This is a genomic window from Nocardioides endophyticus, assembly GCF_039543845.1.
Classification (GTDB): Bacteria; Actinomycetota; Actinomycetes; order Propionibacteriales; family Nocardioidaceae; genus Nocardioides; species Nocardioides endophyticus.
In genome coordinates this window covers 310,077-499,648 of sequence record NZ_BAABKN010000005.1, presented here as the reverse complement: position 1 = coordinate 499,648, position 189,572 = coordinate 310,077, and the positions used below count along the sequence as shown (strand labels likewise).

Below are 189,572 nucleotides of genomic sequence, written 5' to 3'. Positions count from 1 at the left end.
TCGACGACGATCAGCGGCAGCTCGGTCATCACGGCCAGGCCGATCGCCTCGGACTTCAGGGCGATGCCGGGGCCTGAGGTGGTGGTGACGCCGAGCGCGCCGGCGAAGGAGGCGCCGATCGCGGCACCGACCCCGGCGATCTCGTCCTCGGCCTGCAGGGTGGTGATGCCGAAGGACTTGTGCTTGCTCAGCTCGTGGAGGATGTCGGAGGCCGGGGTGATCGGGTAGGAGCCCAGGAAGACCGGCAGCCCGGACTGCACGCCCGCGGCGACCAGGCCGTAGGACAGGGCCAGGTTGCCGGTGATGTTGCGGTAGGTGCCCGCCGACATCGGGGCCGGCTTGATCTCGTACTGCACGACGAACGTCTCGGTGGTCTCACCGAAGTTCCAGCCGGCCTTGAACGCCGTGATGTTGGCGTCGCGGATGTCGGCGACCTTCGCGAACCGCTTCTCCAGGAAGGAGATGGTCGACTCGATCGGCCGCCCGTACATCCACGACAGCAGGCCCAGCGCGAACATGTTCTTCGCGCGGGCGGCGTCCTTGCGGGACAGCCCGAACTCCTTGACCGCCTCGACGGTCATCCCGGTCAGGTCGATCGCGTGGACCGCGAACTCGCCCAGTGGGTCGTTGACCTCGCCGATGGTCTCGAGCGGGTTGGTCTCGTAGCCGGCCTTGGTCAGGTTGCGACCGGTGAAGTCGTGGGTGTCGACGATGATCGCCGCGCCCTTCGGCAGGTCGCCCAGGTTGGCCTTGAGCGCCGCCGGGTTCATCGCGACCAGCACATCGGGTGCGTCGCCCGCGGTGAGGATGTCATGGTCGGCGAAGTGGACCTGGAACGACGAGACGCCCGGCAGGGTGCCCTGAGGAGCGCGGATCTCGGCGGGGAAGTTCGGCAGCGTCACCAGATCGTTGCCGAACACGGCCGACTCCTGCGTGAACCGATCCCCGGTCAACTGCATGCCGTCACCGGAGTCGCCCGCAAACCGGATGATCACCCGGTCCAGCTGCTTGACCTGCTTCCCGGTGCTCGTCGTCGGCGCGCTCATGGCCTGTTCGTCTCGACGTTCTCGAGCACGACGCTGAGTCCCTGGCCGACTCCGATGCACAGTGTCGCCACCCCCCAACGCTCATGGGAATCGATGAGCCGTTTGGCGAGCGTGCCGAGGAGTCTGCCTCCTGATGCGCCAAGCGGGTGACCGATCGCGATCGCACCGCCCTTGGCATTGACCATGTGCTCGTCAATCTTCCATTCGTCGATGCAGGCGAGGCTCTGTACGGCAAATGCCTCGTTGAGCTCAACTGCGCCGACATCGGACCAGGTGATTCCTGCCGACGCGAGCGCTCGGTTCGTCGCTTCGACCGGGCCGAGACCGAAGCGATGCGGGTCGAGGGCAGATGCTCCGCGCCCAGCGATTCGAGCCAGGGGCCCGCAGCCCACCAGGTCTGCGGCAGCCTCAGAGCCCAACAGGACGGAGGATGCGCCGTCACTCAGTGGTGAGGCATTCCCGGCCGTGATGGTTCCATCCTTCCGAAAGGACGGCTTCAAGGTGGACAGCTGGACGAGGGTTGCATCGGCCCGCACGCCCTCGTCTCGACTGGCCGTTGTCAGCCCGAGCGTGGAGGAGTCCTCGAAGCCAACGACGAGAGAATCGTAGAAGCCCTCCTCCCACGCCTTCGACGCCAACCGGTGCGAACGCAGAGCGTACTCGTCCTGTCGACCCCGGCTGATGCCCAGTTCGACTTGCAGGGCCTCGTTCGCTTCGCCGAGCGACACGGTCCACTCGGACGGCATCGCGGGGTTGACCAGCCTCCAGCCCAGTGTGGTTGAGACGGCGTTCATGTCTCCTGCTGGGAAGGCACGCGATGGCTTCGGCAGGACCCAAGGCGCACGGGTCATCGACTCCACACCACCCGTCAGGACGATGCATGCATCACCAGTCTCGATCGTTCGCGAGCCGATCATTGCGGCGTCGAGCGAAGAGCCGCACAACCGGTTGACGGTGGTGGCCGGCACCGACGTCGGCAGCCCGGCGAGCAGCACGGCCATACGCCCGACGTTCCGGTTGTCCTCGCCGGCCCCGTTCGCATTGCCCCAGATCACCTCGTCGATCGCGCTGTCGGACAGCGACGGTAGGGCGTCGAGAACGCCGCGGATCGCCGCCGCCGCAAGATCGTCAGGTCGCACGTTGGCCAGACCACCGCCGTGCCGGCCGAAAGGGGTGCGAACAGCCCCATACACGAACGCGTCAACCGCCATGTCTCTACACTCCTTTTTAACCATGGTTAGAATATCTTGACGCATTCGCACCCAAATGTCTATCATCCAATGTCGGACATTTACTTGAGGAGAGCAGTGACTGTCGAAGCCCCCGTTGAGCACGTAATGCCCCGGAGGGACGCCGACTCGGAGCCCTTCTGGGCAGCGGTCGAGCGCCACTCGCTTGAGGTCCCCCAATGCCGCGACTGTAAGCAGCTCCGCTGGTTCCCCAGTCGGCTCTGTCCGGGGTGCTGGAGCGATGCCGCCGACTGGAAGCCACTGGATGGAAGCGGAACGGTCTACAGTTGGTCAACCGTTCGGCGAGCGCCGTCAGCGTCCTTCCGCGACGAGGTTCCGTACATCATCGGACTGGTCGATCTGGCCCCGAACGTGCGCATGTTCACCCGCATCCTGTGCGACCGACCTGAGCAGGTGGAGGTCGGCGCCGCCGTCAAGGTCGAGTTCCAGAACCGCGAGGGCGGACTGGTTCTGCCGTGCTTCCGCGTAGTCGGCACCGAGGTCGCCGCATGACCGACATGCGAGGTCTCGTCTCGATCGTCGGGGTCGGAGAGTCCCGCATTGGCAAGGTCCCCGACACGACTGGCCTGGGGTTGACCGCCGAGGCCGCCAAGAACGCCATCGAGGATGCAGGGATCGACAAGAGCGAGATCGACGGTTTGCTGACCGCATACTCGTTCACCGAGCCGTACTTCATGCTCGGATCGGTGATGTGCGAGTACCTGGGCATCAAGCCGCGCTACTGCTCTTCCATGGTGGTAGGCGGCGCGACGCCAGGTGTGATGCTCACCCATGCAGCGGCCGCGATCGCAACCGGACAGGCGACGACGGTCCTCATCCTGGCGGGTGAGAACCGAGCGACGGGACAGTCGCGTGACGAGACCGTTGCCAAGATGACCGCTGTCGGCCACCCCTCGTACGAGAACCCGTACGGCCCACCCATGCCCGGCCTGTACGCCCTAGTGGCTCGGCGACACATGGCCGAGTACGGCACGACCTCCGAGCAGCTTGCCTCGGTCGCCGTCACCGCTCGGAAGCACGCTTCCATGCACCCGAACGCTCACATGCGCGCCCCCATCACGGTCGAGGACGTGCTGTCGTCCAAGATGATCGCCGATCCGCTACATCTGCTTGACTGCTGCCTCATCTCCGATGCCGGCGGAGCCATCATCGTGACCTCGACGGAGCGCGCACGCGAACTGCGGAAGCCGCCAGTCCACGTCTTGGGGATGGGTGAGTATCACTCGCACGAGCACCTGAGCATGGCGCCGACGCTGGCTCAGACAGGTGCCACGTACTCGGGCCGAGCGGCCCTGGCGATGGCCGGCCTGAAGCCCGCTGACATGGACTTCGCCGAGCTGTACGACTGCTTCAGCGTGGTCCCGATCATCGAGCTCGAAGACCTGGGGTTCGTGGAGCGGGGCGAAGGTGGCGCCTTCTTCGAAGAAGGTCACGCGCGGGTCGGTGGCTCTCTGCCCGTCAACACCCACGGCGGGATGCTCTCGCACGCACACGCGGGAGCTGCCGGTGGTTTGTTCGACCTCGTTGAGGCGACGCGCCAGCTCCGGCACGAATGCGGAGAACGCCAGGTCGCCGACGCGGAAGCCGGACTCGTCCATGTCGAAGGCGGGATCCTGTCGGCCCACTGCACCGTCGTGCTGTCCAACTCTCTGTGACCGATCCAGGTCCAACACCCGAAAGGCAACTGCGCAATGAGCAAAGTCCGTGGCAAGTACTTCGACGACATCCAGGTGGGCGACGTCTTCGAGACCGGTCGTCGAACCGTCACGCTGACCGACATCGTCAACTTCGCTTGCCTGTCCGGCGACTTCAACGAGGTTCACACGAACTGGGAGTACTGCAAGGAGACGCCATTCGGTGAACCGATCGCTCACGGCCCACTGGTCTACTCGATCGCGGCCGGGCTCAACTACGCGTCAGGCATCAACGACGGGACTCTGGTAGCACTTCTCGGCACCGACGACTGGCGGATGGTCGCCCCCGTGAAGAGCGGCGACACGATCTTCATGCGCTCCGAGGTCCTCGAGACCCGCCTCACCAGCAAGGGCGACCGGGGAGTAGTCACCGTGCGACGGACCATCTTCAACCAGCGCCAAGAGGTCGTTCAACAGATGGTGTCGAAGATGCTCTTCCGTTGTCGGCCGAGCGACGACTCGGACGACTGAGGTGTGCTGAAAGATGTCTAACCACCAGCCTCGCGGAGTCACCCGATATGCCGTCTACCTCCCGTACCACCGTCTTCCTCGCGCGGACCTTCGCGGAGCATCGCTCGGGGGAAGTCGCACAGTCGCCGCCTACGACGAGGACACGACCTCGTTGGCTGTTGAAGCGGCACGCTCGATCGCCAGCGCGGAGGTGACCTCGTTGTGGTTCGCCACGACTAGGCCGGCGTACGCTGACAAGTCAAACGCGAGCGCGATCCATGCGGCGCTCGCCTTGCCCTCCGCCGCCTCCGCATTCGACATGGTGGGTTCCGTTCGGTCAGCCGTCGGTGCACTACAGGTGACCGCGGCAGCCGACGGCACCTCTCTAGGCGTCTTCGCCGACATCCGGTCGGGCGCGCCGGGCAGCGCCGACGAGATCGAGGGCGGCGACGCCGCAGCCGCGATCGTCGTCGGCAACGGCACGGACGATCAGCCGGTCTTGGCAGAGCTACTCCACTCTGCCCACACGACGATCGAAGTGCTCGATCGTTGGCGGACACCGGGAGCAGACACCAGTCGGTCCTGGGAGGAACGATTCGGAGAGAGCGTGTACCTCCCGGCGGCTCGCGGACTGCTGGCCGAGATCGTGGGCTCTCTCCCGGCGGACGGACGGCGGCTTGCCGCCGTCGTGGGTACACACGCACGGGCGGTCAAAGCCGTGGCACGCGACGTCAGTGAGCATGCCAAGCTTCTCGAGGATCTGGCCGTTGAGTTCGGCAACTGTGGTGCGGCGCAACCCGGCCTCGCCCTGGCAGACTGGCTCGACCAGGCGCAAGCCGGCGACATCTTCATCCTGGTCGTGATCTCCGACGGGGTGAGCGCGATGGTCTACCGTGCGACGTCGGCTGTCGAGGACGAGCGACGGCACCGTTCTGACCTGTCCCGTCGGCAGCACGCGCCTACGGATTCCGTCGACTATCTGACCTATCTCTCGTGGCGTGGGCTCCTGCAGTCGGCGCCAGCCCGACGCCCGGACCCGGAGCCACCGCTTGCACCGCCGTCCTTCAGGCGAACGCGCTGGAAGTTCGCGCTCGAAGCCTCGCGATGCACCGAGTGCGAAACCCGACAAGTGCCGCCGAGCCGGGTCTGCCGTTCGTGCCACGTCGTCGATCACATGGCCCCGGATCCGTTGAGTGGCGAACGTGCTCGAGTCTTCTCGTACACGATCGATCGTCTGGCTCACACTCCGAGCCCACCGCTCGTCGGGGCTGTCATCGACTTCGAGGGCGGTGGTCGATTGAAATGCGAGATCACCGACGTCGATCCCGACCTCGTCGAGGTTGGACTTCCGGTCGAGATGACCTTCCGCAGGCTCACCACCGCGCGCGGAGTGCACAACTACTTCTGGAAGGCACGGCCGGTCCGGGCCGCAGCACTCACTGAAGGGGTGGAACGATGAGTTCGCATGGAATCAGCGACGCGGTAGCGATCGTCGGAATGGGGTGCACCCCGTTCGGTGAGCATTGGGACAAGTCCGTCGACGACCTGCTGACCGACGCCTACGACCTGACGTTGTCTTCGGCCAAGATCGAGCGCGCCGACATCGACGCGTACTGGCTCGGCACGATGGCGGCTGGTATGTCTGGCCTCGTCCTCTCGCGTGCCCTTCGGCTGAACTACAAGCCGGTCACACGCGTCGAGAACTTCTGCTCGACAGGTTCAGAAGCGTTGCGCAACGCGTGCTACGCCGTCGCAAGCGGTGCATACGACGTCGCCATGGCCATCGGCGTTGAGAAGTTGAAGGACAGCGGATTCTCCGGCCTGACCGGGACCAGCATGATCGACGACGGTACGAAGGCCGACCTCACCGCCCCCGCGCTGTTCAGCTTCCTCGGCACCTCGTATGCGGCCAGATACGGCCTGGACGCTGACGTGCTCAAGGAGGTGTTGACTCGCATTGCCTGGAAGAACCATCAGAACGGTGCGAAGAATCCGCTGGCTCAGTTCCGCAAGCCAGTCTCGATGGAAACGATCAGATCCGCGCCCATGATCGCCGACCCACTCGGGCTCTTCGACTGCTCGGGGGTCGCCGACGGTGCGGCCGCTGCGATCGTCGTACGCGCGGAAGATGCCCACAAGTACACGGACCACCCCATCTACATCAAGGCGCTGTCCTTCGTCGCTGGCCCCGCGACCGGCGGCGGAGACTCGGACTACCCGTACACGACCATCCCCGAGGTAGTCGCCGCAGCCAAGGACGCCTATCTGCAAGCAGGGGTCACCGCGCCCCGCGAGCAGATCGCGATGGCCGAGGTGCACGACTGCTTCACCCCGACCGAGCTCGTGCTGATGGAGGACCTCGGGTTTGCCGAGCGGGGAGAAGGTTGGAAGGACGTCCTGGATGGCGCCTTCGACCTCGACGGACGCCTACCCGTGAATCCGGACGGCGGGCTCAAGGCATTCGGCCATCCGATCGGAGCCTCGGGCCTCCGGATGATGTACGAGTGCTGGCTGCAGCTGCGAGGCGATGCCCCGGTTGACCGACGGGTCGACTTCGGTGAGAGTCGCCTCGCCCTGACCCACAACCTTGGTGGCAACCCCGGCGACTGCGTGTCGTTTGTCGGCATCGTCAGCGATCAACTCGGATCTCCCGTTCTCTAATCACGAGCACGGCTCAGTACACCCAAGAGAGGCAGTCGGAAATGAGCTTTTCCCTCAGTGAGGAATCCCTGGACCTCCAGAATGTCGCCCGTCAGTTCGCCCAGCGGGAGATCGCTCCCAACGTGCATGATTGGGAGCGGGAGGGACACTTCGCGCGGGAGGTCTTCAAGGGCCTGGGCGAGCTCGGGTTCCTGGGGGCGGCCTTCCCCGAGTCCGTCGGGGGAAGCGAGATGGGGCTTCTCAACATGGTTCTGGGGGCTGAACAGGTCGGCCTTGCGAGCCCTGACCTCGTCAGCGCGTTCAACATGAACGCCATGACAGCGCCTATGGGCATCATGAGTTGGGGCACGCCGGACCAGCACGAAGAGTACGTCCGTCCCCTGATCCAGGGTGACCTGATCGGCAGCATCGCGCTCACAGAGGCCGGCGGAGGCTCGGACGCGATGCGCAACATGAAGACCAGGGCAGTGCTGAAGGATGGCAGCTGGGTCATCAATGGGACCAAGATGTGGATCACTCTGAGCCCGGTCGCTGACGTGTGCCTTCTCTTCGCAAAGACCGACTTTGAAGCAGGTCATCGGGGGGTGTCGGCCTTCATCTTGCGCTACGACGACCCCGGAGTCACCGTCACACGGCTGCCTACGACGACGGGGAACCTGATTCCTGTCGGCGAGGTCGTCCTCGACAACGTCCGAATCCCCGAAGACCGTCTCGTTGGTGAAGTGGGAGCCGGGTTCAAGATTGCGATGAACTCCCTCGACTATGGACGGCTCGCCGTCGCGGCGAAGAGCCTCTCGGTCGGACAGGTGCTCGCCGACCTCGGCATCGAGTATGCCAAGACTCGTGAAGCCTTCGGCAATCCAATCGGTCGGTACCAGATGATCCAACACCAGATTGCGGATGCGGTGACCGAGTTGACGGCCGGTCGCGCGCTTCTCTACCAGGCCGCCGCAACCTTTGACAGTGGACTGGCTGACACCCGCATGAGCGCGATGGCCAAGTACTTCTTGGGCGAGGTGACACTCAAGATCGCCAACGCGGTCATGGAGATCCACGGCGGATACGGGGTCTCCCAGGAGTACACCGTCAACCACTATCTCAACCTTGCTCACCTGGGCCGGACTGGCGAAGGTGCGGCCAACATTCTCCGGATCGCACTTGCCGAGGACGCGCTGGGGTACAAGAGCATGTCGCGCCACGCACTCCGACGGCCGCTCTCGTTCGAACCGGTCTGATTTGCCGGGGTTCAGTCGACTAGGCGTTAGACTCCTGTCCATAGTCGGACAATTCTCGGTTCACGGAGGCGATGCATGACGAGTTCCTCGCACGAGGAGCAGGCGCCGGTCCGAATGATCGGAGAGCGCATCCTCCGCCCGCGTCAGCAGGTGGAGGATCGTCTCCGGACCGCCATCCTGAATGGCGATCTTGAGGACGGGGAGCGACTGCCCCCAGAGGTCGAGCTGGCTCGGCAGTTCCAAGTCAGTAGGACCACGATCCGTGAGGCGCTGCGTACGCTGACCTCTGAGGGCATGATCGTCAAGTCGCCTGGAGCTAGGGGTGGCACCTTCGTGCAGAAGCTCGGTTCCGATTCGCTCGGAACGGTCATCCAAGAGTCGTTGAACAACCTTCTCCGTCTGGGGAACGTGGAGTACACGTCGGTTGCGATGGTTCGTCAGTATCTCGAGGTGCCGAGTGCGCGCCTCGCGGCGCGAAACTCGACCGAAGAGGATCGCAACGAACTTCGCGAGATTATCCGCAAACAGCGCGAGGCCACTGTGGGGGATCCCATGGTCGGGCAGCTGGACGTCGACTTCCACTCGACGATCGCTAGGGCCAGTGGCAACCCGGTCCTCGCCGCGTTCGTCAGGGCGCTGCACCGCGAGACCGAGCCCGTTCACTATCTGGATCTCTCGCCGGAGGTCGGGCGGGAGACCGTGATCCAGCACCAGAACATCCTCAAGGCAATCGAGGCCGAAAGTCCCGACGCCGCCGAGGCGGCTGTCGTGGAGCATCTGACGTACCTTCGTGGGCACCTGTTCCGGGAGGATGGAAGTTCTCGACTTCGCCCCGTCTGAGCGCGACTATGCCGCTCTCATCCTTGGTAGGTGGTGAGTGCGCGGGCCGCGTTAGCCATGCCAGTCCCGCTACCGAGACCTACCTAGTTGACGAGCAATCATGCTGCGCTGGATCTGGTTGGTGCCCGCCACGATCTCGTTCAGCTTCGTCTCGCGCCAGTAGCGCTCCATGCCGTACTCGACCATATAGCTGTAGCCGCCGAGCACCTGCATGCCGTTGCTCACGATCCGCGTACTTGCCTCGGAGGCGGCCACCTTGGCCATCGAGGCGTCAAGACTGGCTGGCAGTCCTTGATCCAGACGCCAGGCCGCTCGCCATGTGAAGAGTCGGGCCATCTCGACATCGATCGCCATATCGGCGATCAGGTGAGCGATCGATTGGTGCTCGATGATCGGGACGTCAAACTGCCGGCGCTCGCGTGCGTAGGTGAGTGCAAGATCGAGGGCTCCGGCAGCAACTCCGACGCTCTGAGCGGCGCACGTGATGCGCTCATGATCGAGGAGCTGGAACATGACGCGCAGACCGTCGCCGACCTCACCGATGGTCTCGGAGGCCGGAACGCGAACTTCGTCGAAGAAGACCTCGCAGGTATGGGTCCCTTGCCCGGCGAGCTTCCTCAGGGGCTGCGTGCTGACGCCCGCAGCCTTACGCGGAACCAGAACCATGGTGAGCCCCCTTCCCGGTTCAGAGCGATCGGCAGTCCGAACGAGCGTGACAAGGTAGTCGGCAGTGTCCGCGCCGGTGATGAATACCTTCTGGCCGTTGATGACCCACTCGTCACCGTCGCGCCGAGCCGACGTCTTGAGGTGGGTCAGGTCGGAACCCGCTTCCGGCTCAGTCAGTGTGACGGCCATCCGGGTCGTCCCGGCGACGACGCCCGGAAGAATCCGCAGTCGTTGATCGTCGGTGCCGTGGTCAAGGATGATCCGCGAACAAGTCACGGTCGGTATCCAGGCCATAAGGAGAGTGGCGCCGGCACGCGAGATCTCTTCGACGGCCAAGCAGAGCGTCACGGAGTCGGCCGGGTTGCCGCCGTACTCCTCAGGGATCACGAGGCCGGTGAGACCAATCTCAGCCATCTGCGAGTAGATCGTCGAGGGGAACTCGTGCGCCTCTTCTAGTCGAGCCATCTCCTCGATCGATGCGTGTTGCTCGAAGAACGACCGCAGAACCTTGCGGAACTGGAGCTGCTCGCCTGTGAGTTCGAAGTCCACTGACCCATCCTTTTTAACGGTCGTTTAATTTAGTTTACGGTCGACTGTCGGGCGCGTCAATCGACCGCGAGGGACACGACCACGCGCCCGTCGGTCGCCCGATCGCCGACGGCAGCCAATGCCTCCGCCACGTTCGCGGCATCGTGGATCGACGCCACTGGCACCCGGAGGTCGCCGCGGGAGGTGATTGCGTCGAATCGTCGGTACGAGCCATCGAGGAGGCGCGGTTCGTCGCTCAGCCACCGGGCGATGTGCAGGCCGGAAACCTGGGCCGACCGCTGCCACAACGTGGGCAGCTTGGGCCCCTTCGGTGCTTGACCGGAAGATGCGCCGATCGTCACTAGGCGGCCAAGCGGTCGGAGGGCATGGAGGCTGTCGTCGAAGACCTGTCCGCCGACCGAGTCGAGGATCAGGTCAGCCCCACCTGGAGCCCAGTCCCTGACGAGTTGAGGAAAGTCCGCGTAGTCGCTTGTGGCATCGGCTCCCAGACGCTCCGCGATCAATCGACGTTGCGGGCTTCCGGCGGTTGCGAGGATCGTGCCGGCACCATAGCGTCGGGCTAGCTGGACGGCGACGCGACCGACGCCGCCCGCCGCGGCATGGATAGCGACGACGTCGCCGGGCTGCATTCGTCCCACGGTCAGCACGGCGGCGTCGGCCGTCAGGAACGGGGTCGTCAGAGCTGCCGTTTCTGCGTCGCTCAGGTGTGCTGGGGCCGGGCGAAGCCACGCAGGATCGACCGCGATGTACTCGGCGAGCGCGCCCGGGCCGGGAAGAAATCCGCAGACCCGGGCGCCAGCAACCAATGCAGACCGTTGCGGACCGGTCGGCGGCTGGGCGACGAGACCGCAGAACTCGTGACCCGGGACGAACGGTGGATCGGGAACTGGGCCGGCGTACTCTCCGCGCACCTGCAGTGCATCGCTCCAGGCGAGCGCGACGGCCAAGACGCGAACAACCGCCTGCTCCGGGGTTGGGGACGGGGCGGGGGTGTCCCGCCACTCGAGTCGCCGCGTGCCGTCGGACTGGACGACGAACAGAGTCTTCATGGCCCTCCACTTTTTAACGATGACTCAATTATACTGGGTGGGAAGGGAGTCACATGCCATCGAGTCGCGTAGTTGAAGATCCGTTCAGGTTCACCGTCCCCCCGGCTGAGATCGATCAGCTCCGCACCCGCTTGCGGCAGACGCGGTGGCCCGGGGTCGCCTCCTTGAACTGGGAACTAGGGACGGATGAAACGTTCCTCAAGCGCTTGTGCGAGTACTGGGCCGATGGCTTCGACTTCACCGCCGCGATCGATGCCATCAACGCCGTCCCGGGATACCTGGCCGAGGTCGACGGCGTACCGCTGCACTATCTGCACGTGCCCGGAAATGGTCCAAGTCCCCTTCCGCTTATCCTGACCCACGGCTGGCCGAGCAGCTACGTCGAGTTCCTGGACGTGATCGGGCCTCTGACGGACCCAGCCCGGTACGGAGGCGATCCGGCCGATGCGTTCTCTGTGGTGGTGCCGTCGATCCCCGGGTTCGGCCACTCCGGTTTCCGCCCTGGTCTCAACGTCGCGTCCATCGCGCCGCTCTGGAATGGCCTGATGACCCGCGTCCTCGGGTACGAGAGCTATGTTGCCCAGGGTGGCGATTGGGGCGGAATGATCACCTCGAGGCTCGGTTACAGCCACGCTGAGAGCGTACGAGCCATCCACCTCAATCTCGTCGGCCTCTCTCCTCACCCGAGCCGCCGGACGGACCTGTCGGACGCCGAGCTCGCATGGATGTCGGAGATGAGCGCGTGGCAGCGCACGGAGACTGGCTACTTGGAGATCCAGTCGACAAAGCCCCAGACGCTGTCGTACGGCCTATCGGACTCGCCGGCAGGGACAGCGGCTTGGATTGTGGAGAAGTTCCGCTCGTGGAGCGACTGCCAAGGCGATCTCTACAACGTCATGACCCGCGACAAGCTGCTGACGATGCTGTCGGTGTACTGGTTCACCCACACGGTCGAGACGTCGGTGAGGATCTACGCGGAAGAGCGGAGGAATCCGTGGCGGACGACTCCCGACACCTTCGTTTCGGTGCCGACGGGTGTCTCGCACTATCCCTATGAGCAAGTGCGTCCCCCGCGGGAGTGGGCCGAACGCGTGTACAACGTCCAGTACTGGCAGGAGATGCAGCGAGGAGGCCACTTTCCGGCGCTCGAGGATCCGGGGCCCTTCGTGGCCACGCTCCGTGACTTCTTCAGCCGATACCGGTGACCAGCCGATGAGCGTTCAGAGACGCATGGCCCCGGAGGGCCGCGTGGCGAAGGGATCACCACGCGGCCGGACGGCGGGTCCTTGGCGCAGGGGTTCCTACTTGAAGTAGTAGCGTCCGATGGTCGACGCGACGCACGCGGGGCGATCCCCGCCCTTGGTCTCAAACGAGACTGTGCTGTAGACGGCGACCTCCCGTGGACCGATTGACTCCACCTTGTCGAATGTCACGCGGGCAGCGAGCTCCGAACCCACAATCACAGGACTGAGGAATCGCACGCGGTCCAGCCCGTAGTTGACTGCCCGAGAGACGTTGTCGATCCGGTAGATCTCGCCGCAAAGGACTGGCCCCATCGCCAGGGTCAGGTAACCGTGGGCGATGGTTGCGCCGTACGGTCCCTGGCGAGCTTGATCGGGGTCGATGTGGATCCACTGGTGGTCACCCGTGGTCTCGGCAAACATGTCAATTCGCCGTTGATCGATCAGGTGCCAATCGCTGGCGCCGATCTCAGAGCCGGTCGCGGCAATCAGTTCGGCAGAGTTGGAGAAGATGCGCACCGGTTCGTTACCTCTCGTTCATTGGTCAGGCCCCGCTTCGGGCGAACGAAGCATGAGCGATGGCCTGCACCTTGCCCTCGGTTGAAGCGATTCGCGCGTGGGCCACAGCGACGCGACGACCCGATCGGTCGACAGTGGCTTCGACCTGCATCGACTCTCCCGGAGGTAGTGGAATTGGGCGGTGATATTCCACGTTCAAGGACAGGAGCCGAATGCCCGCCGTCGATTCGGCTTGCACGGCCCGATGCAACCCGTCCGAGAGTAGGGCGGCTTGCACGCCGCCGTGCACCATCCGCTGGAGGTTGAGCATTCCGGAATCGACTGCGTAGTCAAGCTCGAGGCTTCCTGGCCCGCAGGTAGTTGCGCGTCGCGGCTGGAAGGCCGAGGAGACGCCTGTCAGGCGTCCTTGATCAGGACTTGTCCATGGGACTTCCTGGGCCAGTGCTATGAACTGGCTGGAGGCCGTGGCCACGAGGCTGCCGTCCGCAAGGCGGATGTCTGCCTGGCAAACACCGAAGTCGCTGCTCATTCCACGCAGTTCCGCATCGCAGTGCAGCGTTTCGTCAGCTGGCGGGACGGTGCTGATCATGTCTAGGCGCAGATCAACGGTCCTGCATGTCCAATCAGGGTCAATGCCTGCCAGCAGGGCTCTTCCGAGCGCAGCGTCCGCGAGCAGTGGGATGCGTGCGGCGGCGCTGTCAGCGTGCCAAGCCGCCGCCGTCATGGTGACCCAGCCTCGACCGCCGCTGGCGACCTCGAATCCGGCGAGATACTCGGCGGGGCATGAGTTCAGCAGATGGGTGAGTCGACCAATCGTTCGCGGATCGATGACCCGTTCAACTCCCGAAGCTGGTTGTGCCAGGGCGCTCAACCCTCGACCGCCGCGCTACGGACCGGGCAGCCGTGCCCCTCGCCGGAGCGTTGAGCCACGGTCTGGAGGGGGAGCGACTCGAGCGCGCGAAGGATGAAGTTCGGGTGATAGGCGAGGGCGTCTCGGTTAGCCGCCAGGCCGAAGCGCTCGAACGTGGCGAAGAGCTCCTCGAACGCCACCAGTGCCTCGAGGCGCGCCAAACTGGAACCAAGGCATGTGTGGATTCCCTTGCCGAACGCCAGATGGGATCGGACGTTGCTTCGCTCGGGGTTGAAGTCCTGTGCGTTTTCGAAGACGCTCTCGTCAAGATTCGCGGCCCCGATCATGGCCATGATTCGGGTGGTCTCGGTGACCTTCTCGTCAGCCAGTGAGACTTGACCGCGGTTCATGCGGCCCGTGCCCTGCACTGGCGCCTCACGACGAAGAGTCTCCTCTACGACTCGCGCCAGATAGTCGCTGTCTGTGCGGGCGCGTTCCTCGACATCGGGATGGTCCAGCAGCATTAACATGCAGCTTGAAATGAGATTGGTCGTGGTCTCGTTGCCAGCGACGAGAATGACGTGAACGATCGCCAGGATCTCCGGGATCGTGAGGGGTTGCTGGTCCTCGGTCTGTGCCTGGATGAGATCGGTGAGCAGGTCGTCTTGGGGTGCGGCGCGGCGTTCCTCGATTCGCTCCACCATGTATGCCTGCAGCTCGTTCACGCTCCGGTGGCACTCGAGTTCTCGCTCTGGCGTAATCATGCCCCCGAGTGGCGCGACCGAGTCGTCAGACCAGCGCTTGAAGGCCGGAAGGTCCTTGCGAGGAACTCCGAGCGCGTCGGCGATCACCATCAGCGGCAGCTTCTGCGCGAAGAGCTCCACGAAGTCGGCGTCGTCACCGGCCGCGGCCAGGTCGGCCGCGAGCTCCTGCGCGACACGACGCACGGACGGTTCCATCGACCGTACGCGCCGCGGGCTGAATGCGGACTTGACCAGGGATCGGTACCTCGTGTGGCTCGGCGGATCGTTTGCGAGCAACGTGTTCATCCGGGGGTAGCCCTCGGCGAGAACAGCGCGGACCTCGGGCGTCATCCGCCGGCTCAGGCCGGGGCCTACCTTCGCGGTGAAGTCGTCGACGTCGGCAAGCGCGTAACTGACATCCTCATAGCGTCCGATGAGGCTGAAGCCGACGTTCGGCAAATCCCACGGCCCCGCATGATTGCGGAGAGACTCGTAGAACGGGAACGGGCATCGAACGGTCTCGATGTCCATCGGGTCGGTGAAGTCTTGATCCACGGAAGGCCTCCAGTTTTTTAACGACGGTTCAAAGAATAGTCGGTGGCAGTCGACCGGTCAATGCGTCGTGGAGATCGATCGTCGTGTCGTGTTCTGCCCGATCGGGCCATACGGATAGTCGCCGTAGGTCGGGGCCCAAGCGCGATCGAGGGCCTCGAGGTGTGTGGGGTCCAGCGCACAATCGGTTGTCGCCATGCTCTGCTGCAGCTGATCTGCGTGGCGAGCGCCGACGATCACGGAGGCGACCGCCGGGCGCGACGTGAGCCAGCGCAACGACACGGCGGTCTGGGAGGCTCCGACCTCCGTTGCCACGTCCTGGAGGACGCGCAGCAGTTCCCAGGTCTGGGAGTCACCCGCGCGCCGTTGGTAGGCCTCGACTCCGCGCGATGCGGCCCGTCGCATCGGTGCCAGCCAGGGCGGAAGATCCTGACCCATCCGAGTCGTGGTGCCGGGGGTCTCGTCGTTCCTGTACTTTCCGGTGAGCCAGCCGCCGGCCAGCGGTGACCATGCCAGCAATCCGATGCCCGAGCGGAGGCACGCGGGAACGATCTCGAGCTCAACCTCTCTGCTCATCAAGTTGTACTGCACCTGGTTGGACACGATCCTCAGGTGGTGCCCGAGGTCAGCAAGGTCTGATGCTCTCTGGACCTGCCACCCGTGAAAGTTGGATACCCCGAGATATCCGATCAGGCCTCTGGCAACCGCATCCCGTGCGAACTCGAGGGTCTCTTCGAGGGGCACCAGGTCGTCCCAGGCGTGCAACTGGTAGAGATCGACGTGCTCCTGGTCGAGACGGCGGAGGGAAGTCTCGAGGGCGCGAGTCAGGTGACGGCGGGAGAGCCCCTCGGCGTTGGCATCCGCGCCCGTGCGGAACCTGCCCTTGGTGGTCAGCACTAGTCCGTCCCGGCAGCTTTGCGGCACGTTCCGGAGCCAGCGGCCGATGATCTGCTCCGCTGCCCCTTCGCCGTATACGTCCGCCGTGTCGATGAGCGTGCCGCCTTGCTCGACGAATTGGTCGAGCATGGCGACGGCCTGTGTCTCGTCCGTCTCCACACCAAATGTCATGGTGCCGAGCGCCAGCGCCGACACCATCAAGCCGCTACTGCCTAGCGCGTTGTACTCCATAGGTCCGGTCTCGCTCCCTGGTGAGGCGCTGGTCAAGGCGCTGGGTCAAGGTCGCTCGGTCACGCGTCACTGAGTGATCCTTGATCTCGGTAGGTCGCCCGGAGTTCGCGCTTCAGGACCTTGCCCGTCGGGTTGCGAGGCAGAGCGCTGACAAAGATGACCGACCGTGGACGCTTGTAGCCGGCGAGGCGCGCCCCAGCGAACTCGATGAGCTCCTGTTCGGTCACATCTTGGGCCGGTCGCCGAACGATGACGGCGTGGACAGCCTCGCCCCACGTGTCGTGGGGGGTGCCGATGACGGCGGCTTCGGCAACGGCCGGATGCTCACACAGCACGCTCTCGACCTCGCCGCTCGCGACGTTGTACCCGCCGGAGATGATGATGTCCTTGAGCCTGTCGACGACCGTGACATAGCCATCGTCGTCGATGACTGCCACGTCGCCCGTACGAAGCCAACCCTCGACGCGTGCGGCCGCAGTCTCCTCCGGCATACGGAAGTACTCCGGTGACACGGAGCCACCCTTGAACCAGATCTCACCGTGTGTGGTGTTGTCGTGCGGGACGTCCTTGCCGTCGGCGCCAACGATGCGAACCTGGAGATGGGTGTGCGGCTTGCCGAGGGAGCCGAGCCGCCTTATCTCCTCGAGCGACCCGTCCGGGTGCTGGTTTTGAGGCCGAAGGACAAGGCCGCACGAGTATGTCTCGGCCATGCCGAGGGTGGGATAGAGGCAGTCGCCGATCTCGGACCGGACACGTACGACGAGAGGCGCCGCGACCGGGGAACCTCCGAGCACGATGACACGGAGACTAGAGAGGTCGTAGGCGGGCCGCTCCTGGTGGTCAAGAACCATGGAGATCATCGTCGGCACCGCCGTGGTGTGGGTCACCCTGTACCGGTCCACTGATTGGAGGAAGCCGAGCGGATCGAATCCCGGCAGGATGACCGACCTGCCACCCTTTGTGAACACTGGATGGATGTGGGCCGGGCCGCCGGCGTTCAGGTATTGCGGGATGCACTGAAGATTGGTGTCGCCCTCGTTCACGGGGTAGTCCGCGAGCCAGCCGAAGATGCCGGAGATCGCGTTGCCCTGGGTCATCAACGCACCCTTGGAGACCCCGGTGGTGCCACTCGTCGGGCAGAGCATGTATGGGTCGTCAGGGGTCAGGACGACAGACGACACGTCGCCACTCGACGCGGCGGCGATCGCCTCCAGGTCGAGGTCGAGATCGTGCTCTCCACCGAACCCAATCACCATCTCGATCGATGGCGTCTCAGCGATCCACGCCCTCGCCTCCTCGACGAGGCTGGCGTGGACGAGCACGGCTCGCGGCTCGGCGTAGTTTGCGTACTTCACGTTCTCAGGCGGCGCGAGACGCACATTCATGGGGGAGCCGACGACCCCTGACTTCGCGCAGGCGAAGAAGAACTCAACGTACTCCACGCAGTTCACCGAGAACATCGCGAGTCGGTCACCCTTGCCGAGTCCGAGGTCGAGGAGCGCACGAGCCATGCGGTTGGTGCGCTCCTCGACCTCAAGCCAGGTACGGACCCGTCCACCGGGTTCCACGAGCGCTTCTCGATCTCCGAAGAAGTCCGCGTTGCGTCGAGAGATGTCGCCGATGAGCATGATGTCGCCGTCCTGTCTTTGACTTTGCGCGTGAGTGAGTCGAGCTCAGCCTGCGATAGGCATGATGCCGTCGGTGCCAGCCCCGGCATCGACGAACGTCAGATCCTCGACGGTGATGCCGTTGTGGTTGTCGGAGCTGAACTCGTAGCTCGCCGCGACCCCGTCGTACGTGGCTGACGCCAGGTAATCCTTCACTGCGTCGCTGTCCGTCTCCCCGGTCTCCTTGTACGCAGCCACGAGGAGGTTGACAGCGTCATAGGTGCTGGCGGCCATGTAGAACGACCCGTCCAGCGTCTTGGCCCCGGTCGCCTTCATGTAGTCGGTCTTGAACGTGGCGGCGAGCGGGCTCGAGGGGACGCCCGCCGTGCCATCGCTGGCGAGGTTCCTGTACCCGACCGCATAGACCTTGGCCATGCCGTCGGCGCCGACTGCCTGGGGGATCGATGCGTTGGCGATAGACTGGACGCCGAGCATCGGGACGTCCCAGTCCAGCGAGTTGCGGGCCTTGATAGCGGCAATGTGATCGGGATCGACAGCGAGCATGTTGAGGAAGGTATCGGCGCCAGATGCCTTCATCTTGGAGACCTGCGGCGCTGCATCGACGCTTCCCGAGACGAACGTCTCCTCCGAGACCAACTCGATGTCGGTGCCCTCCGATGCCCGCTTGAATTCAGACAGAAGGTCCGTGCCGAACTCGTTGTTCACTACAAGTGCCGCAGCCTTGGTCAGGCCGTGGTCCTTCATGTACGCGACGTATGCGTCTGCGAGCGTGCCGGACTGGGAGGTCACCTGGAAGGTGTACGGGAACTCGGTGGGGTCACCGGCGAACTTCGCCGAACTGGTGACGATCGAGACGATCTTGGCCGGAGTGGTGATGGGCAGTGCGGCACCGGTAGGTCCGGTCAGCAGAGGGCCAGCGACCGCGTCGACCTCCTCCTGGTCGACCAGCTCTCGGGTCGCCTGCGAAGCCTTAGTCGGGTCGCCGGCGTCGTCCTTCACCACGAGATCGATGCATACATCGCCTGCCTCGTTGGCCTGGCTCACCGCGAGCTCCGCCCCGTTCTTCGTGAGTTCGCCGAGCGCGGCGCCCGGCCCTGAGAGCGTTGCCAGAAGGCCGAGCTTGACCGACTGGGCACAGTCGCCCCCCGAGGCTGTGCTATCGCCTGAGCTTGAGCCACATCCCGAGATGGCTAGGCCGACCCCAACGGCCGCTGTGATCGCGATCCACCGGCGAACATTCATAACAACTCCTGATGCGAGGACGGCTCTTGGGACGGGAGCTCATAGCTCCCAGCGGCCGTATGACGTGCGACACAGTCAAGTACATCAAAAGTCCAACTGTCAATGTCCAACTTTTACGTCCAGACCTTTGTTCGACCCGGTGTCAGTGCTACCGTCAAGTTGAACGGTCGTTAAAAGAGGCGGAGGAACCGACATGACTCTCAGTGCTACCCAGCCACCCAGTGAGCGGGAGCGACTCACGATTGCCCGGCCGGACAGCGCCGCGTCGCCGTTCACCGCGATCGATGTCCTCCAGCCGGCTCGGGACATCGACGGAGGGTACGGCGCACGGCTGCGTGCCCTCCGCACAGCCGCCGCCGACTTCAAATCGGAGTTCTTGACCACCGGCAAGCCGGACTACGTCGAGACGTTCGACCTGACCGGCGTGCCCTATCCGACCAAGTTCGGGCTGTGGAGAGCCGCCGTCACGCCCGCCCCGCTTCTGAAGATCACCAACCGCCTCACGGTCATCCGCTGGACTGAGACTGGCGGCCGGGTTCGCACGCTGCTGTTCGAACCGAGCGACGGGCGACTCGGGGCCAACACCCCGTACCTGGTCAAGCTCTACAACAGCCTTCCCAAGCAGATCCGTGATCGTGAGATCACCACACACGCGACGGTGAAGTCCGTGCTCGCAAATCTGGGGATCAAGCCTCAGGACGTCGACTATCTCGCGTTCGACCATCTGCACACGCAGGACGTTCGCCGATGGATCGGCACCACTACCCCCCAGCCGGACCTCTCACCCGATGCGCCCGTCGAGCCCTACTTTCCCAACGCGAAGCTGCTGGTCCAGCGCTACGAGCTCGAGGCAATGGCCGACCTGCACCCACTCCAGGTGCCCTGGTACCAGCCGGAGACCTATCGCGACCTTCGACCGGAAGGCCTGCTGCCCCTCGACGGAGACGTCCTGCTCGGTCCAGGTGTCGCGTTTCTCTCGACGCCCGGACATGCCTACGGAAACCACTCCTTGGTGCTCAACACTGACACCGGTGTCTGGGTGATGAGTGAGAACGTCATCGCTGCGGAGGCCATGACACCAGAGCACAGCAAGATCCCGGGACTGGCCAGGTGGGCGAGGAGCATCGGTCAGGAAGTCATCCTCAACGCCAACACGATCGAGACCACGGCAGAGCAGTACAACTCGATCATCATCGAGAAGGCGATCGCTGATCCGGCCCAGGCCGACCCACGCTTCCTCCAGTTCTTCCCCACCAGTGAGCTGACTGGCCTCTTCCTCAACCCGGGCACCAAGCCGACCTTTTCTCATCTGCACCTCAAGCACGGCCAGTTCTGAGCGTCTGCCACGGGCGGCCCACATCGGACGAACTGAAAAGGAGATCTCGTGCGTGCAGCAGTGCTGAGCGAGTTTGGATTGCCGGCCCGCATCGGAATACTCGAGGCGGCTGTGCCCGAACCATCGGTCGGTGACGTCGCCGTACAGGTGGAGTACACGGCGCTGAGCTTCCCCGACCTGATGGTGATCGAAGGCACCTACCAGAGCCTGCCAGAACTACCCTTTGTCCCAGGCACCGAGTTCGTCGGTGTCGTGGTCTCGGTCGGGGAGGGCGCAAGCCGCTTCGACATCGGCACCCGGGTGGCCGGGCGGCTCACGAGCGGAGCATTCCAAGAGGTCCTGGTCATTCACGAGGATCGGATCGCGGCGGTGCCTGACGGAGTCGATCCCCGTGACGCGGTGTCCATGCCTATCTCGGCTTTGACCGCGCACCACGCGCTTCACCATCGGGCCCACGTGACCAGCGATGACGTCGTTTTGATCACCGGTGCGAATGGGATCGTCGGCACAGCTGCCGTCCAGATCGCCGCCGATCTCGGGTGTCGCGTCATCGCTTCAGTCCGGAGACCGGAGGCGGTGCACGACGCAGTGGGGAAGTTCGCCGACCACGTCGTGTCCGCCGATCCAGACGAACTTCGGACAGTCGTCCGCGAACTCACTGGCGGCAAAGGGGTCGACGTCGTCATCGAGGCCGTCGGAAGTCCTGTGTTCGACGCCGCCCTGCGGTCTCTCGCGTGGCAGGGACGGCTCGTCGTCGTTGGCTTCGCCGGAGGCTCGATCCCGTCCCCGAAAGCTGGTCTGCTGCTGGTCAAGAACGTCAGCGTGTCAGGCATCCAGATCACCGACTACTGGGCGCGGCGCACTGAGCAAGCCAGAACGGGGCTCGTTGCGTTGTTCGACGCTGCAGCCAGAGGCCGGATGGCGATGTGGCCGGCGGATGTGTTTGCTGCCGACCAGGTGGCCGAGGCCATCGACGCAGTCCGAGAACGCCGCGCCCACCGGGCGGTCCTGGATTGGACGAGGACGGATGGCCGACGTGCTCGATGAGGCCGAGCCGTACCGTGCACCGGGAGTGTGCCCGGCCGGCGATCGGTCTTCTGATGATTTCGACATCCTCGACCCTGACTACCTCCGAAACCCCTACCCGACCTGGGACGAACTGCGCGGAACCTGTCCCGTCGCGCACTCGGATCGCTGGGGAGGCTCGTGGCTGCCAACAGGTTTCGAGACCGTCAAGGAGATCGCTCGACGCCCGGAGGACTTCTCGTCACGCGCACTCGAGGTGACCGGCCCGATACCGCCGGTTGGCAAAGGTCTGCGGGTCCCGCCGCTGTCCTCGGATCCCCCGTACCATGCCGCCCATCGCAAGTTGTTGATGCCCCTGTTCACCAAGTCAGCGGTCTCCAGCTGGGAAACGCGGATCCGTGAAATCGCCGTCGAAAGCCTGGACCGCCTCGATGGTCGCCAGGAGATCGATGCTGCAACCGAGTACGCCGGTCACGTGCCGATGCAGGTCACGCTAGAGATGCTCGGCGTGCGAGCCGATGACGCATCGGCTCTCGAGACGATGGTCGACCAGCTGCTCCGCAGCGGGCCACGTGATCTCGAGCAGCGCGAACGCGCTGCTCGCGGACTGCTCGACTACTTTCGCGAGGTCCTCAGCGAACCGGGGTGCGTCGAGGATCGACCTGACCTTCTCGGACATCTGCTCCGGCTCCAGGCCGAAGACCCGTCGATCGACGAGGAGCGCATGTTGGGTATGTGCTTCCTACTCTTGGTCGCGGGCATCGACACCACCTGGGCCGCGCTTTCCTCCAGCCTGTTGCACCTGGCCAGCCACCCGGCCGATCGGGAGCAACTGGTCGATGATCCGAGGCTGATTCCCGCCGCCGTCGAGGAGTTTCTTCGGGCCTTTGCGCCGGTCTCGAACGCCCGAGTCACCACGCGTGAGGTCAATATCGGCGGCCAGGACCTGCCCGCGAACGAGCGGGTCATCCTGCCCTTGGCCGCGGCGAACCGAGACCCGGAGGCTTTCGATGATCCGGACCAGATCAAGCTCGACCGGGAACCGAACAACCACATCGCCTTCGGCCTGGGAATACACCGGTGTCTCGGCTCGCATCTGGCACGCCTCGAGCTGAGAGTCGCGCTCGAGGAGTGGCTGCGCCGGTACCCGGTCTTCTCGCTTCGTGCGGACGTGACCATCGAATACTGGGGCGGTCAGGTTCGAGGACCAGCAAATGTACCGATCGCGATCGGGGAAGTTCGCAGATGAGCGTGAACGTCACGATCGACGATCTGCTGTGCCAGGGACATGGCCGATGTGAGGCGCTGGCTCCCCACCTGTTCGAGTTCGACGATCTCGGATACGCACGAGTCATCAGATCCACGCCCGCGGGACACGACGTCGAGTTCGCGGCATCGGCAGCCGCGAACTGCCCAGAGCAGGCGATTCGGGTGACGCGGAAAGACCCTTCGGATTCTGAGTCCCTGCGCTGAGGAACGGGACAGTGGGCGGGTCGGCCCACACGGCTGGCAACAAGCGCGAGAGAATCCACACATGGCGACCAAGTCAGAGCGCAGACGAAAGAAGATCCTCGAGGCTGCGGCCTACTTGTTTGCCGAGCGCGGCTACTCGAACGTCGGGGTGGACGACATCGGCGAAGCCGTCGGGGTGACCGGGCCGGCCGTCTACTACTACTTCTCCGGCAAGCAAGCCGTCCTTGCAGCGCTGTTCGAAGAGGGACTCCTCGGCATCCTGCAGGATGCCGAGGATGCCCGGCGCGAACAGGACCCGCAACGAGCGGCAGCAGACCTGGTCGAACGCCACGTTGCGCGGGCCCTCAAGCAGCGCGCGACCTCACGACTCACGCTGACGTCGTTCGACGCGCTGCCGGCCGAGGACGTTCCGCGTCTTCGTTCTCTGCAACACCGATACATGAAGCACTGGGCGGAGTTGCTGCAGGCGCTTGATCCAAGCGCGGATCGAGCTCAATGCCGCGCACGAGCCATTGCACTGCTGGGGATGTTGAACGCGGTTGTGCTGTGGGACGTCTCGAGCACCCTCGTGACCGTCCAACGGGAGGTGGTCGCGATGGCGTTGAAGTCACTCGGCCTGGACCCCTCCTTGGCCGGCCAACGTCCTGCGTAGCTCGCGCTTCAAGACCTTCCCCGTCGAGTTCCGCGGCAAGGCGACGACATAGCTGTAGCTCTTCGGGCGTTTGTAGCCGCCCAGCCGCTCTCGAGCGATGGCCGCCAACTGCTCGGTCAGCTCATCGCGAGTCAACTCGTCCTGCATGCCCTTGGTCCGTCGAACGATGACTGCATGGACAGCTTCGCCCCAGGTCGGATGTGGAACGCCGATGACGGACACCTCCAAGACCTCAGGATGAGTCGAGAGGACCCCTTCGATCTCACCGGAAGTGACATTAAGCCCGCCGGAGATGATGACGTCCTTCAATCGATCGACGATCTTGACGTATCCCTCAGAATCCTTGGTAGCTAGGTCTCCAGTCTTGAACCAGGCGCCGTCGGCACTGCGAGAGTCTCTGGTCGCATCCGGGTCCCGGAAGTACCCGCTGGTGATGCTGTCCCCCTGGAGCCAGATCTCGCCGACCGTCTCCCCGTCCGCAGGCACGTCCGAACCGTCCTCGGCAACAACTCGGGCATCGAGGTGCAGGTGCGGACGGCCCGCGGTGGCGAGGCGGTCGGGCCGTACCGCGCCGCTCTCGTCGACGACGGCCTCCGTTCGCAGGATCAGTCCGGTCGAATACGTCTCGGTCATGCCGTACGTTGAGTTGAAGACTCGCCCGAATACAGCCTCCGCCTCCTCGAGGAAGGGCGCCGTCACAGGCGCACCCCCAAGCACGACGCTTCGAAGGCTCGTGACGTCGTACCGAGAGATCACCTGCGGGCCAAGGTCAAGCATCATGCGCACCATCGTCGGCACGAGCGAGGTGTGCGTCACCTTGAATCGATCTACCGCTTCGAGGAACCGGCGCGGCTCGAACCCGCCCGGGACGACGATCGTGCGCCCACCTTTCCAGAGGACGTGCGTCAGATGCGCTGGTCCGCCGGCGTTGAGGTACAGCGGGTTCATCTGCAGCCAGGTGTCGCCTTCGCGTGCGTCGTACTCGGCCAGATAGGCCAACATGGCCGTGGTCGCATTGCGATGACTCATGACGACCGACTTGGTGCTTCCCGTCGTCCCGCTCGTCGGGCACATCTGGTACGGATCGTCCGGATGAAGCTTGGGACGGGGGCGCACAGGGGCCGTCGAGATCAGATCCTCGAGGTCGCGATCGAATCCGTGGTCGCCGCCAAAGCCGATGACGTGCTGAACACACTCGAGCTTGCTGGCGAGATGCTCACCGCGCTCGGCCAAGTCCGCGTGCACCAACAGGGCGCTCGGCTCGACCTTCTTGAGGTACTCGACGAGCTCGTCTTCAGAGTGGCGGATGTTCGTTGCGGCGCCGACGACTCCGCTCTTGGCGCAGCCGAAGAAGAAGTCGACATACTCGGCGCAGTTCCCGGCGTGCATCGCCAGCCGCTCGCCCGGGGCCAGGATCGTCGACAAGCCACTGGCGAGGCTCTCGGTCCGTTGCTCGAGCTCCAGCCACGTCGATACTCGGCCGTCCGGAACCACGAGCGCTTCGTATGCGCCGAAGAACCGCGCATTCCTGGTCAGGAAGTCAGTGACGAGCATCGGCCACCCTGCTGTCACCCAGGTACGTCGGCACCAACGAACGAAGCTCGGCCTTCTTGATCTTCCCGCTCGGTGTCATCGGAAGCGCATCCATGACAACCAGCCGTTCAGGGAGGAAGTGCTTCGATACGCCCTTGGCGAGGAGGAACTCCGACAGCTCCTCGAAGGACGGAATGACCGAGGTTAGCGGCACTATGACCGCGCAAGCGCGCTCTCCCAACCGTTCGTCCGGCGTGGCCACAACGGTCGCGGCATCCAGCAGTGGGTGCAGGGCCAGGGCGTCCTCGACGACCGAGACGGGAATGTTCTCGCCGCCTCGGATGATGATGTCCTTGATGCGGCCTTGCAGGGACACGCACCCAATGCCGTCGATCGAAGCGGTGTCGCCGGTCCGAAACCACCCGTCGACGAACGACTCCTCGTTGGCGTCGGGTCGATCGAGGTATCCGTGGAAGAGTCCGGTTCCGCGGATCTGGAGTTCGCCCGTCCGTCCGACGGGCAGGACTTCGTCGTCGTCCCCGACAACCCGGACCTCGCAGCCCGGGACGGGCAGCCCGTCGGTTGTGTAGACGTACGGATCGGCCCACGGAGGACACGCGATCCCAATTCCGTACTCCGTCATACCCCACGCCGGGAGCACCTGCGTCCCCAGCTGCGTGGCGGCTTGGCCAGGCAAGTGCCGGGGGACCGGAGCGCCGGCCATCACGAACCTCGTTGGCCCCGCCGCTGATGGCAGCGCCATGAGATCCTGGAGGAAGGTCGGGGCACCGAACATGACCGTCACGCCGTACTCCTCGATGACGCCGGCCGCGCGAGCGGGCTGCCACTGGTCGAGCAGCACGGCCGTCGCGCCGTGCCAGGTGGAGAGCAGGATGCCCCACAGGTATCCGGTGTGATGCCCCATGGGAGACCCGACGAGGTTGACCATCGGTTCACCGAAAGTGGGTCTTCCCAGATGGACGGTAAGCCCAGACATCACCGACAGCAGCGAGCGGCAGGAGTTCATGACCCCCTTAGGGGGGCCCGTGGTGCCCGAGGTGAAGCCCAGGTGGCAGACCTCGTCGAATGCTGGCGGGTTGCCGACAACAGAGCCGGCCGAACGCGAGAGTTCCTCCAAGGTGACGTCGGTCCCGGCAAGCGCCGCGTCGGGCTCCGCTACGACGACAGACTGGAGGTCGGGCAGCTGTGACCGGAGTTCGCGAACAATCGAGGCCGGAGACGATCCCCGGAACCTGTCTACCGCCACGACTGCGCGCGCCCGGCTGATCCGCAGAATCGCCTCTACCTCGCCGGGGCCGTAGGCGACCGGGATGCCGGTGTAAGTAGCGCCGACCTGGTTGATGGCGAACGCGAGTGCGGTGAACTCAGGTCGGTTCGGCAGCATCACAGCGACGACGTCGCCCGGGCCGACGCCCTGCCGTTCCAGACCAACCGCGAATCGACTGGCGAGGTCGTCGAGCTCCGCGTAGGTCAGCTGGATCGGTGAGCTCCCGTCGCTGCGAAGGCCGACGACCGCGATCGCGTCGGGCTGTGCCTGGGCTGCGTGGGTCAACAGGTCTCGAAGCGAGCTGATCCGAGGGCGTTCAGGGGTGCTGGTCACGTGATTCCTCCTGTCCTGAGTATTGTCGGCTGTTTGCCACATCGTCAATGTAGGTCTGAAAAGTCCGCCTCTCTCGCAGGGCGACGCGCGCACTGCGCCTGGATCAGAGTGATTGGTCGAAGGCCAACGACAAATGATGGACATTGACAGTCCGACGTTTGATGGCGTTGACTGTGTCGGGCGTCATACGAATGGACGCGAGATCGGATTCGAGCGTTCTCGATCCGTACGAGCAATGGAGGAGTGACGAATGACGACCCACGTCCCGGTTGCCCCTCCTTGTCCCGGCGCGTGGTCGCCGAGCATCCCGCCGCGTCGAGGCTCGGGTCTAGGTCTGCTGGCCGGCGGGCCGCGGGAGCGGCGCGGGCATGCCGCTTCGGCCTCCGCAAGCCGCAAGTCGTCACGCGCGGGTGTTCAGCTCGGTCAACGGCTCGCCACCACCGCATCGACTGCCCCCTGACCCACCTCACCCAGACAGGCACAGCCATGGACCAGGGCCACTTGCTCAACGTCATCATCGCCGGACTGACCAGCGGCGCCATCTACGGCCTGCTCGCCGTCAGCTACAACGTCATCTTCGCGACCACGGGAATCCTCAACTTTGCGCAGGGGGAGTTCTTGATGATCGGCACCGTCGTTGGCGCGTTCCTCGTTGTCACGCACGGTTGGGCAATGCTGCCTGCGGTCGTCGCGACGATCGCGCTCGCGCTGCTGGTCGGTGCACTGTCTGAACGTCTTGCCGTGCGCCCCGCTCTCTCGAAGGGACCCAACGCCTTCGGCTGGGTGCTGTCGACCCTCGGACTGTCCCTGGTGCTTCGGTCCGGCGGGGCGTTGCTGACCGGAAACGACATCAAGGCGTTCCCCACGATCTTCGGCGAAGGACGCTGGAGCATCGGAGCAGCCTTCATCACGCCAACACAGGTCTCGATCATCCTGCTGCTGGTCGTGGTCGGGGGAGGACTGTGGTGGATGTACGGGCACACCACGATCGGGCACGCATTCAGCGCGATCGCCCAGGATCGAGATGCGGCGGCTCTTCGCGGCATACCGGTGAGCACACTCGGGATGGCCTCATTCGCGATCGGTGCAAGTGTGGCAGCGATCGCCGGTTTCATGGCCGCTCCGTTGACCTCGGCCTATCCGACCATCGGGCTGCTCTTTGCGCTCAAAGGGTTCATCGCCGCCGCGCTCGGGGGCATCCCTGACATCCGGGGTGCCATCGTCGGTGGTCTTCTGCTGGGCCTCATCGAGAGCTTCGGCGTCGACATCTTCGGCGCCGGCTATAAGGACGCGATCGTGTTTGCTGCACTGATCCTGGTACTGATGGTGCGACCTCAGGGGATCTTCGGCCAGCACTCGGCACGGAGGATCTGATGGAGTCATACACCACATACGGACGCTCCCGCTGGTCGAAGGCGTGGTGGCTGATTCCCGCGGGTCTGCTTCTCTTGGGCCCAGAGGCCATCGCGCGCGTCGTCACGACGATCGCTGGCATCGTGACCTTTCCCATCACCGGTGAGATTGGCGTTGAGGTCAACCGGTACGAGATCTTCAACACCGAGTTGCTGATGGTCTACATGATTGCCGCTGTCGGGGTGAACCTGATCGCGTTGCCTGGCCTGTTGTCGATCGGACAGGCGGCGTTCTTCGGGCTCGGGGCCTACACCGTGGCGATCACGACCGTCGACCACGGCTGGAACTTCTGGCTGGCACTTGCTGCGGGCGCCGTGCTCAGTGCCTTGGTCAGCGTAGTGCTTGCGGTCCCAGCCCTTCGGCTGGGCATGTTCACCCTCGCCATGGTGACCCTGGGATACGGGATCGTCTTCCAGTCGATGGCCCTGCAGCTGATCGACCTCACTCACGGGGGCCAAGGGATCCAGGGCGTGGCAATGCCAGACGCCTTTGCGGATCTCGAGTCGTACTACTGGCTCCTTGCGATCGTGCTCGGCCTGACAGTCGCGCTGTCTGTGACGGTGTTGCGGTCGCCGATGGGCCGACAGCTCAAGGCCGTCGGAAGCGCGCCGGTGGCAGCCGAGTCAATCGGAATTCACGCCAAGCGTGGAAAGCTCGCCTCATTCGCTGCGGCTGGGTTCCTTGCGGGTCTCGCCGGTGGTCTCTACGCCCCGCTCATCGGATTCGTCTCACCCGAGTCGTTCACGGTTGACCTCTCCATCCTCCTGCTCCTGATGGTGCTTCTCGGCGGAGCGGGAACGATCGTCGGCCCCTTGCTGGGCGCCGTCCTCCTGTTTCGAATCCCGATCGAAGTCAACCGAGTCACGGACGACCCGGGCAACACAAGCCTGCTGGTCTACGGCATCGTGCTGCTTCTGTCGGTCTACCTCTTCCCACGCGGGATCATGAGTCTCTGGTGGTGGGTGGCAGCAAGGATCAGGAGCAGGCGCGCGAGCGCCGTTCGTGCCGAGCGAGCGCGCGCTGACATCGCACAGGTGGTACCCGCCGTCGAAACGACCGGGGAGGGGCTGCGTGTATCCGGCGTCGCCAAGACCCTCGGGGGAGTGAAGGCCGTCCAAGAGGTCACACTGACGGTCGCACCGGGGACGGTTCACGCCCTCATTGGTCCCAATGGAGCCGGCAAGACGACACTTCTGAACATCATCTCGGGCTACGTTGACGCCGACAAGGGCACCGTAGAGATCAATGGCAAAGTGCTTCCTCAGGCGACCTCGGCGCGCGCCCGAAGAGGTCTGTCGCGGACCTTCCAGGTGCCACAGTTGTTCGACGATCAGTCGTGCCTTGAGAACATCTTGGTTGCCCTCGACACGAGACGCCGACGCTCGGTTCTCTCGTATGCACTCCGATTCCCAACTGCGCTTCGAGAGGAACGCAGCCAAGGTGATACGGCTATGTCGTTGCTGACTGCAGTCGGGCTTTCGGAGCACGCGGACGTCGCTGCGAGCTCGCTGCCGCCAGGGGAACGCCGCCTGCTTGAGGTGGCTCGCGTCGTGGCCACGCGCCCCAGTTTCGTGTTGATGGACGAGCCGGCGGCCGGCCTCAACTCCGCGGAGATCGAGGAGCTGAAGGAGATCATCCTCGTGTTGCGCGGCAGGGGTATCGGCGTTCTCCTCGTTGAGCACCACATGGAGTTGGTGCTCGAAGTGTCCGATGACGTCACCGTTGTCGAGTTCGGCAAGGTCATCTCACACGGCGATCCCGAACACATTCGCAACGACCCGAAGGTGATCGCTGCCTATCTCGGCGAGCCGGCCGGAGCTGTCCCGTCGGTAGCGGCCCGCCCGAGCGATCAGGAGCCAGCATGACCTTGTTGAAGATCTCCGGTCTTTCCGCGGGCTACGGCCAGGTGTCGGTTCTTCACGACATCGACTTGACTGTTGAACAGGGAGAGTTGGTCACCGTCATCGGCACCAACGGCGCCGGTAAGACGACCCTGCTCCGGACGATCTCCGGCCTGATGAAGCCCAGCTCGGGTGCAGTCCACTTCGACGGGCGCGACGTGACGCGTCTGGATGGCCCTGCCACGGCTCGTGCGGGCATCGCCCACGTGCCCGAGAACCGTCGCGTTTTCACCGGCCTGAGTGTCTTCGAGAACCTCAAGCTCGGTGGTTTCGTCGCACGACGAGACCGCAAGCAACGAGACGAGGACCTAACGCGGCTGGTGGGCCAGTTCCCAATCCTGGAGGAGCGGCGCAACCAGGCGGCCGGATCGCTTTCAGGCGGCGAACAGCAGATGCTCGCCATTGCGATGGCACTGATGGCGCGTCCCAAGCTCCTCATCCTCGACGAACCATCCCTCGGGCTCGCTCCCTTGGTCACACAGCGCGTGTTCGACGAGATCGAGCGTCTGCACCGTGAGGGGGTGACGATCCTGTTGGTCGAGCAGCTTGCGAATCAGGCGCTTCAGATCGCGGACCGCGGAGTCGTCCTCAAACTGGGACACGTCGCAGCCCTGGGAACGGCGCGTGAGCTGATGAACGACGAGTCCGTTCAGCGGGCCTACCTGTGAACACAAACATAGAGGAGACGTGCAACGTGACAGAGCGTGTGGCGATCGTGACCGGGGCAGCTCGAGGGATTGGTCTCGGGATTGCGACGCGGCTGGCGGGAGACGGCTACCCCGTAGCCCTTGTTGATGCGGACGAGGCAGCCGTGACCGCAGCCGCCGGCGAACTCGCGAAGACAGGCGCACGGACCATCGCGATCGCAGCCAACGTGACAGTCACCGACGACGTCGAGAATGCTGTCTCCAGAGTCGCGGCGGAACTCGGAGCGCCGACGATCATGGTCAACAACGCTGGCATCACACGTGACAACCTGCTTGCCAAGATGAGTGACGACGATTGGGACAGTGTGATCGCCGTACACCTGCGAGGACCGTTCTTGTTTTGCCGTGCTGTGCAGGGCTACATGCGAGAGGCTCAGTGGGGACGAATCGTGAACATGTCGAGTATCGGGGCAAGGGGAAACCGCGGCCAGGCGAACTACTCCACGGTCAAGGCAGGGATTCAAGGATTCACCAAGGCTCTGGCGTTCGAGCTCGGTCCGTTCAACGTCACGGCCAACGCAGTCGGACCTGGATTCGTCGAGACCGACATGACCAGACGGACGGCCGAGCGACTTGGGATGTCATTCGACGACTTCGTGAAGCGTGCTGCCGACAGCACACCGGTGCGTCGTGTTGGACAGCCCGCCGACATCGCATCGGCTGTCAGCTATCTCGTGCGCGACGAGTCCTCGTTCGTATCGGGCCAGGTGCTCTACGTGTCAGGCGGTCCGGTCGGGTGACGACTGCTCCCGAAGCCTCCGAGCACATCGGTTACGCCTCGGCCAAGGGTGTCGCCACGATTACCCTCGACCGCCCCGGGTCAGGAAATGCCGTCACCGGTCCGATGACCGCCACGCTGATCGGTCGCGTCGCCGAGGCGGCGGCGGACGACGATGTACGGGTGGTCATCATCCGCGCCACCGGCCGCCACTTCTGTGTCGGCGTGGACCTAGCCGCACACGGCCACCTGTCTGCTCCGCGTCGCGAGGCGATCCAAGGTTGGCCACGAGAGCGCGGCGGCGCGTACGCGTTGGCAGTGCTGGGTCTGCGCAAGCCGGTCGTCAGTGTGGTCCAGGGTGCAGCCGTCGGGTTCGGTGCAACCTTGACCCTGCCAACCGACATCCGCATCGTCGGCGAGTCTGCGCGCTTCGCATTCCCGTTCGTCAGGCGCGGCATCACCCCGGAAGCGGTGTCGACGTGGCTCCTCCCGCGCGTGGTCGGCCAGGGGCGAGCAAGCGACTGGATGCTGACGGGCCGGATGGTCGGGTCGGCTGAAGCGCACGCTGCCGGGCTGGCCTCGCGCGTCGTCCCGGACGATGAGCTCGACGGTGTCGCGCGGTCGGTCGCCGAGGATCTTGCCGAACAATGTGCACCGGCCGCCCTGGCGGCGACCCGTTTCATGCTGTGGTCGATGCTCGGGGCCGCTGACCCCTGGCAAGCACACCGCCTGGAGTCAGAGTTCATGTCGAAACTGAGCGGTGGCGCCGACAGCGCAGAGGGTTTTGCGTCGTTCTTGGAGAAGCGCTCTCCGCAGTTCGGGCGCGTCCCCGACGGCTTCTTCACTGCTAGTCACGCCTGGCCGGCCGAGCCGGACGACCTCGACGTCTGATCGCGGATCGATCCCGCGGGCGCATACGCATCACCAACACCCCCATCGGCATGCTCCAGGCGAAGGAGCATTGCCGAGCAACTATGAGAGTCTGTTAAATGTCCACTGTTGACCAACATGCAAAAGTCGGACAGTATACAGAAGTGCCTTCCTCTGACGTCTCCCGGCGGCGCGGTCCGCTGCGGAACCTCCGCGTCGTCGACCTGACGACCTCATATGCCGGCCCAACGGCCACGATGTACCTTGCCGACCTCGGCGCCGACGTGATCAAGGTCGAACGCCCGGGCACGGGTGATGATGCTCGTCAATGGGGTCCGCCCTTCACGGGCTCGGCCTCGGCGTGGTTCGGGTCGGCCAATAGGAATAAGCGCTCGGTGGTGCTCGACCTGGGGTCAGCTGCCGGGCAGGAGGCGCTTCTCAAGCTGATTGCGACAGCCGACGTGCTCGTCGAGAACTTCAACCCAGCGAAGCTCAAGTCGCTCGGGGTCGACTATCCGACCCTACGCGCGCGCTTTCCCAGGCTGATCTACTGCGCCATGTCTGGTTTTGGCCTGACCGGACCCGATCACGCGCGACCGGGATACGACCTCGCGGCGCAGGCGCGGTCGGGGCTGATGTCGGTCACCGGTCAGCTCGGGGGACCACCTCAGCGCGTGTCGACGGCCTTGTCAGATGTGGTGACGGGAATGTGCGCAGCCATCGCGGTTTGTGCCGCAGTCGTTGAGCAACAGGTGACCGGCAATGGCGACCTGGTGGACGTCTCCCTCCTCGACTCCGACCTCGCACTGATGGCGCCGAGAATTGCTGCCTACCTGGCCGGTGAGCCGGAGCCTGCGCCTAGTGGTGGGACCGACTCGGTTCTGGCGATCTACCAACCGTTCAAGGCGGCCGACAGGGAGATCGTCGTCGCCATCGGCAACGACAAGATGTGGGCCCGGTTCTGCCAGGCGTTGGGACTAGAGGAGAACATTCAGAACGCGGAACTTCGTTCGAATGCGGGCCGAAAACTCCAACGCCCAGTTCTTATACCGGCGATTGCTGATCGGATCGTTACGAGGCCAGCCAGCGAATGGGTCGAGCTGCTCGAGCAGGCCGGGGTCCCGTGCTCGGTCGTGCAGACGCTCTCCGAGGTCGTGTCAGATCCACAGGTTGTCGAACGGCGGAGCCTGATGCCAGACCTCAAGCACGATGGACTCTTCACCGTTCGCAGTCCGTTTCGTCTCGACAGCATCCCCGACGTCCCGAACGAGCCGTATCCGGAGCTGGGTCAAGACACCGAGGATGTACTGAAGGAACTGGACCTGACGGTCGACGAGATCGGCGAGATCGTGTCGGTGTCCAACGGCCAGACTGGGAGCGACTAAGCAGTGGCAGATCCTCAACTCGTCGTCGAAACGGGTCGAATCGCGGTCGTGCGCATCAACCGACCCGAGGTGCACAACGCGCTCAACGCTTCGGTGCTGGCTGAGATAGGCAAGGCTCATCGGCGGCTGACCAATGACCCGGTAACGCGCGCCATTATCGTCACGGGGAGCGGTTCACGAGCGTTCTCGGCCGGAGCTGATCTCGCGGAGATTGCGGAGCTCGAAGCCGTCGAAGCCGAGTCGATGCTGCGAGCCGGCGGATCGGTGATGAGCCAGATCGAGCAGAGCTCCGTACCGATGATTGGAGCGATCAACGGACTTGCGCTCGGGGGAGGCTTCGAGCTCGCACTGAGTCTGTCGTTCAACATCTCCTCGGTGAACGCCTCGTTCGGACTCCCTGAAAGCGGGCTCGGCCTGATTCCCGGTTATGGCGGCACGCAGCGTCTTGCGCTGGCCGTGGGGACACCGCAGGCTTTGCATCTCATGCTGAGTCGCGAACGCCTGGATGCCGATCGGGCGTATGCATTGGGGCTGACGGTGGCGCCACCGGTGGCGCCCGACGCGCTCATGGACGCCGCGCTGAGGATCGCGGAAGCCGTCGCAGACGGCGGCCCGCACGCCAACGCCGCGATCCTTCGGAGCGTAAGGGCGACGCGTTCAGCTGACGCGGTCGGTCTCGACATCGAAGTTCGGGCTGCTGCGGCGGCGATCAGCTCGAGTGAGGGTCGAGAGGGTATCGCAGCCTTCAGGTCGCGGAGGACTCCGCAGTTCCCGGATTGCAACCTCCGAGAGGACGGGAGAGGCTCGTGAAGGATCTGACCGAGTTGTGCCTGGAGCTGGACCCAGACAGTTGGCTGCGCTGGCACGAGGCACTCGACGAAGTCGCGAGCATCGGCCTCCTCGACGCGCGCGAGACGGCGGTCATGCAGCGTGCCCGCGAGGTTGTTGCGTCTGACATAGCCCCGAGAGCAGCAGCACACGACCGCTCGCACACGTTCGTTCACGACAGCTATCAGGCGCTTGTCAGGGCAGGGCTTGGCGCGCTCCTCGTCGACCCCGACCTAGGGGGTACGGGCGACACTCACGTGGCGTACGCCGCAGCAATGGAGGAGATTGCTGCCGGTTGTGGCGCGACCTCCCTGGTCTACATGACGCAGTTCCACGCCATGTATCCACTGCTCATCTCAGGGGCAACGGAACTCGCTCGCACGTACGTCCCTCAACTGGCGAGCGGCGCGATTTACGGATCACTTGGCATCACTGAGCCAGCTGCTGGCAGCGACGTCGCTGGCCTCGCAACGCGCGCGGAGTCCGATGGGGACGGATACTGCCTTACCGGGTCTAAGACCTTCATCACCAGTGGCGATCGTGCCGACCTCATCATCGCGTTCGCGACCGTCGATCGGGCCCTGGGTCGCCGGGGAATCACGGCGTTCGCGATCGCAGGGGAACCCAGCGGACTAAGCCGCGGAAATCCCCTCGAGAAGATGGGCATGCACGGGTCGAGCACCGTGGAGCTCTTCTTCGACCGCGTCCCCGTCGCGAACGACCATGTGATCGGACAGCCCGGAGGTGGATGGCAGATCGTGATGGGCTCGGTGATGCGAACCCGGATCGGAGCTGCGGCCCAAGGTGTCGGCCTAGCGCGCGGCGCGTATGTACGTACCCTGTTCGCGCTCAACTCGATCCACGGACGCAGCCTCCCACCAGAGGTAGAGACCGGCTTGACCCAAGTCCGCGGCCGGATCCTTCAGGCGCGGCTGCTTCTCCTGGCGACCGCGCGGGCGCTCGACCTTTCCGACTCTGTCCGAACCGGAGAGGTCGCCATCATGAAGCAGCAGTGCACGGATCTCGGCTGGTGGGCGACAGTCGAGTGCATGCGCCTGCTCGGCTCGGTCGGCGACCTCACCGTGCTCGGCGTGGAGCGCTGCATGCGAGACGTGCTCGTCACCCGGACCTATGACGGAACCAATGACATCCAAGCCCTGCTCACCGGTCGCGACACCGCCTTGCAGGTGGCCCAGGCACAAGGAGCCCCGTCGTGACTGATCTCACCGGAAAGATCGCCGTCGTCACCGGCTCCGGACGGGGACTCGGGCGCGAGATGGCAATCGCTCTTGCGCAGGCGGGAGCATCAGTTGTCGTCACGGCACGGACGGAGCCCCAAATTGAGTCCGTAGCGGCAGAGATCGTCGCTGCCGGGGGAGCGGCCCTGGCGATCCCCGCCGATGTCGCAGACGAGGCGTCGGTCGACGAGCTTGTCGACGCCACGATGCGCACCTTCGGCAGGATCGACATCGTCGTCAACAACTCGGGAATCCTCGCCACGAGCGACCTGCTCTCCCAGAGCAAGGCCGATTGGGATCGCGTCATCGAGATCAACCTCGGCGGCACGTACCTCGTCACGCGCGCGTTCGGTCGGCACCTCACAGCCCAGGGCCACGGCAAGGTCATCAACATCGCTTCGAACTTCGCGATGATGGGGGTGTCCCACCATGCGGCCTACAGCGCGTCCAAGGCCGCCGTGCTCGGCTTCACCCGCGCGATGGCTATCGAATGGGCCCGCTTCGGCGTCCAGGTAAATGCGCTGGCTCCGGGCTACTTCGCGACGGACATGAACGCGACGTACCGCCAGGACGAGGAGTCACTGAAACGCCTGGTCAGCGCGATTCCGGCCAGGAGGCTCGGCGAGGCATCCGAGCTGGCACCGTGGCTCCTGCTCCTCGCGTCCTCGGCGTCCGACTTCATGACGGGCGAGGTCGTCGTCATCGACGGTGGCCAGGCAACGCGATGAACATCTGTAGAAGCAGAGACCACGTGGACTACGCACATCATCAGGAGGACGTATGAATGACCCGGCACTGACGGTGGCGGTCCTGGGAGCAGGCACGATGGGGTCCGGTATCGCTACCGTCGTCAGCCGCGCCGGGCACGAGACCGTGATCTACGACGTGGATGACAGCCAGCTCGACCGAGGTCTCGGATCTGTGCGCGCCTTCCTCGAGCGCAGCGTCAGTCTCGGCAAGATCGACAGCGACGTGGCGGCGATGGCGAGCCGGAACCTTCGGGGAGTCACGTCGCTGAAGGATCTAGAAACTGCCGACGTGGTCATTGAGGCCGTGCCGGAGAGTCTCGCACTCAAGCAGGATCTCTTTGGCCAGCTCGATGACATCGTCTCCGGCGACACGTTGTTTCACACGAACACCTCGACCTTGTCAGTTACGGGGATCGCTGCCGGGTCACGCCGACCGGAACGAGTCGTTGGCACGCACTACTGCAATCCCGCACCCCTGATGAAGCTGGTGGAGGTCGCTGCTGGACGACACACAAGTACCGCGGCGCTCGACCGGACTCGGGAGTTCTGCGCGGGAATGGGCAAGACCTCCGTCGTCACAAAGGATCGCCCCGGCTTCATCGTCAATCGCTTCCTCATCCCGTGGGAGAACAACTGCATTCGTGCCCTCGAGTCGGGACTGGGCTCGATTGAGTCCATCGACGCCGCTGTTACTGGTGCACTCAACCACCCGATGGGTCCCTTCAGACTGCTAGATGTCGTCGGGCTCGACATCCATCACCAAGTCGCATCACGACTCTACGAACAACTTCGAGACCCGCGATTCGCGCCGCCTCCGATGGTGGAGCGGATGATCGCGGCCGGAGATCTGGGTCGCAAGACAGGCCGCGGCTTCTACACCTACGACGACAGTCGCCTGTTCGGCGCCTGAGCAGCTGGAGGGACACAACACCATGGAAGAGATCCACCGTGTGGCAGTGCTGGGCTGCGGGACTATGGGCGCGGGCATTGCCCAGGTCGTCGCGGCGACCGGACGGGAAGTCACGATCGTCGACACCGACAGCGAGCGTGTCGAAGCAGGCATCCGACGAATCGGCGCGTTCCTTGACGCGGGCGTCAAGCGGGGGAAGACGACAGTCGAGGAGCGCGAGGAGCTCATGTCCCGACTCACTGGGGCGGTCTCCCTCGCGAGCGTCCGGGACGCACAGATCGTCGTCGAGGCGGTCAGCGAACGCATGGACGTCAAGCGGCAGGTGCTCGCGGAGATCTCGGGTGTCGTTGCCGCAGATTCGGTCATCGCAACCAACACCTCCGCCCTGCCCGTGACGGAGCTCGCTACTTTCGTGTCCTTCCCAGAACGCTTCGCCGGACTGCACTTCTTCAACCCGGCCCAGCTCATGCAGGCGGTGGAGGTAGTCCGTGGTTTGCAGACATCGGCCGAGACCGCGACGCTTCTGAAGGACTTCGTGGCTTCACTCGGCAAGGACGCCGTTGTCGTGAGGGATCGCCCGGGTTTCCTGGTCAACAAGCTCCTGATGCCCTATCTCAATGATGTCGTTCAGGAGTATGACGATGGTCTCGCGTCGGCGGAGGACATCGATGTCGCTATCAAACTCGGACTGGGCTACCGGCTCGGCCCACTCGAGCTCCTCGATCTGATCGGCCTCGACGTTCACGAGCACGCCACGTCCAGCGCCTATGCCGGAACGCTCGACCCGGCTTTCGCGCCACCCCCACTGCTGCAACGGATGGTGGCGGCCGGATATCTCGGGAACAAGAATGGCCGGGGCTTCCGCAGTGAGGATGGGGTGCGATGAGTGGCTCAGCGGCAGTGTACGAAGATGTTGAAGTGACGGTGAATGGCCCGGTCGTCACCTGGACCATCAACCGCCCTGACGCGGGGAACAAGCTCCGCTCCAAGACGTGCCTGGAGCTCGTCGACGCGTTGCAGAGGTTCCGGACGGATCCACAGTTGCGCGCCGGGGTTCTCACAGGGGCCGGCGACAAGTTCTTCTGCATTGGCGGCGAGCATGACGAGGTCAGTTCGCTGGACTACTCCCAGGTGCTGCCGATCATCGATGTCTACCAACAGATCGACACGATCGCGAAGCCGATCGTGGCGGCTGTGAACGGATTTGCTGTCGGTGGCGGGAACGTGCTGCACACCGTGTGCGACCTGTCTATTGCGGCGGAGAACGCAATCTTCCGACAGGTTGGTCCTATGGTCGGGAGCTTCGACGCTGGCTTCGGCACGTGGTATCTGGAGGACACGATCGGCCGCAAGCGGGCGAAGGAGATGTGGTATCTCAACCGGAAGTACACCGCTGAGCAGGCACTCACCATGGGGCTGGTCAACGAGGTGACCCCAGTTGGTGGCGCGCTGGCCAAGGCCCAGGAGGTCGCGTACGAGATCTGCCAACGAAGTCCTCTGGCGATCGGGGGTCTGAAGGCGGCGTTCTCTGCGAGGCACAACGGCGTGGCCGGCCAGGCGCGGCTTGCTCACGACCAGATGCTCGGTTTGTACCAGCAGACCCGGGAAGCGCATGAAATGACCGAGTCCTTCGCGAACCGTCGCGACGTCGACTCCGAAGCCTTCTGGCGGTAGTGATGTCGTCCTCCGCACAAATCGAGGAATCCGAGCTCGTCGAACTGGTATCCCAGCTGATGAAGGGCTACACCGACGCGGCGACGAAGGGCGATGCCTTCCCGGCGGTCGCCACTCAGCTCGGAGACCAGGGGCTCTGGTGCCCCATGGCGCCGTCAGAAATCGGTGGCGCGGACCTACCGTTCGACCTTGGACTCAGATACCTCCGTGCGCTGGCATCCCGTTGGCCCGCGCTCGCTTGGGCATCGGCTCAGGCGAATGCGGTGGCCGCGGCACTCGAACGAACGGCCGGGGAACCCTCTCCCTTGGCCGAAGTCATCAGTGGAACCAGTCTCGTCTCCGTGGCCGGCCATTCGGGACCAGCCTCCACGGTTGCGCGCGTCGACTCTTTCGGATCCCCCGAGCTGCTGGTACTCGTCGATCGCGAGGGCGAGAGCTTCATCTACCGAGGCCATGGAATGGACGTCTATTCTGCCGACGGCTCTGGCCTGGCCGGCACCACCCCATCAGTTGTGTCCCTGAGGTCGATCCCCGACGCGTTGGCCGCTCGCGTCGGGGATTGTCGTCGTTGGCTCGCGCTCAGTGCCGCTGCTGTCGCCTGCGGCGTCGCGGAAGACGCCCTGGCCCGGAGCCGTTCCTATGCTTCCGACCGTCGTCAGTTCGGGCAACTTCTCATCGAGATCCCCATCGTGCGTCGTCGAATCGAGAAGTATGAAGAGCTGGTGGCGACGGTGTGGTCGCGAATTGTGGAACGGGCAGGTTCGAGCGAATCCGGTTTGGCACTGGACGTCCTGGACGTTCTGGACGTGACGCTCACTGTTGCAATCGACACGTGCGCGATTGCCGTCCAGACACTGGGTGGATACGGTTACATTCGTGAGTACCAGGTCGAGGAGAACTTGAGGGACGTGCTTTCCCTTCGAGCATCGACCGCCTGGATGGTCGAAAGTCCATGATTCCGTCTCGGTCAGATCCCAAGTAAGTTGGTGAGGCCCGCCACCTCAGCGCCGGACCATGCGTCTCTGGGACGCATCGACGGCCTGGACTGCAACGCTCCCTGTCGCTCCGGACTCATCGTCCGGTCCAACGGCGCTGCTGAGGCTGTCGACGCCACCGCTCGATTCCCCCAGCTCCCCTGAGCAGGCAGGCACCCGCACTGCGGGCGGACAACCCGCCAGGCCGGCAGCGTTTCAGTTCGCCGGCAACGTTTGTTCCGTTCGACTCTCACAAGGGACCCGAAGTGTTGAAGTCGACGACCGCTTGGCGAGGAATCGTCCCGGAATCGCAGACTCGGTTTTGGTTGGCATCCGCGCGGTCGACATTGTGGATCGGAACTGCTTGAGCTCTGCGACGCTGTCGCGGATGAACTGCTTCATGCCTCATTCGGTCAGCCGCTCACCTGCCAGATCCGGTCGTTTGGCTTGGCCCTCGTGAACTCCACGGTCCGTCTGCCTCATGGCTGATTGCCGGCCCGATCGCGAGGTCCTTTGTGGAGCTGAAGGCTCACCCTCGACGGATCTTCAGACCGTGAACTGGCTGACTGCGGTTCGGAGGTCGCCGGCCATGCGCGCGACGTCGTCGACTGCGGTGCGTGTCTGGGTGAGGGCCTGAGTTGTCGATTCCGCGGCCGAGGAGACGCCGAGGATGTTGGCGGCGATCTCGGATGAGCCGGTGGATGCCTCGGAGACGTTGCGTGACATCTCGTTGGTGGTGGCGGTCTGCTCCTCGACCGCGGAGGCGATCGTGAGCTGGTAGTCGTTGATCGAGGTGATGATGGTGGCGATCTCACCGATGGCCGCGACAGCGCCGCCGGTGTCGGACTGAATGGCCTCGACGCGGCGGGCGATGTCCTCGGTTGCCCGGGCGGTCTCTTGGGCGAGCTCTTTGACCTCGTTGGCTACGACGGCAAAGCCCTTCCCGGATTCGCCGGCGCGGGCTGCCTCGATGGTGGCGTTGAGGGCGAGGAGGTTGGTCTGCTCGGCGATGGAGGTGATGGCCTTGACGACTGCGCCGATCTCTTGGCTGCTGGTGCCGAGCTTGGCGATGGTCTCGTTGGTCACGTCTACCGTGGAGACGGCCTCCGCGGCGACCCGGGCGGCAGCGTTGGCCGACGTCGCGATCTCGCGGATCGAGGCACCCATTTCTTCCGCGCCGGCGGCGACCGTGGAGACGTTGCGGGAGACCTCGTCTGCGGCACCCGAGACGACACCGGCTTGGACGCTGGTCTCCTCGGCCCCGGCCGCGATCTGCTGAGACGATGCCGAGAGTTCTTCGGAAGAGGCGGCGAGGGCGTCGGAGGAGGCGACCACGGTGCCCATCAGTTCACGAAGTCGTCGGGTCGCCTGGTCGAGGCTGGCGCCCATCAGGCCGACCTCGTCGCGGCTGGTCACGCTGCTGGACTTCGTCAGATCGCCATTGGCCATGGCGTCGGTGACGAACTTGACCTTCCCGACGTTGCGCGTGATCGCTCCGGCGACCATCCACCCCAAGAAGAGCGCGACCAGGCTTCCGGTGGTCAGGACGACGAGGCCGGACAAGCGACTTGAGCGGTAGTTGGAGCCGATGTCATCGACGGCGATCTTCGCGTCGCTCGACTCCAGGGAGCTCAGGGTGGCGACGTCTTCGGTCATCTTGGCTGTCAGCGGTTTGGCCTGCCTCTTGTTGGCGGCGTTCCAGCCCTCGAGGTCATTGGCCAGCCCCAGAGGTTCGAGCACGGTCTGTTGCACGTCCAGGTACTCAGCGACCACAGTCTGCAGATCCCGGAAAGCGCTGTCCCGAGCGTCATCCATCCCAGTCGCGACATACGCATCCCCGGCTCGGTCGAACGCCGCGGCGGCCTCGTCGAGGGCATGGACGGCGTCCTGCTTGGCGCCCGTGTCCGTCGAGAGTGCGATGTCGCGGGCGTGAATACGCATCTGGTCGGCGGCTGCCTGCAGTGCTGCTGCGCGCTGCACCCCGAGGACGTTCGCCTGGTACATGGTCTCGGCGCTACCCGCGGAGCTCGCCAGAGCCCGGAGACCTGAGACACCGACGACGAGCCCGACCAGGACGGCCACGGCCACGGCGGCCAGGATCTTGGTCCGTACACCCCGGTCCGCCAACCAGCGCAATCGACCGGGCGATTGCTCACGCGACAATTGAGGCGACACCGACACAACACCCATTGCGAACTCCCTGTCTCAACGCAGCACCCACCCTGATGGCGGATCGCGGCGGTCAGCAGCCCGAGTGCACTGCTGGCACCCAGAAGTTCGACCGCCAGCGGCCAGACCTGAGCAACAGTCCCGATCGGGGTTGTCAGCCGCATGCGAACCCCGAGGTGGCACCACTCCGTCAATCGTGCTCACCAACGACCTTGTCGCCGACACCGATGCGCGGCGAGCAGTCGGGCACACGTACCCCGTCTATCGGCAGAACGGCGTTGTGTGCAGCAGATGAGCGTGTTTCCCAGCACGCGATGGAAGGACGCGTCCGCGGTCTGGCGGATCGCGGCAGCGACGGGCGTATGCGCGAAGGGGGGCGCAGATGCCCGAGTGAGCGGTTCGCCGACACACCGGGTTCAGGTCGCGCTTGCGACTCCCAGAACGATGAGGCCTAGCATGCCGTGTAGGGCGTCATGACGAGGGCTCACTCCACGCTCACAGTTCCAACGACCTGTTGCTGATCCTGGCCCAGCGGCCCGAGGCCTCCCAGGGGCAGGACCGAGCGAGAAGCGACGGCCTCTGTGTCCGATTCGCAGCCTATCCGGCCATCGTCGCCGAGGCCGCGCACGAGGACCGCGAAGGCGCCGCGGCGGGTGGCGTCGCGCTCGTCGAGCAGGTGACGTCGCTCGGGGATGTGCCGGGCGAGCGCATGTGGGCGGGCACGAAGACGCCAAGTGGCTGTCGCGAATGAGCGTGTAACGGACGCCGGCGTGGCAGTCCAGGGATAGATGTCGAGGTCTCCCGAGGGAGAGGCTCCTACACGCTCATCCTGGAACACCTCGACGTGTCCAACGCTACCGTCGGCGATCGCCCGCATACGTTTCGACTACGCCACCCGCGAGGCGGCGGTGGCCTGCTGCTCGTTCCCGCCGGCAGATCGGCACGATGCGGGACGCGGCTACTACGCGCAGATCGCGGCCGGCTCCCGCCGTCGTTGCGACTGTGTCGACACGCCTCCGGTGCGCGCGCATCTGCAGGTCCGGCGGGTTCGGACCGCGCGGGAGGCGCGACAGTGCGGAGACCTCGGGGATCTGCCATCTCAATTCGTGATGGTAGCGGTCACTTCCATGCGTTGGACTCTTTCTAGATAATCTCTAGTATTTAAGGTGTGAATAATCTATCCAGGCGGTCGCGTATCGGCGCCGCCGCGATCGCCGCCGGTCTGTTGACCACCTCGCTGACGGCGTGCTCGGGCGCCAGCGCACACGATGACGCCATCCGCGTTGGCTACTTCCCCAATCTGGCGCATGCCGGAGCGATTCTCGGCGTCGAGGGTGGCTACTTTGCCGATCACCTGGGCGACGTCGACTTGACGACCGAGGTCATCACGGCGGGTCCCGACGCTGTCACGGCCCTGGTGTCGGACAAGGTCGACATGGCCTTCCTCGGGCCGGCGCCCGCTGTCAACGCCTACCTCAAGTCTGACGGCGACGTCACGTTGATCAGTGGTGCCTCGTCGGGCGGGGTGCGATTCGTGGCCCGACCCGAGTTGGTCGAGAGCGGCGACTTCAGCGGCGCTAAGATCGCGAGCCCAGCCCTGGGTGGTTCGCCCGATGTTGCGCTGAGGTACTGGCTCGGCGACGAGGGCTACGCCGTAGACGTGCCCGACGCCGAGAACGGTGTCAGCGTGGTCCCGCAGGAGCCAGGCCAGTCGGTCGGCGCGTACGCCTCGGGAGCCATCGACGGCGCCTGGATGCACGAGCCGTTCGTGAGCCTACTCGAGGACGCCGGAGCCGAGGAGGTGGTGGACGAGCGTGACCTGTGGCCAGGCGGCCAGTTCGCGACAACGGTGCTTGTCGTGCGCACCAGCGTGCTCGAGGAGCGCCGCGATGACGTCGAGGCGGTGCTCGCGGGCCTGGTCGACGCGATGGACGCGATCGACTCAGACCCATCAGGCAGCCGAGCCATCGTGGCGTCGTTCATCGCCGGGCAGACTGGGCTCGAGCTCGACCCGGCGCTGGTCGGGAAGGCATGGAGCTCCATCGACTTCACGACCGATCCGCTCGAGGACACCATCGAGTCCGGCGCGCGGCGAGCCGTCGTCCAGGGTGTCCTCGACAGCGCCGACCTCGACGGCTTCGTCGACCTGGGCCCGTTGACCGAGGTCGGCGGCAGCGAGTGAGCACAGGACTGAGGCCGCTTCGGATGAGCGGCGACGACGCCGCGACCGGTGCTGAGCCCGGTGCCGTGAACCTGAACCACCCCGGGGTCGAGCCGGCGATCGTGCGGCTCGACAGTGTCACTCACGAGTACGGCGGAGCTGGTCGTCGCGTGGTGGCGCTCCAGGATCTCGACCTCGCCGTAGGACGCGGAGAGCTCCTCTGTCTCCTGGGTGCCTCGGGCTGTGGCAAGTCCACCATGCTCAACCTGATCGCGGGGCTCGAGGATCCGACGCGGGGTGCCGTGACCCGTCCCGAGTCAGGCGCCGCGCTGATGTTCCAGGACAGCGCCCTCTTCCCCTGGCTCGACGTGACGACGAACGTCGAGCTCGCCCTTCGCCTGAGAGGCGTGCCTCGCCGCGAACGCCAGCAGGAGGCGCGACGTCTGCTCGCCTTGGTGCGACTCGAGGATGCCGCTAAGCGTCGGGTCCACGAGCTGTCCGGCGGGATGCGGCAACGAGCAGCGCTGGCGCGCGCGTTGGCCCAGAACACCGAGGTCCTGCTCATGGATGAGCCGTTTGCCGCCCTCGACGCCATCACCCGAGACCTGTTGCACCTCGAGCTTCTCGACCTCTGGCGCGAACTCGGACGCACCATCGTCTTCGTGACCCACAACGTCCGCGAGGCAGTCGCCCTCGGGCAGCGGGTCTTGCTGCTCTCGTCGCGCCCTGGTCGTGTGATCGGGGAATGGCACACCGCCGATGTCGAGGGCCACGGCGCTCAGGCGGCCGGTATCGCTGCCGACATCACTGCCGCGCTGCGACGAGAGCTGGAGCGCCATGCCTGAGACGACCACGATCTCCCGCGCCGAGGACGGCCTGGACCGGCTCGAGCAGACGAGCGGCGACCGGCCCCGAATCGGCCGGGCTGGCTTGCGGATCCTCGCGGCACCGCTACCGGCTATCGGTGCTGTCGCCGTGATGGTCGGCGTCTGGCAGTTGGTGTTCAGCCTCGAGCTCCAACCGCCATCGGTCCTGCCCTCGCCGGCGGAGGTCGCCGAAACCGCGGTCGACCTCGCGCGAGACGGGAGCCTGGTCGAAGCGCTGTGGGTCAGTGGGTCACGCGCCGTGGTCGGATTTGCACTCTCCGTGTTCGTCGGCACCCTCCTTGGGCTCGCCCTCGCGCGGGTGCGGCTGTTGCGGGCCGCGCTCGGTCCCCTCGTCACAGCGCTGCTGGCGATGCCGGCCGTCGCGTGGGTGCCGGCTGCGATCATCGCGTTCGGCTTCACCGACGCCGCCATCTACTCCGTGGTGCTCGTCGGCGCCGTCCCCTCTGTGGCCAACGGCCTCGTCGCTGGGGTCGACACCATCCCGCCGCTGCTCCACCGAGCCGGACAGGTCCTCGGCGCCCGGGGCTGGACCATGGTGCGACACGTCTTGTTGCCCGCCGCGCTTCCCGGCTACATAGCTGGCGTGCGTCAGGCCTGGGCGTTCGCGTGGCGCTCACTGATGGCGGCTGAGCTGATCGCGTCGTCGCCCCAACTGGGGGTTGGCGTCGGTCAACTCCTCCAGCAGGGCCGCACCCTCTTCGACATGCCCAGGGTCATCGTAGCGATGGGACTCGTCTTGCTGATCGGGTTGGTCGTCGAGCTGGGCGTGTTCGGTCCGCTCGAGCGACGGGTGCTCCGCTTGCGCGGAATGGCTCTGCGATGACCGTTCTAGCCGGGCATGGAGCGTGCGGCCGCCTCAGCGAAGGCGCGAGCGGCTGCAGTGCCGGTCCGGGCAGCCGGCAGGACCAGGGCCACGCGACGGGTCGGGTTCCCCTCGATCGCGACCGGTACGAGGGCCACCTCGCGGCTCCAGCTCGCAACCACGCTGCGCGGCAGCACGCCGATGGCCAGCCCGCGCTCGACGAACTGCACCACCTGCTCGACCCTGGTGACCTCGAACGCGATCCGACGCTCAAAGGTCAGCAGCCGGTCGAGCTCCTGACGCAGGGCGTAGTCGGTGGGGAAGTCGACGAACCGCTGGTCCACCAGCTGGTCCGCCGCGACCTGGGGGCGACCGGCGAGCTGATGGCCCTGGGGGACGACCAGGCAAAGGTCCTCGACGAGGCTGGCCCGGTAGCGCAGCCCCTCGCTCTCGGGTCCCGAAGGCACTCCCACGACCGCACAGTCGAGCTCGCCGCGGCGTACTTGCTCCCGCAGCTGCATGCTGTGACCGCTCGAGATCGTCACGTCGACCCCGGGATGGGCGCGATGGAAGTCGGCCACCAGGCCGGCGACCTGCACGGTCGCCGGCGGGACTGCCATCAGGCCCAGCGTGACGCGTCCCCGGACCGCTCCCGAGAGCTCCTGCGCCGTCGTTCGGACCTGCTCGAACGCGCCGACGGCCTCTCTGATCGCCGGGAGCAGCGCCTCGCCGTCCGGCGTCAGACTCACTGACCGGGGGTGTCGGTCAAAGATCCGAATCCCGAGCTCGTCCTCGAGCTTGCGGATCTGCTGGCTCAGCGCTGACTGCACGACGAAGCACTCGGCTGCCGCCCGCGTGAAGCTGCCGTGGTCGCTGATAGCCACGGCGTACACAAGCTGGCGGTGCTCCACACGATCCATCCAACCAGACCCATCACGCCGTCAGATCGATTTGCTCATCGCCATCATGAAACGACGCTGCACCGAGGAGAAACCCATGACCACGACAGTCCCCGACTCGACAGACCGGTCCGGGAACCCGGCACCTCGGCGGGTCGCCGTCGCCGCGAGAGAGGTGCGGACCGACACGCTTGACTGCTCCGATGACGCCGTCAGTGCGACTATCAATCGGGAGATCGACGAGCTGCCCTTCCTGGGTGCGCTCTACTGCGACACGGCCGAGGTCGTCGCCGGGTCCGTCTGCGAGATCGTCCTCGACTACGTCGTCGGCGCGTCCGGCATCGCCGACAGCGGGTGGCTCAAGCTCTGCTTCAAGTACTACTCCGATTGGGACCTCCAGACCGACGATCCCCAGGGTCGGGACTACGTCACCGCCGAGATCACCCATCGATCGACGCTCGGGGTGGGCGGGCCGGCCGACGCAGGCACCGCTCGCGAGCTCAAGGTCCGCTACGACGTGAAGGGCGGCGAGCGGCCGTACCAGAAGGCCGTCGTCATTCACGTGGTCGACGGCTACCTGCGTCCGGGGGACGTGATCACGATCCGTTTCGGCGACCGCCGCGCCGGAGGGCCGGGCACGAGGGTCCAGACCTTCGTCGAGCACGGGTTCCCCCTTCTGCTGCACGTCGACACGCTCGGCACCTCGCGCATGGCCCAGGCGTGCGAGCACCGCCTCGACGTCGTCGCCGGCCCACCGGACCGGCTCGTGGTCACCTCACCAAGACTCGTGCGCGAAGGGTCCGTGGTGCCAGTGCGTGCCCATCTCCAGGACGCGTGGGGCAATGCCTGCACCCCGCTCGAGGTGCAGATGGTTGCCGACTCCGACGTGCTCGAAGGCACCACCGTGCTCGAGCCGGTCGGCAACCGGTGGGCCGCGGGTCTGGCGCGCTGCACCGCCCGCCAGACCGGTACCGGCGACATCGTGGTGACCGCGACGGCACCCGACGGGACCTTGTGGAGCGCCAGCACAATGCTCGACGTCGTCGGCGTCGACGAGCTGCCCGCACTGCCGGGATCCCGGGCGGTCTTCGCCGACCTGCATGTGCACTCCGATGACACGGTCGGAACGCAGGACACCCCGTGGAACCTGGCCTACGGTCGCGAAGTCGGCTCTCTTGACATCCTCGGGTACACGGCCAACGACTTCCAGGTCACCGACGAAGCCTGGGACGAGACCGTCCGACAGTGCGACGCCGCCGGTGACACCGAGTTCGTCTGCTACCCCGGCGTCGAGTGGTGCGGCAACGCCGGGGTTGGCGGCGACCACAACGTGGTCTACGTCGGTTCCGACGCGACGCTGGCCCGCTCGCTCGAGTGGCGCATCGGCATGAACGCGTCGGTTCCTGTCCCTGAGCACTGGCCGATCACCCGGTTGTACGACGCCTACGCCGCGCACCCCGAGGACTACCTCATGATCCCGCACGTTGGCGGCCGTCGCGGGATGTTGCACTGGCACCACCCCCATCTGGAACGCCTCATCGAGGTCCACTCGGCCTGGGGGACGAGCCCGTTCTTCTACGAGGAGGCGCTGCGACGAGGGCTACGCCTCGGGGTCAGCGCCGCCAGCGATGAGCACCGCGGCCGGCCCGGCTCCGGTGCTCCGGGCGCGAACATCTTCGGCGGTCGCGGCGGCCTCACAGGGGTCTTGACCCCCCAGCTCGCGCCGCGCGCAGTCGCCGACACGCTCCGCGACCGCCGCACGTGGGCCACCACGGGTGCACGCGCCGTCGGGCTCCTCAGCACCAACGATGCCGTCATGGGGGACGACGTCACCCTGACCGACGACCGTGACCGCATCGACGTCGACCTCGCCCTCTTCGCCGACGGCACCTGGGACGAAGTGACCCTGCGCGACGCAGACGGCGTGCTGGCCCTGATCGACCTCCACGCCGAAGCTGGTTACAGCCCCGACCTCGTGCGGGTCCGATGGGGCGGGGCACGCCACCGCGACCGCTACCGCTGGGCCACCTGGCGCGGTGCTATCGAGGTAGGCGGAACCTCGGTCGCGTCCCACGCTCCCTGGGCCCGGCTGGACCCCGAGTCGCGCATCGACCATCACGACGCCTGCACCACGGTGTGGTCCCGCACCTACGGCAACACGACCGGGATGGTCCTCAGCCTCGACGACCTCGCCTCAGCGACCATCTCGGTCGAGCTGGAGATCGCCGAGGAGGGCAGGGGCGCGTCGTTCACCGTGGACGGAGCCGCCCTCCTCTCTGACAGCCGGACTCGGACGGATCTCGGCGGAGCCGACCTACACGTCGTCGTCGAACGTGTGGCCGACCCGGCGCACCTTCCTCGCACCGTTCGCCGCTCCTTTGACGTCATCACCCCTCTAGGCCAGAGCCTCGTCTACGCCCGCGCCCGCCAATGGGACGGTCAAGAGCTCTGGACCAGCCCACTGTTCTTGCAGCGTTGAGAGCTCGCCGCGATCCTGCTCAGCTTCGAGGCGGCTTGGGCTAAGTACGTCGACGGCAGGCGAGGGCGAGCTTCAGGCGCGAGGATCGAGATTCAGCGTTGCTGGGTCGATTCAGCGCATCTGTCGGCAACACTGCGTCTCGCTCATCGAGGATGTCACTCACTCACATGGCGCGGAGTGGCGGGGGCGCAAGGTTGGATCATATGGAGCGTTCGGCTCCTCGGCAGGTAGAGGAACTCATAACGCCGCCTGCTTCTTGCCGAGCCTCGACGGATGTCCGAGGTCGTGGAGGCTGTGGCGGAGTCGCTCGGGGAGGCTGGTTGACTTCGAGGGACCGGTTCTGCGCTGAGCTCAGGTGAAGCGAGCTTGGCGCGTTCGCTCTACTATGTGACCTGACGTTCGCGCGCGAACCTTGTCGCATGTGCGGACAGCAAGCCGGTAGTCGACCGCGCCGCTGCCTCTGCGATGGGCGCCCCCGGAACGAGTCTTGTGCTCATGGCTCACCGGACGGCGTCTCGTCCGATTTCACCCAACGCTCGCGCACAGGGACGAGGCGTGACTTGAAAGAAGGCTGCGCAGCTCGTAGCAGCACTGCCCGCCCTCTCGGCCGGCGACTCTGCAACTACTCCGCGATGCGGACCTATGCGAGGAGCCGACCCGACCGTTGGGGGCGGGGTGTCGGGTGGACCTGTGGGGTCAGCGGCTGATGGTGATCGCGCGGTTGGCGGGGATGTCGGCGTACCCGCCGAGGCCGTTGGCGCCGTAGTTGTAGTCGACCGCGGTGGTTGCGCCGCGGATGTTGATCTTGACTGTCGGGCCTAGGGTGCCGCCTCGGCGGAAGTTGTTCTTCGTGCCGATGGTGTCGATGAAGGACTGCACGAGGCCGCCGGGCATCACGTAGTGCGAGTAGGCCTGGAAGGCACCGGGGTGCTGGTTGAAGTCGGGGTCGAACGGGTTGCCTGCTGCGTAGTTGAGGTTGGTCGGGTTGCCGAGGGCGAGTCCGGAGCCGCGGTTGAGTGGCTGGTAGTCGCTGCGGATCCCGTTGCCGACGAAGCCGTAGACGCCTTCGGGTCCGTCGATGCCGGAGGCGAACGTGCCTCGGTGGCTGATGGTGAACAGGTAGTACTTGCCGCCTTGGAGGTAGATCTGGGGTCGTTCGGTCTGATCGGTCACGCAGTTGGCTGAGAGGATGGGGGGTAGGAAGTGCCACTTGGTCAGCTGTCGGTTGTCGGCAACTGCGAGGCCGATGTTGGCCATCTGGAGAATGGCGCCGGTGTCCATGACGGTCTCGAGGTCTTCGGCGTGTGGGTCGCCCGGGCGGTAGCCGAGGTCCTGGTTCGTGCAGCTGCGGCTTCCGCGCTGGCCCGCGCTGTTTCCTTCGAAGACCATGAAGGTCTTGTTCGGGTAGCGGGGGTCTTGGAAGGTGAACGGGTCGCGGAAGTTGTAGAACGGGTTCTGTGCCCCGGTCTGGTACCACTGACCGTCGGCTTGGAGAAGGTCGCGGACGCGGTTGAAGCCGGTGAACCAGACGCCGTCCTGGTCGGCGTGGATCCGGCCCTGGCTGAGCGCGATGCGGGCGTCGTAGGGCTTCCGGTCGGTGCCGTCGGGGTTGCGGTAGAACGCGACATCGGTGAAGAACAGCTTGATCTGTCCGTCCGGGAAGACACGCGCGGACCCAGACCACTGGGTCTGGTGGCTGTAGGACTGGTCATCGAAGATCTGCCCGGTGACGCCCTCGTCGAACACCAGGCCGCCGTAGGTCCAGCCGCCGTCGCGGGGTCGTTGGTCGGCCGGGATGCCGGCCGGACGGTAGAAGTAGCCGATCTTTGCGAAGACGTGTCGGTCGTCGAACCCAAGTCCTCGGTCCGCGACCAGGGACATGATGACCTCCCAGCCGTTGACGCTGTACTGGTTGGAACGCTCGTCGGTCAGTGGCCAGGTGTCCCACACCCAGACTTCGCCGTTGCTCATGTCAGGGAAGTCTTGAGGAACGGTCGGCATGGTGTAGGCGGGCGGCATGGAGTTTTCACGGGGACCGGCGTTCGGATCGGACATCGCCTTGATCTGCCGGGCGTCCGCGCGAGTCCAGCGCGAGGTGTAGTTGGCGTTGGGGTTGTGTGTCCGCTGGCTGTGGACAGTCGGGTCGGGGTATCCCGGTACTGCTTGAGCGGGTGCCGGGGCGAGCGTGAGGAGTGCACCGGCGGTAGCTCCGGCGATCGTCGCCACGATCGCGGCGCGCAAATGCTCCGTTGTGACCATCATCTTGTCCCTCCGAGAAATGGGCGTTTGATGGTCAACCAAGCCGTGCATACTCCCCAATGAAGGCTAGACCCGCGCACGCAGTGCAAGCCACGGTTCGGCTGCAGCGTTCTCGCGATGTGAACCTCCAACTCATCCCTTGAGACAACCCTCATTGCAAGGGGATGAGCGCGGGCATAGCGTCTGATCTGGCCGACCTCGGGTGCATGCCCCCCTTTCCTAGCCCAGACCCGAGCCGTGGCGCGACCCGTGCGTGTTCATCGCAGGCTGCCTGTCGAGTGGATCTGACAATGCCCAGACCACGCTGGCCGCCGGCCGCTCGACAAACGTCCAGATCGCCATCCTCGCCACCGGACTCCCACTGCTGGCCGCCACCGCCGTCGCATGGATCGATCACTCAGCGCCGCGAGGCGGAGCCCATCAGCCCGCCACAGACGGCCCGTGGCGTCCTACGCTGCACCTCCCTTCGGAACGCGGCTGGATGAACGACGTGCAGCGCCAGTCACTGTTGCACTCCCACGACGGTGGCGACACCTTCATCTCCTATGACCGGAGCCCGGTGCTCGACAACCCCGGCAGCGACAGACTTCGTCACCCGAAGATCATCTGGGACGACGACCGCGGCCAATGGGTCATGGCGCTCGCCGAAGGCAGCAAGATCGGGTTCCACACTTCACCGGACCTCAGGGCCCTGGCGGGGCCGGAACGATGTTCCTGGCACACCGAGGGCCGGTCAAGGCTCAACAACGCCGATCCCGCCGTCCCACGCCCCTGCGAGCCGTCTGACATTCGCCTGACGCCCCGCCTCGAGCCGGCGGCGCCCTGCCTCCTGGCTGATGAACGGGTCGGGCACCGTCGGAGGGCTCGGGCGTCCTGTCGGCATGAGCGACGACACCGGCCGCGCGGACGGCAAGGAGGGTTTGAGGCTGACCGGGGTGGAGGAGCTCGCGAAGCGGTGGTGGTTCTGGTTGCGGAAGTTGGTCGACAGGGCACTCAGCGGCTCTCGGACATGAACTTGCTTCGGACACGGCAGTTGAAGCTGCTTGCGCCGCGGTGTCAACGGCACCGGAGAGGGCGCGGCCCGCGGACCGGGGTGCCAGTTCGTCTACCGGTCGGTCGGGACGGCTTGATTGCCCTCCGTTTACCCTCCAGATACAGCGGCGCTGAACCGGTGCTGATCGGGCCAACGGTCGGAGTTGGCAGAGACGCCGGATCCCAGTCAGCACAAGCGATTCGGCTGTTTCGCGAAACGTTCGGTAGGGGTCGGAAGGCCTCTGGTTGATTCCAGAGGTCGCAGGGTTCAGATCCTGGCATGAAGACGGCGACGACAGCCGTCAACCTTCGCCTTCTGGGCGGCATGCCAACTGCCTGAACTCGATGCGTAGCCCAGGTCGTTGCCGAGACGACCAGCATGAGGACAGCGACGATCAGGCCGTAGGTCAGCAAGGCGCCGACAATGGCACGGAGATCTCCCGAGCTGCCAACGGCGCCGAAGTCGAGTCCAACTCAATTCGGGCTAGCGCGACATCTGCTCATGCAACAGAAGGTGCCCCGACGACGCAGATATCGAGAGACCATTGCGTGAAGCGCTCGCTCGCCTGGCAAGCCCGCGGACGGCGGCACTGCTACGCGTGCAACTCGACTCTTCCATCGGACGTGCAGGACCGCGCAACCCATTGTTGACTCTCGTTCGACGGGGTTCCTCGATGGATAGTCCATCTCATTGAGTCCGAAGGCCGGCCATTCGGTATCAACGAGTCCGGAGCCATCGCGGTGCTGCGGTGGATGTCGTTGGTGATCTGATCTGCGTTCGTGTCGAGGACTTCGGAAGCGTGCGTTGTCGAGTGCGCCGAGGGGGCCGAGGATGCGTTCGGTTGCCTCGACGATGGCGAGCGCCGTGGACCTGAAGCAGGGCTCGATCGGTCCGTCCTTCGGTACCCAGCGTCGGCGGCGCGTCCCCACAGACCGGATTGACGACAGGTCGAGGACCTTGCCAGCGGAAGGCGGGCACTCTCCCGACTGCTCGTCGAACTCCGGGGCCAAGGCTGGTGCAGCTTGATGCAACGTTGTCCGGGGCCGATTTGCTGCGGGCTGACCGATCGGCGGCTTGGCGACGTCGATCGAGATTGGTCTGAGACAACATCTGCGGCTGCTCCCCGGATGCGTCGGATGAACTTGTTCCACCGGACGATTCGCGGCGCTATGAGGTACGTCTCCTACCCGCCAGTCACCGCGATGCGTCTACCTAGACTCCGGCGCACTGCTGGCGGCCCGAGTCCCGAGCTTGGGTCGCCAGCGGCGGCAACGCTCCGGCCGACACGATTCCCCTCCCTCCTCGAGTGGTCGGTGCGGTCCTTCCCGTTGGTCTGTCGCTCAACGGGAAGGACGCCTCTCTTGCGAGAGGTCTAGTCCCGGGCTCCGCCGATCCGTGGCGGGCCGTCTACGGGGCCGCTAGTCCAGACGTCGACAGCAAACGCAGTGGACGGAGCAAGCGTGACCGAAGTCCACATCCTGACAATCGCAGCCAACCTGCCGATCTCATTACTCGACCGGGTGCTGACCGCAACCGAACGAGCCCTGGACGACCTCGGCGTTTCAAGAGTCCGGATTACCTCGGAAGGACGGAATCTGAGAGTCGTCGCGGATGTTCCCCTCAAACGTGACGAGTTGGATGGCGACTCGTGGCCCAATTGCAGTCAGTAGAGCCCGCGCCGGCGAGGCGAGCGCAGCAGAATAGCGCGAATTCAAGTGAGCGATGCTGGCGTGGTCGGCACCTTGGCCCAGATCAATGCATGGAACTCGACGCCGCGTTGTTTATGCGGCATCCGCGAAGGTAGAGCTGCCCTGATCACGGCGGGGATGCCCGCCACACGTAGGACCGGAGCTGACGAGATCGGTCGATGTTCACGTGCGTCGACGGATCGTCATGACCTGGCCCGAGAATTCAGAGATCATGCCGTACCGAACGTGGTCACCAGCGCAGTGAGGGAGTCGGATGCGTCCGCCGGAGGCTTGGTACGCGGCGTAGAGAACGAGGCCGGAGCAGTCGAAACCGCCGCCGATCGGCCCCTCGAAGTTGCCACCGCCCCAGACGTAAGGCTTCCCGATCTCCGCGGCGGCCGCGGCGATGAGCGCACTGGAGAAGCCGGCTGGCAGGGCCGGAGGCAGGGGGTCTTCATGCGCAACGTCCTCGCGGTCGCGCCAAGGGCAACGCCGAGACGGTCGTCGCCGCGATCCGCACGATCTTCGCTCAACCCGACGCCGAGCACGTCGGTGAGCAGTTCGAGGTTGGGCTTGTGGGGGATAGAGGCCATGGAGCGCTCGGAGAGGTAGCGGCGCTCGGCGGTGACTTGCCATTCGTCGTGGGCTTCGACAAGGACTGCGCCGGCGAGGCGGAGCAGGGCGGCGCAAGGAGGTAGCCAAGCCCGAACTCATGTCGGCATGATCAGAAGCCACTGACCCGCACGGTGTCGAAAACTCCACCACTCAGCGGGACATCACCTGAGACGCAGCGACTGCACCCTGGCCGCCCCTGACGCTCGAACGAACCGCACCATAGGCCCAAGGCTGTGGTGACTGACCGGTAGGTGACCTGGACCACAAGCGACGTCTGGGCCAGGAACAGGTTCCAGTGACATCAGTCACGACCCTGGCTAACGTCTCGAACTGACCTCCGCCAGGAGACCCCTGGTCGCCGGCGGAGGTTAGGTGGAACCGTTTCCGGCGCCTCCACCTGACCCCGCCAGGTGACCCGTGGACACCGGCGGGGTCACCCGTCTTTGGGTGGACTCCTAGGTGCCGATCTCGGCACGATCACGGCCCTGGCATCGTCTGACGGTGACGTCCCCCGTTGTGGTGTAACTCCCCGGGGCTGGCTCCTGAACGTTGAGGAGCCACGTGTGAGGGCTTCGTAAAGCACCCGCCAAGGGACTTTTTTCGAGGGAGCGCCACACGATGGCTGTCCCAGTCTGCCCTGCTCGAGGTCCTCGACGCACTGAAGGCCTCCGACTCCACCGACGTCATCCGCCAGGCGCTGCAGGTGATGCTGCAGCAGCTGATCGATGCCGAAGCGACCGCGTTCATCGGCGCCGGGGCCCCACCAGCGCACCACGACCGCTGGTGAGTCGACCTCTCGATCACCAAGCTGTGTCAGGGGGGCGTTCTTCCCCTCGCTGCTGGAGCGGCTGCGCCGCATCGGCTACGCCCTCTGCGCGGTCGCGTTCGGCAGTCGTACGTCCCAGCCCGCGATGGCGTCAGTGGTGTCCTTGTCCTAGCGACCAAGACCGAGGTGGTCGCGTTGCCCGACGAGGACGGCGAGCGATGGAGCGACATCCCCTTCCTGTCGGGAGGCATCGTGGTCAGCACCCGCTCAAGGAGCGGCACCGTGTGGGCGCAGATGATCTGCGCCCTGTTCATCTTCCAGAGAATCGAACGGTGTAGGCGCCGGTCCGGTGGCCCGCCCGCTTCGCCTTCACCGTTACCTTGATGGTTCGTCCGCGGTCAGACTTGGTCTGCTTGTACTCGGACCTCGTGGCGTGCTTGATCGGCTTGCCATCCCGCGTCCACTGGTAGGTGAGTTTGTCGGGCGTGGGAGTCCAGTTGCCCGGAGCCATCCGAACGACCCTCAGAGTGTTGCCTGCGCCACGGTTCCCGGTGATCTTCGCGCGCCCGCTGTATGCGGGTGCCTGGCCCGCCGCGATCGTGACCGGTGGGGGAGTGACCGACACGGGCGCGAACCCATCGCGCCCTGCCGTGATGGTGACGGTCAACCGCTTGCCGACAAAGCTGGGACCAGGGGTGAAGGTGACCGCGTTCGAGACCGGCGTGCCGCCGACGTTCCACGCGTACGTGAACCAGGCCGGTACGGGGCTCAGCATCGGAGGGACCGCCCTGGTCGGGACGTGGACCTGTGCCCGGACCAGCTGTGCGACCGCAGTCTGGTTGAACTCCTGGCTCGGCGCCGACGGGCTGGTCGGGGTCGGGTCGGTCGGGGTCGGGTCGGTCGGGGTCGGCGGATCGGTCGGGGTCGGCGGGTCGGTTCCACCGGCCACGTCGATGCTCAGCCTGTGCAGTCCGTAGTAGCCGTACGATCCGGTGGCGTCGTTGGTCAGTTGGCCTTCGGTGTTGCTGCCGGTGCCGTAGACGTTCCCGTCGGATCCGCCGACCAGCGACGTGTAGCTGCCTGCTGACACTTCTATAGCTGTCACTCCTGCCGGCAGGTCGCCGACCTCGACCACGCCCGTGGCTTCAGCCTTCGCGGCTGTGTAGACGCCCAGCTGTCCTTGGTAGGCGGCGCCGGCACCGTAGACCTTGTTGTCGGATCCGAGCACCAGCGTGTGCCGGTTACCGGCCGAGACCTGCTTGGCGATCACTCCCGACGGAAGGGGCAGGATCGTCAAGGAGGCGCGGGCGGTCCTGGTCCCACCTAACTGGCCCGAGGCGTTGTCGCCGGTGCCGTAGACGTTGTTGTCGGAGCCGAGGATCAGGGACGAGTTGCCGTACGCCGAGATTTCGAGCGCCGTGATGCCGTCAGGCAGCGGCACCGGCGTCAGGCTGGTCTTGTTCGCCGTGTCCATTCCTGTCAGCTGTCCGTCGGCATTGCTGCCCGCGCCGTACACCTTGCCGTCCGAGGTCAGGACCAGGATGTGCTTCGCCCCGGCCGAGGCCTCGACGATCTCGATCCCGGCGGGACCGCTCAACGGCGTGAGCGCAGTCCGCGGGCCTGTGCCGGTGAGCTGTCCCGAGGAGTTGTCGCCGGTCCCGTAGACCTTGTTGTCGGAGCCGACCACCAGTGTGAATCCGCCCCCAGAAGCTGCGATCGAGCGTGCCTGAACCCCCGGCGGCAGCCCGGTCATGGGCGCCAAGGTGCGTAGCGACGTCGATCCGCTGAGTTGCCCGCCCGAACCCTTACCGGTTCCGTAGGCCTTGCCGTCCGAGCCGAGGACGATTGATACGTCGCCGCCACCTGCGATCTCGAGGGCCGTGACACCGCTCGGCAGGCCGACCATCTTGGTCAAGGTGGTCTTGGAACCACTGCCGGTGAGCTGCCCGTAGCCGTTGTACCCGGCCGCATACGGCACGCCCTCGCGAATGACGAGGCTGTGCGCCGAACCTGCGCTGATGGACACCGTTTCGGCGGACGCGCCGGCGGCGTGCGCCGGCCCACCCAGGGCGGTGCTGGCGATGGCGGCAGCCACCGCGGCGACAAGCAATATGGATGGCCTGTCGGCTCGCTTCATGCTCATCATCATGTGATGAGTCAGCCCCTTTCGGCCATGCCCGGTCCGGATCCAGTCATCTGTCAGAAGATAGGGATTCTCCGATCTCCCGGGAAGTGTGGCGTGGTCGACGGCTCGTTCGCGTAAGAATCGGAGCCGTCGAGCCGTCCTGCTTTGTGTTCACGTGGGCACCGGCCCAGGGCGCGGGCAATGGAGTCGGATCCGAGTGCATCGGCGTACCCGGAAGCGATGCCATAGTGCTTCACCTCGTGCGCGCCGCGCCGGGCAGGACCGCGCTGGCCCATCGCGAGATGGACCGGCAGGTCTCCGCGCCTCGGCGCGCGCTCTGCTGCGCGCGCATCGCGCCCGCCGCCACCGGTCTAGTCAATCTGATGACCGTGCGTAATGAGGACGGTTCCTCACGTGTCCTCCTTCTAACTCGGGCACCTGGTGGCCACTGCTGCCGGGTCAGTTCACGAGAACGAACCAGGGGGCTTCACAGGTATGACAGGAACACACAGGCGTTCGGCTCTTCGAGCGCGTCGAACGTGGACAAGGTTGGCGATGGTCGCCGTCGTGATCGCGGGGCTGGGGGCAAGCTCGCTTCCCGCAGTGGCCGCGCCGGGCGATGAGACGCTGACGCTGACGCTCACGCAGGAGACGGGCACTGGCCCGTTCGACGGTGACAACGCTCCGGGCCACGACTCGGGTGCCGGCAATGATGTGGTGCGGACCAACGACACGATCAGCTACACGGTCGGCATCCGCTATGAGGGCGGCGACGCCACCGCGCCGACGATGACCTTCACCCTTCCCCAGGGGCAGGAGCTGGTATCGCTGCCGCCCTTCTGCAAGGCGGGGTCCTCGGTGACTCCCGCGTCGATCGGCGCGCCGGTTCAGCCGGTCACCGCGACGTCGTACCAATCGTTGCCGGCCCAGACCGTCACCTGTGTCGTGGACAACCAGAGTGAGGGCACAGCCCTGGACTACAAGTTCGTCGCGAAGGTGCGCCCCGAGATGCCGCAGGGCGCAGCGATGGGTCCGTTCACGGTGAGCGCGACCACCAACCAGGTCTCCACGCCGGCGGTCTCGCCGAGCGTGAGCCAGGTCGTCTCGGCTGCGGCGGACTTCGACGTGTCCAAGCGCGGGACCTCGACCAACGAGAACACCGGCCCGTACTACCAGGAGCCGGGTCTCGTGAACTGCAGCTTCGACACGACGCGGCTGTGCCGGCGTATCCACTACCCGCTCACGGTGAACTCCACGCCGGGCGGCAAGGGCATCACGCCGCTGGCCTCGCCGATCACGATGACCGACGACATCAGCCCGGCGGTCTTCTACGGTGCCGCGACCTGGGCGAGCGCGGTCGCGCTGGCCGGATCTGAAGCCGCTGCGATCGCCAAGTACGCCCCCCGCCTGGATCACTGCGGGAACGTCACCCACCTGTGGGGAGGACTCCCTTACACCGCCGGTGGTAGCGAGTCCGGCGAGCACGGCGCCGTGTCCAACTCCGGGTCCATCAACTGTGTCCAGCCGGGCGGCGAGGGCACCCCGGTCGACATCACGATCACGGGCGCGGACACCACCGGCTACTACGTGCCGACCCAGACGGGCAATCACACCGCGCTGCCGGCTGACACCGGCTACGTTGTCGCCTTCACGGTGCTGCTCGACGTGCCGCTCGACGCGGTCCTCGACATCGGCGACGCCGGTGTGGACGGCAATACCTGGACGCTGGCGACCGAGAACACCTACACGAACATCGTCATGAACGACATCACCGGTGCCCCCAACACCGGTGAGGACCTGAGCAACAACGACCGTGACGCGGTCATCGCCCAGCAGCGCGGGGAAGGCTTCGACAAGTGGTTCTCCGCGCCGTGGGGTCGTGCCGGAAACGTGCCGGCCGTCGACTGGAACCCCAACTTTCAGGGCTGGGAGGGCATGCCAGGGTCCTCGTACCCTCGGGAGGGCAACGCGGTGGTCCTTCCGGGGCAGCCGGTCATCTCGAACCTGTTCTTCCAATCGTCGGGCGGCGTGCCGCACTCCGGGACGACCTACTCCCGCAGCTACTTCGGCTGTGACGTGTGGGATGACACCCAGCTCGGCCTCACGCCGGGGAACTGGGCGGGAGGCGGGCAATCGAACAGTCGCCCCTCCAACGGAGAGGCGGCCTGGGCCTCGATCTTCATCAACGGCATCGACGGCGCCCAGCCGATCTCGGACCTGCGGAACCTGAAGATCCAATACTCGAGCGGCCCGGGCGGCCCCGGCGCAGCCTCGGACTGCACGACTGGCAGCTGGTACGACACCCCGGCGGCGGTGCCGGGCGCGGTGCTCGACGCAGCGGGGGTCTATTCGGGGGTGAACCGGGTCCGGGTCTCGTTCTCGTCCGACTTCCCCGGCGACCAGGACTGGTTCTTCGTCAACCTGGCCATCGCCCAGACGGTGCGCGCCACGGCGGGCGTCCAAGGCGACATCATCGGCAACTGGGCTGCCTACAAGCGGGTCGAAGGCCTGAAGACCATGGACCAGGTGCTCGCTGACCCCTCGGTCAACTACATGGAATCGACCTACGACCCGGCCACGCACGGCAGCGCGTGGGGAGACCGGCTGACCATCGGCACCGTGACCGCGCGTATCCGCAAGTGGGTCCGCAACCCTGGCAACGGCACCTTCACCGACACCGCGGTCCCGCAGTACACCGCTGGGTCGAACGTCGACTACCGGCTCAACCCGACCCTGACCGCCGACGTCCCTGCCGGCGTCACCGCCCCGGTGATCGTGGAGGACTGCCTGCCGCGCTACCAGCAGTTCGTCTCCTCCAAGCGCGAAGCCTCCGGGGTGGCCATTACCCCGGACCTGATTCAGATGGGCGCGCCAGCCGGCTCCGAGCTGACCTGCCCCGCCAACCGGCAGTACGTCCGGTGGGACCTGGGTCAGCAGGGGGTCGGCCAGACGATCGACCCGATCGTCTACACCGTCGAGATCCTCGACACCGTCCGCAACGGCGTCTACACCAACACCACGCTGGTCACCTCGGCCGGTGACCCCACGGCTGCAGCATTGCGGCAGGACACCGCCGACATCCAGATCGTGGTCCCCACGGGCATCAAGATCGCGAAGTCGACGCCGCAGACGGTCGTGGAGGTCAACCCGAGCGGGGTCGCCTCCCCGCGTCGCCTGCACTGGACGGTCGACTTCGCCAACATCGATGCCCCGCAGAACGTCGGCAACGTTGACATCGTCGACATCCTGCCCGCTGATGGGGTCAACGGGTCCGACTTCACTGGGACGCTGGCCTTCGACACGGCCACGGTCGCGGCGGGGACCGGCATCTCGATCCTCTACACCAGGACGGCGGCCGGCTCTCTCGCGCTCGACCCGGCGGCATCCGCCAATGGTGCTGCGGGCACGACCGTGTGGTGTGACGCACCGTCGGGCGGTGCGGTCGTCTCCGGGGCCGGTACGGCGGCGGACTGCCCGTCGGCGGCCGGCCAGGTGACCGGGCTGCGATTCCTGCGCCCGGGTGACTTCGCTCCCGGCGACGAGTTGACCGTCGACATCACGATGACTCCGTCGGGCAACGCCGGCGGCGACGTCTACAACAACCGCACCTCGGGACGTGCCGACGGCGTGTCCCAGGGTGTCGGCCCGGCCAGCCGGGCCATCCAGATCATCGAGTCCTCGATCGGCAACTACGTGTGGCTCGATGAGGATCGCAATGGTGTCCAGGACGCCGGGGAGAAGGGCGTCGCCGGGTTCACGGTCAAGCTGACGGGCACGGATCTGGATGGAAACAGCATCAGTGCCAGCACGACCACGGACGCTGATGGTCACTACCTGTTCACGGGTCTGCCGTCGGGCACCTACGAGGTCACGTTCGACCCGGCTTCTCTGAAGGCGTGGCAGGCGTTCACCACGCAGGGCGCCGGGGGGGACGATACGAAGGACTCCGACGGCAATGTGACGACGGGCAAGGTCGCAGCGATCACCCTGGATCCTGACACCCAGCTCCTCTCGGTCGACCAAGGCGTTGTGGTGGACAAGAAGCGCCCTGGGTACGTGACGACCATCAGCGACCAGGCGACCACGATCGGCGACAAGGTCACCGACCAGGTCGTCGTGAGCAACCTGTTCACCGGCGAGCCGATCCAGATGCACTGGCAGCTCTACGGCCCGTACGCCGCCAAGGCCGACATGACCTGTCAGCCTGCGGACGTGTTCGCTGAGGGAGACATGACCTTGTCCGGCAACGGCACGGTGACCACTCCTGCGGTCACTCTCACCAAGGCGGGGTACTACACCTACGCCCAGTCCTCCGCGGCCACCGCCGCTTACGAGGCACAGCGCACCGACTGCGGTATCGAGGCCGAGACGACGCTGGTCACCGAGACCGTCCCGCCGCTGCCGCCGACGAAGTCGACGGTGAAGGTCAAGACGGTGTCCTCGCACCAGCGGGTGACGTTGCCGGTCACCGGAGGTGTCAAGGTCTCCGACAAGGTGATCATCAAGGGTCTGCCCGACGGTGTCGATGCCAAGGTCACCGGTGCTCTCTACGGCCCGTTCGCAACCGAGAAGGCGATCCGGTGCAACCCGGCCAACACCTTCGGGAAGGTCAAGTTCACCGCCCACGGCAAGAGCGGCCAGGGCGTCTACCGGACCAGCAAGGTCAAGATCACCGAGCCGGGCTGGTACTCCTGGGCGATGAAGGTGTCGGGCACCCGGTTGTCGAAGTCGGCGACCGAGGGCTGCGGCAAGCCCAAGGAGACGCTTCTGGCGACGCGTGCCCAGGCACCCGTCCCGCCGGTTCCGACCGGATTCGCCGGGTTTGCCGCAGCCAGCGACGAGACCACGAGCAGCGAGGGCGGACAGGTACTGGTCGGGGGCGGCGCTGCCACCGACGAAGGCGAGGAGCTGGACTTCCTCGAGGAGGTCGCGGCCATCGTCGACCGCGCTGATGGTGTCGAGGACGGCAACATCCCTGCGGGCACCCCGGGAGACCTCCCGGTCGTGACCGAGGAGGAGGCCGCCGAGCTCGCCGCACAGGGCGCAGCAGGTGACACGGTGCCCGAGGTTGCCCTGGCTCCGAGCCACTCCAAGCGGCTCTTCTCTCCGGAGGGCGGGATCGGCGTGCGGAAGCAGTCCGGGACGACCGTGAAGATCCCGGCTGTCGGGATCAACACGTCGGTGGATCGCAGCGATATCGCCGGTGGCGTGCTCGCTGTGCCCAGCAACGTCGGTCGCGTCGGTTGGTTCGGCCGTTCCGCGCACGTTGGCGACGTCATTGGGGCGAGCGTGATCGCCGGGCACGTGTCCGATAGCCACGACCGTCCCGGTGCGTTCTACCGGCTGAAGAACGTCCGGCGTGGAGACATCGTCACGGTGGTCCAGAACGGCCGTACGCACCGCTTCAAGGTCACGGGTCTGAAGACCTACGACCGGACGCGGCAGCTGCCTGCCGATGCCTTCGCAACCAGCGGGAAGCACCGGCTCAGCCTGATCACGTGCACCGGCAAGGTCACCTATCCCAACGGGCGGTTCCACTACACGAAGAACCTGGTGGTGACAGCCGAGGAAGTCCGGTGAGCGTGCAGGTTCGACCTGGACGACCAGGAGCTCACGTCTGAAGTCCCGGAGCCGGGGCGCGGTCTTGATCCGCGTCCCGGCTCCGGCCATGAACGCCTTGCTCGACTCGGCGAGCAAGGTCGGCGGGACTTCCACCCCTGGTTCGCCCGCCCGCAACAGCCCGGCGTACGGCTGACTCGAAGGCGTGTCGGTCGTACGCCGGGTCACGCCGTCTCCACGTGCGTGTCCGCGACGAAGAACTTCTGGAACCCGGGGCATAAGCAAGATGCCCCATGAGACGTCCGGCAGGCGTGAGTGAAAATGCAAGCGGCTCCGAAGATGGCGAGCCCCATGAGTCCCCCTCCGACGACGACGACCGCGAGGCACTCGCAGCACTACGAGTAGGCCGTGATGATGCCTGGGAGACGCTCTGGTTGCGGCACTACACCTGGTTGCGCAGCTACGCCGGGGCGTACCTGCGCGCCCACGCAGAGGCTGACGACATCGCCTCCGAGGCGTTGACCCGAACCCTGGTGCGCTTCTCTACGTCGGAAGCTCCCCGATCGCTGCGGTCCTACCTGAAGACCGTGGCCCGGCACATCGCGATCGACCTGTACCGGCAGCGAGAACGTGAGGCTGTTGCCCTGGAACGGTCGAGAGGCGACCTGTCCGTGTGGGAGGACCCCGGTCTCGCCATCGACGAAAGGCGCCGGGTCGTCCAGACCCTCCGGATCATGCCCGAGCGTCAGCGATATGTGCTGATCCGACTGCTGGTCGATGGTCTGTCCATCGCTGACCTGGCAGACGAGCTCGACCTCACCCCCAACGCGACCAGCCAGCTCGCGTTCCGTGCCCGCAAGACCTTTCGACGTCTCTTCGGAGACGCCACGAGCCTCCGGAGCGCGGTGACAGCGATCTGGCGGGCGCTGACGCTGATGGGGGGTCGCCCAGCTGCAGCGCGACATGGGCGATAGCTGGCGTAAGACGCCGCCGCCTTCCTACGTCAAACGTAGGGGTGGGAGCTGCGGCGTCGAAACAGTGCAACGGCCGCCGGGGTCCGCGGAACTGAAAGATGAGTGAGGGAGCCATCGTGGACGAAATGTCACTTCCGGAGAACTGGATCGAGGATCCACGGCAGCCGGATGACCAATGGATGGAGGTGCTGCTCACACAGCTCGTCGCCGAGGAAATGGCTGATCTCGAGCGCCCACATGTCGTCGTCTATGAGCACGTGGACACCGGCTTCGTCACCTATCAGGGGCCCTATCCCAACGCCATGAGTGCCGTGCTCGCCGGCCTGTCGGAGCGAGATGCGACCTGCGCAACAGAGGGAGAACAAGTCTCCTACAAGGTCGCTCGCCTCTTTGATGCCGACCCCCGCTTCACGGACCCGGAAGGCCCAGACCACCCTTCCACGTAGATCGGCGTCAGAACGTAAGGAACCAGCGCCAGCCCGTGTCTTACAGCCGGAGGGCTGTGAGCGTTCGCGGCCCAGGTCTCTGTCTGAGCTGGGGGATGACGACGTGAGAGAGCAGAACAACCAAGGCCTCGGTTTGCGCAATGATCGTCGGGGTCGGCACCGGGCTTCAGATCCAGGACAGATGTCTGACCATGCGGTCGCTGAGCCTGATCTGTCGGTGACCTCGGACATGAGGCTCGTCGAGGCCGCGCGGGCACACAACGACGACGCCGTGGCTGAGCTGTACCGGCGGCACCGTGAGTGCGCGACCCGATTCGCTCGCCAGCTCACCGACACGGCGACAGCCGATGACGTGGTCGCCGATGCGTTCATCAGCGTCTTCCGAGCCATCAACCGGGGCCGAGGGCCGCGCGAGGCATTCCGCTCTTACCTGCTGACAGCAGTGCGCAACGCGCATGTGAACTACGTGCGACGAACAAGTCGGACGACAACGACGGATGACTACGATGCCTTGACGAATCTGCTCGAGCAGGACGACGTCGTGGACGCTGCCCAGGAAGCCGATCTGCTCGTCCGTGCCTTCCGGACTTTGCCTGAGCGATGGCAAACGGTCATCTGGCACACGAGCGTCGAGGGCGACGATCACGACACCGTCGGCAAGCTGCTCGGGCTGAAGCCCAATGCCGTGGCAGCGCTCAACTTTCGCGCGCGAGAAGGTCTGCGACGTGCCTACCTGGGCGCGCACCTCGCCGCAGCGACCAGTGACGAATGTCGGGCGGTGCGCAAGCAGCTCCCGGCCCACGTACGCGGGCGGCTGGCCGTGCGACAGCGAGAGACTGTTGATGAGCACGTGCGGACGTGTCGGGCGTGTGCGGCTGCACTGATCGAAGTTGGGAACGTGAACGCCAACATCGGTGCCGCATTGGCCCCAGCGATTCTCGGAGCCGGGGGAGTGGCGTACCACCTCGGCGGCTCTACCGCCGCCACTTCGGCGGTCTCGGTCGGCGCGACCCACCTCCACGCGTTCGCGTTCCTGCGTACTCGAACGGCTGGGATGCCCGCGATGGCCGCGGCGGGCACAGTCGTCGTGACCGCCGCTCTCGTGGGCGGTATCGCGATCGCCGGGCAGGTGCACAGCACGTCCGCGGACAGCGCTACGCCAGGCCAGCACACTCCCGCTCGCCGAGAGGCTCTCGCTGAGCCGTCATTCTCCATTCCCGCTCTGGTCGACCGGGGCGCCTCTCAGCGCCGTACCGCGTTCACGGTGCGCCCGGCACCCAGCTCGAGCTCGACCCTGGTCTTGGCATTACCGCCCGTTCAGACACCGACTCAGACACCGATTCAAGCGCCGACCGGCGCCCCAGCCCACGAACCGACCCCGTCGAGTCGTTCGACACCAACCAGCAGCCCGTCGACGAGTCCGCCGACCGACAGCCCGACACCTACCCCGACCCCGACCCCTACCCCGACCCCGACCCCGACCCCGACCCCGACCGAAGACCTTGCACTGAGCGCACCGGTGCAGGTCGACAACGGGGCATGGCATCACTTGCAGGTCGATGTCCGGGCGACGCTGGATCCCACGATCCTGACCTTCGTGATCTACGGGCTAGAGAGCTTCACCCTTCACGAGGACTACGACTTCGTCGGTACTGCCTGTTCGACGCAGCTGCAGGATGTCACCAGCACAGTGATGTGCTCGCTGGCTCCGGGTGGAGGGACCTTTGCGGTGGATGTGGTCGTCAGCGGACCGCTCGCCGCTACGGCACAAGTGAGCGCAAGCGGAAACGCAGATCCCGACACGTCGAACGACATCATCGCCTTCAGCGGCTGACGAGCTCAATGCCGACCGTTCGCATAGTGACCATTGCAACCACCGCTGCTGTGGTGAGAGCGAGGCCCAACGCGAGCAGCATGACCAATGACATGGCAGCCACAGTCCATGTCGCTGCAATGACCCACTGACCTGCCCGCAACAAACGCATACCGATCAGACGCTGACTCGCGTGGCTGGCTTACGGCCAGCCGGCTTCGGGTCTCGCTGCGGGTTGCGGCTGCATGGGAGGCAGCAGCGGGGCGGATCTGCAGGTCGAGACCCGCGTAAGCAAGCCGGCGATGCGCGCGTCATCAAGACGATCACTACTGCACCTAGGGGAAGCGCCATGGAGTCCATGCAGTCATTTGTACTTGGAATGGCCCCGAGCGAACGGGCCCAGGTCATTGACCTGTTGAAGGACGAGTTGGCCCGCGGATGGATCCCCAAGCAGGCAGACCTGGAGGCAGCGCTTGCTACGGTGCGGGGTGAAGGACGGGCGCTGCCGTGACTCAGCGGCCGCACCACCGCACTGAGTTGAGCATGCACCTGCTCATCTCGATTCCGAGATGCGTCTGCGGAGCGCCAGTGCGGCTGCGAGGTGCCAGGTCCGGTGCGACGGCGACAGGTTGCGGTTCAAGCCCGTAGCGCGCGCAGCACGCCGTGGCCAGCGGTCAGGTCCGACAGAGGTCCAGATGGTGCCACGAGTCTTGTCCTGCTCGCAGTGACGGCACCGACGCGCCCCAATCCGCAGAGGAACAGGCTCATGAGCACAGGACTTCGCCGACTCACCTGCTCCCTCTGACGCCGGGCACGACGAGCCCGAGCTCACTCATCATCCGAACTCGTCACGCAATGGGAGCCTCATGATCACGCTCAATCGCCACTTCACTCTCCGGCTGCTCACGCCGAGTCCTGGCTGTCACTGACACCGACCCGAAGGTGATGGGTTGCGTCGCCCGCGCACTGCACGACTCACGGCTCTCGGACGAGGCCTTGCGTGCCATCGAGACCGGGACGAGGGGTATGAGCCCGTAGCCGAGGATCAACGCACGATCGACGACCTCGCCGAGAGTGCGGCGAAGGACTGCGGAGTGCTGGACAAGTAGGCGTGATTGGACCGTCTAGCCGGTCAGCGCCGTGACCTGCTCGATGAACTCCCGGGGACTGAACGGCTTCGTTATGTAGAGGTCGACGCCTGCGTCATACCCTTCCTGGATCTGATCCTCCCTCGCCCGGGCACTCAACATGATGATCTTGAGGGCAAAGTGGTCTTCAGAGCCACGAGTCAGGCTGGTTACCTGAACGCCGGACAGCCCGGGCATCATCGAGTCGAGGACAATCAGGTCGAACGGTTGGTGACGGATGGCGGCCCAGGCGTCGATTCCGTCGTGGGCGGTAACCACGGTGTGGCCAGCTCTGATGAGAGTGAACTCGACCAGCTCTCGGATATCGCCGTCATCGTCTGCGACGAGGATGTACGCCATGGATGCTCTCTCCTGATCGATCGAGGTTCCTACGCAGGCGCCCGTGCGGTCCTGAGGTCGGGAGGGGTTGCCCGTACATCGGAGAGACACATTCATCGCGGGTTGCTTATGCCGTGACAGAACTGGCCAGACGACCCAGACTGCCCGTCACGAAGGAGAGCCGACTCAAGCTAGCTGAAGAGGCTGCGCAAGAAGTGACGGCGCCGGCATCACCACCTTCTCGCCGGTCAAGCACTGGCAGGCAAGGCCTGGCAAGAAGGTCGCGAACCGGAAGAAGCGTGCTCGCACTATGAATGCCTGTGCCACGTCGACGCTGGTGGAATCCCTTGCGATCCGCTTCGACCAAGAACAGTGAGATCCCTTTCGCCCCGCGATCGCTGGTGCGGGCCGCGACGACGACCACGTCGGCCGAGCCCCATTGGTGATGAAGGTCTTGGCGCCGTTGAGCACCCAGTCGTCCCCATGCCGCACGGCCCGGGTGCGAAGGGCTGCCAAGTCCGAGCCGCCTCCGGCTCCGTCATCGCGATCGCTGACACCAGGGCTCCGCTGCAGAACCCAGGCGGCCATCGTTCGCGCTGCTCGTCATTGGTCAGGTGGACGAGGTAGCCCGAGACCACATCGAAGTGGATGGAGAGGCACGATGCCAGGGCGACGTCGATCGCAGCGAGCTCTTCGAGGAGCGCCGCGGTGAAGCGGTAGTCGCCGGCCTGTGCGCCTCCGTGGGCCTCGGGTACCTCGAGGCCCAGGAGGCCCTGGCCTGCTGCGGAGTGCCAGAGCGAACGCGGGGGAGGCGCTTGTTGGCTGCGCAGTCGTCGACGTGGGGAGGACATCAGTGGAGAGCCAGGGCCGCACGGTCACGCGGAAGTCGTCCTGGTCGGCGCCGTAGATGTCGCGGGACTTCACGGTGTCACCAGCGCTGGTAGGCGATGGCCGAGAATCTGCTCTGCCTCGTCCATGATCGTGGCCAGCACCTGGGCGTGGGCGCCACGTCGCCCACGAGTGCCTGCGACATCCCGGCCCACCAGAGGCCGTCATCCTTGGATCCTTCTGCAGGACCCGTCGTCGGCCGCGCTCGCCGGACGCCAGGTCGGCGACATCAGCGAAGACTGCACCGTCCTGTGCGGCGATCTTCTCGACCCCGGTTGCGATCCGGTTGCGCGCGACTCTCGCGGTGTTGCGGAACTCGCGAAAGATCAGTTCGATGTCGAACTCGTTGTTGACCACAGCTTGGCGCTTGACGTTGGGGTGGACTGGTGCCTACTCGGGGGCGACGAAGCGAGTTCCCATGGCAACGGCGTCAGCGCCGAGGGCCAGCGCGGCGACCGGGCCGGCGCCGGCAGCCTTGTCAGCTGACGTCCTGGATGAGTTCGGTGACCATGCTCGGGTGCGAGAGCATCGCGTCGTGACCGGTATCCCACCGAGCCGTTTCCCAAGTCGGATCCTGCTCAAGCGTCTCAACGATCCGAGAGCTGAAACCCATGGGCATCCCCTCAAACCGTACGTAGGTCCGTCCTGTAAACGTCTTGAACGATGCGCCATGTGTCAGAGGCTCGCTCCAGATGTTGAGGGAATCGTCGGTCCTTCGCCGCAGGAACAACTGCTGGTCGGCTTCGCCTTCAAGTCCGAAGAGGTCAGGGGGGAGGGTTGATGCTGACAGTCTCCAGCCGTCGCCGTTCTCTTGCGCATCCTGGCGGTAGACATCGTGAACGCCTTCGGCGTTGCCGATGACGTCCAACAGGCTCTCACCGCTACGTGGCACGCAGGCGTCGAGGAAGATCGCATGGTGAATTCGCTCCGGAATGCGATCCACGACGCCAGCGCCCATCATGCCGCCCGCACTGTGAACGCACAGAACGACTTCGTCAAGCTCACGAGATTCAATAAACCCGACGACATCGGCGATCCGGTCCTCTTGAGTGAGCCTCGAAGTGAGCAGGTGGACTCGCCCTCCTGCACCGCTGAGGTCCAAGGCGTAGACCTCACGTCCATACCCGCGTAGCTGCGCGACGACCTTGTGCCAACACCAGGCGCCGTGGAAACCGCCATGGACGAGAACCACGGGCCTTGAGGTAGAGACCGTCATGAGAGACCCTCCTGCATCGTACTGCCGTCGACGCACAGATTGAACCGTGAGTGCACGATTGCAGACACTCACAGCGTGTGTCAACCATCACAACCCCGGTCGCCACACCACCGTGGCCCGCCCGGCGAGCGCATCGCCGGCCCGCCTGTCCGGGTGACCATCCACTCCGCTGACGTGCAACAACACACCAGCTCATCGAGGTGTTGCGACGACCGGTCGATCCGCCCGACCCTGGCCGTCACCGATTTCGCCCACACCGGATCGACAACGGGTCGCTGACTCGCCGACCCGATCAGCCCGGGTTGACACTGTCAGCACAATTCACGGCATGGGAGACAGCATTCGTGTACTGGGAACAAGAGCTTCTCCCCGTCTGGTCCTTCTCGCGTGCGTCATGCTCGATTGCACTGGCGTTCTGGCGATGGGCGTCGTCGCGACCGCCGCGCAGTCGATCGTGGATTCGACCGGGCGTGGTGACGGATTTCCGGGGCTGATGGCAACGGCGTTCTTCTTGGTCGGCAGCCTGACGGCGTTGTCGGTGGGGCCGCACGTTGATCGCTTCGGAGTGCGGCGTACGGCCATCGTGGCGGGCTCGTTGACGGCCGGTGTCGGATTTCCCCTGCTTGCGCTCGGGCATCCCATGGCGCTGTTTGCCGGATCGGCGGCCACTGGGGCGGCTTTCTCAGTAATGCTCCCGGCGACCAATGCCATCCTCCGCTTGGCTCTTCCGCCGGATCGCCTCGTTCTCGGAGTGTGCCTCAAGCAGGCCGCCATCCCGCTGTCCCTCTTGCTGGCCGGCGAAGTGGTCTCTCTGCTGCACCTCGGGCTGCGGGAGACGTTCCTGGCTGCCGACGCGATGGCGGTGGTGGTGCTCGCTGCGTTCGTGTGGGCGACCCGCGACGCCCGGGTGCCGCGCCGAGCGGCGCAGGAACTCCCCTCGGCGTCGGAGCGCGGGGCCTGGCGGTACGGGGTCGCGACCTTGCTGGCCTCGCTGACCGCCGGTGCGCTGATCGGGTACGCCTCGATCACCTTGCGGGCGACTGGCATGGCGGAGGCGCTCGTCGCCCACGTCCTGGTAGTCGGCAATCTGGCTGGTATCTCGACCCGTGTGTTGAGCGGGTTCGCAGCTCAGCACTTCCGGCTGACGAGCTGGTGGCCCGTCGCGCTGATGATGCTGTCCGGCGCGATCGGGACGCTGGCGCTCTGCAGCAGCGTTCCCGCGGTGGCCGGGGTCGGGGCACTGATCGCGTTCGCCCTCGGCTGGGGGTGGTCCGGGCTCACGTTTGCCCTGGTGCTAGCCACCAGCCGGCACCGTCCCGGTTCCTCGGGCGCCCTGCTCCAAGCCGGCGGCATGCTCGGCACCGCCGTCGGCCCCCTCGTCATGCTGGCCGCCTCGCACAGCGTCGGCATGGCCGCGGGATGGGCGTTGATGGCGGGTGCCCTAGCCGGAGCGGGGTGGCTGGTGATGCCGACGACGCGTGACCGCCTGCTTGCACCATGAGTTAAAGCGCGGGTGTGCTGTGACTGTCGCTGCTTCGATAGGCCTGGGTGTTTTACGACCAGGTTGAGGGGCTGGTTCACGCTCATTTCGGCGATTTCAGTCCGAAAAGTGACGCTTGACACATCTACACCCTTGCTGCAAGTGTGCACACACAGTTCAAATCACCTCGGGGCGAGACCAGTCTGGAAGGCAAGGTGTGGACATGAGTGAACCCACGTGGGGGAGGAGCCTCCGCCGGACGCGACGCCGGCCGACGTTGAGCATCCTGGTCGCCAGCGGAGCGGTCCTCGCTCTCGCCGCCTGTTCGGGCGGGGCGGGTGGATCCGACGGCGACAGCGGCTCGGGCGCCGGTGGGTCCGAGAGCCCGGGCGTCACCAAGAGCGAGGTGACGGTCGCCTACATCGGTGACCTCACTGGTCCCGACGCAGGCACCGAACAGACCTACTACCTGGGGATCAAGGCGGCGATCGACGTCGCCAACGCCAACGGTGGCGTCGCCGGTCGGAAGATCAACCTCGAAGCCGGGGACACCAAGTTCGACACCCCGACGGCGATCAGCCTGTTCACCAAGTACACGACTCAGGACCCGGCTCTGGCGATCCTGGGCATCAACGTCTCCTCGATGTTCGAGGCCCTGGACACGAAGATCAAGGCCGCCAAGGTGCCCGTCATCGGTCCGGTCGGAGTCACCCAACTGACACTGGACAACCCGTACGTGTATCAGGCGCAGGCGGACCTGAACGTCAGCTCCGCGGCGATCGCCTCCTACATCAATGCCAACCAGGGCGCCGACCAGAAGGTCGGCGTCGCGACTATCAGCACGGCCTCGGGCGACGAGTGGTTCGACCTGTTCGGCCAGGCCGCCACGGACGCCGGCCTGACCGTTGGTAGCCACGAGAAGATCGACCCGACCGCAGTCGAGGCCGCGGCACAGGTGGCGAAGTTCAAGAAGGAGAGCGACACCGCCCTCACGCTGCACAGCGGCGGCGGAGGCGGCATCGCACTGGTCAAGTCGATGGCGACCGGGGGGCTCGACGTCCCCGTGTACTCGACCTTCGGCGCGAACGGCCCAGCTCTGTGGGAGGCCGCCGGGGACTTGGCACCCAAGGTGTTCGCCTTCGACGCCTTCGCGCCGCCGGACAGCGACGTCGCGGGCAGGGCCGACCTCGAGGCGGCCATGGAGGCCAACGGCGACTGGGACAAGTACAAGCTGGAGAAGAACTACGCGGAGGGCTGGGTGATCGGCAACGTGTTGGTGCAGTCGCTCGAGACCGCGGGTACGGATCTGACCGTGGCTTCGTTCGTCGACGCCCTGGAGTCACCCGACGGCTTCGAGACCGGCGGCTACTCGGACCCGATCAACTGGAGCGAGGACAACGGTGTGACGGATCCGGCCGCCATCCACGCCTTCACCTACGACGAGGCGTCTGGCCGAATCATCCAGGCAGACAAGTCCTGACCGGTGTCGGGGGACGGCGCTGCCGTCCCCCGACACGCTCGTGTCTCACACGGCGAGGAGTCCCGTGAGCAACTTCCTCAACGCAGTCCTCAGTGGTATTGGGTTCGGATCTCTCTACGGACTCGTCGCGCTGGGGCTGGTCGTCATCTTCAAGAGCACTGGGATCCTCAACTTCTCGGCCGGCGCCCTCATGGCGCTCGGAGGCCTCGTGGCTGCCAGCATGACCGGTAACGGGTTCTGGATCGCCGCAGCGTTCGCCGTGGTGGTGGTCACCGTGGTTGCCGGTGCGTCCAATGTGGTGGTCATGAACCCCTTGCTCGGGCGTGGGCTCTTCCCCGGGGTCATGGTGACCATTGGTCTGGCGAGCATCGTCGAGGGGATCTCCGCCATCAAGTTCGGTGCTCGCGCCCTCTTCCTGGATCCACCGGTCCAGAACCCGGCCATCGATCTGCCGGGCGAGCTGACGATCTCGAGCACGCTGTTGGTCTCGCTGGTCTTGGCGTTGTCGGCGACTGTGGTCCTCAGCATCGGCTTCCAGCGCACCGGCGTCGGGCTGCAGCTCCGTGCGGCAGCCGCCAGACCGGAGGTTGCCACCATGTTCGGGGCCAACCCGGCTCGGATCTTTACGTATGCGTGGGCGGTCGCCGGCGCACTCGCCGCCATCGCTGGCACACTCCTCGCCTCGCTCACCGTGGCTGACATGTCCATCGCGGCCTTCGCCGTGCGCGCCTTCGCCGCGATGATCGTTGGGGGTGTCGACAGCCTCGGCGGTGCGATGGCCGGCGGAATCATGATCGGCGTGATCGAGCTCTTGGCGGGCACCTACCTTGGGAACGACTATCGCATCCCGTCCACGATGATCGTGTTGATGGCCTTCTTGTTGTTGCGGCCGTCGGGCATGTTCGGCACGCCGGAGGTGGTGCGCCCGTGAGCGCCGCGTCTGCCACTCCACGCGTCTCGGCGGTCCAGGTCGGATGGGCCGTCCGCGGAGTCGCTCTCGTCGTCGTTGCGGTGCTCTTCATCGAGGCGCCGAACGTGCTGTCGCCGTACTGGACGTTGATCGCGACCCAGGTGGTTCTTGCTTTTGCCATCGCGGCTCCGCTCAACATGTTGACCGGGAACGCGGGCCAGTTCTCGCTCGGCAACGCCGCATTCCTCGCGATCGGTGCCTACACCGGGGCGTACGTCGTCCTGAAGCTCGACTACCAACTCCCGATCGCGTTGGTCGTCGCTGGCGTGATCGGCGCCACCGCCGGGTTCGTCGTCGGCCTGCCCGCGCTCCGACTCCGTGGTGCCTACCTCCTGATGTCGACGCTCGCCGCCCACTACCTCGTGGTCTTCGCGGCCCAGCGGTTCCAATCCGCGCAGTTCGGCGCGGCGGGAGCGATCTTTCCGCCGCTGCAGGTCGGCGGAGTCGATCTCAGCAGCCCCCGGAGCATGTACTGGGTCATCCTGGCCTTCGCGGCCGCAGTCGCCCTGGTCATCTACAACGTCATGTGGAGCGGCTACGGACGGGCAATCGAGGCAGTCAAGGAACGCGACCTCGCCGCCGCAGCCTGCGGGATCCCGGTCGCCCGCACCAAGCTCTCGGTGTGGGCGCTGACCAGCGCGTTGATCGCGATGGCAGGCGTCCTGCAGGCGTACCTGATCGGGGCTGCGACATTCGAGTACTACACGCTCGACCTGGCGATCGTCTACGTCGCGATCATCATCGTCGGCGGACTCGGCAGCCTCACTGGCTCCTTCCTCGGCGCCTGCTTCATCACCTTGGTCCCTGTCGCGATGAACCACCTGACTGAGAAGTACGGGCCGGGCGTCGGATCGACCGACGGCGGGCTGCTCTCCCACCCGCTCGAGCTCGAGACGATCGTGTACGGCGCCATCATCATCGGCTTCATCATTCTGCGACCGGAAGGCCTCGTCGGCGTCGTGCGGTCGGTCGGCCGGCTCGCCGGCAGGATCACGGGAGGCGGTCGACGTGGGTGAGCCGTTGTTGGAAGTGAAGGGCATTGACGTCGCTTACGCCGGCGGCGCGCACGCACTCCGGGAGGCAGGGATCGACATCTCCGCAGGGGAGCGGGTGGGCATCATCGGGGCCAACGGTGCCGGCAAGACGACGATCGCCCGCACGATCACCTGCATGACTCGTTCCTACCGCGCCGTGGTGCGCAGTGGCTCCGTCCACTACGACGGCCGGGACATCACCCGGTGGCCGGCGCACCGCGCGCTCCGCAACGGGATCGTGACCATCCCGGAGGGCCGCGGGATCATCGCGAACATGACGGTCGAGGACAACCTCCGGCTGGTCCTGGTCGCACTGCCGCGCAACCGGCGCGGGTCGCTGACCGAGGCCTGGTCGATGTATCCCGTCCTCGGTGAGCGGCGCCGCTCGATGGCGGGGCTCCTCTCGGGAGGCGAGCAGCAGATGCTTGCCGTCGCCCGGGCGCTGCTGGCACGGCCCCGGCTGATCGTCGCCGACGAGCTCTCGCTCGGGCTGGCCCCGAAGATCGTGAAGGACCTGCTCGCCGGGCTCAGCCTGCGGGCGGCAGGTGAGGGAACAGCGGTCCTGCTGATCGAGCAGGCAGCGGTGCTCTCCCTTCAGTTCGTCGATCGGGCCTACGTCCTCGACCACGGACGCGTGGTCTCCACCGGCACGAGCGACGAGCTGCGACACGGCGGCGACATGACCGCCAGATATCTCGGGATCGAAGATCTCGCCGGGACCGAGGAGCTGCTGTGACGGTCGACCGCGGCCCGCTCGTGATCGAGGACCTGGCCCTCCAGTTCGGCGGCGTGGCGGCGCTGCGCAACGTCAGCGTGACGCACGAGCCCGACGAGGTGCTCGGGGTGATCGGTCCGAACGGCGCCGGCAAGACCAGCCTGATCAACTGCATCACCGGCATCTACCGGCCCACCTCGGGCCGGATCGAACGCAACGGTCAACGCCTCGACGGGCTGCGGCCGGAGGCCATCGTGGCGACCGGGATTGCGCGGACCTTCCAGCACAACCAGCTCTGTGGCCAGCTGACCGTTCGCGAGAACGTCCTGCTCGGCTGCCATCGACGACTGGGCTACGGGATGGTGAAGGCCGCTCTCCGGATCGGTCCGGCGTGGCGGGCCGAGAGCCGGCTGCGTGCCGAGGTCGGCCCGATCCTGGAGCTGCTCGGGCTGGCCGACATCGCGGACGATCGCGCGGACTCGCTGCCGTACGGGCTTCAGAAGCGGACCGAGATGGCGCGCGCGCTCGCCTTGCGGCCCCAGGTCCTGCTCCTCGACGAGCCGGCGGCCGGAACCAGCGACGAGGACCGCGAGTCGCTCGTCGCGATCATCCGACGGATCCGTGACCACGGATCCTGCTCCGTGCTGCTCATCGAGCACGACGTGCGGATGGTGATGGAGGTCAGCGACCGCGTCGCCGTTCTCGACTGGGGCGAGTGCCTGATGGTCGACAGGCCGGCTGTCGTTGCCGCCGATGAGCGCGTCGTCGCCGCCTACCTGGGCGTGGATGAGGACGCACTCGAGCTGCCCGACCTGGAAACAAGTTGATTCCACCCAACGGAGGACCGGCATGACCAAGACATCGGAGCTCTTCCTGGACCGGACCCTGACCGGGATGCTGGTGCACCAGGCCGAGCGGTCCGCCGACAAGGTCGCCCTGACCATCGTCGGGCAGGACCTCACCTACGCCGACGTGATCGCCCGGTCCAACTCGGTGGCCCGGGGACTCTTGGAGCTGGGGGTCGGACACGGAGACGTGGTCGCGGTGCTCGCGGAGAACTGTGCCGACCAGGTGCTGATCCAGTTCGCGACTGCGCGGCTCCGGGCGATCGAGGTCATGCTCAACACCGCCTACAAGGGGGACTTCCTGTCCCACCAGCTCAAGGTGAGCGGCGCGAAGGTGATCGTGGTCGACGAGGCGCTGGTCGCAAACCTCCTCGAGGTCGTCGACCTCCTGCCCGAGCTCGAGCACATCATCGTCCGGGGTGGCAGCGCGTCGCTTGACGCGCCGTCCAGGCTCACCGTCTCGGAAGTCGCCCTGCTGCACGGTCACGACCAGGCGCCGCTGGATCGCGAGGACCCGCTCTGGTCCGACCCGTCGACTATTACGTTCACCTCCGGGACCACCGGGCCCTCCAAGGGCGCCACGATGACGCAGAACTACATGTGCAATTTCGCCGAGATCGAGGCCTCGATCTGGTACCGGACGCCTGAGGACACCTTCTACTCCTGCGGCCCGCTCTTCCACCTGGCGGCGAAGGGCATCGGAGTGCTGGGTGCCATGCGCCGCGGAGTCAGGTGCGTCCAGGACGAGCGATTGAGCGTGTCGACCTTCTGGAAGCGGATCCGCGAGGAGAACTGCAACGCGACGCTGATGCTGGGCTCGGTGGCCATGCTCCTGTGGACCCTGGACCCCTCCGAGGACGAGGGCGTCGACACGATCGTCGGTGTCCCCGCACCGCCGGTGTCGCTGCAACCGGCCATGGAGGAGCGTTGGGGCTGCAAGTTCGAGAGCGTCTACGGCATGACCGAGGCCGCTCCGCTCTCGGTCACCGGTCCGACCATCCCACTGCGGCCGGGATCCTCCGGCGCGATCGTGCGTGAGTACTTCGACGTCCGCATCTTCGACGACAACGACTTCGAGCTGCCTCGCGGTGAGATCGGAGAGGTGGTCGTCCGACCGATGCAGCCGCACTCGATCTTCGAGGGCTACTACAGGGAGCCCGAGGCCACCGCGATCAAGTTCCGCAACCTGTGGTTCCACACCGGCGACCTCGGCCGGATCGACGACGACGACTACTTCTACTTCGAGGACCGCAAGGACGACTACCTGCGCCGTCGTGGCGAGAACATCTCGTCCTACGAGGTGGAGACTGCGATCGTGAAGCATCCCGCGGTCCTGCAGGTCGGTGTCGTCGGTGTCGAGAGCGAGATGGCCGAGCAGGAGGTGAAGGCCAGCATCGTGCTCAGGCCAGGAGTCGCCCTCGACCAGGTCGACCTGATCGACCATTGCATCAAGTCCATGCCCTACTTCGCGGTCCCGCGCTACGTCGAGTACCTCAGCGAGCTGCCCTTCACCCCCAGCGGCAAGATGCGGAAGGAGAAGCTCCGGGCCACCGGCACCAGCGGTTGCTGGGACCGTGAGGCCGCCGGCATCCAGCTGAGCGGCAAGAACCGCTCCGGCGTGCCGGCGCCGGAGGTCCTCGCGTGACCACGTCACCGTCCCGTCCGGGGCCACTCTCCGGCGTACGCGTCGTCGAGGTGGGCTCGATAGGCCCGGGTCCGTTCTGCGCGATGCTTCTCAGCGACCTGGGCGCCGAGATCATCCGGATCGACCGGATCGCCGAGTCGGCGCCGGTCGGTCCCAGCGACGATCACGGACACGAGCTGGTCAACCGCGGGCGTCGGTCGGTCAAGGTCGACCTCAAGCACCCGCGCGGTGCCGAGGTCGTCCTCGACCTCGTCGAGCGTGCGGACATCCTCATCGAAGGGTTCCGTCCCGGCGTCACCGAGCGCCTGGGCATCGGACCGGAGACCTGCTTCGCCCGCAACCCGGGTCTGATCTACGGCCGGATGACCGGGTACGGCCAGGACGGTCCGGACGCCATGGTCGTCGGACACGACCTCAACTACCTCGCCGCGAACGGCGTGCTCTCGATGATCGGTCGCCGTGACCAGCCGCCCACGCCGCCGCTCAACCTGGTGGGCGACCTCGGCGGCGGCGGGTTGTTCCTCGCCCTGGGCGTCCTGGCGGCTCTCGTCGAGCGCGCAGGCTCGGGCCAGGGGCAGGTGGTCGACGCCGCGATGGTCGACGGGGCCGCGGTGCTCGCGACGTCCTTCTTCGGCTGGTCGCAGTCGGGTGAATGGTCTTCCGAGCGCGGAACGAACATGATCGACAGCGGTGCTCCGTACTACGACGCGTACGAGACAGCAGACGGGCGTTGGTTGAGCATCGCCTCCGTGGAGCCGCGCTTCTACGCCGCGCTCCTGAACCTGCTCGATCTCGATCCCGCGACCCTTCCCGAGCAGGACGACCGGGACCGGTGGCCCGAGACCAAGGAACGCTTCGCCGCGGCAGTCCGCCTCCGCACCAGGGACGAGTGGGTGGAGCGGGCACGCGGGCTCGAGACGTGCGTCTCTCCGGTCCTGACGCCCGACGAGGTCGAGAAGGACGCCCACCTGGCCGCTCGAGGCACCTTCGTCCGGTTCGAGGGCGTGCTGCAGCCGGCTCCCGCGCCCAGGTTCAGCCGGACCACGGCGCGCCTGACCCGACGGCCGCCACTCCCGGGGGAGCACACTCGCGAGGCCCTCGAGGACTGGGGCTGCGCCACCGACCTGGTCGCCGACTGGATGCAGAGCGGCGTCATCGAGCAGGGAGGTTCAGCATGAGCGAGAGCAACCAGACGGGTGCCCCGCAGTGCGCACGCTTCGACGACTTCGACCTCCAGGACCCGTCGTTCCGGCGAGACCCCGGACCGCTCTGGCGGCAGATGCGCGAGAACTGTCCGGTCGCGCACACGTCCCTCCACGGCGGCGGGTGGATGTTGTCGCGCTACGCGGACATCACCGAGGTCGCGCTCGACCCGGGCACCTTCTCCTCTCGGGCCGGCGAGGTCACGGGCCCGATCCCGGCCGAGGGGCGCGAACTGAAGCTGCCGCCGGTCAACACCGATCCTCCCGACCACGCCGCGCAGCGCAAGCTGCTGATGCCCTTCTTCTCCAAGCAGGCCGTCGAGGAGCTGGAGCCCGTCGCCCGGAGCGCGGCACGCCACCTCGTGACCCGGATCCTGGGGATGGACGGCGACGTCGACGCCGTCGAGCACTTCGCCCGCACGGTGCCCGTCGTCGTGACCACCCACATGCTCGGGCTCCCCACCGAAGACCAGGAGCAGTTCCGTCGCTGGACGCTGCAGATGCTGGCCGACGGAGCCGAGGACTACCAGGCGCGCGGTGAGGCAGTGTCGGCGATCAGGCGCTACTTCGCGGACCGACTCGCTACTTCGGTGGTGGAGGGGGCACCGGGCATCATCCCGTTCCTGCGGGCACGCCAGGCGGTCGACCCGAGCCTGACCGACGAGACGGCCCTCGGCATGGCGTTCCTGATGCTGATCGCGGGCATCGACACGACCTGGAGCGCGCTCGGCGCCAGCCTCTGGCACCTCGCGCACCACCCGGGCGACCGGCGGCTGCTGGCGGAGAGCCCCGAGCTGATCCCTGCAGCGGTGGAGGAGCTGCTCCGCGTGTACGCACCGGTCACCATCGGCCGCGTGGTCACCCGCGATGTCGAGATCGGTGGTCGGCTGCTGCGGGCCGGAGACCGGGTGGTGCTTCCGTGGGCGGCGGCCAACCGGGACCCGGAACGGCACGACCATCCCGACAACGTCGTCCTCGGACCGGACCGGGTGCGACACCTCGCGTTCGGGGTGGGGATCCACCGGTGTCTCGGAGCGGGCCTCGCCCAGATGGAGCTCCGAGTAGCCCTCGAGGAGTGGCTGGCCCGGATCCCTGAGTTCGAGCCGACCGCCGGCGAGGTGCCGTGGTCCGCGGGCAACACCCGAGGCCCGGAGACGCTGCCCCTCCGCATTCCCGGCGCCGCGGTCGGTGGCCGGTGACTGCGCCGCTCGATCCCCGGGGCGGGGGTGTGGACCTGAACATCTGGCTCGGTCGGGACGCGGAGACAGACCACGACGACCCGGCCTTCGCGCGGCTCGCCGGCGCCCTGGTCCGCGTCCAGGAGGTCGTCTCGGGAGCGCGCCCTCCTCCCGGGCTCTCGACGGAGGCTGCGACCACGCTCGGCCGAGTCGCAGACCAACTCGAGCCGTACGACGTCGACGAGGCAGCCCAGGTCGCCGGGCGCCAGTTCCGGCACTTCTCCCGTGGGCAGACCCTGCTGCCGGCCGTGGCCGTCGACACCTACGACGGTCAACGGGTCGACGGCCGAGTGACCTTCGGCCGCTTCTACCTGGGCAGCAACGGCGCCGTCCACGGCGGTGCCATCAGCCTGCTGTTCGACGACCTACTCGGCCAGGTGGCCAACGGTCCGGACGCCCCTCGCGCGCGGACGGCCTACCTGCACGTGAACTTCCACCGCATCACCCCGATCGGCGTGGAGCTGAGCTGTCATGCCGGCATCCGGACCGTCGAGGGGCGCAAGGTCCACATCGACGGCGAGCTTTGCCACGGCGAGGAGGTGGTCGCCAGCGCGGAAGGGCTGTTCGTCCGCCTGGAGGCCCACCAGTTGTGACCCTTGACACAGGCCGGCGAATCGGCCAGTCTGCACTGACAGTGTAATCAATGTTCTGACAGAACACGGCAGGGGAGATGGAGACATGGACGGAGACGTGCTCTGGACGCCAGCGCCCGACGCCCGGGAGGCGACCCGAATGGGGCAGCTCCTGACGACCGTCGAGGCGAAGTACGGCGTCGACCTGCCCGACTACAACGCCTTCTGGGCCTGGTCGGTCGATCACATCGAGGACTTCTATGCAGAGCTCGCCGAGTTCTGCGACGTGCGCTTCGACTCCCAGCCCGACCAGGTCCTGACCACGCGTCGCGTTCCCGACGCCGTCTGGTTCCCCGGAGCCACGCTCAACTACGCCGAGCACATCTTCCGGTGCATGCCCGACGACGTCGTCATCCAGGCGATCAGCGAGGTGCGCGGCAACCACGAGGTGACGGCGGCCGAGCTCCGCGAGATGGTTGGCCGGGTGCGAGCCGGCCTCGTCGAGCTGGGCATCGGCAAGGGCGACCGCGTAGCGGGCTACCTGCCGCACATCCCCGAGACCATCGCCGCGTTCCTGGCCGTCGCCAGCCTGGGTGCGATCTGGTCGGTGTGCCCGCCCGAGTTCGGCGTCAACAGCGTGGTCGACCGGCTCAGCCAGGTGGAGCCCAAGCTGCTCATCGCCATCGACGGCTACCGGTTCGGGGGCAAGGACTTCGATCGGACCAGTCACGTCGCCGACATCCGGGCGGCGCTGCCGAGCCTCGAGACGGCGATCTGGTTGCCGTACCTCGACGAGTCCGCGGCGACACCGCCCGAGATGATGGCGTGGAATGACGTCTTCTCCACGAGCGGCCCGATGGCCTTCGAGTCGGTCCCCTTCGACCACCCCCTCTACGTCCTGTTCACATCCGGCACGACCGGACTGCCGAAGGCGGTGCCGCACTCCCACGGAGGCCCACTCCTCGAGCACCACAAGTGGCTCGGGATGCAGGCCGACCTCGGCCCGGGCGACCGGTTCTTCTGGTTCACCACGACCGGCTGGGTCGTCTGGAACATCACCGTCTCGGCCCTGACGATGGGGGCCTCGATCGTCGTGATGGACGGCAGTCCGACCGCCTTCGGCCTGGACAAGCAGTGGGAGCTGGTCCAGGACCTCGGGGTGACCCACCTGGGGGCGTCCACCGCCTACGTGCTCGCCTGCAAGGACGCCGGGATCCATCCCGGCCGCGACTTCGACCTGTCGTCGTTGCGGGTCGGGATGGTGGGTGGGTCGCCGTTCCCGCCTGACGGGTGGGAGTGGTGGTACCGCGAGGTCAAGGAAGACATCCTGGTCGGCTGTTCCAGCGGCGGCACGGACGTCGCTGGCACCTTCATCGGTGGTTCACCGCTGGTGCCGGTCTACTCCGGCCGCCAGGCCTGCGTCTACCTCGGCGTCCGCGTCGAGGCGTGGGACGAGGTCGGTCACCCGGTCATCGGCGTCCCGGGAGAGCTGGTCGTGACCACGCCGCTGCCGTCGATGCCCAAGGCGCTGTGGGGGGACGCCGGCGGCACCCGGCTCCGCGAGACCTACTACGCGAACTTCCCCGAGGTGTGGGACCAACAGGACTGGGTGATCTTCTACGACAACGGGTCGTGCTCGGTCATCGGTCGGTCGGACGCCACCCTCAACCGAGCCGGCGTGCGGCTCGGGCCCTCCGAGTACTACACGGTGCTGGACGCGCTGCCGCAGGTACGTGAGGCGCTCGTCGTCCACGTGCAGACTGGCACCAGCAAGGACGGCGAGCTGATGCTCTTCCTCGTCCTGGAGGACGGCGCCGTCCTCGACGAGGAGCTCCTCGCGGTCATCCGTGCACAGCTGTCCAGCCGGCTGTCCCCGCGCCACGTGCCCGACGTAGTGCAGGCCGTCCCGGACCTGCCCAAGACCCTCACGGGCAAACGCCTCGAGGTGCCGGTTCGTCGGATCCTCGAGGGCGCCGACCCGGACACGGTCACGAGTCGGGGCACGCTCGCGAACCCGGCCGCCCTCGACCCCTTCATCACGATCGCCCAAGAGCGCTCCGGCCTGGTGAACCCGCGGCGCTGAGCAGGGCGGGGGAGGCGCGCCCAGGACGTGCCCGGGCGTCAGCGAATAGAGAGATTGCACTGACAGTGTAATCTGTTGTACTGTGAATCGAACGGCGGCGCGGTGTCGCCACGAATGGACAGGTGGTCACGGATGAGGCTCGAGGGAGAGGCGCTCGTCGAGCTGCTGGCCAGCCCGAAGAGCGTTGCGGTCATCGGGGCCTCGGCCGATCGGACCCGGCTTTCCGGCCGCCCTCTCGACTACCTCTCGAGGCTCGGCTACTCCGGCGCGCTGTACGCCGTGAACGCACGCAGCGACCTGCCCGGTGTGCCGACGGTGCGCGGCGTGTCCGAGCTGCCTGCCGGCGAGGTCGACGTCGCGCTGGTCGCCCTACCCGCCGCGGCGGCCGTCCAGGCGCTCCGTGACGCCGAGCGAGTAGGCGTCCGGGCCGCCGTGGTGATCGGCAGCGGGTTCGAGGACCGCGGTGCGCAGGCGCGGCAGGAGCTCGACGAGTTCGTCGCGGGATCTGCGATGAGGGTGATCGGGCCGAACTGCGTGGGGACCCTCGGCGTCCCGGCAGCGTCGTACCTCACCTTCTCCAGCGTGCTCCAGAACGAGATCCCCCTACCGGGACGGGTGGGCCTCGTGACGCAGAGCGGCGCCCTGGGCAACAGCCTGCTGCAGACCCTGATCCGCCGGCACGTCGGACTGCACCAGTGGTTCAGCACCGGCAACGAGGTCGACACCGGGGCGGTCGAGCTCACGACCGGCCTGCTGGCCCTCGACGAGGTGGAGGCGGTCGGGGTCTTCCTCGAGGGCGTCACCGATCCGGCCTGGCTCGGACGACTCGACGAGGCGATCCGCCGGACGGCCAAGCCGCTGTTCGTCCTCAAGGCCGCCCAGAGCGACAGCGGTCGTCGTGCCGCGGCCGGCCACACCGGCCGCATCGTCGGGTCTTCGGACGCTGCCGACGCGATCCTGCGCGAGATGGGCGCCCGCCTGGTCTCCTCGATTGCGGAGCTCGCCGACGCGCTGGTGCTGGCCGGCGTCGGGTCGAAGCTCGCCGGGAGTCCTCGCCCGCGGGTCAGCGTCGTGTCGGTCTCGGGCGCCGCCGGCGTGATCGGCGCGGACCGGGTGGCCCAGGACGGGCGGTTGCGGATGGCGGAGCCGGGGCGTGGGGTCCCGCTCGATCCGCGCCTGCACTTCGCCAACCCGCTCGACGTCCCCTTCATCGGCGAGACCGAGGTGTTCACGGACACCCTGGTCGCCGTGGCGTCCGGCTCGGACTCCGAGGTGGTCATCGGCGTCGAGTCCTCGCTCGCGCACGAGCGGGAGGAGCTCGTCGCGAAGGTGTCGACGGCAGCCACCCACCAGCCCATCGTGCTGACCTCGCTGTCCGAGGACGACCAGATCCCGGTCGCTCTCACCCTCGAGCTCAGCAGAGCAGGGATCGCCTACCTCCCGACCGTCGAGCGGGCAGTTGCTGCCGTGGCCGCGGTCGCGGCCCAGGAGACGCCGGAAGACGATGACGGTGCCCCACACCCTCCGGTGGACGGTGACGGGGACGCCGGTGAGCTGCGCGGCCTCGAGTGGATCGCCCAGGCTCTTCCCGCCGGCCTGCCGTGGGCGCGGTCACGGGTGCTCGACAAGCCGATGGACCACGCGGCCGGCGAGCGGGCCGCGGCCGAGCTCGGCCTGCCGCTGGTCGTGAAGGCGGCCGGCCGGACGATCGAGCACCGCACCGAGCTGGGTGCGGTGCGAGTCGTCCGCGACCCCCGGGAGCTGGCCGAGGCGCTCCCGGTCGTGGGCGAGATCTGCACCCGGCACGGGGACGCGCTGATGCTGCAGGGCTTCGCTGCGCCCGGCTTCGAGGTGCTGCTGTCGGTCCTGGACGACCCCGAGTTCGGACCGGTCGCCTTCGTGCGACCAGGCGGCACCCTGGCCGAGCTACTGTCCGGCCAGACCGCGATCTGGCACGGCTGGGACGCCGATCGACGGGTCGACGTCCTCCGACGTTCGCGCATCGGGAAGCTGCTGGCCGCCTACCGCGGAGGACCGACGTACGACGTGGTCAGGCTCGCCGAGCTGGTCGGCGACTGCCTCGACGCCGTCGGCCGCGACGGCCTCCAGTTCCTCGAGATGAATCCCGTCATCGTCCATGAGCGGGGCTTGACCCTCATCGACGCCGTCGGCCGCAGCGCGGTCGTCACCCACCCTGAAAGGACGCCATGAGCGACACCACCGCCCCGCCCGTCTCCTTCGACCTGATCGCCGACATCTCGCCGGCAGAGATCGACCGGGTCGAGGCGCTCGAGGGCACCCCGATCCGGGTCGAGCAGTGGAACTACGAGGCGTCATGGGACTCCGTGCGCCACTACGCCTGGGGCCTCGGCGACGACAACCCGCTGTTCTGCGACCCCGACTACGCCGCGGCCACGCCGTACGGCGACCTCCTCGCCCCGCCGACCTTCCCGTTCACCGCCTTCGACGGGGCGATCGGGGCCGGGCTGCCGGGAGTTCAGCCGATCTACGCCGGCACCGAGTGGACCTTCCACCGACGGCTGCGCCGCGGTGAGCGGCTGGTCGCCAGTGCCTCCTTCGGCCCGATCGTCCGCAAGTCGGGTCGCATCGCCCCCGACATGGTGATCCAGTCAGCGCTCTGCCGCTACGAGACGGCTGACGGGGAGGTGGTGGCCGAGTCGGTCGCGCGGACCTTCCGCGTGCCGCGTCGAGCGGCCTCGACCGGGCTGGCCTTCGAGGCGCGGGGAGAGACGGTGTGGTCCGACGACGAGCTCACGGCGATCCGCGCCGAGGCCGTCGGTGAGTACCGACGCGGAGCCGCGCCGCTGACCGCGACGGTCGGTGACGTCGTCCCGACTGTGGTCAAGGGCCCCATCGGTCGCATCGACATGACCGCCTACTACGCCGGGTGCCCCGGTAGCCCGGGCTACAAGTCCGTCGAGATGGCGCAGAAGTACCGTGACTGGGCCTTCCGGTCCCCGGAGCGGCTGCCGTCCAACTACGACCCGTCGTACTTCCAGGAGCGGGTGCTGCCCAGCATCGGTCACCAGGACGCCGCAGCCGCCCATGAGCTGGGCATGCCGGGGGCCTACAACAACGGACCGCAGCGGGTGGGCTGGTTCGCGCACTGCGTGACCAACTGGATGGGCGACGCAGCCTTCCTGTCCGGGCTTGACGTGCGGCTCAACCTGCCCGAGGTCTTCGGCGACGTCATCCGGATCGGCGGTACGGTCACGTCTGTGGACGGACCGCACATCTCCCTCGAGCTGACCGCCACCAACCAGCTCGGCGAGACCACGGCGGCCGGCCGGGCCGAGGTACTCCTCGACGACTACGGGCGGGTCTGAGGCGCGCGATGAGAGCGTTACGGGTGACTCGCGACGAGGCGGGCGCGCACGTCGTCGACGTACCGGAGCCCGTCCCGGGTCCGGGTGAGGTGCTGTTGAGGATCACCGCCGCCGGCCTCTGCGGTACCGATGTCGCCTGTGCGTTCCGGCCCCAGGACCGGCTGACCCGCCCCGGCACCACCACGCTGGGCCATGAGCCGGCGGGCGTGGTCGCCGCACTCGGCCCTGAGATCGACGGCTGGGAGCTCGGTGACCGGGTCATCGTCAACTCGATCGTGTCGTGCGGCACCTGCTCGCTGTGCACCCGCGGGATGAGCGAGATCTGCTCGCGGGCGACGATCATCGGAATGCACCACGACGGTGCGGTCGCCGAGCTGATGACGGCTCCGGTGAGCAACCTGGTCCGGTTGCCTGCCAGCGTCCCCGATCCGATCGGGGCGATCCTCACCGACGCGGTCGCCACTCCGTTCCACGCGCTCTTCGACCGCGGAGGCCTGCGTCCGGGCGAGTCGGTGGCCATCTTCGGGATCGGCGGGCTGGGCCAGCACGCCCTCCAGCTCGCGCGTGCCTTCGGGGCGGGGACCGTCATCGCCGTGGACACCCGCAGTGAGCAGCTCGTGCACGCGAAGGCGCTCGGCGCCGACCACGTCTTCGATGCCGCCGACCCTCGTCTCTCCGACCTGGTGCGGGAGGCCAACGGCGGGTCCGGGGTCGACCTCGCCGGTGTGTTCGTCGGCTCCTCGCCGGCCATCCGCGCAGCGTTCGGCACGGTCGCCAAGGGCGGTCGGCTGGTCGTGGTGGGCCTGTCCGAGTCCGACGTCGTGCTGCCGCCCTCCGGCGCCCTGGCACGACGCGAGGTCTCCTTGATCGGCTCGGGCGGCTTCCGCATGGACGAGCTGGAACGGTTGGTCGACCTCGTCGCCGCGGGCCGGCTCGACCTCAGCCAGTCCATCTCCCACGAGTTCAGCCTGGAGGACAGTGCGTCAGCCCTCGACCTGCTCCACGCGGGTTCCGAGGCGGTACGGCGTGTGATCGTCCGGCCCGGGGGCGGGCGATGACCTCGACCACGGGACGAGACCTGAAAGCCGGGATCGAGCGCTTCAGGCTCGGTGACCGGCCGGACGTCGCGGTGCTGTACCCGGACGTCTGCTTCGCCTCGCTGGAGGCCGTGGGGGAGATGCCGGTGGACCTGCTCATCGACTCCGTGCTGACCGGGTGGCAGCCGGAGGATCACCTGACGGCACCCGCGGGTGCCGACGCCAGGGCGCCGTTCCCCGTGGCCTCGCTCGTCGTCTCACGAGACAGCCACGACGACTTCCACCCGGAGCTCTCGAACCGGGAGCCGGTCGAGATCCAGGTATGGGCCGACGGCCGCGTCACCCTCGAGATCGAGTTCCAGGGGGTGGACGTCACCGCCGTGCCCGGCGCGTGGGCGCACACCGTACGGCGGGTGCTGGACGCCTGGGCGGGCAGCTACGGCGTCGTGCTGACCGACGTCTTCAACGATCGGGCCAGGTCCTTGCCCGACGTGTGGAACGCGGCCTTCGAGGTGGCCGACCAAGGTGCGGTCGTCGCCGACCTCGTCGAGCTCGGGGAGCGAGCGCTCCGGACGGCCGAGCTGTCGATGAGCGGGTGGGGCGGTGAGCGAGCCGTCCGCGAGCTTCTCGCGCAGCGGGACACGCACAGCGTCCTGGGGTGGCAGCCCTCCGCCGTGCTCGAGCTGTGGCCGGCGCCCCCCGAGCCGGAGGAGGTCGAGCTGTTCGTCGCGGACCTCTGCGCCCTCGCCAACTCGGTGAGGGGTGGAGCCGTCGTCGTCGGCGTGGGCAGGGGCGAGGACGGAGCGACCCTCGAGCCGTTCCTGCCCGGTCACCTCGAGGACGATGTACGCGCGTGGCTCGCCGAACGGATCTACCCACCTCCGGACCGGGTCGTCGTCCAGCACGTCGTCGGCAGCGGCCTCGAGGGCGACCTACGAGGGATCCTGGTGGTCAGCATCCCGCCTCAGGACGACCTGCTGCGTCCGTTCCTCGTGCACGACAACCGTCGTCCCGGGGTCGTCGACGGCAACACGGTGCATTCCGTCGCGCTCGTGGAGCGCGAGGGCACAGAGACCGTGTCGCGCAGCGTGGCCGCCGTGCATGCCGCCCTCGCTGCCGGGACCGCCCTGCTGCGCCGGGCTGACCGCGGGTAGGCGGAGGGCTGGTCAGAACGTCGGGGGTGTGATCACCCAGATCGCCACGAGATCCTCGTCGCCGACGCTCTCCCACGAGTGCGGGTTGGTGCTCGGGAAGTAGATGGCGTCGCGCGCGTTGAGCACGATCTCCTCGCCGTTCACGTGGAACTTCATGGCGCCGGAGATGACGATGCCGGCCTCTTCGCCCTCGTGGACGTGCGGGTGACCGCCGCTGCCCTGGCCCGGTGCCGCCTCGACCCAGATGATCTCCATCCTCTTCTGGAGGTTGGGAGAGAGCAGCTCGTTGGCGATCTTGGTGCCGGGATAGACGATCCGCCTGCGCTCACCGGCACGGAGGACCGCAATCTCGTTGTCGCCGCCGGTGCTCGGTGGGACCGTGCTCTCGAGCAGCGCCCCGACCGAGAAGTTCAGGGCGCCCACGAGCGACTTGAGGCTGGACAGGGTCGGGTTGGCAACTCCGCGCTCCACCTGGCTGACGAAGCTGGTGGACACGCCAGCCTGCTCGGCCAGCTGGGAGAGGCTCATCCCCTGGGCCTGGCGGCGCTCGCGGATGATGCCACCCAGTTGGACAGCGTCGAGGCCGTCCTCGGGGTGCACCATGATGGGGAGGCTATCGCCTGGGTCCCCCTGCGCAAAGCGCCGCGCGACCTCCACACGACGCGAAGACTTCTGAGTCGTCAACCTGGCTCTGTTCCTCTCGCTCCTACGGCCGGTGTCGACCGGACCGGAAATAGCACTTCGCGTGCGGTCTCGAGGTCGGTGGGACTGGCGAGGGCCTTGCGTCCGCGCACCGATGCTGCCGGCCAGTTCACCGTCAGGACGCCGCACAGCCGGGCGTCTGCGCCGACGTACAACGCGGCGAACTGGTCATCGTCCCTGCCAGCCACCAGCTCGTGGTGGATCCCGTCGCCGGGACGCCCGGCGATCTGCACCTTCCAGTCGTACTGATTGCTCCAGACGTAGCCGACCGGGCAGTGCTCCTTCTGCTCGTCGGGACGGGCGATGTTGTGGGCGACGACCGCCGCCTGCTCGACCGCGTTCGTCCAGTGCTCCGTGCGGACGAGACGCCCCAGGCCCGGGTGCCACCACCGGCTGACGTCGCCGACCGCGAAGACGCCAGGCGCTGCCTGGCAGAACGCGTCGCAGACGAGGCCGTCGTCCACGGTGAGTCCCGAGCCGAGCAGCCAGTCCGTGTTGAGCTCGGTGCCGAGTCCGACGACCGCAGCATCTGCGGTCAGGACGGTCCCGTCGCCCAGGCGCACGGTGACCGCGTCCTCCGGCGACTCCAGGACCTCGACGCCGGTGCCGAAGTGGGCGCTCACTCCATGACGTCGGTGGAGATCGACGAAGAGCGCGCCCACCTCGTCACCGAGATGGCGGCTCATGGGGACAGGGGCGACGTCGACGAGATCGATCCTGAGCCCGCGGTGGTGGGCGGCTGCAGCGACCTCGGCACCGATGAACCCGGCGCCGATCACGAGCACGGAGCCCGCAGTGTCGAGCACGTTGCGCAGCACGCGGGCGTCGTCCCAGGTGCGGAGCTCGTGCACCCGCGGCTGGTCCGCCCACGGCGACCTACGCGCGCGGGCACCCGTGGCCACGACCAAGGAGTCATAGGCGAGCTCCCGGCCGTGGGCGAGCGTGACGCGTCGGGCTTCCAGGTCGGCCGTGACGGCCGCGGAGCCGAGCAGCAGCTCGACATCGAGGTCCGCGGCGGCCTCGGCGTCGAGCAGCGTGGGGACGGTCCACGTCTCGTCGTGCAGGACCTCCTTCGACAGGGGCGGACGGTCGTACGGCGCGTGCGGCTCGGCCTCCACGAGGGTCACCGGTCGGTCGTACCCGAGCCGGCGCAGCTGCTGCACGGTGCGGACGCCCCCGATGGAGCCACCGACGACGAGGGTTCCGCTCACGAGCCGGGCGCTTGGGTGAGCAGCAGCGCCGAGACCGGACAGCTGCCGACGGCCAGTTGGACCCTCTCGAGGTCCTCGTCGGCGACCTCGGTCTGCAGGAGGACGACGACGTCGTCGTCCCCGAGCTCGCAGTAGTCCTCGGCCTCGAAGACGCAGTTGCCGTAGCCCTCACACAGGTCAAGGTCAACCCTGAGTTGCTGCATCCCTACCCACCTTTCGGCTGAAAGTAGAACCAATCATGCACCAGCAGTAGCCGCCGCGTGAAGCACCAGTACATTTCTTTTGTGCGCTTGAGCGATTCCTGAGCCGGATTCCAGCGCACCTGTGACCCTTGACACTCGCCAGATCGCCTGCAAACATGCACTCACAGTGTAAGTCGTTCATTCCAAGAGCTGAGGGAGCTGTCCGTGACCGCCCAGATCGAGACCCCGGACCGGTACTCGCCGCGACAACGGCACACCAAGGCGTTGGAGGTCGCTCGTCGAGGGTTGGCGCTGATCCAGAACCACGCCAACGACCAGGCGGCCGAGATCTATGAGCAGCCGACCAGCCGCTACCTGGACCTCGACCGCTTCGACCGCGAGAAGGACGTGCTGTTCCGCAGGCGGCCGGTCTTCGCCGGGCTCAGCGTCGAGCTCGCGACTCCCGGCTCCTACAAGACGCTCGACCTGCCCGGGTGCCCGCTCGTGATCGCTCGTCAGGCCGACGGCACGTTGCGCGCGTTCGTCAATGCCTGTCTCCACCGCGGTGCCAACGTCGCGTACGACGCGGGGGCGGCCCGGACGTTCGTGTGCAAGTACCACGGCTGGGCGTACGACCTCGACGGCTCGCTGCGCAAGATCCGCGGTGGCGACAACTTCGGTCAGCTGGATCCCTCGTGCACCGGGCTGGCCCAGGTTGCCGTCGCCGAGAAGTACGGCCTGGTCTTCGTCCGGGGTACTCGACTGGTGGAGGACCCGACCCCGATCGACGTCGACGAGGTGCTGTCCGGCCTCGCGCCCCAGTTCGAGGAGTGGGGCTTCGATGCCGGCCTCGAAGCGCCGGCCATCCACACCCCCGTCGTGACGGCGTCCAACTGGAAGCTCGCGGTCGACGGCTACCTCGAGCCCTACCACTTCGCGTCGCTGCACAAGACGACCGTCGCCAAGTACAACAACTCGAACCAGGCGACCTTCGACACCTACGGCCCGCACAGCATGAGTGGCTTCCTCGGTCGCCGGGTCTCCGAGCTGGCGGACACGCCCGAGGACACCTGGCCGCTGATGCGGCACGTCCAGCTGATCTACGTGCTGTTCCCCAACGTCATCCTCTCGGTGATGCAGGACCACGTGGAGTACTCGCTGCTGCTGCCCGGCAAGAACGTCGGGGAGAACGTGATGCACCACAACTACTTCGCCTACAGCGACTGGGTGTCGCCCGAGGTGCACGAGAAGCGGTTTCACAACACTCAGTGGATCCTCACCGCCGAGGACATCCCGATGGCGGAAGAGGTGCACCGCAACATCGCCGAGGGTGTCCTCGACACCTTCTACTTCGGCCGCAACGAACCGGCGCTCCAGCACTTCCACAAGACGATCGAGGCGGAGTTCGCTGCGGCGGATCGCTGACCCGGCCTACCCCTTACCGGAACCGCCCGGCAGCCGAGCCGAGCCATTTCCAACCATCGACAGGAGAAGCAGTGTCCACCATGCCCGAGCATGACCACGTCGTGCCGCCGCTGAATTACTCCGACAAGCTCCATTTCGGACCCCACACCAATGACACGCACGAGGGCATCGACACCAACCGGATGCGGGAGGCGCGCGCCGAGCGGATGCGCTCGGTGATGCGGGCCAACAACATCCCCGCCGTACTCGTGACCGGCGCCGAGAACGTGCGCTACCTCACCGGGTTCTTCTGGTCCGAGTTCCAGCTCCAGGCCGGCTACGCGCTCTTCTTCGCCGACCACCCGGCAGTCGTCTACGCGCCCGCCGGCTCGTACCACCAGATGCCCGACCAGGCGCCGTGGATCTCGCAGTGGCGGATCGCCCGGTCCTGGCTGGAGGGCCCGACGCCGATCTCGGCAGCGGAAGCCGAGTCGAAGCTGTTCGCCGACGAGATCGCCGCCGAGCTGCGCGAACGTGGGCTCGAGCGGGAGCCGCTCGCCGTCAGCGAGTTCGGTGCCCGCGCGATCGGCGCGCTGCAGGCAGTCGGCATCGACACCATCGACGGTCTCCCGCTGATGATGGAGAGCGCGCGCATCAAGACCCCCGACGAGATCAACTGCCTCAAGATGATCGCGTCGATCAGCTCCTCCGGGTTCCACCGCGCGCTCGAGGTGCTCCGCCCGGGCATCCTGCAGTCGACCGTCGCCAAGGAGGTCAAGCGAGCCGTCGAGGACGCCGGCTCCGAGTTCGGCGCCTCCAAGGTGATGGCGGGTCCGCTGGCCTTCGAGCGCGGCATCAGCAGCAGTGACCGCCGGATCGAGTGGGGCGACCTGGCGTACGTGCTCACGTGCGGCAGCTCCTACCTCGGCTACACCGCCTGTCTCTACCGGCAATACGTCGTCGGGCGCCGGGCGACCGGTGAGGAGGCCGGCTGGTACGACACCCTCCGCGACCGCCTCGACTCGGTGATCGGCGAGCTCCAGCCCGGTGCGTCGACCGCGGACGCGGCGAAGCACTTCGCTCCGGCCAGCAAGTGGGGCTACGCCGACGAGGCAGAGCTGCTGACCATCGAGTTCGGCCACGGGATCGGGTTGGTCAACGCGGGATCCAGATTTGTGCACTACAACCCCCCGATCATCAACCGTCAGTGGTCCTTCGAGCACCCGGAGGAGATCCAGCCCGGCATGGTCATCGCGGTCGAGGGGATCGAGGGACAGCACCGCCAGTCGGGGGTCCGGCTCGAGACGATGGTCGTCATCACCGAGAACGGCCCGGAGGCGTTGGACTTCTACCCGCGGCACGAGATCTTGGCTGCCGGTGTCATCTGACTCGACCGTCTCGGTCGCTCGCTGGTCGGATCCGGCCAGCGAGCTGGTGGCGCCGGGCGTGCATCGGATGCCGTTGCCCCTCCCCGACGAGCTCGCCGCCGTCAACGTCTACGCGCTGGAGCGGGCCGACGGCCTGACCCTGGTCGATGCGGGTCAGGCGCTGCGACGGTGCCGGTCCCAGCTCGAGGAGTCGCTGGCCGCGATCGGCTACGGCCTGCGCGACGTCCGCGAGTTCCTGGTGACCCATGCCCACCGCGACCACTACACGCTGGCCACCCAGGTCCGCGAGGAGTTCGGGACCACGGTGTCCCTCGGGATCCGCGAGGCGGCCTCGGTGACCGCACTGAGCGACCCCGGCTGGAAGGCGTTCAGGTCCCAGCTGGCCGAGCTGCGCCGCAACGGAGCCGACGAGCTCGCCGACCGGGTCGCTCAGGAGGCCAGCGGCCAGGGCATGGAGCTCGAGCTCTGGGCGGCACCCGATCGGTGGATTCTCGACGACGAGGAGATCTCGGTCGGGACCCGCCGGCTGCGCGCCATCCACACCCCCGGTCACACCCAGGGTCACGTGGTCTTCCACGACGCCGACCAGGCGCTGTTGTTCGCCGGCGACCACGTGCTGCCGCACATCACGCCCTCCATCGGGCTGGAGCCGATCCCCGGTCGCTCGCCGCTGGCGGACTTCCTCGCGTCGCTGCGACGGGTCCGGATGCTCCCCGACACGTTGCTGCTGCCGGCGCACGGGCCGGTGTCGCCTTCCTCGCACGCGCGAGTCGACGAGCTGTTGCTCTTCCACGACGACCGACTCGGGGCGATCGTGCAGCGCGTGGACGAGGGGCGATCTACGGGGCTCGACGTCGCGCGCAGCCTGGGTTGGACAAGGCGCGAGATCTCCTACGACACGATGCCAGCCTTCCACCAGATGCTGGCGATCGTCGAGACCGCAGCCCACCTGCGGGTGCTGGTAGAACAGAGCCGGATCGTCGAGGCCACGGTCGACGGCGTCCATCGCTACTCTGCGTTGGAGGTTCGGCATGGCTGAGGCGATCGGGCTCCTCGCTGGCGTGCGGGTCGTCGACCTCTCGACCTTCTCGCCGGTTCGGTTCGGCACCACCATCCTGGCCGACCTGGGTGCCGACGTGATCCAGGTCGACCGGCCCCGGTCGGCCTTCCGCGAGGACATCCGGCTGCTCACCTCGAACGAGCACCCTCGCTGGCTCTGGCACAGCCGCAACAAGCGGAGCCTGGGGCTCGACCTCCGGCGCCCCGGGGCCAAGGACCTGCTGCTCCGCCTGGTGGCCGACTCCGACATCGTCGTCGAGGGATTCGCGCCCGGCGTCGCCGGGCGCCTCGGTCTCGACCAGCCCAGCCTGGCTGCGGTCAATCCGGACCTCATCTACGCGTCGGTCACCGGCTTCGGGCAGACCGGTCCGAACGCGCCCCTGCTGGGCCACGAGATGAACTACCAGGCGATGGGCGGAGTCACGGCGGCGATGGCGGCCGCGCACGACGGGCAGACTGCCATTCTCCCTTTCCCGTTGGGCGACTCCGTCGCGAGCCTGTACGCCGTCATCGCGATGCTCGCGGCGCTGCGCAGGCGCGACGCCACGGGGCTCGGCGCGGTGCTGGACATCTCGATCCAGGACTCTGTCGTCTCGATGCTCGGCTATCCGGCGCAGTACCTCTGGCGCGACGGGATCGACGACCCCCTCGACATCGACGAGTTCGGGGGCTCGCCGACCAGCTCGCCGTACGCCACCGCCGACGGCCAGGCGGTGGTGCTCGGCGCGGTCGAGCCCTGGCTGTGGGAGGCGTTCTGTCAGTACGTCGAGCGGCCGGACCTCGTCGAGATCCCTGCTGACCGCGGCGGACGCGAGGTCCTGCGGACTGAGCTGGCGACGATCTTCTCGAGCCGCACGCGTGACGAGTGGATCGCCGTCAGCTCGGAGCACGGGCTCGCCCTCACGGCGGTGCTGACGCTGCCCGAGCTGGTCACCGACCCTCACGTGCTGCACCGCGCGATGGTGGGCGAGGTCGAGCATCCCGACCTGGGCCCGGTCCCGCAGATCGGCACGCCGATCCACGTGGACGGTGCGCCGTTGCCGATGAACACCTTCGCCGTACCGGGGAGTGACACCGCAGCGCTGCTTGCCGAGCTCGGGGTGAGCGAGTCCGAGGAGGCCTTCGTTCGGGGGTCTGGTGCAGTCTTCGACCCCGAGCCACCCACGGGAGCCCAGCGATGACCCATGTCCTCTCAACGCCTCGCCGAATCATCTACCGGGTCTGCCTTCGCCAGACCTACGCCGAGTACGGCGGAACAGTGAGGTCGATTCCTGCGGTCGCGTACTGTCCGGCGACCGAAGAGGACGAGTCGCCTCGATGGACGCCGAGTCACGAGACCGTGCTCGCCGTGCGCGGAGTGGCCCTGTGAGCACTACCGATAGCAGAGGTCGGTCGGTCGGATTCGAGGATCCGCCGTCATGAGAGACCTAGCCGAACTCGTGATCACCACGGACGAGTTCATCCGGACCGAAGTGATCGCGATCGACGACAAGCACGACGGGGACATCGAACTCGCGGGTGGTGACGACCTCCGGCTTCGTCTCCAAGCTGCCGCCCGGGATCTCGGCATCTTCGCTCCCCACGGTCCGACCGAGTTCGGCGGACTCGGTTTGAACATGGAGGAGCGTGCGCCGGTGTTCGAAGCGGCCGGACACTCGTTGTTCGGCCCGGTCGCGCTGAACATCAACGCACCCGACGAGGGCAACGTCCACATGCTCGACCACGCCGCGTCCGAGGACCAGCGCCACCGCTTCCTGGCACCGCTGGTCCGCGGAGAGGTCCGTTCGGCCTTCGCCATGACCGAGCCGGCCCCGGGGGCTGGTTCGGATCCCTCCGCGCTGTTGACGCGGGCCACCAAGGTCGACGGTGGTTGGCTCGTGAACGGTCGCAAGTGGTTCATCACCGGTGCGGACGGTGCCGACTTCTTCGTCGTGATGGCGCGCACGAGCGGTGACCCGGGTGACGGGGGTGGAGCGACCATGTTCCTCGCGACCGCGCAGTCGCCGGGGATCGAGGTGCTCCGGCACATCGGCACGGTCGACCGCTCGATGCTTGGTGGGCACTGCGAGATGACCTTCACCGACGTCTTCGTCGCCGACGCCGACGTGCTCGGCGGTGTCGACGAGGGGTTCCGCTACGCGCAGGTACGGCTGGGTCCGGCACGGATGACCCACGTGATGCGGTGGCTGGGCGCGGCGGTGCGCGCCCACCAGGTGGCGGTCGGCCACGTCGCCGGCCGACAGGCGTTCGGCTCGCGCCTGGCTGACCTCGGAATGATGCAGCAGCAGATCGCCGACAACGAGATCGACCTGGCGGCGACCCGGGCACTGCTCCTGGAGGCCTGCCGTGAGCTCGACGGCGGTGGTCGCGCGTCGCAGGCGACGTCGATCGCCAAGACGTTCGCGGCCGAGGCGCTCGACCGGGTGGTCGACCGGGCGACGCAGATGTGTGGCGGTCTCGGCGTCTCCCGAGATCTGCCGGTGGCCAAGATCGCTCGGGAGATCCGGCCGTTCCGGATCTACGACGGTCCCTCGGAGGTGCACAGGTGGTCGATCTCGCGCCGTGCGGTCAGGGCGATCACGGCAGCGCAGGCCGGTGGTGCCGGGTGAGCGGGCTGACGTCGGGGGAGCGGGACGCGGTGGCCGCACGCCTCGAGTCCGTAGGAGTCGAGCTCGCCGGACCCCTGGCCGCCACCCAGATCGCCGGTGGTCGCTCCAACCTCACCTTCCGGCTCGACGACGGGATCTCGCGCTGGGTGTTGCGGATGCCACCCCGCACGGGTCGTACGCCATCGGCGCACGACGTGGCGCGGGAGCACCGCGTGACAGGCGGGCTGCGGAACACCGCCGTGCCCATCGCCGCGCCGGTGCTTCTCCAGGAGGACGAGCGCGACCTCGGCTCGCCGTACACCGTCGCCGACTTCGTCGAGGGTACGACGATCCAATCGGCCGACGACCTCGACCGGCTCGACGACGCCACGGTCAGGTCCGTCGTCGACCAGCTCGTCGAGACCCTGGCGGCGCTGCACCGCGTCGACCACGTGGCCATCGGGCTGGAGCGTTTCGGTCGCCCGGACGGGTACGCCGCGCGGCAGGTCAGGCGATGGGCGGGGCAGTGGGAGCTGGTCGGCACCGCCGAGCCCGACGCCCGTCGGGCTGCCACCGAGCTTGCGGCCCAACTGGCGAGGCTGGTGCCGGGCCAGGTCCGCGTCGGGATCGTGCACGGCGACTATCGGATCGACAACACCATCCTGCGGGTCGGCGAGTTCCCGAGCATCGCGGCGGTCGTCGACTGGGAGCTGTCGACCATCGGTGACCCTGCCGCCGACGTCGCCCTGATGTGCGCCTACCGCAACCGCGCGTTCGACCTGATCGTGGGAGCCCCGAGCGCATGGACGAGCGACCGCCTGCCCGAGCCCGACGAGCTCGCCGCTGCCTACGAGACCCTCAGTGGCCGGACGCTGTCCGACTGGGACTTCCACGTCGCACTCGCCCACTTCAAGGTGGCCGTCATCGCCGCCGGAATCGACCACCGCCGCCGCGAGGGATCTGGAGCCGGCGACGGGTTCGACACCGCCGGCCAAGCGGTCCTGCCGTTCCTCGAGGCCGGGCTCGCGAGGATCGGGGCGGTGCGATGAGGACGGCACTCGTCACCGGTGCATCGCGCGGGATCGGACGCGGCATCGCGCTGCATCTGGCGAGCCAGGGCTACGGCCTGACGATCACCTCGCGCAACGACGACGACCTGGCCGCGCTCGCCTCCCAGCTGCGCTCCGCCGGAGCGCCGCGGGTCGCCCACGCTGCGTGCGACATGGCCGACCGTCGGTCACTGCCGGAGCTCATGGTGCTGCACGGGGCCCACTTCGAGGACTCCATGGACGCCCTGGTCGTCAACGCCGGCGTCGGGACCGCTGGACCGGTGGACTCGGTCCGGATGGATCGCTTCGACAAGATGATCGACGTCAACCTGACCTCTGGGCTGGTGTTGATCCAGTCCGCGCTCCCGTTGCTACGGGCTGCGGCGGCTGCTGATCCCGAACGCGGCGCGAAGATCGTGGCGCTCTCCTCGATCACCGGGGCGTACGCCGAAGCCGGGTTCGCGGCGTACGGCGCCAGCAAGGCCGCGCTGCTCTCGCTGGTCGAGACCGTGAGCCTCGAGGAGTCAGGCAACGGGGTCACCGCGACGGCCGTCGCGCCGGCGTACGTCGACACCGACATGGCCGCCTGGATCACTGACGAGATCCCGGCGCACACGATGATCCCCGTCGCCGATGTCGTGGCCGTGGTCGCCATGGTGCTCGGTCTCAGCCGCAACACCGCCATCACGCGCATCGTCATGGGACGCAGCGGGACCAGCGGGCGGCATGCGTGACACGGGTGCCGGGACCGGCCGGCGTCGATCGACCACAGGACCCAGAGAAGGACGGTTGTGATGGACAAGGTGGTGGCATCGGCCGCGGAGGCGGTCGCGGACATCTCGGACGGTGCGACGCTCTCGGTCGGCGGGTTCGGACTGTGCGGCATCCCGTCGGTGCTGATCCAAGCGCTCCTGGATGCCGGGACCACGGACCTCGAGGCGGTGTCGAACAACTGCGGTGTCGATGACTGGGGTCTGGGGTTGCTGCTGGCGCAGAGGCGGATCCGGCGGATGGTGTCGTCGTACGTCGGGGAGAACAAGGAGTTCGCGCGGCAGTACCTTTCTGGTGAGCTCGAGGTCGAGCTGACGCCACAGGGCACCCTGGCGGAGCGGATGCGCGCCGGAGGCTCTGGCATTCCCGCGTTCTTCACCGCGACCGGCGGCGGTACCCAGGTCGCCGAAGGTGGGCTGCCCTGGCTGTACGACGCCGACGGGAACGTCGTGGTCTCGTCGCCTCCGAAGGAGACGCGGGCCTTCGGCGGGCGCGAGTATGTGCTCGAGGAGGCGATCGTCGCGGACTTCGGGCTGGTGCGGGCTTGGAAGGGCGATCGGCACGGCAACCTCGTCTTCCACTACTCGGCTCGCAACTTCAACCCTCTGGCCGCGATGTGCGGTCGGGTGACGATCGCCGAGGTCGAGGAGCTGGTCGAGCCAGGCGAGATCGATCCCAACGACGTCCATACCCCTGGCGTCTACGTCCACCGCGTGGTCGCCCTGACGCCGGAACAGGTAGCCGACAAACGCATCGAGCGTCGCACGGTGCGCCCCGTCAGGAAGGTCTGAGCTGGTGAGCTGGTCACGTGAGGAGATGGCAGCGCGCGCCGCATCCGAGTTGGCGGATGGCTGGTACGTGAACCTCGGCATCGGCCTACCGACCCTGGTGCCGGCCTTCGTCCCCGTCGACGTCGAGCTGGTGCTCCAGTCGGAGAACGGCGTGCTCGGCACTGGCGACTACCCGTACGACGGTGAGGAGGACCCCGACATCGTGAACGCCGGGAAGGAGACCGTCACGCTTCGGCGCGGGGCCTCGATCTTCGACTCGGCGACGTCCTTCGGGATGATCCGTGGCGGGAAGATCGATGCTGCGATCCTGGGGGCGATGCAGGTCTCGAAAGCCGGTGACATCGCGAACTGGATGATCCCCGGGAAGATGGTCAAAGGCATGGGTGGCGCCATGGATCTGGTGCATGGCGCGAAACGTGTGATGGTGCTGATGGAGCACGTCGCACGCGACGGGTCGTACAAGATCGTCGATGAATGCTCGTTGCCGTACACGGGCCGCGGTGTGGTCGAGCGGATCATCACCGACCTGTGCGTCATCGACGTTCAGCCCGACGGACTGCACCTGGTCGAGCTCGCCCCCGGTGTCACCGAGGACGAGGTTCGCGAGAAGACTGAACCACCGCTCACACGCGCAGCCCGGTGACTCTGGGGCTGCGGGTCGAAGGATCGCGGCCCCTCGAGTACACGACTGGTGCGCTGAATTGGTGCGCTGAATGTCGGCCAGCGTCAGGCCGGTCCGGTCCAGCGCCTGCGGGACCGCCCCGTCGGCCCATGCCGGTCAAGGCCGGAGCTACGCCGACGACCGCAGCGGCGTCGTTGAGCCCTCAGATCAAGGCTCGCGAGCCGCCGTCGCGCGTCGCGTCGCGACCGGCTCCGGGAGCGGAGTGGCGTCGACGTGAGGGAGCACCTCCTCGAAGATCAGCCGGTAGATCTCGTCGCGGTCGCCGGACCGGCCCGCCGGGATGGCGGGGATGATCCGCACGTGCCGGGCGCCCTGCGCGGCGATCTCCTGGATGGTCTCGACGATCCGCTGCGGCGAGCCGACGAGCGAGCCGGAGGCGCGGGCGACCTCGCGGTGGGTCCACTCCTTCGCCCAGGCCGACGGCGTCCCGAGGCGACCGGGCTGCGGGCCCTCACCGCCGACCTCGAGGTACTCGGCCCAGCGCTCCTCAGCGGCGCGCTGGGTCGCCCCGACGACGATGGTGAGGCCGAACCCGAGCCAGGTCAGGCACTCCTCGACGGTCGTTTCGTCGTGGCCGCCGGCGAGCAGCGCATCGCTGTAGAGCGCCAGGTGCTCGCGGTTGTCACCGTCGAGCGTCTGCCACTGGCCCATGATCACCGGGACCCCCTCGCGCCCGAGCCGCTCGATGGTGGCCGGGGTGCGGGTGGCGCGGGCGACGAGCGGTCGGGGGAGCCGGTACGACGCGGGGCTGACCCGGGCGCTGACGACCCCGCGGTCGACGCTCGTGCTGATGTCGAGGGGCGGGTCGTCGTCGCCGCGCGCCCAGATCCGCAGGGCGGCGTCGATCCGCTCCTCGGTGACCCGGGCGCGGTCGATGCCCTCGGCCCCGAAGGCCTCGAGCTCGGTGGGCGAGGCCGACCCGGCGGCCAGGGCGACGAGGAAGCGCCCGCGGGTGAGCTGGTCGAGGATGTTGCACTTCTCCACCAACCGGAGCGGGTGCTCGAGCGCCACCTGGGCGACCGTCACGGAGATGTGCGCGCTCCGCAGCTGGCCGGCGAGGTGGGCGCCCATGAGGAACGGGTCGGCGTAGGTGTTGTAGCCGGCCAGGTGGTGCTCGGTCAGGCCGATGGAGGCGACACCGTGCCGTTCGGCGAGCAGCGCCTTCTCGACCACCCCCGCCATCACGTCGGCGTCGTCCGCCGCGTCGCGGCTCTGCGGGCTCAGGTGCAGGGAGACGTGCATCGGGTCCTCTCACGGCGCACTGGCGTGCACTATCTCTATCAAGATAGCCCACTTCTCCCGTAGAAGTTCTACGGTGTCCACGTGTGGAGTTCTAACGCACGCGGGCTGCCTCGGCGGCCTCGGCCGCGAAGATCATCGACGCCCGCCGCAGCACGGCGTTCTCCTCGCGCAGCGTCTCCAGCTCGGCCTCGAGCTCGGCGATCCGCGCCAGCAGCTGCTCCTTCGGCGCCTGGCGCAGCCGGGCGGCCTCGCCGGTCGAGAACATCCCGTCGTCGAGCCGCTTGACCCAGATCCGCAGCGACTGCTCCCCGACGCCGAACTCCTCGGCGACCTCGCGGAGGATGGCCCGGTTGCCGGGCTCGTTCTGGCGCCGGTCGGCGACCCGGCGTACGGCGGCGTCACGCACCTCGTCGCTGTACTTCTTCTCGAACGCCACAGTGGTCCCTCGGGTCTCGGATCGTCGCCACAGCGTAGCGAGGCGCGGGCCGCTTCAGGAGCGTCGACGCACCAGGTCCGACAGGGGCAGCCGGGTCCGCGGAGCGGTGTCCCGGGCGACGTGCTCGGGCTCGAGGCGGTCGGCCGGCGTGGCCCGTCCGACGGCCACCAGCACCCAGGGGACGTACGGCGGGGCGACGTCGAGCAGCTCGGCGGCGAGTTCGGCGTCGAAGCCGCCGATCTGTCGCACGTGCAGGCCGAGGTGGTGTGCCTGCACGGTGAGGTGGGCGATCGCCTGGCCGAGGTCGTACTCGGCGAACCGCTGGGGCGTGCCGTCCTCGCCGACCCGCTCGACGACGCCCAGCACCAGCAGCGAGGCGCGCTCGGCCCACCACCGGTTGCGCTCGTACGCGGTCGAGACCAGAACGTTGTGCAGGTCGGTGCCGCGGCGGGCGGCGACGAAGCGGCGGGGCTGGCGGTTCTGCGCCGATGGGGCCCACCGCGCCGCCTCGAGCAGGGCGGTGACCTCGTCGTCGGCCAGGTGGTGGCCGCCCTCGAACGAGCGCGGGCTCCACCGCTCGGCCAGCAGGTCGTGCAGCGGCTGCTGGGTGTGGGCCCGCCGGCTCATGCCGCGGCGTCCGAGGGGGAGGAGGCGCACAGCTCGACGTCGAGCACTGTCTCCAGCGCCGGCAGGACGCGGCAGCCGCGGCGGTACTCCTGGAGCAGCTCCTCGGCTTCGGCCGGACCGAGGTCCCCGACGAGCACCTCGACGAGCAGCCGGCCCACCTTCAGCCGACCGGCGGGGTAGCGCGAGACCCGCGCGCGCACCTGCACCTCGCGGTCGACCTCCTCGTCGTCGGCCGGCTGTAGGTCGGACAGCGTCCCGTCGCGCAGCACGTTGAGCATGTTGGCGACCAGGGCCGAGACCAGCAGGTCGAGCGGGCCGGGCGCGCGGCCGGGACCGCCGGAGGCGACGGACCCGTCGGCCAGCAGCTCGAAGGAGGAGCCGCGGAGCGCGAAGCGGCCCTGCACCTCCGTGGTGCAGCCGGTGATGGCACTCGCGTAGTCGTAGCCGGACACGTCTCTCGTTCCTCCTGCGGATTCGGTGGGCGGGCGCTCAGACCGCCAGCAGCGCCTGGGTGTAGTCGTGCTGAGGACGCAGGACGACGTCCTCCGCCGACCCGAGCTCGACGACCTGGCCGTGGCGCATCACGCCGACTCGGCCGGCGACGTCGGCGACCACCGCCAGGTCGTGGGTGACCAGGAAGTAGGTGAGGCCGAGGTCGCGCTGCAGGTCCTGGAGCAGCTCGAGAACCTGGGCCTGAATGGTGGCGTCGAGGGCCGAGACCGGCTCGTCGAGCACGACGAGCTCGGGGTCCAGCGCCAGCGCGCGGGCGATGGCGACCCGCTGCCGCTGGCCCCCGGAGAGCTCCTGCGGCCGGCGTCCGGCGTACGACGCGGGGAGCTGGACGCGGTCGAGCAGCTCGGCGACGCGGGTGCGCCGCGACGCGCGCGAGCCGATCCGGTAGGCCTCGAGCGGCTCGGCGACGATCGCGCCGAGGCTGAGGCGCGGGTTCAGGGACTCGTAGGGGCTCTGGTAGACGACCTGCATCCGCCGGCGCAGGGCGCGGACACCGGCCCGGCCGAGCGACCCGACGTCCTCGCCGAGCACCCGCACCGTGCCCGCGTCCGCGCGCTCGAGACCGAGGATGATCCGGCTGGTCGTGGTCTTGCCGGATCCCGACTCGCCGACCAGGGCGAAGGTCGATCCGGCGGCGACCTGGAGGGTCACGTCGTCGACCGCCTGGACATGTCCGCCGTCGCGGCCGAAGGCCTTCGAGACGCCGGTCAGCTCGATGGCGACCCCCGCCTCCGTGCGGGGCACGACGTCCGTCGGCCGGTCGTGCCGCCGGTAGGCCTCGGCGATGCTCAGCACCCGGCCCTCGGTGACCCGCGCCGAGCTGGCGAGCAGCGACCGGGTGTAGGCGTGCTGCGGTCGGGCGAACACCTCCGCGACGGGACCGGCCTCGACGACCCGGCCGCCCTGCAGCACCACGACGTCGTCGGCGTTGCGGCTGGCCAGGACCAGGTCGTGGGTGATCAGCACGACGGTGGTGCCGTGCTTGGACCGCACCTGGTGCAGGCTGCGCAGGACCTCGCGCCCGACGAGCACGTCGAGCGCGCTGGTCGGCTCGTCGGCGATCACCAGCTCGGGGCGCTGGCTGAACGCGATGGCGATCAGGATTCGCTGCCGCATGCCGCCGGACAGCTCATGGGGGTAGAGCGGGAGCAGGGATCCGGGGTCGGCGAAGCCGAGGTCGCGCAGATCCTCGACGATCCGCTGCTCGACCTCGTCGGCGCCGAGCCGGGAGCCCGTGAGCGAGAAGGCCTCCCGGATCTGGGCGCTGATCGTCTTGGTGGGGTTGAGCGAGGCGATCGGGTCCTGGGGGACGAACCCGATCCGCGCGCCGCGCAGCGGCCGGAACTCGCGGTCGGTGCGGGCCAGGAGGTCCTCGTCCTCGAACAGCACCCGCCCGCCGGTGATCGTCCCCGAGCCGGGCAGCAGTCGTACGACGGCGTGGGCCAGGGTGCTCTTGCCGGAGCCCGACTCCCCGATGACGGCGGTGACCCGACCGCGCGCGATGTCGAGCGAGACGTCGTCCAGCGCGGTCTGCTCGTGCTCCCCGGTCCGGTAGCCGACCGAGAGGCCGGCGATCCGCAGCAGGGTGTTGGTATCGGTGGAGGTGGCGGTCGCGGTGTCGACGGTCATGGGCGGTTCTCCTGGAGCAGGAAGGCGATGCGGTTGAGGAGCACGACGACGGCCGTCAGCGCGACGCCCGGGATGATGGCCACCCACCAGGCGTGCACGAGGTACTTCTGCCCGCCGGCGATCAGCACGCCCCACTCGGGCGAGGGCGGCGCCTCGCCGAAGCCGAGGTAGCTCAGCGACCCGATCGCCAGCATGGCCAGGCCGAAGTGCATGGCGGTGTAGGACAGCACCGGCGGGTAGACGGCCGGGATGACGTGCCGGGTCAGCACCCGCCACGGCTGGGTGCCGCAGGTTCGGGCGGCCTCGACGTACCCGAGGGTCTGGGCCTGGATGACCAGCCCGCGCACCAGGCGGGCGAACCCGGTGGCCTCGGCGACGCCGATGGCGACCGCGGCGATGTAGGCGCCGCGTCCGTACGCCGTGATGGCGGCGAGCGCCAGGAGTACGGCGGGGACCGCCATGACCGCCTCGGTGAGGATGCTGAGCAGCCGGTCGAGGACGCCCCCGCGGCGCACGCCCGAGGCGATGCCGACCACGCTGCCGAGCACAAGGGCCACCACGACGGCAAGGGCCGACGAGAAGAACGAGATGCGCAAGCCGTGCACCACGCGCGACCACAGGTCGCGGCCGATCTCGTCGGTGCCGAACCAGAAGGACCCGCTCGGCGGCTGGAAGGGCATCCCGTCGAGCGCGAGCGGGTCGTGGGTCGCGGCCAGGCCGGGGAAGACCGCGACCAGCACCAGTAGGGTGAGCAGGACCAGGTGCAGGTGCAGTTCGCGCGGACGCCGGCGGAGCCGCCGGGTCGGCCCCCGGCCCACCGACGGCTCGAGCACCAGCAGCTCGGGCGCCGTCACGACGGCAGGCGTCACCGTAGGGGTCGCAGGGTGATGAACGAGGTCGGTCACGACGCCACCTCCGGGGTCCGGTCGGGAGTGCGGGCGGGCGCGCGCCGGCGCGTGCGCGGGTCGAGGACGGCGTACCCGACGTCGACGACCATGTTGATGACGACGTAGACGAGCGCGAGCACGACGACCAGGCCCAGTACGACGGTGAGGTCGACGGAGCGTACCGACTCCACCATCAGCCGGCCGATGCCGTTGCGGGAGAAGACGACCTCGACGACGGCGGTGCCGGCGAGCAGCTGCCCGACCCGGAGCCCGAAGACGGCGAGGAACGGGAACGCCGCGTTGCGCACGCAGTGCCGCAGCACGGTGTAGGTCCGGCCGGCGCCCTTGGCGGGCGCCGTGACGGCGGCGTAGGTCTTGCCGACCTCCGCGCGCAGCCCGCTGATCAGCACCTGCGCGAACTGCGCGGCGCCGAGGAGGGCGAGGACCGCGGTCGGCAGGACGATCGAGGCCGCACCCTGGCTGCCGCTGGACGGGAACCAGCCGAGGGTGATCGCGAAGAGGTAGATGAAGAGCACCCCGATCCAGAAGACCGGCAGGCTGACGTAGGTCGACGGGACCAGCGCGGCCAGCGACCGGATCCGGCGCGAGCGCGGGACGACCGCCAGCAGGGCCAGGAGGAACCCGAGCGGCACGGACACGAGCAGCGAGAGCCCGGTCAGCGTGAGGGTGTTCGGCAGGGCCTCGCCCAGCAGCGCCGACACCGGCCGGTCGTTGATGAGCGAGTGGCCGAGGTCGCCGTGCAGCAGCCCGGTCAGCCCGCTCCAGTACTGGTGGCCGAGGCTGTCGTTCAGCCCGACCTCGGAGCGCAGGGAGTCGAGGTCGACTGTGGACAGGTCGGCGGAGCCGCCGGTGTCGGTGGTGCCGATCCGGGCCAGCACGGCGTCGCCGGGCAGCACGAACAGCAGGAAGAACGAGGCGGAGTACGCCGCCACCACGACGGTCGCGGCGTGGGCGAGCCGCCCCGCAACGACCCGTGCGACGGTGCGCACGGTGTCGCCGCGGGAGGGGCTGCTCGGCACCAGGGCCGGTACGGCGGTCGCCGTGGTCATGAGGGGTCGACCCAGGCGTCGCTCAGCAGCGGGATGTGGCTCGCCTCGAGCGTCGGGATGTGGGTGGTGTTGCGGTAGGCCAGCGGCTGGATGAAGTCGTAGAGCGGGATGAAGAACGCCTTCTCCAGGATCGTGCGCGCCGCCTGGTCGGCCAGCTCCTGGCGGGCCGCCTGGTCCGGCTCGGCGAGGATCGCCGAGAAGATCTGGTCGAGCCCGGGGTCGAGCCCGCCGTAGTTGCCGCGCAGGACGTCGATGTCCGGGCGGGTGCCGCTGCCCCAGGAGAAGGAGTAGTCGCCGTTGACGAGCCGCTGGTTGAGCTCGGCCGCGGTGAGGCTGCCGAACTTCAACTCGACGCCCAGATCCTTCCACTGTGCCTGCACGACGGCGATGTTCGGCTCGTGCGAGATCGTCGAGGGGCTGTAGATCAGGTCGAACGAGAGCCGCTCGCCGTCCTTCTCGCGGACACCGTCCCCGCCCTTGACCCACCCGGCCTCGTCGAGCAGGCGCTCGGCCTCGTCCACGTCGGTCGTGATCAGGTCGGACTGGTCGCTCCAGAAGGGATTGCTCGCGGCGAACACGCTGGTCGCCGGGACGTCGATCGCAGACGCCCGCTGGAGAACGGCCTTGCGGTCGATGGCCAGGGCCAGCGCCCGTCGAACGGTCTCGTCGTCGAGGCCGGGCTGCTTCGGGTTGGCGACGAAGCCGAGAGCGGCGCCGGGGAGCGGCTCGCGACGGATGGTGAGGTCGGGGTTGGTCGAGAACTCGGTCTTGTCGGCCGGCTCGGTGTTGTGCATCAAGTCGATGTCGCCGTTGCGGAGCTGGGCGGCCGCGATGCTGTTGTCGGGCGTGGTCGAGACCTCGATGCCGTCCAGGTAGGCCTCGCCCTGGTTCTCGGCGGACGCCGGCGCCCAGGCGTAGCCGTCGCGGCGCTCGAGGACGTAGCCCTCCTCGCCCCGGGTCTCGCTGACCACGAACGGGCCGCTGCCGATGATCGTCGTGCCCTCCTGGCGCTTCTCGTAGCTCAGCGCCGCCGTCTCCGGGGCCACGATCCCCAGCGGGGTGGTCGAGCTGGCCTGGAGGAAGGAGGAGTTGGGGGAGTCGAAGTCGAAGACCACCGTCGACGGGTCGGGGGTGGTGATCTCGCGCAGGTCGCCGATCCACTCGTTGGCGGTGGCGTACTTCGCGCCCTGGGCGCGCAGGGCGTCGTAGCTCTTCTTCACGGCGGCCGCGTCGAGGGCCTCGCCGTTGCTGAAGGTGACGTCGTCGCGCAGCGTGAACTCGTAGCGGGTGGCGCGGTCGTCGACGGTCCACTCGGTGGCCAGCCACGGCTCGAAGGAGCCGTCCTCCTTCTGGAAGACCAGCGAGTCGACCAGGCTGCGGATCGGGACGGTCGGGCCATAGCCGGTCTGGATGGCCGGGTCGGTCGAGCTCAGGTTGGCGCCGGTGGTGCGGTACTTCAGCACGCCGCCGCTGACCGGATTGGTGGACGAGCTCGACGCCGCTTCGCCGTCGCCGGCGCAGCCGCTGAGCAGCGTGGCCGAGGCCGCGAGGGCCGCGATCGCGACGGTGAGACGCCTGCGGGGGTGACGCAACATGACGGTGGTACTCGCTTTCTCTCGCGGGGCGGGGGTGCACCCACTGGCACCTCGCCGCGCCTGAACGCTAAGCCGCTCGCACCCGACTTAAGTCAACTATCTCACTAGATGAACAAAATTAAAGTTTTCTACGGATCGGCGTTAGATTCCTGCTCGAACTTCTAATGGCGCGGCGCTGGCCGCAATCGAAGGAGCGACATGAGCACTATCAAGATCGAGGCGGCCGGGACGGTGTTCTACCTGCCGTACTACGTCGCCGAGGAGGAGGGCTACTTCGCCGAGGAGGGTCTCGACGTCGAGCTGATCCGCAAGCGCGCGAACGACGAGGAGGGCCTGCGGTTCGTCGAGCGGCCCGACGTCGTCTCCTCGTTCAGCAGCTTCAAGCTGTTCGAGGCCGGGCAGTCCCAGCTCTACAACGCCTGCGAGTGGGGTCAGCTGCGCCGCTCCCAGGACAGCCAGGTCAACGGCAAGGTCGTCGCGCGCCGCTCGGCGGTCGCCACCCAGGCGATCATCGTCCGCCCGGACTCGCCGTACAACGTGCCGGGCGACCTCGCGGGCGTCCGCGTCGGCGTGAACTTCCACCACGGCTCGCACTACCTCGTGCTCCAGCTGCTCGAGGGCTTCCTGCCGCGCACCGACATCAACCTGGTCGGTATCAAGGGCAAGGAGCGCTTCGAGGCGCTGCGCGACGGCGACATCGACGCCGTTGCCGTCATGGAGCCGTGGATCACGGTTGCGGAGAAGCAGGGCTACAAGGTGCTGGCCGAGGGTCACTACTTCGGCGCCGAGATCGCGGGCGAGTCCCTCACCGACGACGAGTTCACCAAGATCACCCGCGCGGTCAACCGCGCGGTGGACAAGATCCACGAGGACATCCGTCCCTACCTGAAGTACTTCATCGAGACCGCGGCCCCGGTCGCCGAGCTCGTGCCCGAGGACTTCAAGCTGGGCCGCCTCCGCTACATCCACGCGGGGCCGTACCCCGAGGACCACTTCAACCGCACGGTCGACTGGGTCGCCAGCTGGGGCCTGATCGGCGCGGAGAACGAGTTCGTCCAGCTCGTCGACTCCACCAAGCTCCTCCAGGGAGCATGACGGACCCGTCCGGCAGCGACCACCCGGCGGCGCAGGCTCTCTCGGCCTGCGCCGCCGTCGCGTCCCGGGGGTGCCCGTGACCGCGGTCCTCCCCGTCGTCCGAAGCCGGCTGGCCGCGGTCACCGTGTGCGGGCTGGCGGCCGGGATGCTGCTGCTCGACATCCACAAGGTCTCGCTGGCCATCCCTGAGATCGAGCGGTCGCTCGGCGCCGGGCCGACCGGCATCCAGTTGGTCTCGGCGGCGTACGTCGTCCTCTTCGCGGTCACTCTGGTGCCCGCTGGCCGGATCGGCGACCACGGGCACCGGCTGCTGCTCACCCGGCTCGGGCTGTGGGGAGGCCTGGTCGCCGCCACCCTCTGCTCGCTGGCACCCGGCATCGAGGTGCTCGTGCTGGGCCGTGCGCTCGCCGGCGTCAGCGCCGGGCTGCTGATGCCGCAACTCCTCGGCATCGTCCAGCACCTCTACCGCGCCGAGGAGCGCGGCCGCGCCTTCGGCCGGTACGGCGTCTGCGTCAGCCTGGCCACCGCGCTCGGGCCCAGCGTGGGCGGCCTGCTCATGGTGATGCCGGTGCTCGGCTGGCGCGGCGTCTTCGCCCTCAACCTCCCGATCTTCGCGGTCCTGCTCATCGCTACCGAGCGAGTCCTGGCCCGGACCGGCCCGCTGGACGGCGGCCGGCGCCGTCCCGACGTGGACTGGGCGGGCCTGGCGCTCGGCAGTGCCTTCCTGGTGCTGGTGCTGCTGCCGCTGGTCCTCACGACAGGACGGCCCGACGACCCCGGTGCCCGCTGGCTGGCCCTCGTGCCGGCTGTCGCCCTGCTCGCCGCCTTCGTCGCCCGCGGCCGCCGGCTCGCCGCAGCCGGGCGGGCGGGCATCATCGACGCCTGGCTGCTGACCGTGCCGTCCTTCCGCAGCGGGGTTCTGGTCTCGCTGACCTGGTTCGCCAGCGGCCCGGGCGTGAACCTGGCGGTCCTGGTCTATCTCCAGGCCGCGCGCGGTTTGAGCCCGTTCGAGGTGGGACTCATGATGCTGCCGTCGTCGCTGACGTCGGTGCTGGGCGCGCATCTCGGTGGCCGATTCGTGGACCGGTGGGGGAGGGCGCTCACCCTGACCGGGATCCTGGTGACCCTCGCCGGCGTGGTCGGGACCGTGGGCCTGGTGGCCGCCGGCGCCTCCACCCTCGTGCTGGTCGCGACCGTCCCCGCGCTGCAGCTGCTCTCCGGCCTCGGCGGGGGCCTGGTCGTCTCGCCCAACCACACCATGACGCTGCAGGACGTCCCGCGCGACCGGGGGAGCGCGGCCGGCGCGATCGGCCAGCTCGGCCAGCGGATCGCCAACAGCCTGGGCGTCTCGACCGCCTCGATGGCCTACTACAGCCCGATCTACGGCTCCGGCCACACGCTCGCCACGGCTACCGAGGGAATGCACCGGCACGCGTTGTACGGCGCGGTGGCCGTGGCCGTCGCCTACCTCGTCGCGGCCCTGGCCGTGGTGCTGCGCGGACTCTTTGCTCGACCAGTCTGACCGCGACACTAGCCGCGTCAGGGGACGAGCTTGCCCGGATTCATGAGGCCGTGTGGGTCTAGCGCGTTCTTCACGGCGCGCATCAGGTCGTTCTCGACGTCCGACCGGTACGACGCGGCCGCGTCGCGTTTGAGGGTCCCGAGCCCGTGCTCGGCGCTGATGCTCCCGCCGCGTGTGGCTACGGCGCTGTAGACAGCACGGGTGAGGTCGCCGGCCGCGGCTCGCAGCGTCGCTTCCTGGTCGGCCGGGGCGGCGAGGTTGTAGTGGAGGTTGCCGTCGCCGACGTGGCCGTAGGTGACCAGACGGAGGTCGGGCATCAGAGCCACCAGACGTGGACCGACCTCGGCGACAAAGTCGGATAGCTCGGCGATCGGCAGGGTTACGTCGTGCTTGATACTCGCTCCCGCGACCTTCTGGGACTCGGAGATGCCCTCGCGCAGCGCCCAGAGTGACGCTCGCTGCGCGGGACTGCCGGCCACGACGGCGTCGGCGATCAGCTCCTGCTCGAAGGCGGCGGTCAGGGCCGCCTCCAGCTCGATGTCGACCTCGTCCGAGGTCCCGGCGAACTCGAGCAGGCCGTACCACTGATGGGCTACGCCGAACGGGTCGCGCGCGCCCGGCAGGTGGGTCAGCACGAGGTCCAGCGCCTGGCGGTTGATCAGTTCCCACGCGGTCAGGAGGCCACCGCCGTGCTCGCGGAGCAACGGCAGCACCGATACCGCGGCATCGACCGACGGCAGGGTGACCAGGGCCGTCGCTCGACGCGGAGTGGCCGGGAACAGCCGCAGCGTGGCGGCGGTGACGACCCCGAGAGTGCCCTCGGCTCCGATGAACAGCTGCTTGAGGTCGTACCCGGTGTTGTCCTTGCGGAGTGGCCGCAGGCCGTCCCACACCCGGCCGTCCGGAAGCACCACCTCGAGGCCGAGCACCAGGTCGCGCATCATGCCGTACCGAAGTACGGCGGTGCCTCCGGCGTTGGTCGCGACGTTGCCGCCGATCGTGCAGGACCCCTCCGAGCCCAGCGACAGAGGGAAGAGCCGGCCCGCGGACGTCGCTGCTTCCTGGACCGCCTGCAGCACGACGCCCGCCTCGACCGTGATCGTGTCCGCGACGGGGTCGAGTTCGCGGACGCGGCGAAGCCGCTCGAGGGAGAGTACGACGCTCGCGCCCGTGTCGTCCGGAGTCGCCCCTCCGGCCAGTCCCGTGTTGCCTCCCTGCGGCACCACCGCCACACCCGCCTCGGTGCAGAGTCGTACGGCGGTGGCGACGCCGGCGGTGTCGGCGGGTCGGACGACGGCCCTGGCCGACCCGACGAAGCGGCCGGTCCAGTCGGCGACGTAGGCCGCCAGGTCGGCAGGCTCGGTGAGCACGGCACCGTCGCCGAGGGTGCTGCGCAGGCGGTCGAGCAGGTTCGCGGGCATGGATCTCCAGTCGGGTCAGCCGAGCAGCACGGCGACCAGCAGTGCGATCGGGAGGCTGCACAGCGTGGTCAGCAGGATGCTCTCGCGGGCGACGTCCTCGCCCACGCGGTAGCGGGTGGCGTGCAGGAAGATGTTCTGGGCAGTGGGCAGGGCTGCGGTCAGCACAACGCCGAGCAGCACGGGGCCGTCGAGGCCCAGGGAGGTCCCGACGACCCAGGCGACGACGGGCATGAACGCGAGCTTCAGCACCGCCACCGTCGCGACCTCGCGGTTGTGCCCGGCTCGGCCCGGCAGGGGACTCAGACGCAGCGCTGCGCCGTACGACATCAGCATCAGGGGGATCGCAGCGCCGGCCAGCAGCTGCAACGGGTCGGCGACGGCCTGCGGCAGCGTCCATCCGGTGATCGCCAGGACCAGTCCGAGCAGCGCCGCGATCGTCAGCGGGTTGGTGGTCAGGCGGCGCAGCACCGCGACGGTGCCCGAGCCCCGGCCCGTGTGCCGGTCCAGGGCGATCAGGGCGATCGGCTGCACCACGAGCATCTGCACGAGCAGGGTCGGCACGACGACGGTGATGTCCTTGACGACGTAGGCCGCGATGGCGAGTCCGAGGTTGCCTGCGTTGACGTACGACGAGGCGAGCGACCCGATCAGCACGGTCCCGCCGTCCAGGCGCCAGCGCAGACGGGCGATTGCGGCGTACACGGTGAAGCTCGTACCGAGCGCGGCCGCCGACGCGAACAGGTTGGTGGCCGCGCCCTCGACCTCGACCTTGCTGATGGTGGTCACCATCAGCGCTGGTGAGGCAACGAAGAACGCGATCTCGCCGAGCGTGCGTTGGGAGCGGGCGTCCAGCACGCCGGAGTGGGCGAGCGCGACCCCGCAGCAGATCACGATGATGATCGTGGAGAAGCCGATCAGCAGGCCCATGGCGCCCCGTCTCGATGCTGCTTCGGCAATGGACGATGCCGGGCTGCCCTGCCTACGGTCGGGGCGTGAGTGATGGACGAGTGGTCATGGTCGGCACGCTGCGCGCGGAGCTGGACGCCGCCCTCCGGAACCGGTACGGCGCCGAACGCCTCGACGACCTCGACGCGTTCGCTGCTGCGGATGCCGTCGTCGCCGTCACCAGTGGTGTCTGCGGGGTGCGTGCCGAGCATCTCGATCGGCTGCCCGGGCTCGGTGCGATCGTGAACTTCGGTGTCGGCTACGACTCGACCGACGTGGCCGAGGCCGCGCGTCGCGGTGTCGCGGTGTCCAACACCCCGGACGTGCTCACCGACTGCGTCGCCGACACGGCCGTCGGTCTGGTGATCGACGTGATGCGTCGCCTCTCGGCCGCGGACCGCTTCGTACGGCGGGGCGAGTGGGAGCACGGCGTGCCCGCACTGGCCCGTCGCGTCACCGGTGCGCGGGTCGGCATCCTCGGACTGGGACGGATCGGACTCGCGATCGCGCACCGGCTCGCGGCCTTCGACGCGACGATCAGCTATCACAACCGACGGGAGCGCGACGACGTGGATTACGCGTACGCCGGCAGCGTCCTCGACCTCGCCCGGGACTGCGACGTGCTGGTCGTGGCCGCCGCCGGTGGGCCGCAGTCTCAGCGACTTGTGGACGCTGAGGTGCTCGACGCGCTCGGTCCCAGCGGCTTCCTCGTCAACGTCGCCCGCGGGACGGTTGTCGATGAGCCGGCCATGGTCGCCGCCCTCGAGGACGGGCGTATCGCCGGTGCCGGTCTCGACGTCTTCGCCGACGAGCCGCGCGTCTCGGCCGCGCTGCTCGACCGCGACGACGTCGTCCTCCTGCCGCACCTGGGCAGTGCCACGGTCGAGACCCGCGCTGCGATGACCGAGCTGGTGTTGACCAACGTGGAGCGCTTCCTGTCCGACGGCACCCTGGTGACGCCCGTCTGAGGCGGTCCTCACGATGCTCGCAGGCGCACGTGCCCGGGCCCGATGCTGTCGACGTCGGGCGTGCCGAGCAGGCACATCGCCCGCCGGAGCTCGTCGACCAGGAGGTCGAGCGTCGCGGTGACTCCGCGCTGACCGCCGACCATCAGCCCGTAGAGGTAAGCGCGTCCGACCATCACGCCTCGCGCACCGAGCCCGATCGCTGCGGCGATGTCGCCGCCCGAGCGGACGCCGGAGTCGACGTACACCTCCGCCCGGTCTCCGACGACGGGGACGACGTCGGGCAGCAGCTCGAGGGGGACCGGCGCCCGGTCCAACTGGCGTCCGCCGTGGTTGGACAACACGATGGCATCCGCTCCGGCGTCGACCGCCTCGACCGCGTCCGCGACGGACTGGACGCCCTTCACGACGACCGGCCCTTCCCACTGCTGCTTCAGCCAGGTGATGTCCGCGGGCCGGATCGCCTGCTCGCGAAGCTGGTTGGACATCCCCCAGCGGGCGTACGTCGAGCCCTCGGGGAACGTCGCGAACCGGAGCGGCTCGGTCGTGAGGATGTTGGCCACCCAGCCGGGATGCCGCCCCATCCCCGCGACGGTGCGCGCCGTCAGTTGCGGCGGGACGGCGAAGCCGTTGCGCTTGTCCTGGCGCTTCATCCCGGTGACCGTCGTGTTGATCGTCAGCATGATCGCCTCGTACCCGCGCTGCCGCGCCTCAGCCAGGTGCGCGAGGCTCACCGCTCGGTCCTTCATCAGGTAGAGCTGGAACCAATTGCGGCCGCCGGGCGCGGCCCGGGCGGTGTCGGTGATGGACGTTGTCGCGTACGTCGAGAGCGCGTACGGCACGCCGGCGGCCGCCGCTGCCGCGGCGACCGCGCGCTCACCCGTGTGGTGGCTCAGACGCGTGTAGCCCGTGGGGGCAAGGATGACCGGCGCGGCGGCCGTACGGCCCAGGATCGTGGTCGCCACGGTCGGCTCGGGCACCTGGCCGAATGCGGTGGGCCGCAGCTCGACCCGGTCGAACGCCGCGCGATTGCGGGCCAGCGCGAGCTCGCCGTCCGACCCGCCGTGCACGTAGTCCCAGACGGCCGCGGGCACTCGTCGTCGAGCCAGGCGTTCGAGGTCGTCGACGCTCAGGCAGCGTGCGAGACGCCGCTGCTCTGCGGTGCGCTGCACCGGACGGGCCTTGAGGAACGGCGCGACGTCGCGCCACTGGGGCATCTGACGGCGGTCCGTGGGAAGTGCGGTCGTCGACACCACTGGACTCCTCGCTACTTGTGTAATAACTTCGGAATTCATCATACAAGTTAACTGAAGGAGCCACCATGTCCGCCGACCGCATCCGCACCGTGACCCTGTCCCACGTCGTCCTGCCGCTGGACAACCCGGTCAGCGATGCCAAGGTCCTGACCGGGCGGCAGAAGCCGCTCACGGAGACCGTGCTGCTCTTCGTCGAGGTCCAGACCGAGCAGGGCCACCAGGGCATGGGCTTCAGCTACTCGAAGCGAGCCGGCGGCCCGGCCCAGTACGCCCACCTCAAGGAGGTCGTCGAGGTCGCGATCGGTCAGGACCCCTCCGACATCGCCAAGATCTACGAGTCGCTGATGTGGGCGGGCGCGTCGGTCGGCCGTTCCGGCGTCGCGACCCAGGCGGTAGCGGCCCTCGACGTCGCGCTGTACGACCTCAAGGCGCGGCGCGCGGACCTTCCACTCGCCAAGCTCCTGGGCGCGCACCGCGACTCCTGCCGCGTCTACAACACCTCCGGCGGCTTCCTCCAGGCATCGGTCGAGGAGATCAAGGAGAAGGCGACCGCCTCGGTGGAGTCGGGGATCGGCGGCATCAAGATCAAGGTCGGCCAGCCCGACTGGGCCGAGGACCTGCGCCGGGTCGCCGCGCTGCGCGAGCACCTCGGTGACACCCCGTTCATGGTCGACGCCAACCAGCAGTGGGACCGCGCCCGCGCGCGCCGGATGTGCCGCGAGCTCGAGCAGTTCGACCTGATCTGGATCGAGGAGCCGCTGGACGCCTGGGACGCCGTGGGCCACGCCGACCTGTCGCGGAGCTTCGACACCCCGATCGCCACCGGCGAGATGCTGACCTCGGTGCCCGAGCACATGGCGCTGATCGACGCGGGCTATCGCGGCATCGTGCAGCCGGACGCACCGCGCATCGGTGGCATCACGCCGTTCCTCCGCTTCGCCACGCTGGCGTCGCACGCCGGACTCGCGCTCGCCCCGCACTACGCGATGGAGATCCACCTGCACCTCGCCGCGGCGTACCCGAGCGAGCCGTGGGTCGAGCACTTCGAGTGGCTCAACCCGCTGTTCGACGAGCGCATCGAGATCCGCGACGGGCAGATGTTCGTGCCGGACCGTCCGGGACTTGGCTTCACGCTGAGCGAGCGCATGCGCCAGCTCACCAAAGAAACCGCTACCTTCGGCTCGTGACGACCACCCTCGCCCAGACCGTCGTCGCCGGCCTGAAGTCGCGCATCCTCGCCGGCTCCCTAGCCCCAGGGACCAAGCTGCCCTCCGAGGCGGAGCTGATCGAAGAGTACGCCGTCTCGCGGACCGTGATCCGCGAGGCGGTGACGCGGCTGCGCGCCGAGGGACTGGTCGAGACCTTTCAGGGACGCGGCTCGTTCGTCCTGGCGATGCCGGAGCCGACGTCGTTCACGGTCGAGGCGTCGGCGATCCGCACGCAGGCCGACGTGCTGGCGATGGTCGACTTCCGGCTCGGCATCGAGAGCGAGGCGGCGTACCTCGCCGCGACGCACCGCACGAAGGCCGGGGCCGACGCGGTGCGAGCGGCCCTCGAGGCATTCTCCACGGCAGAACCCGAGGAGGCGGTGGAGGCGGACTTCGCCTTCCACCGTGCCGTCGCTGCGGCCAGCGGCAACCGCTTCTACCTCGACCTGCTCGACTCGATCGGGCCGATGATGATCATGCTGCCGCGCACCCGGCTGCCCGAGGAGTTCTCCCCCACCGACTCCGCGCACGTCGAGCGGGTCCGCCGCGAGCACGACAATGTCGCCGCGGCGGTGATCGCCGGCGACGCCGAGACCGCGCGCGCCGCGATGCGGGTGCACCTCGGCAACACCCGCCGACGTCTTCAGTCCTGAGCGGTCACCAACGTGCGGTGTTCGGCCTGAAGGACGGATCGATCGACTGCATGTAGACGGTGTCCTCGCGCCGGCGTACGCCGCAGGTGAGGTACTGCTCGTGCAGGACCCCGAGCTGGTCACGGTCGAGCTCGACCCCGAGCCCGGGGCCGGTCGGCACCACCACCGACCCACCCTCGAACGACAGCACGCCGGGCACGATCAGGTCCTGCGTCTTCCACGGGTAATGGGTGTCGCAGGCATAGGTCAGGTGCGGCGAGGCGGCCGCCAGGTGAACCATCGCGGCGAGGGAGACTCCGAGGTGCGAGTTGCTGTGCATCGACAGCCCCATCCCGAAGGTCTCGGTGATGCCGCCGAGCAGCGCCGAACGTCGCAGACCACCCCAGAGGTGATGGTCGCTCAACACGATCTGCACGGCGTTCACGGCAACCGCTGGGGCCAGGTGCTCGAAGGCAATGACGCACATGTTGGTTGCGAGCGGCACATCGGTCCGTGCCGCGACGTACGCCATGCCTTCGATGCCGGGCGTCGGGTCCTCGAGGTACTCCAGGACACGGGCCAGGCGCTCGGCGACGCGGACAGACATCTCGGGCGTCCAGCCGGCGTTCGGGTCCAGCCGCAGTGGCACCCCCGGGAACGCCTCGGCCAGAGCCTCGATTGCCGCGCACTCGTCGTCTGGGTGGAAGACGCCGCCCTTGAGCTTGAGAGAGCCGAAGCCCCAGCCGTCGATCATGCGCTTCGCCTGGGCCACGATCCCGTCGGGGTCCAGGGCCTCGCCCCAGTCGTCGTCGGGTAGTCCCGGGTGGCCGGCCCACTTGTAGAACAGGTAGCCGCTGAACGGCACTCGGTCGCGCACGGCTCCGCCGAGCAGATCACTGACCGGCCGACCGGCTTCACGGGCCTGCAGGTCGAGGCAGGCGACCTCGAACGGCGAGTACACGGTGGCGACGGCAGACGAGACGTCGAGCATGCCTCCGAAGGAGGCACCGGCGCCGCCGGTCTCCCGGCCGAGCACCCCGGCCACGAGTCGGTGCAGGCCGTGCAGGTCGTAGGGGTCGTGGCCGGGCAGGACGGACGCGACCGCCTCGAGGCGGGCCAGGTGGCTCTCGTCGGCGTACGTCTCGCCCAAGCCCAACAAGCCGTTGTCCGTGTGGAGTTCCACGATCGCGCGCAAGGCCCACGGTTGGTGGACTCCGACGACGTTGAGCAGAGGCGGATCGCCGAAAGCGACCGGAGTGACGACGACCCGGCTGATGCGTGATTGGGTTGAGGCACTCATGCAGACGGCTTCACGGCCAGCACCGGCACCGTTGCCTCGAGCAGGATGCGCTGAGCGTCGCTGCCGAGAACCAGCTTGCCGACCGGCGAACGCCTGCGCAGGCCGATCACGATCAGGCGGGCGCCGGTCGAGGCGACAAGGGCCTCGAACGCCGAGACCAGGTCGGGTCGGTGGTCCGTGTGGTCAACCCTCGCCTTGACGCCTGCGGCGCTCGCCCGAGCGACCAGGGCCGCATCGGCGGCGGTGTCCACGAGGTCGGCATCAACGGTCGCCCCGCGCCGAGGGCTGTTCACGATCACGACGTCGTCACCTCGTGCTGCCGCTTCGGCGAACCCGGCTTCGAGCGCGGCCTCGCCGACGGGAGTGGGGACGTACCCGATGAGAAGGGTCATCGCAGGCCTGCTTCCTGGTCGTGGTTCTCAGAGTCGGAGGTCGCCGGGGCAGACGTCGCCGGGTCGGGCGTTGTGGGAGTACGCCGCCGGAACAGCAGCTTGATCAGCGGCAGCAGCAGCACGAGCAGGAGGAAGGCCAGGATCGATCCGGAGATCGGTCGGGTGACGAAGCCGGTCGGGTCGCCGTCGAAGATCAGCATGGAGCGGCGGAAGCTCGACTCCATCAGCGATCCGAGCACGAAGGCGAGCACCAGCGGGCCGGGCTCGAAGCCGGTCTTCTTCATCAGGTAGCCGAGGATGCCGAAGGCGATCATCACGAAGATGTCGAAAACGGAGTTGTTGATCGTGTAGACGCCCAGGATGGTGATCAGTGCGGTGATCGGGGCCAGGATCGCCGGCCGCACCCGCAGGATCTTCACGAAGACGCCGACCAGCGGAATGCTCAGCATCAGCAGGATCAGGTTGCCGATGTACATCGAGTTGATGACACCCCAGAACATCTCCGGGTTGTCGTCGATGAGCTGAGGGCCGGGCTGCACGCCGACGACGAGGAACGCCGCGAAGAGCATCGCCATCGAGGCGTTGGCCGGGATGCCGATCGTCAGGAGCGGAATGAAGGACGAGGTGGCTGCGGCGTTGTTGGCCGACTCCGGCCCGGCGACGCCCTCGATCGCCCCGCGCCCGAAGCGGGAGGGGTCCTTGGCGACGCGCTTCTCCGCGGCGTAAGACGCGAGGGAGGCCATCACGGCACCGCCCCCCGGCAGCACCCCCAGGAAGAAGCCGATGACCGAGCCGCGACCGATGGCCGGTGAGGCCTCCTTGAGGTCCTTGCGCGAGGGCCAGATATTGGCGATCGCGGCGGGCACGTGGGCCTTGCCGTGCCGCTCCTCGAGGTTGTAGAGGATCTCGCCGACTCCGAAGAGACCCATGGCGACGACGACGAAGTCGATCCCACTCTGGAGCTGGAGGGTGTCGAAGGTGAAGCGGTTGGCGCTGGTGAAGCTGTCGCTGCCGACCGTGGCGAGGAGCAGGCCCACCGCCGCGGCGGCGAGCGCCTTGATCGTGTTGCCGTTGCCGACTGTGGCAACCAGCAGGACGCCGAGCAGCGCGAGGGCGGCGTACTCCGGCGGGCCGAAGTCGAGCGCGTAGCCGGCGACGATCGGGCCGAGCAGGGTCAGCCCGATGATGGAGATCGTGGCGCCGACGAAGGAGCCGATCGCGGCGATGCCGAGGGCGGTGCCGGCCTTGCCCTGCTTGGCCAGCGCGAAGCCGTCGAAGACGGTGACCACCGAGCTTGCCTCACCGGGGATGCGAAGCAGGACCGAGGTGATCGTGCCGCCGTACTGGGCGCCGTAGTAGATGCCCGCGAGCATGATGATCGCCGAGACCGGGTCGCTGGCGTTGTAGGCGATCGGCAGCAGGATCGCCATGGTGGCGGCGGGGCCGAGGCCGGGCAGCACGCCGATGAGCATCCCGATCAGGACGCCGATCAGGCAGTAGAGCAGGTTGGTCGGCTGGGTCACGACTCCGAAGCCGTCGAGGAAGGCGTTCCAGTCCATCGGGGTCTCCTCTCGGGATCAGAAGGCGAGCAGGTGGGGCAGGGGGATCTTCAGGGCGTAGAGGAACAGCAGGTAGAACGCCGCGGTCATGGCGACCGAGATGACGATCGTGCTGCGCCAGGTCTCGCCGCCGAGGAAGCGGAGCCAGATGATGCAGAGCAGGACGGCCGGGATCTCGAAGCCGATCGACGGAAGCAGCACGCCGAGGCCGACGAATGTCGCCCCGCCGGCGAGGACGAGCAGGCTGGCCTTGGTGAACTTCTCGGCGTCGTCGAGGTGGCGACCTACGATGAGTAGCACCACGGCGAGCACCACGATCAGCGCCGAGACTGCGAAGGGCCACAGGCCGGGGCCGGGTCGCCGGAGCGACCCGAGCCCGTAGCCGTAGGCGAGATAGCCCGCCAGGAGCCCGAAGGCGAGGAGCACGAGCGCGGCCGCGACCTGGTAGGCCGGGCCACCCACGGGCGGTCGCTCGTCCGCCAGGTCTCGGGCGACCTCGGCCTGGAGCTCGGCCAGGATGTCGGGCTCGGCGCCGGCACGTGTCTCGTGCTCGCTCATGTCTCTCGCCTCTCCGGTCGGGGTGGGGTCGGGCGGGAGGTCAGCTGGCGTCGCCGAGGTCGATGTCGTACTCCTCGACGAGGTCGGCGTAGCGCTGCTTGTCCTCTTCGAGCATCGTGACGACCTCGTCGCCGGGGATCTCCAGCGGCGTCAGGCTGTTCTGCTTGTTGAAGTCCTGGTAAGCCTCGGTCTCGAAGGTCGCCTGCATCGCCTCGGCGATCGCGTCCTGGACGTCTTGCGGCGTGCCCTTCGGGACGGTCATGAAGCGGTACTGCGAGACCTCGACGTCGAGACCTTGCTCCTGTGCGGTGGGCACGTCGGGGAGGGAGTCGACGCGCTCGGGCCCGAAGACGGTCAGCGGCACGATCTTGCCGGCCTCGATGTTCTCGACGGCCTCGCCGATCTGGAGGCAGGCCGTGTCGACCTGGTCGCCGAGGAGTGCGGTCAGCGCGGGGGCGCCGCCGTCGAAGGGGATCGCCTCAGCAGGGGTCTTGTTGACGTTGAAGGTCAGCGCGCAGGCGAGCTGGGCGCCGGTTCCGACTCCGGTCGTGCCGTAGGTGATCTTGCCGTCGGCGCTCGAGAGGTCATCGATCGAGGTGAGTCCGGAGCCCTTGCTCGCGACGAGCACGTAGTCGTCTCGGGACACGCCCTGTACGACGTCGAAGTCCGAGATGTCGGTGACCTCGTCTTCGCCGACGGCGAGCGGGGTGATGGCGAAGAGTGACGCGTTCTGCACCGAGATCGTCGAGCCGTCAGGCTTGGCCTTGGCGACCTCGGCAGCGGCGAGCGCGCCGTTAGCGCCCTCGCGGTTGATGACGGCGAACGTGCCGCCGAGCTCGTCGGAGAGGCCCTTCGAGATCTGGCGACTGATCAAATCGGAGGAGCCGCCTGCGGAGGCGCCGACCGGCATCTCGACCGCTCCGTTCGGGTAGTCGCCGGAGTTGCTGCCGCCTCCGGCGGTGTTCTCGACGCCGCCGCAGGCGGTCAGGGCAAGACTCGCGCCGCCGATCGCGGCGGCGAGGCGGATGGTGTGCTTGCGCATCGTGGACTCCTTGATCCAGGACGTCAGGACGCGGGACCCCGACGTGGTGTGATCACCGACACTAGGGAGCGGGGTCGATGCTCGTCCAAGCCCGTTTCAGCATGGAGTGATCCACTGCGCGCATCGTAGGGTGAGAACGTGATCACCCTCGACCAGGTCCAGTCGTTCGTCGCCGTCGCCGAGGAACTGCACTTCGGACGCGCTGCCGAGCGGCTGCAGATGACGCAGCCTCCGCTGTCGCGGCAGATCCAGAAGCTGGAGAGGTCGATCGGCGCTCAGCTGCTCGAGCGGGACAATCGCCGGGTCGCACTGACTGGAGCCGGCGTCGCGTTCCTGGACGAGGCCTACCGCTTACTCAACCTGGTCGACAGTGCGGGCGACCTGGCCCGACGCGTCGACGCCGGTGCGGCCGGTGTCCTGCGGCTCGGGTTCACCGCGGTGTCCGCCATCTCGATCCTCGGTCCTCTGCTTCGGCGGCTGACCGCCGAGCTGCCCGACGTGGAGGTGCGACTCTCGGAACGGGTGACGAACGCGCAGGTCGACGGGATCCGCCGCGGTGAATTGGACATCGGTCTTGCCCGCCCTCCGTTCGACACAGCGCTGCTCTCCTCGCGGGTCATCCTGCGCGAACCGCTCATGGCAGTCGTCCCCGAAGCGCACCCGCTGGCGGCGCTGGACAGGCCGCTGACCCCACAGGACTTAGAGGGGGAGTCCGTCATTGGCTACAACCCGCAGCAGTCGCGCTACTTCGATGAGCTGACGGTGCGGTTCCTCGCCAACGCTCATCCGCGCATCGAGCAGCGCGTGCACCAGGTGCTCACGGCGATCTTGCTAGTCGCCGCCGAGCGCGGCCTCGCTCTCGCGCCTGCCTCGGCGAGCTCGCTCCACGTCGAAGGTGTCGTCTTCAAGCAGCTCGACCACGGTGGCGGCGACACCCGGCTGGACGCGGACCCCGAGCGACCCGTCGAGCTGCACGCCATCTGGTCCCGCGGTGCGCTCACCCCAGTCATGCGACGTGTTCTGGACGTGGTCACCGCAATTGACGAGTAGCCCCGTGATCCCGGCCGGCATCGTGCGATGCCCGATCGGTCTTGGCTGAGACGTACGTCACGCTCCTACTGTCGCTCTACCTTCTCGGGACAGGAGCACAGCATGGACAAGCACGTGATGGGTGGTGTCGGTCTTCTTCTGCTCGCGACCGGCGCCCTGACCGCCGCACCGGCGGTCGGGACCCCGGATCGACACGGCGGGGACGGAGGCGTGGCCAGCGTCGAGGTGGGGCTCGTCGTGGGTCCGGCAGCGGTGGTCAGCGCGCGGGGTGCGAACAGGGTGGAGCTGCCGGTCCTCACGGACGGTCGGCGCACTACGGTCGTGACCGAGCCTCTTGACGCCGCCTCGGCTCAGGCGGTCGCGGGCAGTGTCGCGTCCGGTGCGCTGGTCGACTTCACGGTGCGCCGAGGGCAGGTCCAGGTCCCCGGCGACGTCGCCGAGACGTTCCACGTCTCACTGGTCAAGGGGGCCCGGCCGGTCTTCGACACCCAGAAGTACGGCGCGGAGCTCGCCGCGCGCGCCGGCCGACCGGGCGCCATGGTCGCGGCCGGGTGGGTGTACGGCAAGGACCGTCGCTCGATCACCATCGGCGATGGACGCAAGCTCACCGAGGACATCGCCGGCCGGGCGCTGCCGCGGCCCAGCAAGCGCTACGAGGAGACCTACCGGGTGAGCAACGACGCGGAGGTGTACGCCGTGAACACCGCGGACTGGTCCACGTCGCGGCGCTCCTCCCTGGCGGCGGTGCCGGTGACCCGGGACTACGCGTACAGCACGACGCAGCGGCAGGCGGCGTTCGTGGTCTTCGACCGCAGCTACCGATCGGCACGCTCGGCGAAGGTGGAGAAGGTCTACTACTTCACCCCGCAAGACGTCTCCGACGGCAAGCCGGTGTGGGACGTGCCGACGCAGAGTGACCTGCTGACCGACAAGGGGGTCGACCCGGTCTCCGGCAGGCCCTACGTCGAGATCTCCGCGACCGGCGTCTCCAACGCGCCGTACACCCGCAGCACGGAGCCGTTCGAGATCGTGCCCGACACCTTCTACTACGTCGGCGACAACGAGGTCTCGCTCTACCTCTTCGACACCGACATGGGCACCCGATCCACGCGCGACGACAAGCTCGTCCTCGTCGACACCGGTTGGCCCAACAGCGGCTACCAGTACTGGAAGAACATCGAGGCGATGGGCCACGACCCGCGAGACGTCGACCTCGTGATCATGCCGCACGGGCACGGTGACCACTACGGCACGACCGTCGAGCTGGTCACGATGATCGAGAACGCCGGAGGCCGGGTGCAGCTGCTCTCGCCGAAGGAGGACGTGGACGGACTGGGCCAGGACGCAGTCGGCAACATCTGGAACCTGCCGCCGGCTCTTCCTGCTAGCGAGACGGAGATCCGGGAGCGCACGGGCTTCACGAAGTACGACAAGTGGATGGACTTCGGCAATGTGCGGCTGCTGCCGCTGTGGTCGCCGGGCCACACTCCGGGCTCGACGTCGTTCGTGTTCGACATCGAGAACCCCGAAACGGGGGAGCGGCTCGACTTCGGCTACATGGGTGGCTACGGGTGGAGCCCCAAAATGGTCAGCCCGACCAACGGCTGGCAGCGGCTGGGCTTCGCCTACAACCTGGCCTGGCTCCAGCAGCGTGTCGATGCCGACTATGCCGCCCCCCAGCACGCCAACCAGTTCCCGCTGATCGAGATCTACCAGGCGCTCAAGGCGTACAACAACGAACCGGCCAACCGCCGGCGCCAGCTCACCATGCTCGACGCCATGACCCGAGGCGAGTTCGTGAATCAGTTGGAGAAGCGGTACGCCGTTGCCACCAACGCCGTGTCTGACACCCAGCCCGGCTACCAGAGCATCGAGAGCTTCGGGCCCTTCAAGCCCGGCCGGGAGAGCGGCGTCCAGGACGCTCGGGTGACGCTGGCCGACGACGGGATGGTCCTGCACGGCTACGACAAGGCGATGAACGTCAACCCGCGCATCCCACTGCTGGCCGACGGCGTCACCATCAACCTCGACAGCCACGTGCATGACCCGAACGGCTGGTATGTCCAGTTCGAGCTCGACGTCCTCGACTCATACGGCGGCTTCCTGCCGGGGGTGGGTCCGGTCGAGTCCATCAGGCCCGAGACGACCGAGGTGCTGCGCACCCAGCGGTTCGACACTCGCGCAGAGGCGGAGGCTGTGCTGGCGACCGTCCGGGCCGGCGGCACCTACCGCGTCGACCTCACCAAGGCCAGTGCCATCGTGATCCCGAGCGACGGGAGTCCGGTCTTCGACACCGAGTAGACAGCCGGACCCGCGGCCGTCCGGTCGGCTCGACATCGTGTCGGGCCGACCGGGCGGCCGTCCTGCGTTCGCGCGACGTGACGGCCCACCAGGGCCCGGAATGTGATGCAGGCCACGCATCCAGCGATGCGGAAACGGACGTGGACCGGCTCGGAGGACGAGCGGAGACTCGGCAATGAGACGACCAGCTGCCGTTCATCGGGGACGACAGAGGAGTCCGGAGGGAGACGCTCGTGAGCACCAACGCAGTCAACAGAAGGGCCCTGATCCAAGGAGGCGTCGTCGCTGGCGCAGCGCTGTCCGCCACCGCGGTCGCCGGTGTCGAGTCCGCAACTGCGTCGGGGATGCGGAAGGGGCGTCCTGGCCGGGTGCCACGGATGGTGGTCGGCACTCAGCGCCGAGCCAGCACCGTCGAGGCCCTGCGCGAGTTCAAGCGGCACGGCGTCGAGCGAGTGTGCGGCTACCCGCCGAACCCGCCCCGCGACCAGGGCACCGGTGAACGCGGGTACTGGCTCGAGGCGGAGGTGGCGCAGACCAAGGAGTTCATCGAGAGCGAGGGACTCGAGATGGACATGGTCGCTCTGCCGTTCCTCGGCTCGACCCTCATTGACCGCGACCGTCGGCCGGCCATCATGCTCGGTCGCAGCCCCGAGCGGGACCGCGACATCGACGACGTGCAGCGCAACATCGAGGTCTGCGCGTCCGTCGGCGTCTCGACGATCAAGTACAACCAGAGCATCCTCGGGGTGCTGAGCACCGGCGAAGTGCCAGGTCGCGGAGGATCCGTGCTCCGCCAGTTCCGCGCCTCCGACCTGGACCGGTCCCTGCCGGACACGATCGCCGGCAAGGTCGACGCCGACACCTTCTGGGAGCGCATCGAGTACTTCGTCGACCGGGTGATGCCGGTGGCGACGCAGTACCGGGTGCGGATGGCGTGCCACCCGCAGGACCCGGGGACGCCCCCTGGTGGCTACCGCGGCGTTGAGGAGAACGTGCTGAGCGTTCCCGGAGGCGAGGGTCTGTTCACGTTCCTGCGTCTGAACCGCAGTCCGTACCACGGACTCAATCTGTGCTGCGGGACGTTGGCCGAGATGTTGTGGAACCCGGCTGAGGAGATCTACCCGATCTTTCGCAGGCTGGTGCGCACCGAGCGGGTGTTCAACATTCACCTGCGCAACATCAAGGGCCGGCGCAACGACTTCGTGGAGTGTTGGCCGGACGAGGGCGTGGTCGACCACGCCAGGATCATCAACATTGCGGCCGACGAGGGGTACACCGACGCGATCGACCCCGACCACATCCCGGACAGCGATGCGGACGAGACCGGGGCGCAGGGGTACGCCCACGGCTACGGGTTCATCGCCGGCGCGATCGCCGGCGCCCGGCACCGCAGAACGCGGACCTGACGAGTCGCAACGGGCGAGGACCGGGCGGCGGGAAGCCGCCGCTCCGGTCCTCGACTCTTCGCACATCGATGCACCACGCGCATCACTGCATTCAAATTCGGGCTTGGACAAGCATCGTTCTGCCTCCCTAGCGTGATGACCACTACCTCCACACCGACGAGAAGGACCGCCTCGTGACCGAGTACAGCCCGACCGACCTGGCCGCACAGTTGAAGAGCGGGCTGCTCTCGTTCCCGGTCACGCACTTCACCGACGACCTGAGCTTCGACGACGGTGCGTACCGCAAGCACCTCGCATGGCTGGCGGAGTACCCCGTCGCGGGCCTCTTCGCCGCCGGGGGGACAGGAGAGGGCTTCTCGCTCACCTTCGAGGAGACCGACCGCGTCGTCCGCACCGCCGTCGACGAGGTGGCCGGCGCCGTCCCGGTGCTCGCTCCCGCTACCGGTAGCACCGCCAACGCCGTCGCACAGGCCAAGGCGGCCGAGGCGGCCGGCGCGGACGGCCTGCTGCTGATGCCGCCGTACCTCACCGAGGCGAGCCAGGCCGGCCTGGTCGAGCACGTGTCGGCGGTCTGCCGGGCCTCCGGGCTGGGCGTCATCGTCTACAGCCGCGCCAACGCCGTCCTCAACGACGTGTCGGTGGCCGCGATCGCCGACCGGAACCCGACGCTGATCGGGTTCAAGGACGGCGTGGGCAACATCGAGCAGATGACTCGCACCTACGCACGCGTCGGCGACCGGCTGACGTACATCGGCGGCCTGCCGACAGCGGAGACGTTCGCGCTGCCACTGCTCCAGCTCGGGGTGAGCACCTACTCCTCCGCGCTCTTCAACTTCCTGCCGCAGTGGGCGATCGAGTTCTACGACGCCGTGCGTGTCCAGGATCGTGACGAGGTCTACCGTCGGTTGAACGAGTTCGTCATCCCCTACCTCGACATCCGCGACCGCACGTCCGGGTACGCCGTCTCCATCGTCAAGGGCGGCCTCGCCGCCGTCGGTCGTCCGGCCGGACCCGTGAGGCCACCACTGACCGACCTGCGGGACGAGGAGGTCGCGGAGCTCCGCGACCTGATCGCCCGCATCCCCTGAAAGGACGACATGTCTGAGCACCCCCGATCGATCATCGCCGGAACCGAGGCCGACGAGGCCGACGTCGTCGCCGCGACCTCCGCAGCCGTCGAGGCGTTCGGCGCCTACCGGGCGACGACTCCGGGTCAGCGAGGAGACTTCCTGGAGGCGGTCGCCGCCGAGATCGAGGCCGACAAGGACGCAATCGTCGAAGCCGCCGTCGCCGAGAGCAACCTGCCCGAGGCGCGCATCTCCGGCGAGGTCGGGCGCACCACGGGCCAGCTGCGGATGTTCGCGAGCGTCGTACGCCGCGGCGACCACCTCGGCGTACGCATCGACCCGGCTCTGCCCGACCGCGCCCCGATGCCCCGTGCTGACATCCGCCAGCGACACATCGCCCTGGGCCCGGTTGCGGTCTTCGGCGCCAGCAACTTCCCTCTCGCGTTCTCAACCGCAGGCGGCGACACCGCGTCGGCGCTGGCGGCAGGATGTCCTGTCGTGGTCAAGGGTCACCCGGCACATCCTCGGGCCGGGTACCTCGCGGCCGCAGCCGTCACCCGCGCCGTGGAGAAGGCCGGCCTGCCTCTCGGCACGTTCTCCTTCCTACTCGCCCCCGGTGGGCAGAGCAGCATCGATCTCGGCCAGTCCCTCGTCACGGACCCACGGATCAAGGCCGTGGGCTTCACCGGCTCCCGCGGCGGCGGCCTCGCACTCGTGGCTGCAGCCGCCGCGCGACCCGAACCGATCCCGGTGTACGCCGAGATGTCCTCGATCAACCCCGTGGTCGTGCTCCCCGGGGTCCTCGCCGACGGCGACGTCACTGCGCTCGCGTCGGCGTACGTAGGCTCGCTGACGCTCGGCGCCGGGCAGTTCTGCACCAACCCTGGCCTGCTCTTCCTTCCGCGTGGCGACGCGGGTGACGACTTCCTCGTCGCCGCCGGGAACGCTGTTGCGGAGGCCGTCGGCGGCACCATGCTCACGCCGGGCATCGCCACGGCGTACGAGAAGGGCACCGCCAACCTCCGGGACGTTTCCGGTGTGCGCATCGTCGGACAGGGCAGCGACGGAGGGGAGCACGCCCCCGCCCCGCTGCTCCTGGAGTCGCCGACGCTCACCGGTGTCACCGACGAGGTGTTCGGCGCTTCGGGCGTCGTGGTCCGGTACGACGACGTGGCCGACCTGCTGCCGCACCTCGAGTCGCTCGAGGGTCAGCTCACCGCGACCGTCCACGCGAACGATGCCGACGCCGACGACGCGGCACGCCTGCTGCCGGTCCTGGAGTTGAAGGTCGGTCGGATCCTCTTCAACGGGTGGCCGACCGGGGTCGAGGTCGGGCACGCGATGGTGCACGGTGGCCCGTTCCCGGCGACGTCCGACTCCCGGAGCACGTCGGTCGGGAGCCTCGCCATCGAACGGTTCCAGCGTCCGGTCGCCTACCAGGATGTGCCGTCCGGGGTGCTTCCCGAGGCCGTCCGCGATGACAACCCATGGGGACTGGCCCGGCGGATCGACGGGGAGCTGCAGTTGCCGTGACGGTCACGATCGCGCAGGTCGAGGTGGTCCCGGTCGCGGGCCGCGACTCGATGCTGCTCAACCTCAGCGGCGCGCACGCGCCGTACTTCACGCGCAACCTCGCAATCGTCACCGACAGCGACGGTCGAGAGGGCGTCGGCGAGGTGCCAGGTGGCGAAGCCATCCGAACCACGATCGCCGACGCGGTCGAGCTCCTGGTCGGGCAGCCGGTCGCGACCTACCGATCGCTGCTGCGCAGCGTCGCCGCCCGGTTCGCCGACAGGGACGCGGGTGGACGTGGGCTGCAGACGTTCGACCTGCGCACCACCGTGCACGCCGTCACCGCGCTGGAGTCCGCGCTGCTCGACCTTGCCGGGCAGGAACAGGGGGTTCCGGTCGCGGAGCTTCTCGGTGACGGACAACAGCGGACCAGCGTGCCGATGCTCGGCTACCTCTTCTACATCGGCGACCCGGACTCCGCCGACCTGTCCTACCTGCGCGAGCCCGACGGCGCCGACGACTGGGAGCGAGTGCGTCGCGAAGAGGCGCTCACCCCGGAAGCGGTCGTCCGCCTCGCGGAGGCGGCGCAGCAGCGCTACGGCTTCACCGACTTCAAGCTCAAGGGCGGCGTGCTCCCGGGCGAGCAGGAGGTCGCCGCCGTCACCGCGCTGCACGACAGGTTCCCCGACGCCCGGATCACCCTCGACCCCAACGGCGGCTGGCTGCTCGACGATGCGGTCCGGCTTCTGCGCGGTCAAGACGACGTGCTCGCCTACGCCGAGGACCCGTGCGGTGCTGAGGGTGGCTTCTCCGGACGCGAGGTGATGGCCGAGTTCAAGCGTCTCACCGGGCTGCGCACGGCCACCAACATGGTCGCGACCGACTGGCGCCAGCTGGCACACGCCGTACGCACCAATGCCGTGGACATCCCGCTCGCGGACCCGCACTTCTGGACGATGGCGGGTTCGGTCCGGGTCGCCCAGCTCTGCCACGACTTCGGACTGACCTGGGGCTCGCACTCCAACAATCACTTCGACATCTCGCTGGCGATGTTCACCCAGGTCGGTGCCGCCGCCCCCGGTGAGATCACCGCGCTCGACACCCACTGGATCTGGCAGGACGGGCAGGGGCTCACCGAGCACCCGCTGCAGATCCGAGACGGCGCCATCGATGTGCCGACCACGCCCGGGCTCGGTGTCCGCCTCGACCGAGCGAAAGTCGCTGCCGCGCACGAGCTCTACCTTGAGCACGGGCTGGGTGCTCGTGACGACGGCATCGCCATGCAGCACCTCCTGCCGGGATGGTCCTTCGACCCCAAGCGCCCCTGCCTGGTCCGCTGAACAGCGAGACGCTCTGGTTGGTGCTCGCCGGCGTCGGTGCGGGTCTGACTGGATCAGTCGCCGGCCTCGCGTCTCTCGTGAGCTACCCCGCGCTCCTCGCGGTCGGACTGCCGCCGGTGACGGCCAACGTGACGAACACGGTCGCGCTCTTCGGGGTCACCGGCGGGACCATCGCCGGGTCGCAGCGCGAGCTCCGCGGACAGGGCAGGCGCCTCCTGCGCCTGGTCGTCGTCTCGGTCCTCGGTGGGGCGGTCGGCGCTGCGTTGTTGCTGCTGACTCCCGCCGAGGCGTTCGAGACGATGGTGCCGTGGCTGCTCGGGCTGGGTTCGCTGCTGTTGCTCGCCCGAGATCGGGTGCGGTCGTGGGTCTCCGCGCGACCCTCGAACGGCCTGAGTTTCGACGGCGTCCGGCGTACGGCGACCTGGGCGACCGTCGTGTTTGCGCTCGGCGTCTATGGCGGCTACTTCGGCGCTGGCGTCGGCATCATCGCCCTCGCGGCTTTGGCCCTGGAACGCTCTGAGCCGCTGCCGGTGACGAATGCGGTCAAGAACGTCGCAACCGGCGCCGCGAACGGCGCCGCCGCCATCACCTACATCCTCTTCGCTCCAGTGCAGTGGTCCGCAGCCATCGCCCTCGGCTGCGGCGCCGTCGTCGGTGGACTCGTTGGTCCGTCGATCGTCCGGGTCGCTCCAGAGACCGCCTTGCGGTGGCTGGTCGGTTCGGCCGGCCTGCTCCTGGCCGTGCGTCTCGCGACCAACTGACGGGGAAGACGTTCCGCATCGGTGACCGCGCCCGGAGTCGGTACCCGGGCACTCCCTGTTGTTCGGGCCTGGCGGACGAGCGTCGCGCGCGGACGTTCAGATGTCGGATGCGGGCCGGTGCGCGGGCAGCAACTCCGCTGGGCCTCAGCACCTTCGATCACTGGAGACGTCGGATGTCGTAGCGACGACGAGCGTCTCGGCGAGTAGCTTGGGGTGGCGGGCTTCGTTGCACACGAGGTGCCGGCGGGCACCCGTGGCGCTCGCACCGGTTCGGCATCGATTGCGCCTAAACGAAGCGCCGAAGGGCGGCCGCAAACCGCCCTTCTCGGCGGGACGGACGAAGTGCGTCTTCGAGGAGTGCGCGGGGGGCGTTGTCTTCAGGCGTGGGACTTGTTGCTTTCCACCCACCGTGCGGTGGCTTCGTTCGAGGATCTCAAGTGGGAGACCATGAGCCGTCGGGCAAGGCGTGCGTCGTGGTTGATGATCGCGGAGGCGATGCCCTCGTGCTGCTCGAGATTCTTGAGCAGCAGGCGTGAGTTGCCTGCATAGGCGCCGTAGGAGAGATTCTGGGGTAGGCGCCGCTTGAGTTCCGCGATGCTGAGGACGAGCTGATGGTTACCCGAGGCCTCAACGATGACCGAGTGGAACTGGTTGTTCGACTCGACCCATCGCTCCGCCTGGATCCGCTGGTCTTCCTCATTCTCGCTGAGCTGTTGTATCGCGTCGCCGAAGCCTTCCCAGGCTTCGCGCATGCGCTTCAGCTGCGCGTCGTTGATGCGCTCGGTCGCGAGCTCTGCGGCGAAGCCTTCCAGCTCTGCACGGACTGCGCCGATCTCGCGGATGTCCTTGCCGGAGTGCCCGTTGACCCGTGCGCCCCGGTGGGGATCGATCGCGACCACGCCTTGTGAATGCAGGATCTTCAGGGCTTCTCGCACCGGGGTGCGGCTTACGCCGAACTCCTCGGCCAGGGCTCCGTGCCGCAGCCATGCGCCGATGGGGATCTCTCCTGACAGGATCCGTCGTTGGAGGGCGGCGACGATTCGATCGCTGATCGGTTCTGCCGGCGTCGGTTCAGGAGCGTCGGCGGGTTGGCCGATGGTCATGAAGCCCCCTTCGCGAGTCGTGTGGCACTGCCCGATCGTAGCGGCTGACGGGCCGCACGTCGGCGTCCTGTTGCATCTGGCCCTCGCTAGATGAGATGCGAGTTTGCTTCCTCCGGCGGTCCTGCGTGGAATCAGCATCGCGACGGCGGCCGCTAGCACTAGCGCAGTCGACATAGCCCAGAACCCATGCGTGTAGCCCGTTTCGCGGGGGAGCCCGTCGGCGGCGTGGTCCGCGGTCACGATGCCAGCGATCACGGCTGTGCCGATCGATCCGCCGATCGTGCGAATGTTGGCGTTCATCCCTGTGGCTACGCCGGTCTGACCAGGCGGCACTGCCGCGACAATGAGGTTCGACAGGCACGCCAGGACGAGCCCTGTTCCCACGCCCATCGCGGCATTCGCGACGTAGTGCATCCACCTCTCGCTGTGAGCCACCGCGAGCATAGCCATCGAAGCCGCGGACACGAGGCACCCCAGGATCACGACCGCCTTCGGTCCGGTCATTCTGACGAGGGTGCCGGAGAGCATTCCGACTGAGAACATCGTGCAGGCCATGGGCAGCAGGATGATCCCGGACTCAGTGATCGATGCGCCGAAGCCGTAGCCCGTCGAGGTGGGGGTCTGGGTGAACTGGGGCAGGAATGCGTAGCCCGCGTAGATGCCGAACCCGACAAGGAGGCTGACCGAGTTCGTGATCGCCACGGTGGGCAGTTTCATCATCGGCATGTCGATCAGGGGCGCCGCGGATCGCAGCTCGATCGTGACCCAGACCGCGAACAGCGCAACGGCACCGGACAACAGACCGAGGGTCGGCGGAGAGGACCAGCCCCATGAGTGGCCACGGCTTACCGCGAGCAGGAGACAGACCAGCCAGCTCGACAGCAGGATCACTGGCGCCACGCTGATGGGGCCTGGCGCACTCGAGGGCGAGTCTGGGATGACGAGATGCGCTGCGGCGGCGGCTAGGCCGGTGACGATCGACGGGAGCCAGAAAAGCCAGTGATAGCCCATGAACTGCACGATGGGTCCCGCCAGCACGATGCCGATGCCGCCTCCGACGGCGCCTAGCGAGGCAAGGAGGCCGATGGCACCCGGGACTCTCCGACCGGGGAGCTCGTCGCGGATGATCCCGAATGCCAGGGGAAGGACTCCGCCGCCAGCGCCCTGGATGACACGTCCGATGATCATGACGCTGATTTGTTCAGCGACGCCGGAGACCAGGGAGCCGACGGTCAGGCAGACGAGCGCGCAGACCAGCATGCGCCGTTTGCCGATCGCGTCGCCGACGCGGCCGATGATCGGAGTGCAGATCGAGGCGGACAACAGGTAGACCGTCATGACCCAGGTGACTGTGCTCTGATCGGTCTTGAGCTCGGTCTGCATCTGCGACAGGACCGGTGTGATCAGCGACTGGACCAGGGCGAAGCTGGTGACTGCGACCGCGAGGATGGTGAAGGTCGCTCGCTCGTGGCCGCGCCCCGAGGCGCTCGGCCGGGAACGGCCCGCGGAGGCGGGCGGCGCGGTCAGTGGTCGGGGTCTAGCACGGTGTGCGGCCGGGTGGTCGCGCCCCGGCCGTTGGTCTGGGACTCAGAGGGGCCTTCGGACGGCGACTCCTCGCCGATGAGCTCGATGATGTAGTGCGTCACGGGATGGTCTTCGAGGTTGCGAATGCGGTGGGGCACGAGAGGCCCGCCTCGACCAACGGTCTTGAAGAACGCGAACCCACGCTCGGCGTGCTGGACGATCGGCCACTCGTCCTGCCCAAGCTCTTGGGCTTCGGCCCGTCCGGCATCCGGCCACAGGATCAGGTGGTCGTGGTGGTGCTCGTGGAAGTCGAACATGCCGCCGGCCGGGAGGTTCATGGCCCAGACCCGCACCCGTTCGTTCTCGAAGATCAACTCGTCACCGGGGGTAGGGGGATATCCAGTGACGGAGACGGGGTGTGGCTTCGTGGTCATGCGCGTTCTCCTAGATCGCGGGGCGGAAAGGTCGGGGTGCCGTGGAGCATTGAACATGCGTAGTATTGCATCCAATCGGTGAAAGTATAGATGCAGATACGACTAAGGGGCAACGCGTGGTCAAGAGTGCGAGCCAGGGTCTTCAGGCCCGACCGGACCTGACGGGATCGTTCGGCATGTGCGCGTCGACGCATTGGATCGCGTCCTCCTCGGCGCAGGCAGTACTCGAGAGAGGAGGCAACGCTTTCGACGCCGCCTTCGCGGCGGCCTTTGTGCTTCATGTCGTCGAGCCGCACCTGAACGGGCCAGGTGGAGATCTGGTCGCGCTGATCGCGCCCGCCGACAAGACACCGCAAGTGTTGATGGGCCAAGGTCCTGCGCCACTGGCTGCCTCGATGGAGCACTTCCGCGCAGAGGGCCTCGACAAAGTGCCCGGCGCTGGTGCGCTCGCCGCAGCGGTCCCCGGTGCGGTCGATGCATGGCTGCTGATGTTGCGCGACCACGGGACGTGGGAGCTCTCAGACCTCCTCGAGTATGCGATCCACTACGCCTCGTTCGGGCACCAGATCATCCCTCGTGCGGCTGAAGCCATCGCGGCCGTGGCCTCCCTGTTCCGCGAGAGCTGGCCATCCTCGGCCGCACTGTGGCTGACTGACGGCGTCGCGCCGCAAGCGGGCGAGGTCGTTCGCAACCCGGACTACGCACGCACCCTTGGCCGGCTCGTGGAGGAATCGTCGACTCGGGCCGGAGAGGGCGGGAGTCGCGTCGAGCGCGTCGAGGCGGCCCGTCTCATCTGGCGCTCCGGATTCGTCGCGGAAGCTGTGGACGAGTTCGTGCGCTCGACCCCGCACCTGCACTCGTCCGGAACGGTGCACCGCGGGGTTCTCACGCTGAAGGACATGGCGGCGTTCCGGGCGACGTACGAGGCGCCCGTAACCGGATCGTTCCGGGGAGTCCACATCCTCAAGGCCGGGCAGTGGTCGCAAGGCCCCGTCCTTCTGCAGGCATTGGCCATCCTCGACGGATTCGAGGACGACGACTTGGATCTCACGACCGACGTCGGGGTCCATCACGTGCTGGAGGCGCTCAAGTTGGCGATGGCCGACCGCGAGGCCTACTACGGCGAAGGGCTCTCTCAGCACGATCTGAGGGATCTGCTCTCGGTCGAGTATGCGAAGGAGCGCCGCTCCCTGATCGGCGCTGCGGCAACGCATCAAATGCGCCCGGGCCGACTGCCGGGAAGGGATGAGCCACACCTGGGGGCGTTCGATCTCGCTGGTCAGATGCCGGCCGCGCACGCCGGAGTGGGAGAGCCGACCGTTTCTGAGTCCGGGGTGGTGCAGGGCGATACCTGCCATCTCGACGTTGTGGACCGATGGGGCAACGCAGTGTCCGCGACCGCGTCCGGGGGCTGGCTGCAGTCCTCGCCAACGATTGCGCCACTGGGATTCGCGCTGGGGACACGGTTGCAGATGGCATGGCTCGATGCGCGCAGCCCGTCAGCCCTCCGGCCAGGGAAGCGCCCACGCACGACGTTGACGCCGACGATGCTCGTGCGAGACGGAGCAGTCGTGAGTGCGTTGGGCACACCTGGAGGCGATCAGCAGGATCAGTGGCAGGTCGTCTACCTCGTCAACACCCTGGTGGCGGGCTTGACCCCTCAACAGGCGATCGAGGCACCCACGTTCCACTCCACGAGCTTCCCAGGCAGCTTCTGGCCACGTACATGGACACCTGGAGGTGCCGTGGTCGAGGACCGGCTTGGCGATGAGCTGATCGCAAAACTCATCCGTCGGGGTCATGTGGTGACCAGGGCCGGCGACTGGGCGCTCGGCCGAATGTCGTCGGTCAGCCGTGATCCATCGACGGGGTTGCTCGCGGCCGCCGCGAACCCTCGGGGTGCCCAAGGGTACGCGGTCGGCCGGTGAGGAGTCGACGAGCGTGCAGCCGATCGCGGCCCACGTAAACACTTTGTTTCGACCCTGGCCGATCCCCCGATTGGATGCAATACTCTCCAAATTGCGTTTCATGTTGATGCCGGAGGGGATGTCTCCGGTCTGACCGAAGGAACCGAACGATGAAGATGTCCCAGATCTTGGCCACGCGTCGACGAGTAGCCGTGCTGGTGATCGCGCTCGTCTCGACGCTGGCCTTAGCGGCTTGCACGTCCTCAGCATCGGACGAGGCGGCGGACGATGGCGATCTCAACCTGATCGTTCCTTCGGCGCCTGCGTCGTGGGACACGCGGCAGACTGGGTCGCTGACGCTGGCCGCCCAACTGCTGGTCAACGAGCCGCTGATGACCTACCAGGCCGACGGCGCAGTCGTCCCCAATCTCGCCAGCGCGGTGGCGAACCCGTCGCTGACCGTGTACGAGTACACGCTCGCCGAAGGCATCACGTTCTCCGACGGCAGCCCACTCACCGTCGAGGACGTCAAGTTCTCCTACGAGTTGCACAGCGCCGCCGACTCCACGTCCTATACCGCGGCCGCGTGGTCGCAGGTCGAGAGCATCGAGACCAGCGGCAACGACAAGATCGTCATCACCCTGAAGGCCCCGGACCCACAGTTCCGCTACACGATCGCCAAGGTCGGCATCGTGAGCAAGGCTTACTACGACGAACACGGCGACGCCGTCGGCACCCCCGATGTTCCACAGATCGGCACCGGCCCGTACCTGTTCGACCGGTTCGTGCCACAGTCCGAGACCACCCTCGTCCCCAACCCCGACTATCGCGGCGAGAAGCCGCGATTCAAGAGCATCACGATGAAGGTCGCCAAGGATGACGCGGCTCGCGTGGTGGCCCTCCAGACAGGCGAGTTCGACGGGGTCGTGAGCCCGCCGCTGAGCCAGATCGCTTCATTCGAGGACCTCGACGGATTCACGGGGCAAGAGGCGCCGGACTTCGGGCTGTACCGGATCAACTTCGACACCAAGAAGGCCCCGTTCGACGACGTCCACGTGCGCAAGGCCATCATGCACGCGACCAACCGCCAGGCGCTCGTCGATGGCATCTTCGCCGGCCAGGCGACCGTGGCCCCGACACTGGTTCCCGAGTCGATCATGGCCGCCGCGGGCGATCCCGCCGAAGTCAAGCAGGCCTATGTAGAGCTGGAATCGGACCTGGCATTCGACCTCGACGCCGCGCGTGCCGAGCTCGAACAGTCAAGCCGGCCCGACGGCTTCGACCTGGAGATCCCGGTCGACCAGGGCGATCCGAGCCAGTCGCTCATCGCCCAGACCATCGGGCAGGACCTGGCCGAGATCGGCATCAACATCACAGTCAAGGCCATGGATCAGCAGGGTCACGGTGATGCGGTGTACTTCAAGCACACGGCCGACGGACTCTCGATCGACTCGTGGAACGGCGGCACACCTGATCCGCTCAACATTCCGAAGAACACCCTCCTTCCGGGCCTCTTCGGAAACGTGGCGCAGTACGACAACCCGGAGGTCACAGAGCTGCTCGATGCGTACCAGGCGCTCGACGTCGAAGACCCGACGCGGGTCCCGGTATTGCTGAAGGCACTGTCGATCAGCGGTGACGACCTGCCAATGGTGCCCCTGTTCACCCCGAAGGTCTTCGCCTTCTTCAAGGACGGCATGGAGCTGAAGAACTTCGACACCTTCTGGTACATGACGCGCTGGACCGACAACCTCACCACGTCATGAGCCTCGACATCACGACGACGGAGACCACCGATAAGCCGTGGTTGATCTCCCCACTGGCCAGGATGATCCTGCAACGCCTCGTTGCAGCAGTAGTCGTGCTCTTCGTCGTCACAATCCTGATCTTCGCCTTCATCCACGCGGCCCCGGGTGGCCCGGAACAGGCGATCGGCGGCCGTGAGGCGACACCGGAACTGTTGGAGTCCATCCGTGAGGAGAACCACCTCAACGACCCGCTCTGGCAGCAGTACACAACTTTCGTGACCAACCTGCTGCACGGTGACCTGGGTACCTCGTACACGCGCCGCGAGCCCGTCTCGACCTCGATCGCGACGGCAGCGGGGGTGACGCTCCCGCTGCTCCTGGCCACGTGGGTCTTGTCCACTGTGATCGGTGGCGCGCTGGGCCTGTACACCGCACGCAGACAAGGAAGCCGCGCCGATCGCGCCGTCATCGGATTCACCGTGGTCGGTGCGAGCTCGCCGGTCTTCGCGACCGGCGTCCTTCTGTCATACGTGTTCGGGGTCAAGCTCGGGTGGCTGCCCACCCTTGGTTCTGGCGATGGCGGCATGGACACCGTGAAGCACCTGATCTTGCCGGTGCTGACGACGACCATTGTGCTGATGGCCTCGACGACGCGGTTCGCCCGGGTCCGGTTCGGGCAGGTGCTCGAGGAGGACCAGGTGACATTCGCAAGGTCCAGGGGCCTCTCCTCTCGATACATCGTCAAGACCGTCGTTCTGAAGAACTCGGGCGTCCAAATGATCACCCTCGCGGGTGCCGTCCTAGTCGCCATGACCGGCGGGCTCGTCGTCGTGGAACAGGTGTACGGCCTCCAAGGCATTGGGACGCTGCTGATCACCGGCATCACCATGCGCGACATCCCGATCGTCCAGGGCGTGACGCTCGTCATCGCACTGATGGTCGTCGTGATCAACCTGGTCGTGGACGTCTTGTGCTTCGTGATCGACCCCAGGTTGCGCAAAGGTCTGGAGGCGACATCATGACCGACGCCAGCGCTCTGACCGGCGGGCGGATCACGCCGTGGCGCCGCTCCGCCAGACGACTCAAACTTCCGGTCGCAGTGGGGATCTCTGTGCTGTTCATGGCCCTCGCGGTGATCTGCGTGATAGCGCCGTTCGTAGCTCCTCACGATCCGACGTTCATCGATCCGACGAAGTCCTTCCTGGGCCCGAGCCTTGATCATCCTCTCGGCACCGATCAGCTCGGGCGCGACATCGTCTCCAGGATCATCGCGGGTGCCAGGACAGCGGTCCTCGCCCCCCTCGCTCTAGCAGCAGGTGCGGTCCTTCTCAGCACGGTGCTCGCGGTGCTTGCGGGGTACACGGGCGGCCGCATCGACGCGGTCATCGGCCGAGCCAACGACATCCTCTACTCGATCCCGTCGCTCACCGTGGCGATCGTGATCGTCGGCGTCGTCGGCGGGGGTTTCACACTTTCGATCGCGGTGCTGATGGTGTTCGGCCTCCCCGGCAACATCCGCCTGCTGCGTGCCGCGGTCCTCGAGCGGGTCAATCTCCCCTACATCGAGGCCGCCAAGATGTCGGGACTCTCGACCCCCCGCATCCTTCTGACCCAGCTCGTCCCCGCGATCAGCCCCTTGATCGTGACCTCGTTCTTCCTTCAGGTCACCTTCGCGATCGTCGAGCTGTCGTCTCTGTCATTCCTCGGGCTCGGCGTCGCGCCCGGATCTCCGGACTGGGGTCTCATGCTGGCCGAGAACCGAGCAGCACTGTCGTCGAACGTCTGGGCCGCGGCCGGACCTGCTTTGTGCCTGGTGGCTCTCGCGGTCTCCAGCAACCTGATCGGCGACTGGCTCTACACAAGATACGAGAAGGCAGGTCGGTCACGATGACACAGGCTCAGAGCACGACTCCGGCACTGCCCGCAATCCGCGCGAAGGGGCTCAGCGTCTTCGGCCACCGGGGTGGACAGCCGGTATCGATTGCCGATGACGTGAGCATCCATGTCCGTCCCGGCGAGTCCATCGCGATCGTGGGGGAGTCGGGCAGTGGCAAGTCCATCACGGCGAGAGCCATGCTCGACCTGCTGCCGCAGGGACTGGATGCGAAAGGTGTCGTCGAGCTGGCTGGTGCTCCGCTCGCCGGCCTCACCCGTCGCCAGGCGCAGAGACTGCGCGGGGGCGAGCTGGCGTTCGTCATGCAGGACCCCTTCACAATGCTGAACCCGATCAGCCGCTGCGGTGAGCAGATCACGGCCAAGCTCCGTGACGAGAACGGCAAGCGCCTCTCGAAGAAGGCACGCAGGGAGCAAGCGCACATCCGTCTGGGAGAGGTCGGGATATCCGATCCTGCCGTCGCTGACAGATACCCCTTCGAGCTGTCGGGGGGCATGCGGCAGCGAGTCGCGATCGCTGCGGCTATCGCGGAGAACCCCCGGGTCCTGATCGCGGACGAACCCACGACGGCGCTGGACGTCACAACGCAGAAGGAGATCCTCGAACTCCTCAGCAAGCTTCGCGACACTCACAGGCTCGGGTTGATCCTGATCACGCACGATCTGCGCGTGGCCTTCTCGGTCTGTGACCGGGTCTACGTAATGTACGCCGGGGAGATCATCGAGACCGGCCGACCCGACGACCTGGTCGGCGCCCCTCGCCATCCCTACACCGCCAACTTGATCGAGGCGGACCCTCCGATCGATCGCCGCCTCGGGAGCCTGGCGAGCATCCCCGGCTCGGTGCCGGCGCCGGGTTCGCGGCCTTCGGGATGCCGATTCGCCCCACGGTGTCAGTGGGCCGCACCCGAGTGCGAGGCCACGCACCCTTCGCTGGAAACCTCGTTCTCGGGCCACGCGGTGCGGTGTGCGAGGGCGGACGAGATCGCGACTGATCTGGTCGCGGATCTGCATCGCCACAGGCAGACGGTGCTCACGCCTCTGCGCGTTGACGACGGATCGGTTCCGGTCATCAGTACGCGAGCCGCCCGCCGGGTCTATGGCGCCAAGGTGGCTGTGGCGAGTGCAGATGTGGACGTCTATCGCGGTGAGAGCATCGGGCTGGTCGGCGAATCTGGATCGGGCAAGACCACGTTGGCGCGCATGATGGTGGGCCTCACCCGGCCGACATCGGGCTCGATCCGAGTGGCCGGCGTCGACCTGGCCGCAGCTCGGGTCTCGAAGGGCGAGTGGGAGACGGTCCGCTCGACAGTCCAGATGGCGTTTCAGGATCCCTACTCGACACTGAACCCCCAACGATCGGTGGGATCTGCCTTGCGCGACGGGCTCCGACTCACGGACAAGTCGTCGGTCCCGCGTCGCATCGACGAGCTCCTCGAGCGCGTGGGCCTGGCGTCCAGCTATGCACGCCGCATGCCTGCCCAACTCTCGGGCGGCGAGCGTCAGCGCGTCGCGATCGCCCGAGCTCTCGCGCGCAATCCCCAAGTCGTCGTCTGCGACGAGGTCGTGTCGGCTCTCGACGTGTCGGTTCAGGCGCACATCCTCAACCTGCTGCGGGAGCTGCAGAGCGATCTCGGCCTGGCCTACGTGTTCATCACCCACGACCTCGCAGTCGTGCGGCAAGTCACGGACCGCATCTACGTGCTCAAGGACGGGGCGATCGTAGAGCAGTCCACGACCGAGAAGGTCCTCGACGATCCCCAACACGACTACACGAAGCGGCTGATCGGCTCCATCCCCCATGTCGAGTTGATGACCCCGCGATGACGTCACCGTTGAAGGCAAGACCTAATCACCCCAAGGAGAAGAACGTATGACCACGCAAGGCCCGCAGAGAGTCGCAGTCGGCTCGATGGAGGTCGCCTATACCGAGTCGGGCGAGGGCGAGCCGCTGATCCTGGTGCACGGGGGCGAGAGCGACCGCACCCAGTTCACCGCCCTGCGACGGTTCTTCGGGGACGGCATTCGCGCCATCTCGTACGACCAGCGCGACACAGGCGACACGGCCGGACCAGACGATCCGTACACGATCGACGACATGGGCACGGACCTGGCTGACTTGGTCTTCGCGCTCGGCTACGAGCGCGCACACCTGCTTGGCACCTCATACGGCGGCATCGTCGCGATGCATGCGGCCCTGGACTACCCCGAGCGATTCAGCAGCCTCTCGCTGGCTGCCTGCGCGCCCAACGCCGAATTCGGCGGCCCCGGAATGGCGACATTACTCAAGCTCGATCCACAGGAGCGCAGGTCATTCATGGTCGACATGCTCATCACGACCCAGGGGCAGATCGACAACCCTGGACTCCTTGACCGAGCCCGCAGCGTCCTGGCCCCGAGGACACCGGAGCAGAACGCCCGGCGCATGGAAGCGGTCGCGACACACGACGTCCTGGACCGCCTGGTCGACCTGGATGTGCCGACCCTACTGATTCACGGCACCGACGACCCCCTGATCGTCGTGGAGGCAGCACACGAGATGGCCAAGCGGATTCCGAACTCACGCATGGAGCTCATTGAAGGCGGACGTCACGGAATCGCGACGGAGTTTCCTCAGCTGGTGGGAGGGGCCGTGCGCGAGTTCGTACACAGCTACCCCACCACGCGATGAGCCGCCACCAGCCCAGCGGTGCCGACCCGACCACTGCCGACACCTCGACACGGAGAAGATGATGAACCAGGCAACACCTCGAACAGTCCTGATCTCCGGCGCCAGCATCGCCGGACCGGCGCTCGCCTTCTGGCTACACCGCTACGGATTCGACGTCACGGTCGTGGAGCGCGCCTCGGCAGTCCGAGGCGGCGGCTACAACATCGACATCCGTGGTGCCGCGGTTGATGTCGTCAAGCGCATGGGCGTCTACGACGAGCTGGAGGCAGTGCGTACCCCACCGCAGACCATCAAGTTCGTCGACAGCGCAGGGGACGAGGTCGCCTCGATCAACACCGTCGACTATGTGAGTCAGGTCAACCCCGATGATCTGGAGATCGCACGGGGCGAGGTCACCAAGGTGCTGTATGCGCACACCAAAGACGATGTGACCTACGCATTCAACGACTCGATCGACACGCTCGACATGCACGACGGTGGCGTCGACGTGACCTTCACGAACGGAGAAGCGCGCACGTACGACATCGTCGTGGGCGCCGACGGCATTCACTCGAACACGCGCCGACTGGTCTTCGGTGAGGAGAGTAGGTTCAGCCGCTACCTGGGCTACACCGTAGCGATCTTCACCGTCGACGGCGGACTGTCCTCAGGGGCTCAGCAGTCCACGATGTACAACGTCCCGGGGCTGACGGCGGCATTCGGTCAGGTGACACCCGACGGCCCTGCGCAAGCGTTCTTCGCCTTCAAGCAGGACGATCCGGATGCGCTGCGGGAAGCCGACTTCGAAGGGCAGTGCGATCTCGTGGCGCGCGCCTATCGCAACGAGGGCTGGCGGATCCCCGAGATCGTGGCTGCCATGCGTTCGACCGACGACCTGTACTTCGACAGTGTCGGTCAGATCCGGATGGAGGAGTGGAGCAAGGGTCGCGTCGTGCTGGTCGGAGACTCGTGCTTCGCCCCCGCATTCCTGTCAGGCCAGGGAACGAGCATGGCGCTCATCGGCGCGTACTGCCTGGCCACGGCTCTCGCAAACAACACCGATCACACCGCCGCGTTCGCCGAGTACGACCGCTCGTGTCGAGACTTCATGGTCAAGTCGCAGGATCTGGCACTCAGCGGCTCGTTGACGGTGCTGCCCGCGACCCAGGAGGCGCTTCTCCAGCGCAACGAGGTCTTGCGGACGCTCGCGAGTCGCAAGGAAGCCGGCGGGGGTGGGGAACTGGGGGCCGCGACCCGCGAGGCCTCGAACGCGATCATCCTCCCCGAGGCGGCCGAGGCCGCGTGGCCGCGTCGAGCGGCGAGCACATGGCGCTGACGGTCTCAGAGGACAGAGCCACCCAGGGCTCCGGTTCGCAGGCACTTGCGAACGCGCAGCGCCAACTGGCCACGGCTGCCCGTGTGGTGGGGCTCAGCGAGGGTGCCCACCAGATGCTCGCGCGGTCGCGACGCGAGGTGCGTGTCAGCATCCCACTGCGACGAGACGACGGGTCAGTCGAGGTCCTGACTGGTTTTCGGATCCAGCACAACGTGTCGCGCGGCCCCGGCAAGGGCGGGCTCAGGTTCAGCCCGCAGGTGTCGCTCGACGAGGTCCGGGCCCTCGCGATGTGGATGACCTGGAAGTGCGCCCTGATGGATGTTCCCTTTGGCGGGGCCAAGGGCGGGGTCGTCATCGACCCGCGACTCTACTCAGACGCCGAGCTGGAGCGCATCACCCGGCGCTACATCAGCGAGTTGCTTCCGGTCATCGGACCCGAGAACGACATCCCTGCACCTGACATCGGCACGGATGAGCGAACGATGGCGTGGATCATGGACACCTACTCGGTCAGCGTGGGTGCCACCGTGCCCAGCGTCGTGACGGGAAAGCCGATCAGCGTCGGAGGGTCACTCGGACGGGCGTCGGCAACTTCGCGCGGGGTTGTGCACGTAGCCCTTCGTGCGCTTGAGCACTTCGGTCTCCAACCGGCGGCGTCCACCGCTGCTGTGCAGGGATTCGGCAAGGTCGGCTCGGGCGTCGTCGAGTTCTTGAGCCAGGCTGGTGTCACAGTTCGGGCGGTGAGTGACCAGTACGGTGCGATCGCGAACCCCAGGGGCATCGACTCCCAGGCCCTGCACGAGCACGTCGCCGAGACCGGCACTGTCGTCGGATTCGCCGGCGCCACGCCGATGGACGCCGCGCGGCTCCTCGAGCTCGATGTCGACCTCCTGGTGCCAGCTGCAGTGGAGGGGGTCATCCACGCCGACAACGCTCCGCACATCCGCGCGCGCCTCGTGGTCGAGGGGGCCAACGGTCCCACCACGACCGCAGCCGACCAGATCCTCGAATCCAAGGGCGTCGCCGTCGTGCCCGACATCCTGGCGAATGCGGGTGGCGTCATTGTGTCGTACTTCGAATGGGTGCAGGGCAACCAGTCGTACTGGTGGTCTGCCCACGAGGTCGACGAGCGCTTGAGGGAGCGCATGCTCGGCGGCTGGGAACGGGTTCTCACGATGAGCCACACGCGATCCCTCTCGCTGCGCGACGCAGCGACCGCGACAGCCGTCGGACGAGTCGCGGAGGCCCACGGCCTGCGCGGGTTGTACCCCTGAACACGAGATGGGGCGGGCCCGACCGACGCCCGGTGGGTCTCATGCTCGCGTTGACGTTCTCGACGGGCATCATCGATGCGGTCGGATACCTCGGGCTCGACCGGGTGTTCACGGGCAACATGACCGGCAACGTCGTGATCATGGGCATGGCCATGGCCGGAGGGGACGGACTTCCTGTCCTGGGACCAACACTTGCGCTAGTGGGCTTCATGCTGGGCGCCGCGGCTGCAGGTCGGGCGCTCAGAGGAGGGCACCCGGGGTGGAGCTCCCGCACGACGCGACTCCTGCTCGTGGTGGGCGCCATGATGGCCGGTGTGTCGGTGACCCTGTTCGCCGTCGGCGACGACCTCACCCAAGCCGGCGGCGTGGCCGTCACGACCGTCCTGGGAGCCGCGATGGGACTCCAAGCGGCCGCCGCCCGTGTCGTCGCGGTCAAGGACGTCACGACCGTAGTCGTGACCTCGACCATCACCGGACTCGCGGCCGACTCGGTCTTCGGCGGCGGGATCCCAGGCGGAGGCGTCCGACGAGTAGCTGCGGTCGTCCTGATCCTGGTGGGCGCCGGTGTCGGAGCGCTTGCCATCACCTGGCACCTCGGCGTCGGGCCAATGATCTGCGCCGTACTGACGGTGGCGGTGGCGGTGGCGGGCCGCGGGCTGGCAAGGACTCCCTGACCTCGACCCATCGATGGGCCGGGCGCTTGGTGGAGTCGGCCCACGCTGCCCGTCACGAACCGGCATGCTGCTCTCGACCTCCCGGCGGTTCTTCGAGGTGATGGGTGTCGAGCAACTGGGCGTCGGTGGACGCGTCACCGTGCCGACGGATGTGGAAGGCAGGGCGATGGGCGCCTTGGTGACACAGAGCCGACGATGAACCGCAGACCGGCGTCGTCGATCTCGTTCAGGTTGGTGGTCAACAGCATCCCGGCGGCAGCGACCATGTCACCCAACCTGTGGCGCGGCAAGGAGTCGGTGGTCGCTGGGTGGTCCAGTCCCAGGTCGCCGGCGGCCAGCGTGCCGGCGCGACGACGGAGGAGCTGGTTGTGATCAGGGCGCTGAAGGCCGAGAGCCGTCGGCTGCGCGAGGACGTCGGGATCCTGCGCGGGCAACAACTTTCCTTGTCGGGGCAAGATCTGGTCGACCAGTCCCCTCGAGCGCGTCAACAGGGAGATCAAGCGCCGCAATCGAGAGCGGCGAGTAGGGCACCGAGGATCCCTCAAAGCCCACTACCCAACGGGGCTCTGTCCGATACAAACCGGTCGTGACCGTTCTTGCTTTGCCTCAGCGGATGATCCGGGTGCATGCGGGGCTTCGCGAAAGACGTCTTCGTTGCGCCTATCGTCCGATAGCTGCACGGTAGTCGGCTACCCAGCGGGTTCGAAGTAGCCGCGAACCGGACGTGACCATGCTCGGTCGGTGCCATCGTGGCCGATGCCCGGAGGTTACTGCTCTGGCGGCCGCCGCGTCCGCTCGGGTCGGTGACCGCTCAGGCACGGTGGCGGCTGCGCCGCGTCGCCGACTCCCCGTCAGGACGGGCATGTACTCCCGCGCGGGAAGGGGTCATGATGGAGGTTCCAGTGGCCGAGCCCCCGCCATCGAGCGCGTGACGATGATCGAGGGTTCGATGATGAGTGCGGAGCCGGTGAACGGCCGTGGCGTGGCCGCAGTGGTCGACCTGTGGGCCCGGCGAGCGAGCGAAGCCGTGCCGTCCGTGGCCGTGCGCGTGCATCGGTCCGGGTCCTGGACGGTGGTCGAGGTCGAGGGCGAGATGGACGTCCAGGTCGTCGCGCTCGTCGCGGACCTGGTCGGCGTCGACACCACACGGGTCGTCTTCGACCTGCAGCGGGTGACGTTCATGGACGCCGCCGGCTTGAGCGCGGTGGGCGGCAGCATCCGGCACCGGGCGATGGGGGCGGGCGGGAGCGTGCGTCTGGTCGCGCCCTCCCGAAGCGCGCGGAGACTTCTCATGCTGGCCGGATGCGCTCGTGTGTTCCCGGCGTTCGACTCGCTCGAGGAGGCGATGTCCGCCCCGCTGGGCACGGGCTCGACCCGGAGTGCTCGGGGCCGGTGACGAACGTCGGGCCGAGCCGAGGTGGGTCTCGCCTCGCCAGCTGGTCGGCGCGTGCCTACGGGACTGCGGTGGACGTGCGCTGGGCACCGAAGATCGCGGCGATGTCGGCACGCGACAGGCTCTCGTGCTCGAGCAGTGCCTCGGCGATCGCGCGCACCAGGTCGGCGTGGGCGTGCAGCAAGGCCCCGGCCTCGTGGTGTGCGTCGCGCAGCAGCCGGTCGACCTCGAGGTGCACCCGCTCGGCGACGGCACCGCCCATGCGGACCGTGTCCGCGGCGACGACTGCGTAGCCCAGGCTGCTCATGCCGTGCTGGGTCACCATCGTGTACGCGAGGGCGGAGGCAGCGGCCAGGTCGCCGTGCGCTCCCTGGGTGTACTCACCGTCGAGCAGCAGCTCCTCGGCCGCTCGGCCCGCCATCGACACGCACAGGCGGGCGTGTGCCTTGCGCCGGGTCAGGAACTGGTCGTCGGATCCGCTCATCCAGGTGACGCCGCCGGCTGCGCCGCGGGGGACGATGGACACGCTGACCGGGTCGTCGGCTTCCGGCTGCACCAGTGCGGCGACTGTGTGCCCGGCCTCGTGCCAAGCCGTGATGAGCCGGTCGTGCTCGGTGACCAGGGCCGAGGTGCGGGCGCGACCGAGCGTGACGGTGGCGACCGCCGCGTCGAAGCAACCGCCGTCGACGACGGTCACCGACCGTCGCGCTGCCTCGAGGCGGGCCTCGTTGACCACCTGGGCGAGGTCGGCGCCCGTCATGCCCGGCGTACGACGGGCAAGCAGGGTCAGGTCGACGTCCGGGCCGAGCTCCTTGCCACGGGTGTGGACGGCGAGGATCGCTTCGCGGCCGCGTCGGTCGGGTGCGGGGACCTGGATGACCCGGTCCAGTCGTCCCGGTCGGGTCAGCGCGGGATCGAGGACGTCGTAGCGGTTGGTCGCGGCGAGGACCACGATGCGTACGTCGGACGCGAAGCCGTCCATCTCGCTGAGCAGGGCGATGAGGGTGTTCTCGCGCTCCGACTCGCCGCCATGGCTGGGCCCGTTGCTGCGGGTGCGGCCGACGGCGTCGATCTCGTCGATGAAGATGATCGCCCCGCCGGCCCTCCTCGCGCGGTCGAACAGGTCGCGTGCCCGCTTGGCGCCGACACCGGCGAACGTCTCGACGAAGTCGGACCCGGCGAGGGCGAAGAACGGCAGTCGTGCCTCGCCGGCCACGGCACGGGCCAGCAGCGTCTTGCCGGTGCCGGGTGGCCCGACCAGGAGACCTCCGCGCGGGGCCTTCGCGCCCAGGGCGATGAAACGGTCGGGGGCCTTGAGGAGCTCCACCAGCTCTCTGAGGTCGTCGATGGCCTCGTCGCAGCCGGCCACGTCCGTGAAGCGGTCGTCGGGGACCTCTCCGATCTGCTGGCCGCGCTTGCCGGAGAACTTCCCGATGCCCCCGGTGAGGACCCGCGATCGAGCCAGCCAGATCAGTAGCCCCACGATGACGAGGAGGGGGAGTAGTGAGAGCAGGACTCGGCCCACGACCGATGGCGGCTCGGGGGCCGTGGTCTCGACCAGGACATCGTGCTGGAGCAGGAGCTTCGTCAGGCTGTCGGAGTACGCGTACGGATAGTGCGCCGACAGCACGCTTCCGTCGTCGAGGGTGATGGTCACGGTGTTCTCGCCGTCGTACAGCTCCGCGCCCTTGACGTCGCCCTGCTCGATGGCGGTCACGACCGTCGACAGCGGCGCGACGGCCGGCTCCGGAGGGTCCGACCTGCCGAAGAGAAGCGAGCCTCCCAGGCTCCCGAGGATGATGACCAGCGTGATGACCTTGCCGGCGTGCGGCCCGTACCTCTTGAACGGCTGCGGACGGCGGCGTTCGGAAGTCCTCGTCATGCGCGACACCTCATCCGAGCCATCCGCCCAGCCTTCTGTTCGATGGGTGTCCGCGTCATACCCACAACGGGTGAAGGTGAACCGCTGTGCGCGACCTCGACGTTCTGCGAGCGGCAACCCCGGGGACCCGCTCGCCTGCGTAAGGGCGGTTCCCCCGGGGTCTCGTCGTCGCGCGCTCGCCCACCGTCGAACGGAGGGCGAGCGATGGGTCAGGCGTGGATGGCAGCCGGACTGTCGCTGCGGTCTGCCGTCGGGCCCAGCCCGACCTCGATCTTGCGGGGCTTCGCCTTCTCCGCGACCGGAACCACGAGTCGCAGCACGCCGTCGGCGTAGCCGGCTTCGATGTGCTCCAGATCGAGGTTGTCCCCGAGCACCAGCTGGCGGCTGAACACGCCGCGCGGGCGCTCCGAGGCGAGGGACTCCCAGTCGCCGTTGCGAGCCACGCGCTCGGCCCGGATCGTGAGCACATTGCGTTCGACGTCGAGGTCGATGCTGTCCCGGGCCACACCGGGGAGGTCGAACTCGATGACGAAGCGGTCACCTTCGCGCCACGCGTCCATCGGCATGACCGCGGGGCGGTTCGTAGTGCCCAAGACCTGCTGAGCCAGGCGGTCGAGGTCACGGAACGGGTCGGTCGTACGGATCAGCATCACATGTCCTCCTGGTTCATCGCGCCAAGGACCTCAACATCCTTGGACCTGTACTGACGGTTACAGGTTTTATATAGTCAATCCGTGAGCCCGAGTCAAGAGGAGAAGCGCACCCGAAGTCGCGGCGTGTTCGCGATCTCGGTGGCCGCGCAGATGGTGTCGATGGAGATCCAGAACCTGCGCGTCTACGAGCGCCGCGGCCTTGTCGCGCCCGACCGCACGCCCGGTGGATCGCGCCTGTACAGCCCCGACGACATCGATCGGCTCCACCGCGTGCGCGAGCTCCTCGCCGAAGGGCTCAACCTCGCCGGCATCGCGCGCGTCATCTCCCTCGAGGATCGGGTGCGGGTCCTCGAGGAACGTCTTCGCCGTCGCGGCTGAACCGACAGAGACTCACGGGCCTCCGATAACGATTTTGGGGCGCCGTTGCCGATCGGTTCCTACGACCCGCTCAGCGTCCGGAGGTTCTTCATGCTGCACGGGTCGAAGGTTGCCAACTACATCGCAGGGCCGGCTTCCAACGACTTCCCCGACCTCGGATCGATCGGAGCGGTCAGCTGAGCCGGCCGTCTTCCACAGCCCTCTCTTGGGGTGAGGCAGCGACCCGCTTCCGACGGGTAGCGTCAGGACCAGCCCAGATCTCGGACCCCGACCCCCGGTGTCCCGGCCTCGGTTGATCACCACCCTTGGATGTCGCATGGCGTTCTTCTCGGCAGTCGCTCTCCTCCCGCCTCAGGCTCACCTGGTCCTCACGGGTGAGTTCGACACGTTCGCGGCCCGGACCCTCCGCTTCCGGCTCGAGCAGGCGATCGATCGCGGGTGCATCGACATCGTCGTCGACGCGAGCGCCGTCTCGTTCGTCGATGCCGGTGGACTCGGCATGTTCGTGGGTTTGCGCAACTCGGTCACGCCGTACGGCGGGAGCGTCACGGTCGCCGCGGCGAGCGACCGCTTCCTCCGGGTTGCGGAGCTCGCAGGCCTCCGGACCACGTTCGACCTGGACCTGCTGGCCGGCGACCCCGGCGAGACGAGCCGGCGCAGCAGTGCGAGAGCGAGCTGAGGCGTACTCGCACCGTTTGGCTTTCCGGTCACGGGGAACTGTTCCTGTGCGCCCAAAGGCGCGCGGGACGCGGCCCTCCGGTGCCTGACCCAGGTCCGGTCGACGGCGTCTCGATCCAACGAACGGACGGAATCTCGCCATGTTGTGGACCATCCTCATCATTCTCGCCATCGTCGCCCTGGTGCTCTTCATCCTCGGTCGCGTCCGCGGAGGACGCGGCGCCTGAGCCGCGCGGTTCCACCTACGACGAAGCGGAAGGCCCCTCGCCGCGCGCGGTGAGGGGCCTTCGCACGTCCAGCAGAGCGTCAGGCCTGGATCCGGACCAGGACGTCCCGGGTGAGCTCGGCGATGCTGGCGTAGCCGTTCAGACCCATGGTCAGGTCGGCTTCGGCGAGCAGGCACGAGAGCACGAACTCGATCCCGGCGGTGCCGCCCAGCACGGCGCCGTACCCGTAGGGCCGCCCGATGCCCACCGCGGTGGCCCCGAGGGCGAGCGCCTTCACGATGTCGGCCCCGGAGCGCACGCCGGAGTCGAACAGCACCGGCAGGCCCTCGGCGGCGTCGACGACCGCCGGCAGCAGGTCGAGAGCCGGGGCGCTCGCGGCCTGTCGTCCGCCGTGGTTGGAGCAGTAGATGCCGTCGACGCCCGCGTCCTTGGCCCGGCGTACGTCGTCGGGGTGGCAGATGCCCTTGAGCAGCAGGGGCAGGTCGGTGAGTCCACGCAGCCACGCGAGGTCGTCCCAGGTCAGGGTCGGGTTGCCGAAGGTCAGCGCCCACTGGAACGCGGCCGCGGCCGGGTCCTCCCCGGGCGGCGCGGCCAGCCGGGACCTGAAGACGGGATCGGAGGTGTAGTTGGCCAGGCAGGCGCCGCGCAGCTGCGGGAAGGTCGCGTGCTGGAGGTCGCGGGGTCGGTAGCCGAGCGTCCACGTGTCGAGGGTGACCACGATGCCGCGGAAGCCCGACGCCTCGGCGCGACGGACGAAGCTCTCCGCCAGCTCGCGGTCGTTGGGCGTGTAGAGCTGGAAGAAGCCGGGGGTGCCCCCGAGCGCTGCTGCGACCTCCTCCATCGGGTCCTGCATCAACGTCGACGCGACCATGGGTACGCCGGAGGCGGCCGACGCCGCAGCGGTGGCGAGGTCGCCGTGCTCGTCGTCGGTCATCACGCCTAGCACGCCGATGGGAGCGAGGAAGATCGGCGCCCGCAGGGTGTGGCCGAAGAGGTCGACCGACAGGTCGCGGTCCGCCGCTCCCGACAGCATCCGCGGCAGGATGCCCCAGCGCTCGAAGGCCGCGACGTTGCCGCGCTGGGTGTGCTCGTCGCCCGCGCCGCCGGACACGTAGTCCCACAGCCGGTGCTCCATCGTGTCTCGGGCGGCGGCCTCGAGGCCCGTGAAGGTCAACGGGTACGCCGGCGTCTCGCCGGCCAGGCCTGCGAAGTAGAGGCCGGTCTGGAAGTCCGCGTAGTTCGCCATGGCGGCCATCCAACCACCGCCTCAGCCCACCCGGAACGTCGCGCGGTACGCCGTCGGCGTCACTCCCACCGCACGGTGGAAGTGGCGTCGCAGGGTCGCGGCGGTGCCCATCCCGCAACCGGCGGCGACCTGCTCGACGGAGGCGTCGGTGCGTTCGAGGAGCTCCTGGGCTCGCGCGATGCGCTGCTGGTGGAGCCAGTCGAGCGGGCCCGCCTGGACCTCGCTCTGCATGCGACGGGCGAGCTGCCGGGTGCTGAGACCGGCGTGGCCCGCGAGGTCACGCACGGTGAGGGCCTGATCGAGGCGGGCGTGTGCCCACTCCAGCGTCGGTGCCAGGCCGTCGGGGCTCCGGGGCTCGGCGGGCGGCGTGATGAACTGCGCCTGCCCGCCCTTGCGGTGGGCGGGGACGACGAGCTGTCGCGCGATCCCGTTGGCCGCCGAGGCGCCCAGATCGCGGCGCACGAGGTGGATGCAGAGGTCGACCGCCGCGGTCTTTCCGGCAGACGTGAGCACGTCGCCGTCGTCGACGTAGAGCACGTCTGCCCGCACGTCGATCTCCGGGTAGCGGCGGGCGAGGTCGTCGGCGTGCATCCAGTGGGTCGTCGCGGGCCGGCCGTCGAGGAGGCCGGCTGCCGCCAGCACGAACGCGCCGGTGCACAGGGATGCGACCCGGACCCCACGCCGGTGCGCGTCGCGCAGCGCCAGCACCAGGTCGGACCTCGGGTCGACGTCCAGGTCGTCGGTGGAGGGCACGACGACGGTGTCGACCCGTGCGATCTCGGCGTACGACGCGGTCGGCAGACCCGGCAACCAGGGATGCTCGGCGCCGTCGACCGTGCAGACCACGAGGTCGTACCACTCGCCGGTGGGGGACAGGTCCGACCGGTCGACGCCGAGGATCTCGGAGGCGATCGCGACCTCGTAGAGCATCGGGAACTCGGGCATGGCGAGGGCGATCCGGGGCATGTCTGAAACTGTACGCACAGCGTCGTTTCGGACGCTCGTCGGCGGCCATCGGCTCGCCGAGGATTGACGTCATGAGCACCTGTGAACGAGTCCTGGTCTACGGCGCCACGGGTCACACCGGGCGTTTCGTCGTCGACGAGCTGCTGAGGCGCGGGCTGACGCCGGTGCTGGCCGGGCGCAACGCCGCCCGGCTCGCCGATCTCCCGCAGCGGTACGCCGCCCTCGAGCGGGTCGTCGTCGGCCTGGACGACGCCGAGGCCCTGCGGCGGGCGCTCGGGGGTGTCGGCGCGGTCGTCAACACAGCGGGGCCGTTCCTCGACACCGCACTGCCGCTGGCGCGCGCCGCCGTCGCGGCCGGCGCCCACTACCTCGACGTCACGGCCGAGCAGGGCGTTGTGCGAGAGCTCTATCGAGAGCTCGATGCGCCGGCGCGTGAGGCCGGTGTGGCGGTCGTGCCGGCGATGGCGTTCTACGGCGGGCTGGCCGACCTGCTGGCCACCGCGGCCCTCGGCGGAGAGTCCAGTGCGGACGAGGTCGAGGTCAGCATCGGCCTGGACCGCTGGTGGCCGACCGCAGGGACGCGCGAGACCGGCGCCCGCAACACCGCGACCCGCCTGGTGATCCGCGATGGTGCACTGGCTGCGTTGGCCGCTCCCGCGCCGACCGGCGTCTGGTCCTTCCCGGAGCCGCTGGGCGACCAGGCTGTCGTGCAGCTGCCGTTCTCGGAGGTCGTCACGGTCGACCGCCACCTCCGCGTCGGCGAGCTCCGCTCCTACCTCAACACCGCTTCCCTCGAGGACCTGCATGACGCCGCCACCCCGCCGCCGACGGCCGTCGAGGAGGACGGCAGGTCGGCTCAGCAGTTCGTCGTCGACGTCGTCGTACGCCGAGGCTCGGACGCCCGCCGCCTCACGGCGTCGGGTCGTGACATCTACGCCGTGACCGCGCCGATCGTGGTCGAGGGCGTGGTCCGCCTCCTCGACGGTCGCCACCGCGGCCCGGGCGCGTCGGCGCCCGGCCAGCTCTTCGATGCCGCTGACGTGCTCGCCGCGCTGGCCGGGAGCCTGACGGTCAGGCCCGGTTCCCAGCCAGGTACGGCGTCCGGCCGGCGATCTGCGTGACCACGATGCTCGTGACGATCATCGCCAGGGCGATGTCGGCGAGCACCACCAGCTGGAACTGGGCCGCCTCGGCCGGGCTGGCACCGCCGAAGAGAGCACCGACGAAGGCGCCCGGCACCGTGGCGAGCCCGGTCGACTTCGTCTGGTCGAGCGTCGGCAGCAGCGACTTGCGGACGGCCTCGCGGCCGATCTCCTCGTGTGCTCGGGAAGAGCACCACGGTCCACGGCACGGCGAGGATGCCGCGCAGCAGCAGGGCCACGACCGTCAGCTGGACGACGGCGCGCAGGATCGCCCAGAGCGGGAAGAGCCCGAGCCCGACGCCCGCCCACCGGCCCAGCCCGACCGTGAGCGCCGTGATCGCGAGCAGCCCGAGCCCGCCCACCAGGGCATGGTGTCGTGCCGTCGTACGGGCCTGTCAGGAACGCCCGACATCGCGGTGCTGGCAGGATCGTGACCATGGACGCGGGCCTCGAGGTTGTGCGCCGGGGGCGGCTCACGGTCTACCTCGGAGCCGCGCCCGGTGTCGGCAAGACCTACGCGATGCTCTCGGAGGCGCGCCGCCGGTGCGAGCGCGGCACCGACGTGGTCGTCGGGTACGTCGAGACGCACGGTCGCGAGGTGACGACCGGCATGCTCGACGGCCTCGAGGTGGTGCCGCGGCGGGAACTGTCCTACCGGGGCGCGACCTTCACCGAGATGGACACCGAGGCCGTGCTCGCCCGCCGGCCGGCGGTGGTCTGCGTCGACGAGCTCGCGCACACCAACGTGCCGGGCAGCGCGACCGAGAAGCGGGCCGAGGACGTGGAGCGGCTGCGCGCCGCCGGCATCGACGTCATCACCACCGTCAACATCCAGCACCTGGAGTCGCTCAACGACGAGGTCGAGCGGATCATCGGGGTGCGGCAGCGAGAGACCGTGCCCGACGAGGTGGTCCGCACGGCCGACCAGATCCAGCTCGTCGACATGTCGCCGGACGCGCTGCGCCGCCGGATGGCGCACGGCAACATCTACCGCCCCGAGCAGATCGACGCGTCGCTCGCGTCGTACTTCCGGGTCGGCAACCTGACCGCGCTGCGCGAGCTCGCCCTGCTCTGGCTGGCCGACCGGGTCGACGACGCGCTCGGGGACTATCGCAAGGCGCACCAGATCGAGGCGCCCTGGCCGGCGAAGGAGCGGATCGTCGTCGCAGTCACCGGCGGCGCTGAGAGCGAGACGCTGCTGCGTCGCGGCGCGCGGCTCGCCCAGCGCGCTGCCGGCTCGGAGCTGCTCGCCGTCCACGTCATCGTCAACGACGGCCTGGCCAACCCCGACGAGAGCCGGATCGCCCGCGCCCAGCAGCTGGTGGCCTCGCTCGGCGGCACGTTCCACTCGGTGGTCGGGGAGGACGTGTCGGCAGCGGTGGTCGACTTCGCGACCGGGGCCAACGCGACCATGGTCGTCGTCGGCGTCTCCCGCCACGGCCGGGTGCGGCGCCTCTTCGCCGGTACGACGGGGGACCGGATCGCTTCCCTGGCCGGGTCCATCGACGTCCACCTCGTCACGCACGGCGAGGGCGCCCGCGCCGCGAGGCCGCGCCGGTACCTCTCGCCGCTCAGCCGTCGTCGGCAGGTCGTCGGCCTCGCTCTCTCCGTCGTGCTCCCGGTCCTGCTGACCCTGGTGCTCCGCGCGACCGACGACCCCGACCAGCTGCCGCTCGACGTGCTCCTGTTCCTCGCCGTCACCGTCCTGATCGCCCTCGTCGGCGGGCTGGTGCCGGCGCTGGTGGCGGCGCTGGGCGGGTTCCTGCTGATGAACTGGTTCTTCACCCCACCGGTCCGCGGCTTCACGATCTCCGAGCCGGCCAATCTCGTGGCCCTGTTGGTGTTCGTGGCCGTCGCTGTCGGGGTCGCGACCGTCGTCGACCGGGCCTCGCGACGCGCGACCGACGCCGTACGCGCCCGGACCGAGGCCGCCACCCTGGGTGCCCTCTCCCGCTCCGTGCTGACCGGTCAGGACACCGCCGAGGCGATCGTGGAGCGGCTCCGCGAGGTCTTCGGGCAGGAGGCCGCCTCGCTGCTCGCGCGTGGCCCCGCCGGCTGGACCGTCGTCGCGAGCAGCGGCGCCGCACCAGCCGCGGACCCGGACTCCGCCGACACCCGGGTGCAGGTCGACGACGACCACGTCATCACGCTGCGCGGCTCGGCGCTGCGGGCGAGCGACCAGCGGGTGCTCGAGGGTTTCGCCGTGCAGACCGGCCTGGTGCTCGAGTACCGACGGCTCCGGGAGCGCGAGGAGCGTGCCGCCGCTCTCGAGCGCGCCGAGGCGACCAGTACGTCGGTGCTGCGGGCCGTCTCGCACGACCTGCGGACGCCGCTCGCCACGGTGCGCGCGTCCGTCGACGGGCTCGTCTCCGGGTCGCTCGGCGAGGCCGACCGTGCCGAGCTGGTCGCGGCGGTCGACTCCTCCACCGAGCAGCTCGAGCGGCTGATCGACAACCTGCTCGACCTCTCCCGACTGGAGTCGGGGCTGCTGCACCCGGTGCTTCGCGACCGCAGCCTCGAGGAGATCCTGCCGCTGGCCGTCGCCGGGCAGCCCGAGGGCGCCGTGACCCTGGAGGTCGACGAGTCCGCGCCACTCGTGCACACCGACGCAGGCCTGCTGGAGCGCGTCGTCGCCAACCTGGTCTCCAATGCGGTCCGCGTGTCGGGCGGTACGCCGGTGCGGGTGCTCGCGCACGTGCTGCCGCACGCCGTCGAGGTGCTCATCGTGGACCGCGGCCCCGGCGTACCGGAGGACCGGCGGAGCCGGATGTTCGAGCCGTTCCAACGGCTCGGCGACACCAGCGCCGGCGGTCTCGGTCTCGGGCTCGCAGTCGCTCGCGGGCTCGCCGAGGCGGTCGGCGGCACCCTCGAGGCGGAGGACACGCCCGGCGGCGGCCTCACCATGGTGCTGTCGGTGCCAAGGGCGAAGGCATGAGGCCGCCGTGCAGCGGTGAGTCAGCAACCGAACCTGGCTCGCCCGCGGCCGAGAACGGTTGCCTGCTCACCGCCGCACGGCGCCGTCGGACCTGGGAGACAACGTGAGCAAGGTCCTGGTCGTCGACGACGAGCCGGCGCTTGCCCGCGCGCTCGCGATCAACCTGCGCGCGCACGGCTGGGAGGTCGTGACGGCAGCCGACGGCCGGTCGGCGCTGGAGGCGGCGGCGACCGAGCACCCGGACGTCGTGCTGCTCGACCTGGGGCTCCCGGACCTCGACGGCACCGAGGTGCTGGCGGGTCTGCGCGGCTGGACCAAGGTCCCGATCGTCGTGCTGTCGGCGCGCCAGCACGGCGAGGACAAGGTCGAGGCGCTCGACCTCGGTGCCGACGACTACGTCACGAAGCCGTTCGCGATGAACGAGCTGCTCGCCCGTCTCCGCGCCGCCGTACGGCGAGGGCAGGATGCCGCTCCGGAGACGACCGAGGTCGTGGTCGGCGACCTGGTCATCGACCTGGCCCGCAAGCGGGTCGCCCGCAGCGGCGTCGACGTACGACTGACGCCCACCGAGTGGTCGTTCCTCGAGCTCCTCGCCCGCAACCTCGGCCGGCTCGTCACGCGCGAGCAGGTGCTGCGCGAGGTGTGGGGGCCGTCGTACGAGCACGAGACCAACTACCTGCGGGTGTACGCCGCGCAGCTGCGCCGCAAGCTCGAGGCCGACCCGGCGCACCCGGTGCACCTGGTGACGAGCGCCGGCCTCGGCTACACGCTGGAGCCGTAGACGCGATGTCGGACCAACCGGTCGCCAACGGGTCCGGCGCAGGATCGTGATGTGACGTCGGTCACGCCAACGATCTTCGGGAGGAATCATGCACACTCGCGGCGCAGTCATCAAGGAGGCACCGGGCACCTACGAGGTGGTCGACCTCGAGGTCGAGGACCCGAGGCAGGGTGAGCTCCAGGTGCAGATGACGGCATCCGGGCTGTGCCACTCGGACGACCACGTCGCCACCGGCGACATCCCCGTCGGGATGTACCCGTTCTGCGGCGGTCACGAGGGTGCCGGCGTCGTCACGGCGGTCGGGCAGCACACGCCGGGATGGAAGGAGGGTGACCACGTGGTCTTCTCGTTCCTGCCGTCGTGCGGGCAGTGCACCTGGTGCTCCCGCGGGATGCAGAACCTCTGCGACCTCGGTGCCACCCTCCTGATGGGCTCCCGCTGGGACGACCCCACCAGCTTCCGCCTGTCGTACGACGGCAAGCCGGTCGGCCAGATGTGCGGCATCTCGACGTTCGCCGAGGTGACCACTGTGGCTGTCGACTCCGCGGTCAAGGTGGCCGACGACATCCCGCTCGACAAGGCCTGCCTGATCGGGTGCGGAGTCGGCACCGGCTGGGGCTCGGCGATCAACTCCGCCGACGTACGCCCCGGCGACGTCGTGATCGTCATGGGCATCGGCGGCATCGGCATCAACGCCGTCCAGGGTGCGGCACATGGCGGGGCGTCGTTGGTGATCGCCGTCGACCCGGTCGAGTTCAAGCGCACCAAGGCGCTGGAGCTCGGCGCCACCCACGCCGTCGAGACCATGGAGGAGGCCACCGAGCTCGCCCAGTCGGTGACCAACGGCCAGGGTGCGGACTCCGCCATCGTCACCGTCGGCGTCACCACCGGTGACCACCTTGCCCAGGCGATGGCCTCCATCCGCAAGGCCGGGACCGTCGTCGTTACCGGGCTCGGCGACGTCCAAGCGGTCGGCGCGCCCATCTCCCTCGCCGACATCACGCTCTTCCAGAAGCGGATCCAGGGCTCCCTCTTCGGCGCCTCCAACCCGAAGACGGACATCCCCAAGTTGCTGCGCCTCTACCAGGAGGGCAGCCTCAAGCTCGATGAGCTGGTCACCCGCACCTACAAGCTCGACGAGATCGCGCTCGGCTACGAGGACATGCACGCGGGCAAGAACCTCCGCGGCGTGGTCGTCTACTGATCGCCGATCGCCGGTTTCGAGGCCGTCTCCGGTGGTTGAGGTGTGAGGGCCCCCTGCCCGAGCCTCGACCCCCCCACGGACGTCGCGTTCCGGTTGTTCACACGTTCGTGCGGAAAGGCCGCACGATCGTGCGGAAGATGGATCATCAAGTTCCCAGGACCCTGTGAAAACAAGGGGGTTCTGGGCCTCTGAGGGTCGGTGGTGCCTGATGGGGTTGACCTATGACAGCCATGACCACCCCCGCCACCAGGTGGCCTCGGCGACCGCGCACGCGTAGCGCGGTTGCGGCGCACCGACACCTGGTTGTCCGTCCGGACGTCTGTGTAACGTTCGTCGAACCAGTGATCGCCCAGGAATCGGCGGAACGCTCAGGCGTCGCTCGACAGGATCGAGATGTCCATGTCCTCGTCGTGGCGGGGGACGCCGGTGGAAGACCTCGATGCTCCACCCTCTGACGATCCACCACGGACGATCGAAGCCCTCCGTGAAAGCGCCGATGCTGGTGGGGTCGAGCGGGTCCCGGCCGCCGTACCAGTGGTCGAAGTCGGCTGGAAGGAGGGCTACGTCACCGGCTCAGTCGGGCCGCTTGACCGCGACGACCGGGCACGCGGCGTCGAGGATCACCTGCTGCGAGCTGCTCCCCAGGAAGAGCTTGCCGACCGGCGAACGCCGGCGCAGACCGATCACGATCAGGTCGGCGTCGACGTCGCTTGCTGCCTGCAGGATCTCCTCGGCTGGCGAGATCGCCTGTGGCGCCTGGCGGATCTCGTGCTCGATGCCGAGGCCAGTCAGGCGGCCGGCGAGCGCGTCGAGGTCGGTGGGGGTCGCGAACGCCGGGTCGGAGTCGTAGCCGCGGACACCGGAGTTGACGATCACCAGGCGGGCGGTGCCGCGCTGTGCCTCGTCGACGGCGTACTCGACGGCGGCGAGACCTTCGGGAGTCGGCACGTAGCCGACGACGATCGTGGCGGGCGCGGTCATGGACCCACCCTGCCACCAGTGAGCGCCGTCGCGCTTGAATGGTCACGTGAACGAGCTCTGGGCGGTCCGCCATGGCAAGACCGAGTGGAGCGTCGCCGGCAAGCACACGTCGACGACCGACCTCCCGCTGCTGCCGGATGGTGAGTCCGTCGCGCGCGGTCTGCAGGGCCGGCTGGGCGACGTCGACTTCGCGCAGGTGCTGACCAGCCCGCGCCTGCGGGCCCGGCGTACGGCGGAGCTCGCGGGCTTCCCCGACGCCGAGACCGACGACGACCTGTCCGAGTGGGACTACGGCGACTACGAGGGCATCACCACCGACGAGATCCGGGTCCGTGACCCACGCTGGACGATCTGGACGCACCCCACACCGGGCGGCGAGACGGCGGCGCAGGTGCAGGCTCGGCTCCAGCGGGTCGTCGCGCGGGTGCGTGCGACGGAGGGCAGGACGCTCGTCTTCGGGCACGGTCACTCTCTACGGGCGTTGGCCGCGTGCTGGCTCGGCGTCCCGGTGGCCAGCGGACGGCACTTCCAGCTCGACACCGCCACCCTCTCGGTGCTCGCGTACGAGCGGGAGAGCCCGGTCCTGCGGAGCTGGAACGCTCCGTGAGCCGATGCCCGGGAAGATTGACGCTTCAACTTTGTTGAGATGAACATGAAGAAGATCGGGTTCCTGTCCTTCGGTCACTGGACCGACTCGCCGCAGTCCCAGACGCGCTCGGCGGCCGACGCTCTGCTCCAGTCGATCGACCTCGCGGTCGCCGCCGAGGAGGTGGGTGCCGACGGTGCCTACTTCCGGGTGCACCACTTCGCGCGCCAGCTCGCGTCGCCGTACCCGCTGCTCGCGGCCGTCGGCGCGCGCACCAGCCGGATCGAGATCGGGACCGGCGTCATCGACATGCGTTACGAGAACCCGCTCTACATGGCGGAGGACGCCGGCGCGGCAGACCTGATCTCGGGCGGTCGGCTCCAGCTCGGCATCAGCCGGGGGTCACCGGAGCAGGTCATCGACGGGTTCCGCTACTTCGGCTACGAGCCAGGGGAGGGCTCGGACCACGCCGACATGGCGCGTGATCACACACGGGTCTTCCTCGACGTGATCGAGGGTAAGGGCTTTGCGCAGCCGAACCCACGGCCGATGTTCCCGAACCCGCCTGGCCTCCTGCGGCTCGAGCCCCACTCGCCAGGTCTGCGGGACCGGATCTGGTGGGGTGCCGGATCGCGCGCCACCGCGGAGTGGACGGCCGAGCAGGGCATGAACCTGATGAGCTCGACCCTGCTCACCGAGGACACCGGCGTGCCCTTCCATCAGTTGCAGGCCGAGCAGATCCAGATGTTCCGCGACGCGTGGCGGGCGGCCGGGCACGAGCGCGAGCCGCGGGTGTCGGTCAGTCGCAGCATCTTCCCGATCGTCAGCGACCTCGACCGTGCCTACTTCGGGCACGAGTCCCGCAGTCAGGACCAGGTGGGTCACATCGACGGCGGCCTGGCCCGCTTCGGCAAGTCGTACGCCGGGGAGGTCGACCAGCTGGTCAAGGACCTCGCCGAGGACGAGGCGATCGCTGCTGCCGACACGGTGCTGCTCACCGTGCCCAACCAGCTCGGCGTGGACTACAACGTCCACGTGCTGGACAACGTCGTCCGCTACGTCGCCCCGGAGCTCGGCTGGCGCTGAGCAGCCCTGAAAACGCTCGACCCCGCCGGTCCAGGGGGATGGCCACCGGCGGGGTCGTCGCATTTCCGAGTACCGCGCACCCCCGAGAGCAGCCCCCAGGGGGGACCAGTGGGGCCGCTTTCGGCGCGCGGTGTAGCCATCATGGCACATTCCTTGACAAGATGTGACTGTAACTTGTCAAACCATTCCCAGTGGGGGGATGGAATCAAAGGGGAATGTGGTCATGAGCCGTACTCGCAACATGCTTGCCGGAGTGTTCATCGTGCTGTCGCTGCTGGTCGCAGGCGGCGCCATCGAGGGGGCAGGGGGTGCGGCCGGCGTCGTGTCGGCAGACCGCCTCTGCTGCTAGTCGAGCAGGGTCACGCGGTGACCGGTGCGGACGACGTCGTCGACACGACCAATCCGGTGGCTGCGCCTGCCCGCTTGTAGGCGTCCAGGGCACTCGACGCCTCGCCGATGCTCTCGAGCAGTCCGGCCAGCTCGAACCAGAGCTGGGCGGCCGAGCGGTCGGCGCCCACGCCGCTGAGCAGCAGGACCGCCTGCTGGAAGTGGTCGCGGGCCGCACCGAGGTCGCCTGCCTGCGCGCTGAGCCGGCCGAGCAGGGCCAGTGCGTCGGCCGCCACGATCGGCGCCGTCCCGCGCGACCTGTCCACCGTCGCACTCGCGAGCTGTCGGGCGGAGTCCGGGTCGCCGAGCAGGAACTGGGCCCTGGCCTGGGCGAGGTGGTTGTCCGCAACGTCGGCGGGACCGGCTCCGGTGACGGTCATCGCTCGCTCGGCCCGCAGGAGCAGCTCGAGGGCTTCGGCGGCCTCGGGCGGGTCCAGGCGGAGCTGCAGGATCGCCAGCTGGGTCTGGAGCCGCACGAGGCTACGACTCTCGTCGACGGCGCTGAGGATCCCGAGCGCGCGGCGGGCGAGCTCCACGGCGACGGCCGCGTGGCCGCGCCTGGACTCAATGGCCGACAGGTTCCAGTACGCCGACGCCTTGGCGGTCGGCGAGGCCAGCTCCTCGGCGCGGTCGATCACCCGCTGGCACATCCGCGCGGCGTAGCCGATGTCGCCGCGCTCCAGGTAGGCGCCGGCCACGGTCAGGCTCAGCCGTACCGCTTCATCGAGGCCCGCGAGGCCGTGGTCCTCGATGAACGCGCCTGCGCGCTCGCCGACCTCGATCGCCCGGCCGAGCTCGCCGGATTCGCGGTAGCACCGGCTGAGGGCAGTGAGGCCGTTGATCCACCGCAGGTCGCCGGTCGACTGCTCGGCGAGGTCTTCGAGCACCAGGATCGCGGACTGGAGGTCGCCAGTCGCCTCGAGGGCGGTCGCGCGCAGGTACGACGCGTCGCGCTCGAGGTCGGGCAGGTCTTCGACCTCGGGCTCGGCGAGGATCCGGTTCACCGTCTCGAGTGCCTGGGCGACCGAGCCGGTCGCCAGCTCGAGCTCGGCGTGGTTGAGCAGCACCAACAGCTCGGTGACCCGGTCGGGGGAAACTCCGAGGAGGAGCTCCTCGGCCGTGACGCCGAGGCGTCCCGCGATCGACTCGAGCACCTCGGGGTCCGGCCGGCGCTGCCCGCTCTCGATCCGAGAGATGTAGCCGACCGAGACCTTCTCGCCCGCGACGTCGGCCTGGGTCAACGCCGCGCGTTGCCGAGATTTGCGGACCCGGTTGCCGAGGAGGGCGAGATCGATGGACCGGGAAAGTTCGATGAGGTCGGCGCGCATCCGCCCATTGTGACCGAAGATGCCAGGTCCGCGTCAAACGTGTCGCAAGTCGCAATGGTCGCGGGCGATGGAAGAGTGGCTTCACGGGGGTCACACCGAGGAGGGCGGATGGCGGAGGCGATCGACGAGCACTTCGTGGCGTCCGTCGGCGAGCTGCGCCCAGCGGCCCGCGCAGGCGATGCCGACGCTGCTCAGGTGCTGGCGCTCTTCGACGCCCAGCTGCAGAGCCGGCATCTCGACCTCGCCGCGCGCTGGCTGCAGGCGCAGGGCGAGGGCTTCTACACGATCGGCTCGGCCGGCCACGAGGCCAACGCCGCGGTCGGCCTGCTGACCCGAGTCGACGATCCGGCACTGCTGCACTACCGCTCCGGCGGTTTCTACGCCGCGCGAGCGTCCCGTCACGCGGCGGAGCGGCCAGAGGCGGCCACGACGCCGGTCCGCGATGTGCTGCTCGGCCTCAGTGCAGCCGCGACCGACCCGATCTCCGGGGGCCGGCACAAGGTGTTCGGTCACCCGGCGCTGCACATCGTCCCGCAGACGTCGACCATCGCGTCGCACCTGCCGCGCGCGGTCGGGCTGGCCTTCGCCCTGGGCAACCTCGCCGACCTGGCGCCGGAGCGCCGCTGGCCGGAGGACGCGATCGTCGTGACCAGCCTGGGCGACGCCTCGGTCAACCACTCGACGGCCCAAGGCGCGCTCAACGCTGCGGCGTACCTCACTCACCGTCGCCTCGATGTCCCGCTGCTGGTCGTCGTCGAGGACAACGGCCTCGGCATCAGCACCCGCACGCCGGCGGGCTGGATGGAGGAGTCGCTGCGCCGGCTGCCCGGCATCCAGTACGTCGAGGCGGCCTCGCCGCGCCCGGACCGGCTGCTCGCCGACGTCGGCTCCGCGGTCGACCGCGTCCGCCAGCTGCGGCGTCCGGTCCTGCTGCACCTGCGGACCGTGCGCTTCCTCGGTCACGCCGGGTCCGACGTCGAGCTGGGCTACCGCACCAGCACCGAGATCGCGCGCGATCTCGAGCTGGATCCGCTGCTCGCGTCCGCGGCGTACCTCGTCGAGACCGGGGCCTTGACTCCCGACAACGTCCTCGACCGCTACGAACGCACCCGCGCTGCCGTCACGCACCAGGCGAAGTCGGTCATCGGCGAGCGCCGCCTGGAGTCGCGCGGCGAGGTGGTCCGGCCGATCCATCGCCCCGACACCCGTCCGGCACCGCTGCGGCTGCCGGTGGCGGCGGTGCGGGAGGGCCAGCTGACCCTGGCGCAGGCGATCAACGCCACGCTCGCGGAGCTGCTCGAGGAGCGGCCCCACGCCCTGGTCCTCGGTGAGGACGTCGGCGTCAAGGGCGGGGTGTACGGCGTGACGCGCGGCCTGCGGAAGCGCTTCGGCGGCCGCCGGGTCATCGACACCCTCCTCGACGAGCAGACCATCCTCGGCACGGCGCTCGGTGCGTCCCTCGCCGGGCTGCTGCCGATCCCGGAGATCCAGTACCTCGCCTACCTCCACAACGCCGAGGACCAGCTGCGCGGCGAGGCCGCGTCGCTCGCCTTCTTCTCGGACGGGCACTACCGCAACCCGATGGTCGTGCGGATCCCCGGCCTCAGCTATCAGCAGGGCTTCGGCGGACACTTCCACAACGACAACTCGCTCGCCGTGCTGCGCGACATCCCGGGTCTCGTGGTGTGCGTGCCCAGCCATCCGGCCGACGCGCGCACGCTGATCCGGGAGTGCGTCGAGCTCGCCGAGCTGGAGGGCCGCGTGTGCGTGGTGGTCGAGCCGATCGCGCTCTACCACTCCCGCGACCTCTACGAACCCGGCGACGGGGCCTGGACCGCGCTGCACACCGCACCCGGCACCCCGCGCGGTCCGCGTGCTCACGGCGACGGCACCGAGCTGCTCGTCGCCACCTTCGGCAACGGCGTGCCCATGTCGCTGCGGGCCTGCCGGGCGCTCGGGGCCACCGTCCTCGACCTGCGCTGGCTCTCGCCGCTGCCGGTCGACGAGCTCGCGGCGTACGCCTCCGGCTTCCGGCGGGTGCTGGTCGTGGACGAGACGCGGCGCTCGGGCGGTGTGGGGGAGGGCATCGTCAGCGCGCTCGTCGAGCGGGGGTACGACGGACGCATCGCCCGGGTCGCGAGTGCCGACTCCTACGTGCCGCTCGGTCCGGCCTCCCGCACGGTGCTGGTGTCCGAGGAGGAGATCGCCGAGGCCGCCCGCGCGCTCGTCGGAGCCACCGGTGGCTGAGCTCCCGGCCAGCGCCTCCGTCGTCGTGGTCGGTGGCGGCGTGATGGGGTTGAGCACGGCGTACCACCTCGGGCGTGGCGGCGTGACCGACGTCGTGGTGCTCGAGCGGCACACCCTCGGCTCCGGGTCGACGTGCAAGGCGGCGGGCGGGGTGCGCGCGCAGTTCTCCGACCCGGTCAACATCGAGCTCGGCCAGCGCAGCCTGCGTGCCTACGAGCGGTTCGCTGACGAGTTCGGGCAGGAGATCGACCTGCACAAGTCCGGCTACCTCTTCCTGCTCGACGACCCCGACCACGTCGCGGCCTTCGAGGCCAACGTCGCGCTGCAGAGCTCCATGGGCGTCCCCAGTCGGATGATCTCGGCCGCCGAGGCGAAGCGGCTGTCGCCGATGGTCGACCTCGACGGGATCCTCGCCGCGGCCTGGTCGCCCGAGGACGGCCACTGCACGCCCGAGTCCGTCGTCCTGGGGTACGCCGGCGGTGCACGTCGTGCCGGCGTCCGGATCGTCACGCACTGCGCGGTGACCGGGGTCGAGGTCGTCGACGGGCAGGTGCGCGGTGTGCTCACCGACGCCGGGCGGATCGCCACCGACACCATCGTCTGCGCGGCCGGCGCCTGGTCGCGTGCGGTGGGGGAGATGGTCGGCGTCGACCTGCCCGTCGTCCCCCTGCGCCGGCAGATCCTGACGACCGAGCCGATGCCCGGGCTGGACCCGGCGACGCCGTTCACGATCGACTTCGCGACGTCCCTCTACTTCCACCTCGAGGGTCCGGGCCTGCTGCTCGGCATGTCCGATCCCGACGAGGTGCCCGGCTTCGAGGTCGGTCGCACCGATGCCTGGCTGCCCCGGCTCGGCGACGCGATCGCCCGGCGGGTGCCCGCACTGGCCGAAGTGGGGATCGCCTCCGGCTGGGCCGGGCTCTACGAGATGACCCCTGACCACAACGCGTTGGTGGGGGAGGCCGCCGGCGTCTCGCGGTTCCTCTACGCCACCGGCTTCTCCGGCCACGGCTTCCTGATGGGTCCGGCGATCGGCGAGGTGCTGCGAGACCTCGTGCTCGGCCGTCACCCGGTTGTCGACGTGAACGCGCTGTCCGTCGACCGGTTCGCCGACCGTGGCGTCCGGCCGGAGCTCAACATCGTGTGAGTTCCGGTGATCGAGCAGGGAAGGCCGCCAGGCCTGAGCGTCGTCGAGATCCCCGCAGCGAAGGCAGGCGCTCGGGCGCCGGGGTCTCGACGATGCTCGCTGGCGCTCGGTCCTCGACCAACGGGTGGCATCGTGTAGGAAGGGCCAATGGCGACCATCCCCACTCAGTCCGAGCTGTCCGCGCTGGCCCTCGACACCGCCCGCCGCTGCGGCGTCGACGTCGACGCGCTGGGCGGCGATGTGGCCACCCGCTCGCCGATCAACGGCCAGCAGGTCGCGTCGCTGAGCTGGCGAGACGCGGCGTACGTCGAGGAGGCGGTCGGCCGCGCGAGCGAGGCGTTCCTGGCCTGGCGTCGGGAGCCGGCGCCGGCGCGCGGGGCCCTGGTGAAGCGGTTCGGCGAGCTGCTCGCCGAGCACAAGGACGACCTGGCGGTCCTGGTCAGCGTCGAGGCCGGGAAGATCACCTCCGAGGCGCGCGGAGAGATCCAGGAGATGATCGACATCTGCGACTTCGCGGTCGGCCTCTCGCGCCAGCTCTACGGCCGGACGATGCCCTCGGAGCGGCCCGGCCACCGGCTGATGGAGACCTGGCATCCGCTCGGTGTCGTGGGTGTGGTCTCCGCCTTCAACTTCCCGGCCGCGGTCTGGTCCTGGAACACCGCCATCGCCCTGGTCTGCGGCGACCCGGTCATCTGGAAGCCCTCCGAGCTCACCCCGATCACCTCCCTGGCCTGCCACGCCGTGCTCGCCCAGGCGATCGCCGAGCACGGCGCGCCCGAGGCGCTCTCCCAGGTGCTGCTCGGCGGCCCCGAGGTCGGCCAGGCGCTCGTCGACCACCCCGGCGTCGCGCTGCTCAGCGCCACCGGCTCGACCCGGATGGGCCGCCTCGTCGGGCCTCGCGTCGCCGAGCGTTTCGGCCGCAGCCTCCTCGAGCTCGGCGGCAACAACGCCGCCGTGGTCTCCGCCAGCGCCGACCTCGACCTGGCCGTCCGCGGCATCGTCTTCTCCGCCGCCGGTACGGCGGGCCAGCGCTGCACCACGATGCGCCGCGTCATCGCCCACACCAGCGTCATCGACGAGCTGACCGACCGGCTCGCCTCGGCGTACGGCCGGCTGCCGATCGGCAACCCGCTGGCCGAGGGCACGCTCGTCGGCCCGATGATCAACCAGCGGGCGTACGACGCGATGGAGGCCGCCGTCGCGGCGGCCACGGCCGACGGCGGCAAGCTGCTCGCGGGCGGCGGACGCGAGCACGCCGACCTTGCGCCCGACGCCTACTACGCGCGGCCCGCGATCGTGCGGATGGACGCCCAGACCGAGGTGGTGGCCAGCGAGACGTTCGCCCCGCTGCTCTACGTGCTGCCCTATGACGACTTCGCGGGCGCGATCGAGCTCAACAACGCCGTCCCGCAGGGACTGTCGTCGAGCGTCTTCACCTCCGACCAGGCCGAGGCCGAGCTCTTCCTGTCCCCGGAGGGGTCCGACTGCGGCATCGTCAACGTCAACATCGGCACCTCCGGGGCGGAGATCGGCGGCGCGTTCGGAGGCGAGAAGGAGACCGGCGGCGGCCGCGAGTCGGGGTCGGACGCCTGGCGCGCCTACATGCGCCGGGCGACCAACACGGTCAACTTCTCGGGTGAGCTCCCGCTCGCCCAGGGCGTGGACTTCACCGTCTGACCCGGTCCGGCTCACAGTTCGGGCGGACCCGCGCTAGGATGGCGACGTCGTCGGCCCGCTCGGGCCGCGTCCTCGTCGGTCGCGTGGGGGTCACGCGGACCGCCTCGCGTCAGGGAAGTGGCAGCACGTCCACCTCGTCGACGCACGTTCGTCCCGGTCCCGGAGGCCGTGAGGGTGCAGCAGCCCTCACCGCCGTCGTGGCCGTCACTCCGAGGAGGGGTCCTTGGCTCGATCGGGCCAGCAGCAAACGGCAAACCGCCGTACGTCGCAGCGCAACTCGTCGCGCTCGTCCAACCAGCGCGGTTCCAACCAGCGCAACGGACGACGCCGTCCGCTCGACAACGACGGGATCATCCCGGTCCTCGCCCGCGCCGTGCGCGAGGTCGAGAACGCTGTCGAGCGACGTTCGGCGATGCCCGGCGTACGCACCAAGTTCCAGGTCGTCGCGCTCCTCGCTCGCGAGGAGCGGATCCGGGTCAAGAGCGACACTGAGCTGACCGAGGCGCAGCGCAACGAGCAGCTCAAACGGCTCGACGGGATCGCGACGATCCTCGCCAAGACCGCCGCCCGCGACTCCACGCTCTTCACGCTGCTCGCCGAGGACGCGGTCATCTCCGACGCGGCCAAGGAGCTGCGCAGGGAGATGGTCGCCGCGGCCGGCCTCGAGGCCGAGGTCGAGGAGGTCCCCGAGGTCGAGGAGACCGCCGACGCGGGCCACACCGAGCGTCGGGTCGTCCCGCAGTCGGTCATCTCCCGTCAGCTCGCCAACCCGTTCCTGGCCCCCGACTTCTCGGCCGGCGACCGCAAGCGGCTGACCCACCGGCTCGCCACCTGGGAGCTCCTCGGGCCGCTGTTCCGCTCGTTCGAGTTCGCCGGGGCCGGTGCCACGTCCTGCATGGCCCTGCCCGAGCCGGCGTCTCTGTCGGCGGCCGGTGGCCACGAGCTGATGCACCACCAGGCGCAGCTGGTCGAGGCCGCGCGCCAGGGCCACCGCACCTTCCTGCTCGCCGACGAGCCGGGTCTCGGCAAGACCGCACAGGCGCTGCTGGCGGCCCAGGCGGCCAACGCGTTCCCGCTGCTGGTCGTCGTGCCCAACGTCGTCAAGATGAACTGGGCCCGTGAGGCCGGCATCTGGACTCCCCACCGCGCCGTCACGGTGATCCACGGCGACGGCGACGACATCGACGGCTTCGCCGACATCGTGGTCGTCAACTACGAGGTCCTCGACCGCCACGTCGGCTGGATCGGCGACCACGGCTTCCGCGGGATGGTCGTCGACGAGGCCCACTTCATCAAGAACAAGAGCTCCCAGCGCTCGCAGCACGTGCTGCACCTCTCCGAGCAGATCCGGCGGCGCACCGTCCGGCCGCTGCTGATGGCGCTGACCGGCACCCCGCTGATCAACGACATCGAGGACTTCCGGGCGATCTGGCAGTTCCTCGGCTGGATCGACGACAAGAAGCCGTTGCCCGAGCTGATGGGTCCCCTCGAGGAGACCGGCCTGACCCCCGCCGACCCGTCGTTCTACCCGGCCGCACGCCGGTGCGTCGTCGACATGGGCATCGTGCGTCGTCGCAAGATCGACGTCGCCGCCGACATCCCCGCCCGCCGGGTCGCCGACCTGCCGGTCGAGCTCGACGGCGAGGTCGGTCGCTCGATCCGCGACGCCGAGCGCGAGCTGGCTCGCCGTATGGTCGAGCGCTACGAGACCGCGCTCGCCACCCGTACGTCGGGCAAGGTCGTGGACGGCATCGACCACGCGCTGGTCCGCCAGGTCGCGACGTGGGAGCGCGAGGACACCGACAGCTCGTCGGGAGAGAACGTCTTCACGATGATGCGTCACATCGGACAGGCGAAGTCCGCCCTCGCCGCCGACTACGCCGCCCAGCTGGCGCGCAGCGTCGGCAAGGTGGTCTTCTTCGCCAAGCACATCGACGTCATGGACACCGCCGAGGACACCTTCGCCCGCCGCGGTATCCGCTACACGTCGATCCGCGGCGACCAGACGACGAAGGTGCGCGAGAAGAACATCCACGACTTCGTCAACGACCCCGAGGTCGTGGTCATCGTCTGCTCGCTCACCGCGGCCGGCGTCGGCATCAACCTCCAGGTCGCATCGAACCTCGTGCTCGCGGAGCTCTCCTGGACCGACGCCGAGCAGACCCAGGCCATCGACCGGGTGCACCGGATCGGGCAGTCCGAGCCGGTCACCGCCTGGCGGATCATCGCCGCGCAGACGATCGACACCCGGATCGCGGAGCTGATCGACAGCAAGGCCGGGCTCGCCGCCCGCGCTCTCGACGGTGCCGGCGAGACGGTCGCCACCTCGGTCGACGTCCAGCTCGAAGCCCTGATCGGCCTGCTCACCGAGGCACTCGAGGAGAAGCAGGACTGAACCGGACCGCGCTGAACCGGATCGAGCTCGGGCCCGTGTCAGTGGTGGAGGTGACGATGGCGGAGAGTCCGGTGGCGCTGATGCGTCAGCTGCACGACGAGCACGCTGCCGCCCTGTGGGGCTACTGCCTGCGCCTGACCGGCCACGACCGGGCCCGGGCGGAGGACGTGGTGCAGGAGACGCTGCTGCGTGCGTGGCGGCGGATGCCGGACCTCGACGAGTCGCAGGGCTCGGTGCGGGCGTGGCTCTTCACCGTGGCGCGCAACATCGTGATCGACGACTGGCGCACCAAGCGCTCCCAGAGCGAGGTCTCGGTCGCCGACGTGCCCGACGGCGCCGGTGAGGCCGACCGCACCGACCAGGTGCTGCTCTCGTGGGTGGTCGCCGACGCCCTCACCCGGCTGTCACCGGATCACCGGGCCGTGCTCGTGGAGTGCTACTACCGCGGGCTGCCGGTCGCGGAGGCTGCCGATCGGCTAGGCGTCCCGGTGGGCACGGTGAAGTCGCGGGCGCACTACGCGCTGCGCGCGCTGCGGCTCGCGCTGGAGGAGATGGGGGTGGTGGCATGACGACCGGTGGCTTGAGCGACGGGCACGGCTGCCAGTTCGCGCAGGACGACGCCGCCTACGTCCTCGGTGCCCTGCCGCCCGCCGAGCGGCTCGCCTTCGAGCGCCACCTCGAGACCTGCTCCGCTTGCGCCGCCGCGGTGCGTCAGATCGCCGGGCTGCCCGGCCTGCTCGGACGGCTGCCGATCGACGCCGTGGAGTCCGCGCCGGAGCCCGAGCCGCTGCCGGACACCCTGCTGCCCCGACTGGTCCAGGACGTACGGCGCGCGCAACGGCGCCGTCACTGGGCGGTCGGACTGGCCGCGGCGGCGGCCGTGGTCGCGATCGGGGCGACCGGTGCGACCGTGCTGGCCGTGACGTCGGACGACGCGCCACCGCCGACGGCGACCGGGCAGACGATGACGCCCCTCGACCAGGACCGGGTGGACGCCAGCGTCGCGCTCACGTCGGTCGCCTGGGGCACCCGCCTGGACCTGACTTGCAGCTACGACGAGCCGAGCGGCGGCTACCAGCACGAGGACCCGGCCCCGACGTACTCCCTCGTGGTGCGGACGCAGGACGGCGCCGTCGAGCAGGTCGCGACCTGGAAGGCGCTGCCCGGCAAGACGATGCACCTGACCGGCGCCACCGCCCTCGACACCGACCAGATCACCTCGGTGGAGGTGCGCGCCGCCGACGGGCGGCCGGTCCTCCAGCTCGACGGCTGAGCCTCATCGGCTGAAGGCTGACCGGCTGAACGACTGCAGGAAGCGGTCCCGTACGGCGTCCATCCGCCAGACCGGGGCGTCGGGGCCGGGGTGCAGGCCCGGCTGCCAGCCCCATCCGGCGATGCGGCGCACGACCCGTGGGTCTCGAGCGATGACCGAGACCGGGACGTCGTGCCCCGGGTTCGGCCCGGTGACGTAGGAGTGTGGCTGGTGGTCGCCGAGCACGAGCAGCACCAGGTCGCGGTCCGGCTGGGACTCGAGCCATGAGACCAGGGTGGACATCGAGTACTCGATCGAGCGGCCATAGAGCGTCGGGATGTCGGGGTCGCCGGTCGCCGGTGGCGCGGCCAGCGTGGAGCCGTCGCCGACCTGGTCCCACGGCACCGGCGCGGGCGAGGGCGCCCACGGGTGGTGGCTGGAGACCAGGTCGATCTCGGCCATCACCGGCGGTCGGTCGCGCGGTGCCAGCTCGAGGCGCTGGAACTGAGCGAGCGTGTACTGGTCCGGCACCGGGGCGTACCCGAACTCCGGTCCGCCGTAGCCCACGTTGCGGGAGTCGTAGAGGTGGTCGAACCCGTAGAACTCCTGACCCTGTGGCCAGTCCTCGGTGTTGGCGGGTACGTCGAAGACGGTCCGCCAGCCGCCGGCCGCGAACGCCGAGGTCAGGGTGAGCCGGTCCGCGCCGATCAGCTGGTCGTAGCGCCGCTGGCTGTCGACCCAGAGGCCCGACTGCAGCGTTGAGTGCGCCAGCCAGCTCGCGGCACCGAAGGTGGGCGAGGTCAGGAACGCACTGCGGCTCGACCACCCCGCGGCATCGAGGCGCCCGGTGCCGTCATCGACGACCGCCTCGACGCCGGGTGCGAACGACGTGCCCTCCAGGGCCACTCGCCCGTAGGACTCGACGAACACCACGAGCACGTCCTTGCCGCGCAGGGCGTGAAGCAGCCCGTCGGGTGGCACGTCGGCGTACGGGTCGGCCGCGATCGCGCGGGCGAAGTCCTGACGGTCAGCGAGGTCCGCCCGGACCTGGCGCACCTCGTCGTACGCGAGCCCGGCGGCACTGGTCGACCCGACCTGCGCGAGGGGCGCGACGGCCAGCACGAGTGCCGCCGCGAGCGCCGGGCGGCGGTGGCGGGCGATCGTCCCGGCCGCCCGGACCGTCGCGAGCGGCAGCACGACCAGCAGTGCGGCTACCAGGACGGCCGCCAGGGCCGCGGTCGCGCGCGCCGGGCCGACGCCGATCGAGTCGCCGAGCACGCCCACCCCCGGCCCCAGGTAGGCCCAGTCGGTGAGTGGGTCGAAAGGCCGGTCCAGGAAGGTGTGGAACCCGACGTCGAACGCCTCGACGACCACGACCGCCGCCAGCCCCACCCCGAGCGCGGCGGACGCGATCGCCCGGGCCCGCCGCCAGGGTAGGAGGGACACGACGACGAGCAGCAGCGCGTCGACCGGGAGCCGCGCCAGGTCGCCGGCGTCGTGGGGCAGCACGAGCGCGACCCACACCGCACCGAGGGCCACGAGCGTCACGCCGCCGCCCTCCGGATAGGGCACCTCCGCGGACCGGCTGCGCCACAGCCACCACACGTCCCGGCCGAACGACTCGGCGAGCAGTGCCAGTGCTCCGACCAGCAGTGCCGCTGACCACCCGGACGGCAGCACACCGGCGACGGCGACCGCGAGCACGGTGCCCTGGATGGCCGCGACCACCTTGCGCCAGTAGCGCGGCGGCACCGGCCGGCGCAGCCAGGGCAGCAGGCGCTCGGCGAGCCAGAGCAGGTAGCGGGCAGCGCCGATCAGGAGCACCCACCAGCCGAGGTCGGCCGCGGCGTACGCGCTGAGCACCAGGATCAGGAACGCGTCGGTCTCCATGTCGAAGCGGGCGCCGAACGCGCTGCACGTGCCCGTACGTCGGGCGACCTGGCCGTCGACCCAGTCCAGCGCGAGCGCGACGACGACGAGCGTCAGCCCGGGACCGGTCGGGCCGGTGACCGCGACCGTGACGGCGAGGAGGGCCCGCACGAACGTGATCCAGTTCGCCGGGTGCTGAACCTGGGGCACCGCGCCTCCGTGTGTGGGGGTGTGACCAGCCATACGGCGACCGCGTCCGCAGGGTTCACCCCCACCGGCCGAGCCACCGCGACCGGGACGGCCACGGCCTACTGGCTCCGTGAGCCGGGCCGGGGCGAGTTGCGCGCCGAGCGGCTGTCTCCACCTGGCCCCGACGAGGTGCTGGTGCGGACGCTGCGCTCCGGCGTCAGCCGCGGGACCGAGCTCCTCGTCCATCGTGGCGGCGTCCCGGTGGACCAGCGAGCCGCGATGCGGGCGCCGTTCCAGGTGGGGGAGTTCCCGGGGCCGGTGAAGTACGGCTACCTCTCGGTCGGCGTCGTCGAGGAGGGCCCGACCGCGCTGCGGGGACGCACGGTCTTCTGCCTGCACCCCCACCAGACGGCGTACGTCGTGCCGGCCTCGGCGGTCACGGTGGTGCCCGACGACGTGCCACATCGTCGGGCGGTCCTCGCCGGCACCGTCGAGACTGCGATCAACGCGTTGTGGGACCTGGCGCCGCTCGTGGGTGACCGGGTCGCTGTCGTCGGGGCGGGCATGGTCGGCTGCGCGGTGGCCCGGCTGCTGGCGCAGGTCCCGGGCGTCGAGGTCACCCTGGTCGACGTCGACCCGGACCGGGCGACGGTCGCGATCGCGCTCGGTGCCCGCTTCGCCGTACCGGGCGAGGCACCGCGTGCCTGCGACTCCGTCGTCCACACCAGCGGCACCGGCTCGGGCCTCCGGCTGGCGCTGGGGCTGCTGGCGCCGGAGGGCGAGGTGCTGGAGCTGAGCTGGTACGGCGACGAGCTCGTCCAGCTGCCCCTCGGCGGGGTCTTCCACTCCGGGCGGCTCGCCGTCCGGGCGAGTCAGGTCGGCCGGATCCCATCGGGCCGACGACGCAGCACCTCCGACCGGATGGCGTTGGCGCTCCGGCTGCTCGCGGATCCGGCGTACGACGCCCTGCTGACGGGGGAGTCGGACTTCGCCGACCTGCCCGCGGTGATCGCCGCACTGGCCTCGGGGGAGCTGCCGGCCCTGTGCCACACGATCCGCTACGCCGAGGAGGCCTGACGGTGTTCACGGTGAACGTCCGCGACCACATGATGATCGCGCACAGCCTGCGAGGCGAGGTGTTCGGGCCGGCGCAGCGGCTGCACGGCGCGACGTACGTCGTCGACGCGGCGTTCTCGGGGCCCGAGCTCGGGCCGGACGGGATCCTCGTCGACATCGGCCGCGCCACCCAGGTGCTGCACGAGGCGCTGGGCGCCCTGACCTATCGCAACCTCGACGACGAGCCCGACCTCGCCGGTGCCAACACCTCGACCGAGGTGCTCGCCCGGGTCGTCGCCGACCGGCTCGCCGCTCGCGTCGCCGAGCTCGGCGACGGCGTACGACGCATCGTCGTGACCCTGCACGAGTCCCACGTGGCGTGGGCGGCGTACGAGAGGCTGCTGTGATCCATCTCGTGCGACCCGCTGACGTCGACGATCCGGACCTGCCGTCCGGGGGGAACGTCTACGACCGCCGCGTCGCCGACGGGCTCGACGCCGTCGAGCACCTCTCCACGCGCAGCGTCCCCGACGGTGCGCTGGTCCTCGTCGACGGGCTCCTGACGTCGGCCGCACTGGTGGCAGAGGCATGCCGGGTGCGCCTGGTCGTGCTCGTGCACATGGCGCGTCGGCAGCCGTGGGAGGGCCCGCTCCTGCGCGCAGCGGCCGGGGTGGTCGCCACGAGCCACTGGACGCGCGAGTGGCTCGTCGCGGCGTACGACCTCGACCCGGGCCGGGTCCTCGTCGTCGAACCCGGTGTCGACCCGGCGCCGCTCGCACCCGGCTCCGCCGACGGGTCCGCGCTGCTCTGCGTCGGCGCCGTGACGACGCTGAAGGGGTACGACGTGCTGGCGGAGGCGCTGCGGACCCTGGGCGACCTCGAGTGGTCGTGTCGAGGGGTCGGAGCGACGACGATCGAGCCCGACCTCGCGGCCGGGCTGGGTGACGTCGTCCAGCTCACCGGTCCGATGAGCCGCGCGGAGCTCGACGCGGCGTACGCCGAGGCGGACCTGCTCGTGCTCGCCTCGCGCGCGGAGACGTACGGGATGGTCGTCACCGAGGCGCTCGCCCGCGGCCTGCCGGTGGTGGCCAGCGACGTCGGCGGCGTGCCCGAGGCCCTGGGCGGGGCTGGGGTGCTGGTGCCGCCCGACGACCCGGACGAGCTTGCGGCCGCGCTGCGCCACTGGCTCACCGACGCCGGTCACCGAGCCGAGCAGCGGGCGGCCGCGCGGTCGCGTCGTACGGCGTTGGCCGGGTGGGACCGCACGGTCGCGCGGATGGCCGGGGCGCTCGAGGTGCTGCGATGAGGTGGGCCAGGCTGCTCGGTGGCCTCGCGATCCTCGCGGTGGTGGTGTGGTGGGTCGGTCCGCAGCCGTTCGTGACGGCGGTGCGGTCGGCCGGCCCGTCCGCTCTGGTTGCGGCTCTTGCGCTGACGGCGGTGACCACCGTCTGCTGTGCCTGGCGCTGGCGGGTGCTCGCCCGCGGTCTCGGTGTCGAGGTCTCACTGCGTGAGGCAGTCTCGGCGTACTATCGCTCGCAGTTTCTGAACGCGACCCTCCCGGGGGGCGTGCTCGGTGACGCGCACCGGGCGCTGCGGCACGGGGCCTTGCCCGTCGTCGCCGACCGCGGGTCCGGTCAGGCGGTGCAGGTCGCCGCCGTCGGGGCGCTCCTGCTGACCGGCCCGGCACCATGGGCAGCCGCGCTGCTGACGGCCGGGATGGTCGCGGCGCTGGTGCGGTGGCCCCAGGTGGTCGTGACGTCGCTCGTGGCGTCGGCCGGTCACGTGGTCGTCTTCCTGGTCGCCGCTCGCGCCGCCGGCACCGACGCGTCCCTGGCGGAGCTGGTGCCGCTGGCGCTACTGGTGCTGCTCGCCGCGTCGATCCCGCTCAACGTCGCGGGATGGGGGCCGCGCGAGGGGATGGCCGCGTGGGGGTTCGCAGCCGCGGGGCTCGGTGCGGCACAGGGCGCGACGGTGGCGGTGCTGTACGGCGTGCTCGCGCTGGTCGCGACTCTGCCCGGTGCCGTGCTGCTGGCGAGAGGAGCGGTGCGTGCCTGAGCGTCCGTACACCGTCCTCAGCTGCAGCATGTCGATCGACGGCTACCTCGACAGCGCCGGCGACGAGCGGCTGATCCTGTCCAACGAGGCCGACCTCGACCGGGTGGACCAGGAGCGCGCCGGGTGCGACGCGATCCTGGTCGGCGCCACCACGGTGCGCAAGGACGACCCGCGGCTGCTGGTCCGGTGTGCCGACCGCCGCCTCGAGCGAGTCGCCCGCGGGCTGAAGCCGTCGCCGCTGAAGGTGACGATCACCTGTCGGGCCGACCTCGACCCCACTGGCCGGTTCTTCACCACCGGGGACTCCGAGAAGCTCGTCTACAGCCCGTCGGCGTACGCCCCCGAGGCCCGATCCCGGCTCGGCGCGGTCGCCACGGTCGTCGACGGCGGGGACCGGGTCTCGATGCGGGGGATCGGCGAGGACCTGCACGAGCGCGGCGTACGGCGCCTGATGGTCGAGGGCGGCGGCACCATCCACACCCAGTTCCTGGCCGAGGACGTCGCCGACGAGCTGCAGCTGGTGGTCGCGCCGTTCTTCGTCGGCGACTCGGCGGCTCGCCGCTTCGTCGACGACGGCCCCTTCCCGGCCCGCCCGGGGAGCCCGGCCGTGCTGGCCGACGTACGCCGGATCGGCGAGGTCGTGCTCCTGCGCTACCGGCTGTCCGACCGCTTCGAGGAGACGGGATGACCACGATCCGCGCAGAGCTGGCGCTCCCGATGCGGTACCCGGACGGCTGGTCCACGACGGCACGCGTGGTGTCCTTCGACGGGCTCGCCGACGGTCGCGAGCATCTCGCGCTCCGCCTCGGCCCGCCGCTGCGCCGTACGCCGTTGGTGCGCGTGCACAGCGAGTGCCTCACCGGCGACGTCTTCGGCAGTGCGCGCTGCGACTGCGGCCCGCAGCTGCGCGAGTCGGTGGAGCGGATCGCGGACGCCGGTGGCTACCTCCTCTACCTGCGCCAGGAGGGGCGCGGGATCGGGCTCTACGCGCAGCTCGACGCCTACGCGCTCCAGGACGACGGGCTGGACACCTACGAGGCCAATCTCGCGCTCGGGTACGGCGAGGACGAGCGCGACTACACGGTCGCCGCGCAGATGTTGCGGGCACTGGGGGAGCGGCGGATCGCGCTGCTCAGCAACAACCCCGACAAGGCCGCCCAGCTCACCGCGCTCGGCATCGAGGTCGACCGGCTGGTGCCGACCGCCGCGCACCTGTGCGCTACCAACGCCCGCTATCTCGCAGCCAAGGTTCGACAAGGGCACCTGCTCCGCACCGTCGCGCAATAGGCTGCGCGACGATGAGCGAGAACCCGAGCCCGGTCGCGGCGCCGGCGCCTGACTCCACGGCAGGCGAGTACACCCACCGGCAGATCCTGACGATCCTCTCGGGGCTGATGCTCGGCATGTTCCTGGGTGCCCTGGACCAGACGATCGTGAGCACGTCGATCCGCACGATCGCCGACGACCTCAACGGGCTCTCGGTCCAGGCGTGGGTGACCACGTCGTACCTGATCACCGCGACGATCACGACACCGATCTACGGCAAGCTCGGCGACAACTACGGTCGCAAGAAGCTCTTCATGTTCGCGATCACCGTCTTCATCCTGGGGTCGGCCCTGTGCTCGTTCGCGACCTCGATGTATCAGCTCGCGGCCTTCCGGGCGTTTCAGGGACTCGGCGCCGGAGGCCTGTTCACGCTGGTGCTGGCGATCATCGGCGACATCGTGTCGCCGCGGGAGCGCGCCCGCTACACCGGCTACTTCATGGCGATGTTCGGGACGTCGAGCGTGCTGGGCCCGCTGATCGGCGGGTTCTTCGCCGGCCAGGCCGTCATCCTCGGCATCGACGGCTGGCGCTGGGTCTTCCTCGTCAACGTCCCGATCGGCATCGTCGCGCTGCTGGTCGTCTACCGCACGCTGCACGTGCACCACACGCCGCGCAACGTGCGCATCGACTGGTGGGGTGCGATCGCCCTGGTGGTCGCGCTCGTGCCGCTGCTGACCGTCGCCGAGCAGGGCCGGGCGTGGGGTTGGGGGTCTCCCCGGTCGCTCACGGCGTACGCCGTCGGCGCGATCGGCGTCGTCGCGTTCGTGCTCGCCGAGCGGGCGATGGGCGAGGCCGCGCTGATCCCGCTGCGGATCTTCCGGATCCGTGCCGCCTGGGTCGCGATCGCGTCCAGCGTGATCATCGGCATGGCGATGTTCGGCTGCATCATGCTGCTGCCGCAGTACATGCAGATCGTCCACGGGGCCTCCCCGACCGAGGCCGGGCTGCTGGTGCTGCCGATGGTCGCCGGCATGATGACCGGCTCGATCAGCGCCGGGCAGGTGATCTCCCGGACCGGCCACATCCGGCTCTTCCCGATCGTCGGCTCCGCCGTGATGGTCGTCGGCCTCTCCCTGTTGTCCCTGTGCGGTGCCGACACCTCGATGGTCTGGGTCAGCCTGTCGATGCTGGTCTTCGGACTGGGCCTCGGCAACTGCCTGCAGCCGATCCTGCTGATCGTGCAGAACGCGGTGCCGCCCACCGACATCGGTGTCGCCACCAGCTCCTCGACGTTCTTCCGCCAGATCGGCGGCACGCTCGGCGTCGCGATCTTCCTGGCGGTGCTCTTCAGCAGCGTCGGCGGCAACATCAAGACCGCCATCGAGGCGGACGCCCAGACACCCGAGTGGCGTCAGGCCGTGGCCGAGGGTCACGTCTTCGACCCGTCGGTGGTCGCGCAGTTCAAGGACGACTCATCGTTCATCGAGCAGCTGGCCCCGGTGTTCGCGCACCCCTTCAAGGTCGGCTTCGCCGAGTCGATGGACCTGGTCCTCATGCTCGCAGCAGGGGTGGGCGTGCTGGCGTTCCTGATCCTGCTGCTGCTCCCGGCCGTCGAGCTCCGGGCCACGTCGGCCGGGGCGGCCGCCCGCGCCGAAGCCGCAGCCGAGCCACCGGTCTGACGTCCGCGTCTGTTTGGATGGACGCATGACGGACCGTGACTACGAGCCCGAGATCGTCGACGCCGTGCAGCACGTCGCCAACAGGTACGGCGTCGCCGGACTCGAGGACCTGATCGCCCTGGCCCAGGAGGAGCTGCCGATCGCCCGGCAGGCGCTCGAGGAGCTGGCGCGAGACGCGGACTGACGGTTCGGCGCGCGGACCCCGCGCGTCGTACCCTGGGGGCTTCCCCTGATCTCCAACGCACGTCCTGCGAGGTAGTTGCATGTCCGCGCCCGCCAGCGTCTTCGCTCGTCTCGAGCCCAAGCTGCCATCGGTGTCCAAGCCGATCCAGTACGTCGGCGGCGAGCTCAACTCGACCGTCAAGGACTGGGACTGCGCGCCGGACGGCGGCGACACCGTCCGCTGGGCGCTGATGTACCCCGACGCCTACGAGGTCGGCCTGCCGAACCAGGGCGTCCAGATCCTCTACGAAGTGCTCAACGAGCGCGACTGGATCGTCGCCGAGCGCACGTACGCCGTCTGGCCGGACATGGAGCAGGTGATGCGCACCGGTGACAGCGACGGCCCCATCCCGCAGTTCACCGTCGACGCGCACCGTCCGGTCCGCGCCTTCGACGTCTTCGGCCTGAGCTTCTCGACCGAGCTCGGCTACACCAACATGCTCAACGCGCTCGACCTCGCCGGGATCCCACTGCACAGCAAGGACCGCACCGAGGACGACCCGATCGTGCTCGCCGGCGGCCACGCGGCGTTCAACCCCGAGCCGGTCGCCGACTTCCTCGACGCCGCCGTCCTCGGTGACGGCGAGGAGGTCGTGCTCGCGATCTCCGAGGTCATCCGCGACTGGAAGGGCGAGGGTCGCCCCGGCGGCCGCGACGAGGTGCTGCGCCGGCTCGCGGTCAGCGGCAACATCTACGTGCCGCGCTTCTACGACGTCACGTACGGCGCCGACGGCACCATCGAGGCCGTCGTACCCAACCGTCCCGGCATCCCGTTCCGGGTCCGCAAGCACACACTGATGGACCTCGACGCTTGGCCCTACCCGGCCAAGCCGCTGGTGCCGCTGGCCGAGACCGTGCACGAGCGGTTCTCCGTCGAGATCTTCCGCGGCTGCACTCGCGGCTGCCGTTTCTGCCAGGCCGGCATGATCACCCGCCCGGTGCGTGAGCGCTCGATCGAGACCATCGGTGACATGGTCGAGAACGGCATCCGCAAGTCCGGCTTCGACGAGGTCGGGCTGCTCTCGCTCTCCAGCGCCGACCACACCGAGATCGGCGAGGTCGCCAAGGGTCTGGCCGACCGCTACGAGGGCTCCAGCGTCTCGCTGTCGCTGCCCTCGACCCGGGTGGACGCCTTCAACATCTCGCTCGCCAACGAGTTCTCCCGCAACGGCCGGCGCTCCGGCCTGACCTTCGCGCCCGAAGGCGGCAGCGAGCGGATGCGCAAGGTGATCAACAAGATGGTCACCGAGGAGGACCTGATCCAGACGGTCGCCGCGGCGTACTCCCACGGCTGGCGCCAGGTGAAGCTCTACTTCATGGTCGGCCTGCCCACCGAGACCGACGACGACGTGCTGCAGGTCGCGGACCTCGCCCGCAAGGTGATCGCCAAGGGCCGCGAGGTCTCCGGGCGCAATGACATCCGCTGCACCGTCTCCATCGGTGGCTTCGTCCCGAAGCCGCACACGCCGTTCCAGTGGGCCGCACAGCTCGACCACGAGACCACCGACGACCGGCTCAAGAAGCTGCGCGACACGGTCCGCGACGACAAGAAGTACGGCCGCGCGATCGGCTTCCGCTATCACGACGGCAAGCCCGGCATCATCGAGGGACTCCTGTCCCGCGGCGACCGCCGGGTCGGGGCGATCATCGAGCAGGTGTGGCGCGATGGCGGCCGGTTCGACGGCTGGAGCGAGCACTTCTCCTACGATCGCTGGATGGAGAGCGCCGAGACCGCGCTCGCCGGCACCGGCGTCGACGTCGCGTGGTTCACCACCCGGGAGCGCGAGTACGACGAGGTGCTGCCCTGGGACCACCTCGACTCGGGACTGGACAAGGACTGGCTGTGGGCCGACTGGGAGGACGCCCTCGCGGTCGCCGACGGCAGCTCCGACGTCGAGGTCGAGGACTGCCGGTGGACGCCCTGCTACGACTGCGGCGTGTGCCCGGAGATGAACACCGAGATCCAGATCGGTCCCACGGGCCGCCAGCTGCTGCCGCTCTCCGTCGTCTGAGGCCGGAGCTCGGCGTACCTGGCAGCCGAAACCGCACGACACGCCGGGTCGCGCCGGCGTGGCGTGCGGGTTTCACCGGGCAGCCGGGGAAACCCGCAGCTGGTCCTCGACATACCGCACCTTCGAGACGTACGCCGCGATCGGGAAGAGCGGCAGCGCCAGTGCCAGCAGCATGCCGAGCGGGACGGTCCAACCGCCGCTGGCGTCGTGCACCAGGCCGACCGCGAACGGCCCGGCCGCGGCGATCAGGTAGCCGGTCGCCTGGGTGAAGGCCGACAGCGCCGCTGTTCCTTCGGGCGTGCGGGCACGCAGCCCGATCAGGGTGAGGATGAGCGGGAAGGTGAGGGTCCCGATGCCGACGAGGACCGCCCACAGGATCGCCAGGTCGTGCGGGGCGATCATCAGACCGACGTACCCGACGGGGTAGCAGGCGATCACCCCGAACAGCACCCAGCGCGGGTCCGCGCTGCGGACCAGCACGTTGGGCAGCCACAACGAGAGCGGGATCGCGGTCCCGGCGAGCACGCCGGCCAGGACCCCCGCGACGGTGGCGGAGTAGCCGCTGTCGCGCCAGAGCTGGGCGAACCAGCCGAAGATGGCATACGCCTGGAGCGATTGGAGTCCGAAGAAGAGCGCCATCGCGAGCCCGAGACGGGTCCGGGCGACCTCGCGGAAGGAGACCGTGCGCGCGACCCGCTCCAGGTTGCGGTCGTGGGCGGCCAGGAAGACCCACGGCACGGCGGCCACGACGGCGAGCGCTGCCCAGGCGCCGAGCCCGTAGCGCCAGCCGCCGAGGGCGTCCGAGATCGGGACGGTCAGCACGAGGGCGGCGGTCAGGCCGGTGGACAGCGCGGTCGTGTAGATCGCGGTGACCAGGCCGATCCGGTCCGGGAAGTGCAGCTTCACCAGCGACGGCAGCAGCACGTTGGCCATCGCCATGCCGGACAGCGCCAGCAGGGAGAGCAGCAGGAAGAGCGGCTCGCTGCCGGTGACCGCGCGTCCGGCGAGGCCGACGATCACGACCAGGACCGCCGTCAGGGTGACCCGGTGGATCCCGAACCGGCTCGCCGCCGCCGGCGCCAGCGCACCGAAGATCGCGAACGCGATGACCGGCATCGACGTGAGCAGGCCCGCCGTGGCCGGCGACATCCCGAACGAGTCGCGCACCTCCGCGAGCACCGGACCGATGCTGACCGCCGCAGGACGGAGGTTGAACGACAGGAGGATCAGGCCGACCAGGACGAGGATCGACGTACGACGGGCGGAGACAGTCACTTGCCCGATGCTCTCAGCACCATCGTCGGCGGTCTCCGGCAGGATGTGCCGTATGCGGCAGGTGAGTGACGTCGAGAGGCGCTACCGGCTCGCGCGGCGGCACGCCCTGGCCTCCGGTCACCGCGCCGACGGGCCCGAGTCCGCGACCCGGGCGATGACCGTGCTGCACGCGACCGAAGCGCCGTCGGTCTACCTCTCGCTCTGGGCGCGCGTCGAGGGACTCACGATCGACGACGTCGACCGGGCGCTGTACGAGGACCGCACCCTGGTCAAGCAGCTCGCGATGCGGCGCACGCTCTTCGTCTTCCCGCGCGACCTGCTGCCCGCGGCGTGGGGGAGCGCGTCGGCGCGGGTCGCCGCGGCACACCGTGTCCGGCTCGCCAAGGACGTCGAGCTCGGTGGGTTGGCGACCGACGGCGCCGCGTGGGTCGATGCTGCCGAGGCCGCGACCCTCGCCCACCTCTCCGGCGGCGCCGAGTTCTCCGCCCAGCAGCTCCGTGAGGCCGTGCCGGAGCTCGCCGGCCGCATCGAGATGTCGCCGGGCAAGTCGTACGGCGGCAACATCCCGATCGCGCCGCGGGTGCTCACCCAGCTCGGTGTCGAGGCCAAGATCGTCCGTGGCCGCAATGGCGGCCACTGGCGCACCGCCCGCCCGCAGTGGACGGCCATGGAGTCTTGGCTGTGCCCCGATGGGGGCGACCTGCCCGAGCCCGCCAAGGAGCGCGAGGGGTACGCCGAGCTGGTACGCCGGTGGCTGGTGACCTTCGGCCCCGGCACCGAGGCCGACATCGTCTGGTGGCTCGGCTCGACCAAGGGCGCCGTACGCGCCGCGCTCGCCGATGTCGGCGCCGTCGAGGTGGGGCTCGAGGGAGGAGCGACCGGCTGGCTCCTCGCCGACGACTCCGAGGACGACACCGAGGAGGACAACGAGGTCGACACGTGGGCCGCGCTCCTGCCGGTGCTCGATCCGACCGTGATGGGCTGGAAGGAGCGCGACTTCTACCTCGGCGCCCACGGCCCGATGCTGTTCGACACCAACGGCAACGTCGGCACTACCGCCTGGTGGGACGGCCGAATCGTCGGTTGCTGGGTGCAGGACCCCGACGGCGTCGTCGTGCTCAACCTGCTGGAGGACGTCGGCGCGGACGCCCGCTCGGCACTCGAGGCCGAGGCCGCCCGGCTGACGGCCTGGCTGGCCGGTCACCGAGTCAGCACGGTCTACCCGTCGATTGCGATGAAGCAGGCTCTCTCGCCGTAACCTTGGCCGGTGCGAGCCCAGCCCGAGCAACAAGCCCCGCCCGTCCAGCGGCTCCGGATCCGCTACGCCAAGCGTGGCCGGCTCCGGTTCACCAGCCACCGTGACTTCAGCCGGGCCTTCGAGCGGGCGATCTTCCGGGCCCGCCTGCCGATGGCGTACTCGTCGGGATTCAACCCGCACCCGCGCATCTCGTACGCCGGAGCCTCGCCGACCGGGGCGGCCAGCGAGGCGGAGTACGTCGAGATCGGGCTCGCCGAGGTCGTCGACCCCGCCGCCATCCAGGCCCTGCTCGAGGAGGCACTGCCCGACGGGCTGGACGTCCTCGAGGTCGTCGAGTCGGCCGGCGGCTCCCTCGCCGACCTGCTGACCGGCAGCCACTGGCTGATCGACGTGGCCGCCGACCCGGACGCCTGTATCGCCGCGGTCGCCACCTTCCTCGCGACCGACGCCGTGCTGGTCGAGCGGATGACGAAGAAGGGGCTGCGGGAATTCGACTGCCGCTCCTCGGTCATCTCGCTGTCGGCCGCGGCGCACGGCGAGGGGGCGCGGCTCGACATGGTCCTGCGACACGCCGTACCTGCCGTCCGGCCCGACGATGTCCTGTCCGGCCTGGCCAGCGTCGCGGGGCTCGCTCCCAGCGGCTCGCCCCTGCTCACGCGCCTCGCCCAGGGGCCTCTCGACGAGACCACCGGGGAGATCGGCGACCCGCTCACCGTCCGGGGTTGATGGTTCGGCGTGTGTCGTGTGCGATACTCGCCGTGGTTGCACCGGACAGATCGGTGTGACCCGACGACGTTCTCGGCCGGTCCCCCTGTGGCCCGGCACACCTTGAGGCTCGATCGTCGCCAGACCGCGACGCGGCCGGCGGGTCGGTGACAGCGACCAACCGAGTGGCCCTACCGGGCCCGGACCAGCGACCGCGGCAGGCGCCGGACGGTGCTCCCGGGTGACGCACCTGCGGAGGGTGTCGCCGCCACACGAAGGCTTTGCGTCGTCCGCCCTGAGTACTCGGGTGGCCGGCGTCGGACCGCCCGGTGCGAGTCGCGGGGCGCTAGGAGTGCAACAGATGGCCGACGACCTCCAGGCCGAGGAATCCACCCCCACCTCACCGGCAGCGGACAAGCCGGTGAAGAAGGCCGCAGCCAAGAAGGCGGCCGCCAAGAAGGCGCCTGCCAAGAAGGCGGCAGCCAAGAAGGCTCCGGCGAAGAAGGCAGCGGCCGCCGCGGAGCCCGCCGCACCGGTCGTCGAGCCGATCGCTGAGCCGGCCGGTGACGGTCAGCTCGACCTGGGCGTCGACGCGCCGCCGGCCAAGAAGGCCGCGAAGCGCGCCCCCGCCAAGAAGGCGGCTGCCAAGAAGGCGAGCACTGCGAAGACGACCGCGAAGAAGACCGCCGCAGCCGACGAGGCGCCCGTTGAGACAGCCGCCGAGACGCCTGCTGAGGCGACCGCTGAGGAGACGGCGGCCACCGCGCTGCTGTTCCAGGCGCCCGTCGCGAAGAAGGCGCCGGCCCGCCGTACCCGCAAGGCGGCCGCCGCCGCACCCGCCGAAGCCGCCGAACCGGAGACCCCGATCGTCGAGGCCGAGCCGAGCGACGCGGACGACACCGAGCAGGACAAGCCGGCCCCGAAGAAGAAGTCGCCGGGCGGCAAGCAGGGCGGCCGCTCCGGCGGCAGGAAGTCGGCCAAGGCCGACCAGCCGGCCGACGAGGACGAGATCGTTGAGACCGCCGAGCCGACCGAGTCCACCGACGAGGACGAGTCCGCTGAGGGCGACGAGCAGTCGGGCGACGGCAACGGCCCGGCTCGGCGCCGCCGTCGCCGTGGCGGCCGCCGCCGGCGCAAGCCCGGCGACGCCAGCTCCGAGGGTGACTCCGACGAGTCCGAGGACTCCGACGACAGCGCGGACGAAGCGCGTGACGAGTCCGCCACCGACAGTGAGGACGGCTCGGGCGACAGCCCGTCGTCGCGCCGCCGGCGTCGCCGCCGTCGCTCCGGCGACGACGGTGGGGGAGAAGGCGGGGACGACCCCGCCAACACCGTCACCCGAGTCCGCCGCCAGCGCTCCGCCGAGGACGAGATCACCTCGATCCAGGGCTCCACCCGCTTGGAGGCCAAGAAGCAGCGCCGTCGCGAGGGCCGCGAGGCCGGTCGCCGTCGCGCCCCGATCGTCAGCGAGGCCGAGTTCCTGGCCCGCCGCGAGTCCGTCGACCGGGTGATGGTGGTGCGTCAGCGCGAGGACCTGACCCAGATCGGCGTCCTCGAGGACAAGGTCCTGGTCGAGCATTACGTCGCCCGCGCGTCCCAGACGTCGCTGATCGGCAACGTCTACCTCGGCCGCGTGCAGAACGTGCTGCCCTCCATGGAGGCGGCGTTCATCGACATCGGCAAGGGTCGCAACGCGGTCCTCTACGCCGGTGAGGTCAACTGGTCGGCGCTCGGCCACAAGGACGGGCAGCCCCGCAAGATCGAGTCGGTGCTGTCCTCCGGCCAGACCATCCTGGTCCAGGTCTCGAAGGACCCGATCGGGCACAAGGGTGCCCGGCTGACCAGCCAGATCAGCCTGGCCGGCCGGTTCCTGGTCTACGTGCCGGACGGCACCACCAGCGGGATCTCCCGCAAGCTGCCCGACACCGAGCGCAACCGTCTCAAGACGCTGCTCAAGGAGATCGTCCCGGACACCGCCGGCGTCATCGTGCGCACGGCAGCCGAGGGCGCCAGCGAGGAGGAGCTGACCCGCGACGTCGAGCGGCTCAAGGCCCGCTGGGAGGACATCGAGGGCAAGGTCAAGGGCAGCGCCCCGCAGCTCCTGTACGGCGAGCCGGACCTCACCCTCAAGGTCGTCCGTGACCTGTTCACCGAGGACTTCACGAAGCTCGTCATCCAGGGCGACGACGCCTGGGACACCGTGCAGGGATACGTCGCGCAGGTCGCGCCCGACCTGGAGCAGCGCCTCGAGCGCTACGAGCCCGGCGCCAACGGCCAGGGCGGCAAGGCCGACGTCTTCGCGGAGTACCGCATCGA

Annotated in this window: 163 protein-coding genes and 3 pseudogenes (1 of these 166 only partly in view); 114 read left to right on the top strand and 52 right to left on the bottom strand. The window is 68.3% G+C overall.

Going from position 1 to position 189,572, the window contains the following annotated elements:
- Together ABEA33_RS04650 and ABEA33_RS04645 are read right to left on the bottom strand one after the other, a co-directional pair.
- Nucleotides 1–1,046 (bottom strand): 2-oxoacid:acceptor oxidoreductase family protein (locus ABEA33_RS04650; RefSeq protein ID WP_345525424.1); only part of this gene is annotated, 1,046 nt, incomplete at its 3' end.
- Nucleotides 1,043–2,257, bottom strand: a complete 1,215-nt coding sequence (locus ABEA33_RS04645; protein ID WP_345525423.1) for a thiolase family protein — start codon at nucleotides 2,255–2,257, stop codon at nucleotides 1,043–1,045. The genes ABEA33_RS04650 and ABEA33_RS04645, both read right to left, overlap by 4 nt.
- 96 nt (nucleotides 2,258–2,353) lie before the next feature.
- Between ABEA33_RS04645 and ABEA33_RS04640 the strand changes: the two genes are divergently transcribed.
- The 7 genes from ABEA33_RS04640 (at nucleotide 2,354) to ABEA33_RS04610 (ending at nucleotide 9,176) form a co-directional block, all read left to right on the top strand.
- Entirely contained in the window at nucleotides 2,354–2,788 is a 435-nt protein-coding gene (locus ABEA33_RS04640; protein ID WP_345525422.1) for a Zn-ribbon domain-containing OB-fold protein, read from the top strand.
- A complete protein-coding gene (locus tag ABEA33_RS04635) occupies nucleotides 2,785–3,951 on the top strand; it encodes a thiolase family protein (RefSeq protein ID WP_345525421.1) in 1,167 nt (388 codons plus the stop codon). Before ABEA33_RS04640 ends, ABEA33_RS04635 begins: the two co-directional genes overlap by 4 nt.
- Before the next feature lie 36 nt (nucleotides 3,952–3,987).
- On the top strand, nucleotides 3,988–4,461 hold the full coding sequence (locus ABEA33_RS04630) for a MaoC/PaaZ C-terminal domain-containing protein (protein ID WP_345525420.1): 474 nt from the start codon (nucleotides 3,988–3,990) through the stop codon (nucleotides 4,459–4,461).
- A gap of 151 nt (nucleotides 4,462–4,612) precedes the next feature.
- Nucleotides 4,613–5,899 carry an OB-fold domain-containing protein gene (locus ABEA33_RS04625; protein WP_345525419.1) on the top strand — a complete coding sequence of 429 codons (1,287 nt, stop codon included), beginning with the start codon at nucleotides 4,613–4,615 and terminating at the stop codon, nucleotides 5,897–5,899.
- A complete protein-coding gene (locus tag ABEA33_RS04620; protein ID WP_345525418.1) occupies nucleotides 5,896–7,101 on the top strand; it encodes an acetyl-CoA acetyltransferase in 1,206 nt (401 codons plus the stop codon). Before ABEA33_RS04625 ends, ABEA33_RS04620 begins: the two co-directional genes overlap by 4 nt.
- Before the next feature lie 41 nt (nucleotides 7,102–7,142).
- Nucleotides 7,143–8,336 (top strand): acyl-CoA dehydrogenase family protein, encoded by a 1,194-nt coding sequence (locus tag ABEA33_RS04615; RefSeq protein WP_345525417.1) that lies wholly within the window; start codon nucleotides 7,143–7,145, stop codon nucleotides 8,334–8,336.
- A 75-nt stretch (nucleotides 8,337–8,411) separates the two neighbouring features.
- A complete protein-coding gene (locus ABEA33_RS04610) occupies nucleotides 8,412–9,176 on the top strand; it encodes a FadR/GntR family transcriptional regulator (protein WP_345525416.1) in 765 nt (254 codons plus the stop codon).
- A gap of 69 nt (nucleotides 9,177–9,245) precedes the next feature.
- On the opposite strand, the gene ABEA33_RS04605 is transcribed toward ABEA33_RS04610, so the two are convergent.
- Both ABEA33_RS04605 and ABEA33_RS04600 read right to left on the bottom strand, forming a co-directional pair.
- Nucleotides 9,246–10,391: an acyl-CoA dehydrogenase family protein gene (locus ABEA33_RS04605; protein ID WP_345525415.1), complete on the bottom strand. Its 1,146-nt coding sequence runs from the start codon at nucleotides 10,389–10,391 to the stop codon at nucleotides 9,246–9,248.
- A 56-nt stretch (nucleotides 10,392–10,447) separates the two neighbouring features.
- Entirely contained in the window at nucleotides 10,448–11,440 is a 993-nt protein-coding gene (locus tag ABEA33_RS04600) for a quinone oxidoreductase family protein (RefSeq protein WP_345525414.1), read from the bottom strand.
- A 53-nt stretch (nucleotides 11,441–11,493) separates the two neighbouring features.
- Here ABEA33_RS04600 and ABEA33_RS04595 point away from each other — a divergent pair, with 53 nt between their 5' ends.
- Nucleotides 11,494–12,645 carry an epoxide hydrolase family protein gene (locus ABEA33_RS04595; RefSeq protein ID WP_345525413.1) on the top strand — a complete coding sequence of 384 codons (1,152 nt, stop codon included), beginning with the start codon at nucleotides 11,494–11,496 and terminating at the stop codon, nucleotides 12,643–12,645.
- A gap of 96 nt (nucleotides 12,646–12,741) precedes the next feature.
- Here ABEA33_RS04595 and ABEA33_RS04590 read toward each other — a convergent pair whose 3' ends face one another.
- The 6 genes from ABEA33_RS04590 to ABEA33_RS04565 are packed head-to-tail and all read right to left on the bottom strand — an operon-like array spanning nucleotide 12,742 to nucleotide 19,343.
- Complete coding sequence (locus tag ABEA33_RS04590) at nucleotides 12,742–13,200, bottom strand: MaoC family dehydratase (protein ID WP_345525412.1); 459 nt, start codon at nucleotides 13,198–13,200, stop codon at nucleotides 12,742–12,744.
- Between the two features lie 25 nt (nucleotides 13,201–13,225).
- Nucleotides 13,226–14,071, bottom strand: coding sequence for a PaaI family thioesterase (locus tag ABEA33_RS04585; RefSeq protein WP_345525411.1), 846 nt, complete (start codon nucleotides 14,069–14,071; stop codon nucleotides 13,226–13,228).
- Complete coding sequence (locus tag ABEA33_RS04580; protein WP_345525410.1) at nucleotides 14,068–15,348, bottom strand: cytochrome P450; 1,281 nt, start codon at nucleotides 15,346–15,348, stop codon at nucleotides 14,068–14,070. Before ABEA33_RS04580 ends, ABEA33_RS04585 begins: the two co-directional genes overlap by 4 nt.
- A 57-nt stretch (nucleotides 15,349–15,405) precedes the next feature.
- Nucleotides 15,406–16,473 (bottom strand): aldo/keto reductase, encoded by a 1,068-nt coding sequence (locus tag ABEA33_RS04575; protein WP_345525408.1) that lies wholly within the window; start codon nucleotides 16,471–16,473, stop codon nucleotides 15,406–15,408.
- 59 nt (nucleotides 16,474–16,532) lie between these two features.
- A complete protein-coding gene (locus ABEA33_RS04570) occupies nucleotides 16,533–18,101 on the bottom strand; it encodes a class I adenylate-forming enzyme family protein (protein WP_345525407.1) in 1,569 nt (522 codons plus the stop codon).
- A gap of 45 nt (nucleotides 18,102–18,146) precedes the next feature.
- Nucleotides 18,147–19,343, bottom strand: a complete 1,197-nt coding sequence (locus tag ABEA33_RS04565) for an ABC transporter substrate-binding protein (protein ID WP_345525406.1) — start codon at nucleotides 19,341–19,343, stop codon at nucleotides 18,147–18,149.
- Nucleotides 19,344–19,536: 193 nt separating this feature from the next.
- Between ABEA33_RS04565 and ABEA33_RS04560 the strand changes: the two genes are divergently transcribed.
- From ABEA33_RS04560 to ABEA33_RS04540, 5 genes are all read left to right on the top strand, one after another.
- Nucleotides 19,537–20,679 (top strand): MBL fold metallo-hydrolase, encoded by a 1,143-nt coding sequence (locus ABEA33_RS04560; RefSeq protein ID WP_345525405.1) that lies wholly within the window; start codon nucleotides 19,537–19,539, stop codon nucleotides 20,677–20,679.
- Nucleotides 20,680–20,727: 48 nt separating this feature from the next.
- Nucleotides 20,728–21,726 carry a zinc-binding dehydrogenase gene (locus ABEA33_RS04555; RefSeq protein ID WP_345525404.1) on the top strand — a complete coding sequence of 333 codons (999 nt, stop codon included), beginning with the start codon at nucleotides 20,728–20,730 and terminating at the stop codon, nucleotides 21,724–21,726.
- Entirely contained in the window at nucleotides 21,707–22,954 is a 1,248-nt protein-coding gene (locus ABEA33_RS04550) for a cytochrome P450 (RefSeq protein WP_345525402.1), read from the top strand. Before ABEA33_RS04555 ends, ABEA33_RS04550 begins: the two co-directional genes overlap by 20 nt.
- Complete coding sequence (locus ABEA33_RS04545) at nucleotides 22,951–23,178, top strand: ferredoxin (RefSeq protein WP_345525401.1); 228 nt, start codon at nucleotides 22,951–22,953, stop codon at nucleotides 23,176–23,178. Before ABEA33_RS04550 ends, ABEA33_RS04545 begins: the two co-directional genes overlap by 4 nt.
- Before the next feature lie 61 nt (nucleotides 23,179–23,239).
- On the top strand, nucleotides 23,240–23,830 hold the full coding sequence (locus tag ABEA33_RS04540) for a TetR/AcrR family transcriptional regulator (protein WP_345525400.1): 591 nt from the start codon (nucleotides 23,240–23,242) through the stop codon (nucleotides 23,828–23,830).
- Here the strand turns inward: ABEA33_RS04540 and ABEA33_RS04535 are convergent.
- Nucleotides 23,786–25,384: a class I adenylate-forming enzyme family protein gene (locus tag ABEA33_RS04535; RefSeq protein ID WP_345525399.1), complete on the bottom strand. Its 1,599-nt coding sequence runs from the start codon at nucleotides 25,382–25,384 to the stop codon at nucleotides 23,786–23,788. The genes ABEA33_RS04540 and ABEA33_RS04535 overlap by 45 nt on opposite strands.
- Nucleotides 25,371–26,936: an AMP-binding protein gene (locus tag ABEA33_RS04530; protein WP_345525398.1), complete on the bottom strand. Its 1,566-nt coding sequence runs from the start codon at nucleotides 26,934–26,936 to the stop codon at nucleotides 25,371–25,373. Before ABEA33_RS04530 ends, ABEA33_RS04535 begins: the two co-directional genes overlap by 14 nt.
- Before the next feature lie 534 nt (nucleotides 26,937–27,470).
- On the opposite strand from ABEA33_RS04530, the gene ABEA33_RS04525 reads away from it, so the two are divergent.
- From ABEA33_RS04525 to ABEA33_RS04465, 13 genes are all read left to right on the top strand, one after another.
- Nucleotides 27,471–28,358 (top strand): branched-chain amino acid ABC transporter permease, encoded by an 888-nt coding sequence (locus ABEA33_RS04525; RefSeq protein WP_345525396.1) that lies wholly within the window; start codon nucleotides 27,471–27,473, stop codon nucleotides 28,356–28,358.
- Entirely contained in the window at nucleotides 28,358–30,262 is a 1,905-nt protein-coding gene (locus ABEA33_RS04520) for a branched-chain amino acid ABC transporter ATP-binding protein/permease (RefSeq protein WP_345525395.1), read from the top strand. Before ABEA33_RS04525 ends, ABEA33_RS04520 begins: the two co-directional genes overlap by 1 nt.
- Nucleotides 30,259–30,966, top strand: a complete 708-nt coding sequence (locus ABEA33_RS04515; protein ID WP_425577318.1) for an ABC transporter ATP-binding protein — start codon at nucleotides 30,259–30,261, stop codon at nucleotides 30,964–30,966. The genes ABEA33_RS04520 and ABEA33_RS04515 overlap by 4 nt, the downstream gene beginning before the upstream one ends.
- A gap of 26 nt (nucleotides 30,967–30,992) precedes the next feature.
- Complete coding sequence (gene fabG, locus ABEA33_RS04510; RefSeq protein ID WP_345525394.1) at nucleotides 30,993–31,745, top strand: 3-oxoacyl-ACP reductase FabG; 753 nt, start codon at nucleotides 30,993–30,995, stop codon at nucleotides 31,743–31,745.
- On the top strand, nucleotides 31,742–32,614 hold the full coding sequence (locus ABEA33_RS04505) for an enoyl-CoA hydratase-related protein (RefSeq protein ID WP_345525393.1): 873 nt from the start codon (nucleotides 31,742–31,744) through the stop codon (nucleotides 32,612–32,614). The genes fabG and ABEA33_RS04505 overlap by 4 nt, the downstream gene beginning before the upstream one ends.
- Nucleotides 32,615–32,712: 98 nt before the next feature.
- On the top strand, nucleotides 32,713–33,978 hold the full coding sequence (locus ABEA33_RS04500) for a CaiB/BaiF CoA transferase family protein (RefSeq protein ID WP_345525392.1): 1,266 nt from the start codon (nucleotides 32,713–32,715) through the stop codon (nucleotides 33,976–33,978).
- A 48-nt stretch (nucleotides 33,979–34,026) separates the two neighbouring features.
- Nucleotides 34,027–34,788, top strand: coding sequence for an enoyl-CoA hydratase/isomerase family protein (locus ABEA33_RS04495; RefSeq protein ID WP_345525391.1), 762 nt, complete (start codon nucleotides 34,027–34,029; stop codon nucleotides 34,786–34,788).
- Nucleotides 34,785–36,023 (top strand): acyl-CoA dehydrogenase family protein, encoded by a 1,239-nt coding sequence (locus tag ABEA33_RS04490; RefSeq protein WP_345525390.1) that lies wholly within the window; start codon nucleotides 34,785–34,787, stop codon nucleotides 36,021–36,023. Before ABEA33_RS04495 ends, ABEA33_RS04490 begins: the two co-directional genes overlap by 4 nt.
- Nucleotides 36,020–36,772, top strand: a complete 753-nt coding sequence (locus ABEA33_RS04485; RefSeq protein ID WP_345525389.1) for an SDR family NAD(P)-dependent oxidoreductase — start codon at nucleotides 36,020–36,022, stop codon at nucleotides 36,770–36,772. The genes ABEA33_RS04490 and ABEA33_RS04485 overlap by 4 nt, the downstream gene beginning before the upstream one ends.
- A gap of 52 nt (nucleotides 36,773–36,824) precedes the next feature.
- On the top strand, nucleotides 36,825–37,703 hold the full coding sequence (locus ABEA33_RS04480) for a 3-hydroxyacyl-CoA dehydrogenase family protein (RefSeq protein WP_345525388.1): 879 nt from the start codon (nucleotides 36,825–36,827) through the stop codon (nucleotides 37,701–37,703).
- Nucleotides 37,704–37,725: 22 nt separating this feature from the next.
- Nucleotides 37,726–38,589 (top strand): 3-hydroxyacyl-CoA dehydrogenase family protein, encoded by an 864-nt coding sequence (locus tag ABEA33_RS04475; protein WP_345525387.1) that lies wholly within the window; start codon nucleotides 37,726–37,728, stop codon nucleotides 38,587–38,589.
- Complete coding sequence (locus ABEA33_RS04470; protein ID WP_345525386.1) at nucleotides 38,586–39,377, top strand: enoyl-CoA hydratase-related protein; 792 nt, start codon at nucleotides 38,586–38,588, stop codon at nucleotides 39,375–39,377. The genes ABEA33_RS04475 and ABEA33_RS04470 overlap by 4 nt, the downstream gene beginning before the upstream one ends.
- A gap of 2 nt (nucleotides 39,378–39,379) precedes the next feature.
- Nucleotides 39,380–40,333, top strand: a complete 954-nt coding sequence (locus ABEA33_RS04465) for an acyl-CoA dehydrogenase family protein (protein ID WP_345525385.1) — start codon at nucleotides 39,380–39,382, stop codon at nucleotides 40,331–40,333.
- Between the two features lie 564 nt (nucleotides 40,334–40,897).
- Here the strand turns inward: ABEA33_RS04465 and ABEA33_RS04460 are convergent.
- Complete coding sequence (locus tag ABEA33_RS04460; RefSeq protein WP_345525384.1) at nucleotides 40,898–42,478, bottom strand: methyl-accepting chemotaxis protein; 1,581 nt, start codon at nucleotides 42,476–42,478, stop codon at nucleotides 40,898–40,900.
- 556 nt (nucleotides 42,479–43,034) lie between these two features.
- Here ABEA33_RS04460 and ABEA33_RS04455 point away from each other — a divergent pair.
- The 4 genes from ABEA33_RS04455 to ABEA33_RS04440 all read left to right on the top strand — a co-directional run bounded on the left by ABEA33_RS04455 (nucleotide 43,035) and on the right by ABEA33_RS04440 (nucleotide 46,391).
- Nucleotides 43,035–43,271, top strand: a complete 237-nt coding sequence (locus tag ABEA33_RS04455; RefSeq protein ID WP_345525383.1) for a hypothetical protein — start codon at nucleotides 43,035–43,037, stop codon at nucleotides 43,269–43,271.
- A gap of 417 nt (nucleotides 43,272–43,688) precedes the next feature.
- On the top strand, nucleotides 43,689–44,702 hold the full coding sequence (locus ABEA33_RS04450; RefSeq protein WP_345525382.1) for an ABC transporter substrate-binding protein: 1,014 nt from the start codon (nucleotides 43,689–43,691) through the stop codon (nucleotides 44,700–44,702).
- A gap of 23 nt (nucleotides 44,703–44,725) precedes the next feature.
- Entirely contained in the window at nucleotides 44,726–45,526 is an 801-nt protein-coding gene (locus ABEA33_RS04445; RefSeq protein ID WP_345525381.1) for an ABC transporter ATP-binding protein, read from the top strand.
- Nucleotides 45,519–46,391, top strand: a complete 873-nt coding sequence (locus ABEA33_RS04440) for an ABC transporter permease (protein ID WP_345525380.1) — start codon at nucleotides 45,519–45,521, stop codon at nucleotides 46,389–46,391. The genes ABEA33_RS04445 and ABEA33_RS04440 overlap by 8 nt, the downstream gene beginning before the upstream one ends.
- Nucleotides 46,392–46,396: 5 nt before the next feature.
- Here ABEA33_RS04440 and ABEA33_RS04435 read toward each other — a convergent pair whose 3' ends face one another.
- Entirely contained in the window at nucleotides 46,397–47,281 is an 885-nt protein-coding gene (locus tag ABEA33_RS04435; RefSeq protein WP_345525379.1) for a LysR family transcriptional regulator, read from the bottom strand.
- A gap of 85 nt (nucleotides 47,282–47,366) precedes the next feature.
- On the opposite strand from ABEA33_RS04435, the gene ABEA33_RS04430 reads away from it, so the two are divergent.
- Together ABEA33_RS04430 and ABEA33_RS27370 are read left to right on the top strand one after the other, a co-directional pair.
- Complete coding sequence (locus ABEA33_RS04430) at nucleotides 47,367–49,748, top strand: hypothetical protein (RefSeq protein ID WP_345525378.1); 2,382 nt, start codon at nucleotides 47,367–47,369, stop codon at nucleotides 49,746–49,748.
- 109 nt (nucleotides 49,749–49,857) lie between these two features.
- Nucleotides 49,858–50,097, top strand: a complete 240-nt coding sequence (locus tag ABEA33_RS27370) for a DegT/DnrJ/EryC1/StrS family aminotransferase (protein WP_425577320.1) — start codon at nucleotides 49,858–49,860, stop codon at nucleotides 50,095–50,097.
- A gap of 347 nt (nucleotides 50,098–50,444) precedes the next feature.
- On the opposite strand, the gene ABEA33_RS04425 is transcribed toward ABEA33_RS27370, so the two are convergent.
- Nucleotides 50,445–52,007, bottom strand: a complete 1,563-nt coding sequence (locus ABEA33_RS04425; RefSeq protein WP_345525440.1) for a glycoside hydrolase family 68 protein — start codon at nucleotides 52,005–52,007, stop codon at nucleotides 50,445–50,447.
- Between the two features lie 481 nt (nucleotides 52,008–52,488).
- Between ABEA33_RS04425 and ABEA33_RS27365 the strand changes: the two are divergent.
- Nucleotides 52,489–52,683 (top strand): annotated as a pseudogene (locus tag ABEA33_RS27365) (hypothetical protein); the annotation flags it as partial.
- A gap of 380 nt (nucleotides 52,684–53,063) precedes the next feature.
- Here the strand turns inward: ABEA33_RS27365 and ABEA33_RS04420 are convergent.
- On the bottom strand, nucleotides 53,064–53,453 hold the full coding sequence (locus tag ABEA33_RS04420; protein WP_345525377.1) for a hypothetical protein: 390 nt from the start codon (nucleotides 53,451–53,453) through the stop codon (nucleotides 53,064–53,066).
- Nucleotides 53,454–54,500: 1,047 nt separating this feature from the next.
- Here ABEA33_RS04420 and ABEA33_RS04415 point away from each other — a divergent pair.
- Nucleotides 54,501–54,710, top strand: a complete 210-nt coding sequence (locus ABEA33_RS04415; protein ID WP_345525376.1) for a hypothetical protein — start codon at nucleotides 54,501–54,503, stop codon at nucleotides 54,708–54,710.
- A gap of 201 nt (nucleotides 54,711–54,911) precedes the next feature.
- Here the strand turns inward: ABEA33_RS04415 and ABEA33_RS04410 are convergent, their stop codons facing one another.
- Complete coding sequence (locus ABEA33_RS04410; RefSeq protein WP_425577319.1) at nucleotides 54,912–55,115, bottom strand: NlpC/P60 family protein; 204 nt, start codon at nucleotides 55,113–55,115, stop codon at nucleotides 54,912–54,914.
- Between the two features lie 36 nt (nucleotides 55,116–55,151).
- Between ABEA33_RS04410 and ABEA33_RS04405 the strand changes: the two are divergent.
- Nucleotides 55,152–55,309 (top strand): annotated as a pseudogene (locus tag ABEA33_RS04405) (IS256 family transposase); the annotation flags it as partial.
- A 1,110-nt stretch (nucleotides 55,310–56,419) separates the two neighbouring features.
- Here the strand turns inward: ABEA33_RS04405 and ABEA33_RS04400 are convergent.
- Nucleotides 56,420–58,246: an RCC1 domain-containing protein gene (locus ABEA33_RS04400; RefSeq protein ID WP_345525375.1), complete on the bottom strand. Its 1,827-nt coding sequence runs from the start codon at nucleotides 58,244–58,246 to the stop codon at nucleotides 56,420–56,422.
- A gap of 543 nt (nucleotides 58,247–58,789) precedes the next feature.
- Between ABEA33_RS04400 and ABEA33_RS04395 the strand changes: the two genes are divergently transcribed.
- The 4 genes from ABEA33_RS04395 (at nucleotide 58,790) to ABEA33_RS04380 (ending at nucleotide 67,047) form a co-directional block, all read left to right on the top strand.
- Nucleotides 58,790–63,814 carry an SdrD B-like domain-containing protein gene (locus ABEA33_RS04395; RefSeq protein ID WP_345525374.1) on the top strand — a complete coding sequence of 1,675 codons (5,025 nt, stop codon included), beginning with the start codon at nucleotides 58,790–58,792 and terminating at the stop codon, nucleotides 63,812–63,814.
- 290 nt (nucleotides 63,815–64,104) lie between these two features.
- The gene (locus ABEA33_RS04390) at nucleotides 64,105–64,767 is read left to right on the top strand and encodes an RNA polymerase sigma factor (RefSeq protein WP_345525373.1); all 663 of its coding nucleotides are present in this window, start codon (nucleotides 64,105–64,107) and stop codon (nucleotides 64,765–64,767) included.
- A 98-nt stretch (nucleotides 64,768–64,865) separates the two neighbouring features.
- Complete coding sequence (locus ABEA33_RS04385; RefSeq protein WP_345525372.1) at nucleotides 64,866–65,213, top strand: hypothetical protein; 348 nt, start codon at nucleotides 64,866–64,868, stop codon at nucleotides 65,211–65,213.
- Nucleotides 65,214–65,316: 103 nt separating this feature from the next.
- Complete coding sequence (locus tag ABEA33_RS04380) at nucleotides 65,317–67,047, top strand: sigma-70 family RNA polymerase sigma factor (RefSeq protein ID WP_345525371.1); 1,731 nt, start codon at nucleotides 65,317–65,319, stop codon at nucleotides 67,045–67,047.
- A 1,103-nt stretch (nucleotides 67,048–68,150) separates the two neighbouring features.
- Here the strand turns inward: ABEA33_RS04380 and ABEA33_RS04375 are convergent.
- Nucleotides 68,151–68,513, bottom strand: coding sequence for a response regulator transcription factor (locus ABEA33_RS04375; protein WP_345525370.1), 363 nt, complete (start codon nucleotides 68,511–68,513; stop codon nucleotides 68,151–68,153).
- Between the two features lie 287 nt (nucleotides 68,514–68,800).
- Nucleotides 68,801–69,343 (bottom strand): acyl-CoA dehydrogenase family protein, encoded by a 543-nt coding sequence (locus ABEA33_RS27360; RefSeq protein WP_425577314.1) that lies wholly within the window; start codon nucleotides 69,341–69,343, stop codon nucleotides 68,801–68,803.
- Nucleotides 69,344–69,467: 124 nt separating this feature from the next.
- On the opposite strand from ABEA33_RS27360, the gene ABEA33_RS04370 reads away from it, so the two are divergent.
- On the top strand, nucleotides 69,468–69,866 hold the full coding sequence (locus tag ABEA33_RS04370; protein WP_345525369.1) for a hypothetical protein: 399 nt from the start codon (nucleotides 69,468–69,470) through the stop codon (nucleotides 69,864–69,866).
- On the opposite strand, the gene ABEA33_RS04365 is transcribed toward ABEA33_RS04370, so the two are convergent.
- Complete coding sequence (locus tag ABEA33_RS04365) at nucleotides 69,859–70,596, bottom strand: alpha/beta fold hydrolase (RefSeq protein ID WP_345525368.1); 738 nt, start codon at nucleotides 70,594–70,596, stop codon at nucleotides 69,859–69,861. The genes ABEA33_RS04370 and ABEA33_RS04365 overlap by 8 nt on opposite strands.
- A 328-nt stretch (nucleotides 70,597–70,924) precedes the next feature.
- Between ABEA33_RS04365 and ABEA33_RS04360 the strand changes: the two genes are divergently transcribed.
- From ABEA33_RS04360 to ABEA33_RS04290, 15 genes are all read left to right on the top strand, one after another.
- Nucleotides 70,925–72,097, top strand: coding sequence for an MFS transporter (locus ABEA33_RS04360; RefSeq protein ID WP_345525367.1), 1,173 nt, complete (start codon nucleotides 70,925–70,927; stop codon nucleotides 72,095–72,097).
- Between the two features lie 202 nt (nucleotides 72,098–72,299).
- Nucleotides 72,300–73,556 (top strand): ABC transporter substrate-binding protein, encoded by a 1,257-nt coding sequence (locus tag ABEA33_RS04355; protein ID WP_345525366.1) that lies wholly within the window; start codon nucleotides 72,300–72,302, stop codon nucleotides 73,554–73,556.
- A 40-nt stretch (nucleotides 73,557–73,596) separates the two neighbouring features.
- A complete protein-coding gene (locus ABEA33_RS04350) occupies nucleotides 73,597–74,487 on the top strand; it encodes a branched-chain amino acid ABC transporter permease (protein ID WP_345525365.1) in 891 nt (296 codons plus the stop codon).
- A complete protein-coding gene (locus tag ABEA33_RS04345; protein ID WP_345525364.1) occupies nucleotides 74,484–75,542 on the top strand; it encodes a branched-chain amino acid ABC transporter permease in 1,059 nt (352 codons plus the stop codon). Before ABEA33_RS04350 ends, ABEA33_RS04345 begins: the two co-directional genes overlap by 4 nt.
- Nucleotides 75,535–76,296, top strand: a complete 762-nt coding sequence (locus ABEA33_RS04340; protein WP_345525363.1) for an ABC transporter ATP-binding protein — start codon at nucleotides 75,535–75,537, stop codon at nucleotides 76,294–76,296. The genes ABEA33_RS04345 and ABEA33_RS04340 overlap by 8 nt, the downstream gene beginning before the upstream one ends.
- Entirely contained in the window at nucleotides 76,293–77,102 is an 810-nt protein-coding gene (locus ABEA33_RS04335; RefSeq protein WP_345525362.1) for an ABC transporter ATP-binding protein, read from the top strand. The genes ABEA33_RS04340 and ABEA33_RS04335 overlap by 4 nt, the downstream gene beginning before the upstream one ends.
- A 22-nt stretch (nucleotides 77,103–77,124) precedes the next feature.
- Nucleotides 77,125–78,765 (top strand): AMP-binding protein, encoded by a 1,641-nt coding sequence (locus tag ABEA33_RS04330; RefSeq protein WP_345525361.1) that lies wholly within the window; start codon nucleotides 77,125–77,127, stop codon nucleotides 78,763–78,765.
- Nucleotides 78,762–79,943, top strand: a complete 1,182-nt coding sequence (locus tag ABEA33_RS04325; protein WP_345525360.1) for a CaiB/BaiF CoA transferase family protein — start codon at nucleotides 78,762–78,764, stop codon at nucleotides 79,941–79,943. The genes ABEA33_RS04330 and ABEA33_RS04325 overlap by 4 nt, the downstream gene beginning before the upstream one ends.
- Nucleotides 79,940–81,166 carry a cytochrome P450 gene (locus ABEA33_RS04320; protein WP_345525359.1) on the top strand — a complete coding sequence of 409 codons (1,227 nt, stop codon included), beginning with the start codon at nucleotides 79,940–79,942 and terminating at the stop codon, nucleotides 81,164–81,166. The genes ABEA33_RS04325 and ABEA33_RS04320 overlap by 4 nt, the downstream gene beginning before the upstream one ends.
- Nucleotides 81,167–81,195: 29 nt before the next feature.
- A complete protein-coding gene (locus ABEA33_RS04315) occupies nucleotides 81,196–81,798 on the top strand; it encodes a PaaI family thioesterase (RefSeq protein WP_345525358.1) in 603 nt (200 codons plus the stop codon).
- Between the two features lie 85 nt (nucleotides 81,799–81,883).
- Nucleotides 81,884–83,860, top strand: coding sequence for an acetoacetate--CoA ligase (locus ABEA33_RS04310; protein WP_345525357.1), 1,977 nt, complete (start codon nucleotides 81,884–81,886; stop codon nucleotides 83,858–83,860).
- A gap of 132 nt (nucleotides 83,861–83,992) precedes the next feature.
- Nucleotides 83,993–86,071 (top strand): acetate--CoA ligase family protein, encoded by a 2,079-nt coding sequence (locus ABEA33_RS04305; protein ID WP_345525356.1) that lies wholly within the window; start codon nucleotides 83,993–83,995, stop codon nucleotides 86,069–86,071.
- The gene (locus ABEA33_RS04300) at nucleotides 86,068–87,207 is read left to right on the top strand and encodes an FAS1-like dehydratase domain-containing protein (RefSeq protein WP_345525355.1); all 1,140 of its coding nucleotides are present in this window, start codon (nucleotides 86,068–86,070) and stop codon (nucleotides 87,205–87,207) included. The genes ABEA33_RS04305 and ABEA33_RS04300 overlap by 4 nt, the downstream gene beginning before the upstream one ends.
- 23 nt (nucleotides 87,208–87,230) lie before the next feature.
- Complete coding sequence (locus ABEA33_RS04295) at nucleotides 87,231–88,265, top strand: zinc-dependent alcohol dehydrogenase (protein ID WP_345525354.1); 1,035 nt, start codon at nucleotides 87,231–87,233, stop codon at nucleotides 88,263–88,265.
- Complete coding sequence (locus ABEA33_RS04290; protein ID WP_345525353.1) at nucleotides 88,262–89,398, top strand: hypothetical protein; 1,137 nt, start codon at nucleotides 88,262–88,264, stop codon at nucleotides 89,396–89,398. Before ABEA33_RS04295 ends, ABEA33_RS04290 begins: the two co-directional genes overlap by 4 nt.
- 12 nt (nucleotides 89,399–89,410) lie before the next feature.
- On the opposite strand, the gene ABEA33_RS04285 is transcribed toward ABEA33_RS04290, so the two are convergent.
- The 3 genes from ABEA33_RS04285 to ABEA33_RS04275 form a co-directional block, all read right to left on the bottom strand.
- A complete protein-coding gene (locus ABEA33_RS04285) occupies nucleotides 89,411–90,001 on the bottom strand; it encodes a helix-turn-helix domain-containing protein (RefSeq protein ID WP_345525352.1) in 591 nt (196 codons plus the stop codon).
- Nucleotides 90,002–90,078: 77 nt separating this feature from the next.
- On the bottom strand, nucleotides 90,079–91,311 hold the full coding sequence (locus ABEA33_RS04280; protein WP_345525351.1) for an NAD(P)/FAD-dependent oxidoreductase: 1,233 nt from the start codon (nucleotides 91,309–91,311) through the stop codon (nucleotides 90,079–90,081).
- Complete coding sequence (locus tag ABEA33_RS04275; protein WP_345525350.1) at nucleotides 91,308–91,514, bottom strand: ferredoxin; 207 nt, start codon at nucleotides 91,512–91,514, stop codon at nucleotides 91,308–91,310. The genes ABEA33_RS04280 and ABEA33_RS04275 overlap by 4 nt, the downstream gene beginning before the upstream one ends.
- A 204-nt stretch (nucleotides 91,515–91,718) precedes the next feature.
- On the opposite strand from ABEA33_RS04275, the gene ABEA33_RS04270 reads away from it, so the two are divergent.
- The 9 genes from ABEA33_RS04270 (at nucleotide 91,719) to ABEA33_RS04230 (ending at nucleotide 101,186) form a co-directional block, all read left to right on the top strand.
- Nucleotides 91,719–92,918 carry an aromatic ring-hydroxylating oxygenase subunit alpha gene (locus ABEA33_RS04270; protein ID WP_345525349.1) on the top strand — a complete coding sequence of 400 codons (1,200 nt, stop codon included), beginning with the start codon at nucleotides 91,719–91,721 and terminating at the stop codon, nucleotides 92,916–92,918.
- 80 nt (nucleotides 92,919–92,998) lie between these two features.
- On the top strand, nucleotides 92,999–94,285 hold the full coding sequence (locus ABEA33_RS04265) for a M24 family metallopeptidase (protein WP_345525439.1): 1,287 nt from the start codon (nucleotides 92,999–93,001) through the stop codon (nucleotides 94,283–94,285).
- A complete protein-coding gene (locus ABEA33_RS04260; protein WP_345525348.1) occupies nucleotides 94,275–95,324 on the top strand; it encodes an MBL fold metallo-hydrolase in 1,050 nt (349 codons plus the stop codon). The genes ABEA33_RS04265 and ABEA33_RS04260 overlap by 11 nt, the downstream gene beginning before the upstream one ends.
- Nucleotides 95,317–96,525: a CaiB/BaiF CoA transferase family protein gene (locus ABEA33_RS04255; RefSeq protein ID WP_345525347.1), complete on the top strand. Its 1,209-nt coding sequence runs from the start codon at nucleotides 95,317–95,319 to the stop codon at nucleotides 96,523–96,525. The genes ABEA33_RS04260 and ABEA33_RS04255 overlap by 8 nt, the downstream gene beginning before the upstream one ends.
- A 237-nt stretch (nucleotides 96,526–96,762) precedes the next feature.
- The gene (locus ABEA33_RS04250; RefSeq protein WP_345525345.1) at nucleotides 96,763–97,953 is read left to right on the top strand and encodes an acyl-CoA dehydrogenase family protein; all 1,191 of its coding nucleotides are present in this window, start codon (nucleotides 96,763–96,765) and stop codon (nucleotides 97,951–97,953) included.
- Nucleotides 97,950–98,981, top strand: a complete 1,032-nt coding sequence (locus tag ABEA33_RS04245) for a phosphotransferase family protein (RefSeq protein ID WP_345525344.1) — start codon at nucleotides 97,950–97,952, stop codon at nucleotides 98,979–98,981. Before ABEA33_RS04250 ends, ABEA33_RS04245 begins: the two co-directional genes overlap by 4 nt.
- On the top strand, nucleotides 98,978–99,715 hold the full coding sequence (locus ABEA33_RS04240) for an SDR family NAD(P)-dependent oxidoreductase (RefSeq protein WP_345525343.1): 738 nt from the start codon (nucleotides 98,978–98,980) through the stop codon (nucleotides 99,713–99,715). The genes ABEA33_RS04245 and ABEA33_RS04240 overlap by 4 nt, the downstream gene beginning before the upstream one ends.
- Nucleotides 99,716–99,775: 60 nt before the next feature.
- Nucleotides 99,776–100,543, top strand: coding sequence for a CoA transferase subunit A (locus ABEA33_RS04235; RefSeq protein WP_345525341.1), 768 nt, complete (start codon nucleotides 99,776–99,778; stop codon nucleotides 100,541–100,543).
- A 4-nt stretch (nucleotides 100,544–100,547) separates the two neighbouring features.
- Nucleotides 100,548–101,186: a 3-oxoacid CoA-transferase subunit B gene (locus ABEA33_RS04230; RefSeq protein WP_345525340.1), complete on the top strand. Its 639-nt coding sequence runs from the start codon at nucleotides 100,548–100,550 to the stop codon at nucleotides 101,184–101,186.
- A 186-nt stretch (nucleotides 101,187–101,372) separates the two neighbouring features.
- Here the strand turns inward: ABEA33_RS04230 and ABEA33_RS04225 are convergent, their stop codons facing one another.
- The 8 genes from ABEA33_RS04225 to ABEA33_RS04190 all read right to left on the bottom strand — a co-directional run bounded on the left by ABEA33_RS04225 (nucleotide 101,373) and on the right by ABEA33_RS04190 (nucleotide 109,224).
- On the bottom strand, nucleotides 101,373–102,467 hold the full coding sequence (locus tag ABEA33_RS04225; protein ID WP_345525339.1) for an LLM class flavin-dependent oxidoreductase: 1,095 nt from the start codon (nucleotides 102,465–102,467) through the stop codon (nucleotides 101,373–101,375).
- Nucleotides 102,468–102,558: 91 nt separating this feature from the next.
- Nucleotides 102,559–102,903: a transposase gene (locus tag ABEA33_RS04220; protein ID WP_345525338.1), complete on the bottom strand. Its 345-nt coding sequence runs from the start codon at nucleotides 102,901–102,903 to the stop codon at nucleotides 102,559–102,561.
- Between the two features lie 54 nt (nucleotides 102,904–102,957).
- Entirely contained in the window at nucleotides 102,958–103,530 is a 573-nt protein-coding gene (locus ABEA33_RS04215; protein ID WP_345525337.1) for a nitroreductase family protein, read from the bottom strand.
- Entirely contained in the window at nucleotides 103,527–103,982 is a 456-nt protein-coding gene (locus ABEA33_RS04210) for an OsmC family protein (RefSeq protein ID WP_345525336.1), read from the bottom strand. The genes ABEA33_RS04215 and ABEA33_RS04210 overlap by 4 nt, the downstream gene beginning before the upstream one ends.
- Nucleotides 103,983–104,019: 37 nt before the next feature.
- The gene (locus ABEA33_RS04205; protein WP_345525335.1) at nucleotides 104,020–105,672 is read right to left on the bottom strand and encodes a dipeptide ABC transporter ATP-binding protein; all 1,653 of its coding nucleotides are present in this window, start codon (nucleotides 105,670–105,672) and stop codon (nucleotides 104,020–104,022) included.
- The gene (locus tag ABEA33_RS04200; protein ID WP_345525334.1) at nucleotides 105,669–106,577 is read right to left on the bottom strand and encodes an ABC transporter permease; all 909 of its coding nucleotides are present in this window, start codon (nucleotides 106,575–106,577) and stop codon (nucleotides 105,669–105,671) included. Before ABEA33_RS04200 ends, ABEA33_RS04205 begins: the two co-directional genes overlap by 4 nt.
- Nucleotides 106,574–107,629 (bottom strand): ABC transporter permease, encoded by a 1,056-nt coding sequence (locus ABEA33_RS04195; RefSeq protein WP_345525332.1) that lies wholly within the window; start codon nucleotides 107,627–107,629, stop codon nucleotides 106,574–106,576. The genes ABEA33_RS04200 and ABEA33_RS04195 overlap by 4 nt, the downstream gene beginning before the upstream one ends.
- Nucleotides 107,626–109,224 carry an ABC transporter substrate-binding protein gene (locus ABEA33_RS04190; RefSeq protein ID WP_345525331.1) on the bottom strand — a complete coding sequence of 533 codons (1,599 nt, stop codon included), beginning with the start codon at nucleotides 109,222–109,224 and terminating at the stop codon, nucleotides 107,626–107,628. Before ABEA33_RS04190 ends, ABEA33_RS04195 begins: the two co-directional genes overlap by 4 nt.
- 198 nt (nucleotides 109,225–109,422) lie before the next feature.
- Between ABEA33_RS04190 and ABEA33_RS04185 the strand changes: the two genes are divergently transcribed.
- Together ABEA33_RS04185 and ABEA33_RS04180 are read left to right on the top strand one after the other, a co-directional pair.
- Nucleotides 109,423–110,319, top strand: coding sequence for an ABC transporter substrate-binding protein (locus ABEA33_RS04185; protein ID WP_345525330.1), 897 nt, complete (start codon nucleotides 109,423–109,425; stop codon nucleotides 110,317–110,319).
- Nucleotides 110,320–110,395: 76 nt separating this feature from the next.
- Nucleotides 110,396–111,841, top strand: a complete 1,446-nt coding sequence (locus ABEA33_RS04180; protein WP_345525329.1) for an MFS transporter — start codon at nucleotides 110,396–110,398, stop codon at nucleotides 111,839–111,841.
- Nucleotides 111,842–111,858: 17 nt separating this feature from the next.
- Here ABEA33_RS04180 and ABEA33_RS04175 read toward each other — a convergent pair whose 3' ends face one another.
- Nucleotides 111,859–113,262 carry an FAD-binding oxidoreductase gene (locus ABEA33_RS04175; protein ID WP_345525328.1) on the bottom strand — a complete coding sequence of 468 codons (1,404 nt, stop codon included), beginning with the start codon at nucleotides 113,260–113,262 and terminating at the stop codon, nucleotides 111,859–111,861.
- 15 nt (nucleotides 113,263–113,277) lie between these two features.
- Complete coding sequence (locus ABEA33_RS04170) at nucleotides 113,278–114,189, bottom strand: AEC family transporter (RefSeq protein ID WP_345525327.1); 912 nt, start codon at nucleotides 114,187–114,189, stop codon at nucleotides 113,278–113,280.
- Nucleotides 114,190–114,254: 65 nt separating this feature from the next.
- Between ABEA33_RS04170 and ABEA33_RS04165 the strand changes: the two genes are divergently transcribed.
- Complete coding sequence (locus ABEA33_RS04165) at nucleotides 114,255–115,175, top strand: 2-hydroxyacid dehydrogenase (RefSeq protein WP_345525326.1); 921 nt, start codon at nucleotides 114,255–114,257, stop codon at nucleotides 115,173–115,175.
- A gap of 8 nt (nucleotides 115,176–115,183) precedes the next feature.
- Here the strand turns inward: ABEA33_RS04165 and ABEA33_RS04160 are convergent, their stop codons facing one another.
- Nucleotides 115,184–116,425 carry an alpha-hydroxy acid oxidase gene (locus ABEA33_RS04160; protein WP_345525325.1) on the bottom strand — a complete coding sequence of 414 codons (1,242 nt, stop codon included), beginning with the start codon at nucleotides 116,423–116,425 and terminating at the stop codon, nucleotides 115,184–115,186.
- A 68-nt stretch (nucleotides 116,426–116,493) separates the two neighbouring features.
- Between ABEA33_RS04160 and ABEA33_RS04155 the strand changes: the two genes are divergently transcribed.
- Nucleotides 116,494–117,615: an L-talarate/galactarate dehydratase gene (locus tag ABEA33_RS04155; RefSeq protein WP_345525324.1), complete on the top strand. Its 1,122-nt coding sequence runs from the start codon at nucleotides 116,494–116,496 to the stop codon at nucleotides 117,613–117,615.
- Nucleotides 117,612–118,289, top strand: coding sequence for a FadR/GntR family transcriptional regulator (locus tag ABEA33_RS04150; RefSeq protein WP_345525323.1), 678 nt, complete (start codon nucleotides 117,612–117,614; stop codon nucleotides 118,287–118,289). Before ABEA33_RS04155 ends, ABEA33_RS04150 begins: the two co-directional genes overlap by 4 nt.
- Nucleotides 118,290–118,293: 4 nt before the next feature.
- Here the strand turns inward: ABEA33_RS04150 and ABEA33_RS04145 are convergent, their stop codons facing one another.
- From ABEA33_RS04145 to ABEA33_RS04125, 5 genes are read right to left on the bottom strand one after another with little or no spacing between them, the layout of a single operon-like run.
- A complete protein-coding gene (locus ABEA33_RS04145; protein ID WP_345525322.1) occupies nucleotides 118,294–119,568 on the bottom strand; it encodes a glucarate dehydratase family protein in 1,275 nt (424 codons plus the stop codon).
- The gene (locus tag ABEA33_RS04140; protein WP_345525321.1) at nucleotides 119,565–119,960 is read right to left on the bottom strand and encodes a universal stress protein; all 396 of its coding nucleotides are present in this window, start codon (nucleotides 119,958–119,960) and stop codon (nucleotides 119,565–119,567) included. Before ABEA33_RS04140 ends, ABEA33_RS04145 begins: the two co-directional genes overlap by 4 nt.
- Nucleotides 119,957–121,519: a tripartite tricarboxylate transporter permease gene (locus ABEA33_RS04135; protein WP_345525320.1), complete on the bottom strand. Its 1,563-nt coding sequence runs from the start codon at nucleotides 121,517–121,519 to the stop codon at nucleotides 119,957–119,959. The genes ABEA33_RS04140 and ABEA33_RS04135 overlap by 4 nt, the downstream gene beginning before the upstream one ends.
- A gap of 18 nt (nucleotides 121,520–121,537) precedes the next feature.
- Nucleotides 121,538–122,077 carry a tripartite tricarboxylate transporter TctB family protein gene (locus ABEA33_RS04130; RefSeq protein WP_345525319.1) on the bottom strand — a complete coding sequence of 180 codons (540 nt, stop codon included), beginning with the start codon at nucleotides 122,075–122,077 and terminating at the stop codon, nucleotides 121,538–121,540.
- 40 nt (nucleotides 122,078–122,117) lie between these two features.
- A complete protein-coding gene (locus tag ABEA33_RS04125; RefSeq protein WP_345525318.1) occupies nucleotides 122,118–123,119 on the bottom strand; it encodes a Bug family tripartite tricarboxylate transporter substrate binding protein in 1,002 nt (333 codons plus the stop codon).
- A 138-nt stretch (nucleotides 123,120–123,257) separates the two neighbouring features.
- Between ABEA33_RS04125 and ABEA33_RS04120 the strand changes: the two genes are divergently transcribed.
- The 7 genes from ABEA33_RS04120 to ABEA33_RS04090 all read left to right on the top strand — a co-directional run bounded on the left by ABEA33_RS04120 (nucleotide 123,258) and on the right by ABEA33_RS04090 (nucleotide 132,556).
- A complete protein-coding gene (locus ABEA33_RS04120) occupies nucleotides 123,258–124,169 on the top strand; it encodes a LysR family transcriptional regulator (RefSeq protein ID WP_345525317.1) in 912 nt (303 codons plus the stop codon).
- A 102-nt stretch (nucleotides 124,170–124,271) separates the two neighbouring features.
- On the top strand, nucleotides 124,272–126,470 hold the full coding sequence (locus ABEA33_RS04115; protein WP_345525316.1) for an MBL fold metallo-hydrolase: 2,199 nt from the start codon (nucleotides 124,272–124,274) through the stop codon (nucleotides 126,468–126,470).
- Nucleotides 126,471–126,703: 233 nt separating this feature from the next.
- Nucleotides 126,704–127,876: a mannonate dehydratase gene (locus tag ABEA33_RS04110; protein WP_345525315.1), complete on the top strand. Its 1,173-nt coding sequence runs from the start codon at nucleotides 126,704–126,706 to the stop codon at nucleotides 127,874–127,876.
- A 173-nt stretch (nucleotides 127,877–128,049) separates the two neighbouring features.
- A complete protein-coding gene (kdgD, locus tag ABEA33_RS04105) occupies nucleotides 128,050–128,964 on the top strand; it encodes a 5-dehydro-4-deoxyglucarate dehydratase (RefSeq protein ID WP_345525314.1) in 915 nt (304 codons plus the stop codon).
- 9 nt (nucleotides 128,965–128,973) lie between these two features.
- Complete coding sequence (locus ABEA33_RS04100) at nucleotides 128,974–130,476, top strand: aldehyde dehydrogenase (NADP(+)) (protein ID WP_345525313.1); 1,503 nt, start codon at nucleotides 128,974–128,976, stop codon at nucleotides 130,474–130,476.
- Nucleotides 130,473–131,795 carry an enolase C-terminal domain-like protein gene (locus tag ABEA33_RS04095; RefSeq protein WP_345525312.1) on the top strand — a complete coding sequence of 441 codons (1,323 nt, stop codon included), beginning with the start codon at nucleotides 130,473–130,475 and terminating at the stop codon, nucleotides 131,793–131,795. The genes ABEA33_RS04100 and ABEA33_RS04095 overlap by 4 nt, the downstream gene beginning before the upstream one ends.
- Before the next feature lie 77 nt (nucleotides 131,796–131,872).
- Nucleotides 131,873–132,556, top strand: coding sequence for a sulfite exporter TauE/SafE family protein (locus ABEA33_RS04090; protein ID WP_425577312.1), 684 nt, complete (start codon nucleotides 131,873–131,875; stop codon nucleotides 132,554–132,556).
- Nucleotides 132,557–132,933: 377 nt separating this feature from the next.
- Here ABEA33_RS04090 and ABEA33_RS04085 read toward each other — a convergent pair whose 3' ends face one another.
- Both ABEA33_RS04085 and ABEA33_RS04080 read right to left on the bottom strand, forming a co-directional pair.
- A complete protein-coding gene (locus ABEA33_RS04085; protein ID WP_345525438.1) occupies nucleotides 132,934–135,108 on the bottom strand; it encodes an MFS transporter in 2,175 nt (724 codons plus the stop codon).
- A gap of 74 nt (nucleotides 135,109–135,182) precedes the next feature.
- On the bottom strand, nucleotides 135,183–135,617 hold the full coding sequence (locus ABEA33_RS04080; RefSeq protein ID WP_345525310.1) for a hypothetical protein: 435 nt from the start codon (nucleotides 135,615–135,617) through the stop codon (nucleotides 135,183–135,185).
- Between the two features lie 116 nt (nucleotides 135,618–135,733).
- Between ABEA33_RS04080 and ABEA33_RS04075 the strand changes: the two genes are divergently transcribed.
- From ABEA33_RS04075 to ABEA33_RS04035, 9 genes are all read left to right on the top strand, one after another.
- Nucleotides 135,734–137,545, top strand: a complete 1,812-nt coding sequence (locus tag ABEA33_RS04075) for a gamma-glutamyltransferase family protein (RefSeq protein WP_345525309.1) — start codon at nucleotides 135,734–135,736, stop codon at nucleotides 137,543–137,545.
- A 149-nt stretch (nucleotides 137,546–137,694) separates the two neighbouring features.
- Nucleotides 137,695–139,290 carry an ABC transporter substrate-binding protein gene (locus tag ABEA33_RS04070; RefSeq protein ID WP_345525308.1) on the top strand — a complete coding sequence of 532 codons (1,596 nt, stop codon included), beginning with the start codon at nucleotides 137,695–137,697 and terminating at the stop codon, nucleotides 139,288–139,290.
- On the top strand, nucleotides 139,287–140,294 hold the full coding sequence (locus ABEA33_RS04065; protein WP_345525307.1) for an ABC transporter permease: 1,008 nt from the start codon (nucleotides 139,287–139,289) through the stop codon (nucleotides 140,292–140,294). Before ABEA33_RS04070 ends, ABEA33_RS04065 begins: the two co-directional genes overlap by 4 nt.
- Nucleotides 140,291–141,163 carry an ABC transporter permease gene (locus tag ABEA33_RS04060; RefSeq protein ID WP_345525306.1) on the top strand — a complete coding sequence of 291 codons (873 nt, stop codon included), beginning with the start codon at nucleotides 140,291–140,293 and terminating at the stop codon, nucleotides 141,161–141,163. The genes ABEA33_RS04065 and ABEA33_RS04060 overlap by 4 nt, the downstream gene beginning before the upstream one ends.
- The gene (locus ABEA33_RS04055; protein ID WP_345525437.1) at nucleotides 141,160–142,992 is read left to right on the top strand and encodes a dipeptide ABC transporter ATP-binding protein; all 1,833 of its coding nucleotides are present in this window, start codon (nucleotides 141,160–141,162) and stop codon (nucleotides 142,990–142,992) included. The genes ABEA33_RS04060 and ABEA33_RS04055 overlap by 4 nt, the downstream gene beginning before the upstream one ends.
- A 46-nt stretch (nucleotides 142,993–143,038) precedes the next feature.
- Complete coding sequence (locus ABEA33_RS04050) at nucleotides 143,039–143,836, top strand: alpha/beta fold hydrolase (protein WP_345525305.1); 798 nt, start codon at nucleotides 143,039–143,041, stop codon at nucleotides 143,834–143,836.
- 58 nt (nucleotides 143,837–143,894) lie between these two features.
- Nucleotides 143,895–145,151, top strand: coding sequence for an FAD-dependent monooxygenase (locus tag ABEA33_RS04045; RefSeq protein WP_345525304.1), 1,257 nt, complete (start codon nucleotides 143,895–143,897; stop codon nucleotides 145,149–145,151).
- Nucleotides 145,118–146,425 carry a Glu/Leu/Phe/Val family dehydrogenase gene (locus ABEA33_RS04040; protein WP_345525303.1) on the top strand — a complete coding sequence of 436 codons (1,308 nt, stop codon included), beginning with the start codon at nucleotides 145,118–145,120 and terminating at the stop codon, nucleotides 146,423–146,425. The genes ABEA33_RS04045 and ABEA33_RS04040 overlap by 34 nt, the downstream gene beginning before the upstream one ends.
- A 41-nt stretch (nucleotides 146,426–146,466) precedes the next feature.
- On the top strand, nucleotides 146,467–147,099 hold the full coding sequence (locus tag ABEA33_RS04035; protein WP_345525436.1) for a DUF1275 family protein: 633 nt from the start codon (nucleotides 146,467–146,469) through the stop codon (nucleotides 147,097–147,099).
- Nucleotides 147,100–147,154: 55 nt separating this feature from the next.
- Here ABEA33_RS04035 and ABEA33_RS27355 read toward each other — a convergent pair.
- Nucleotides 147,155–147,383: pseudogene (locus tag ABEA33_RS27355) on the bottom strand (IS1634 family transposase); the annotation flags it as partial.
- 668 nt (nucleotides 147,384–148,051) lie between these two features.
- On the opposite strand from ABEA33_RS27355, the gene ABEA33_RS04025 reads away from it, so the two are divergent.
- Nucleotides 148,052–148,495, top strand: coding sequence for an STAS domain-containing protein (locus ABEA33_RS04025; protein ID WP_345525301.1), 444 nt, complete (start codon nucleotides 148,052–148,054; stop codon nucleotides 148,493–148,495).
- 55 nt (nucleotides 148,496–148,550) lie between these two features.
- Here ABEA33_RS04025 and ABEA33_RS04020 read toward each other — a convergent pair whose 3' ends face one another.
- Entirely contained in the window at nucleotides 148,551–150,374 is a 1,824-nt protein-coding gene (locus ABEA33_RS04020) for an ATP-dependent metallopeptidase FtsH/Yme1/Tma family protein (protein WP_345525300.1), read from the bottom strand.
- 209 nt (nucleotides 150,375–150,583) lie between these two features.
- Nucleotides 150,584–151,024 (bottom strand): Hsp20/alpha crystallin family protein, encoded by a 441-nt coding sequence (locus tag ABEA33_RS04015; RefSeq protein WP_345525299.1) that lies wholly within the window; start codon nucleotides 151,022–151,024, stop codon nucleotides 150,584–150,586.
- A gap of 84 nt (nucleotides 151,025–151,108) precedes the next feature.
- Between ABEA33_RS04015 and ABEA33_RS04010 the strand changes: the two genes are divergently transcribed.
- The 3 genes from ABEA33_RS04010 (at nucleotide 151,109) to ABEA33_RS04000 (ending at nucleotide 152,084) form a co-directional block, all read left to right on the top strand.
- Entirely contained in the window at nucleotides 151,109–151,405 is a 297-nt protein-coding gene (locus ABEA33_RS04010; RefSeq protein ID WP_345525298.1) for a MerR family transcriptional regulator, read from the top strand.
- 45 nt (nucleotides 151,406–151,450) lie between these two features.
- Nucleotides 151,451–151,585, top strand: coding sequence for a hypothetical protein (locus ABEA33_RS04005; RefSeq protein WP_345525297.1), 135 nt, complete (start codon nucleotides 151,451–151,453; stop codon nucleotides 151,583–151,585).
- A 136-nt stretch (nucleotides 151,586–151,721) separates the two neighbouring features.
- Nucleotides 151,722–152,084, top strand: a complete 363-nt coding sequence (locus ABEA33_RS04000; protein WP_345525296.1) for an STAS domain-containing protein — start codon at nucleotides 151,722–151,724, stop codon at nucleotides 152,082–152,084.
- A 305-nt stretch (nucleotides 152,085–152,389) separates the two neighbouring features.
- On the opposite strand, the gene ABEA33_RS03995 is transcribed toward ABEA33_RS04000, so the two are convergent.
- Both ABEA33_RS03995 and ABEA33_RS03990 read right to left on the bottom strand, forming a co-directional pair.
- Nucleotides 152,390–153,556: an alpha-hydroxy-acid oxidizing protein gene (locus tag ABEA33_RS03995; protein WP_345525295.1), complete on the bottom strand. Its 1,167-nt coding sequence runs from the start codon at nucleotides 153,554–153,556 to the stop codon at nucleotides 152,390–152,392.
- 21 nt (nucleotides 153,557–153,577) lie between these two features.
- Nucleotides 153,578–154,522, bottom strand: coding sequence for a GlxA family transcriptional regulator (locus ABEA33_RS03990; RefSeq protein ID WP_345525294.1), 945 nt, complete (start codon nucleotides 154,520–154,522; stop codon nucleotides 153,578–153,580).
- 71 nt (nucleotides 154,523–154,593) lie between these two features.
- On the opposite strand from ABEA33_RS03990, the gene ABEA33_RS03985 reads away from it, so the two are divergent.
- Entirely contained in the window at nucleotides 154,594–155,643 is a 1,050-nt protein-coding gene (locus tag ABEA33_RS03985; RefSeq protein ID WP_345525293.1) for a saccharopine dehydrogenase NADP-binding domain-containing protein, read from the top strand.
- Here the strand turns inward: ABEA33_RS03985 and ABEA33_RS03980 are convergent.
- Complete coding sequence (locus tag ABEA33_RS03980; RefSeq protein ID WP_345525435.1) at nucleotides 155,594–155,803, bottom strand: ABC transporter permease; 210 nt, start codon at nucleotides 155,801–155,803, stop codon at nucleotides 155,594–155,596. The two genes, ABEA33_RS03985 and ABEA33_RS03980, sit on opposite strands and share 50 nt — an antisense overlap.
- A gap of 297 nt (nucleotides 155,804–156,100) precedes the next feature.
- Here ABEA33_RS03980 and ABEA33_RS03975 point away from each other — a divergent pair, with 297 nt between their 5' ends.
- The 3 genes from ABEA33_RS03975 to ABEA33_RS03965 all read left to right on the top strand — a co-directional run bounded on the left by ABEA33_RS03975 (nucleotide 156,101) and on the right by ABEA33_RS03965 (nucleotide 160,584).
- The gene (locus tag ABEA33_RS03975) at nucleotides 156,101–158,599 is read left to right on the top strand and encodes a sensor histidine kinase (protein WP_345525292.1); all 2,499 of its coding nucleotides are present in this window, start codon (nucleotides 156,101–156,103) and stop codon (nucleotides 158,597–158,599) included.
- A 103-nt stretch (nucleotides 158,600–158,702) separates the two neighbouring features.
- Nucleotides 158,703–159,380, top strand: coding sequence for a response regulator (locus ABEA33_RS03970; protein WP_345525291.1), 678 nt, complete (start codon nucleotides 158,703–158,705; stop codon nucleotides 159,378–159,380).
- Between the two features lie 88 nt (nucleotides 159,381–159,468).
- Nucleotides 159,469–160,584 carry an NDMA-dependent alcohol dehydrogenase gene (locus ABEA33_RS03965; RefSeq protein ID WP_345525290.1) on the top strand — a complete coding sequence of 372 codons (1,116 nt, stop codon included), beginning with the start codon at nucleotides 159,469–159,471 and terminating at the stop codon, nucleotides 160,582–160,584.
- Between the two features lie 573 nt (nucleotides 160,585–161,157).
- Here the strand turns inward: ABEA33_RS03965 and ABEA33_RS03960 are convergent.
- Nucleotides 161,158–161,565: a universal stress protein gene (locus ABEA33_RS03960; protein ID WP_345525289.1), complete on the bottom strand. Its 408-nt coding sequence runs from the start codon at nucleotides 161,563–161,565 to the stop codon at nucleotides 161,158–161,160.
- A gap of 46 nt (nucleotides 161,566–161,611) precedes the next feature.
- Here ABEA33_RS03960 and ABEA33_RS03955 point away from each other — a divergent pair, with 46 nt between their 5' ends.
- The 3 genes from ABEA33_RS03955 to ABEA33_RS03945 all read left to right on the top strand — a co-directional run bounded on the left by ABEA33_RS03955 (nucleotide 161,612) and on the right by ABEA33_RS03945 (nucleotide 163,586).
- The gene (locus tag ABEA33_RS03955; RefSeq protein ID WP_345525288.1) at nucleotides 161,612–162,172 is read left to right on the top strand and encodes a histidine phosphatase family protein; all 561 of its coding nucleotides are present in this window, start codon (nucleotides 161,612–161,614) and stop codon (nucleotides 162,170–162,172) included.
- 39 nt (nucleotides 162,173–162,211) lie between these two features.
- Nucleotides 162,212–163,237, top strand: a complete 1,026-nt coding sequence (locus ABEA33_RS03950; RefSeq protein WP_425577309.1) for an LLM class flavin-dependent oxidoreductase — start codon at nucleotides 162,212–162,214, stop codon at nucleotides 163,235–163,237.
- Nucleotides 163,238–163,460: 223 nt separating this feature from the next.
- A complete protein-coding gene (locus tag ABEA33_RS03945) occupies nucleotides 163,461–163,586 on the top strand; it encodes a hypothetical protein (protein ID WP_345525287.1) in 126 nt (41 codons plus the stop codon).
- A 10-nt stretch (nucleotides 163,587–163,596) separates the two neighbouring features.
- Here ABEA33_RS03945 and ABEA33_RS03940 read toward each other — a convergent pair whose 3' ends face one another.
- Entirely contained in the window at nucleotides 163,597–164,952 is a 1,356-nt protein-coding gene (locus ABEA33_RS03940; protein ID WP_345525286.1) for a helix-turn-helix domain-containing protein, read from the bottom strand.
- A gap of 108 nt (nucleotides 164,953–165,060) precedes the next feature.
- Between ABEA33_RS03940 and ABEA33_RS03935 the strand changes: the two genes are divergently transcribed.
- The 6 genes from ABEA33_RS03935 (at nucleotide 165,061) to ABEA33_RS03910 (ending at nucleotide 173,691) form a co-directional block, all read left to right on the top strand.
- Entirely contained in the window at nucleotides 165,061–167,199 is a 2,139-nt protein-coding gene (locus tag ABEA33_RS03935) for a thiamine pyrophosphate-dependent enzyme (RefSeq protein ID WP_345525285.1), read from the top strand.
- Nucleotides 167,192–168,346, top strand: a complete 1,155-nt coding sequence (locus ABEA33_RS03930; protein ID WP_345525284.1) for an NAD(P)/FAD-dependent oxidoreductase — start codon at nucleotides 167,192–167,194, stop codon at nucleotides 168,344–168,346. Before ABEA33_RS03935 ends, ABEA33_RS03930 begins: the two co-directional genes overlap by 8 nt.
- Before the next feature lie 147 nt (nucleotides 168,347–168,493).
- Nucleotides 168,494–170,023 (top strand): L-piperidine-6-carboxylate dehydrogenase, encoded by a 1,530-nt coding sequence (gene amaB / locus ABEA33_RS03925; RefSeq protein ID WP_345525283.1) that lies wholly within the window; start codon nucleotides 168,494–168,496, stop codon nucleotides 170,021–170,023.
- Nucleotides 170,024–170,246: 223 nt separating this feature from the next.
- A complete protein-coding gene (locus ABEA33_RS03920; RefSeq protein WP_345525282.1) occupies nucleotides 170,247–172,418 on the top strand; it encodes a DEAD/DEAH box helicase in 2,172 nt (723 codons plus the stop codon).
- 56 nt (nucleotides 172,419–172,474) lie between these two features.
- Nucleotides 172,475–172,987, top strand: a complete 513-nt coding sequence (locus ABEA33_RS03915) for a sigma-70 family RNA polymerase sigma factor (protein ID WP_345525281.1) — start codon at nucleotides 172,475–172,477, stop codon at nucleotides 172,985–172,987.
- Complete coding sequence (locus ABEA33_RS03910; protein ID WP_345525280.1) at nucleotides 172,984–173,691, top strand: anti-sigma factor family protein; 708 nt, start codon at nucleotides 172,984–172,986, stop codon at nucleotides 173,689–173,691. The genes ABEA33_RS03915 and ABEA33_RS03910 overlap by 4 nt, the downstream gene beginning before the upstream one ends.
- Before the next feature lie 3 nt (nucleotides 173,692–173,694).
- Here ABEA33_RS03910 and ABEA33_RS03905 read toward each other — a convergent pair whose 3' ends face one another.
- Complete coding sequence (locus ABEA33_RS03905) at nucleotides 173,695–175,749, bottom strand: CDP-alcohol phosphatidyltransferase family protein (protein ID WP_345525279.1); 2,055 nt, start codon at nucleotides 175,747–175,749, stop codon at nucleotides 173,695–173,697.
- A gap of 21 nt (nucleotides 175,750–175,770) precedes the next feature.
- Here ABEA33_RS03905 and ABEA33_RS03900 point away from each other — a divergent pair, with 21 nt between their 5' ends.
- The 9 genes from ABEA33_RS03900 (at nucleotide 175,771) to ABEA33_RS03860 (ending at nucleotide 184,018) form a co-directional block, all read left to right on the top strand.
- Nucleotides 175,771–176,805 carry a zinc-dependent alcohol dehydrogenase gene (locus tag ABEA33_RS03900; RefSeq protein ID WP_345525278.1) on the top strand — a complete coding sequence of 345 codons (1,035 nt, stop codon included), beginning with the start codon at nucleotides 175,771–175,773 and terminating at the stop codon, nucleotides 176,803–176,805.
- A 2-nt stretch (nucleotides 176,806–176,807) separates the two neighbouring features.
- On the top strand, nucleotides 176,808–177,191 hold the full coding sequence (locus ABEA33_RS03895; protein WP_345525277.1) for a 6-pyruvoyl trahydropterin synthase family protein: 384 nt from the start codon (nucleotides 176,808–176,810) through the stop codon (nucleotides 177,189–177,191).
- On the top strand, nucleotides 177,188–178,090 hold the full coding sequence (locus ABEA33_RS03890; protein ID WP_345525276.1) for a glycosyltransferase family 4 protein: 903 nt from the start codon (nucleotides 177,188–177,190) through the stop codon (nucleotides 178,088–178,090). The genes ABEA33_RS03895 and ABEA33_RS03890 overlap by 4 nt, the downstream gene beginning before the upstream one ends.
- A complete protein-coding gene (locus ABEA33_RS03885) occupies nucleotides 178,087–178,839 on the top strand; it encodes a lysylphosphatidylglycerol synthase domain-containing protein (protein ID WP_345525275.1) in 753 nt (250 codons plus the stop codon). Before ABEA33_RS03890 ends, ABEA33_RS03885 begins: the two co-directional genes overlap by 4 nt.
- Nucleotides 178,832–179,527, top strand: a complete 696-nt coding sequence (locus tag ABEA33_RS03880) for a RibD family protein (protein WP_345525274.1) — start codon at nucleotides 178,832–178,834, stop codon at nucleotides 179,525–179,527. Before ABEA33_RS03885 ends, ABEA33_RS03880 begins: the two co-directional genes overlap by 8 nt.
- Nucleotides 179,524–180,126 (top strand): GTP cyclohydrolase II, encoded by a 603-nt coding sequence (locus tag ABEA33_RS03875; protein WP_345525273.1) that lies wholly within the window; start codon nucleotides 179,524–179,526, stop codon nucleotides 180,124–180,126. Before ABEA33_RS03880 ends, ABEA33_RS03875 begins: the two co-directional genes overlap by 4 nt.
- A gap of 11 nt (nucleotides 180,127–180,137) precedes the next feature.
- The gene (locus ABEA33_RS03870) at nucleotides 180,138–181,784 is read left to right on the top strand and encodes an MDR family MFS transporter (RefSeq protein WP_345525272.1); all 1,647 of its coding nucleotides are present in this window, start codon (nucleotides 180,138–180,140) and stop codon (nucleotides 181,782–181,784) included.
- A 25-nt stretch (nucleotides 181,785–181,809) separates the two neighbouring features.
- Entirely contained in the window at nucleotides 181,810–181,968 is a 159-nt protein-coding gene (locus ABEA33_RS03865) for a hypothetical protein (RefSeq protein ID WP_345525271.1), read from the top strand.
- A gap of 79 nt (nucleotides 181,969–182,047) precedes the next feature.
- A complete protein-coding gene (locus tag ABEA33_RS03860; protein WP_345525270.1) occupies nucleotides 182,048–184,018 on the top strand; it encodes a TIGR03960 family B12-binding radical SAM protein in 1,971 nt (656 codons plus the stop codon).
- A gap of 72 nt (nucleotides 184,019–184,090) precedes the next feature.
- On the opposite strand, the gene ABEA33_RS03855 is transcribed toward ABEA33_RS03860, so the two are convergent.
- On the bottom strand, nucleotides 184,091–185,293 hold the full coding sequence (locus ABEA33_RS03855) for an MFS transporter (RefSeq protein ID WP_345525269.1): 1,203 nt from the start codon (nucleotides 185,291–185,293) through the stop codon (nucleotides 184,091–184,093).
- A 52-nt stretch (nucleotides 185,294–185,345) separates the two neighbouring features.
- Here ABEA33_RS03855 and ABEA33_RS03850 point away from each other — a divergent pair, with 52 nt between their 5' ends.
- From ABEA33_RS03850 to ABEA33_RS03840, 3 genes are all read left to right on the top strand, one after another.
- Nucleotides 185,346–186,551: a winged helix DNA-binding domain-containing protein gene (locus ABEA33_RS03850; RefSeq protein WP_345525268.1), complete on the top strand. Its 1,206-nt coding sequence runs from the start codon at nucleotides 185,346–185,348 to the stop codon at nucleotides 186,549–186,551.
- 9 nt (nucleotides 186,552–186,560) lie between these two features.
- Nucleotides 186,561–187,277, top strand: coding sequence for a TIGR03936 family radical SAM-associated protein (locus tag ABEA33_RS03845; protein WP_345525267.1), 717 nt, complete (start codon nucleotides 186,561–186,563; stop codon nucleotides 187,275–187,277).
- 340 nt (nucleotides 187,278–187,617) lie between these two features.
- Nucleotides 187,618–189,572 carry the 5' portion of an Rne/Rng family ribonuclease gene (locus tag ABEA33_RS03840; RefSeq protein ID WP_345525266.1) on the top strand. It continues 1,144 nt past the right edge of the window, so only the first 1,955 of its 3,099 coding nucleotides appear in the window; it begins with the start codon at nucleotides 187,618–187,620; its stop codon lies beyond the right edge, outside the window.

Coding starts and splice junctions, on each gene's coding strand:
- ABEA33_RS04515 (WP_425577318.1), top strand. CDS start 30,259: ATGACCTTGTTGAAGATCTCCGGTCTTTCCGCGGGCTACGGCCAGGTG.
- ABEA33_RS04470 (WP_345525386.1), top strand. CDS start 38,586: ATGAGTGGCTCAGCGGCAGTGTACGAAGATGTTGAAGTGACGGTGAAT.
- ABEA33_RS04290 (WP_345525353.1), top strand. CDS start 88,262: ATGACCTCGACCACGGGACGAGACCTGAAAGCCGGGATCGAGCGCTTC.
- ABEA33_RS04300 (WP_345525355.1), top strand. CDS start 86,068: ATGAGCGACACCACCGCCCCGCCCGTCTCCTTCGACCTGATCGCCGAC.
- ABEA33_RS04055 (WP_345525437.1), top strand. CDS start 141,160: ATGACACAGGCTCAGAGCACGACTCCGGCACTGCCCGCAATCCGCGCG.
- ABEA33_RS03985 (WP_345525293.1), top strand. CDS start 154,594: ATGAGCACCTGTGAACGAGTCCTGGTCTACGGCGCCACGGGTCACACC.
- ABEA33_RS04560 (WP_345525405.1), top strand. CDS start 19,537: ATGACTCTCAGTGCTACCCAGCCACCCAGTGAGCGGGAGCGACTCACG.
- ABEA33_RS03945 (WP_345525287.1), top strand. CDS start 163,461: ATGAGCCGTACTCGCAACATGCTTGCCGGAGTGTTCATCGTGCTGTCG.
- ABEA33_RS04100 (WP_345525313.1), top strand. CDS start 128,974: ATGTCTGAGCACCCCCGATCGATCATCGCCGGAACCGAGGCCGACGAG.
- ABEA33_RS04115 (WP_345525316.1), top strand. CDS start 124,272: ATGGACAAGCACGTGATGGGTGGTGTCGGTCTTCTTCTGCTCGCGACC.
- ABEA33_RS04570 (WP_345525407.1), bottom strand. CDS start 18,101: ATGCTCATCGGCGACATCTCTCGACGCAACGCGGACTTCTTCGGAGAT.
- ABEA33_RS04135 (WP_345525320.1), bottom strand. CDS start 121,519: ATGGACTGGAACGCCTTCCTCGACGGCTTCGGAGTCGTGACCCAGCCG.
- ABEA33_RS04610 (WP_345525416.1), top strand. CDS start 8,412: ATGACGAGTTCCTCGCACGAGGAGCAGGCGCCGGTCCGAATGATCGGA.
- ABEA33_RS04000 (WP_345525296.1), top strand. CDS start 151,722: ATGGCGTTCTTCTCGGCAGTCGCTCTCCTCCCGCCTCAGGCTCACCTG.
- ABEA33_RS04240 (WP_345525343.1), top strand. CDS start 98,978: ATGAGGACGGCACTCGTCACCGGTGCATCGCGCGGGATCGGACGCGGC.
- ABEA33_RS04130 (WP_345525319.1), bottom strand. CDS start 122,077: ATGAGCGAGCACGAGACACGTGCCGGCGCCGAGCCCGACATCCTGGCC.
- ABEA33_RS04205 (WP_345525335.1), bottom strand. CDS start 105,672: ATGACCGTCGACACCGCGACCGCCACCTCCACCGATACCAACACCCTG.
- ABEA33_RS04520 (WP_345525395.1), top strand. CDS start 28,358: ATGGAGTCATACACCACATACGGACGCTCCCGCTGGTCGAAGGCGTGG.
- ABEA33_RS04265 (WP_345525439.1), top strand. CDS start 92,999: ATGCCCGAGCATGACCACGTCGTGCCGCCGCTGAATTACTCCGACAAG.
- ABEA33_RS03850 (WP_345525268.1), top strand. CDS start 185,346: ATGCGGCAGGTGAGTGACGTCGAGAGGCGCTACCGGCTCGCGCGGCGG.
- ABEA33_RS04395 (WP_345525374.1), top strand. CDS start 58,790: ATGGTCGCCGTCGTGATCGCGGGGCTGGGGGCAAGCTCGCTTCCCGCA.
- ABEA33_RS04190 (WP_345525331.1), bottom strand. CDS start 109,224: ATGTTGCGTCACCCCCGCAGGCGTCTCACCGTCGCGATCGCGGCCCTC.
- ABEA33_RS04035 (WP_345525436.1), top strand. CDS start 146,467: ATGCTCGCGTTGACGTTCTCGACGGGCATCATCGATGCGGTCGGATAC.
- ABEA33_RS04050 (WP_345525305.1), top strand. CDS start 143,039: ATGACCACGCAAGGCCCGCAGAGAGTCGCAGTCGGCTCGATGGAGGTC.
- ABEA33_RS04285 (WP_345525352.1), bottom strand. CDS start 90,001: ATGGTGCACCCCGAGGACGGCCTCGACGCTGTCCAACTGGGTGGCATC.
- ABEA33_RS04630 (WP_345525420.1), top strand. CDS start 3,988: ATGAGCAAAGTCCGTGGCAAGTACTTCGACGACATCCAGGTGGGCGAC.
- ABEA33_RS04545 (WP_345525401.1), top strand. CDS start 22,951: ATGAGCGTGAACGTCACGATCGACGATCTGCTGTGCCAGGGACATGGC.
- ABEA33_RS04430 (WP_345525378.1), top strand. CDS start 47,367: ATGACCACGACAGTCCCCGACTCGACAGACCGGTCCGGGAACCCGGCA.
- ABEA33_RS04550 (WP_345525402.1), top strand. CDS start 21,707: ATGGCCGACGTGCTCGATGAGGCCGAGCCGTACCGTGCACCGGGAGTG.
- ABEA33_RS03870 (WP_345525272.1), top strand. CDS start 180,138: ATGAGCGAGAACCCGAGCCCGGTCGCGGCGCCGGCGCCTGACTCCACG.
- ABEA33_RS04465 (WP_345525385.1), top strand. CDS start 39,380: ATGTCGTCCTCCGCACAAATCGAGGAATCCGAGCTCGTCGAACTGGTA.
- ABEA33_RS04195 (WP_345525332.1), bottom strand. CDS start 107,629: ATGACCACGGCGACCGCCGTACCGGCCCTGGTGCCGAGCAGCCCCTCC.
- ABEA33_RS03935 (WP_345525285.1), top strand. CDS start 165,061: ATGGCGGAGGCGATCGACGAGCACTTCGTGGCGTCCGTCGGCGAGCTG.
- ABEA33_RS04305 (WP_345525356.1), top strand. CDS start 83,993: ATGAGGCTCGAGGGAGAGGCGCTCGTCGAGCTGCTGGCCAGCCCGAAG.
- ABEA33_RS04500 (WP_345525392.1), top strand. CDS start 32,713: ATGTCCACTGTTGACCAACATGCAAAAGTCGGACAGTATACAGAAGTG.
- ABEA33_RS03950 (WP_425577309.1), top strand. CDS start 162,212: ATGAACATGAAGAAGATCGGGTTCCTGTCCTTCGGTCACTGGACCGAC.
- ABEA33_RS03975 (WP_345525292.1), top strand. CDS start 156,101: ATGGACGCGGGCCTCGAGGTTGTGCGCCGGGGGCGGCTCACGGTCTAC.
- ABEA33_RS04155 (WP_345525324.1), top strand. CDS start 116,494: ATGTCCGCCGACCGCATCCGCACCGTGACCCTGTCCCACGTCGTCCTG.
- ABEA33_RS03875 (WP_345525273.1), top strand. CDS start 179,524: ATGACCACGATCCGCGCAGAGCTGGCGCTCCCGATGCGGTACCCGGAC.
- ABEA33_RS04170 (WP_345525327.1), bottom strand. CDS start 114,189: ATGGGCCTGCTGATCGGCTTCTCCACGATCATCATCGTGATCTGCTGC.
- ABEA33_RS04140 (WP_345525321.1), bottom strand. CDS start 119,960: ATGACCCTTCTCATCGGGTACGTCCCCACTCCCGTCGGCGAGGCCGCG.
- ABEA33_RS04310 (WP_345525357.1), top strand. CDS start 81,884: ATGGACGGAGACGTGCTCTGGACGCCAGCGCCCGACGCCCGGGAGGCG.
- ABEA33_RS04070 (WP_345525308.1), top strand. CDS start 137,695: ATGAAGATGTCCCAGATCTTGGCCACGCGTCGACGAGTAGCCGTGCTG.
- ABEA33_RS04255 (WP_345525347.1), top strand. CDS start 95,317: ATGGCTGAGGCGATCGGGCTCCTCGCTGGCGTGCGGGTCGTCGACCTC.
- ABEA33_RS04480 (WP_345525388.1), top strand. CDS start 36,825: ATGAATGACCCGGCACTGACGGTGGCGGTCCTGGGAGCAGGCACGATG.
- ABEA33_RS04595 (WP_345525413.1), top strand. CDS start 11,494: ATGCCATCGAGTCGCGTAGTTGAAGATCCGTTCAGGTTCACCGTCCCC.
- ABEA33_RS04175 (WP_345525328.1), bottom strand. CDS start 113,262: ATGCCCGCGAACCTGCTCGACCGCCTGCGCAGCACCCTCGGCGACGGT.
- ABEA33_RS04425 (WP_345525440.1), bottom strand. CDS start 52,007: ATGGTCACAACGGAGCATTTGCGCGCCGCGATCGTGGCGACGATCGCC.
- ABEA33_RS04475 (WP_345525387.1), top strand. CDS start 37,726: ATGGAAGAGATCCACCGTGTGGCAGTGCTGGGCTGCGGGACTATGGGC.
- ABEA33_RS03865 (WP_345525271.1), top strand. CDS start 181,810: ATGACGGACCGTGACTACGAGCCCGAGATCGTCGACGCCGTGCAGCAC.
- ABEA33_RS04330 (WP_345525361.1), top strand. CDS start 77,125: ATGACCAAGACATCGGAGCTCTTCCTGGACCGGACCCTGACCGGGATG.
- ABEA33_RS04215 (WP_345525337.1), bottom strand. CDS start 103,530: ATGAGCCGGCGGGCCCACACCCAGCAGCCGCTGCACGACCTGCTGGCC.
- ABEA33_RS03965 (WP_345525290.1), top strand. CDS start 159,469: ATGCACACTCGCGGCGCAGTCATCAAGGAGGCACCGGGCACCTACGAG.
- ABEA33_RS04565 (WP_345525406.1), bottom strand. CDS start 19,343: ATGAATGTTCGCCGGTGGATCGCGATCACAGCGGCCGTTGGGGTCGGC.
- ABEA33_RS04635 (WP_345525421.1), top strand. CDS start 2,785: ATGACCGACATGCGAGGTCTCGTCTCGATCGTCGGGGTCGGAGAGTCC.
- ABEA33_RS03995 (WP_345525295.1), bottom strand. CDS start 153,556: ATGGCGAACTACGCGGACTTCCAGACCGGCCTCTACTTCGCAGGCCTG.
- amaB (WP_345525283.1), top strand. CDS start 168,494: ATGGCGACCATCCCCACTCAGTCCGAGCTGTCCGCGCTGGCCCTCGAC.
- ABEA33_RS04275 (WP_345525350.1), bottom strand. CDS start 91,514: ATGCAGCAACTCAGGGTTGACCTTGACCTGTGTGAGGGCTACGGCAAC.
- ABEA33_RS04600 (WP_345525414.1), bottom strand. CDS start 11,440: ATGAAGACTCTGTTCGTCGTCCAGTCCGACGGCACGCGGCGACTCGAG.
- ABEA33_RS03915 (WP_345525281.1), top strand. CDS start 172,475: ATGGCGGAGAGTCCGGTGGCGCTGATGCGTCAGCTGCACGACGAGCAC.
- ABEA33_RS04020 (WP_345525300.1), bottom strand. CDS start 150,374: ATGACGAGGACTTCCGAACGCCGCCGTCCGCAGCCGTTCAAGAGGTAC.
- ABEA33_RS04575 (WP_345525408.1), bottom strand. CDS start 16,473: ATGGAGTACAACGCGCTAGGCAGTAGCGGCTTGATGGTGTCGGCGCTG.
- ABEA33_RS04355 (WP_345525366.1), top strand. CDS start 72,300: ATGAGTGAACCCACGTGGGGGAGGAGCCTCCGCCGGACGCGACGCCGG.
- ABEA33_RS04045 (WP_345525304.1), top strand. CDS start 143,895: ATGATGAACCAGGCAACACCTCGAACAGTCCTGATCTCCGGCGCCAGC.
- ABEA33_RS03860 (WP_345525270.1), top strand. CDS start 182,048: ATGTCCGCGCCCGCCAGCGTCTTCGCTCGTCTCGAGCCCAAGCTGCCA.
- ABEA33_RS04645 (WP_345525423.1), bottom strand. CDS start 2,257: ATGGCGGTTGACGCGTTCGTGTATGGGGCTGTTCGCACCCCTTTCGGC.
- ABEA33_RS04235 (WP_345525341.1), top strand. CDS start 99,776: ATGGACAAGGTGGTGGCATCGGCCGCGGAGGCGGTCGCGGACATCTCG.
- ABEA33_RS04360 (WP_345525367.1), top strand. CDS start 70,925: ATGGGAGACAGCATTCGTGTACTGGGAACAAGAGCTTCTCCCCGTCTG.
- ABEA33_RS04320 (WP_345525359.1), top strand. CDS start 79,940: ATGAGCGAGAGCAACCAGACGGGTGCCCCGCAGTGCGCACGCTTCGAC.
- ABEA33_RS04060 (WP_345525306.1), top strand. CDS start 140,291: ATGACCGACGCCAGCGCTCTGACCGGCGGGCGGATCACGCCGTGGCGC.
- ABEA33_RS04375 (WP_345525370.1), bottom strand. CDS start 68,513: ATGGCGTACATCCTCGTCGCAGACGATGACGGCGATATCCGAGAGCTG.
- ABEA33_RS03885 (WP_345525275.1), top strand. CDS start 178,087: ATGAGGTGGGCCAGGCTGCTCGGTGGCCTCGCGATCCTCGCGGTGGTG.
- ABEA33_RS04065 (WP_345525307.1), top strand. CDS start 139,287: ATGAGCCTCGACATCACGACGACGGAGACCACCGATAAGCCGTGGTTG.
- ABEA33_RS04225 (WP_345525339.1), bottom strand. CDS start 102,467: ATGCACGTCTCCCTGCACCTGAGCCCGCAGAGCCGCGACGCGGCGGAC.
- ABEA33_RS03940 (WP_345525286.1), bottom strand. CDS start 164,952: ATGCGCGCCGACCTCATCGAACTTTCCCGGTCCATCGATCTCGCCCTC.
- ABEA33_RS04145 (WP_345525322.1), bottom strand. CDS start 119,568: ATGAGTGCCTCAACCCAATCACGCATCAGCCGGGTCGTCGTCACTCCG.
- ABEA33_RS04620 (WP_345525418.1), top strand. CDS start 5,896: ATGAGTTCGCATGGAATCAGCGACGCGGTAGCGATCGTCGGAATGGGG.
- ABEA33_RS04615 (WP_345525417.1), top strand. CDS start 7,143: ATGAGCTTTTCCCTCAGTGAGGAATCCCTGGACCTCCAGAATGTCGCC.
- ABEA33_RS03990 (WP_345525294.1), bottom strand. CDS start 154,522: ATGCCCCGGATCGCCCTCGCCATGCCCGAGTTCCCGATGCTCTACGAG.
- ABEA33_RS04440 (WP_345525380.1), top strand. CDS start 45,519: ATGCCTGAGACGACCACGATCTCCCGCGCCGAGGACGGCCTGGACCGG.
- ABEA33_RS04385 (WP_345525372.1), top strand. CDS start 64,866: ATGAGTGAGGGAGCCATCGTGGACGAAATGTCACTTCCGGAGAACTGG.
- ABEA33_RS04525 (WP_345525396.1), top strand. CDS start 27,471: ATGGACCAGGGCCACTTGCTCAACGTCATCATCGCCGGACTGACCAGC.
- ABEA33_RS04400 (WP_345525375.1), bottom strand. CDS start 58,246: ATGAAGCGAGCCGACAGGCCATCCATATTGCTTGTCGCCGCGGTGGCT.
- ABEA33_RS04015 (WP_345525299.1), bottom strand. CDS start 151,024: ATGCTGATCCGTACGACCGACCCGTTCCGTGACCTCGACCGCCTGGCT.
- ABEA33_RS27360 (WP_425577314.1), bottom strand. CDS start 69,343: ATGTCCTCCCCACGTCGACGACTGCGCAGCCAACAAGCGCCTCCCCCG.
- ABEA33_RS04185 (WP_345525330.1), top strand. CDS start 109,423: ATGAGCACTATCAAGATCGAGGCGGCCGGGACGGTGTTCTACCTGCCG.
- ABEA33_RS04535 (WP_345525399.1), bottom strand. CDS start 25,384: ATGCTCGTCACTGACTTCCTGACCAGGAATGCGCGGTTCTTCGGCGCA.
- ABEA33_RS04445 (WP_345525381.1), top strand. CDS start 44,726: ATGAGCGGCGACGACGCCGCGACCGGTGCTGAGCCCGGTGCCGTGAAC.
- ABEA33_RS03960 (WP_345525289.1), bottom strand. CDS start 161,565: ATGACCGCGCCCGCCACGATCGTCGTCGGCTACGTGCCGACTCCCGAA.
- ABEA33_RS04125 (WP_345525318.1), bottom strand. CDS start 123,119: ATGCGCAAGCACACCATCCGCCTCGCCGCCGCGATCGGCGGCGCGAGT.
- ABEA33_RS04080 (WP_345525310.1), bottom strand. CDS start 135,617: ATGACCACGAAGCCACACCCCGTCTCCGTCACTGGATATCCCCCTACC.
- ABEA33_RS03910 (WP_345525280.1), top strand. CDS start 172,984: ATGACGACCGGTGGCTTGAGCGACGGGCACGGCTGCCAGTTCGCGCAG.
- ABEA33_RS04250 (WP_345525345.1), top strand. CDS start 96,763: ATGAGAGACCTAGCCGAACTCGTGATCACCACGGACGAGTTCATCCGG.
- ABEA33_RS04365 (WP_345525368.1), bottom strand. CDS start 70,596: ATGACGGTCTCTACCTCAAGGCCCGTGGTTCTCGTCCATGGCGGTTTC.
- ABEA33_RS04370 (WP_345525369.1), top strand. CDS start 69,468: ATGATCGTGGCCAGCACCTGGGCGTGGGCGCCACGTCGCCCACGAGTG.
- ABEA33_RS04025 (WP_345525301.1), top strand. CDS start 148,052: ATGAGTGCGGAGCCGGTGAACGGCCGTGGCGTGGCCGCAGTGGTCGAC.
- ABEA33_RS04540 (WP_345525400.1), top strand. CDS start 23,240: ATGGCGACCAAGTCAGAGCGCAGACGAAAGAAGATCCTCGAGGCTGCG.